The following is a 230,686-nucleotide window of genomic DNA, read 5'->3' as shown; positions in this document are numbered from 1 at the left end:
TCCTTCAAGTTTCGCGGCGGCTGGTCTGCGGTTTCCGGCCTTGACCCGGCCGTACGCACGCGCGGCGTCATCGCCTTCTCCTCGGGCAACCATGCGCAGGGCGTCGCCCTTGCCGCCAAGCTGCACGGCGTGCCCGCCGTCATCATCATGCCGAGCGATGCGCCGAAGCTGAAGATCGCCAACACCCGCGCCTTCGGCGCCGAAGTCGTGCTCTACGACCGCGCCAACGAGGATCGCGATGAAATCGGCGCGCGGCTCTCCGCCGATCGCGGCCTGACGCTGATCAAGCCTTTCGACGAACCGCTTGTCATCGCCGGCCAGGGCACGACTGGCCTCGAAATCTCCGAACAGGCGGAAGAAGAAGGTGTGACGGAAGCCGAGGTGCTCGTTCCCTGCGGCGGCGGCGGACTGACGTCAGGCATCGCGCTCGCCCTCGAGGCCAGCGCCCCCGGCTTTCGCGTCCGTCCCTGCGAGCCGGAGAATTTCGACGACACCACCCGATCGCTCGCCTCCGGCAGGATCGAACGCAATGCCGCGATGTCGGGTTCGATCTGCGATGCGATCGTCACACCGGAGCCGGGCAAGATCACCTTCCCGATCTTGAAGCGCCTCGCCGGCGCCGGCATCGTCGTCACCGACGAGGAGGCGCTCCGCGCCATGGCGCTCGCCTTCGTCAGATTGAAGATCGTCGTTGAGCCGGGCGGCGCCGTGGCGCTGGCTGCCGCTCTTTTCCATGGTGAGGCGCTGGAAAGCGATACAGTCGTCGCCGTCACCTCCGGCGGCAATGTCGATGCCGACATCTTCGCCATGGCGTTGGAACGCTTCGGCTGAGCTATCGGCCGGCTTCGTGATCGGCCAAAACCCTGCGATCAAGGGGTTAATCCGAGATCTCAGCCTGCCCTCCCGTGCAGCATGCCATGCACGGACTGTAGAACGAGCTCGCCAAGCCGCGCCGCAGCCGGTTGCAGCTCGGCTTCCGCTCGATGCAGTACCAGACCGAGCTTCGGCAGCTCAGGCAGGCCGATTGCCTCTGGCGCGAGCGCCCGGACCTTCACCGGCAGGCCGATCGGCGTGCGGATGGACAAACCGAGGCCGGCCGCCGTCGCTGCCCAGAGGCCGCCGAGACTGGGACTGACGAATGCGAGCCGCCAGGAGATTCCCGCCGCATCGAGCGCCCTGGTCGCCGCACTGCGCAACAGGCACGGCGCCTCCAGCGACGCAAGCGGCATCGGCTCGCCGCTTGCCACATGCCAGCCGGGCTGTCCCTCGGCAGGGCCGATCCAGCACATCGGCACTTCGCCGATGCGCTCGCAATACGCCGACAGCGTCCCGTCGCTCCAGGCAAGCGCCAGATCGAGCTTGCCTGAGGTGACCCGCTCGAGAAGTTCGGCATTGCGCACCACCCGCGCCTCGATGCGGACTTTCGGGTGGGCGCGCGCGAAACGGCCGAGCACCTCAGGCAACAAGGTCTCGCCGAAATCCTCCTGCAGACCGAGCCGCACCCACCCTTCCAGCTCAACGCTGTGTACGGCCGCCGCCGCCTCATCATTGAGGTCCAGCAACCGTCTGGCATAACCGAGCATCGTTTCGCCTGCATCGGTCAGCGCCAGCCCGCGGCCCGCTTTGCGGAAGATTGGCGTGCCCGCCTGTTCCTCCAGCTTCTTCAACTGCGCGCTGACCGCTGACGTCGAACGCCCGAGCTTTTCTGCCGCTTTGGCGAAATTGCCGAGCTCCATGCCGGTCGAAAAGGTCCGAAGCACATCGAGATCGAAGATCGTCCGCCGCATTTATAGTTCCAATTTTTAGGACAGTTGATCCATAAAATTCTGATTTTCAGCACCATCTTGTGCTGCGATGATGCTGTTGTCAAGGCCGCCGGACGGCCCGAACCATGGAGATCCCAATGCCCTTCGTCCGCATCTCTCTTCGCAAAGGCAAGTCGCAGGAATATCTCGCGGCGCTTGCCGACAACGTCCAGCGCGCACTGGTCGAGACCTTCGATGTGCCCGAGAAGGACCGCTTCCAGGCCATCCATCAGCATGATGAGAGTGAGCTGATCTTCGACCGCAGCTATCTCGCCGGCCCGCGCTCGGGCGATTTCGTCTATATCTCCGTCACGATCGGTCGGCCGCGAACGGCGGAGATGAAGGCAGCGCTGTATCGGCGGCTCGCCGAGCTGCTGGCCCAATCGCCGGGGCTTCGGCCGGAAGACCTGATGATCGTCGTCAGCACCAGCGCGCCTGAGGACTGGTCGTTCGGCAACGGAATCGCCCAAATGACCGATCCGGACTGGCGGCTCAAGGTAGCCGGAGACCGGCAATGAGCGCTTCGAACCCGAAGTCGATGACCGTCAGGCGACCTGGTAAGGTGACCCGCTCGCCCGAAGGCGCGGCAACCGCGCCCTTCTGGGTTGAGATGCTGCTCGAAGGCACCGACGGCGAAAATACTGCGATGCTTGCCACGCTGGATCCGGGCACCATTACCCGCTGGCACACCCATCCCAGGGGGCAGTTGCTCTATGTTCTTGCGGGACAGGGCCTGGCACAGAACCAGGGCGGCTCGGTTGAGGAATTGCGTGCTGGCGATGCAGTCTGGTTTGCGCCCGGCGAACGCCACTGGCATGGCGCCGCCGATGACAGCCCGTTCACCTATATCAGCATCCAGCCGGCGGAAAATGGCAGCTTTGTCGAATGGCTGGATCCAGTGGAGGCACGGCCATGATCGCTATGCAATACAGCTTTACCCTGCCGGCCGATTACGACATGTCGATCATCGACCGCCGCATCCGCGACAAGGGGCCGCTACTCGACGGCTTCCCCAATCTCGGTTTCAAAGCCTATCTCAGCGCCCGCACCAGCGAATTCGGCAGCCGCGAGAATCTGTATGCGCCCTTCTACCTCTGGCGGAGGCCGGAACGGGCAGGCGACTTCCTCTGCGGCACGGGTTTCCAGGCGCTCACCAGTGCCTTCGGCTGGCCGCAGGTGAAGACCTGGATCGTATGGGAGGCGCAAATCTCGCCCGATATCGCCGCTGCCGCGTTCGCAACCCGCAATATTCTGCAGACGGAACCCCATGCACCGCTTGCCGATCTCCGGCGGGCCGAAATCGCAGAAGCCGAAGCCGATCTGGCGACAGGCGCACTCGCCTCCATCTCCGGCTTCGAACCGACGACCTGGACCCGCATACGCTTCAGCCTATGGCGGGAGCCTCCCGAGATCGGCGATGACGCACAGACCTATCGCGTCGGCCATATGTCCTTGGCCCGATGAGTTTAGGCCGTTGCCCGGCGGTAGAAGGCAAGCGACCCGGCAAGGGCGAGCAGCGCGCCGCCGCAGGCCCGTTCGAGCCACAAGGCGCCTGACGTTTTCAGGAAACGGACGGCCTGCGAGCCGAAGAAAGCGTAAGCGAACATGATGATGAGATCGAGCACAGCGAAGACAAGGGCGAGCAGCACATACTGCGCCGTCTGCGGCTGGGTGGGATCGATGAACTGCGGCAGAAAGGCGGAGAAGAAGAGATAGCCCTTCGGGTTCGTCGCCGCGACCATGAAACTCTTCAGCCCGATCGAAAAGGTCGATCTCGCGGCCGGCTCATCGGATTTCAGTGCCGCATCGATCGTGCCCCTCGAACGCAAGAGCATGATACCGAGGAAGGCGAGATAGGCAGCACCCGCCCATTTCAGCATCGAGAACCAGAATTCCGATGCCGCAAGCAGGGCGCCGAGCCCGACAGCCACAGCGCCGATCAGAACGAAATCCGAAAGAACCGCGCCGACCATCCCGGCGGTCGCGCGGCGCAGCCCATGCCGAGAACCATTTGTCAACGCCAGCAGCACTGTCGGCCCCGGCGTCGCGATACCGACGAAGGAAACGGCCGCAAAAGCCAAAAGAGTGACGACATCCATGGTGATCCCTCCAAACCTGGGGACCGAGACTTGCATGCCCCGCATCCCTTGGCAATGCCTCGTCACATGAACGAAAAAAGCCCGCCGCCTTTTTCAGGCAGCGGGCTTCACCACGGATGCGATCGGATCAGACGCCGCTCTGGCCGTCCGAACCGATATAGGCGATGCGGAGCATGTTGGTGGCGCCGGGCGTGCCGAGCGGCACGCCGGCCGAGATGATGATGCGATCGCCTGGCTTGCCGAACCCTTCGTCGGCGACGATGCGGCAGGCGCGGTTGACCATGTCGTCGAGATCGGTCGCATCATGGGTGACGACGCAATGCAGGCCCCAGACGACGGCAAGCCGGCGCGCCGTCTTGATGATCGGCGACAATGCCAGGATCGGCACCTGCGGGCGCTCGCGCGAGGCGCGCAGGCCCGTCGTGCCGGAGGAGGTGTAGCAGACGATCGCCGACAGCTTCAGCGTCTCGGCGATCTGGCGGGCGGCAAGCGAGATCGCATCGGCGCCGGTCGCTTCCGGCTGGGCGCGCTGGGCATAGATGATGCCGGGATAATGCGGCTCGCGCTCGATGGCGCCGGCAATTGACGCCATGGTCGAGACGGCCTCGACGGGATAGTCGCCCGAGGCCGATTCGGCCGAGAGCATGACGGCATCGGCGCCTTCGAAGACGGCGGTCGCGACGTCGGAAACTTCGGCGCGCGTCGGAACCGGCGCCGAGATCATCGATTCCAGCATCTGCGTGGCGACGACCACCGGCTTGCCCGACCGGCGGCAGGCGCGGATCAGCTGCTTCTGAATGCCGGGAACCGATTCGAGCGGCATTTCGACGCCGAGATCGCCGCGGGCGACCATCAAGGCATCGGAAAGCTCGATGATCTCTTCGATCCGCTCGAGAGCCTGCGGTTTTTCGATCTTCGACATCAGACCAACGCGGCCGCGGGCGATCTTGCGCACCTCGGCAAGATCGTCCGGGCGCTGGACGAAGGAAAGCGCCACCCAGTCGACATCGTCGGTGGCGAGCACGGCATCGAGATCGGAACGGTCCTTGTCGGTCAGCGCACCGACGCCAAGCAGCGTGTCGGGAAGGCTGACACCCTTGCGGTCGGAAATGCGCGTGCCGGAGATCACCGTCGTGACGATGCTCTTGCCGTCGCATTTTTCTGCGCGCAGGGCGAGCTTGCCGTCGTCTATCAGCAGACGGTGGCCAGGCTGCACCGATTCCAGGATCTCGGGATGCGGCAGGTAGACGCGCGTGGCGTCGCCAAGCGCTTCATTGTTGTCGAGCGTGAAGGTCTGGCCGGGTTTCAGGTCGACCTTGCTGTCGGTAAACTTGCCGACGCGCAGCTTCGGTCCCTGCAGATCGGCGAGAATGCCGATCGGCCGGCCAGAGCGCGCCTCGACCGAGCGGATGCGCTGGATGAGCGTTCGCATCAGGTCGTGGCTCGCATGGCTCATATTGATGCGGAAGACGTCGGCACCGGCCTGGTGCAGCTTCTCGATCATCGATTCCTCGGCGGAGGCGGGCCCGAGGGTGGCGAGGATTTTAACTTTGCGATTACGCTTCATCAATTCTGACTTTCTTGCGTCCCTGGGGTGTCGGAGAGTTGAACCATCCAGCTGCCCTGGCGGCCCGTGTCATATTCCTTGAATCCCATCTTCTGGTAACCCCGGGCATAACAATCTTGCACGCCCGAAATCTTGAATTCGTTTTCCGCCACGCACATCTGCACGTCCCCCGTCCACCGTCCTCCCCGGGCGGCGTCCTCTGCGTAGAGGTAATAATAGCGCGACTGCAATTCTCCCTCGATCAGCGTGGCGCAGGTCGTTGCCGGCACCTGCCACCAACCCTCCGTGATCCAGCCGTCCTTGGCCCTGTATCCGATTGCCACCCCGACCAGATTTTGCGTTCCGTTGCAGACGCGAAAATCGGCGCGTGCGGCATCTGCGATGAAGAACGGCATGGCGGCTGCAAGAGCAAACAGGGCGAGTCGGACCAACGGTCCGGACCGCGTGAGGAAACTTGGCGCGGCTTGAATCAACACGGCTCCCAAATAGCTCCACGGTTATTCGTATCCGTGTCTTCTTGCGCCGCCCTCATCCGAAAGTCAACGCAATGCTAATCGATTATATTCCCTTTCATAGCTGGCTGCGGAGGTTCATATCCGCTCTCGCCGCCTGTCACGCTTGAACCGGTCGCGGGCGCATGCAATCACTGGGCACGACTGCGCAATGATCAACGGCAATTCCTTCATGGACGACTTTCAATCCTTCGAAATTCTACCCGGAAAACATGATAAAGGCATGGTGATCATCGCCGATCACGCGATGAACCGTCTTCCCGCCCGGTATGAGAGGCTCGGCCTGCCTGGGTCGGCCTTTGCCCGCCACATTGCCTACGACATCGGCATCGAGGGCCTGACGCGACAGCTTTCAGCGAAGCTCGGCGTACCGGCAGTGCTCGGCGGTTTCTCGCGCCTGCTGATCGACCCGAACCGCGGGGAGGACGACCCGACGCTGATCATGAAGATCTCGGACGGCGCCGTCATATCAGGCAATCACCCAATCACGCCGCAGGAATGGAATTACCGGATCGAAGCCTTTCATCGGCCCTACCACGATGCCGTGGCAGGCACGATCGACACCGTGGCGAATAGCACCGGCAAGGCACCGCTGGTACTGTCGCTGCACTCTTTCACGCCAGCGTGGAAGAGCATTCCCCGACCCTGGCACGCCGCCGTTCTCTGGGACAGTGACCGGCGCGCCGTCGGCCCGCTGCTCGATATGCTTCGCGCCGATCCCGATCTCGTCGTCGGCGACAACGAACCCTATGACGGCGCTTTGAAGGGCGATACCATGTACCGCCATTGCATGGTGACAGGCATTCCGCATGCCCTGCTCGAAGTGCGTCAGGATTTGATCGCTGATGAAGCCGGCATATCGGCATGGGCCGAGCGCCTGGCGCCGATTTTTGCGGCGATGAATGCCGATCCGGCCCTGCACGAATACGACGTCCACCAGTCGCGCACCGGCCCCTATTGAGAGCCCATGGAATGAAAGGAGAGCGAGATGACCGCGCTCAGCAAGGAACAACAGACCGAATTCGAAGCCGCCGCCTTCCGCCGTCTGATCGCACATCTTCGTGACCGCAGCGACGTCCAGAACATCGATCTGATGAACCTGGCCGGCTTCTGCCGCAACTGCCTGTCGAACTGGTATCGCGAGGCCGCCGGGGCCCAAGGTGTTCCGATCAGCCGGGACGAATCGCGCGAGATGATCTACGGCATGCCCTATGAGGACTGGAAGAACCTCCACCAGAAGGAGGCCTCACCTGTGCAAAAGGCGGCATTTGAGCTGAACAAGCCACACAAATAGTCCGCTTGGCCTTTAACGGGCTTGACCGTGACGCCGCTTCGCGGCAGTCACGTGCATCCAAAATTGATCACCGAAAAATCAGGAGAACACGATGTCTGATGCTCATGGCGTCGCCCGCGATCAGCTTCGCGCTTTCATCGAGCGCATTGAACGGCTGGAAGAAGAAAAGAAGACCATCGCCGACGACATCAAGGACGTCTATGGCGAGGCCAAGGGAATGGGCTTCGATACCAAGATTCTGAAGAAGGTCGTGGCGCTGCGCAAAAAGGACGAGCAGGAGCGCATGGAGGAGGAAGCAATCCTCGACACCTATCTGCATGCGCTCGGCATGATCGAAGCGCCGCCGGAAGGCTGATTTCGCCGACATCGCTGCTATCGAAAGCCGCCGCCTCCGGCGGCTTTTCTTTTGCGCCGGATCCTGCTGGCCGACCAACTGTTCAAACGTTCGAACAGTCAGAAGAAAAACCGCCGGATCACTCTGCCGGTTTTTCGGTCTGACGAGATCGGCAGGCTCAGTTCGTGTTGAACTTGCGCACTTCCATGAAGTTGACGGCCGTGCCGCTGAAACGGGCCGGATCGACCGAGGCGGTCTTGACGTTGAAGCCCTCGGCATAGACAGCGGTCGGCTGGGCGCGCATCGTCTGGCTGACGAAGCGCGGCGCCTTGACCTGCTTGGACGCCATTTCGAGACGGGCATTGGTCAGCGCCCACTGCGAGATCATCTTCTGCGTCAGCTTCGGCTCGGTACGCACCGTCGCGCGGCTGGCATCGGCTGCGGCGGCTTCTTTCTGCGTCGGACGGCCGCCTTTGACCGGGAGGGGCTGCGGCGCGGGGCTCTCGGCAGCCGGCGCGTCGAAAGCATCACCGAAGCTTGCCGATTTGGTCGCCGGCGCCAAGGCAGCGAGCTGCAATGACGGCTTTTCGGCGGGCGCCTTTTGCGGCATCGCGGCGGCGATTGCCTGCTCCACGCTCATGCCGGGCTCATGCGAGGCGACTTGGCTTTCCGTATCCTTATTCTGCTGCTCGAGCGCGTCGGCGATGGCAGGAGACAGGCCGCCATCCTGATCGGCTTCGTCTGCCTCCGCTTCCGGATCAGCATCCGCCGCAGCAAGCAGATTTTCGGCAACGGCAGGGCGCTCGACCGGAGTGGGAACCGGCAGTCCGTTCTGCATGTTCGGATCGACCGACGCGACCTCGGCGTCACCAGGCGCGCGGCGCTGACCGAGAAGCGAGGGAACGGGAATGCTGTAGGCGCTGAGATCGGCGAATTGCTGCGGCTGGGCCTGATCGGCAGGAAGCGCCGCGGCAAGGGCCTGCTGCGCGGCGTTACCCGAAGACGGCGCCACCAGCGCGCTGGCCATTTCGCTGCCGGCCGGCTGGTTGCTGAAGGCCGGGCGAACCTGCGGCACCGGCGCGTTCAGGGCTGCGACCTCTGTCTGCTGCGGCTCGGCAGGAGCAGGCTCGACCTTCGGCGGCGTCGCCTTGGCGACAGCAACGGGAGCCGAATCGTCTGTGTCATCTTCCTGTTCATCCGCCCCGCCGCCAAACAGCGCTGCAAACAGCGTCTTGTGTTTCGGCGCCGATTCGGACGCACTGGCGATCTCGATCTGCGTGCCGTTGACGCGGCGCTTGTAATCGGCCATCGCCTGCTGATAGCCGGGCAGCGGCTTGCCGTCGGCCGGAATGTGAATGGTGTTGCCGTTCGGGAAAAGCCGGACAAGCTCGTCGCGGCTCATGCGCGGCCAGGCGCGAACCCCGCCGACATCCATATGCACGAAGGGTGAACCGGATTTCGGATAGAAGCCGACGCCGCCGATCTGCATCTTCATGCCGATGGCCCGCAGCGCCGCAAGCTTGACGTCGGGAATGAAGAAGTCCATCGCCTTGCCGAGCATGTGCTGGCTCTTTTCGGCGACGCCGGAATTGCGCGAGCGACCGCGCAGCATCTCGTTGGTCGCCGGCGAACGGAAACCGCAGACGACGTTGATGTAGTCCCGCGAACCGCTCTGGCGGTAGACTTCCCAGATCAGGTCGAACAGGCGCGGATCCATCTTCGTCGGCTGGTTCTTGCGCCAGTCGCGCAGGAAGCGGTTCAGCTGCTCCAGACCCTTCGGGTCGAACTTGCCGTTACGCTTGTAGGTAATGACGGCTTTTTCGCCGGTATGGATGAAATAGAGCTTGAGGCTGCGGGTTTCGCCCGCTGCCTGAGAAGGTGTACTGACGAATACCGGTGAGGAAACCGCAAGCGCAAGAAGGGCGGCCGCCGCCGTCCTCACTGCCTTTCCGCAGATGTCGGCGCACAAAGAACGCCAGCTCAAGCGCGAAGGCTTGGAATTCCCATTCAGATTCGGCAACTCGATCCCCGTCAGACAGACAATGTCCCGTACTGTCTCAGATGACTGTCAAATGCGGTCACACGATGGCAAAAATGCCACACATGATCAACCTTTTCTTTACATAGTGAACGAGCCACTAACAAGTGGTTTATGATCAGTAACAAATCGTGGTTGCCCGAGTCTTAATAAATGGGGCTTAAGCCGCATCTTTCTGGGGATTATCGGGATCTATGCCGTAATCTTTGAGCTTGCGATAAAGTGTGGACCGGCCGATGCCAAGTTTGCGCGCTACTTGACTCATCTGCCCACGATAGAATTTGAGTGCGAATCGGATGAGTTCCTCCTCGACGTCGGCGAGTTTGCGCACGTCTCCGGAGGGATTGACGCTGGCAATGGCGTTTTCGGAAGTCTCCGGCAGGCGGTGGTGCACCTCACCCGGTATCGGCGCCCGGTATTCCTCGCCGTAGGCTTCATCCGGGTCGAGGCCGGTATTGTCGGCAACGAGCGCCAGGTGGTCCACCACTTCATATTCCGGAAGCTGGGCGGCGATCTGCGGGAAATCCGCCTCCGTCAGCTCCGGCCCTTCGGCGAGAACGACCGCACGGAAGATCGCATTTTCGAGCTGGCGAATATTGCCTGGCCAATCATAGGCGGTCAGCAGTGCCAGCGCGCCTGAATTGACAGTCATGCGGCGGCCGTTCTTCTGCTCGCTGGAGAAGCGGTCGGTAAAGACGCGCACCAGGTGCGGGATGTCTTCCTTGCGCTTGCGTAGCGCCGGAATGGTGATCGGGAAGACGTTGAGGCGATAATAGAGGTCCTCGCGGAAATGGCCGTTCTTGACCTCTTCGATCAAATCCTTGTTGGTCGCCGAGATCAGCCGGACATTGACCTTGTGCGCGGTGCGCGCGCCGACCGTCTCGATTTCGCCCTGCTGCACGGCGCGCAGGAGTTTCACCTGCACCTCGAGCGGCAAGTCGCCGATCTCGTCGAGGAAGATGGTGCCGCCATCGGCTTCCATGAATTTGCCGATGTGACGTTCGGTCGCGCCGGTAAACGCGCCCTTCTCGTGACCGAAGAGAATGCTCTCGACAAGATTATGCGGGATCGCCCCGCAATTGACGGTGACGAACGGCTTGTTCGAGCGGTCGCCGCCGGACTGGATAGCGCGCGCCACCAGCTCCTTGCCGACGCCGGATTCGCCTTCGAGCACGACGGGAATGTTGGACTGAGCCGCCCGCTGGGCGAGATCGATGACGCGGATCATCGCCGGGCTGGCCGAAACGATATCGTCGAAGCCGACCGAGCCCGAGCGCGACCGGCGTCCCGCCCGCGCCTTCACCTCGCGCTGGTCCAGCTTCATCGCATTCGCGATCGAGGTGGCGATCCGTTCGGGTGAGACCGGCTTGACGACGAAATCGAAGGCGCCGGCGCGCATCGCCTGCACCACGGTCTCGATACCGCCCTGGCCCGTCTGCACGATAACCGGGATCTGCGTGCCGAATTCGTGAAGCGCGTCGAGAAATTCGAGGCCGGTCATCTCGGGCATCATCAGGTCGAGCACGATGACATTGAAAAGGCCGCTGTCGCGTTTGACCATTTCCAGGCCGATGCGGCCGTTTTCTGCCTGGTGCACGACATGGCCGTGACGCTCGATTGCGTTCTTGAGCAGACGGCGCTGCACCGGGTCGTCCTCGACCACGAGGATTTGCCCTGCTCCCTTGAGCTCATTGTAACCGGTCATTGTCGCTCCACTTCATGCGAAACCATGAAGCGCACTCTGGCAGAAAGGCTTGAACATCCAGTTTTGAGAAATAATTGCATTTTAACGATTGCGAAGACCCGATTTCGTGCCGAAGCGAGGCCTTTTATGCGCCGAAAGGCCCTTGATGCGGTGCCTTCTCGCGCTTATTCAAACAGACCTGTTATAAAGTGGAGAGGAATTGCGCCCATGAAAATCGAGCCCCTGCACGCCGGCTTTTTTTTCTCGCCAGCAACGCCAGCCGGGGCGGCGGCCGATCCGGCGCTCGGCGACCTGCCGGTCTGGAAACTGCAGGATCTTTATCCCTCCGCCACGTCCACCGCCTTCGTCGCCGACATGGAAAAGGCCGGCAAGGCCGCGATCGCTTTCGAAGAAAAGTGGAAGGGCAAACTCGCCGAAGCAGCAGTGAAGACCGGCACCGAAGGCATCGGCGCGGCGCTGAAGGAATATGAGGCGCTTGACGATATCATGGGCCGCCTCGGCTCCTTTGCCGGCCTCACCTATTTCTCCGACACCACCAATCCGGCCAACGGCAAGCTCTACGGCGACGTCCAGGCCAAGGTCACCGAATTCTCCGGCCATCTCCTGTTCTTCGCGCTCGAGCTGAACCGGATCGACGACGCCGTCATCGACGCTTGCATGGCGAAGGACCCCGATGCCGGCCATTATCGCCCCTGGCTGATCGACCTGCGTAAAGATAAGCCCTATCAGCTCGACGACAGGCTGGAGCAGCTCTTCCTTGAGAAGTCGATGACATCGGCCTCCGCCTTCAATCGCCTCTTCGACGAAACCATGGCGGAACTTCGTTATGAGATCGATGGCGAGAAAGTGCCGCTCGAGGTGGCGCTGAACATGCTGCAGGAGAAGGATCCGGAAGTGCGCCGCAAGGCGGCCATGGCTCTCGCCGAAACCTTCAAGGCGAATATCCGCATCTTCACGCTGATCACGAATACGCTTGCTAAGGACAAGGATATCTCCGACCGCTGGCGCGGCTTCGAGGATATCGCCGACTCCAGACATCTGGCAAACCGCGTCGAGCGCGAGGTTGTCGACGCCTTGGCCGCAGCCGTCCGGGAAGCCTATCCCCGCCTTTCGCACCGCTATTATAAGATGAAGGCGAAATGGCTCGGCATGGAGCAGATGAATTTCTGGGACCGCAACGCGCCCCTTCCGGAAACGTCGAGCGCCGTGATCTCCTGGGCGGACGCGAAGGACACGGTGCTCTCGGCTTACGGCAATTTCGCCCCCGAGATGGCCGATATCGCCAGACGCTTCTTCGACGAGCAATGGATCGATGCCCCGGTTCGCCCAGGCAAGGCGCCCGGCGCCTTCGCTCATCCGACGGTTCCCTCGGCTCACCCCTACGTGCTCGTCAATTATATGGGCAAGCCGCGCGACGTTATGACGCTTGCCCACGAACTCGGCCACGGCGTCCATCAGGTTCTTGCCGGCGCGCAGGGCGCGCTGATGTGCCAGACGCCGCTGACACTGGCCGAGACCGCATCCGTCTTCGGCGAGATGCTGACCTTCCGCGCGCTCCTGGAAAAGACCACCGACAAGCGCGAGCGCAAGGCGATGCTTGCCCAAAAGGTCGAGGACATGATTAACACGGTCGTGCGCCAGATCGCCTTCTACGAATTCGAGCGCAAGCTGCACACCGCCCGCAAGGCAGGCGAACTCACCGCCGACGACATCGGCGAGCTCTGGCTCTCCGTCCAGTCGGAAAGCCTCGGGCCGGCGATCAATATTTCAGAGGGCTACGAGACCTATTGGGCCTATATCCCCCACTTCGTCCATTCGCCCTTCTATGTCTACGCCTATGCCTTCGGCGACTGCCTGGTCAATTCGCTTTATGCCGTCTACCGGAAGGCCGAGAAGGGCTTCCAGGAGAAGTATTTCGAACTCTTGAAGGCCGGCGGCACCAAGCATCATTCCGAGCTCTTGAAGCCTTTCGGCCTCGACGCAACCGATCCGTCGTTCTGGAGCCAGGGCCTGTCGATGATCGAAGGGCTGATTGACGAGCTGGAAGCGCTAGATAGGGCGTAAGTCTCGGCTAAGGCCAGAAAGAGCGAACCTCATGGCGGGCTGTTGATCAGCCAGCCGCATTCTGCAACGTCCACGAGGAACCATGACGGCACCCCCCTCTCCCTCATTCCTGTGCTCGTCACAGGAATCCAGCGCGCCCAAGTCCTTGGACGCGGGAGACTCTTCAGGTGCCGGAATTGTGTCATTCACGGCGCAGACGCGCCGTGGCTGGATTCCTGTGACGAGCACAGGAATGAGGGTGGATGTAGCCGCGGTCCCGGCCTACCGCAGCAAGACCATCGCCAGCGTCGGGTGACCAAGCAAGATGCGGCGCAACCATGCCTGATCGCTATATTCTCTTCCGCGACGACACTTCAGGCCAAGTGATGCTTTTCGCCGAGCCCGCCGAGATCATCCTTGCCAGGACGCGCGCCGAATTCTTCGCAGGTCTCGCCCGCATGGAAGAGGCCAAGGCCGAGGGCAAATGGCTTGCGGGCTACATGGCATACGAGGCCGGATATCTCTTCGAAGAAAAACTCGCTTCCTTTGCCGGAGAAGGTCGCGAAACGCCGCTCCTCTATTTCGGCGTCTTCGACGCACCGCAGCCGGACACGCATCCACTTGCCCAGCCGAAACAGCGTCTCGAAAACGAGGAATTCCTCACCGCCCCGAAGGCCGCCTGGGATTTCCCTATATATAAAGAGCGTTTCGACCGTCTTCACCAGCACCTGCGGCTCGGCGACGCCTATCAGGCGAACCTCACCATGCCGGTTGAAGCTCGCTGGAGCGGCGATCCCCGTGCCGCCTTCTGGTCGCTGATCGAACGCCAGCCGGTGAAATACGGCGCACTGGTCGATCTCGGCGGTCCGCTCATCCTGTCGCGTTCACCCGAACTCTTCTTCCGCACGGATGAGCAAGGCTGGATCGAAACCCACCCGATGAAGGGCACGGCAAAACGCGGCACGACTGCCGCCGAGGATGCCGAAATCATCGCGGCCATGCGGGCAGATATCAAGACCCAGGCCGAAAACCGCATGATCGTCGACCTCCTGCGCAACGACATCTCCCGCATCACCGAGGTCGGCACGCTCAATGTCCCGAAGCTCTTCGACGTCGAGACCTATCCGACCGTCCACCAGATGGTCAGCCATGTGCAGGCCAGACTTCGACCCGGACTATCGATCCGCGACATCTTTGCCGCCCTCTTCCCCTGTGGGTCGATCACCGGCGCACCGAAGATCCGGGCGATGGAGATTCTCCACGTGCTCGAAGATACCCCGCGTGACGCCTATTGCGGCGCAATCGGCATGATCTCGCCGACCGGCGCCATGCGTTTTTCCGTCGCCATCCGCACCGTGACGCTTTTCGACGGCGGCAAAGCTATCTTCAATGTCGGCGGCGGCATCGTCTTCGATTCCACCGCCGAGGCCGAATATGAGGAATGCCTGCTCAAGGCCCGCTTCGCGGTCGGCGACCAGTGGATCGCGCGATGACCGATTTTTCGCTGATCGAGACGTTGCGCTGGCAGCCCGGCGAAGGCTTCATCCGACAGCGCCTGCATCTGGCCCGGCTTTCCCGCTCCGCCCGTCGCCTCGGTTTTCCGCCGCCGACCGATGTGCAAACAAAGCTCGAAGCAGCCGTTGCCGGCGCTGGCGGCCCGCTGCGCGTCCGGCTGACCTTCGACCCGCAAGGCGAGATCGAGGTGACGAGCGCGCCCTTCATCCCGCTGGCGCCACAGTCCGTTTGGAGTGTCCGTATCGCCAAGACCCGCCTCCACTCCGCCGACAGCCTGCTGCGCGTCAAGACCACACGGCGCACCGTCTACGAGACCGCCCGCGCCGAATATGCTCAGGCGGAGGCCGACGAGGTCATCCTCTTGAACGAGCGCGACGAAGTCTGCGAGGGCACCATCACCTCCATCTTTCTCGACGACGGAAGCGGCATTCTGCGCACCCCGCCGATCTCCTGCGGCCTGCTCGCCGGCGTGCTGCGCACCGAACTCATCTGCGGGCGCAAGGCCCGCGTCGGCCGTCTCACACTTGCCGATCTTGATGCCGGCACGCTGTATGTCGGCAACTCGCTGCGCGGACTGATCCGCGCAAACCTTCTCAGGAAATGATCATGTTCATCCTCTCCCTTACCTATCGCAAATCCAACGATGAGGCCGACAGGCACATGGAGCCGCACATGGCCTGGGTGAAGGAGGGTTACGCCAAAGGCTGGTTTCTCGCCTCCGGCCGCAAGGTGCCGCGCACCGGCGGCGCGATCCTCGCCATCGGTGACCGTGCCGCAATCGAAGCCTATGTCGCCGTCGATCCTTTCACCGTCCACGGCGTCGCCGAATACGAAATCACCGAACTTGCGATAACGACGGCGGTCGAAGGACTGGAAATCCTGAAGCGATGATTTTCGTTCAGAGGATCTCGTCGCCCCGATATTTGCCCTTTCCCCGTCAACACTCTTTATTGTGACGGCGTTTTGTGGTTAGAGCCGGTCACTTCGCAATTTCTGCGGCAATCTCACAAGAATTCTTCAGGCTGAACGCCTTCGTCCCCTTCCACAGGAGAAAAGAATGACGGAACAGAACTATCCGGTATATGCCGAAATTACCGGTCCGATCGTGATGATCGGCTTTGGCTCCATCGGCCGCGGCACCCTGCCCCTGATCGAGCGCCACTTCAAATTCGACAAGAGCCGGATGGTCGTCATCGACCCGCGTGAAGAACCCTCCGACATGGAGATCCTGAAGAAACACGGCGTTCGCCACATTCAGGAATATGTCACCAAGGACAATTACAAGGAGCTGCTGAAGCCCCTGCTGACGAAAGGCGAAGGCCAGGGCTTCTGCGTCAACCTCTCGGTCGACACCTCCTCGCTCGACATCATCAAGCTCTGCCGCAAGCTCGATGTTCTCTATATCGATACGGTTGTCGAGCCCTGGCTCGGCTTCTATTTCGACAAGGGCATGAGCAATGCCGACCGCACCAACTATGCGCTGCGCGAGACGGTGCGCAGGGAAAAGGCGAAAAACCCCGGCGGCGCCACCGCCGTCTCCACATGCGGCGCCAATCCGGGCATGGTCTCCTGGTTCGTCAAGCAGGCGCTCGTCAACCTCGCCAATGATATCGGCGTTAAATTCGAGGAACCGGACCAGCACGATCGCGAAGGCTGGGCCAAGCTGATGAAGAAGGTCGGCGTCAAGGGCGTCCACATCGCCGAGCGCGACACCCAGCGCACCAAGCATCCGAAGCCGCTCAACGTCTTCTGGAACACCTGGTCCGTCGAAGGCTTCATCTCCGAAGGCATGCAGCCGGCCGAACTCGGCTGGGGCACGCACGAGCAGTGGATGCCGAAGAACGCCAAGAAGCACAAGAAGGGCAACAAGGCGGCGATCTACCTGGAGCAGCCGGGCGCCAACACCCGCGTGCGCACATGGTGCCCGACCCCCGGCCCTCAATACGGCTTCCTCGTTACCCATAACGAGTCGATCTCGATCGCCGATTATTTCACGGTCCGCGACAAGGACGGCGAAGTCACATTCCGTCCGACCTGCCACTATGCCTACCATCCGGCCAACGACGCCGTGCTCTCGCTGCATGAGATGTTCGGCAACGGCGGCACCCCGCAGCCGGTCCACCACGTACTCGACGAGGACGAGCTGGAGAACGGCATCGACGAGCTCGGCGTCCTGCTCTACGGCCATGAGAAGAATGCCTACTGGTATGGTTCGCGCCTGTCGCTGGAAGAAACCCGCCGCATAGCGCCCTACCAGAACGCCACCGGCCTGCAGGTGACCTCTGCCGTTCTCGCCGGCATGGTCTGGGCGCTGGAAAACCCGAAGGCCGGCATCGTCGAAGCGGATGAGATCGATTACAAGCGCTGCCTCGACGTGCAGATGCCCTATCTCGGCCCGGTCGAAGGACACTACACCGACTGGACCCCGCTCGACGGTCGTCCCGGTCTCTTCCCCGAGGACATCGACACCAAGGACCCGTGGCAATTCAGGAACGTCCTCGTTCGCTGAAAATCGCCCTCACAGGATTTTGACAATGCCCGCCGCAAGGCGGGCATTTTTGTAACGCTGGCTGTATAAATGGCTCCGCCGCCGCTCCAAGCCTTGCCATCATGGCGAGCGCACGTCATGTTTTGCCCGAAGTTGGCGGGTGACCGCCACGCCGAATCGCCGGGAGAAGCCTTATGAAAATCAGAACTGGTCTTGTTCTTGTCGGTGCAGCGGCCACTCTTGCCGCCTGCGTTTCATCAGGACCGCAACAGCGACCGATCGCAGTCGCGCCGCCTGCAACAAATTCTGTTGAAGGCGAATGGACGGATGCCAACGGCTTGACCTCCGCCTTCACGAATGGACAATTCGTAACCCGCACCAGCGACGGAACGAACACGCAGATGGCATCCGGAACATATACAACAACCCCCGATGGGATCATTCAGATAAACCTTTACTCGAATGTTAAGCGGACGACTTCCCTGGTTAATTGCGCCATGAGCGGCACGAGCCAGCTGAATTGTACGACTGCAACGAATTCGCAGTTCACGCTTACACGTCGTTTGTAATGCTTCAATATCACCCTGCAAAAGCTCCCATTCGGGAGCTTTTTTGTTTTGCGGCATCTTGGAAAGCGCCGCCGCAAACCCAGCTTCCCTCTTGCGACTAGGCGTCGTTTGTTGAAACATCGGCACGCGGGAAACCGCCTGACACCATTATAGGGATCGGCGAGGATCAGGGGGATCTCTCGCCTCAATCAGGAGAACAAGGATGACGAAGTCTTTCAGCTTCGGTCTTTTGACCGCGTCCATGCTGGCGCTGAGCGCGGGCGCCGCCTTTGCCGATTACGAACTCAATATTCTTCACATCAACGATTTCCATTCACGCATCGAATCGATCAACAAGTTCGATTCCACCTGCTCGGCCGAGGAGGAAGGCAAGAAGGAATGCTTCGGCGGCGCCGCCCGCCTGAAGACCGCGATCGACCAGCGCCGCCAGGCGTTATCGGGCAAGAATGTGCTTCTCCTGAATGCCGGCGACAATTTCCAGGGTTCGCTCTTCTACACCACCTATAAGGGCGCGGCCGAAGCCGAATTCCTGAACCTGATGAAGTTCGACGCCATGACCGTCGGCAATCATGAATTTGACGACAGCGAGGACGGGCTTGCGACCTTCCTCGACAAGGTGCAATTCCCCGTCGTGACGGCGAATGTCAAGGCGAGCGCCGCCTCCAAGCTCGGCGACCGCATCAAGCCCTCGCTGGTGCTCGATGTCGGCGGCCAGAAGATCGGCATCGTCGGCGCCGTCACCAACGATACGGCAGAGCTCTCCTCCCCCGGCCCGAATGTCACGATCGAAGATGACGTTCAGACGATCACATCAGCCGTGCAGGACCTGAAAAGCCAGGGGGTCAACAAAATCATCGCGCTGACCCATGTCGGTTATCCCCGCGACCTGGCTTTCATCGCCAAGATCCCGGACGTCGATGTCGTCGTCGGCGGCCACTCCCACAGCCTGCTTTCCAACACCGACCCGAAGGCTGAAGGCCCGTATCCGACGATGGTCGACAATCCGGGCGGCTACAAGGTGCCGGTCGTCCAGGCCGCCTCCTACAGCAAATATCTCGGCGACGTCGTCGTCAATTTCGACGATAACGGCGTCGTCAAGGAAGCCAAGGGCGATCCGATCCTGATCGACGCGTCCTTCACACCCGATCCGGCCGTCGTCACCCGCGTCGCCGAATTGGCAAAACCGATCGAGGAACTGCGCAAAAAGGTGATTGGCTCCTCCGAAAGCCCAATCGAGGGCGACCGGAAGGTCTGCCGCGTCAAGGAATGCTCGATGGGCAATCTAGTGGCCGATGCCATTCTCGATCGCACCAAGAACCAGGGCGTCACCATCGCCTTCCAGAACGGCGGCGGCCTGCGCGCCTCGATCGACGGCGGCGATATCACCCAGGGCGAAGTCATCACTGTCCTGCCCTTCCAGAATACCCTCGCCACTTTTGAAGCAACCGGCGCGGACGTCGTCAAGGCGCTCGAAAACGGCGTCAGCCAGGTCGATCAGGGCGCCGGCCGATTCCCGCAGGTCGCCGGCCTGAAATTCTCGTTCGACCAGTCGAAGCCAGTCGGCAGCCGCGTCAGCGATGTCCAGGTGAAGGAGGGCGACGACTTCGCGCCGATCAACCCGGCCAAGACCTACAAGATCGCCACCAACAACTTCATGCGAGCCGGCGGCGACGGCTATTCGATCTTCAAGCAAGGCAAGAACGCCTATGATTACGGCCCGGATCTCGCCGACGTGACCGCCGACTACGTCGCCGCGCATTCGCCCTATAAGCCCTATACCGATGGCCGCGTCACCGAAATCGGCGCGACCGTGGCACAGGCGCCAGCTGCCGAACCGGCGGCTCCCGCGCCGGCGGCACCTGCGCCGGCCACTGAGCCCGCTCCTGCCCCTGCGGCCCCGGCCGCACCCGCACCAGCCATCGAGCCTGCCCCGGCCGCGCCAGCCCCGGCAACACCGGCAGCTCCCGCGCCCGCGGCGGAACCAGCTCCGGCGGCCTCCGCCCCCGCCGCAACAACGCCTTCCACCCACGTTATCGCGGCCGGCGACACCTTTTGGGATCTCGCCGTCAGCTTCTATGGCGATGGGACGCTGTGGCGGAAGCTTTCGGAGGCCAACGGAAAGCCGAATCCGCACCACCTGACGGTTGGCAAGGAGATCCAGGTTCCTGCAAAATAAGACGATTTGTCTCGACACCATCGGCCGGCTCGGGGTTTCCCGGGCCGGCTTTTCTTTCTATAGGGTGAACCATGTTCTCGAAGCTGCGTATCAGCCGATGAGACAACGAGCGTTGGGGCTAGAATGACAGCAGATATTTCACTTCGCCCGGCGGACCATCCGGCCGTCAATTCAGGCAAGATCGGCGTGCTGCTGGTCAATCTCGGCACGCCCGACGGCACCGACTACACCTCGATGCGCCGCTATCTCAAGGAATTCCTGACCGATCGCCGCGTCATCGAATGGTCGCCCTGGAAGTGGTATCCGATCCTCTTTGGTATCGTGCTCAACAGACGCCCGCAGAAGGTCGGCAAGGCCTACGAGCTGATCTGGAACAAGGAGAAGAACGAAAGTTATCTCCGCACCTACACGCGCAACCAGTCGGAACTGATGACCGAGCGCCTACGGGATCTCGACAATGTCAAGGTCGACTGGGCGATGCGCTACGGCACGCCGTCGATCGCTTCGCGCATCGATGCGCTGAAGCAAGAAGGCTGCGATCGTATCGTGCTCTTCCCGCTCTACCCTCAATATGCGGCGGCAACGACCGCAACCGTCAACGACAAGGCCTTCCAGAAGCTGCTCACGATGCGCTGGCAACCGGCTCTGCGCACCGTGCCCGATTATCACGATAACGAGACCTACATCGAAGCCCTCGCCCAATCCGTCGAAAGACATATTTCCACGCTCGACTGGAAGCCGGAGATGCTGCTCGCCTCCTTCCATGGCATTCCGATGTCCTATTTCAAGCAGGGCGATCCCTATTACTGTCAATGTCAAAAGACCGGCCGCTTGTTGCGCGAGCGGCTCGGGCTCACCAAGGAAAACTTCATGGTCACCTTCCAGTCCCGCTTCGGGCCGGAAGAATGGCTGCAGCCCTATACAGACAAGACGGTGGAGAAGCTTGCCCAGGACGGCGTCAAGCGCATCGCCGTCATCAATCCCGGCTTCGTCTCCGACTGCCTGGAAACGCTGGAAGAAATCGCCGAACAAGCCGCGCATTCGTTCCACGAGAACGGCGGCGACAAGTTCACCCATATCCCCTGCCTCAACGACAGCGAAGACGGCATGAAGGTGCTGGAAAAGGTGGTCCGCCGCGAATTGCAGGGTTGGGTCTGAGAAGAAGATAAAGACCTTTCCTAGAGCCTCCTTTTCAGCTGGAGGTGGTGCATCCGCGTGTCATTTCTTCCTCGCAAAGAACATGCTAATTCACCACATCAGTTGTGAGGCGCTTGCGCATGCGCCGATGGGAGGAAATTTTCATGCTGTTCGGCGGCTTCGACATCGTCGTAATCGTGCTGGTCATCTTCGTCATTCTGGTCCTCTTTGCCGGGATCAAGACCGTACCGCAGGGCTATCGCTACACTATTGAGCGCTTTGGCCGTTATACCCGCACGCTGGAGCCGGGCCTCAACCTCATCACTCCCTTCATCGAGCGCGTCGGAGCGCGGATGAACGTGATGGAGCAGGTGCTGAACGTGCCGACCCAGGAAGTGATTACCAAAGACAATGCCTCGGTTTCAGCCGATGCCGTCGCATTCTTTCAGGTTCTGAATGCTGCCCAGGCCGCCTACCAGGTTTCCCACCTCGAAAATGCCATCCTCAATCTCACCATGACAAACATCCGCTCGGTCATGGGCTCCATGGATCTCGACGAACTGCTTTCCAACCGCGACGCGATCAATGACCGGCTGCTGCGCGTCGTCGACGAGGCGGTGCAGCCATGGGGCATCAAGGTCACCCGCGTCGAAATCAAGGACATCCAGCCGCCGCGCGACCTCGTCGATGCGATGGCCCGCCAGATGAAGGCCGAGCGCGAGAAGCGCGCCCAGGTGCTCGAGGCCGAAGGCGCGCGCAATGCGCAGATCCTCAGGGCCGAAGGCGCCAAGCAATCCGCGATCCTCCAGGCCGAAGGCCAGCGCGAAGCCGCCTTCCGCAACGCCGAAGCCCGCGAGCGACTGGCCGAGGCCGAAGCCAAGGCGACGAAGATGGTCTCCGAGGCGATTGCCGCCGGTGACGTTCAGGCGATCAACTATTTCGTCGCCCAGAAATACACCGAAGCGCTCGCCTCGGTCGGCTCGGCGCCCAATTCCAAGATCGTGCTGATGCCGATGGAAGCCTCTTCCATCCTGAGCTCGCTCGGCGGCATTGGCGCCATCGCCCGCGAAGTCTTCGGTGACGCCGGCAATCCGCCGCCGCCGCCCCCGCCGCGTCCGCGTCCCGCGCCGATCCGCTCTACGCCGCCGATCAATCCGCCGGCCCCCAATCCCTTCAATCCGGATCCGGAGCGATAAGCCATGCTGGCGAAGATCATCGCGGAACTCGGTCCATGGAACTGGTGGGTTGCAGGCCTCGTGCTGCTCGCCGCCGAAATGATCGTGCCCGGTTTCTTCCTGGTCTGGATCGGCCTCGCGGCCTTGATCGTCGGCGCACTGTCGCTGCTCTTCTGGGACAGCGCCTTCTGGGTCTGGGAACTGCAAGCGATCCTTTTTGCGCTTCTGGCCGTCGCCACGACCGTTGCCGGCCGCCGGCTGACGCTGCGCAACGCCGAGACCGACGAGCCCTTCCTCAATCAGCGCGGTGCGAGCCTCGTTGGCCGTACGGCGACGCTGCAGGAACCGATCCGCGAAGGCCGCGGCCGCATCCGCCTCGACGATACGCTATGGCAGGTAATGGGGCCTGATTTGCCTGTGGGAACACAGGTGAAGGTGATCTCGTGTCACGGCCGCGACCTGCGGGTCGAACCGGTCTGATCAGGCGACGCCGATCCGCAGAAGGTCATGGAAGTGCACCAGCCCGATCGGCCGGCTGTCCTCGTCGATGACGATCAGGGCCCCGATGTGGTGCTGGTTGAGCAGCGCCAGGGCGGCCGTCGCAAGCATCGTCGGTTTCACCGTCTTCGGCGTCTTCGTCATGATGTCGTCGACGGCAAGCTCGGCAAGGTTGCGGCTCAGATTCCGAGCCATGTCGCCTTCGGTGACGATGCCGCAGAGCCGCCCATCCCGGTCGAGCACGCCGACGCAGCCGAAATGCTTGCGCGACAGCACGGTGATCGCCTCCGGCATCGGCGTGCCCTTGGTAACGAGCGGCAGCTTCTCGCCGGTATGCATGATATCGGCGACATGCATCAAGCTCGCACCCAGCTTGCCGCCGGGATGAAAAACGTGGAAATCGGTGGCGCTAAAGCCCCGCGCCTCCAGGAGTGCGACCGCCAGGGCATCGCCGAGTGCAAGCTGCATCAGCGTCGAGGTCGTCGGCGCCAGCCCATTGGGGCAGGCTTCCTGTTCGTTCGGCACCAGAAGCACGATGTCGGCGGCCGTCGCAAGCGAGGAAGCTTCGCTGCAAGTAATCGCGATCAAGGGGATCGAGAAGCGCCGCGTGAAGGAAATGATACTCTTGAGTTCGGCGCTCTCGCCGCCTTTGGAAATCGCCAAGACGACGTCATCGCGCGCTATCATGCCGAGATCGCCATGATTGGCTTCGGCCGCATGCACGAAAAAGGCTGGGGTGCCGGTCGAGGCGAATGTCGCCGCGAGCTTGGTACCGATATGGCCGCTCTTGCCGACGCCGGTAACGATGACCCGGCCGGAGATGTCGCCGATGATCTCGACGGCGCGGGTGAAAGGACCGGCCAGTCCGTTGTCAAAGGCCCGTTCGAGCGCTTCAAGACCGCGTTTCTCGGTCTCTATCGTGCGTTTTGCCGATTCGAGCACGCTGTTTTCAACGAGTTTGATCGCTCTTCTGTTCATGGAGATGCGTTAGACCTTTTCACTTTCCAAGTCCACCCCGCACCATTTCCGAATTGTGAACAGCGCCCGCCGGCGGCAACGAATGATTAACCACAACGCTTTACCTTTGAGTAAGAACCGAAAGCATGTCAGGCGAGTGAATGGGGCAGCCAAAACAGACGAGCAGTGTGACGCCGCTCCGCGCGATGAGGCGTGTCGTCTGCTTTACTGCGTTCGGCACCCTGCTGGTCGGCCAGACTGCGGCATTCGCACAGTCCATCTCACAGCAGCCTGTCGCTAGCCACGCCGCCAGCCAGGACAGTCGCACCACGAACAATGCCGCGGCCGGTTTCGGTGATGAAATCGACGTTTCTACCGCTCCTGTGGCAACGGGTGCGGCGGGAAACCCGGACGACGCCCAGCAGAGGCCCGTCACACCGGACGCGCAACCCGGTGACGAGATTACCGGCTCAATCCTCGATGAGGACATGCGCCGACTGAACACCCGTGAAGCGCGGATCGACGAGACACCGCCGGTGCGCAGGGCTGGCGAAAGTGCCTCGATGGCAGAAACACCCGGTATTCCGATCGGTACCTTCGTGCTCCGTCCGAGCGTGACCCAAAGCATCAACACCGAGACCACCAAGGACGGCAATACCAGGCAACGGCGCGCCTTCCTCGAAACGGATGCAGCCGCGACGCTCACCTCCGACTGGGGACGGCACCAGCTGACCGTCACGTCGGAAGGCGCCTGGCAACGAAATATCAGCGGCGAAGGCGAGGAGCAGCCGTCTTTCAAAGTCAATAGCGATCTCCGCCTGGATCTTGCCGACGACACGGTGGCGCACCTCACGGCCGGTTATAATTTCTACCGCGAGGATACGGACGATCCCGACGCCATCGCCGATGCCACACAGCAGTCAGATGTGCAGGAGTTCACTGCCGGCGCCTCCGTCCAACGCGATTTCGGCATCCTGCGCGGCACGACGGCGCTGGCGCTGAGCCGTTCGATCTATTCCGACGCCACGCTTGCGAACGGCACGACCGTGGAGTTGAACGATCGCAACCAGACGACCGGTACGCTGCGCGGTCGCGTCGGCTACGAGCTGTCGCCCGCGCTCATCCCCTTCATCGAGGCCACGATCGGCCGTACCCTCTATGACGAAACACGCGACTCCGCCGGTTACGAGCGCTCAGGCCATAGCTATGGCGCCAAGGCCGGCGTCGAGGTCGACCTCGGCGAAAAGCTGAAGGGTGAAGTCGGGGTAGGCTACGAAAGGGCGGATTTCGAGGACAGCCGGCTCGCCTCGATCGATACAGCCACGCTCGATGCGAGCCTGCTTTGGTCGCCGATCCGCGGCACCGACGTCAATCTAGACCTGCAGACTAGCATCCAGCCCTCGACCACCGCCGGCGAGAGCGGCTACGTTTCGCATGCGCTGACGACGACGGTCACCCACCAGCTGCGCGACAACCTGGTCGGAACCATGATCGGCGGCGTCATATGGCGCGACTATCCCACCGACAGCACAATCAACGACGAGCTCGTCTATACTGCGGCGACCGGCCTGACCTGGAACATCAACCGCTATCTCGATCTCACCAGCACGCTCGGCTACGAGCTGACGACGCGCAAGGACGGCGATGACTCGCAGCAATGGCGCGCCGGCGTCGGCCTGAAGCTGAAACGCTAAACGCCGCGCCTCCGGTGCGAGGCGCGGCGCTTGATCATTCATAGCTGTGCGCAAACCTTAATTCAGGCCGGCAAGCAGTTCCTTGAAACCGCCTTCGACCGACGGACGGATATCGGCGCGTTCGAGGGCGTAGGCGACGTTGGCCAGGATGAAGCCATCCTTGGCGCCGCAGTCGTAGGTCGTGCCACGGAAGTGGTAGCCGGCGAAATCCTGTTCCTTCAGCAGCTTCAGCATGCCGTCAGTGAGCTGGATTTCATTGCCGGCGCCGCGCTCCTGGGTTTCGAGGATCTTGAAGATCTCCGGCTGCAGGATGTAGCGGCCGTTGATGAAGAAATTCGAGGGCGCCGTTCCCTTGGCAGGCTTTTCCACCATGCCGGTGATGCGGAAGCCTTCGCCGATCGCTTCGCCGACGCCGACGATGCCGTATTTATGGGCCTGATCGGGGGCACATTCCTCAACGGCGATAATGTTGCCGCCGCTCTGGCCGTAGAGCTCGATCATGCCCTTCATGCAGCCCTTGTCGCCCTTCATGATCATATCAGGCAGCAGCAGCGCGAAAGGTTCGTCGCCGACGATTTCGCGGGCGCACCAGACGGCATGACCGAGACCGAGCGGTTCCTGCTGACGGGTGAAGCTTACCGTTCCGGCCTTTGGCAGTTGCTCGGCAAGAAGGGTTATCTCGGCCTCCTTGGCGCGTTCGCGCAGCGTCTGTTCCAGCTCGAAATGAATGTCGAAATAGTCTTCGATAATGTGCTTGTTGCGTCCGGTGACGAAGACCAGATGCTCGATCCCTGCTTCCAACGCCTCATCGACGACGTATTGAATGATAGGCTTGTCGACAACGGTCAACATTTCCTTCGGAACAGCCTTCGTTGCCGGCAGGAAACGCGTTCCCAACCCTGCCACCGGAAAAACTGCCTTACGAACTTTATTGTGATGCGCCACACAGGCCTCCTGCTTTGACTAAATCGCCTTTTAAATAAAGCCGTTCACGTCTGACTAGTATAGAATTGCGACTGTTTTGCAATGGTGACCGCCGCGGGTCGCCATGGTAAAGAATTTGTTGACTCCGTTCCTGTAGTCTCGGGTCTGGGCGGATATGATGCCCCTGCTGCACCGAAAACTGAAGATGACGGATACGACTGTCGATGATCCAGAATCACAAAAACTCCCTTCGTGGTCTTGCTCTCGCCCTCGTTGTCGCCGCCCAGGTAGGGCTGGCCCCCGACAACGCGAAAGCCGATTCCCGGTTCCAGAAATGGATCGCGGACTTTTACCAAACAGCCGCTGAGAGTGGCATCAGTAAGGCAACCTATCAAAAGGCCTTTTCCGGGGTGAGCGAACCCGACCCGACGGTGCTCGAAAAGGCGGCCTATCAACCGGAATTCACCTCGAAGATTTGGGACTACATTGATTCCCGCGTTAACCCCTACACGGTCAGGATCGGCCGCGAGATGGCCGTCAAGCATGCGCGGACGCTCAATGCGATCGAGCAGCGCTTCGGCGTCGACAAGACGATTCTGCTCGCGATCTGGTCGATGGAATCGAATTACGGCGCGATTCTCGACAAGGACGACCGGCTGCACTATGTGCCGCGCGCACTGGCAACCCTTGCTTACGCCGATCCGAGTCGGGCCAAATTCGCCAAGAAGCAACTGGTTGCCGCGTTGAAAATCCTGCAGAATGGGGATGTGCCGGCACGTCAGATGACCGGCTCCTGGGCGGGCGCCATGGGCCACACTCAGTTCATCCCGACAAGCTATCTGCTCTACGCTGTCGATGCCGACGGCAACGGCCATCGCGATATCTGGAATTCGGTGCCGGACGCGCTGGCGACCTCGGCCAATCTGCTAATGAAGAACGGCTGGGATGCCGGCAAGACCTGGGGCTACGAGGTCGTCGTTCCCGCCGCAGCCGCCAAGCAGGCCGGCAAGACCCATACGCTCGCCCAATGGGCGGAGCTCGGCCTGAAACGGCCGAACGGCAAGGCCTTCCGCGACGGCGGCACCAAAGCCGTGCTGAAAATGCCTGCCGGAGCCGGCGGTCCCGGCTTCCTGATGACGGCAAACTTCTTCACCATCAAGAACTACAATGCGTCGGACAGCTACGCGCTCGCCGTTGGCCTGCTGGCCGACCAGATCGCCGGCTATGGCGGCATTCAGCAGCGCTGGCCGCGCCCCGACGGCGCGCTCGACATCACCGAGAAATTCGAGCTGCAAACCCGTCTCAAGACGCTCGGCTATTACAATGGTGAGGTTGACGGCAATTTCGGCTCGGGTTCGAAAGCGGCGATATCGGCGGTGCAGGAGCGCATCGGCATGCAGCCCGACGGCGAGCCCTCGCTGCCGCTTTTGAACGCACTTCGCCGCTAGAAGTGGCCCTACGATGACCTACATAAAGCGGGAGTAGACGCTGGCCTGCCACCAGTGCAAGATGCCGGCAGATGCGGAACTGCCCATGATGAAGAAAACTCACCGGACCCCTCAAATCCGCTGGCTCATGCTCGCCTTGATGGCGGCTTCGGTGTGCCTTGGCGCTCTTGCGCCGGTGGCTGTCGCCCAAGCCCAGGAGCAGCGCTATCAGCGCCGGTCCATCTTGGATTTCTTCCTCGGCCGGCGCTATCTCGACGACAGCCCACAGGCTCCTGATGTCCCGGAGCCGAGACGCCAGCAGCGCAAGCGCCCGCCGCCGGCGCAGAAAGCCGTGGTCAATCCCCGCACCACGCCGCCGGTCCGCGCTCCGGTACGGGAAGAAGAGCCTGTCGTGCAGAAGCTCCCCGACGCCCGCAAGATCCTGATCGTCGGTGATTTTCTCGCTAGCGGCCTCGGCGACGGCCTGACCGCCGCCTTCGAGACATCGCCGGGCGTCATCGTCGAAGCCCGCGGCAATGTTTCCTCGGGTCTTGTCCGCGATGATTATTATGACTGGCCGGAACAGTTACCGAAGATGATCGACGAGCTGAAGCCGGCAATGGTCGTCGTCATGATCGGCGCCAATGACCGCCAGCAGATGGTGACCGACACTGCCAAGGAGAAGTTCCGCACCGACGGCTGGTTTGCCGAATATCGCCGCCGTGTCCTTTCTTTCGGCAAGGAAGTCACCAGCCGCAAGATACCGCTGCTCTGGGTCGGTCTTCCCGCCTTCGAATCCGATCAGATGACGGCCGATGCCGTCCAGATGAACCAGCTCTATCGTAACCAGGTCGAGAGCATCGGCGGTGAATTCGTCGATATCTGGGATGGTTTTGTCGATGAAAACGGCACCTTCATCGTCACCGGTTCCGACGTGAAGGGGCAGCAGGTGCGCTTGCGCACCTCCGACGGCATCAACCTCACGCAGGCCGGCCGGCGCAAACTTGCCTTCTATGTGGAAAAGCCCGCCCGCCGGATTCTCGGCACCCAGGCAAGCCCTGATCTGGTGCGCCTCGATGAAAGCAATTTGCCGGGTCTCGGCCTTCCCACCAATCCGGTCGAGCACACCGTGCCGATCAGCCTCTCCGATCCCAATCTCGATGGCGGCGCCGAGCTCCTTGGCGCAAGACCGCCACCGGTGACGCTGACGAAATCGCCGCGCGATCTCCTGGTCGAGCAGGGCGAGATGACGCCGGCACCTGTCGGTCGCGTCGACGACTACCGCATGCCGGCGGCCAAGACGCCGGCCGAAGTCTCGGTGAAATGAAAAAGGCTACGCGAGGCGGCTTTCTTACGCCGCCTTTGGCCAACTCAGATAATAGTAGTTCGAGCCGATCAGCCCGAAGAAGGCATTGCTGTCGTTCGTCTGATCGACATAGCTGCCGTTCTCCTTGACAAAGGCGCCGTCGGAGCCGCGCTCCAGATGCGCATCGAGGAAATCGCTCCAGCCGCTGACATTGATCGCCTTGCCGGCCTCGCTTTCCGTGTCGGCCTCATCCGGATCATCGACGTCCCAGGCGCGGATCGACACGCCCTGCTTCGGATCGGAGATGGAGAGCGTGCCTGTTTCGAGCGCAGCCAGCATGTCATGAGCCTTGCCGCTTTCGCCTTCGGCCGCGGCCGCTTCCTGCAACTGGTGCTTCAGCATCGACATGAAGGAGGCGCTGGTCACATCGGCGCGGTCGTCGGTCGTGTCGGTCTCGTCGGAAGTATCGCTTTTGGAGGAAAGCGTGTCGAGCAGCCCCGACAGCGCCTGATTGGAAAGAAGCGACGCTGAGCTCGAATCGAGTCCGTAGCTGCTCAGAATGCTGGCGGCCGACGAACTCCGGGTATCCTCCGAGCTTTCATCGGAGCTCCGAAGATTCTTCAAGGCGTATTGAGCCGAAACCATCCTGGTATTATCGAGTGCAGAAACCATTTGAATAATCCTTGTCGATCATTCGCGGCGGCTCCTCCTGAGCCCGCGTCCGGCTTAAGCTTCACCCTCCGGCATTGCTCAAGGCTTGCGTCGCATTCCGCCGCGTCAAGCGGTCGCACCGGCAAAGGAGGTCCCGCCGGACGCGCCGCGCACAATAAAAAACTCCGCCGGAAGGGGCGGAGTTCGTCTCTTCATCAGCTATCTGAGGCGCGATCAGTTCGGCAGGACGGTCGAGCCCATCAACGCCTCGTCGATGGCGCGTGCCGCCTGGCGACCTTCGCGGATCGCCCAGACCACCAGCGACTGGCCACGGCGCACATCGCCCGCCGTCCAGAGCTTGTCGACCGAGGTCTTGTAGTCGCGGTCGTTGGCGACGACATTGGTCGAGCCGCGCTTGTCGGTGTTCAGCGTCAGCTTGCCTTCGAGCTCCTTCAGCACGCTTGTCGTGAACGGGCCGCGGAAACCGATGGCGATGAAGGCGAGATCGGCGCGGATGACGAATTCCGTGCCGGCAACCGGCCGCCGGCGCTCGTCGACCTCGCAGCACTTGACGCCCGTCAGCACGCCGTCTTCGCCGATGAATTCGAGCGTCGCGACCTGGAACTCGCGCACGGCGCCCTCGGCCTGCGAGGAGGAGGTGCGCATCTTCGTCGCCCAGAAGGGCCAGACAGCGAGCTTGTCTTCCTTTTCCGGCGGCTGCGGCCGAATGTCGAGCTGGGTGACCTTGACCGCCCCCTGGCGGAAGGCCGTGCCGACACAATCCGAAGCCGTATCGCCACCGCCGACGACGACAACATGTTTGGCGCCGGCCAGGATCGGGTCCGACGGCCAGCCGACACTGTCGATATTCTCGCGCCCGACACGGCGGTTCTGCTGCACCAGATAGGGCATCGCATCATGCACGCCTGCGAGGTCGGCGCCCGGAATGCCCGCCTCGCGCGGCGTCTCGGAGCCGCCGCAATAAAGGACGGCCTCGTGGTCGGCCAGCAACTGTTCGACCTTGACGTCGACGCCGACATTGACGCCGCAATGGAAGGTCACGCCCTCGCCCTTCATCTGCTCGACGCGGCGGTCGATGAAGTTCTTCTCCATCTTGAAATCGGGAATGCCGTAGCGCAGCAGGCCGCCCGGCTTGGTCTCGCGCTCATAGACATGCACCTCGTGGCCGGCGCGGCCGAGCTGCTGGGCAGCCGCCATGCCGGCGGGGCCGGAGCCGACGACGGCGACCTTCTTGCCGGTATGGACCGTGGCCGGCTGCGGCCTGATGAAGCCGAGTTCATAGGCCTTGTCGGCGACCGCCTGCTCGACCGTCTTGATGGCGACCGGCGCATCCTCGAGATTCAAAGTGCAGGCTTCCTCGCAGGGAGCCGGGCAGACGCGGCCGGTGAATTCCGGGAAGTTGTTGGTCGAATGCAGGTTCTGGATCGCCGCTTCCCAGTTGTTGTTGTAGACGAGGTCGTTCCAATCCGGAATCTGGTTGTGAACCGGGCAGCCGGTCGGCCCGTGACAATAGGGAATGCCACAGTCCATGCAGCGCGCGGCCTGTTTTTGCACTTCCGGGTCCGACATCGGGATCGTGAACTCGCGGAAATGCCGGATGCGATCCGACGCCGGCTGGTACTTCGCCACCTGCCGGTCGATTTCCAGAAATCCTGTAACCTTACCCATTTCTTCGTCCCTTACCCTCATGACCGCCTCACTGCGGCCAGTTGTCTGTCGTCAGTCCCCGGCAATCCGGGCGGGTTGCTTCTCTTGACCGTCATTGGAACAGATCTCCTGAAGGACGCCGCGCGATCCGGACGGCTTTCCGCCGTCGTCATGATCATCACGAGTCATCGAGATGTTTCCGTCATCCGCCACCTGCGATCGGCAGGTGGCGGATGCTCCGGTTCAAATCATTCCGCGGCGATGCCCATCCGGCTGCGCTCCATTTCCTCGAGCGCACGACGGTATTCGACCGGCATGACCTTGCGGAACTTCGGGCGGTAGTCGGCCCAGCTGTCGAGGATCTGCTTGGCGCGGGCGGAGCCCGTATAGTGCAGATGATTGGAGATCAGCTGGTAGAGCCGCTCCTCATCGTGGCGCGTCATGTCACCTGAGACGTCGACACGTCCCTTGTGCATGAGATCGCCGCCGTGATGATGCAGCTTCTCCAGCATGTCGTCCTCCTCCGGCACTGGCTCGAGTTCGACCATCGCCATGTTGCAGCGGCTGGCGAAATCGCCGGCTTCATCGAGCACATAGGCGACGCCGCCGGACATGCCGGCCGCAAAGTTGCGGCCCGTGGCGCCGAGCACGACGACAACGCCGCCGGTCATGTATTCGCAGCCATGGTCGCCGACCCCCTCGACAATGGCGATCGCACCGGAGTTGCGCACGGCAAAACGCTCGCCGGCGACGCCGCGGAAATAGCATTCGCCCTCGGTCGCGCCATAAAGCACGGTGTTGCCGACGATGATCGAATTTTCGGCGACGATCCGCGAGTTCTCCGGCGGCCGAATGATGATCTTGCCGCCCGAAAGTCCCTTGCCGACATAGTCGTTGCCGTCGCCGATCAGGTTGAAGGTGACGCCGCGCGCCAGGAAGGCGCCGAAGCTCTGCCCCGCCGTACCGCGAAGCGTCACGTTGATTGTATCTTCCTTCAGCCCGCGATGGCGGTAACGCTTGGCGACTTCGCCCGACAGCATCGCGCCCGCCGAACGGTCGACGTTCTTGATGCCGACCTCGAAGGCGACGGGCGTCTTGTCCGTCAGCGCCGGCTGTGCCTGGTCGATCAGAACGCGGTCGAGAATATCGTCGATCGGATGCTGTTGCCGGCTCGTCCAGAAAGTCTCTTCCTTGGCGGCATCGACCTTGTGGAAGATGCGGCTAAAATCGAGGCCCCTGGCCTTCCAGTGCGCCAGCATCTCATCCTTCTCCAGCAGCTCGGATGCGCCGATGATGTCGTCAAGCCGGGTGAACCCGAGCGAGGCGAGAATTTCGCGCACTTCGTTGGCGACGAAGAAGAAGTAGTTGATGACGTGCTCCGGCGTGCCCTTGAAGCGCTTGCGCAGCACCGGATCCTGCGTCGCTACGCCGACCGGACAGGTGTTGAGATGGCACTTGCGCATCATGATGCAGCCGGCCGCGATCAGCGGCGCGGTGGCGAAACCGAACTCGTCTGCGCCGAGCAGCGCCCCGACGATGACGTCGCGGCCGGTCTTGAGGCCGCCGTCCACCTGCAGTGCGACACGCGACCGCAGGCCGTTCAGCACCAGCGTCTGCTGGGTTTCGGCAAGGCCGATCTCCCAGGGGCTGCCGGCATGCTTGAGCGAGGTCAGCGGCGAGGCACCGGTGCCGCCGTCGAAGCCGGCGACGGTGATGTGGTCGGCGCGCGCCTTGGCGACACCCGCCGCAACCGTGCCGACACCGACTTCGGAAACCAGCTTGACCGACACGTCGGACGTCGGATTGACGTTCTTCAGATCGTAGATCAGCTGCGCCAGATCCTCGATTGAATAGATGTCGTGATGCGGCGGCGGTGAGATCAGGCCCACACCCGGCGTCGAATGACGGGTCTTGGCGACCGTCGCGTCGACCTTGTGGCCCGGCAGCTGACCGCCTTCGCCGGGCTTGGCGCCCTGCGCCACCTTGATCTGCAGCACGTCGGCATTGACCAGATATTCGGTGGTGACGCCGAAGCGGCCCGAGGCGATCTGCTTGATCGCCGAACGCTCCGGGTTCATCGAACCATCGGAGAGCGGCATGTAGCGGTCGGACTCCTCGCCGCCCTCGCCGGTGTTCGACTTGCCGCCGATCCGGTTCATGGCTATCGCCAGCGTCGTATGCGCCTCGCGGGAGATCGAGCCGAAGGACATTGCCCCCGTCGAGAACCGCTTGACGATATCGGCGGCCGGCTCGACCTCATCGATCGAGACCGGCTTACGGCCGAGCGCCTCGGCGCTCTTGATCCTGAAGAGCCCGCGGATCGTGTTCATGCGCAGCGCCGAATTGTTGACCATCTCGGCGAATTCGCGGTAGCGATCCTCGGCATTGCCGCGCACGGCATGCTGAAGAGCTGCAACCGCATCCGGCGTCCAGGCATGGCTTTCGCCGCGCATGCGGTAGGCATATTCGCCGCCGATATCGAGCGTTGTCGCCAGCAACGGATCCTTGCCGAAGGCTGCGGTATGGCGCGCGACGGTCTCTTCGGCGATCGCTTCGAGGCCGATGCCTTCGATCATCGTCGCCGTTCCGAAGAAATACTTGTCGACCAGGTCGGACGAGAGGCCGATGGCGTCGAAGATCTGCGCGCCGCAATAGGACTGGTAAGTCGAGATGCCCATCTTCGACATGACCTTGAGGATGCCTTTGCCGACCGCCTTGATGTAGCGGTAGACGATTTCGGAGGCATCCACTTCCTTCGGGAACTCGCCCTTGGCATGCATGTCGAGCAGCGTGTCGAAGGCGAGATAGGGGTTGATCGCCTCGGCGCCGTAGCCGGCGAGCAGGCAGAAATGATGCACTTCGCGCGGCTCACCGGTTTCGACGACGAGGCCGACCGACGTGCGAAGCCCCTTGCGGATCAGGTGATGGTGGACGGCAGCCGTTGCGAGCAGCGCCGGAATGGCGATTCTATCAGGTCCGATCTGGCGATCGGAAAGCACGATGATGTTGTAGCCGCCCTTGACGGCCGCTTCCGCGCGTTCGCAGAGTCGGTCGAGCATCTCCGGCATGCCGGCAGCGCCGCGTTCGATATCATAGGTGAAATCGAGCGTCTTGGTATCGAAACGGTCTTCCGTATGGCCGATCGAGCGGATCTTTTCGAGATCGCCATTGGTCAGGATCGGCTGACGCACTTCCAGGCGCTTGGCATTCGCCATACCCTCATGGTCGAGAATGTTCGGACGCGGGCCGATGAAGGAGACGAGGCTCATGACGAGCTCTTCGCGGATCGGATCGATCGGCGGGTTCGTCACTTGCGCAAAGTTCTGCTTGAAATAGGTGTAGAGCAGCTTGGGCTTTTCTGACATCGCCGAGATCGGCGTATCGGTGCCCATCGAACCGATCGCTTCCTGACCGGTCGTCGCCATCGGCGACATCAGGATCTTGGTATCCTCGGTCGTATAGCCAAAGGCCTGCTGGCGGTCGAGCAGCGATACATCGCGGCGCAGCGCCCGCGGTTCCACCGGCTTCAGGTCTTCGAGGATGAGTTGGGTGCGGTCGAGCCAGCTGCGATAGGGATGCGCCGTCGCAAGCTGCGACTTCACCTCGTCATCGGAGATGATGCGGCCCTCTTCCATGTCGATCAGCAGCATCTTGCCCGGCTGCAGGCGCCACTTCTGGATGATCTTTTCTTCCGGAACCGGCAGCACGCCGGCCTCGGACGCCATGATGACACGGTCGTCATCGGTGACGAGGTAGCGCGCCGGCCTGAGGCCGTTGCGGTCAAGCGTGGCGCCGATCTGCCGGCCGTCGGTGAAGGCGACCGCCGCCGGTCCGTCCCACGGCTCCATCAGCGCGGCGTGATATTCGTAAAATGCCTTGCGTTCGGCCGCCATCGACTGATTGCCGGCCCAAGCTTCCGGGATCAGCATCATGACGGCATGGGCGAGCGAGTAGCCGCCGCGCACCAGGAATTCCAGCGCATTGTCGAAACAGGCCGTGTCCGACTGTCCCTCGTAGGAAATCGGCCAGAGCTTGGAGATGTCCTCGCCGAACAGCGGCGAAGAGACCGAGGCCTGGCGCGCCGCCATCCAGTTGACGTTGCCGCGCAGCGTGTTGATCTCGCCGTTATGGGCGACCATACGATAGGGGTGGGCGAGCTTCCACGACGGGAAGGTGTTGGTCGAGAAGCGCTGATGCACGAGAGCGACCGCGCTTTCGAAACGCGGATCCGACAGGTCCTTATAATAGGCGCCGACCTGATAGGCCAGGAACATGCCCTTGTATACCACCGTCGCCGACGACAGCGACACCGGGTAGAAATTGCTCTCCTCACCCTCGAACTCGTCATAGATCCGGTTGGAGATGACCTTTCGCAGCGTGAACAGCCGCCGTTCGAATTCGTCGTTGTTTTCGGCATCTTCCCCAGCGCCGATGAAGACCTGCACATGATGCGGCTCGGTCGCGGCAATATCAGGCGCCTTGGAAAGCGAGGAATTGTCGACCGGCACGTCGCGGAAGCCGATGAAGACCTGGCCTTCCTCGACGATGACGTCCTTGATCACCTTCTTGAAGTGCTCGATCTGCTTTTGGTCGCGCGGCATGAAGATATGGCCGACGCCATATTCGCCAACCGGCGGCAAGGTAATGCCCTGCGCCGCCATCTCCTCGCGGAAGAAACGGTCGGGGATCTGCACCAGGATGCCGGCGCCGTCACCCATCAGGGGATCGGCGCCGACGGCGCCGCGATGCGTCAGGTTTTCGAGGATGAACAGGCCGTCCTTGACGATCTGGTGCGACTTCTCGCCCTTCAGATGGGCGACGAAGCCAACGCCGCAAGCGTCATGCTCGTTGGCAGGATCGTAAAGCCCCTGCTTCTTCGGCAGGCCGGACGCGGATTTGGACGTCTTGGCCGTCGCGCGCACCTCTGCAGCAGCAAACCGGTCAAATTCCATGGATGGCGTCTTCGTCATCGTCTTTCCTCCTGTCGAAGCCCGCGGGGCCGCGGGCGGCTCTTCGTCTCGCGCCGCAACCCGAAAATAGGTCCGTCGCATGACAGCGCTGTTGCATTGTGAAGATCGGCCGCAGACATCTGCTTTAAGGGAAAGCAAACCGCCGCGTTCCGCGCCTGCCATTCGCCTCCGCGCGCCGCCTGGGGCTTGACGCTTGGAAGAACTATAGCGTGAAAGCCCGTCGCTGCCAGGGTTTTCGGCGCCTCTTCGGCCCCAGGGGCCAAAAATAGGACAGCAACACTGTCCTAATTCACCAGTTCTATGCCAGAAACGATCCCGGTCCGCAAGAGCGTTACGTTAAAAAACGTGATTTTGCGAAGGAAGATTGCCAGATAAACCCCATTAGAGAAATAAAATTACGCATCGACGCGTCATTCTTTTTATTGATTGCGTAATTCAATTTTCGTGATGCATCAGGGGCGATAGCCTTGATCCCGTGAAGCTTTGGCGTAAGGTCCGCTTCGAAACCTCCCAACTCTCCGTCCACTCCCCCACGGTCTTAGCCATGTTCTTTGCTTCCGATAATTGGGCCGGCGCCCACCGTTCCATTGCCGAACGCCTGCTTGCGGAATCGGCCGGCTTTGCTCCGGCCTATGGCGCCGGTGATCTCGACAAAAAGGTCGAGGCCCGCTTCTGCGAGATCTTCGAGCGTGAGGTTTCCGTTTTCTTCGTCGCCACCGGCACGGCCGCCAACTCCCTGGCGCTGGCGAGCGTCCAGCGCCCCGGCGGGATTACCTTCTGCCATTCGGAAGCCCATGTGATCGAAGATGAATGCGGCGCGCCGGAATTCTTCTCCGGCTCCGCCCGCCTCATGGCCGTCGACGGCGAAGCCGGCAAGATCGATCCGGCAAAGCTTTCGGCAAAAATCGCGCACTTTCCCGAGGATGCCCTCCGTCATGGCCGCGCCAGCGCTGTGACCATCACCCAGTCGACCGAGATCGGCACCGTCTATTCACTGCCGGAGATCGGCGAGATCGCCGCCATCTCGAGGAAGCGCAACCTGCCGCTCCACATGGATGGCGCCCGCTTCGCCAACGCGCTGATCGCACTCGATGCCACCCCTGCGGAGATGACCTGGAAGCGCGGCGTCGACATGCTGTCCTTCGGCGGCACCAAGAACGGCTGTTGGTGCGCGGAGGCGATCGTCTTCTTCAATCCGGATCAGGCAAAGGAAATGCCCTTCATCCGCAAGCGCGCTGCCCAGCACTTCTCCAAGTCGCGCTTCATCGCAGCCCAGTTCGACGCCTATTTCGAAAATGGCCTCTGGCTCGATCTCGCCCGCCATTCGAACGCCATGGCCGACAGGCTGCGCGCCGGTATTGCCGCCAGCAGCGCCGGGCGCCTCGCCTGGCGGACCGCGACCAACGAGGTCTTTGCCGTCATCAGCAAGAGTGCTGCAAGAACAGCAGAGGAAAAAGGCGCGAAATTTTATGAATGGCCGGCGCCTGCGGCAGCACCCGAACTCGTTTCTGAAAGCGAGAGCTTGATCCGCCTCGTCACCAGCTTCGCAACCACGGAAGCAGACGTGGATGGCTTCCTGAGGTGCCTGGCCGCCTGATCGACGACCGGACGAGCCTGCCTGCCGGTCAGGTTTCCCCGTGACGGCTGTGGGTCATGCGGACCTCAGCCCCCTGACCTTTTGGAGAATATCGTCGGACAGTGCCGAGACCAGCGCCTGATCCGCACCCTTGCGCGGCACCAATACGAATTCCACATCCTCGAGCACCGGCAATTTTCCCGCAGCAACTTCTTTCAGCCCGGACGGAGCCATACTGCGCGGCTGCACCAGCATGCCCATTCCGGCTCGCGCCGCTGCCGTCAGCCCGCTCAGGCTGCCGCAAGTGCAGACGATCCGCCACGGCACGCCATTGCGCCCAAGTGCTTCCAGGGCGATCGCCCGTGTCACGCTCGGCGGTGGGAAAGCGATCAGCGGTAATGGACCGGAGGCGAGCACTCGTTCAGGATCGCGCGCCAGCCAGACGAGCGGCTCGCGATAAACCAGTTTTCCGCGCGCATCGCCAAGCCGGCGCTTGGCGAGCACCAGATCGATTTCGCCATTATCCTGCATCTCATAAAGCACGCCTGAAAGCGCCACCGTCAGTTCCAGGTCGACGGACGGGTGCGAGCGAACGAAATCCTCCAGCACTGCTGGCAGCTGGCTGGTGACGAAATCCTCCGACACGCCGAGCCGGAGGCTGCCGCGCAGGCTGTTGCTCTTGAACAGCGCCTGCACTTGCCCCTCGATCGAAAGCATGGCGCGCGCATGCGAAAGCAGCGCCTCGCCGTCACCGGTGAGCATCACCTTGTGGGTGTCGCGCGCGAGCAGCTTGCGTCCGAGCGCCGCCTCCAGCCGCTGGATATGCTGGCTGACCGTCGATTGCCCGAGGCCCAGCCTTTCCGCAGCAAGCGTGAAACTGCCCATCTGTTCGACGGTAACGAAACTGCGCAACTGCGCGAGGTCCAGCATAATCCAGCATCTCGATAACTGTTATTTCTTGCATCCTGGATCATAATGGACGACAGAACAACGGTTACTTTATTGCTGCGAGACCGTCATGCGCCGCTTTCTGCCAGATACGTTCACGATCCTGCTCGTCTGCACCGTCATTCTCGCCTCCCTGTTTCCGGCGAGCGGCAGTTTTGCGGATTATTTCGGCGTCGCCACCGATATGGCCATCGCGGCGCTGTTTTTCCTGCACGGCGCGCGCCTTTCCCGTGACGTCGTCATTGCTGGTCTGCTGCACTGGCGGCTGCATCTCGTCATCCTGCTGACGACGTTCGGCATCTTCCCGCTGCTCGGGCTCGGACTCGGCTTCATCCCCGACGCGATCCTGCCACGGCCGCTTTACCTCGGCATCCTCTTCCTTTGCGTGCTGCCGTCGACGGTGCAGTCGTCGATCGCCTTCACCTCGATGGCGGGCGGCAATGTGCCCGCCGCGATCTGCTCGGCCTCGGCCTCGAACATTTTCGGCATGTTCCTGACGCCGCTGCTGGTCGGCCTGCTCTTTTCCGTCGGCGGCCATGGCGGCTTCTCCTTCGACGCGCTTCGGCAGATCCTGCTGCAGCTGCTTGCACCTTTCATCGTTGGCCAGATCCTGCAGCCCTGGATCGGCGATTGGATTCGCGCCAAGAAGAAGATTCTCATGCCGGTCGACCGCGGCTCGATCCTGATGGTGGTCTATCTCGCCTTCTCGACGGCGATCGTCGAAGGACTGTGGCACACTTTCTCGATTGCCGACATCGCCGTTGTCGTCGTCGCCGACGTCGTGCTTCTGGCGTTTGTTCTTGTCTTGACGATGTTTGGCAGCCGCTGGCTGGGATTCGACAAGGCTGACGAGATCACCATCACCTTCTGCGGCTCGAAAAAGAGCTTGGCAAGCGGCGTTCCGATGGCAAACGTCATCTTCGCCGGCCAATCGATTGGGGCGATCGTGCTTCCGCTGATGCTCTTCCACCAGATTCAGCTGATGGTCTGCGCCGTCATCGCCCAGAAATATGCCGCAGCAGCAGCCCGGCGCGTAACGGAACAGCAAATGAAGGACGCCGCCAGCCCGGCCTGAACGCCAATAAGATGTTCGGCAATAAAAAAACGGCGCCCCGATCGGAGCGCCGTCCATTGTCCCTGAAGGACAGCTGTTAACCGTTGACGACCTGCGCCTCGATCGCCTTCGGAGCCTCGACCGGCTCGGCGGCAATCGTGATCTTGCGGGGCTTCATGGCCTCGGGAATGTTGCGCAGAAGATCGATGTGAAGCAGGCCATTCTTCAGCGAAGCGGCTGACACCTCGACGTGATCGGCAAGCTGGAAGCGGCGCTCGAAGGCGCGCTTGGCAATGCCGCGATAGAGGAATTCGCCGCCTTCAGCGGTTTCCTCGTTCTTTTCACCCTTCACGGACAGCACATGGGCATGAGCTTCGATCGAAAGCTCGGTCTCGTCGAAGCCGGCGACCGCCATGGTGATGCGATAGGTGTTTTCACCGGTGCGCTCGATATTATAGGGCGGATAGGTCTGCGCCTGCTCCGGCTGAGCAAGGCTGTCGAGCATGGTGAAGAGGCGGTCGAAACCGACCGTCGAACGATAGAGGGGAGAGAAGTCTACGTGACGCATGATGTCCTCCTAGGGAAGCGACGTGTTGCGATAAGGTGCCCTGAAACCCCATCTTGGCGGTCTCGGGACGGTTGCGCGGGCCCCTTTGGCACCCGCAGGATGGAGATGGTGACGCGATTCGAGGAGTTCAAGACCTTTTCGAGGCCCCCTCGGCCGACCGTGAACCGCGCGTGAACGGCCGGTTCGGAAGGCGTTCAGACATGCCTGCCTAGAAATGACGATGTCGGGTGACACTGGCCCCGATGACTGAAGTGCATCGTCCCTTCTTCTTCAGTCTAAACTTGGGCCGGCCGCGAGCGCCCTCACGCTCCCGCCGGCCCTTTTTCCCCCGCTTTCCAAGCCGGGCGCCATGCGCTATCCCTGATAGGGAAGCATTCAGCAGCGGCGCATAGGTAAGTGATGGATCAGGTTCTCTATTCGACGCCCGACAATCCTGCCCCGGAAAACCGCACCGAAGGGTTCTTCGAAACCCATGACGGTCACCGGCTGCGTTACGCCGTTTTCCGTTCTGGCGCCCAGGTCGCCAAGGGCACGGTCGTCATCATCCATGGCCGCAACGAATATATCGAAAAATATTTCGAGACGATCCGCGACCTGACAGGGAAAGGCCTCTGGGTCGCGACCTTCGACCTACGTGGCCAGGGCGGTTCGTCGCGGCTCCTGAAGCGCCGCAATCACGGCCATATCCGCCGCTTTTCCGATTACGAGCGCGATCTCGACACCTTCCTCGAAAAGATAGTGCTGCCGGATACCCGCCTGCCGTTCTACCTGCTCGGCCATTCCACCGGCGGACTGATCGCGCTGTCGGCCGCCCCCTATCTCACCACCCGCATCGACCGTATGGTGCTATCGGCTCCCTTCATCGGCCTGACCGGCCAGTCGGCCTCGCCCCGCGTCATCCGCACCCTCGCCGGCGCGCTGACGGCCGCGGGCCTCGGCTTCATGCCGCTGACTTCGAAGCTGAAGGAGTCGGAATTCCACGACAATCCGTTGACCTCAGACGAAACCCGCTTCGAGCGCAATATTGCGATGATGAAGGCCCATCCGGAACTGACGCTCGGGCCGCCGACGGCCCGCTGGCTGACCGAAGCCTTCCGGACCATGGACCGGGTCACCTCGCCCAACCATCTCTTCTCGATTACCATCCCGACCATCGTCATCGCCCCGACACGTGATGGCGTCGTGCCCTACACGGCACAGGAGCGGCTCTCGCGTTATTTCCGCGCCGGCCAGCTGGTGCCGATCAACGGCGCCCGCCATGAGATCTTCCAGGAACGGGATATTTATCGCGCCGCGGCGCTGGCGGCCTTCCACGCCTTCATCCCCGGCAGCGATGCCGAGGAAAATCATGATGTCGCCGCCCTCGGCACGTGAGCCGGATCAACCGAGCCGCCAGTGGAATCGGCCTTGCCGGCCTGGGGCATCGGCTTTGCCGAGCCCGGGTTCAGCGCTGCAGGATGGCGATTGCCTGCTCGTAGACCGCGCGGCTGCCGGCGGCGATGATCGAGCCGCCGTTTTCCGGCCGTTCGCCGTCCCAGGTGGTGATGATGCCGCCCGCCCCCTCGATGACGGGAATGATGCCGCCGACGTCATAGGGCTTCAGCCCGTTTTCGATGACGAGATCGATATGGCCGGCGGCAAGCAGCGCATAGGCATAACAGTCGCATCCATAGCGGAAGAGCCGCACCTGCCCCTCGATCTCCCGATACTTCTCAATCTCCCCGCCGGCGAAGAGATGTGGCGAGGTCGTGAACAGAATGGCGCTCGAAAGCGCCTCGCACTGGCGGGTCACCAGCCGCCGCTCACCCTCCGGCCCGGTATAGATCGAGCCGTTCTCGTCGGCGAAATAACGTTCTCCGGTAAAGGGCTGCTCTATCATGCCCATGATGGCCCGGCCTTCCTTCTGCAGGCCGATCAGCGTTCCCCAGACCGGCACGCCCGATATGAAGGCGCGCGTGCCGTCGATCGGATCAATCACCCAGACATAGTCCCGGTCGAGCCCGACATCGCCGTGCTCCTCGCCGAGAATGCCGTGGTCGGGGAAATTCTCCTCGATCAGCGCCCGGATGGCGAACTCGGCCGCCCGATCGCCTTCCGTCACCGGATCGAAGCCGGAAGAAAGTTTATTCGTGACATCAAGGCCGGAGCGGAAGCGCGGCAGCGTCTCGGCGCGGGCGACCTCCGCCAGACGATTGAAGAATGAACGGTCAGGAAGCATTGTGACACCGTTTGGCTGGCGGGAATGCGCTTTCATAGCGAAAACGAGCGGGAATGCAAACGAAGCGGGCAACGTGAGGCGAATTGCCCAAAGATATCGCAGCGCAATATATTGCTTGACATTTGTGCAATGCAATAGTAGCGTCGTCGTTACAGTCTTCTGACTGTAAATACCCTCCTTGGGTGTTTCCTCCCTAGACTTAGCCGCGCTGACAAGCGCGGTTTTTTTTGACCTGGGGAGGCAGGTCGAGAATCAGGAAAGCAGTTTACTCGGCGGCCAGCGCTCGATCGCCGGCGAATTTTTCGACATAATCCGCCATCTGCCGCATGAAGGCCGCGACGGCGTCGGCCACCGCGGCGAAATCCTCGCGCTTCTCCAGCGTCACCTCGTCGACATAGATCGCCCGGTTCACTTCGATCTGCAGCGCGTGCAGACCGCGCGAGGGACGGCCGTAATGCTCGGTGATGAAGCCGCCGGCATAAGGCTTGTTACGGATCGCCGCGAACCCCATTTCCTCGAGGATGGCGATGGCGGCGCGTGAAAGTTCGGCCGAAGCGCTGGTGCCGTACCGGTCGCCGACGATGAAATCGGGCCGCGTGGTGCAGCCCGCGACCCGCACATTGCCGGGCATCGAGTGGCAGTCGATCAGAACGCCGAAGCCGAACTGCACATGGGTGCGGGCGATCAGCCGGCGCAGCGCCGCGTGGTAGGGTTTGTAGACTGCCTCGACCCGATCGAGCCCCTCCTGCACCGGCAGCCGCCGTGCGTAGATCTCCATGTTCTCGGCAACGATGCGCGGAATGGTCCCGAGTCCGCCGGCAACCCTCAGGGAATTGATGTTGGCATAGGGCGGCAGCAGCCCGTCGAACATCCTGGGATCGAGCTCGTAGGGCTCACGATTGACGTCGAGATAGGCCCGCGGAAAATTGGCGGCGAGCAGTGGCGCGCCCAGTTCGACGGCCGAGCCGAACAGCTCGTCGACATAGTGGTCCTCCGAACGGCGGATCGCTATGCCTTCCAGCCTCGATTGGGCGATGAATTCCGGTGGATAAATTCGGCCGCTATGGGGGGAGTTGTAGACGAAAGGAATGGTCTGCGACACGGGCTCATGGACCTCAAAAAGCTCGTATTCGCGGATTTCCGGCACTTTCGGCCCTCTTTACCATGTCATGAACTGACTGCTTTGTTCATGTTGCCAGTTGCCCGCCCTCAAGTCCATACTATGTAGAAGGGATGACCATCACGCACAGGCAATTCACCGGTTGTTTACCGGGCAAAGACTAGTGTAGACGGCTGGCAGCCCACCCAAAACCTATTGATTAGCGGTCTGGATTGATGACTCAGAAGATACTTCTCGCCGAAGACGACAACGACATGCGCCGTTTCCTGGTGAAAGCGCTCGAAAAGGCCGGCTACAAGGTCCTTTCTTACGACAATGGCGCCAGCGCCTATGACCGGCTGCGCGAGGAGCCATTTTCCCTGCTGCTGACTGATATCGTCATGCCCGAAATGGATGGCATCGAGCTGGCGCGCCGGGCCACCGAACTCGATCCCGATCTGAAGGTGATGTTCATCACCGGTTTTGCCGCCGTGGCGCTGAACCCCGATTCGAAGGCGCCGAAGGATGCCAAGGTCCTTTCCAAGCCTTTCCACCTGCGCGACCTCGTCGACGAGGTCAATAAAATGCTTGCCGCGTAAGGCTTGTCGGGCGGCGCGTCACAAAACTGAAAAAAGCCTATTGACGGCTCCGAAGGTTTTGTGATCTATGCGCCGCCATCGGATGGGCGTGTAGCTCAGCGGGAGAGCACTACGTTGACATCGTAGGGGTCACAGGTTCAATCCCTGTCACGCCCACCATCCTTTTCAAGGCCTTAGCGAGAAATTGCTGAGGCCTTCTTAGTCTCTGGTGCCAAATAGTGCCAAGTTAGGGCGGCGAAGCGGTGCCAAAACGGCACCCGAGACGCTTTTCACTTGGACACTTTATTGGTCTTCCCAATTTGCAACCCATTGCACCGGGCAATCGCCAATTCTATTGGTGCGTATCTGACACCGGCTGCGAATGGCTAAGCCGTCTTGGCAGTTTCTGGAGCGCCCACGCGAGCACGGCGCTCCGCCTCTAGATCGATCACAGACGCACGCATGTCCTCCGTAGTGACTTTGACGTAGACAGACTTCGTCACGCGGCTCCCTGGCGCATGTCCAAGGCGCGGCTGGAGAAGAGCGTCTGGCACGCCGCGAACGTGGAGCCACGTCGCCATCGCCTTGCGAAGGACGTGAGGCGACAACTTCAGCGGCTGTCCGTTCCGCTTAACTCCGGCTTTCTTCACCGCACTCGCGAGAGCGCGACGAATGTTCACAAGCCTGCCACCAAATCGGCCTGGGAAGACTAGAGGCGGCGGCGTCTCGCCTGCCGTCAGTGCTTTGGCACGAGCCGCACGCTTCGCTTCTGAGAGCGCATCACAGAGGGAAGCACTTATCGGAATGTCTCTGTCCGAATGGCGAGTCTTGGGCGTGAAGCCATCTTTACGACGGATAGCCACGAGCTGATTTGCCGTGTCTAGGTCGGACCATTCGAGAGTGAAAGCCTCCGTCTTGCGGACGCCGGTCTCCGCTAGGAACCGCACCAGCAGAGCCCTCTCCTTCCCGAGAGCATCCATGATGCCGGACATTTCTTCAGGCGTAGGTACGTCCACTCGCTTCACCGCCAGCGGAATACGCTCGACCTTTGGAAGCTTCTCCACGAGGCCCTTCTCTTGCGCCCACCGGAGCACCTGGAGGAACAACGAGGTCTCTGCGTTGATTGTAGCCGCAACACAACCGGCTTCAACCCGGTGCTTCTGATAGTCAGCCATGTCCCTGGTGCCGATGGTGGAAATATCGGTTTCGGGAAACTTGCCCAGAATTGCCTTCAGCTTGAAGCCGTCAGCGTCTAAGGACGATTGTCGCTTTTTGCCAGTGGCAACCCTGTCAACTTGCTCCTCCAGCCACCGTTTTGAGACCTCCGCCAGGGTGACGCCGCTCAGTTTGCGACCGAAGCCGCGTCCCGAGAGCGCTCCATCAAGCTGAAGCTCCCTCAGCATCCGTTTAGCGTCGGCAAGCGCTTCGGTCTTCGTTGCCAGCGTATGGCGGGCACGCTTCCCAGTCGGTGAAAGATGTGGCGGAACATCAATGATCCACGTTCCCGTATGAGCACCTTCGCGTATGCGCGGAGCGACCCGGAACGGCCCGATCTTCTCAGCCTCTAATTTTGCTTTTGTCATCTCTTCGGTTTTCCCCTTTCGTCAGACTTCGCACGTAGCTCACCGGGTCGAACGACCCAGCCTTTTCCGGTGCAACGAGTTGCAACGGCTCCCGCGCGACGGGCGTGCGCACCTTTCGGCTCGGCTCCATCTTGGCACCGCTCCCCAGGCTCCGCCGCGCGGTAACAAAAGCGACCACATCTGCCCGCCGATAGATCAGGCGAGCGCCAACTTTTGACGCGGGCAGTTCGGCTCGCGGGATGCGCCGGACGAAGTCCACGCCGCACCCCAGCATGCGGGCCACGTTCTCGACAAAGAGGAACTCGTTGCCTAGGCCGTCGTGGCTTCCGGTAAAGCAATGGGGATTGTCTCGCCTGTCCACCTCGTAGGAGGCCCGAACAGACGCTCCAAGCCTGTCGAGCAGACCAGTGTGCATTTTTCCCTTAGACACGCTCCAGCGCTCCCAAATCAATTTAAGCGATTTAAATTACATGCTGGAGAGCTCAGTCTGCGCTGCGGCTCTTAGGCTCGCATAGACCGCTCCCAAACACTCGTGAAGCTCCGGGAACACCGGCTTCAACTGGTTAAGGAGGTGCCAAAGCCAGTTTAAGCGAGCTCGCCATGGCGTAAAGCTTGCCATAACGCCGGCAACCGAGCGTTCAAGCGCCACCGTCTGCCCGAGTTCGATACATTCCAGCGCCGCGCTTATTATCCGCTTCTGAGCTTTCTTGAGCGCGTCAGCGTCCGGGACGCAATCAACATGCCTTCGTCGGCGTCGAAAGGACATTCCAAGAAAATCGAAACCGTCGGACGCGCGTCGTAGTCTCTGCTCGTGGAGTTCGAAGGGACCGCCGGGATGGGACGAAAAGGTCCCGCTCAAGGTCAATAGCGCCTTCTCCACATCGGCCTTTTTGTCGCCCAGCAGTAGCATGTCATCAGCATAGACGATCAAGAAGACGCCACAGGGCAGCTTCATCATCTTCATTGCGTCGGTTACAATGTGCGAGGCGAGTGTGGCGGACGTAGCGGCTCCTTGAGGCAACCCAGCTTGCGACTTGAACAACAGGTCATGAACATCCTGAGCAGACATCTGATCCTCAATGATCAGACGCGCACGTGTCCGGGCTATGCCCGTACCATCTCTCATAAAGCGGCCTTCCAGTTCGCTGGTATCCTCCTGAAGAATTGTTGAACGGATATAGGCCTTAGGCATCGGGAGTTTGCGCATCAGCCACCCCCGGTCCGCCGTGCCAAAGAAATTCTTTATGTCGAGCACCGCAGCCCACTTCGCCCCGGCATCAATGCGTCTGACGACTTCGCTGAGAGCGGCCGGCCTGCCGCCCTTTCCCCGTGCACTGTAGATGTTTTCATTTATCGGAAGCCGGTCACCATAAGCCATAAGGAGCAGGCGCTGCCGGACTCGATCGGTCACTCCGTAAGCATGGACCGGTCGTATTCCGCCGCTGGACTTCTTCACCGCGAAGACCGTGTAACGGTCTCCAGGAGCGTGGCCAAGCTGGATCGATGTCGCCTTCCGCCGCGCATCTTTGTTTCTCCACGGCCTCCGGTGCCGCCTGCCTGATGGTGGTCGGACCTGAACGATGTCAGCGCTGATCATCTCGTCGTCGGCAAACCTCGGGATGAACACTTCTGACTTGCCGAGTTCTTCATCAAACCAGATTTCGCCGACGAGACCTCTTTGCAACGCGTTGCAATCGATCTGGCTGTCGCTTTTCGTAAAAACCGGGCGGCGCTGCCGGGCATTCTGACGCGCCATTTCCTTCATCGTTAGGCCGAGCGCTACCGAATAGCTCCGCGCGAACAAACGGCGCAGACTACGGGCTTTCCTTCCTTTGCCTTCGGCCTCAGCCCGCGCAATGCGGCTCTGAAGCTTTGCAGCTTGTGTCGCGCCTCGCCGGCGGTCGCGTCGGCTAAGTTTCGAAGTCACGAAATGCTCCATCGTTGGCTTCCAATGACTTACCTTTTTTTACAACCTGGAGCAAGTCTAAAGTGAATTTCGCGTTGACCAACACAGTGAATTTCGCGTTGACGAACACTTTGATATATATAGTTTTTTTCTGGCAAAAAGCCAACTTTTGATTGAATTTCAAAAAATTGCTTTTAGAGTGAAGCCCATGAATGAACTGTCTTTGAAGGAGCCCTTAAATGACACCTCGTGTTTTCATAGGATGCCATGTCCCGCCCGCCCTGTGCGCAGAGATTGACGCAGCGCTGTTGAGGGGCGTCCCTGGAAGCAGGGGCTATTTCGCGAGTCGGTCTGACTACTTGCGCGCTGCCATTCTGCGCATGCAAATCGAACTCGCTGCCCCGGCGGTCCGTCAGCGTCAGCGCGTGCAACCCGTTGCAACGCTAGACAGGGCCTGACCTCCCTCTCACCGAAAGGAAAGACCATGACAGCCCCGCTTATCCCTAACACCATCGCCAAGAAGGCAGATACCGCGCCGACACGCTCCGAGCTGGAGCATCAGCGGCGCGTTGCAAAGGCCAAGTCCGTTGAAGCCACGATGGAAGAAATCAATCGTGGTGCAGTGCCCGCGTCAATAGGCACCCGCTCCTCAAGCGGTATTCATTCCATCCTTATCATGCCGGAGGCGTCGGAACAGAAAGTGCAGGGCAAGAAGAGCGCGCCCGTTGATATCCATCCGCGTGTGACAGCGCTGAAGAATGATCTCTCACCGAATGCGGCACAGCTCCTAAGCCTCGTGGTGAAAGCCGATGAAGCTTATCGCGGCGCGCAGCTCATCGACCTCAGCGCCTTCGTCGTGAAGAACGCGCTCGGCGTCACTGAACAAGAGGCGACCACTGCCCGCTCTGAGCTGGAACGCCGGGGCCTCATTGCTTTCCACGACAACGGCTCCGGCGCTCGCGGCTTCTATCCCCGCCTGCCCTGATCACTATTCCACCCATTCCTGCCCGGAAGCATCTCGCCGGGCAGGCAAAACCGCCGTGCCAGTGGCTGCCTCCCGCCTTCTTCGTCAGACAGACACCGCAAGCCTTCCACGAAAGAAATTGACGAGGTGTCCAGCGCTCCGCAGCCGCGTCACCGGCATTCGCCCACCCCCAAATCCACCCCGATGACCCAGGACCCAACATCATGACCATGAGCCCCCATATCGCCGAACCGCTCGAAGCCTTCACTAATCCCGAGCCCTTCGCCTTGGTGTCGCCGCGCGATCTCCTCCAGTCGTCCCCAGACTTCCTGCTGTCACTGTCTGTGATCGATCTTTTCCGCACCAGTGCGAACGCAGCTGCTATCCCGCCCGCCCTGGCACCCGTCTTTGAAGACCTGGACGAACAAGTCACCTTCACCACTGAGATGGCGCGGGCCGGTCTCATCACCGTGGCTCGCCTCGTGGGCGAAGAAGCCGAGCACTCCTTGGTGGGCAGGAAGGAAATGCTGGAGGCGGCATGCCAGCAGTTCACACAGGACAGCGTGCGCCTCTCCACGCTGCTCATCCTCCGCGACACGCTCCGCGCGGCACCAAATGATGCCGGTGACCTCCAGGGCTCTCTTCGCGACAACCTCGCATGACCAAGCCCTGAGCAACACGCGCCCAGCGGCAAGTATTAGGACTTGGGAATGCGTCTATGTGCTGCCGCTGGACACAAACGAAACGAGACAAACGAGACAACGCTCAACGGTTAGCGAGACAGCTCCAAGGAATACACGTCAGATGCCCCGAATTTGCGCATGCTGCGAACATCCTCAGAGAACAGCAATTGAAGCGCAGCTTGTGTCGGGCCGTTCGCTTCGAGCGGTGGCGGCTGGCTTCGGCCTGAGACCGGCAGCCCTCCACCGGCATTCTCAGAACCACCTGTCGACAAGTCTTAGAGCAGCGGCCCAGGCGCATCGCACGGCAGCTGAGCCCATGGGCACACAGTCAGCTCAGCCCATCCGCCCGACGGGATTGCAACGCGTTGCAATCGACTTAGACCAGCACTCTACGTCACCGGCAGAACGGCGAGCCCTTCAGCTCGAAGACGCAAGCGGCAACCGCACTCTCCCCTCCTCTAGTACGTCAGCAGGGCAGAGCAGGGCGGCACCGGCAACCGAGGCGCCGACTGCGACGGCTCCCGGCGTCCCGCTAGACCCGTATGCGCTTGCCTGCGAGCTTAGAGACAATGCCGTCACCATCCTTCGCAGCGCCTCAGCATCCGGCGACGCAAAGCTCGCCCTGGACGCAAACAGAGCAGCTGTTAACGTCCTCGACAGGCTCGCCCGCTTGATGCCACGCAACGCAGATGAGACATCCTCGCTGCCACTCCAGGTCTCCCCGGAATGGACGCAGCTTAGGTCTGCCCTCATGACGGCGTTGGAGCCCTTCCCGGAAGCACGCATTGCCGTTGTCGGGGCACTCTCTGAGGCGGGGGAGCTGCAATGATCTCCCGCGACTTGGCGATGGCGCTCGACCCCGCTCTGTTCATGGCGGAGGCGGGCTATCCGCCCGACCCCTGGCAGGCGACGTTTCTCCGTTCGACCTCGCCCCGGACGCTTCTCCTCAGCTCACGCCAGCTCGGAAAGAGCACGGTGACGGGCGCGCTCGCGTCTCACGCGGCGATTTATCTGCCCGGAAGCCTCATCCTTCTACTGGCACCATCGCAACAGCAATCGCGAGAGCTATTCCGCAAGGTGTGTGCATTCCACCGCGAAGCTGCTGACACCGACCCGGAGGCAGAAAGCGCGCAGCGCATAGAACTGCCGAACGGCTCTCGCATCGTTTCGCTCTCCGGCAACCCTACCACCGTTCGCGGCTTCTCCGGTCCTCGCCTCATCATCCTTGATGAGGCAGCCTGGATTGAAGACGAGCTTTTCCACGCAGTTACTCCGATGCTCGCTGCCGGCGGGCGCCTCATCGCGATGACCACACCTAATGGGAGGCGCGGATGGTTCTACGATGCTTGGGCGGGCAATGATCCTGCGTGGGATCGCACGCGGGTAACGGCGCTTGAAAGCCCTCGCATTACTCCCGAGTTTCTGGCCCTGGAGCGCGCCGCAAAACCGGAGTGGCGCTACCGACAAGAGTACCTTTGCGAGTTTGTCGACACGGATGAGCAGCTCTTCCCCACTGACATGATCGCGCGGGCGATCACCCCAGACGTACCGCCGCTGTTTTCTCCGTCCGCATTCCCCTCATTTTCTTCAGGTGCCGGCCATGCCACTTAAGATCGTCAGAGACTTTTCCGACCCGACCCACACGCGAAGGGTTGTCTATGAACCTGACCGGACGATTGCGCCGCGCACTCGTCCGCAAGGCAATATCTATCGCGACGGTGAGGGCCGCTTGCGCAGCCGAAGGGAGGAAGGGGAGCCGATCAAGTTTTATGTGGGACTGGACCTCGGACAAGCTGCCGACTTCACCGCAATCGCAATTGTGGAGAAGACAGACGGCGGGCTTACGGTGCCGCACCTGGACCGGGTGAGAGGGCTCCCCTATCCCCGGCTTGTCACGATGACAGCAGACCTGATGGCGAGGCCTGAGCTTCGAGGACATTCTCAGCTCATCGTTGACGCCACTGGGGTAGGGCGTCCTGTTCTGGACATGCTGCGCTCTTCAGAACTGCAACCCGTTGCAGTCACGATCCATGGCGGCGCAAAGGTCCAAGGCAGCCGCCGCGCTCCGCGAGTTCCCAAGCGCGATCTAGTCAACTGCCTATTGGTGGCACTCCAGGGGGGAGTACTGAAAATCTCCTCCGAACTTCAGCACGCAGCAACCCTCGCCCGCGAGCTAACGGAAATGCGCCGCAAGCTCTCCGCTGCCGGGCATGACAGTTATGGGGTTTGGAGAGAAGGGGAACATGATGATCTGGTGCTCGCACTAGCGCTCGCGGTCTGGCAAGCCGAACGTGGCGGCCATGGCCACCAGACACCGCCACCGCCGACGGATGTCCTCCCGGAAGACCGGCCTTCCTGGCCAGTTGATGAAGGGCGTTAGGAACATGGGGAAGTCACTTTGGCTTACGCCCACCCCTCAGGACTGATGGCTGCTCGGCCCCTTCTTCGGGCATCTCGAAGAACTCGACCAACTGAACCCCCAACGCCCCGGAAAGCTTGTCCAAAACATCAACACCCACATTCACCGCTTGACGTTCTAGTTTTGCGAAATAGGCGCGATCAACACCAGCGTCCGCTGCAAGCTTCTCCTGAGAGAGCCCTTTGCCAACCCTAATCCGGCGTAAATTCCAAGCCACGAGTGCGCGTCCGTTCATTTCGCACAATGGAAAGCTTAGAAGGTTATTAACCCACTGGCTATCGCCACAGGATTTCGTTATTTCTCAGGTGCAGCAACGATCGGGATATGCTGAAGATAATCGGGGAAGAGATGAAATTAAAAAGGCAGTTAATGGCAATTGGCTGCGTACTTCTAGGTACCCCTGCCCTCGCAGACTGGCTGTACGAGCAGGAAATCGACAAGATGCGCGGTAGTGTGATCAACTATGCTAGCGTCAAAAGCGATAACGTACTGAGTTTCTCGTTTCCATATGACGGCGGATCAATCGCTACGCTGGGCTTCCGTCTCCACGATCCCAATCAGCTAGAAGCATACCTAATGATCAGCAAAGGCCAGTTCACATGTTCTGGCTACAGCTATGACGTGGTGTCGGTGAAATTCGATGAACGACCACTGCAAGAATTTAGGTGCAATCAGGCAGCAGACGGAAACACCAAGACAATTTTCATAAATGACGCGACGGGTTTTCTTCGGCAAATGCAATCCGCGTCGAAAGTCATCATTGAGGCCGACTTCTATCAAGAGGGTCCTCGCCAACTTAATTTCAGCGTTGCGGGTATTCGCTGGAGCATGAACTAAGGGGCGGACACGACCTCCGCAGCAATTGACATAACGCAAGCGTACGTTACATTTACATTCTAGTCAACGAACATTGACAGGAATGTAAAAAATGCGCGGTGTGGCTTACTACAGAGTTTCAACGGACAAGCAGGGCCGCTCGGGCCTCGGCCTTGAAGCTCAGCGTGAGGCGGTCCGCCGCTTCATGGGTGACGACTTCCCGCCCGTCCGTGAGTTCACCGAAGTGGAGAGTGGCAAACTCACTTCCCGTCCCGAGCTGGCGCAGGCATTGGCAGCAGCGAAGATGCTCCGCCTTCCCCTGGTGGTCGCTAAGGTTGACCGCCTCGCCCGTAATGTGGCTTTTTTGGAAGCCATACTCGCCAGCGGCGTGGAAGTCATCTTCTGCGACATTCCCCAGGTCCAGGGCGCAATGGGCCGCTTCATTCTCCAGCAGATGGCGGCGGTGGCCCAGCTTGAAGCCGGTCTTATCTCCGAGCGCACCAGGGCAGCTCTGAAGGCCGCCAAAGAGCGCGGAAAGGTGCTGGGTGGCTTCCGTGGGGTGAAGGTTGACCCGGGGCTCGGGCGCGCTGCCAAGACAGCCAAGGCCTTAGAGTTCGCTTCCCAGGTCGCCCCGATTGTCTGCGACGTTAAGGCAGCAGGTGGGTCTCTTCGGGCGATTGCATCAGAACTAACTTCTCGCGGCATTCCGACGCCTCGCGGCAGCGTATGGAGCGCCACCCAGGTCAAGCGCATTTTGGAACGGACGCGCTCATGAGCGGCGGAAGTCTCACCACTGAGCAAGCCGAAGATAAGATAAGGGCTACGAACTCGACCAATCGGATTTCCGCCCTTATCGACATACTCCTCCACGCGCCTAAAGAGGTGGGCTTGAGCATCTTTGTGGAAAACTACTCAACCTGCGACAATACTTGGCACTACCGTAATGACATTCTGATACTTCTGAAGCGCTTGGGGCACGCCAGGGACGCGATGGACAGCGAAGCGCTTCACTATTTCTCAGCCTTGCCTGATCCTGTCGTCATCTATCGTGGATGCCAAGAAACCCGCATTAGAGGTCTTTCGTGGACCACCGAACGAGCTGTCGCGGAAGGGTTCGCGCGCGGCCATCGGTCGATGACGGTAGCTAAACCAGTGGTGGCCAGCGCTGAGATACCCAAGGCCGCAGTATTTTTTGCGGTGACCCATCGCGAAGAAGCCGAGCTCGTTATTAACCCCCGCCGCCTTCGCAAGCTCAAGCAAGAAAGATATGTCCAAGAGCATCCCGACTCCTCGCGCGCGACTGGAGCGCCGTTCAAGTGAAGTGGGTCTAGTCAACGGATTTTGCAACGCGCTGCACCAATCCAAGCGATCTTGCAGAGTGCCAATGAGCCACAAGGCCTCGGTAAGACATAAGTTTGGCATTGAACCGACGGTGAGCAACGATAACGGGCGCTAGGGTCAGCAAGGATTATTTAAGTCGCGACAGGGGTTTAGCTGTGGGCAGAAGCGGCGGAGCAATCTGCATTGCCGTCAGAGTGCCTTTTTGACTAGACAATTTGCGGATTTTGGGCGAACCCTTGGATGGATTGGTTTTTTACCATTGTGGACACGAGAACTCAACCGCAGAGCGGTCAGCGCCTCTCACAGACACACCTTTCTGCTTGTCCTTACAAGATGGTTATGGTTTTCCGAATAGCATCGGGACAGCGAGCGATGGTTGGCCCCGCTTGTCGGCCGACTTGAATGTGGCTGAGCGGCCGCAAGGGCACATCTGAAGACACTACGAGGGATAGCATTGAACCAGCAGGCACTATCATCTTTCATCTGGTCGGTCGCGGATCTGCTGCGCGGAGATTACAAGCAAGCGGACTATGGCAAAGTCATCCTACCTTTCACCGTCCTGCGCCGCCTCGACTGTGTTCTGGAGCCGACCCGCGCAGCTGTGCTCGCGGAGTTCAACGCCCGTCAGGGCATGGGCATCGACCCGACGCCGTTCCTTAAGCGAAAGTCGGCGCTATCCTTTTTCAATACATCCGACATAGATATGAAGCGGTTGATAGGCGACCAGGACAACATCGCCGCGAACTTGCAGTTCTACATCCGAGGCTTCTCGGAGGATGTGCGAGACATTTTCGAGCGGTTCGAGTTCGTCACGCAAGTGGACCGCCTGTCCAAGGCGGGGCTGCTCTACCAGGTCACAGAGCGGTTTGCTCGCATCGACCTTCACCCCGAGAAAGTCAGCAGCCATCAGATGGGACTAGTGTTCGAGGAGTTGATCAGGCGGTTCTCGGAGCTGTCCAATGAAACTGCCGGCGAACACTTTACCCCCCGCGAGGTAATCAGCCTCATGGTGCACCTCCTCTTCGTGGAAGATGACGGGGTACTGTCTAAGCCCGGCGTGATCAGAACAATATACGACCCAACGGCTGGCACAGGCGGAATGCTATCGCTTGCTGACGAATACGTGGTAGAACACAACCCAAATGCTCGTCTGGTCATGAACGGCCAAGAACTGAACCCCGAGAGCTACGCGGTCTGCAAGGCGGACATGCTGATCAAGGGGCAGGACGTTAGCAAAATCGTTTTCGGCAATACGTTATCGGAGGACGGGCACGCTGGCGAGAAGTTCGACTACATGCTGTCCAATCCGCCATTCGGCGTCGAATGGAAGAAAGTCGAGAAAGAAGTCCGAAAGGAACACGAACAACAGGGCTTCAACGGCCGCTTCGGTCCAGGGTTGCCTCGTGTGTCCGATGGCTCGCTGCTGTTCCTGATGCACTTGGTCTCGAAGATGCGGCCTGCGGTGGATGGCGGCAGCCGCTTTGCCATCGTTCTCAACGGCTCCCCGCTTTTTACGGGCAGCGCAGGCAGCGGAGAAAGCGAGATCAGGCGCTACGTGCTGGAGAATGACCTGCTAGAGGCCATCGTCGCGCTGCCAACGGATATGTTCTACAACACAGGCATCTCGACCTACGTCTGGGTGCTCACCAATCGTAAGTCCGCGAACCGCAAGGGCCACGTGCAGCTCATCGACGGGTCCAGCTTTTGGCAGAAGATGCGCAAGAGCCTCGGCTCCAAGCGCAAGATGATGACCGACGCCGACATCAACGAGATCACCAGGCTCTTCGGCGAGTGCACCGAGGCGCAGCTGGCGACCGTGTTCGATCCCGAGGGAAAGGAACTGGCGCGGCGGGTTGTCCGGCCAGGAGAAGCCGAACCTAATGCACCGGACGGTGGCAAGGTGAAGATTGCACCGCTCTCGCGCATCTTCCCGAACCAGGCATTCGGCTATCGTTGCATCACCGTGGAGAGGCCCCTGCGAGATCAAGCGGGGGAAATCGTGCTGGGACAGCGAGGCAAGAGCAAGGGGAAGCCGCAGCCGGACAGCAACCTGCGGGACAGCGAAAACGTGCCGTTGGCAGAGGAGGTCGGGGACTACTTCGAGCGAGAAGTCCTGCTCCATGCGCCAGACGCATGGGTCGATCATGATAAGACCAGGGTAGGCTACGAAATCCCCTTCAACCGCCATTTTTACGTCTTCGAACCGCCCAGGCCGCTGGAGGAGATTGATGCCGAGCTGAAGCAGGTCACGAACCGCATCCGCGAGATGATCGGGGAGCTTGCGCAGTGACCGATCCGAAGTACGTACGAATGTCACCTAGCGGCGTCTCTTGGCTTGGGGACGTGCCGTCGCACTGGACGCTTCGCCGTTTGGGCTACTTCTTTGACGAGCGGCGCGAGAAGGTGAGTGACACGGAGTATTCTCCACTGTCGGTGACCAAGAACGGCATTGTCCCTCAACTCGAAACAGCGGCAAAGACGGACGATGGCGACAATCGCAAGAGAGTTGTTCATGGTGACTTCGTGATTAACAGCCGATCAGACCGCAAGGGCTCGGCAGGCATTGCGGAGTTGGATGGCTCTGTGTCGCTGATCAATACCGTGCTTCGGCCGCAGGCCGAATGTCATTCCCGGTTCGTGCACTACCTCCTGAGGTCGGTGGCATTCCAGGAAGAATTTTATCGGTACGGCCAAGGCATCGTGGCTGACCTCTGGACAACGAAATTCTCCGAAATGCGGGCTATCCTTCTTGCGATGCCGCCGTTCCCCGAGCAGAAAGCCATCGCCGCCTTCCTCGATCGCGAGACGGGCAAGATTGATGCCCTGGTAGAGGAGCAGAAGCGGCTGATCGAACTGCTCAAGGAAAAGCGCCAGGCTGTGATCTCCCACGCAGTTACTAAGGGCCTCGATCCAAACGTCCGCATGAAGCCGTCCGATGTGGAGTGGTTAGGCGATGTGCCGGAGCATTGGGATGTAACGCGATTAAAATTCGTCGCTGCAGTCCAGACGGGGACCGCAAAGGGAAAAGATCTTGCAGGTCAGGCGACGATCAAGGTTCCCTACCTACGAGTGGCGAATGTTCAAGACGGCTACATCGATTTGTCCGATGTGGCGGAAATAGAGGTGCCTGTCGGTGACCTTGACCGATACCTACTCCGCCAAGGTGATGTGCTGATGAACGAGGGGGGTGATTTCGACAAGCTGGGTCGAGGCGGCATATGGGATGGAAGCATCGACCCTTGCGTCCATCAAAACCACGTTTTCTCAGTCAGGCCTCACGGTGTCCTACCCGAGTGGCTCAACATGATCACCAGTTCTGCATACGGCCGCTTCTACTTTATGAGCCGCTCGAAGCAGAGCACCAACTTAGCTTCCATCTCGTCCACTAACCTTATGGAACTTCCACTGGCGCTGCCACCTAAAGACGAACAGGCGGTGATCGTGACCTGGCTCAAGGCGCAGTTGATGCAATTTCTCGCCCTTGAAGAGCAATGCGACCGCTCGGTGTCACTGTTACTAGAACGCCGCTCCACCCTGATTTCGTTGGCGGCAACGGGCAAGATCGACGTCCGCCACATCGCCGTGCGGGACGAAGCAGCATGACCCGGCTTTGGCTTGTTCGGCTCGGCAAGAACGGTGAGTACGAAGCCGCTACGCTTCAGGACAATATGCTCCGCATCGGCTTCGGGCTACACGAGAACATATCGCACCTCAAGGACCGAGAAGCCCTTATCGGCAAGATGGCCGAGCTATTCCCGAACGATAAACCGAACCGGCACAAAAACTTCGGCGCTCAGGTCAACCAGTTCGTCAATGTAGCGCAAACTGGCGACCTGGTGGTGACCCCGTTCAAGACGACAAGCACCGTCTCTATCGGACGCCTTGCCGGTCCTTACGCCACAGGACCGAATGGCGAAGTGCTCCGACCGGTGGAGTGGCTTAGAACCGACTTGCCACGCGACAGCTTCAAGCAAGACCTGCTCTACAGCTTCGGTGCTTTCATGACCGTGTGCGAAATAAGTCGAAACGAAGCCCTGCGGCGGATCCAGGGGGTATTGGAGACCGGCCGCGATCCGGGAGATGGGGCACTGCCGGCCACCACCACCAGAGGCTCTCTGGCCAAGCCTCTTCCCAGAGAAGAGACGACGGAGGCCGCAGACCAGCCAATCAACCTGGAGCAGCTGGCACGGGACCAGATCCAGCGTCGGATTGCCTCGGTTTTCACTGGCCATGAGTTTACCCGGCTCGTTGCCGCCATTCTCTCCGCGCAAGGTTATCAGACTCGGGTGTCACCACCCGGGGCCGATGCTGGCGTCGACATCGTGGCCGGCAATGGACCGCTTGGACTTGATGGCCCGCGGGTTGTGGCGCAGGTAAAGTCGGGAAGCGTCACAGTCGATCAACCGACACTGCAGGGGCTGATTGGTAGCATCCAAGACACCCACGCCGATCACGGTCTGATCGTGAGTTGGGGTGGCTTCACCAGCGCCGTTCGCCGCCGAACAAATGAGCTTTTCTTTCGGGTTCGCCTTTGGGGTCGCGAGGAATTGGTCGACAACCTCCTCGCGGTCTACGACCGCTTGCCCGAGGACATCCGAGCCGAGCTGCCGTTGCGTAGAACCTGGACCCTAGTGCTGGATAATGATGGCGAGATGGACGCATGAACCTCCACCGTGAGATCAGCTTCGAGGACGAAATCTGCAACCATCTTGCGCAGCATGGGTGGCAGTATGCCACTGGTGACGCGCAGCTCTACGACCGCAGTCGGGCCTTGTTCGGCTATGACCTCATTGCCTGGCTGCAAGCCACCCAGCCGGACGCCTGGTCCACACTCGTCAAGAACAACGGCAGTGCAGCCGAGACCATCGTGCTCGACCGTGTGCGCAAAGCGCTGGAGGACCGTGGGACGCTGGACGTGCTGCGGAACGGCGTTGAGTTGGTTGGCCTGCGAGCACCTTTGAGCCTCGCCCAATTCCGTCCGGCATCGGGCATCAACCCCAACATCCTGGCGCGATACGAGGCTAACCGGCTTCGCGTCGTGCGACAGGTTCGCTACTCCACTGGCAACGAGAACGCCATCGATATGGTACTATTCCTCAACGGTTTGCCGGTCGCGACGGTCGAGCTAAAGACCGACTTTACCCAGTCCGTCCAGGACGCTGTGGATCAGTATCGGTTCGATCGGCACCCTCACCCCAAGGGCGGCGCACAGGAGCCGCTGCTGGCCTTCCCTGCTGGCGCAATGGTGCACTTTGCAGTGAGCAATGCCGAGGTCATGATGAGCACCAAGCTTATCGGTCCACTGACCACCTTTCTCCCCTTCAACAGGGGGCATGGCGGCGGCAAGGGCAATCCGCCAAACCCGTCCGGCCATCCCACCGCTTACCTTTGGGAGGAGGTGTGGCAGCGTGACAGCTGGCTGGAGATCATCGGCCGCTACATCGTTGGGGAGAAGGACAGCAAGAAGAAGCTGACGCGCTACCTCTTCCCTCGGTTCCACCAGCTCGACGCCACGCGGAAACTCCGCCAGGCGGTTCTGCAGGACGGCGCCGGAGCGAAGTACCTTATTCAGCACTCTGCTGGCTCGGGCAAGACGAACTCCATCGCCTGGTCAGCCCACTTCCTTGCGGACCTTCACGATATTCAGGACCGCAAGGTCTTCGACAGCGTCCTGGTCGTGTCGGACCGGAACGTCATCGACACACAGCTGCAGGAAGCCATATTCAGTTTCGAGCGCAATGCCGGTGTGGTGGCGACCATCCGCACCGAGGGCGGCGCCAAGAGCGGCCAGCTGGCCCACGCATTAGCGGGGGGCAAGAAGATCGTAGTCTGCACCATCCAGACCTTCCCGTTCGCCCTCGAGGAGGTGCGCAATCTTGCTGCCACTCAGGGCAAGCGATTTGCGGTTATCGCGGACGAAGCGCACTCTAGCCAGACCGGCGAAGCTGCAGCCAAGCTCAAAGCGGTTTTGTCGGCGGAAGAGGTTGCCAACCTCAATGATGGCGGCGAGATCAGCAGTGAGGACATCCTAGCTGCACAAATGGCGTCCCGAGCGGCCGAGATCGGCATCACCTACGTGGCCTTCACCGCAACCCCCAAGGGCAAGACACTGGAACTGTTCGGACGCAGGCCAAAGCCCGAGGAACCGGCCGGCGAAACCAACCTGCCTCTGCCCTTCCACGTCTACTCGATGCGCCAAGCTATCGAAGAGGGTTTCATCCTCGATGTGTTGCGCAACTACACGCCGTATGACCTCGCCTTCCGGCTCGCGAGCCAGAACGATACGCAGGCAGAGACAGAGGTCGAGCGGTCGGAAGCGCGGAAGTCGCTGCTCCGCTGGGTCCGACTCCATCCCTATAACATCAGTCAAAAGGTCCAGATCGTCGTTGAGCACTACCGTGCCAACGTACAACCGCTCCTAGACGGTCGGGCGAAGGCGATGGTGGTGGTCGGCAGCCGCTTAGAGGCGGTGCGCTGGCAGGTGGCAATCCAGAAATACATAAAGGAGAAGGGCTACGACCTTCGGACGCTGGTGGCGTTCTCGGGCGAGGTCAACGACGCCAAGACCGGTCCGGACCCTTTCACCGAAGCCAGCAAGGAGCTGAACCCCGGACTTGCCGGTCGAGACATCCGAGAGGCGTTCAAGCTGCCCGAACACCACATACTGCTGGTCGCCAACAAATTCCAGACTGGCTTCGACCAGCCGCTGCTCTGCGGCATGTATGTAGACCGCCGTCTCGCGGGCATCCAGGCTGTCCAGACACTCTCCCGCCTGAACCGGGCGCATCCTGGCAAGGACACTACTTATGTCCTCGACTTCGTCAATGCCGGTGACGACATCATCACCGCATTCCGAACGTACTTCGAAACGGCCGAGCTCGACAATGTCACCGACCCTAACATCGTTCTGGATTTGAAGGCTAAGCTTGACGGACTAGGCTACTACGATGAGTTCGAGGTGAACCGCGTCGTTAATGCGGAGCTAAGCCCGAGCTCCAAGCATAGCGATCTTGTGGCGGCAATTACTCCGGTCGCGGACCGCCTCTTGCGCGGCTTCAGGAATGCCCAGGAACGTCAGCGAGTAGCACAGGCATCGAAGGACCAACGGGCGGAAAAGGTAGCCAAAGATGAGATGGACGCGCTTATCCTCTTCCGCACCGACATCGGCGCATTCATCCGTCTCTACGTATTTCTGTCCCAGGTCATCGACTTCGGCAATACGGCTGTGGAAGCGCGACATATCTTCTTTCGCCGCCTGCTACCCCTGCTCAAGTTCGGACGCGAACGGGAGATGGTGGATACCTCTAGCATCGTCTTAAGCCACCACAAGCTCTCCACCAAGGGAAAGCGTGACCTCGTCCTTGCGCGTGGGATGGGTGAAAAGCTGCAAGCGATAAATGATGCCGGTTCGGGTGCAGTCCAGGAGAAGGAAAAAGCCCTGTTGGCCGACATCATTGCCAGGGTTAACGAGCTCTTCACCGGCGACACTTCCGATGATGATCAACTGGTCTACGTAAACAATGTGTTGAAGGGAAAGCTCCTGCAGTCCGAACGTCTCGGCGAGCAAGCCGCGAACAATACCAAGGAGCAGTTTTCAAACTCACCAGACCTGTCACAAGCAATCATCGACGCGATCATAGACGCCTTTGACGCGCACCGCTCAATGAGCGAACAGGCCCTCAACTCGAACCGCATACGAGATGGACTGAAAAGCGTCCTGCTTGGTCCAGGCCAGCTCTATGAGATGCTTAGAAGCGGAACAGCGCGTCAAGGAGCAGAACCGTCGAATTGGTGACGCACCGGCTTGGGGCCGTCGAGGCCTGTTCAGGCGTGAGCCATCGCGATCCGCCTCCACCGAAGTCCAGATTTATAGGGCCACACCTCTTTCCAACTGTCCGACCACTGAGACGGGTCACCTTCCGGATGAAGTCATACTGTTAGCTCCCGGCGATGGGAACCTGTTGCTCAAAATCTTGGTGCAACCCGTTGCACTGAGATCGTGGATCTGTTCTCGCAGGCCGCCTTCTATTCCCCAGTAGGGGTTCAGGTATAGCCGGTTTTCAGAGAAGAGCCTCTGGTGGCAAAGGAGCTCACGCAGATCACGTGCACAAACCAAAATCATCCCCCGGGGGCATCTTGTCATGAAGACAATCTGACGTTAGCACTCGGAATATTAGGGGGAAGCTTCATGTTCATCGACAGCGTGTACCAGCGAAGAGCAAATCTATGCCGAATGATCGCCGAGGGGAAGGTTGATCAAGATGTTCTGCGCGAGCTCATTGCAGGTGATAAAGCTATTAATGAAGAAGCGGTTGTGTGGGACTTCAAACTAGAACTACCACAAGCGCCCTCGCACAAGGGGGACAAGAAAGAAGTAGACGCGAAATTTTGCGAGATAATGAAGGACTGCGTTTCCTTCTATAACGCCTACGGTGGGTACTTGGTAATCGGCGTAGAAGACGGTACCGGCGACATAAAGGGTTGGAGTAAAGCCTTTGATGCCGGAGATCTGAATAAACGACTTCAAGCGGCCACAGGCAAAAACATCGAGACGATATACAGAGTTGTCAACTATAATGGAACCAGCTTCGGCCTGCTTTTCACCCCTAAGAGGCAGGTGGGCTTAAACCCGGCTCATTTCACGAAAACAGCGACTGAAGGTCCTACCGGACGAAAAGCTTACAACTCTGGTGACTTCTATTTCCGCCTCCGCGATACATCCATTCCTGCCAGTACCCCGGAAGACTTCGAATTTTTGTACGGCAGCCGTGAATTGCTTGGTATACCTGCCCCAACACGACAATTAGAAAACAATCTTCCTATGCGTGACCCGGAGCTCGGCGAACTCCGTGGAAGAGATCACGAGCTGTCTTGTTTGTGGAGCTGGCTTGCAGACCAATTCAACCCCGTACACATCCTGAGTGGATTAGGGGGGCTAGGTAAAACTTCTGTTGCCTACACTTTTGCCGAGCGAGTAATTTTTAACGCCTTGCCTGCGCTTGACAGAGTGATTTGGCTTGGAGCGAAGGTATCGACTTTCTCTGGTCAAAAGGGACATTTCGTTCCCCTCACAAGAGTGGACTTCAACAATATTGACAACCTGTTCATCCAGATACTTGCGGAGACTGGCTGCCCACCCGATCAGATCCCTGAAGAACCTTCCAGAGATGAACTCTTGAGCCTAGTCGTTGAGCACCTTTCAGCGTTTAGGTACCTTCTTATCGTTGACAACGTCGACACCCTTCCCGATGAAGACCAGCAGCTGATTTTCAACCTGCTCACGCAAATTTGCTCAAGATCACGATCTAAGGCAATCATCACTGCAAGGAGAAATCTAGGTGCATCTCGAGCCTTCTACACAGAGATGTCCGGTCTGATCGGGAACGCGTTCGAGCAACTCGTAGCGGACAAGTGCGATCTTCTCGGCATTAAGGCCCCAACGCCTTCGGAGGTCGAGCAATTAGCAGTTGCTAGCGGCGGATCGCCGCTCTTTACCTTATCCCTTCTACGCCTGATATCTCTTGGCGACACCTACAGGGAGGCGATCCAGCATTGGAAGGGCAGCGACGGCGAAGCCGTGCGCGCCGCAGCGTTCAAGACTGAGATAGCGCGCCTTACGGCTCATGAAGGGCGTGTTTTGCTTGTCCTAGGTTACCTACACACTGCGTCGATCGCCGAGATTTCAGCTGTCATCAAGCTTAATCGGTATGAGATACAGATCGCGCTCGAAGGCCTACAAGGGTTCTCGATGACAGCGCTTGATACATCTCTACCGGGAGGCAGCGTTTTTACGCTACCATCCTCGCTATACCTGGTCACCGATCTTTTGGAAAAAAGAGTTGCAGACTGGAAAGACATCAAGGGCGAATGCAGCCGCTTGGCCGCTTTACGGGACAACAAGGTCCCATTTGTCGGGCAAGCCATTACGCGCGCCGTGTCCTATCTGAGAAACGGGGAGCTCGAAGAAGCGCGATCAGTTGCTTCTGAGGCGCTGAAATCCTTGCCTGACAGTCCGGATTTGCACTGCCTCATGGGCAGGTGTTACCGCGAAATGGATCTATACGCGCAGGCTGAAGACCATTATCAACGAGCACACGAGTTAGGATGTATCAAGCGAGATCTTTTCGACGGTTGGCTTGCAGTTCGAGAAGAACGCAAGGATTGGCGCGGCGTGATAGAGGTCAGCGATAAAGCTGAGCCGACGCTTAAGAGCTCCCGTTACGTCATCGCCCGCGACGGCGCTCGCCTGCAGATTGGGGATGAGTTCGCCCGTTCCGGCCGCTATCCGGAAGCCAATCTCCTCTACGCGACTGCGCTCGATGACCTTAGAACGGCGATCCAAACATATTCTGATCATGGCGATAAAGCATCGCTTTGGCGACTTTACGAGACACTCATCTTCCGGTGGGTCGGATCAATTCAAGTTGAGGGCGAGGCTCAGGGCGACGCTAATCGCCGAATGTTCGGAGCCGCTTTTAGGGCCGCGACGCACTATCGCTTCTGGAACGAGCGTCTTCTCAGGGCTGGGATCCTCGCGCTGAAAAAGTGGCTCGAAGGCATCGAGCGAAGGCAGCAAATTTCTGAGACCAGTCGAGAACACTTGGCCACGGCACACAACCGAAGCACCAAACTGCGGACCTCATTGGAAAACAAACCGACCCTATTGGAGAAAAGTCGCGACGAGCTGCTACGTGAACTGATGGCACTCACGACGCGAATAGAAAAGCTTCGGCCTATCGAAGCAGCGGAACTCTGAACAGGAACTGCCTAGCAAGCGTTCAGCTCAAAGACCGAAAGGCGCCATGTTCATTGGGGTGCCAACTGGTGCCAGATCAACCTACAAATCAAGTGCAAGCCTCATACATTTGCGATACAAACATGGTCTTTTACACCGTGACATCATCACGTACATCTTTAGCCAACTAGCTGATCTTGTTTTACAATTTCCTCCCCATCTTACGCCTTCAATCTGAGAGTCTATTTTGACATCGTAGGGGTCACAGGTTCAATCCCTGTCACGCCCACCATTCGATCTCCTTGGGGCGCAAGGGTAGTTCGCCAAGCCGCTGATAGGTGAATTGTGGTTTTTCATAGCTCGCCCATTTATCGCCCATGAAACCGCCTTGTGGCGGCGGCTGAATGCTCTGGGTGATGATGTCCATACACCTTCCGAATCATTTGCTCAGAGGTGCCTGAGAATCCAGCCGCCTCCCAAATCGGTACTCCTCGCTGCATCATCCACGTGATGCAAGTGTGTTTTAGGACATGGGGCGTAACTTCCTCACCCAAGCCCCTGTTACCCCATTATTGACGGCATTTGCAGACGGCTTTTGCAAAAGGTCACCCATCGCACTTCCTCTTTAATTGGAAAACCGGCTACGTCTAATTTTCTTAAATAACCGGAAAAGATGAGAAATTATTCCGGCCAACAGGATCGTCCCAAACGTAGTTTCCAAGTACAGTCTTGAAAAGACGTGATCTATTCTTCCGAATGCCCACTCCATGACAAAACATTTCGCAATAGTGCATCGATCTGGACCAGGAAATATCGATATAATTACATTTAATAAAATGTACGATACAGACAGGATCACAAACTCCTTCGAGAAAGTCGGAGGTCTTTCACCGACTTTCGCTTGAGAAGGGCCTATCCAACCTGGCGATTGGCTGGCCTTCATTATAAAGAGGAAAAATCCGCTTGAGACTATTTGACTGCTTATTAACAGAACAGCAAAATTTTGATCCGAGACAAATAACTGCTGCACAATTGAAGTCAGCCCACTCGAAAGCAGCAGGGCACCCATGAACGCCTTTCCGCTATCTCCTCTTTTCTTTGCTACATTGATAACACAGACGTACGCAGCCCACGCAGTCGCCACAATTGGGATTGGGCCAATGACCCACGGCAAACTTAGAAAAGACATACATCCCCCGAGGCTTGGGCGATTCCCTCTAGCGAGGCGTACATCCCTTCACCTTTTGGTGTAGGAGTGCTAGGAATACACCATGATGTCAATGCCAGCAAAAGATGTACTTCATATTTTTGCCATCTTATTTATTTGGGCTAATACTCTATCCGCATTCACGATCGTAGGATTAGCAATATTAGCGACATAGAATGCAATACTGTGTTTGGAGATATCTCTAAAAGAGTCCGGCTCCGTTCATGAGCGAAATCGGCACCATTGTAGCCGAACCTCACATCCGGCAGCTCTTACTCGATCTTGACGCACCACCTGTTTCGATGCTGAGCGCGCCCGCCTCAGAGACGCGTCGCGGGGGAACTGGGGAGAACCCAGTCACCGTTTGCTGAAGCAGGCCGTGAACTTGGAGAGCACGTCAGCAGCGCCCGTGAGGTTCACAGCTACGCGCTCACCCTTTGCGCTTGTTACAGCCAGCTCGTTTCCCTGCGCCATTTGATCCAGTAATTCCATCGGCAGCTGACCGAACTCATGCCAAGTGAAATAGTCGCTTTCGCTTCCGTCGGACACATAGGCCGGCTTGTCATCCACATGCCACGTCGCTCTGGTCTCGCCGCTGAACACGCTGCTGACGAATCCGACGAGACCGTTGCCCGGTGATCCCATGAAGCCGACCATCGCAATTCCACGGTGGGTTTGAACAAAGCATGTGCGCCCCCAATCCACTTCTCGGGTGTAGAACTCCCAATTCGAGGGGGGTTGAAGCTGGTCTGCACCTGATGACTGACCGGAGGAGTTGGTAGGCGAGGAAGCTCCTCCGAACGGCGAGGTCTTTGCATCGCCATCGATCGAGCTTGCTTGCAGCCCCCTGAGATCGACATCACAGCGACTCAATGCCTCGTTCAACTGGAAAGCTTGAAAACGGTCTAGCGCCGGGACAGTCCACAGCTGGGGTAGCGATCCTCTGGGACGATTTCAAAAGTCCGTAAAGCACGTCGCATCAAACCTGACTCATGTGACCTGCTTTAGCGCGCGAGGGGATTTCTGTCCCCGTTTGAGGATGTCGCAGTCATTGAGATCCGTCCCTTCCTCAGATTGATCGACATGTCCAGGCATCCGGTCGCCTGGCCCTGCGCCGACTCGCGCAGATTGCAGTTATGGCCGCCCTCATATGAGGAGGCGCTCATTCGAGCATCAATTGCATACCATTGCTGAGTGCTCAGCCCCTCGTTGCTCGGAATTCAGAAGTATGATTTTTGTGACAAGCAGATGACGAGTTTGTGACAAAATGCGTGTTATTTCAGCAACATAGCCGGTGCAGCCTGCTGTCATGATCGACAATGACGTTGCGGTGCAACATCCCTTATGTAACTTCCGCGGCGAGGCAGACACCGAGCTAAAAAGGTGCCGCTTCGATCACACTGGTGAAGACACGTAGGGACTGCCGATGGCAACGGTCTTCATCCTCTCGCATCTGAACTGGAGGTTATTCCATGAACATCAAGAGCCTTCTTCTCGGCTCCGCTGCTGCTCTCGCAGCAGTATCCGGCGCTCAGGCCGCTGACGCTATCGTCGCCGCCGAACCGGAACCGGTTGAATATGTTCGCGTCTGCGACGCTTACGGCACCGGCTACTTCTACATCCCCGGCACCGAGACCTGCCTGAAGATCAACGGCTACGTCCGTTTCCAGGTTGACGTTGCTCCGAACGCCAGCTCGATCGGCGCCGGCGGCGGCGGTTCCGTCGCCAACGACTCGGACTGGGACGCCCGCACCCGCGGCCAGGTTCAATTCACCGCCAAGAGCGACACCGAATATGGTCCGCTGACCGGTGTTATCGTCATGCAGTTCAATGCTGACAATGCTTCGGCCCAGAAGGCCCAGCTCGACTCCGCTTACATCGACATCGCAGGCTTCCGTGCTGGTCTGTTCTACTCCTGGTGGGACGACGGCCTCTCCGGCGAAACCGACGATATCGGTTCTCCGGTAACGCTGCATAACTCGCTGCGTTATCAATACGAAACCGACGCCTTCTATGCTGGCATCAGCGTCGACGAGCTGGAAGACAGCCCGTTCTACAACGGCGAAACCGCCAACAACGTCGGCGTTGCCGTCGGTCTCGGCGGCAAGGCCGGTATCTTCAGCTACCAGATCACTGCGGGTTACGACACTGACAACGAAGAAGGCGCCGTCCGCGCCATGGGTACGGTTGCCGTCGGGCCCGGCACGCTAGGCCTCGCAGTCGTCTACGCATCCAACCCGAACGCCTACTACAACAAGGCTGAATGGGCGATCGCTGCCGAATACGCCATCAAGGCGACTGACAAGCTGAAGATCACTCCGGCCGTTCAGTACTACGACAACTACGGCATCACTGCCGGCGAGTTCAACGACGACGTCAGCGCCTGGAAGGCTGGCGTAACGATCGACTATCAGATCGTCGACAACTTCTCCGCAAAGGTCTCGGTTCAGTACCTCGATCCGGACAATGCCGACGACGTAACCTCAGGTTACTTCCGCCTGCAGCGCGCGTTCTGATCAAGGCTGCCGGCCAGACCGGCAGCTATAAATTCCTGATCTGACTGACCTCCGATCGGGAAAGAATGGGCCTGGACTTCCCTGCCTAGGCCCATTCCGCCTTGACCAGAAGTGCGTCCAGACGGCAGGCGCTCGACGAGCACGGCCATTAGAGCGTCGTGCGTCCTATCGGACGCACGAACCTTGCCGATGTCCGGAAGATCATGCCGTTGCCGGACCTTTTAACCGGCAAGCCAAACCGACGTTCCGCCCTTCCGCGGGCTGGCCCGGCGAACGGCAGAATCTTTATGCTACATGGAACCAAATTTCGGACACAGAGCCGTGCCATGGCCAATCGAAGGTGAAGCGGTGATTCGCCTCGCCAGGACATGGGATTTGAGATTGAAATGAAGTTATCCGCGCTTGCAGCCGCCGGCTTTGTTGCCGCCGTCCTCGCCTTGCCAGCCTCTGCCGCGCCGGCCTCCCCGCCGGAGACATTTCCCGGCGCTCCCGGCGTCATTACGCTTTCCGGCAAATGCGCCAGACTGGTCGTCGCCAAATTCGACGCCACCAAGGGCTGCAAAAACGAGCTTGCCAGCGTCACGCTGGCCAACGGTTCGGTGACCTTCATCTTCACTTCAGACGGAAAAGCGCTCGGCTTCCAGGGCGATGGCAGCGGCATCAAGCCAGCCTCCAACGGCAATGCTCGCCTGCCGTTGAGCCTGGTAACGACGGGCGTCGGCAACAAGATGACCGGGCAGGTCAAGGTCGCCGGCTTCTGCACCTTCGGCAATCCCTACGCCGGCAAGCCGATTGCGATCGAATGCACCGCCGAAAGCAAGGACTCCTCCTTCACCGGCAGCTTCCGCACCGGCGGCCAGCTGGTGAAAAAGGGAAAATAGCTCCCGTCAGGCGGCGCACCACGCGCCGCCGGCCGCCCCTGGCTTGCGCGCCAGCCCTTCCTTGATCAGCTGCGCGCCAAAAGAGCGCCCGTCGCGCGAGACGATCCGCTGCGCGCCTGAGGGCTCGGTCGTTCCAGCCGCGTCGATGGCGAAGGGGCCGGCGTTCAGAAGCGCCAGCAGGCGCAGCTTCGCGGCAAAGGCCACTCTGCGTTCGTCATCGCAGCGCGCCTGGTCGGCCACCGGGCTTGCCATATCGGCAATGACGATCTTTTCGCCCTTGTACCAGAAGACGCCGCCGTCGCCGACGCAATTGATGTGCGCGCCCTGCCCGCAATAGCCGAAGGCGCCCGTTGCCGTCTGCTGAGCCCCGGGAGAGGCCGGGGCCGGCACCGCCTTGACCGGCTGGATGGCCGGCGTCGGGATTGCAGCCGGCGGCAGCGGCTGCGCCTGCAGCGTCGGCGGCGCGGCTCTCGGCGTCGGTGCGACAAGCGCCACCTGCTTCGGCGGCACATCCTTCCTGGTGACAGGTCTCGGCTCCGCCATTTCCGCTGCGATCGGCGCCGAGTGCCGTTCAAGCATAGGCTGAAGGCTCTTCCAATTGTCGTGAGCGACGATGCCGCCGATCGCGGCAATGCCGATCACCGCCCAGGGCAGCAACCCGCCGCCGCGCGCTCTGCTCTTTCCTCTCGCCGGCGCCTTGCGGCGGCCGCGTGTCGCTGTCTTGGCCATCTGTCCGAATCCCGTGAGGCCGGGATTATCGCTGCCCAATCCTTTCCGAAAGGTTGGCGCGGGCCGTTATCTTTGACGTGAGCCGATACTCTGGCAGCAAAACGCCCGGCATCGCCGGGCGCCTATCTCCACAGGTTTGTCTTTCGCCTAGTCCGGACGTTGGGCCGAAGGCTCGTTTTTCCCCGCCGATGCAGCGCCGCTGCTGGGCGAAGCGATCGACTGTTTGCGTTTGCCGATCTCGATGCGCTTGTCGGCCCCCTCGCGGATGGCCTGCCATTCATTTTCGTGCCGGATCACAATATCCCGGGCCACAAAGTTCATTGCCATATGTTTCTCACCCTGTTTCAGATCGACCGTCAGCACGCCGAAGAGGCCTTCGGAAGAGCCGTTATTTCTTCGTGTTCGTATGAGCTTTGATGTCAGGCCCCCCTTTGGAAAGGTCCGCGCCGGTCACATGCGCCGGCACGTGAATGTCGTGGATGACGCCGGGCGTCAGCGTCAGGTCGACATGATGCGGAGGCAGTACCTGTGCCTTCTGCATGCGATTTGGTCTCGCCCGCTTCATGCGGTCGGATGCCTCCGTGCGCTTGTCGGGAACATGGGTCGAAGTGTGCATCATCGGCCTCCTTTCAGCTCAACCAGGGTTTAACGAGCGGAGGCCCCCAATGGTTCCCGAAAATTTGCCGTTTTCTGTGGCGCGTTTGGCCTTGACTGGTTGGGGAAGTAGATTACCTAGGGCCTATCCCGCAGCCTTCCAGACATCGGCTACGGGGAACATTGGTGCCGGGCCCCTCTGGCGAGAGTTTTTACGGCGCTCTCGTGATGTCGGTACCGCCTGCAGCTCAGCCGGCGGATTTTTCATCGATGAAAAAGCTCACCATGCCTCGTCAGCATGCCCGTTGTGGTATGCCGCGTTTTTATAATACCTCCATCCCCTCCAAGCTTTGCGGCCGCGAGGTGCGGCCATGAACCAGTCCCAGACCAATAAATCCTCGCTCGGCTATTTCCGCTGGGCTTTCATCGTCACGGCCCTCGGGCTCATTCTCGGCGCCGTGCTCGGTTGGCAGACCACCGGCACGATCGGCGGCATGGCGACCGTCTTCTTCATCTGCACCGTGCTTGCGGTGCTGGAGATCTCGCTCTCCTTCGACAATGCCATCGTCAATGCCAACAAGCTGAAGGAGATGACGCCGGTCTGGCAGAAACGATTCCTCACCTGGGGCATCATCATTGCCGTCTTCGGCATGCGTATTGTCTTTCCGCTGGCGATCGTCGCCATCGCCGCACGCATCGGCCCCTGGGACGCTCTGGTGCTCGCCTCCCGCGAACCCGAGGAATATGCCCGCATCATGAACGATGCGCATCTGCCGATCGCAGCCTTCGGCGGCACCTTTCTGATGATGGTCGGCCTCAGCTATTTCTTCGACCAAGAGAAGACGATCCATTGGCTTCGCGGCCTGGAAAAGGTGATGGCGCGTTCGGCCACCATCAGGGGCATCGAAATCGCCTTCGTGCTGGCGCTGATGCTTGTATTCTCCTGGCTGATCGGCGGCGAGGACGCCAGCGTCTTCGTCCATTGCGCCATTTACGGCTTGCTCACCTTCCTCGCGGTCGAGGTCGTCGGCGAGTTACTCGATGCGTCGCAGCAGACGATGAGCGCAGCCGCCAAGGGCGGCCTCGGCGCCTTCGTCTATCTGGAGGTGCTGGATGCCAGCTTCTCGTTCGACGGCGTCATCGGCGCCTTCGCCTTGACGCAGAATCTCTTCGTCATCGCGATCGGCCTCGGCATCGGCGCCATGTATGTGCGCTCGATGACCATCATGCTGGTGGAGAAGGGAACGCTTGCAGAATACCGCTACCTCGAACATGGCGCCTTCTACGCCATCCTGATCCTCTCGGTGATCATGTATGCGCAGACCCTGGTGCACATTCCCGAGGTTATCACCGGCCTCGGCGGCGCGGTCTTGATCGGTCTGTCGCTCTGGTCGTCCATTCGCCACAACAGGCGCGAGAGGGCGGATGATCACGCCGACCGGCGGGAAGAACTGCACGCCTGACGTGGCAGGCGATGGAAGGTCGCAACGCGCTTCAGCGTTGCGGCTATTGCTCCGACAAAAAAATAAAGCCCGCGACCATCCGGTTGCGGGCTATTTCATTCGTGCATGCCTTGAAGGGCTTAGCGGATGACCTGACCGAAGGAGGCCGGGTCGATGCCAAGCTCCTTGAGGTCGCGGGCGCGCGGACGACGGCCGGCCTCGACAGCGGCGCTGACGGCGTTGGCGGCGCTCAGCGCAGCGAATGCGCGGCCCAGGAAGCCGGCGTGGACTGAATTGCGGATGGCGGACATTATCCTGTTCCTCTTGCTCTATGATTGACCACTCATAGATGGCGGCGCGCCGGCGAATCGACAATGCACGGAAAATCACCGCAGCCATGCAAAAAGAAGCGGCCGGCGCATGTCTCCATGGCCGGCCTCCAGGCAGGGGTAAGGTTGTCTTTTTCTTCTAGTCTTCGTTTGCCGCCAGTTGCGACAGCACCTGGCCCCGACCGCGAATGCGCAGGATCAGCGGGATCAGGAAAGCAGCCGCCGCAACGATGAGCAGGCCTGCCGCGATCGGTGACATCACCAGTGTCGTCACGTCGCCCTGGCTGATCGCCAGCGCGCGGCGCAGCTGCTGCTCGGCCAGCGGCCCGAGGATCAGGCCGACGACGGCAGGCGCGATCGGATAGCCGAAGAGCCGCATCACATAGCCGAGCAGGCCGAAGGCGAGCAGCATGCCGAGTTCGAACACCGAAGGGTTGGCGCCGATCGTTCCGAGCGTCGCAAATAGCAGGATGCCGGCATAAAGCCACGGCTTCGGAATGGTCAGCAGCCGCACCCAGAGCCCGATCATCGGCAGGTTGAGGACGAGCAGCATCGCGTTGGCGATGAGCAGGCTGGCGATCAGACCCCAGACGAGCTGCGGATTGGTGGCAAACAGGAGCGGCCCCGGCTGCAGCCCGTATTGCTGGAAGCCGGCGAGCATGATCGCCGCCGTCGCCGTCGTCGGCAGGCCGAGGGTCAGGAGCGGCACCAGCGTGCCGGCGGCTGACGCATTGTTCGCCGCCTCTGGACCGGCCACGCCTTCGATCGCGCCATTGCCGAATTCTTCCGGGTTCTTGGCCAGCCGCTTTTCGGTCGAGTAGGACAGGAAGGTGCCGATTTCAGCGCCGCCCGCCGGCATCGCTCCGATCGGGAAACCGATCAGCGTGCCGCGCAGCCAGGGCTTCCAGGAGCGCGACCAGTCCTGTGCGTTCATCCAGAGCGAACCCTTGACCGCCTCTACTTGCTCCGCGGCCCGGTTGCCCTGCGCTGCGATATAGAGCGTCTCGCCGATCGCGAACATCGCCACTGCCAGCGTCGTCACTTCGACGCCGTCGAGCAGGTCGGGAATGCCGAAGGAAAGCCTGGCCTGGCCCGTCTGCTGGTCGATGCCGACCATGGCAAGGGCGAAACCGATGAACAGCGCGGTCAGTCCTCGCAGCGCCGAATCCCCAAAGGCGGAGGAGACGGTGACGAAGGCGAGCACCATCAGCGCGAAATATTCACGCGGCCCGAAGACCAGCGCCAGCTTGACGATATAGGGCGCGATGAAGGCGAGCCCGAGCGTCGCGATGAGGCCGGCGACGAAGGAGCCGATCGCCGCCGTCGCCAGTGCCGGTCCGCCGCGCCCGGCCCGCGCCATCTTGTTGCCCTCGAGCGCGGTGACGATCGAGGCGCTTTCACCCGGCGTGTTGAGCAGGATCGACGTCGTCGAACCGCCATACATGCCGCCGTAATAGATGCCGGCGAACATGATCAGCGAGCCGCCCGGATCGAGCTTGTAGGTGGCCGGCAACAGCAGCGCCACGGTGAGCGCCGGGCCGATGCCGGGCAAGACGCCGACGGCAGTGCCGAGCGTCACGCCGACCAGCGCATAAACCAGGTTCATCGGCTGCATCGCAACCAGGATACCCTGCCATAGGAATTCGAATGTGCTCATCTTGGTGTCCCAGGCGGCGTTCCCGTCCGTGCCTTCGCAATCGGTCGCCGCGAAAAATCAAAAGAGCTGACAGCACGTCCCGCGCAGTCAGAAGAACAGATGTTCGAGCGGGCCGGCCGGCAGCGTCAGCTGTAGGAGCTGCGAGAAGATCGCCCAGACGACGAAGCTGAAAACGATGCCGATCGGCAGCGAGATCCAGAGCTTGTGTTTGCCGAAGCCGCGTGCCGTCAACGCAAACAGAATACCGGTCGCAATCGAGAAGCCGGCAATGCGCAGAAGCAGCATCTGGCAGACAAGACCGGCGACGATCCAGATCACGGGCGCCACTTCTTGCTTGTCTCGTTCCGGGAACTCGCCGCGCCAGGCTTCGGCGACTGTCCAGACGCCAAGACAGAAAAGCCCGAACGCCACTACCTCCGGAACCGTTGCCGGACCGATGCGGGCATACTGTGCGATCGCCTTCAGATGCGTTGCATCCCAGGCCATCACACCCGCGATGGCGAAGAGGAAAACGGCAATGATGAACGCCGCCCGATCAGGGCGGCGCTCGGTTGCCGAGGAGGTCTTATCCTCGCTCATTGAACAAGTCCGATCTCTTTGAGAATGCCCTCGGTGGCGGAGACGTCCTTTTCGAGCTGCGCCTTGAAGGCATCCCCGGACAGATAAGTGTCGGCCCAGCCCTTGGTCTTCAGCGTTTCCTGCCAGGTGGCAGAGCCGTGCAGCTTCTCGAAGTCGGCGGTGATCTTGGCGACCTCGTCGTCCGACAGGCCAGGGGCTGCGGCGACCATGCGCCAGTTCTGGATGCTGACGTCGGTACCGGCTTCCTTCAGCGTCGGGGCATCGACGCCGTCGATACGCTTGTCGCTGGAGACGGCGAGGAGACGGAGCATGCCTGCTTTCACCTGCGATTCGAACTCGCTGTAGCTCGAAATGCCCGCTGTGACCTGGTTGCCGAGAATGGCTGCGAGCGCTTCACCGCCGCCGGAGAAGGCGACATAGTTGATCTTCGTCGGGTCGACGCCGGAAGCCTTGGCGATCAGGCCTGCGGTGATGTGATCGGTGCCGCCGGCCGAGCCGCCGCCCCAGGAAACCGAACCCGGATCCTTCTTCAGCGCCGCGACCAGATCGGCCATCGTCTTGATATCGGACGAGGCAGGAACGACGACGGCTTCATATTCGCCGGTCAGACGGGCAATCGGCGTCACGTCCTTCAGCGTCACAGGCGACTTGTTGGTGAGGATGGCGCCGACCATGACGTAGCCGCCGACGATCAGCGAATTCGGATTGCCGGCGGCCTGGCTGCTGAACTGTGCAAGGCCGATGGTGCCGCCGGCGCCGGGAACGTTCTGGACCTGCACGTTGCCGGCGATCTTCTCCTGCTGCAGCGCAGCCTGCAGCGAACGGGCCGTCTGGTCCCAGCCGCCGCCGGGAGCGGCCGGCGCGATGATGGTGTAGTCGGCCGCATAGGCCGGCAGCGCGATGGCGGCTGCGAGAATGGTTGCGATGAACGTATGCTTCACGATGTGTCCTCCGTGGGCGGCTGAGCGAACCGCCTGTTATTCTCGAATGAATCGGGAGGGGGCCGGCCAATGGACGCAGTTGTCCTGAATGACGAGCGGAATGCCTCCCAAGGCTTCAATTCTCCGCCTCCACGGAGAAGAAGTAGCCAAAGCCACCACAACAACCTGTCATCTAGCTGACATCGGCAAGATATCCAGAAGGAGAAGCCGCTTTTTTGCCGTAATTGGGCTAGCAGCCCGCCGAGGTGTAGCAGGTATCGAGGTCATGAACCGGCCAAAGGCTGGCCTTCTTCACTGCGCCCGCAGAACCTCGTTCCAGTGCGCGATCAGCCGCGCACGCTTTACCTGGTCGAGATAGACCATCAGCCCGGGACTGACCGGCACCGGCCGAAGTTGGGCGCCGAGCAGTTCCTGCAAGGTATTGGCAGTGTTTTCCCCCGCCACCTCCGGGCTGACGGCCGGGATCTGCAGCTCGCGCGCCATGATCGTCTGGCCCACCTTCGACATGAAAAAGGCAAGATAGCGGCGCCCGAGTTCCGGCTCGGCCGCAGCCTGCGGCACCAGTCCGATGCGCGACATCACCACCGTGTAGTCCTTCGGCAGCACGATGCCGACATCGGGGTGCCGCGAAGCCCAGTCAGCGGCGTAGGAGCCGAGAATATTATAGCCGAGCACGAAACGCCCGTCGGCCACGCGTTCGAGAATTGCCGAGCTCGTCGAGTAAAGTTTGACGCCGGCCGCGCCCATCGCGCCGATCACCGACCAGATGTCGCCGAATTGCTCCTGGTCGCGCGCCATGAAGAGAAAGCCGACACCGGAGCGCTCGATATCGTAAGTGCTGATCCGGCCATAGACCACATTGCCCTTGCGCTTCAGATAGTCGACGAGTTCGGCCCGCGAGCTCGGCACCGGCTCGTGCGCGAAGCTCGGTTTGTGATAGACGAACACCGCCGGCTCGAAGGTCAGCGCATAGGCGGTATTGCGCCAATTCGCCCATTTCGGCCAGGCAGCACTCATCGGCAGATTGCTGACCTGCGCATAGCCGTCGTTGGAAAGCTTCACCTGCAAGTCCATCGCCGAGGAAAAGGCAAAATCCGCCGTTTTGCCGCCGGCATCCGTTTCCCTGACGATCCGGTCGTAGATTTCACCGGTCAGCATGTCCTCATATCTGACTGCGACATCAGGATTGGCCTCCTGGAACCCCCGGATTATCGGCTGTGCCAAGGGCTCGTCGAGCGAAGAATAGACCGTCAGCACCGGTGCGGCGACATCGCCCGACTTCGCCGGATAGAACGCTTGGTCGGCCAGGACGCAACCCGGCCAGAACGCCAGCAGCAAAATGAAAATACTCCTCATACCGCAACAATGCCCGAGCATGCCTGGAGGAGCAAGGGCGCCGGATTCGGACAGCGGCCGCGAGTGAATTGTCCCGACGCAAGTATTGGCATGGCGCAGCAATAGCGTAGTTACGAGCCTGGCGACACGTTTTAGCCATAAATGATTATGCTTTCATCTCGTCCTTCGCCCCTTTAGAGTATTGAAGAAGATTGGCGACGATATACGGTGCGCTGCCGCGTGAAAACGTCGAAGCCGTCCGAATTTTCTATTCGGGGGACGACTCTGCGCAACAAAAACTCTATAAAAAACTAGAATACTCCGGGTGATCCATGGGAGGGGTCATGGAACGACGACTGAGCGCTATTCTCGCTGCGGATGTCGTCGGCTACAGCCGACTGATGGGCATTGATGAGTCAGGCACCTTGCAGGCGCTGAACCGCCATCGCTGCGAGCTGGTTGACGTTCGTATTTCGGACTACAAGGGCCGGATCGTCAAACTCACCGGCGATGGCATCCTTGCCGAATTCCAGAGCGTGGTGAATGCCGTGGCCTGCGCCGCCGAAATACAGCGGAGCATGGCCGCCCGCAACGAGAACGTGCCGAAGGACGAGCGCGTTGAATTCCGCATCGGCATCAATCTCGGCGATGTCGTGGTCGAGAACGGCGACATTTTCGGCGACGGCGTCAATCTTGCCGCAAGGCTAGAGCGTATCGCAGCACCGGGCGGCATCGCCGTGTCGGCCTCCGTGCGCGACCAGATCGGCTCGCGCCTTAATCTCGGCTTCGAATTCATCGGCGAGCACATGCTGAAGAATATCAGGCAGCCCGTTCAGGTCTACACCGTCACCTTGGCGCCGCCCTCCTCCACCAGGCTGGTCGCTGAGAACCGCAATACCTGCTTCATTGCCGTGCTGCCCTTCACAAATATGAGCGGCGACGCCGATCAGGATTATTTTTCCGACGGCATCACCGAAGACATCATTACCGATCTCTCGAAGATCTCGAGCCTGCACGTCGTGCCGCGCAACACGATCTTTACCTACAAGGGCATATCGGTGAAGTTGAAGCGCCTCGCCCAGGAACTGGGTGTGCGCTATGTGCTCGAAGGAAGCGTGCGCATCTTCGACAAGCGCGTACGCATCTCCGGCCAGCTGATCGACACTGCCAATGGCGACCACCTCTGGGCCGAGCGTTACGACCGCGACCTCACCGACATCTTTGCCATCCAGGACGAGATCACACAAGCGATCGTCAGCCAGCTGAAGGTGCGCCTGCTGCCGGAGGAAAAGAAGGCGATCGCCAACGAACCAACGGCCAATGTCGAGGCCTACACCTATTACCTCAGGGGCCGCCAGCTCTCGCACAGCTGGACGAAATCCTACCTGCAACTCGCAAGACGCATGTTTTGCAAGGCGGTGGAACTCGATCCTGATTATGCCCGGGCTTATGCCGGCATCGCCGATTGCGACGCTGCGATCCGCGACTGGGCGCCCGACGATGTGCCGCTGAGGCGCCTCCTCGATATGAGCGCCCGGGCTCTTCAGCTCGATCCCGATCTTCCCGAGGCCCATGCCTCGCATGGCTTGGCCCTGCATCAGAGCGGCCTCGATGATCGGGCGGCGGCCGCCTTCGAACGTGCCCTCACGCTCGACCCGAACCTCTTCGAGGCGAATTTTCATTACGCCCGTTTCTTCTTCATGCGCGGCAACTTTGCCGAATCCGTTCAATATTTCACCCGCGCCGCTGAAATCCGCCCTGACGACTACGTCTCGCCGATCCATCTGATGTCGGCCTACCGCTCGCTCGGCCGTCCGGTGGATACAGAAAACTGGGCACGACTCGGCCTGCTGCGCGCCGAACGTGCGCTCAATCTCAATCCCGAAAACTCCGGCCCGGCCCATCGCGGCGCGCTGGCGCTTGCCCATCTCGGCGATGCGACGCGGGCCCGCGACTGGGCCGCCCGTGCGATCGCCATCGATCCCGACGACATTGTCGCCCAGTATAATCTTGCCTGCGTCTATTCCGTCCTCGGCGATACCGACCAAGCAATCGACCTGCTCGAGAAGCTGCTGCCGCACAGCTCCGTCTATCACATCAAATGGTTCAACAATGATTCCGACCTCGACAACATCCGCGACGATCCGCGCTTCCGGAAATTGTTGGCGATCGCAATGACGGAACGTGAACGGATCGAGAGGACCGGGAGCTGAAATCTCGTCCCCGGCCATTCATCGAATTTTGAAAATCGCTATGACATCGCTCCGCCACCTTTGTAATCTCCTTTGAAAACAGAGGGAACATTCGTGCGCATCCTGCTCACAGAAGACAATATCGCGTTGGCCGACGGTCTGTCGGCGATCCTGCGCGGCACCGGCCATGCCGTCGATGTCGTCCACGACGGCGCATCCGCCAATGCGGTTATCGCGGCGGAAAATTTCGATCTGGTGATACTCGACCTCAACCTGCCCGAAATGGACGGGCTCGACGTGCTGCGCGCCATGCGCGCCCGGCAGAACCAGGCAGCCGTGCTGATCCTGACGGCGCGCGGCACGCCGGAAGAACGGGTGAAGGGTCTCGATCTCGGTGCCGACGATTATCTGATCAAACCCTTCGATATTGCCGAGTTCGAGGCCCGCGTACGCGTGCTGCTGCGCCGCCAGGCCGGGCTGCGTTCGGCGACCGTCGGTTTCGGCGGCATTTCTTTCGACCTTAATTCCCGCACCTTTTCATCAGGCGACACTCCTCTTGATATTCCCGCCCGCGAACTCGGCTTGCTCGAAATCCTCTTCATGCGGGCCGGCAAGGTCGTGGCCAAGGAGGCGATCATCCAGTCGCTGACGGCCTTCGACGACGACATTTCCGCAAACGCGATCGAGCAATATGTCAGCCGGCTGAGGAAACGCCTCTCGCCGCACGGCCTGACGGTCAAGACCGCCCGCGGCATCGGCTACTATCTCGACAAGCTGCCCGAGGCCTCATGAAAGCGGCCTATTCCCTCAGGCGGCGGCTGCTCTTCTGGCTGCTCATCTCGACCGCCGTCATCGGCACGCTGGCACTCGCCGATACCTATCGCGAGGCGGTCCAGACGTCGAATATCGTCTCCGACCGCGTGCTCGCCGGCTCTGCTCTCGCAATTGCCGAACGCGTCGTCGTCGCCGAAGACGGGACATTGCAGGTCGACATTCCCTATGTCGCCCTTGAAATGCTGACCTCGGCGGCGCAGGACCGGGTCTTCTACCGCGTTGACGGCCCTCCGGGTCAATTCATCACCGGCTATCAATCCCTGCCGGTCCTGAAGAAGACGCCCGGCAATGCCGCGGCCTTTGCCGACGACAGCTTCCGCGGCGAGCCGATCCGCATCGCCACCCTCGAGCGCTCGGCCTCGACGGGCATCCGCTCCGTGCCCTTCGTCGTGACCGTCGCCGAAACCACCATCGCCCGCCGGCAGTTGACGCAGGCGATTCTCGTACGTTCGGCGCTGCGTCTCGCCTTCATGATCCTGGGCGCGGCGGTCATCGTCTGGATATCGGTCACGGTGGCGCTCCGCCCGCTCTACAAGCTCGGCGACGCCATCGGCGAGCGCAGTCCTGACGATCTGCATCCGATCGAACAAACCGTGCCGAGCGAGGTCGAGCCGCTGGTCGATACGGTGAACTCTTTCATGGTCCGCCTGCAATCGGCCCTCGATGCGCTGCGCCATTTCACCGGCAATGCCAGCCATCAGCTGCGCACGCCCTTAGCGATCATCCGCACCCAGCTTGCCCTTTCCGCCCGCGCCGGCTCGCTTGATGAAGCCCAGGCGGCGGCGCTGAAGGGAGACCAGGCCGTGGCGCATGCCGAACGCATCCTCGCTCAGCTTCTCTTGATGGCGAAGATCGACGCCGCCACGGCCAAGGAGGCGCTGACCGCCTCCGCCATCGACCTTGCCGCAATCGCTCAGGAAATCACCGGCGAGCAGATCCCGGCGGCTGCCGTCGCCGGTATCGATCTCGGCTTCGAGGGCGAAAGCCCGGCCATGGTCCGCGCCGAGCCGCTGCTGATCGGCGAGATGCTGCGCAACCTCGCCGGCAACGCCATCGCCTATGCCGGCAAGGGGGCTGAGGTCACCGTCCGCATCATCACAGCCGCCGACACGGTTCGCCTCGAAGTCGAGGACAATGGTCCCGGTATTCCCAGCGAGAAGCTGGAGGCGGTTCGCCGGCGCTTTTCGCGCGGCAATGATTCCGGCGCGCCCGGCGCCGGCCTCGGCCTGCCGATCGTCGAAGAAATCGCCAATCTTTTCAACGCCGCCCTGACGCTGGAGCCGGGTGCGGGCGGCAAGGGCCTGAAGGCGGCGGTCACCTTCGCCAAGGCGGGGTAAAAGCCGCCGAGTCCTGGGCGCCCTTGCTTTCTTTCGCTGCATTGCACACACTGGTTTCGGGAACAGCAAGCCGCACAACGATGCGCGCCGGATAAAAAGAGCAATATGTCGATCAAAGCCAGCATCTATCACCTGACGCACTATACCTACGACAAACCGGTCCGCCTCGGCCCACAGATCATCCGGTTGAAACCGGCCTCGCATTCGAAGACACGCGTGCTCAGCCACTCGCTGAAGGTCACGCCCTCCAACCACTTCGTCAACCTGCAGCAGGACCCCTACGGCAACTACCTCGCCCGCTACGTCTTCCCGGACCCCGTGACGGAGTTTAAGATCGAGGTCGACCTCGTCGCCGATATGACGGTCTATAATCCCTTCGACTTCTTCGTCGAGGAGGAGGCGACCAGGTGGCCGTTCGATTATCCTGAAACCATCCGCGAGGATCTGTCGATCTACATGACGCCGGAGCCGGCCGGCCCGCGCCTCAAGGCGCTGCTGCCGACTCTCGACTGGTCGCCGGGCCAGCCGACGGTCGATATGGTCGTCGGTTTGAATGCCCGCCTGCAGCGGCAGATCGGCTATGTCATCCGCCTGGAAACCGGCGTGCAGACGCCGGAAGAGACGCTGGAAAGCGCCAAGGGCTCCTGCCGTGACACCAGCTGGCTGCTCGTCCAGATCCTGCGCCACCTGGGCCTTGCTGCCCGCTTCGTCTCCGGTTACCTCATCCAGCTGACCCCGGACCTGAAGGCGCTCGACGGCCCTTCCGGCACCGAAGTCGATTTCACCGACCTGCATGCCTGGGCCGAGGTCTATCTGCCCGGTGCCGGCTGGGTCGGCCTCGATCCGACCTCCGGCCTTCTGACCGGCGAAAGCCATATCCCACTTGCAGCAACGCCGCATTACCGCAACGCCGCCCCGATTTCCGGCGGCTATTTCGGCGAGGCCGAAACCGCATTCGCCTTCGATATGAAGGTCTCGCGCGTCGCCGAACATCCGCGCATCACCAAGCCCTTCTCCGATGAAAGCTGGGATGAGCTCAACGAACTCGGCGAGAAAGTCGACCGTGTCCTCGAAGCCGAGGATGTGCATCTGACGATGGGCGGCGAGCCGACCTTCGTCTCGATCGACGATTTCCAGTCCGAGGAATGGAACACCGCCGCCGTCGGCCCGGCCAAGCGCGAAAAAGCCGACAGCCTGATCCGCAGGCTGCAGGAACGCTTCGCCCCCGGCGGCTTCCTGCATTACGGCCAGGGCAAATGGTATCCGGGTGAAAGCCTGCCGCGCTGGACCTTCTCGCTCTACTGGCGCCGCGACGGCAAACCGGTCTGGCAGAACCTCGATCTGATCGCCGCCGAGGGCAAGGACACCGGCGTCACCGCAGAGGATGCCGAGAAGTTTCTGACGGCCATCGCAAAAGAATTGGCGATCAAGCCTGACATGGTGCAGCCGGCCTATGAGGATCCGGCCGACTGGATCATCAAGGAGGGCAACCTCCCCGAAAACGTCGATCCGGCGAATTCGAAGCTGAAGGATCCCGAGGAGCGCAACCGTATCGCCCGGGTGTTTGCCCGCGGCCTGACCGTCCCCACAGGTTACGTCCTTCCGATCCAGGCATGGAACGCCAGGGCGGCTGAAAGCCGTGTGTGGATCAGCGAGAGATGGAACACCCGTCGCGGCAGGATCTTCCTCGTTCCAGGCGACAGTCCGATCGGCTATCGTCTGCCGCTCGGCACCCTGCCCTATGTGCCCCCGGCGCGTTATCCCTATATCTATCCCGCCGATCCGACGATCCCGCGTGAACCGCTGCCGGACGTTTTTGTACCGGCCGGTCGGGCCATGCCGGAAGCCTCCTTCCAAGCCGGCGAGAGCAATCGCAGCCGGATCGAACAGACGCTCGGCGACATCGCCGGCGCCGTGCGCACCGCTATGTCGGTCGAACCGCGCGACGGCAGGCTCTGCGTCTTCATGCCGCCGGTCGAACGCATCGAGGATTATCTTGAGCTGATCGCCGCGGCCGAAAACGCCGCCGCCGAACTGAAGCTTCCGGTCCATATCGAAGGTTACCCGCCGCCGCAGGACGAGCGCATCAATGTCATCCGCGTCGCTCCCGATCCCGGCGTCATCGAGGTCAATATCCATCCGGCCTCGAACTGGAAGGAATGCGTCGATATCACCACGGCGATCTACGAGGAGGCGCGCGCCACCCGGCTCGGCGCCGATAAGTTCATGATCGACGGTCGTCATACCGGGACAGGCGGCGGCAACCATGTCGTCGTCGGCAGCGCCAATCCGAACAACAGCCCCTTCCTGCGCCGTCCCGATCTCTTGAAGAGCGTCGTCCTCCATTGGCAGCGCCACCCCTCGCTCTCCTACCTCTTCTCCGGCATGTTCATCGGCCCGACCAGCCAGGCGCCGCGCATCGATGAAGCCCGTCACGACAGCCTCTACGAGCTGGAAATCGCCATGGCGCAGATCGCCGCGCCCGGCCGCGGCCAGCCACCGCTGCCCTGGCTCGTCGACCGGCTGTTCCGCAATCTCTTGACCGACGTCACCGGCAACACCCACCGCGCCGAGATCTGCATCGACAAGCTGTTTTCGCCCGACGGCCCGACCGGCAGGTTGGGTCTCATCGAGTTCCGCGGCTTCGAGATGCCGCCGAACGCACGCATGTCGCTTGCCCAGCAGTTGCTGGTGCGCGCGCTGATCGCCCGCTTCTGGGTCAACCCGGTCGACGGCAAGTTCGTCCGCTGGGGCACGACCCTGCACGACCGTTTCATGCTGCCGCATTTCGTCTGGGCCGATTTCCTCGACGTGCTTGCCGACCTTCGCCAAAACGGTTTCGACGTCAGCCCGGAATGGTTCAAGGCCCAGCTCGAATTTCGCTTCCCCTTCTGCGGCGAAGTCGAATACGAGGGCTCGAAGCTGGAACTGCGCCAGGCGCTGGAACCCTGGCACGTCATGGGTGAGCAAGGCGCGATCGGCGGCACGGTACGCTATGTCGATTCGTCCGTCGAACGCCTGCAGCTACGCTTCGAAACCAGCAATACCGCGCGCTACACCGTCACCTGCAACGGCCGCGTCCTGCCGCTGACGCCGACCGGCACGTCGGGCGTATCGGTCGCCGGCGTCCGCTATAAGGCATGGCAGCCGGCCTCCGGCTTGCATCCGGTGTTGCCGATCAACACACCTTTGACTTTTGACATTTATGATACATGGTCGAAGCGTTCGATTGGCGGCTGCATCTATCATGTTGCCCATCCGGGCGGCCGGACCTATGACACCTTCCCGGTCAACGGCAACGAGGCGGAAGCAAGGCGGCTCGCCCGCTTCGAGCCGTGGGGGCATACGGCGGGCGGGTTTATTCCGCGCGCCGAGACGGGTTCGCCTGAATTCCCGCTGACGCTGGATCTGAGGCGGCCCGCCGGCATTTGAGGCCCCGGGGTAAAGGCCGAGGGTGAGGTTGGGTTTTGATGGGTAAGAGACCGGCAGCGGAGCGCAGGGAAGAGGCTGGAGATCGCATCGGCAAGGATGCGGCCTTCGACTATGCGACGCTTCCCGGCTCCGCCGACGAAATGGTCGACAATAAGGGCGCGGTCCGCCCCGTCTGGCAGCGTTTCCTCTCGCATCTCGGCGCAATGCCGGAAAAGGATCTCGCCGAGCGTTTCGCCCGCGCCGACCGCTATCTCAGGGATGCCGGCGTCTTCTATCGCGCCTATGGCAGCAAGGGCACCGGCGAACGGGCCTGGCCGATCTCGCATATTCCCGTGCTGATCGATGAACGCGAATGGCAGGCGCTGTCGGCGGGCCTTGTCCAGCGCGCCGACCTGCTGGAGGCGATCATTGCCGATATCTACGGCGAGAACCGGCTGGTGGAGGAAGGATTCCTGCCGCCGGCGCTGATCGCCGCCAATCCTGAATATCAGCGCCCGCTGGCCGGCATCCGGCCGGCATCCGGCCACTATCTTCACTTCTGCGCCTTCGAGATCGGCCGCGGCCCTGACGGCAACTGGTGGGTGCTGGCAGACCGCACCCAGGCTCCCTCCGGCGCGGGCTTTGCGCTTGAAAACCGCGTCGCGACGACCCGGGCCTTCTCGGATGTCTACGCCGAAACGCCCGTCCACCGCCTCGCCTCCTTCTTCGGCGCCTTCCGTGATGCGCTGCAGGACATGAAACATTCGGGCGACGACCGCATCGCAGTGTTGACGCCAGGCCCGGCCAACGAGACCTATTACGAACACGCCTACATTGCCCGCTATCTCGGCTTCATGCTGCTCGAGGGTGAGGATCTCGCTGTCGTCAAGGGCCGCGTCATGGTGCGCACTGTCGCCGGCCTGAAGCCGATCGGCGTGCTCTGGCGCCGCCTCGATTCAGCCTTTGCCGACCCGCTGGAGCTGAACCAGAATTCACATATCGGCACGCCCGGTCTGGTAGAGGCGCTGCGCGCTGAAAGCGTCACCATCGTCAACGCGCTCGGAACGGGGATTCTGGAAACCCGGGCGCTTCTAGCCTTCATGCCGACCATCTGCCGGCATTTGCTGGGGCAGGATCTGAAACTGCCGTCGATCGCCACCTGGTGGTGCGGCCAGAAGGAAGAGCGCGAGCAGGTCGCCAAGAATATCGAGAAAATGGTGATCGGCCCGGCCTATTCCCGTGCGCCCTTCTTCGACGACAACGGCGAATCCGTGCTCGGCTCGTCGCTGCGGGCGACCGCCAAAGATTCCATCGCCGACTGGCTGAATTCGGACGGCCCGAAGCTGGTCGGCCAGGAAGTCGTCACGCTGTCGACGACGCCCGCCTGGGTGAATGGCAAACTCGTGCCGCGGCCGATGTCGCTGCGCGTTTTCGCTGCCCGCACGGCAAACGGCTGGCAGATCATGCCCGGCGGTTTTGCCCGCATCGGCTCCGGCGCCGACGTCTCGGCGATCGCCATGCAGTCTGGCGGTGCAGCTGCCGACGTCTGGATCGTCAGCGACAAGCCGGTCGAGCGCCACACGCTGCTGCCGGCAGAAGGCAGCTTCACCCGCAACATGCCTGGCAGCCTGCCGAGCCGGGCGGCCGACAACCTGTTCTGGCTCGGCCGCTACATCGAACGTGCCGAAGGGGCGCTGCGCATCCTGCGCGCCTGGCATGCGCGTTTTGCCGAAGCCGCCGATCCGGGCCAGCCGCTGCTCGCCGACGTCTCCGCCTATCTCGCGGCCGTCGACATCGATACCGCCGAGCCCGTGCCCGAAAGGCTCCTGCGCAACATCGACAGCGCCGTCTATTCGGCGAGCAACATCCGCGACCGCTTCTCGCCCGATGGTTGGCTCGCCCTCAACGATCTCGCCAAGACCGCCCGCCGCTTTCACGCCACCGTCACTGCCGGCGATGACGCCAGTCATGCGATGACAATTCTCTTGCGCAAGCTCGCCGGCTTTGCCGGCCTCGTGCACGAAAACATGTACCGCTTCATGGGCTGGCGTTTTCTCTCGCTCGGCCGCTATATCGAGCGCGGCCTGCACATGACGCGCCTGCTCGGCCACATGTCCGGACCAGAAGCACCCGACGGCGCGCTGGACATGCTGCTGGAGATCGGCGACAGCGTCATGACCCATCGCCGCCGCTACAACGTCAACACCGCGCGGCTGACCGTCACCGACCTGTTGGCGCTCGACCCTCTCAACCCCCGCTCAGTCCTCTTCCAGGTGAACGAGATCCATCATGAGGTCGAGCAATTGCCGAACGCCCTGATCAATGGGCAGATGTCGCCCTTCTACCGCGAGGCGATGCGGCTTCATTCCGGTCTGGCGGTGATGACGCCCGAGGGCATGGGGGTCGAGGTCTACCAGCGGCTCGAACGCGAGTTGGAGCAGCTTTCGGATCTGCTCGCCCAGACCTATCTCGGGTGACGGCAGTGCTTTACGATCTCTCGCTCCGCATGGGTTACAGCTACGACGTGCCGGCCTCCGGCGCTCGCCATATCATGCGCCTGATGCCGTTGTCGCTCGCCAACCGGCAACGTCTGGTCGCCGGCTCGATCACCGTCTCGCCGACGCCGGACGAGCAGTCGCATTTCGTCGACTTCTTTCAACACCCCGCCACCTCCTTCATGCTGCGGACGGCGCATGAGACGCTCGACATTCGCATGCAGGCCCGTGTGCAGGTCGAAAGCCAGCCCATCGCCGCCGATTTCTCGCCGCTGCTTGCCGGGCTGCCGGAGGAAATATCAGGCGTCTGGTCACTGGCGCCGGATTCACCGCATCACTTTCTCGGCGACAGCCCGCGCCTGACCCAGGCCCGCGAGATTGGCGATTATGCACGAAGCTGCGTCACGCCCCGGCTGACAGTCGTGCAGATCGCCCATGCGCTCTGCGCCCGCATCAATAAGGATTTCACTTACGATTCCGACGCGACGACGGTGGACACGACCCCGCTCGAAGCGTTCAGGCTGAAGCGCGGCGTCTGCCAGGATTTCACCCACGTCATGATTCTGGCGCTCAGAAGCCTCGGCATCCCGGCGGGTTACGTCTCCGGCTTCCTGCGTACCATTCCACCGCCCGGCAAGGAACGGCTGGAAGGAGCAGATGCGATGCATGCCTGGGTGCGGGCCTGGTGCGGCGAGACGATCGGCTGGATCGAGCTCGACCCGACCAACGACATCCCTGCCGGCACGGATCATATCGTCGTCGCCTATGGCCGGGACTATTCCGACGTGGTTCCCGTTATCGGCGTTTTGAAAAGCTACGGCGGTCAACGTGCCGTTCAGGCGGTCGACGTAATCCCGCTGAAATGATCCCAAAACTGGAAAAATCAGCCGATTCGTTAAAAGTCTATTGACGCCGTAAGGGCGGCGTAAAGAAGCAGCGTGCGTAAATCACCTCACAGGGTTTCCAGTTGGGTGAACATGATGAGCACCTCCATTTTGCATCCCTGCCTGCGTCGCATGTTCAGCGATCGAGGCGGTAATTTCGGTATCATGACGGCGATCTTGGCGCCGGTTCTTCTCGGCGCTGCCGGCATGGCGATCCAGGTCGGTGATATGCTCCTCTCGAAACAGCAATTGCAGGAGGCGGCCGACTCAGCCGCGCTTGCGACCGCCACCGCACTGGCGAATGGCACGATCCAAACGTCTGGGGCCGAAGCCTTCGCCCGGAATTTCGTCGCGGGGCAGATGGCGAATTATCTGCAGAGCGGTGCCGACATCAAGAGCACGACGAGCGTCAATGTCCAAACGACGACTTCGGGCAAATCGACATCCTACCAAGTGACGGTTTCGCCGAGTTACGACCTCACGGTCAACCCACTCATGCAGGCGGTCGGCTTCAGCACGCAACACCTCTCGGCTTCCGGCACCACTGTTGGCGGCCATTCGCAGACCCAGGGCTCCATCTCGATGTATCTGGCGCTCGATAAATCGGGATCGATGGGAGAGGATACCGCGACAGTTAACGAGGAAGATCCGACGGAATCGTACACCTATGACTGCAATCCTCATTTGAACAAGCACGGCAAGACCATCTACGACACCTGCACGGGCAGCCGCACGAACTACTATACGAAAATAGAGGCGCTGAAGATCGCCGCCGGCAATCTCTTCGGCCAGTTGAGCAGCGCCGATCCCAACGCCCAATACGTACGCACTGGCGCAGTCTCTTACGATATCGTTCAATATACACCCAGTAGTCTCGCCTGGGGGACTGCCGGTGTATCGAGCTACGTCAATGCGCTTCAGTCAGGAGGCGGCACCAATTCGAGCGGCGCGATGAGCACGGCCTATTCATCCCTGACGGCAAAAAATGCCGCGGGGAACGATGCCGAGGACGCCGCCCATAAGCTGAAGACTGGCCAAATACCCAAAAAGTACATCGTCTTCATGACAGACGGAGACAACAACAACGATAGCAGCGGCGGCCGTTCATATGACACCCTGACCAAGGCAACATGTGACACGGCGAAGTCCAAGGGCATCGAAATCTATACGATTGCCTTTATGGCACCCGCTGGCGGACAGACGCTGCTGCATTATTGCGCCTCCGACGACTCCCATTATTTCCAAGCTGAAAAAATGGAAGACCTCCTTGCCGCCTTTAAGGCGATCGGTGCGAAAGCCTCCGCTCAGCTGACACGTCTGACGAACTGAGCATACCGCCACGAAAAAGGGGCAAAGGAAAGCCGCGCCGGAACAACCCGGTGCGGCTTTCGGCTGTCGCTGCCGGCCAGCAGATCGGGAAAGGCGATTGAAATCAATCCTCCCCGGCAATGTGAATATGACGGTTTCCCAAATTTTCCGTTTGTCCAAATCCTTTGTTGCAAGTGCTTCCCAACGATGCATAAACTGTCGCAAGCGCAGGCGACAAATCGATTAAATCAGGCATAACACCCTGATACAAAATTAAAATTGGCGAGATCTGACCATGAATACCGTTTCCAAGCCGGTTATCCCCTCTCCCGCTCCCCGCAGCTCAAGGCCGGAAATTCTCGCCGAAGAAATCATCGAACGCCTGACCTATCGCATCGGCAAGGATGCCAAGGTGGCAAAGCCGCATGACTGGCTGACAGCGACGATCCTGGTGGTGCGCGACCGCATCATCGACAAGTGGATGGCCTCCACCCGTGAGGTCTATGCGACCGGAGCCAAGCGCGTCTATTATCTTTCTCTCGAGTTTCTGATCGGCCGCCTGATGCGCGATGCCGTCTCGAACCTCGGCCTGATGGAAGAGGTGCGCGATGCGCTGAGCTCCCTCGGCGTTGACGTCAACGTCATCGCCGGTCTGGAGCCGGACGCCGCGCTCGGCAATGGCGGCCTCGGCCGTCTGGCCGCCTGTTTCATGGAAAGCATGGCGACGGTCGATGTTCCGGCCTATGGCTACGGCATCCGCTACGTCCACGGCCTGTTCCGCCAGCAGATGGCCGACGGCTGGCAGGTGGAACTGCCGGAGAACTGGCTCGCCCACGGCAATCCCTGGGAATTCGAACGGCGCGAGAGCGCCTATGAAATCGGTTTCGGCGGCGCCGTTGAATTCATCACCACCCATGACGACCAGCCGCGCTACGTCTGGAAGCCGGCCGAGCGCGTTATCGCCGCCGCCTTCGACACGCCGGTCGTCGGCTGGCGGGGAAAACGCGTCAACACGTTGCGCCTCTGGTCAGCGCAGCCGATCGACCCAATCCTGCTCGATGCCTTCAACGCCGGCGACCACATCGGCGCGCTGCGCGAAAGCAACAAGGCCGAGAGCCTGACCCGCGTCCTCTATCCTGCCGACGCTACCCCTGCCGGCCAGGAATTGCGGCTGCGCCAGGAATTCTTCTTCTCCTCGGCCTCGCTGCAGGACATTCTGCGCCGCCACCTGCAGCAATATGACGATTTCACCTCGCTGCCAGACAAGGTGGCCATTCAGTTGAACGACACCCATCCGGCCGTCTCGGTCGCCGAGCTCGTGCGTCTGCTCTGTGACGTGCACGGCATGGATTTCGACCAGGCCTGGGATATCACCCGCCGCACCTTCTCCTACACCAACCACACGCTTCTGCCGGAAGCGCTGGAAAGCTGGCCGGTTCCGCTGTTCGAGCGGCTGCTGCCGCGCCACATGCAGATCGTCTACGCGATCAATGCCAAGATTCTGCTCGAAGCCCGCAAGGGCAAGAACTTCTCCGACAGCGAGATCCGTTCGATCTCGCTGATCGAGGAAAGCGGCGACCGCCGCGTGCGCATGGGCAATCTCGCCTTCATCGGCTCGCACTCGATCAACGGCGTCTCGGCCCTGCACACCGACCTGATGAAGGTCACGGTCTTTGCCGACCTGCACAAGCTCTATCCCGACCGCATCAACAACAAGACCAACGGCATCACGCCGCGCCGATGGCTGCAGCAGTGCAATCCCGGCCTCACCGGTCTGATCCGCGAGGCGATCGGCGATGCGTTCCTCGATGATGCCGAGAAGCTGCGCCCGCTCGAGGCGCATGCTTCCGATCCGAGCTTCCAGCAGAAGTTCGCCGCGGTGAAGCGGGCCAACAAGGTGGCGCTTTCCAACCTCGTCGCCAGCCGGATGGGCGTGAAGCTCGATCCGTCGGCGATGTTCGACATCCAGATCAAACGCATCCATGAATACAAGCGCCAGCTTCTGAACATCATCGAAGCGGTTGCCCTCTACGACCAGATCCGCTCGCATCCCGAGCTCGATTGGGTGCCGCGCGTCAAACTCTTCGCCGGCAAGGCGGCGCCGAGCTATTACAACGCCAAGCTGATCATCAAACTGATCAACGACGTCGCCCGCACGATCAACAACGACCCATCGGTGCGCGGCCTGCTGAAGGTCGTCTTCGTGCCCAACTACAATGTCTCGCTCGCCGAGGTCATGGTTCCCGCCGCCGACCTTTCCGAGCAGATCTCGACCGCCGGCATGGAAGCCTCAGGCACCGGCAACATGAAGTTCGGCCTCAACGGCGCGCTGACGATCGGCACGCTCGACGGCGCCAATGTCGAAATGCGCGACAATGTCGGCGAAGACAACATCGTCATCTTCGGCCTCAGGGCCGATGAGGTCGCCAAGGTCCGCAGCGATGGCCACAACCCCCGCGCCATTATCGAGGGATCCCGCGAACTCTCCCAGGCGCTCTCGGCCATCGGTTCCGGCGTCTTCTCACCCGATGACCGCAATCGCTACGCGGCGCTGATCGACGGCATCTATTCGCATGACTGGTTCATGGTCGCCGCCGATTTCGACGCCTATGCCCAGGCCCAGCGCGACGTCGATCAGATCTGGACCAACCAGTCCGCCTGGTACACGAAGACGATCAACAATACCGCACGGATGGGCTGGTTCTCCTCCGATCGCACGATCAGGCAATATGCAGACGAAATCTGGAGAGCCGGATGAAAACGCCGAAAACCGTCCCTGAAGTAAAGCTTTCCTGGGAAATTTCGGCAGATGAAATCACGGCGATCCTTGCCGGTTCGCATTCCAATCCCTTTGCCGTTCTAGGTGTGCACCAAGCCGGCGACGCTTTCGTTGCCCGGTGTTTCATCCCGGGCGCGGAAGAAGTGACCGCCATGACGCTCGACGGCAGCGTCATCGGCGAATTGAATCGGCTCCACGCTGATGGCCTCTTCGCCGGGCCGGTTTCGCTCGCCAAACTGCAGCCGGTGCGCTATCGCGCCCGGCGCGGCGATGCCGAATGGGCAGTCACCGACCCCTACAGCTTCGGGCCGGTGCTCGGGCCGATGGACGATTATTTCGCCCGCGAAGGTTCACATCTGCGCCTGTTCGACAAGATGGGCGCCCATCTCATCAAACATGACGGCGCCCAGGGCATCCACTTCGCGGTCTGGGCGCCGAACGCCCAGCGCGTCTCCGTCGTCGGCGATTTCAACGGCTGGGACGGCCGCCGCCACGTCATGCGCTTTCGCGCCGACAGCGGCATCTGGGAAATCTTCGCTCCCGATGTACCGCTCGGCGTCGCCTACAAGTTCGAGATCCGTGGCCACGACGGCGTATTGCTGCCGCTGAAGGCCGATCCCTTCGCCCGCCGCAGCGAACTCAGACCGAAGACCGCCTCGATCGCCGCTGCCGAGTTGGAGCAGGTCTGGGAGGACGAGGCCCATCTGAAGCACTGGCGCGAAATCGACAAGCGCCGTCAGCCGATCTCGATCTATGAGGTGCATGCCGGCTCCTGGCAGCGCCGGCAGGACGGCACCATGCTTTCCTGGGACGAGCTCGCCTCCAGCCTCATCCCCTATTGCGTCGACATGGGCTTCACCCATATCGAATTCCTGCCGATCACAGAACATCCCTATGACCCTTCCTGGGGCTACCAGACGACGGGCCTTTACGCACCGACCGCCCGCTTCGGCGAGCCGGAAGGCTTCGCCCGTTTCGTCAACGGCTGCCACAAGGTCGGGATCGGCGTCATTCTCGACTGGGTGCCGGCGCATTTCCCGACCGACGAACACGGACTCGGCTGGTTTGACGGCACGGCGCTCTACGAGCACGAAGACCCGCGCAAGGGCTTCCATCCGGACTGGAACACGGCGATCTATAATTTCGGCCGCACCGAAGTGGTTTCCTATCTGGTCAACAACGCCCTCTATTGGGCCGAGAAGTTCCATCTCGACGGCCTGCGCGTCGATGCCGTCGCCTCGATGCTCTATCTCGATTATTCCCGCAAGCATGGCGAATGGATCCCGAACGAATATGGCGGCAACGAGAACCTCGAAGCTGTCCGTTTTCTGCAGGACCTCAACATCCGCATCTATGGCCAGCATTCCAACGTCATGACCATCGCCGAGGAATCGACCTCCTGGCCGAAGGTTTCGCAACCCGTGCATGAAGGCGGCCTCGGTTTCGGCTTCAAATGGAACATGGGCTTCATGCATGACACGCTGAGCTACATGAAGCGCGACCCGGTGCACCGCAAGCACCACCACAACGAGCTCACCTTCGGCCTCCTCTATGCCTATTCGGAAAATTTCGTCCTGCCGCTGTCGCACGACGAGGTCGTTCACGGAAAGGGCTCGCTGATCGCCAAGATGCCGGGCGACGACTGGCAGAAGTTCGCCAATCTGCGCGCCTATTACGCTTATATGTGGGGCTATCCCGGCAAGAAGCTCCTGTTCATGGGCCAGGAATTCGCCCAGTGGAGCGAGTGGAGCGAGGATCGGTCGCTCGACTGGAACCTGCTGCAATACCGTATGCACGAGGGCATGCGGCGTCTGGTGCGCGACCTCAACTTCACCTATCGCAGCAAGCCCGCCCTGCATGAGCGGGACTGCGAGGGCGATGGCTTCGAATGGCTGATTGCCGACGACAGCGAGGATTCCGTCTTCGCCTGGCAGCGCAAAGCCCCGGGCCAGAAGCCGATCGTCGTCATCACCAACTTTACTCCCGTCTATCGCGAGAATTATCTCATACGTCTGCCGCTTGCAGGCCGCTGGCGGGAGATTCTGAATACCGATGCCGACATCTATGGCGGCAGCGGCAAGGGCAATGGCGGACGCGTGCAGGCCGTCGATGCCGGCGGCAATATCACCTGCTCGATCACGCTGCCGCCCTTGGCGACAATCATGCTTGAACCTGAAAATTAAGACTGGTGGGAGGAGAAAATGGTAGAGAAGCGTATTCAGCCACTTGCCCGCGATGCAATGGCCTATGTTCTGGCCGGCGGCAGGGGGAGCCGTCTCAAGGAACTCACCGACCGACGCGCCAAGCCCGCCGTCTATTTCGGCGGCAAGGCCCGCATCATCGACTTCGCTCTGTCGAACGCGCTGAACTCGGGCATTCGCCGCATCGGCGTCGCGACGCAATACAAGGCGCATTCGCTGATCCGTCACATGCAGCGCGGCTGGAACTTCTTCCGCCCTGAGCGAAACGAAAGCTTCGACATCCTGCCTGCCTCGCAGCGCGTTTCCGAAACGCAGTGGTATGAAGGCACCGCCGACGCCGTTTATCAGAACATCGATATTATCGAGGATTACGGCGTCGAATACATGGTCATTCTCGCCGGCGACCATGTCTACAAGATGGACTATGAATACATGCTGCAGCAGCATGTCGATTCCGGCGCGGACGTGACGATCGGCTGCCTGGAAGTGCCGCGCATGGAAGCAACCGGCTTCGGCGTCATGCATGTCAACGAAAAGGACGAGATCTTCGCCTTCATCGAAAAGCCCGCCGATCCGCCGGGCATTCCGGACAAGCCGGATTTCGCGCTCGCCTCAATGGGCATCTACGTCTTCCACACCAAGTTCTTGCTCGATGCGCTGCGCCGCGACGCCGCCGACCCGAACTCGAGCCGCGATTTTGGCAAGGACATCATTCCCTATATCGTCAAGAACGGGAAGGCGGTCGCCCACCGCTTCGCCAAATCCTGCGTCCGCTCCGATTTCGAACACGAGCCCTACTGGCGCGACGTCGGCACGATCGACGCCTACTGGCAGGCCAATATCGATCTGACGGCCATCGTCCCGGAACTCGATATCTACGACAAGTCCTGGCCGATCTGGACCTATGCCGAGATCACCCCGCCGGCGAAATTCGTCCATGACGACGACGACCGCCGCGGCTCGGCCACCTCCTCCGTCGTCTCGGGCGACTGCATCATCTCGGGCGCCAGCCTCAATAAGAGCCTGCTCTTCACCGGCGTCAGGGCCAATTCCTTTTCCAAACTGGAAGGGGCGGTCATCCTGCCGAACGTGAAGATCGGACGGCGTGCACAGCTCAAGAATGTGGTGATCGACCATGGCGTCGTCATTCCGGAAGGCCTTGTCGTCGGCGAAGACGCCGAGCTCGACGCCAAGCGCTTCCGACGGACGGAAAGCGGCATCTGCCTGATCACGCAACCGATGATCGACAAGCTGGATATCTGACTTATGAAAGTTCTTTCGGTTTCGTCCGAAGTCTTCCCCTTGATCAAGACAGGGGGCCTGGCCGATGTGTCCGGCGCCCTGCCGATTGCTCTGAAAGCCTTCGGGGTCGAGACCAAGACCCTCCTGCCCGGCTACCCCGCCGTCATGAAGGTCATTCGCGACCCCGTCGTCAGGCTCGAATTCCCGGACCTGCTCGGTGAGCGGGCAACCGTGCTCGAGGTTGAACACGAGGGCCTCGATCTCCTCGTCCTCGATGCCCCGGCTTATTACGACCGGCCGGGCGGCCCCTATCTCGATCCGCTCGGCAAGGATTATCCCGACAATTGGCGTCGTTTCGCCGCCCTGTCGCTCGCGGCTTCAGAGATCGCCGCCGGTCTGCTGCCCGGCTGGCGGCCGGATCTCGTCCATACCCATGATTGGCAAGCGGCGCTGACCTCGGTCTACATGCGCTATTATCCGACGCCGGAACTGCCGAGCGTGCTGACGATCCACAACATCGCCTTCCAAGGCCAATTCGGCTCCGACATCTTTCCCGGCCTGCGCCTACCCGACCATGCCTTCGCCGTCGACGGCATCGAATATTACGGCACCGTCGGCTTCCTCAAGGGTGGCCTGCAGACCGCCCATGCGGTCACGACCGTCAGTCCGACCTATGCCGACGAGATCCTGACACCCGAATTCGGCATGGGGCTCGAAGGCGTCATCGCCACCCGCATCGACGATTTGCATGGCATCGTCAACGGCATCGATACCGATGTCTGGAACCCGGCGACCGACCCCGTCGTCCACACCCATTATGGCCCGACGACGCTGAAGAACCGCGAGGAAAACCGCCGCTCGATCGCCGAGTTCTTCCACCTCGACAATGACGATGCGCCGATCTTCTGCGTCATCAGCCGCCTCACCTGGCAGAAGGGCATGGATATCGTCGCCAACGTCGCAGACCAGATCGTCGCCATGGGCGGCAAACTCGTCGTGCTCGGCTCCGGCGAAGCTGCGCTTGAAGGTGCGCTGCTTGCCTCCGCCAGCCGCCATCCCGGCCGCATCGGCGTCTCGATCGGCTATAACGAACCGATGTCGCACCTGATGCAGGCCGGCTGCGACGCGATCATCATCCCGTCGCGCTTCGAACCCTGCGGCCTCACCCAGCTTTACGGCCTGCGGTATGGCTGCGTGCCGATCGTCGCCCGCACCGGCGGATTGAACGACACCGTGATCGACGCCAATCACGCCGCACTTGCGACGAAAGTGGCAACCGGCATACAATTCTCACCCGTGACCGAAACGGGCATGCTACAGGCAATCCGCCGTGCCATGCATTTTTACGCGGACCGAAAACTCTGGACCCAATTGCAAAAGCAAGGCATGAAATCGGATGTCTCCTGGGAGAAGAGCGCCGAACGCTACGCTGCCCTCTATTCAAGCCTCGTCTCGAAAGGCATGTGACCTAAAATGATCAAGTCCGTACCCACCACGCCCTATCTGGACCAGAAACCCGGCACTTCGGGTCTGCGTAAGAAGGTTCCGGTCTTCCAGCAGCCGAACTATGCGGAGAATTTCATCCAGGCCATCTTCGATTCGCTGGAAGGCTATCAGGGCAAGTGCCTCGTCATCGGCGGCGACGGACGTTACTACAATCGCGAGGTCATCCAGAAGGCGATCAAGATGGCCGCCGCCAACGGCTTCGGCAAGGTGATGGTCGGCAAGGGCGGCATTCTGTCGACGCCGGCCGCGTCCCACATTATCCGCAAGTACAAGGCCTTCGGTGGCATCATTCTGTCGGCCAGCCACAATCCCGGCGGCCCGACCGAAGACTTCGGCATCAAATACAATATCAACAATGGCGGCCCGGCGCCGGAAAAGATCACCGACGCGATCTACGCCCGTTCCAAGACGATCGATAGCTACAAGATCGCCGATTTCGCCGACGTCAATCTCGACCGTATCGGCAAGGACGAGCTTCCCGGCGGTATGATCCTCTCGGTCATCGATCCGGTCGAGGACTATGCCGCGCTGATGGAAGAGCTGTTCGATTTCGGCGCCATCCGCAATCTGATCAGCCTCGGTTTCCGCATCGCTTTCGACGGCATGAGCGCCGTCACCGGCCCCTACGCCAAGGAGATCTTCGAAAATCGCCTTGGCGCGCCCCTCGGTTCGGTGCGCAACTTCATGCCGCTGCCGGATTTCGGCGGCCATCATCCCGATCCGAACCCGGTTCACTGCAAGGAACTCTTCGATGAGATGATGGGCGAGGACGCGCCCGATTTCGGAGCCGCGTCCGACGGCGACGGCGACCGCAACCTCATCATCGGCCGCGGCATCTTCGTCACCCCCTCCGACAGCCTGGCGATCCTTGCCGCCAACGCCAATCTCGCCCCCGGCTATTCCGGCGGTCTCGCCGGCATCGCCCGCTCGATGCCGACATCGGGCGCGGCCGACCGCGTCGCTGAAAAACGCGGCATCGGCATGTATGAGACGCCAACCGGCTGGAAGTTCTTCGGCAACCTGCTCGACGCCGGCATGGCGACGATCTGCGGTGAGGAGAGCTCCGGCACCGGCTCCAATCATGTCCGTGAGAAGGACGGCCTCTGGGCCGTGCTGCTGTGGCTGAACATCCTTGCCGTGCGTGGCGAGAGCGTCGCCGACGTCGTCACTCAGCACTGGCAGACCTACGGCCGCAACTATTACTCGCGCCACGACTATGAAGGCCTGGACACCGGCGCGGCGAACGGCCTGATGGACAATCTCCGCAGCCAGCTCTCCACCCTCCCCGGCAAGAGCATCGGCAGCCTGAAGGTCGAGAAGGCAGACGATTTCGCCTATCACGATCCGATCGACAAGTCGGTCAGCGAGCATCAGGGCATCCGCCTGCTCTTCGAGGGCGGCTCCCGTGTCGTCTTCCGCCTGTCGGGCACCGGCACGTCTGGCGCAACCTTGCGCGTCTATATCGAGCGCTACGAGCCGGATTCGACTCGTCACAACATCGAAACGCAGGAAGCGCTCGCAGATCTGATTGCGGCCGCCGAAAGCATTGCCAGCATTCGTGAGCGCACGGGACGCGATGAGCCAACCGTGATCACCTGATCCGGGGGGACCATGCGGGACAGCAATTCGGCGCGGGGCGCGATCGTCTTCGAGACCGGCGTCGAATTTGCGGTGTGGTCGCATCATGCCGCGCAGATCGAACTCTGCCTCTTCGAAGATGACGGCAACAAGGAATTCGCGCGCCTGCCGATGGCCCGCGATGGCAACCACATCCATCGCCTCTTCGTCGACGGCCTCCGGCAAGGCGCCCGCTACGGCTATCGCGCCGACGGCATCTATGCGCCCGACAACGGCCTCTGGTTCGATCCGTCAAAACTGCTGATCGACCCTTACGCCAAGGAGATCGACCGGCCGTTCCGTTACGATCCCCGCCTCGGGCTCTACGGCGAAGACAGCCAGGATCTGATGCCGAAGGCGATCGTCACCACCGACACCCCAGCCACAATCGACAAGCCACTCTTCGAGCCGGGCGGTTTTATCTATGAAGTGGCGGTGCGGCCCTTCACCATCCTTCACCCCGATGTGCCGGAAACCGAACGCGGCACGGTCGCAGCCCTTGCCCATCCCTCCGTTATCGCGCATCTGAAGCGAATCGGGGTCGATGCCATCGAACTGATGCCGATTACCGCCTGGATCGATGAGCGCCATCTGCCGCCGCTCGGCCTCACCAACGGCTGGGGCTACAACCCCGTCGGCCTGATGGCGCTCGATCCGCGGATCGCCCCCGGCGGCATGGCGGAGCTGTGCAACACCGTTGCCGCTCTCCATGCCGAAGGCATCGCCGTCATCCTCGATCTGGTCTTCAATCATACCGGCGAGAGCGACCGCTATGGCACCACGCTGTCGCTGCGCGGCCTCGACAATCTGCATTATTACCGCCACGCCCAAAACAGCCCCGGCGAACTCATAAACGACACCGGCACCGGCAACACGATCGCCTGCGATCATCCCGAGGTCAGGCGCCTCGTCATCGACAGCCTGCGCCATTTTGTCCTCAATGCCGGCGTCGATGGTTTCCGCTTCGATCTCGCCCCGGTGCTGGGCCGCACCGCGACCGGGTTTGAGCGCGACGGAGGAACGCTTGCCGCAATCTTGGCGGACGACGTGCTCGCCGACCGGATCATGATCGCCGAACCCTGGGATATCGGTCCGGGCGGTTACCAGCTCGGCAACTTCCCGCCGCCCTTCCTCGAATGGAACGACAGGGTTCGTGACGATCTGCGCTGTTACTGGCGGGGCGACCAGTGGAAGACCGGCTCGCTCGCGACGGCGCTTGCCGGTTCCTCCGACATCTTCTCCGGCAACGACGGCAAAGAGACGCGCAGCGTCAACTTCCTCGCCGCCCATGACGGCTTCACGCTGATCGACCTCGTCTCCTATGCCGGCAAGCACAATGACGCCAATGGCGAGCACAATCGGGACGGCCACAACGAGAACCATTCCTGGAACAATGGGGTTGAAGGCGAGACCCTCTATCCCACAATTCGCAAGCGCCGGATCAATGACGTGATGGCGCTGATATCGACGCTCTTTGCCACCCGTGGCAGCATCATGCTGACGGCGGGTGACGAAGGCGGCCGCAGCCAGCGCGGCAACAACAACGCCTATTGCCAGGACAACGAAATCACCTGGCTGGACTGGAAGGCGCTGAACGAGGATCTCATCGCGCATACCGCGTTCGTCGCAGGGTTGCGCCGCCGCTTCACAGTTTTCTCCGAAACACGCTTCCTCTCCGGCAACGGCGATGTCGAATGGATCTCGCTCTCCGGCGAACCGATGACCGTTGCCGAATGGGAGACGCCGTCGCTTTCGACGCTCGGCATGCTGCTCGCCACCGGCGACCGCTCCTCGCGCGGCAGAAACACCCGGCTTGCTGTGCTTTTCAATCGCTCGGAGAGCCGCCAGCTCTTTGTGCTTCCGTCGGAAAACGAGCCGGGCTGGAGCCAACTGACGCCGGAGGGAGCGAAGAAGCCCGACGCCAGCGTGACCGTCGAGCCACGCTCCGTCGCCTTTTTCGTAGAAAAATGACCGCCTCCTCACACTCACGCAAATCCTTGTCGCAATCGTCATAAATGCACGATAAGGCTTGGCCCGGCGGCTTTTCTCACGAGGAATTCATGGTCACGGAAATTTCACTCTCCGACGTGCGGGGATTGATCGGCATGGAAACGGGTCTTTCGGATTGGATTACCGTCGACCAGACAATGATCGACGCTTTTGCGGGGGCGACCGACGACCATCAGTTCATTCATGTCGATCCCGGGCGCGCGGCCGCTGAAAGCCCCTTCGGCGGCACCATCGCCCATGGCTTCCTGACGCTGTCCCTGCTGTCGGCGATGAACTACAATTGCCTGCCGAAAGTGCGCGAGCAGACCATGGGCATCAACTACGGCTTCGATCGCGTCCGCTTCATGACGCCGGTCAAGAGCGGCGCCCGCGTGCGCGGCCGTTTTCTGCTCTCCGACGCCCGCTTCCGGGGCGGCGGCATGCTGATGACCACCTACGACGTGACGATCGAGATCGAAAACGAGAAGAAGCCGGCACTGACGGCACGATGGATCACCATCATCCAGTTCGACCCGAAGGACCGGCCGGAAGACGCGTAGGAAAGCGCCGCTATCCTACGCGCCCGGAAACGACTTCGCCGCATCCAGCACGGATGCCGCCCATTGGTACGAAATGGGCGGCACTGTCATTTGCGACCCTGAAAATCTCATCCGGTTAGGCAGCGGGCTTGGAAGCCTCAATGGCCGGCATCTTCCGCCGCCTCGGCCAAGAGCCCGAAGACGTAATCGGAAAACGACCGCCAGCACTCCACCCGGAACGTATCTTCTTCCGTCCGGAAAAGTACGATCTCCGCCTTGCCGAAGACCGTGCGCGAGGCAGCACCGACCGGAAAGGACGACAGCGACAGGTCCTGCGGGCAGCCGGCCGCAAGCGTGGTCTGCGCACCCGGCCCCGAAACGATGACCGCCACGTTGCGGTGGGAGACATCTGTCGCGGAATGCAGCGCGCCGGCGCTGGAACATGCCGCCATCAGATCGCCGCCGGCCTCGTCGATCAACAGCCACTCGTCCGGCCCGATCCAGAGCGCCGAGCGCGCACCGGCGCGGCCGGACGTTTTCGGAGCGATCGGCACAGACAGGCCGAGAGCCAAAGAAAGTGCTTTGAGCGATCCAGCGGGCGCGCGCAGCGCCACGCGGCTCGCGGACGGTGCGACGGACAGGCGCACGGTGGCGGAGCCGCCGAGACGGCCGGCCAGCGCCGGCTTGCGAATTGCGACATCAGCCATGGATGCGGCCTCCTTCCTTGTCAAAGAACACCAGATCCGTCACTTCGACGGCGATCGTCCGGTCCGGCATCGGCACATAAAGCGTCTCGCCCATCCGCGCCCGGCCGCCGGCGACCAGCGCGAAGGCGATCGACCTGCCGCAATTTTCCGACCAATAGGCCGATGTGACATGGCCGAGCATCGTCATCGGCTTCGGCTCATTCGGGCTCGCGACGACCTGCGCGCCTTCTTCGAGCACCAGCTTCGGATCCTTGGTGACGAGGCCGACGAGCTGCTTGCGCCCCTCCTTAACGAGGTCCGGCCGCTGCAGCCCGCGAATGCCGACGAAGTCCTTCTTCTTCTTCGAAACGGCCCAGGCGACGCCCGCGTCGTCAGGGGTCACGGTCCCGTCCGTATCCTGGCCGACGATGATATAGCCCTTCTCGGCGCGAAGAACGTGCATCGTCTCCGTACCGTAGACGCAGGCGCCGAGCGGTTCGGCATTGGCCCAGACCGCTTCGAGCACCGACTGGCCGTAATCGGCCGGCACGTTGATTTCGAAACCGATTTCACCGGTGAAGGAAACGCGGAAGAGCCGCGCTGGTACGCCGCAGACCGTGCACTCGGCGACACTCATATGCGGGAAGGCCTCGTTGGAAAGATCGACGCCTTCGACGAGAGGTTCGACGATCTCGCGCGCCTTCGGCCCTTGTATGGCGATGACTGCCCATTGTTCAGTCACCGAGGTCAGCCATACCTTCAGATCCGGGAATTCCGTCTGCAGGTAATCTTCCATGTGATGGAGAACACGCGGCGCTCCGCCTGTTGTCGTCGTCACATGGAAACGGTCCTCCGCCAGACGACCGACGACGCCGTCGTCATAAACGAAGCCGTCCTCACGCGTCATGATGCCGTAGCGCGCCTTGCCGGGCTTCAGCGTGTCCCAGGCATTGGTGTAGATGAGATTGAGGAATTTCGCCGCATCCGGGCCTACGACCTCGATCTTGCCGAGCGTCGATGCGTCGAAGATACCCGCCGACTCGCGGGCCGTCCGGCACTCGCGCGCAACCGCCTGGTGCATGCTCTCGCCCGAGCGCGGATAGAACCAGGCGCGTTTCCAGTTGCCGACATCCTCGAAAACAGCGCCATGCGCTTCTTCCCAGCCGTGCAGCGGCGTCTTGCGCGTCGGATCGAACAACTTGCCGCGCGAATGGCCGATCAGCGTACCATAGGTCACCGGCGTATAGGGCGCGCGGAAGGTGGTGAGACCGACTCGCGGGATTTCCTTGCCGAGCATTTCGGCGGCGATCGCCAGGCCATGCATATTGGAAAGCTTGCCCTGGTCCGAGGCCATGCCGTTGGTCGTAAACCGCTTGATATGCTCGATCGAGTGCATGCCCTCGCGCACGGCGAGGCGGATATCCTTGGCGCAGACATCGTGCTGGAAATCGATGAAGGCCTTGGCATTCGTCTTTGGGCCGGCGCCTTCGGCAGCACCGATCATCCCGCCGGTCCAGTCATAGGGCTGCTCGGCCGAGATCGTGATCTTGCCGCCGCCGCTCTTGCCAGCGGCCTGCGCCATCAGTTCGCCGGCGGCAAGCGATTCCTCGACCGTCCGCTGCAGGTCGTCGGTGCCGTTGCAGGCGCCGACAGACAGGCAATCCTGCGCATAGGTGCCGGGCAGGAAGCGCTGACTTTCCGCCTCGAAGGCCACCTTGCCGCGCGACTGCGAGAACAGATGCACCGACGGCGTCCAGCCGGCCGAAACCAGAAGCGCATCGACCGCGATCTTGTGCGGCGAACCGCCGCCGTTGCGCGCCACCGTCATCGATGAGATGCGCAGCCGCCCCGCCGTATTGACGACCGACTGGCCGGTGAGCACGTCGATGCCAAGCGCACGCGCCTCCGCCAGTACCGCCGCTCCCGGCGCCTGTCTGCAGTCGACGATGGCGGCGACCGAGACACCGGCCCGCTTGAGATCGAAAGCCGCCTCGTAGGCGGAGTCATGCGCCGTGTAGATGCCGACATTGCTTCCGACGGCAACGCCGTAATGATTGAGGTACATCCGCCCCGCCGAAGCCAGCATGATGCCGGGCCGGTCGTTGTTCGGAAATACCATATGCCGCTCGATCGCGCCGTTGGCGAGGATTACCCGCTTGGCGCGGACCTGCCAGAGCCGCTCGCGCGGCAGATCGCTCGATGGTTTGGCGATATGATCGGTGACGCGTTCGGCAAGGCCGACGAAATTGTGGTTGTAGTAACCGAAGGCGGTCGTGCGGATGAGCACTTCGACATTGTCCATCGCCTTCAACCGCGCCACGGTTTTCTGCGCCCAGGCGTAACCATCCTGTCCGTCGATCCTGACGCCGGCATCGTAGCGCAGCGCACCGCCGGCTTCCGCCTGCTCATCGCAAAGGATCACCTTCGCACCGGTCTGGGCCGCTGCCAGCGCCGCCGAAAGTCCGGCCACACCGGCGCCGACCACCAGCACGTCGCAATGGGCGTAGCGGCTGGCATAATGGTCCGGATCCTCCTCCGTCGGCGCGACGCCGAGGCCGGCAGCGCGACGGATGAACGGCTCGTAGACATGTTTCCAGGCGGAGCGCGGCCACATGAAGGTCTTGTAGTAGAAGCCGGCGGCGAAGAACGGCGACATCAGGTTGTTGACCGCGCCGACGTCATAGGCAAGCGAAGGCCAGCGGTTCTGCGACTGGACGATCATGCCGTCGAAGACTTCCTGCACCGTGGCGCGCACGTTCGGCTGCTTGCGCGCCTTGTCACGGGCGACGTCGATCAGCGCGTTCGGCTCTTCGGCCCCTGCCGAGAGGATGCCGCGGGCCCGGTGATATTTGAACGAACGGCCGACGAGATGAATGCCGTTGGCGATCAGCGCCGAGGCGACAGTATCGCCTTCTAGCGCGGTATAGCTCTGGCCGTCGAAGCTGAAGCGCGCGGTCTTTGCAGGCGTCAGACGCCCCTTGCCGACGATACGATTGGCACCGCTCATTGCGCCTCTCCTTCCACGGCTTCATAGGTCTCGACAGGCCCGTGCTGTTCGGCCTCGGCACCGATCCGCGGCTTCGGCTCGCCTGCCTTGTAGGTCATGATGAACTTGTCGCTCACCGTATCGCGCGCCGCGTTGAAGAAGCGGCCGCAGCCGTGAATATGCCGCCAGCGCTCGAAGATCAGCCCCTTCGGGTTGTCACGCAGAAAGAAATACTCTTCGAATTCCTCATCCGAGATCGAGGCGATATCGGCCGGCCGCGCGATATGCGCGTCACCCGCGCCGCGGAATTCGAGTTCGGAACGCTCTTCCTGACAATAAGGGCAATGGATCAGCAGCATATGAAATTTCCTTCTCCTCCCTTTCTCCCCAGCAGGGAGAAGGTACGTTCAAGGCGGATGAGGGCGTGAATAACCAAAGAAGCGAGCATCTGAGCGAACACGTTCATCATCAGTGCGCCACCGCCGCAGCCGCCGCTTCATCGATCAGCCGGCCGCTGCGGAAGCGTTCCAGCGTCAGGCCGGCATTGAACTTGTGCGCTTCATCGCGGGCGATCAGATGCGCAAAGAGATTGGCCGAGCCCGGCGTCGCCTTGAAGCCGCCGGTGCCCCAGCCGCAATTGACGTAAAGCCCCGGAACCGGCGTCTTCGACTGGATTGCCGAACGATCCGGCGTATTGTCGACGATGCCACCCCATTGCCGCATCATCTTGACGCGCCGGAACATCGGAAAGAGTTCGCAGATGGCGTCGAGCGTATGCGTGATGATCTGCAACCCGCCGGTCTGGGAATAGGAATTATACTGGTCTGTGCCGGCGCCGATGACGAGCTCGCCCTTGTCGGACTGCGAGATATAGGCATGCACCGTGTTCGACATGACGACGCAGGGGAAGATCGGCTTCAGCGGCTCGGAGACCAGCGCCTGCAGCGGGCTCGACTGCAGCGGCACGCGCACATCCGCCATCTTCATGATTGTCGATGTATGGCCCGCGGCCGATACGCCGACCTTTCTGGCGCCGATGAAGCCGCGCGAAGTCTCGACCCCGGTCACCCGTCCGTCCGGACCGCGCCGGATGCCGGTCACTTCGCAGTTCTGGATGATGTGCACGCCTCGGTCTGAGGCTGCCCGCGCATATCCCCAGGCTACAGCATCGTGCCGCGCCGTGCCGCCGCGGCGCTGCAGCGCCGCACCATTGATCGGATAGCGCGCACTGGCAGAGATGTCGAGCGGCGGACAATAGGCCTTCGCCTGCTCCGGCGTCAGCCATTCATTGTCGATGCCGTAAAGCCGGTTGGCGTGGATGTGTCGCTTGAACGACTGCTGGTCGTGAATATTGTGCGAGAGCATCATCACGCCGCGCGGCGAATACATCACATTGTAGTTGAGCTCCTGTGAAAGCCCTTCCCAGAGCTTCATCGAATGCTCGTAAATGTGCATGCTCTCTTCATAGAGATAGTTCGAACGGATAATGGTGGTATTGCGCCCGGTATTGCCGCCGCCGAGCCAACCCTTCTCGATCACCGCCACATTGGTGATGCCGTGCTCCTTGGCAAGATAGTAGGCGGCTCCCAAGCCATGTCCGCCAGCGCCGATGATAACGACATCGTACTCGGCGCGCGGTTCCGGCGAAGTCCACTGCTTCTCCCAACCTCTGTGGCCGCGAAGGGCCTCCCGCGCCACGGCAAAAACCGAATATTTCCGCATCCGCCTTCTTCTCCTTCGGGCAAGGGCTGTTCTCGCGCCCATACAAATCGCAAATCCAAATGCGGCACAACGGCTCTTTTGCGACGTGCGAGAGCTTCGCTTTTGACACTGAACGACATCGTGTCGAAAACTGCGCAGCTTCCGATGCTGTCCGGCGATGACTCTGAAACGAACGTCATCTTGCATGATGCTGCGAAGAACGCCGTTCTCCCGGCGGCAGACTTGCCTAACCCAAGAGGGTGAAAAGACAAGCAGTTAGTATGATGTTAATTTTTCCCCGTTGCCGGGACTGGTGTATCATGGGCATACGGAGGCGGGGTTTATTCCAGGCGCTTTTCATTGCGCTATGCGGCGTCCGGCTGGCAGCTGCCGCCGAGCCGGTCGGCCAGGCTGTGGTTATCAAGACCGAGGTGACGGGACAAGCCGGCCCGATCGAAGTCAACAACAGCGTTCACCGCGACGAGCGTATCAGGACATCGCAATCCGGACTCGGCCAATTCCTGTTTCGCGACGGTACCAAGCTGGCGGTCGGCTGGGGCTCTTCGGTCGTCATCGACAAATATGTCTTCGACGATTCACAATCGGTCAAGAAACTCACCATCAAGGCAGCGAAAGGTACCTTTCGCTGGGTCAGCGGCAATTCCCAATCCTCGGCCTACCAGATTCTGACGCCCGCCGGCACCATCGGCGTGCGCGGCACCGCATTCGATTTCTACGTCGGCCAGGACGGCACCACGGCCGTCGTCTTGCTGAACGGTGCGGCCAGCTTCTGCGGCCCGGGCGGCTGCCGCCAGTTGCAGCAGCGCTGCGATTGCGTCGTCGCCAAGCCGAACGGCGATATGTCGCCGGCCCGCCGAGTCGATCCGAGCGTTCTCGATACACTCGGAAATCCCCGCGCCCTCCCCTTCCTCTCCGGCAACCAGCGGCTTGCGGGCGGCATCGGCATGCTCGGCGGCTGCAATATGGCCTCGGTTGCACCGGAACGAAAAGACAGAGTGCGACCTCCGCCGGCAATTGCGCCAGCTCCGCAAAGACAGGATCCGCCGCAGAGACAGGCCGAGCCACAAAAGGAGCGACCGAGCAAGCCCGATAAGCCCCATCATGACCATGACAGGCCGCATCATGACAAGCCCCATCATGACAAGCCGGATAGACCGGACAAGCATGATGGCCATGGCCGGCATGACAATGACGGCAAGCCCGGAAATCACGGCGAGGATCATCGCGGACACAACCGCGGTGATCATGAACATCACGATCGCGATCACAATCGTGATCATGATGATGACAACGATCGCAACCACGACAGGGGTTGGAATTTCAATCGTGGCCGCTGAGGCCCGTCAGTCTGCAGCGCTCTTTTCGATTCCCTCCGGCACTTCGCGGAAATGACCGGTCCTGCCGGATATGCGCTGGTAGAATTCCGCCAGACCGCCGATCACCTGCACTGCCCTGAGCTTTGCGGTCCCGATAAGCTTACGGCTGTTCCTGGAATGCGATTGCAGGGCCTGCATCAGCTGCCGGTGAACGACCTCGAGCGCGGCGAATTCCTGGGACACCGCCACCCGTTCATCGCCGACGACGGCAAGGATCTGTGTCCGGCTGCTCTTCCCCTTGAGCGGAAGGGCGCCCGCTTCGATCAGCGCCATTCCCTGCACTGAGCGTGCGGTGCGGTCGGAGATAAGAATATCGAAGCCGACTTCCTTGCAGGACGATTCGATGCGGGCCGCGACGTTGACGGCATCTCCGACAGCCGAATAGTTGAAGCGGGTCTTGGCGCCCATATTGCCGACGCAAGCAACGCCGGTATGGATGCCGATGCCGATGCCGACCTCCTGATCGGATCCGAAACCGAAGGCGTCGGCGGCGTTCAGTTCGGCGAGTGTCTCGCGCATGGCGAGCGCCGCGCGAACCGCCTTGATTTCGTGATCCGCAACATCGACCGGCGCATTCCAGAATGCCATGATCGAATCGCCGATAAACTTGTCGAGAGTACCTTCGTTGGCCACGACATGACGGCTCAGCGCGTCGAGCAATGTATTCAGGAAGGCAACGACATCCGTCGGTGCCAGCCTTTCGCTGATCTCGGTGAAGTTCCTGACGTCGACGAACATTACCGTCAGCTCCCGGTCATCCCCACCGAGGCGCAAGGCATCGCGGTTATGTTCGATGCGATGGAGCAGTGACGGAGAAAGATAATGTCCGAAGGCGCGCCGCACCTCGCGCCTTTCCCGGTCGATCACCAGAATGCGGAACGAGGTTGCGGCAAAATGGGTGATCGATCCGCTGACGATCGGAGCCAGCGGATCGAGAAGAAGCCCCGCATAAAGAAAGGAGAGCCAGGAGGCCACGAGCGCCATTGCGGTAATAAGCAGGCCGCAGACCAGTGCGACGGCGGGACTGACGAAAGTCGTCACCACGACGAGCAGGCAGCCGAGCACCGCGATCGTGAGGATTTCCAGGCCGTCCGCCCAATCGGGCCGCGACAGGAAGCGGCCGGAGAGAATCTGTTCGACGGCCTGCGCATGCATCGAAACCCCGGGAACATTCTCGCCGAGCGCCGTGACGCGGATGTCCTGCAGGCCTGCCGCCGAGGTGCCGATGAAGATGATGCTGCCGTCAATGGCGGCAGCGACCTCGGGAGAGGCGCCTCCGGCGGCGAGCACCTGGCGGGCGGAGATATAGCGCTCGGCTCGGTCGGGGCTGACATAGAGCCAGAATTCGCCCGCCGCCGTTAGCGGCACGACGAAATCGCCGATCTTTGCCGATGTCATCACGCCGGCCCGATCGGGCGCGCCGGCCACTACATAAGTCGATACACCCTGCGCGACGCGCAACGCCTCGACGGCGAGATTGGGATAGAGCTGCACGCCGTCGGTCAGGAACAACGGCACCGCCCGCACCACCGGCGAAGGATTGCCGGGATTGAGGCTGATATGGCCGAGCCCTGCCGCGTTGGCTTCCAATTGCGGCCTGAGCGGCGTCGATGCGGCAAGGTAGGGCGGAGCCGAGACGGGGCTTTCCCCGGTGAAAGCAAAGCCCGCCTTGACAGGCGGCCGGTAACTGCCCTCGTTGGAAAGCCCGAAGCCGAGCACGACGGGTTTGCCGGAGATCGAGCGGGCAAATATCTCGTCATTGTCGGGGAGCTTCTCGGCCAGGGACGGGTCAACCCCCGCGACCTCGCGCACGACGTTGCGCGGCGACAGCCTGTCCGGCTCTGAAAAGAGGACGTCGAAGGCGATGGCCGCAGCGCCCATGTCGGAGAGCCGGTCCACCAGCATGGCCAACCGGTCCCGTGGCCACGGCCATTGACCGAACTCGCGCAGCGACGCCTCGTCGATGTCGATCACATGGACCGGCATGGGCTCGAATGTTCTCGGAAGCAGGCGCTGGTACTCGTCGAAAGTCACGCCACGGATCAGCTTGAAGATTGCGGGATCGTCTGCCCGCAGCATCGTCAGGGCCGCCACGATCACCAGGCCGATAACGACACCGATCTGCTGCACGCGCGTCATCATCTCAACCGGTGTCCCTCCCACGGCCGATCGAGCGGCCCGCGCCTGTCGGCCGACACGCTACGCCGCTTTCTGTCCGAACGCCATTCGCCCATGCGCTCCCGACGCTTCTTTTCGCTTTCCAGCCTTCCGCTTCCCGCCGGTCGGCGCAACAGTGTCTGCAAATTCGACGACGCTGTCGTTCCGCCATGCTTTTGCTTGGACGGCTCGGCTTCGAGCTTGCCGGGGGCGCGGCGAAATGTTCTTGTAACGGCCGAAGCGCGAATGCTTTTATGTCGAAGAGTGAGGGGCTCCCGTGATTTCCGAAACCGCCGTGCGCCGCAGCGGCTATTGGCTGATCGTCGTCGTGCTGGCGATGCTTGCAGGACTGCCGCTTGCCGTCTGGCTCGACATCAGCGATCTCTCCGGAAACACCCTCAGACGCCAGGCGCGCGATATGAGCTCGCTAATATCGAGCATCCGCTCCTACTATTCCGCCAATGTCGTCGGACGCGTTCTGGCCGCGCACGCCAGCGGCGCGACCGCAGGCACGGTCGTTTCCCACAACTACGCCAATATCCCAGGCGCCATCCCGCTGCCGGCAACACTTTCGCTGGAACTCGGCGACGTCATAAAGGAGCAGCAGGCCAACATCACATACCGCTTCGTCTCCGATCTGCCGTTCAAGAGCCGCGCTTCCCACGAGCTCGACGATTTCGAGAAACGAGCGCTTGCCGCGTTGCGCGCCAATCCGCAGCAGACGTTGAGCGACCTCACCCGCGTCGGATTGACCGATACCCTACGGCTCATTACGCCCGTCGTCATGAGCCAGGCCTGCGTTGCCTGTCACAACAGCCACCCGGAAAGCCCGAAGACCGATTGGAAGGTCGGCGATGTGCGCGGCATTCAGGAAGTGGTGATCAAGCAACCCTATGCAAGCAACGTTTTCGCCTTCAAATATCTGCTCTGTTATTTTCTTTTTGTCGCCGTCATCGGCCTCAGCTTCATTCTGCTGCAGCGCCAGCAGGCCCGCGCGATCCATGGCGCCAACCGGGATCTCGAAGCGGCGAACGAATTCCTGGCGAGCGTTTCGCTGAAGATTTCACGCTATCTGTCGCCGCAGATCTACAAAAGCATCTTCAGCGGACAGAAAGACGTCGTCGTCCATACCGAGCGCAAGCGCCTGACGATTTTCTTCTCCGACATCAAGGATTTCACCGCGACCACCGAGCGGCTGCAGCCCGAAGCGCTGACGGAGATGCTCAACGAATATCTCACCGAAATGTCGAACATTGCCCTCGCCCATGGCGGCACGGTGGACAAGTTCATCGGCGATGCCATGCTGGTCTTCTTCGGCGACCCGGAAACGAAGGGTCCGGAGGAGGATGCGAAAGCCTGCCTGCGCATGGCCGTCGACATGCAGCGCCGCCTCGGCGAACTCAAGGACAGATGGCGCAGAAACGGCACCGAGGAGCCTTTCGTCGTGCGCATGGGCATCAACAGCGGTTATTGCAACGTCGGCAATTTTGGCAGCAACGATCGCATGGACTATACGATCATCGGCGCGGAGGCCAATCTCGCAGCCAGGCTGCAGTCGATCGCCCAGGGCGGAGAAATCGTCATCAGCTACGAAACCTATGCGCTGGTGAACGAGATTGTCGATGCCCATCCCTTGCCGCCGATCACCATGAAGGGCATCCAGCGCGAGGTCGTGCCCTATGCCGTCGATGGACTGACGCTCGGCGCCGAACACAAAAGCCGGGTTCTCAGCGAACATCTCTCGGGTCTCGACCTGCATCTGGATATGAGCCGGCTGGAGCCTGCCGATCGACTCCGGGTCAGGACGGCGCTCAAGGAGGCAATCGCCGCCCTGGACGAGGCCCCGCCGGAAGCGGCTCGCTTGAGACAGGATGCCGGGCAGATGTGATTTTTCCACCTGCCGCCGATATCCATCTGGACTTCCCCTACTCGATCTGCTATCCCGCATCACCAATCGCAAGGCCGCGGCCGCGCGAACGTTATATTTTTGCCCCTGGCGCTGCGCTGCCTCAGGCATCAACCAAACCAAAGGAACGTGATTCTCGTGCAGGTACTTGTCCGCGATAACAATGTCGATCAGGCTCTCCGCGCTCTCAAGAAGAAGATGCAGCGCGAAGGCATTTTCCGCGAAATGAAGATGCGCGACTACTACGAGAAGCCGTCGCAGAAGCGCGCTCGCGAAAAGGCCGAGGCTGTTCGCCGTGTTCGCAAGCTGGCCCGCAAGCGCGCCCAGCGCGAAGGCCTGGTCGCACGCTAAGCGTTGCCGTCGTTTTTTCGACGTTTTCAGATGCATTGTGGCGGGGGCGATGGGTTCGCCGCCGCCTTTTTAGTTTGCCGCTGAAGATCGCGTATCCAGATATCGGATATGCCGCATGGGGAAAGCGAGCCCGAATGGCTGATACCACCTTCAATCCGTCCCGCGCTTGGCGCTTTCAGAAAACCGCATTCCTGCCGGCCTTGACGCTGGCGGCCATGGTTGGCCTCGCCGGCTGCGAGACGACCAACACGACGGATGCCGTAATCCGCATCGACAAGGCGCAGGGCTCGGAAGAAAACATCGCGTCGCTGACGGCCGTTATCAACGCCAATCCGAGGGATCCCGAAGGGTATAATGTCCGCGGTTCAGCCTATGGCCGCGGCGGCCAGTTCCGTCAGGCGCTAAATGATTTCAACACTGCATTGCAGATCAACCCGCGCTTCTTCCAGGCCTATGCCAACCGCGCGCTCGTCTATCGCAACATGGGCCAGCAGCAGCAGGCGATTGCCGACTACAATGCCGCCCTGCAGATCAATCCGAGCTACGACGTCGCCTATATCGGCCGCGGCAATGTCTATCGCATAGCCGGACAGGACGATGCAGCTTTCAACGATTTCAGCAAGGCGATCCAGCTCGGCACGACCGATGGCCGCGCCTATCACAATCGTGGCCTGATCTACCAGAAGCGCAATCAGCAGGATAAGGCAATCGACGATTTCTCGAAGGCCATCTCGCTCGCGCCGAATTCGCCCGAGCCCTATAATGGCCGCGGCATCTCCTATATTGCGCTGAATGACGACGACAACGCGTTTGCCGATTTCAATCACGCGATCGATCTCAACGGCAACATCGCCGAATCCTGGGCCAACCAGGCTCTTGTCTACGAACGCCGCGGCGACAAGGCAAAAGCTGCCCGCTCCTATCGCCATGCGGTCGGACTTGACCCGAAATACCAGCCGGCCCGCGATGGTCTCGCCCGAGTCGGCGCTCCAGCCGGCTAAGGATGTGAATTGGGGCGGCCGGAACATCGGATCCCCCCAGAACCTTGGCGTTGCAGGAAAATAAATCTCCGGCAGAACCGCTTTATCGATGACCGGCCCGGTGCGCGTGCAGCAACGGGTGGCCAGAGTAAGCCGTCATGAAGGCGCCGCATCGCTTTGAAAAGAGAGACGGAAAAACCGCCGCCGGCTTCGATGGCATGTCATAGTATGTTGCAACCTGCTTTTGCTCCCCCTAACATGTGGCTGCTTCGATAGCCCGCTATCGGGGTGTGCGAAAACACGTTGAGGGCGGTTTGCGAGAGATGCGGATCTTTGCTTTCCTGACCGCAGACGAAACTGTTGCGGACAGCGCGCACAGCAGCGCCGCGCGTCCTTCAAGACGCACAAGGGACGCGGCAATACCGGGACTTGTGGCGGCGGCGCGCAATAAATGAAGATCGTCGCACTGTTTTTTCCCAAAGCTTCGATCGGCACCTATCTGGTTGCCATGGCGGTGGCGATCGCGCTGCCGATCTTCGCCTTCGTGGCGCTGCTTCTGCTGCAGTTGGAGGACAACCAGCGCTCGACGCTGAAGCGCGAGACGGCGCAGGACGCGCTTGCCCTTTCGCGCATCATCGATCGCCAGCTTCAGGACATGGCGACGACGCTGCGGCTGCTTTCGAGCTCTCCTGAACTTGAAAACGGCGATCTCGCCTCCTTCCACGAGCGCACGGAAACGGCTCTGCGGAACAATGCGCTCTATGTCCTTGCCGTCGACCGCAATGGCCAGCAACTGCTGAACACGCGCCGGCCTTTCGGCACGCCGCTCGAAAAGACGGCAAACATCGCCGCGCTCGATGCCGCAATGAAATCCGGCCAAATCGAGGCGTCCGATGTTTTTCACGGCAGAACCAGCGGCGAGTGGGTCTACAACGTCACTTTGCCAAGGCAGGGCGATCCTGTCGCCGCCCTCATCATCACCCAGGACGCCAGGGATCTCGGCCGGCTGGTGACGACCCAAGGTCTTGCCCCCGGTTGGTCGGCCGCCGTCATCGATCAAAGCGGCCACGTGGTTGTTGCCGCCGGTCCCGCCGCCCTCAAGCCTGGCACCCCCTTCGATCCGCGCATCCTGCCGGCGCTTAGCTTTTCCCGGGGTGTTTTCGAAGACAAGGCGATCCTGCCGCACATGCTCCTCGGTTACGCACAGATTCCTGGCTGGTCGTGGAAGACGGTGATCTGGGGGCCGGTGGCGCAGGCGTCGATTCTCAGCACCTGGCGTTTCCTCATCATCGGCGGCGTCGCACTCGTGCTCGTCGCGATCCTGGCCGCCTATGCTGTCGCCAGGCAAGTCCGCACCACCATCCGCGAGATTGCCGACATGGCGAACCGCATGGGCGAAGGCCACATCGTCTCGCCCGTTGAAACGAGCGTCATCGAGGCGAACCAGGTGGCGATCGCTCTTTCGAACGCCTCATTCGATCGCAGCCAGACCGAGGACCGGTTGCGCTTCGTCATGCATGAACTCGTCCACCGCACCAAGAACCTTCTCACGCTTGCTCAGGCCATGATGCGCCAGCTTGCCAAACAGGCCGAAAGCGTCGAAACCTTTCAAGCCGCTGTCGCCGACCGCCTGGAGGGGCTGGCGCGTTCGATCGAGCTCCTGACCAGCGAGCAATGGGGAGGCGTGTCGCTAAGGCGCGTTATCGACATCCACCTCCAGGCCTTCCCGCATGCGCGCGAACAGATCGAGGTCAGCGGTGAAGATTTCGTGCTGAAGCCGGATGCAGTGCAGAATCTTGGCCTTGCCCTGCATGAGCTCGCCACCAATTCGGTCAAATATGGCGCGCTTTCCGTCCCGCAGGGCCGCGTCCGCTTCGACTGGCACGATGTCGGGGATCAAGACAAGCCGGATGCCCTGCTCCGCTTCACCTGGGAGGAGCGCGGCGGCCCGCCGGTCACAGAGCCGTCGCGCTCGGGTTTCGGCACGACCGTCATCAAGGCGCACGCCGCCTCGGCCTTCCGCGGTACGGTAGAGATCGATTTCCGGCCAGAAGGCCTGTTATGGGTTCTGACAGCTCAGCGCTCCACGCTGGAGCGGGAATAACTCAGGAACAATCGCAACCTCAACCCGTTTCGAACAGGTCGTTCACAAGGAGACGGACCATGTTCAAGCAAACGATGACGGCCGCCGTGGCTCTGACGACGGCCGCCTGGGCAAGCCCGGCGAGCGCAGAAAATTATGTGACGCTTGGCCGCCTGGTCTGCGGATCGGATGGCGGTCAGGGTCTGATCGTCACCTCACAGAAGAACCTCATCTGCACCTACACGCCGGCAGCCGGCGGCGCCAAGGCAGTCTATGCCGGTAAAATCGAGAAGTTCGGCCTCGATATCGGCCAGACGGGCAAGAGCGTGATGATCTGGCAGGTCCTGGCAAAGACCGGCACCGACATGCCACAATTCGCCCTTGCCGGCGAATATTACGGTGTCGGCGCTGATGCGAGCATTGGCGCCGGCGCCGGCGCCAAAGTGATCGCCGGCGGCACCAACAAAGCTTTCATGCTGCAGCCGCTGAATGTCCAGGCCCAGGAAGGGCTGAACCTGGCGATCGGCGTAGAGAAGATGACGCTGGTGCCGGGCGAGATATGAGAAAGCCGCCCCAAAAGGGCGGTTCATCAGCTCAATGCGCGATCGCCTTGTTGATATCCTCGGTCATTTTCTTGGCGTCGCCGAGCAGCATCATCGTGCCGTCCTTGTAGAACAGGGTGTTGTCGATGCCGGCATAACCCGAACCGAGCGAGCGCTTGACGAACAGGCAGGTTTTGGCCCGATCGACGTCGAGGATCGGCATGCCGTAGATCGGCGAGGTCTTGTCGTCACGCGCTGCCGGATTGGTGACGTCATTGGCGCCGATGACATAGGCGACGTCGGCCTGGGCAAATTCCGAATTGATATCCTCGAGCTCGAAGACCTCGTCATAGGGAACATTGGCTTCGGCCAGCAGCACGTTCATATGGCCGGGCATGCGGCCGGCGACCGGGTGGATAGCATATTTCACCTCGACGCCGTTCTTCTTCAGATTGTCGGCAAGTTCGCGCAGCGCATGCTGGGCCTGGGCGACCGCCATGCCGTATCCCGGCACGATGATGACCTTCGAGGCATTCGCCATCAGATAGGCTGCATCCTCAGCCGAGCCGAGCTTGACGGTCTTGTCTGACGTATCGGCCCCACTCGACGCCGTCTCGCCACCGAAGCCGCCGAGAATGACGGAAATGAAGGAGCGGTTCATCCCTTTGCACATGATGTAGGACAGGATGGCGCCTGAGGAACCGACGAGCGCGCCGGTGATGATCAGCGCCAGATTGCCGAGCGTGAAGCCGATGCCGGCCGCAGCCCAGCCTGAATAGGAATTGAGCATCGAGACGACGACGGGCATGTCGGCCCCGCCGATCGGCACGATCAGCAGGACACCGAGCGCCAGCGACAGTGCCACGACCGCCCAGAAGTCGAAGTGGCTTTCGGTCGCGGCAAGGCCGATGATGAAGAGCACGATCAGCGCCAGCAGGGTTGCATTGATCAGGTGCCGGTAGGGCAGCAGGATCGGCTTACCGGACATGCGCCCGTCGAGCTTCAGGAAGGCGATGATCGAGCCGGTGAAAGTCAGCGCCCCAATCGCGACGCCCAGCGCCATCTCGATGCGCGCCTCGGTGTGGATATGGCCGATATCGCCGATGCCGAAGGAGGCGGGCGTATAAAGCGCGGAGGCGGCGACCAGCACGGCGGCAAGGCCGACCAGCGAATGGAAACCGGCAACGAGCTGCGGCATCGAGGTCATGGCGATGGTGCGGGCGACATAGGCGCCGACGCTGCCGCCGATGGCAAGGCCGAGGACGATCAGCACGAAGCCGGCGAAATTGGGCATCGCCAACACCAGCGTCGTCAGGATGGCGATCCCCATGCCGATCATGCCGTAGAGATTGCCCTTGCGGCTGGTGGCCGGGTGCGACAGGCCGCGCAGCGCCAGAATGAAGAGGACGCCGGAAACGAGGTAGAGGAAGGCTGCGATATTGGTCATCGGTCCCTCACCTGTCTTTCTTGCGGTACATCGAAAGCATGCGCTGCGTGACCAGGAAGCCGCCGAAGATGTTGACCGAAACCAGCACCAGGGCGACGAAGCCGAAGCCGGTCGCAAGTCCGCTTGTGGAGATGCCGACCGCCAGCAGCGCGCCGACGACGATGACCGAGGAGATCGCGTTAGTCACCGCCATCAGCGGCGTATGCAGCGCCGGCGTCACCGACCAGACGACGTAATAGCCGACGAAAATCGACAAGACGAAGATCGCCAGCTGAAAGACGAAGGGATCAATTGCCCCGCCCGTTGCCGCACTTGCCGCTTCCGGGGCATGCGCGGCTGCAGTGGCGACGGCCGTCACGGCGTCGTTTAACTGCTGCAGGGCTCTGTCCATTGCTTCGCTGGCCATCATATGTCTCCCTTCTTCGCACCGCCGAAGGCGGGATGAACCACGTCGCCGGCATAGGTCAGCATCGTTGCCTTGACGAGCTCGTCGTCGAGGTTGACGACGACCGCCTTCGTTTCCTTGTTGACCATCGTCTCGAGGAAGGTGACGAGGTTCTTGGCGTAAAGCGCCGAGGCGCTGGCCGCGACCCGGCCCGGCATATTCGCAAAGCCGATCACGCTGACGCCGTCGACGTCGGCGACCTCGCCGGCGACGACACCCTCGATATTGCCGCCGCGCTCGACCGCGAGGTCGACGGCGACCGCACCTGGCTTCATAGAGGAAAGCATGGCGCGCGAGACGAGCCGCGGCGCCGGCCGGCCGGGAATGAGAGCCGTGGTGATGACGATATCCTGCTTGGCGATATGTTCGGCGACGAGCGCCGCCTGCTTCGCCTGATAGTCTGCCGACATTTCCTTGGCATAACCGCCGGCCGTTTCCGCTGCCTTGAACTCCTCATCCTCGACAGCAATGAATTTGGCGCCGAGCGAGGCAACCTGCTCCTTGGCGGCCGGGCGCACGTCGGTGGCCGAGACCGCAGCACCGAGGCGGCGCGCCGTCGCAATCGCCTGGAGGCCGGCAACGCCGGCGCCCATGACGAAGACCTTGGCGGCCGGCACCGTGCCTGCCGCCGTCATCATCATCGGCATGGCGCGATCATAGACCGCCGCGGCCTCGATGACGGCCTGGTAGCCGGCGAGATTGGCCTGAGAGGAGAGCACGTCCATCGACTGGGCGCGGGTGATGCGCGGCATCAGCTCCATGGCGAAAGCCGAAAGCCCGGCGCTCGCGAGTGCCGCAATCGCCTCCTCATTGCCGTAGGGGTCCATGATCGCGATGACGACGGCGCCGCTCTTATAACCCGCGATTTCCGATGGGCTCGGGCGGCGCACCTTCAGCACCACGTCGGCCGAGGCGGCATCGGCAAAACTGCCGATTCTCGCGCCGACGGCCTCGAACTCGGCGTCCGGAATGCGCGAAGCCGTACCGGCGCCGGCTTCGACGACGACATCGAAGCCGAAACTTTTCATCTTCTTCACGGTCTCGGCGGAAGCCGCGACTCGCGTCTCTCCGTCCGTGACTTCCTTTGCAACGAAAACAATATTGCCCAACTGCCCCCTCCTCCGGGTCAGCCAGACCGCCGCAGGCTCGCCTGCGCAGGCCAAGCACCTAGAGCAATTCCAGGAAAGTGCGAATCGGTTTTCCGTCCGGAATTGCGTAAATCCAAAATGTTAGAGCGGTTCTGCGCTTCGGTGAAAAGCTGAACCGCTCTAATTCACAAAGCTTCGGAGAAGCCTCCCCTCCCCTTAGAGCGCCGTGCGTCCCCCTCCGGACGCACAAAGACGCTGCAACTCCCTCAGTCGACACATCGTGTTTGCTGAAAGTCAATTGCGATTTTCAGGCCGATGCGCCAGCCGCGATCAGCGGAACAGGAAGATGCCGGCGGCGAGAAGAACGATGAAGACGAAGAGGCCACCGAGAAGGCCGGCGCCGCCGAAGAAACCGGCGGTCATCGCCAGCAGGAGAACGACGAGAAGCATCGTGCCGTATTTCGTGCCGGCAATGAACATGTTGTAGGTCTGCTCATGTTCCTTGTAATCCATCGGCGCGCCGGTCTCGACCGGTCCGGTATGATGTTCGGCCATAAATATCGTCTCCCTGAAATGCTTTTGCGCTGCCTGATTCCCTCTTACGCCGAGGGAAGTCCCTGCCTGCAGGAATTACACAATGACAGGCGAAAGCGCAATGCATGAGAATGCCGCAGCCGCGGTTCCAAACCACCTTCTTCCGCAAGGAAAAACGTGAGGGCGTCGGCTGCGGATTTTGTTACCGCTATATGACTTCTCCTCATTCGCAGAGCAGGAGAAATTACAGCGGCAGGTCGGTGCCGAATTCACCTTGCGGCACGAAGCGCGCCGTCGGGATGATGGTAAGCGGCGGCAGCGTATCGTGGGGAGTGCGCGAAAACATCATGCGCTGTTCGCTGGCGCTGGAGATGAAGAAAGGATAGCGCGTCAACAACTTGCGCCCCACCTCCACCACATTCGTCGCCATCAGCGTGACATCAACCCCGTAACTCTCCGCCAGTCGGCCGGGCACGATGGTATCGGCATAGAAGACCCGCTTGTAGAAGGCGGCATGCGGGGGCCGGACGGACTGAATAACGCGGTCAGCCCGGAAATACGCTGCCGCGACGATGGCAGGTCTCAGCGTCAGATAGGGAACCCATGGCATGTTGGCGGTGAGCTCCGGATCGGCTGCGAAACGCGCCGGGTCGATCAAGGTCAGCCCCGCGTCCAAAAGCTCATCCATCGCCTCGGGAAAGGCCTCTCCGGATCGGCTGATACGATGCTCCGGCGTCACATAATGAATTCGGATCGTACTGACCAGTTCGCCATAATAGTAGAGACCGAAGATATAAGCATGGCTGTCGAAATCGACATCGTCCAATAGGCCTTCCGGGGCAAGCGACAGCGCGCCGTGGGCCTTGTAGGCCTTGTAGCGCAGCCGCTCCACCTCCTCCATGTCTTCGCTGCTTTCGACACGGCGATATTCGACGTGATCGAGAATTTCCAAAATTTTCGTACTGAAATCACTACGCGTGAACAGTGTGTCTGACATATTTTGATCCACTCGTTAACGGATCATTAATCATATGCCCGCGAGATTTAGGCAAGGAAATCCGATAATTCGGACCAATTATAAAGTATTAAGGTTAACGGCGGGGGAGTGTGACAAGGAAAATAGGCGGCTGCCGAGTGCTCAGGCGACCTTGTTGCGGCGACGTTGGACGACGCGGCGGCCGACGCCCTGTTGCAGAAGCGGGATGTTCTGGGAAGGCACCGGCTGCGAGAAAACATAGCCCTGCACCAGATCGGTGCTGCGGTGTTTGTTGAGCAATGCGAGCTGCTCTTCGGTCTCAACCCCCTCGATGACGATCTTGAGGCCGAGTTCCCTAGCGAGGTTGACCGTGCCGCGCAAGAGCTTGAGGCGACGGGTATCCTCGACGATATTACGCACGAAAGAGCGGTCGATCTTGACGATATCGAGCGGCAGCGTGTCGAGATAGCTGAGGCTGGAGAAGCCGGTGCCGAAATCGTCGATCGCGATGGTGATGCCGCGGGCTCTGAGTTCCGCCAGGATGGCGCGCACAGCCTGCGGCTCGTCGATCAGGCAGCTTTCGGTGACTTCGAGATGCAGCCGCGCCGCGTCGAGCCCGGAATTGGCAAGCGCGTCGGCGACCACCGACAGAATGTCGGCATCGCGCAAATCCCGTGCCGAGAGGTTGACCGAGACGGCGATGTGCTCCGGCCAGGTCATGCATTCGCTGCAGGCCTTGAACAGCACGAAACGGGTGATGTCGGAGATGATGCCCATATCCTCGGCGAGCCGGATGAAGACATCAGGCGGAATTGAACCCTTCTCCGGATGCACCCAGCGCGCCAGCGCCTCGGCGCATTCGATGCGCGAGCCGTCAGACCGGAACATTGGCTGAAAGACGAGATGCAGCGCCTGCGCCGTGACCGCCTCGCGAAGGTCTGCTTTCAGCTTCTGCTGCTCGATATAGCGCCCGTCCATCTCGCGTTCGAAGCCCGATATACCGCCCCTGAAGCGCGACTTGCTCTCGAACAGCGCAAGATCCGCCTTGACGCTCCATTCGTCCATCGCAAAAGCGGAACTTTCGAGAATGGCGTAACCAGCACTGAGCGAAATGAGGAAGGTCAGTTCATCGACCTCAAAATGGCCTTGGATCGCAGCGTGCACGCGACGGATCTCGAGGTCGAGTGAGGCTGGCTCCTTCGCATGCGGGAAGAACAGGATGAACTGGTCGCCCATCAGCCGGCCGAGGATGGCGTTGCCACAGACCTGTTTGATGCGGGCGGCGATGGCGCAAAGCAGATGGTCGCCGGTGACGTGACCGCGCATGTCGTTGACATGTTTGAACTCGTCGATATCGAGCACCATAAAGCCAAGCGGCCCCGATTTCCTCGGATGTTTGGCGAGATACTCCTGCACCAGCTGGCCGAAATATTCGCGGTTCGGCAGGCCGGTCAGCGCATCGAAGCGGACCATGTGCATGATCTTCTGCTCGGCTTTCACACGGCTGGATACGTCTTCGAAGATCAGCACTGCGCCGCCGTCAGCCCTGCGGCTGGCGGAGAATTCGAGCGACAGGCTCTCGGGAAAATGAATGAGCGTGCGCGACAGGTTGCCTTCGGCCACCTGGGTGAGCTGGCGCAGAATGAGCTCCGGCTGTGAGGCGTCCATGAAGCTGTAGCGTGCGCCATAGCGCAGCACGGCGCCAAGATCGCGGTCCTTCAACCGCTCCGGCGCGCCGATTTTCAACAGTTCGCAGGCCTTGCGGTTGACGACCTGGATGCGGTTTTCGGCATCGACCATCACGAGGCCATGCGGCATGTTGTTGAGCGCCGTGTCGAAACGGTCGGCGATGATGGTGATTTCCCGGCGCGCGATAACATTCTCATACAGAAACTCGCGCACGCCGTTCGCCATCGCCCGCGTCGTCAGCCAGAACGGGATGAGAAAGATCGACAGCACGCCGCGATAGAAGTCCAGCGCCAGCAGGCTGCCGACGATCATCGGCAGGCAGCAGAAGGCCGTCTGGAGGTCGACCGCGAAACGCGAGCCGTAGTTGCGCCCGACAACGGAAACCATGGTCGCCATGGTGACGGAAATGCAGGCAAGCTCCGCAAAGGAATCGTGCACGACGAAGATAGCGTAGCCGCTGGCGATGCCGAGGAGTGCGGTGGTGCAGGATCCGGAGGCAACAAGAATCCTCTCCCAACGTTCGATCCCGGCGCGCGACAGGCTCTGCTTGTCGATACGATCGAACTGCCGGAAGATGGCCATGCGAGCGCTGAAGACCAGAAGGAAGGCGACCGACAGCAGGATGTAGATGGAGTACTGTGTCTTGGCAGCCACTGCAAGGCACGTGGCGACATGGACGATCACGCCGACAAGAAGCGTCATGCGGTTCCCGGAAAGGGAGCTCACAAACGACAAATACACATCAATAGGGACCCTGTTCGGGTTATCTGGCTTCATCCACACTTTCCCTGTGCGCGGGGATTCTAAGCCCAACCCTTTAAAAATTGATTTCAATCGAATCAAACATTTGGTCAAATTTTCTAAAACCAACGGATGAACACCACAGCTTACGCGAGATAATGCATCCTGCTGGCGAGAACTGGAAAATAATTTATCCACGCCTGGGTTGTTAAAACATCGGCGAACCATACAGACCGCCCGTTGCGACTTAGACTATGCTCTAACGCGAAGCATTTATCCTTCCAATTTCAAAAGCCGTGGTCTACACCGATTCCAAAGAGGGAAAGCTGCCGAAAAATGGCAGGACAAGAACAAGGGAAACGAATGTCGAGACTTCTGGCGGCAAGCCGGCTGATTGATTCGGTCAGTCGGATCATGGGCAAACTTTCCGAATATATGGTCCTGTTCTGCTGTCTCATCAGCGCCGGTAATGCCATCGTCCGCTACACCTTCAACTACAGCTCGAACGGTTGGCTTGAGATCCAGTGGTACCTCTTCGCCTTCGTCGTCATGCTCGGCGCCTCGCATGCGCTGCGCAACAATGAGCACGTTCGTGTTGACCTGATTTATGGCGCAGTGTCCGACAAGGCGAAGATCTGGATCGACATCGTCGGCCTCATCCTGTTCCTCATTCCCGTCTGCGTGTTCCTCACCTGGCTCTGCTGGCCCTTCTTCGCGCTTTCCTATCGGCAGGGAGAAATATCGGGCAATGCCGGTGGGCTGATCCGCTGGCCCGTCAAGCTGATCCTCGTCGCCGGCTTCGCGCTGCTTTCCCTCCAGGGCGTTTCCGAGCTGATCAAACGGATCGCGGCGCTGACCGGCCACATCAGCATCGACACCAAATACGAAAAGCCGCTGCAGTAGCGCTCCCGGGAGGAACGGATTTGTTTGATTTCGGCATCATTCCGCCGGCCATGTTCCTGGGCATGGTCATCTTCATGCTCTATGGCTTTCCGGTCGCCTTTTCACTCGCCGCCGTCGGCCTGTTCTTCGGCATCATCGGCATCGTCACCGGTCATTTCAGCGAAGCCTTTCTGCAAGCGCTGCCGCTGCGCTTTTTCGGCATCGTCTCCAACGACCTCTTGCTCGCCATTCCCTTCTTCACCTTCATGGGGGCGATATTAGAACGCTGCGGCCTTGCCGAGGATCTGCTCGAAGGCACCGGCAAGCTCTTCGGCGGCGTTCCCGGCGGCCTCGCCTATGCGGTCATCCTCGTCGGCGCCGTGCTCGGCGCCATCACCGGCACGGTAGCCGCCTCCGTCATTACCATGGGGGTGATCTCGCTGCCGATCATGCTGCGTTATGGCTACAGCCCGCGCCTTGCCACCGGCGTCATTGCCGCTTCGGGTACAATCACCCAGGTGATCCCGCCCTCGCTCGTGCTCGTCGTCCTCGCCGACCAGCTCGGCAGATCGGTCGGCGACATGTATCTCGGCGCCATCGGCCCCTCGATCCTGCAGGTGACGATTTTCGTGCTCTTCATCCTGGTGATGTCGATCATCCAGCCGAAATCGATGCCACCGCTGCCGAAAGAGGTGCGCGGTGACTTCAACTGGGCGCTTTTAGCGAGGGTGCTGATGGGCATGGTGCCCTCGATCGTGCTGATCTTTCTCGTGCTCGGTACGATCTTCATGGGTCTTGCGACGCCGACGGAAGCCGGCGCGCTCGGCGTCGTCGGCGCCATGGCCCTGGCAGCCATGAACCGCCGTCTTACCTGGCCGCTGATCCGCGAAGCAATGACATCGACCACCCATATTACGTCGATGGTGGTGATGATCCTGATCGGCTCCACCTGCTTCAGCCTGGTCTTCCAGGGCATGGATGGTTCGCGCTGGATCGAGCACATGCTGTCGGGGATTCCCGGCGGCCCGGTCGGTTTCCTGATCTTCGTCAACATCTTCATCTTCGTGCTCGCCTTCTTTCTCGATTTCTTCGAGATTGCCTTCATCGTCATCCCGATGCTCGCCCCCGTAGCCTCCAGTCTTGGGATCGACCTGATCTGGTTCGGCGTGCTGATCTGCGTCAACATGCAGACCAGCTTCATGCATCCGCCCTTCGGCTTTGCGCTCTTCTACCTCCGCTCGATCGCCAGCAAGGACGTCAAGACCTCGGATATCTACATGGGCGCCCTTCCCTGGGTCGGCATGCAGATCATCCTCGTGGCGATCGTGATTTTCTGGCCGCAGTCGGTCACCTACTGGCTGGATCATGGCCCCAAGGTCGATCCGAACTCGATCAAGATCGAAGTCCCCGGCTTCGGCGGCCAGCTCGGCCTGCCCCCGGTGGGCGGCGGGGGCAACGGCTCGCCGCAGATTCCGGGCCTGACCCTGCCGCCGCTGAACGGCCTGCCGGGCGCCCCGCCGGCGCCAGCCAAATAGCCAAACAAAAACAAACCCCGGATCAATGATCCGGGGTTTTTCTTGCATTCGCCTAAAGCGTCGATGTCGGTCGTGGAAAGCCTAAAGCTTCCCGGCCCGCTGCTGGATCATCATGAATGTATCGAAGGTGTATTCCGAAAGCTGCATCCAGAGATAGGCGTCGCGCTTGAAGGCGGTCTGGTCCTCGTAGATCTTCTTGAAATACTGGTTGTTGGCCGAAATTTCGCCGTAGATGCCCATTGCCGCCTGGAAGCAGGCTTCCATGATCTCCTGGCTGAAGGGGCGCAACGTCGCACCCTCCGCAACGAGCTGTTTCAGCGCCGTCGGATTCTTCATGTCGTATTTCGCCAGCATGTTGGTGTTGGCGAAGGCGCAGGCGTCGGCGAGCGCTGCCTGATAGTGCTTCGGCAGGTTGCTCCACTTTTCCAGGTTGAAGAAGGCGTGCACCGTCGGGCCACCTTCCCACCAGCCTGGGTAATAGTAGTATTTCGCCACCTTGTGGAAGCCGAGCTTCAGGTCGTCATAGGGACCGACGAACTCGGCCGCATCGATCGTGCCCTTTTCGAGCGCCGGGTAGATGTCGCCGCCGGCGATCTGCTGCGGGACGACGCCGACCTTCTCCATGATGCGTCCGGCAAGGCCGGCAATGCGCATCTTCACACCCTTCAGATCGTCAAGCGTATTGATCTCCTTGCGGAACCAGCCGCCCATCTGCGCGCCGGTATTGCCGGCCGGCAGGGCATACATGCCCTGTGTGGCGTAGAACTCGTTCATCAGCGTATTGCCATTGCCCTCGTAGAACCAGGCATTGGTCAGGCGGCTGTTCAATCCAAACGGGATGGCTGTTCCGAAGGCATAGGCCGGATCCTTGCCGACGAAATAATAGGAGGTGGTGTGTGCTGCCTCGACGGTCCCTGCGGCCACCGCATCGACAGCCTGCAGGCCCGGCACGACTTCACCGGCCGCGAAAGGCTGGATCGTGAAATTACCGTCGGTGGCGGCGGCAACATGCTTGGCGATGTCTTCCGCACCGCCATAGATCGTGTCCAGGCTCTTCGGAAACGATGACGTCATACGCCATGCGATCTTCGGATTCTCCTGCGCGATCGCAGGCGCTGCCAGCGCCGTTGCGGCAACCGCTCCGGCGCCGGCGGTTCCCGCCTTCTTGAAAAACGAACGACGATCCATCAAAAAACCTCCCGTATAGATGGCACTGCGCGGCCAATCCATCCCTACCCGCAGCGAGGGCAGAGCTAAGCATGGAGGGGGCCGCGATTCAAGCTTTAGTCTATTAGCCTTTGGCATCAGGATAGCAATAGGGAGCGCGCGCGGCGCCCATCAAAATCAGCAGCTTAGCGCGGGCGCCGGAACCGCGACGCCGTTTGCGGCGCAATTGGTCGTCGGACAAAGCCAGGCGTTGACTTCACGACCGTTCTGGCGGCAAAAACGACGAGCAGAAGATTTTACCGGTGCAAAGATGACGAAACCGATCATTGCCATTCCTGCCGATATCCGCAGCTTCGACGGCGCGACCTGGCATGCCGTACAGCATCAATATCTCAGTGCCGCATTGAATGCGGCCGGCGTCATGGCCTTCGTGATCCCCGCCTTCGAGGCAGGCTATGATCCCGACGCGGTGCTCGACCGCGTCGATGGTCTGCTGGTATCAGGCTCGGCCAGCAATGTGCATCCCTCGCTTTACGGCGCCGAGGCGACCGACCGGGACGGCCCCTTCGACCCGGCGCGCGACGCCACCTGCCTGCCGCTCATTCGCCGCGCCATCGACCGCGCCATCCCACTGCTTGCCATCTGCCGCGGCATTCAGGAACTGAACGTCGCTCTCGGCGGCTCGCTGGCAAGCGAGATCCATGAGCAGCCCGGCATCTGGGACCATCGCCGGCCGGAGGGCGTCGACCGTGACGGCATGTATGCCATCCGCCAGACCGTCCATGTCAAGGAAGGCTCCTGCATATCAGGCATTCTCGGCCCGGGCGATATCCGCGTGAATTCGCTGCATCGCCAGGCGATCGCCAGAACCGCACCGCGCCTGCAGGTGGAAGCCACCGCCGAAGACGGCACGGTGGAGGCAGTATCCGTTATCGATGCCCGGGCCTTCGCCGTCGGCGTACAATGGCATCCGGAATATTGGGCCGAAACCGACAAGGCGTCGAACAAGCTGTTTGCCGCCTTCGGCGACGCCGTCCGCAGCTACGCCGCCAGAAAACTGGCGGTTGTCGCCGCGCAGGCGATCGCCTAGCGCATCGGCCGACCGTCGGTGCCGATTTCCGGAAAGCACGAGCGTCCTTTGTGCGTCCTCAAGCACGCATGGTATCTCAGAGGCAGCCGAGCTCAGTCTCGCTTCGCCTTTTGCGGTGTCTCCGGCACCGGCGTCAGCGCCGCCCCCACCTCGAACCAGGCGACGAGATTGTCGGCGACCAGATCGGCCATTGCCATGCGCGTGGGCACGGAGGCCGAAGCAACGTGCGGCAGCAGCACGGCATTGGCCGCTTCCAGCAGGCCGGATGGGACGCTCGGCTCTTCGTAAAAGACGTCGAGGCCGGCCGCACCGAGCGCGCCTGATGCGAGGGCGGCACTCAGCGCCTCTTCGTCAACCGTCCAGCCGCGGCCGACATTGACGAGAATTCCGTTCGGACCGAGAGCGGCCAGGATATCGGCATCGATCGTCTTATGCGTCTGCGGCGTTTTCGGAACGATGGCGATCAGCGTGTCCACCGCCTCCGCCAATCCCTTCAACGTCGGGTGATAATCATACGGTGCATCCGGATGGCGCGAACGCGTGTGATAACTGATCTTCACCTTGAACGGCTCCAGCCGTTTAGCGATCTCGACGCCGATGCGGCCAAGGCCGTAGAGCCCGACATGACGGCCCTTGAGCGAAAAGCGTGACAGCGGATAAGCCGTGCCCGGCTTCCAATTGCCCTGACGCAGCCAGGCTTCGGCCCGCGGCAGCTCGCGAATGGTGTTCAGGAGCAGGCCGATCGCCGTATCAGCAACCTCGTCGTTCAGAACGTCTGGCGTATTGGTGACCACGATACCCTTTTCCGCCGCACGCTTCACATCGATGCCGTCATAACCGACGCCGAAACTGGCGATCACCTCGACGTCAGGCAACTGGTCCATCCAGGCGCCGGGAAAAGCGCCGGAGACGGCGACGCCGCGGATGCGGCCGGCGGTGTCGCTGTCGAGCGCTAGCTTTTCCTCGCGGGTGACAGCGATGATCTCAAAACGATCCTTCAGCCTTTCGAGAACACGCTCGTGTATCTTCCCAGGAACGAGAATGGCGATGCGGGACATGGCTTTTCCTCTTGGACGGGGGCTGGTTCAGGCGCGGGGCCGATGGGGACTGGTCGACTGGCGGATGCGCATTTCCGGCTTGATGAGATGCATGCCATCCGGTTCGTGGCTGCCGGCAAGACGATCGAGAAGCGCGCGCGCAGCCAGGCGGCCGACTTCGGTCTGGCCGTTCCAGACGGTTGTCAGCGCCGGCGTGGCGATCGAGGCCTCCTCGAGATCGTCATAACCGGTAACGGAAATATCCCGGCCCGGCACCAGGCCGGCGCGGGCAATGCCGTTCATCAGACCAATCGCGACGAGGTCGTTCCAGCAGACGGCCGCCGTCGGTTTCTGCGGCAGCGAGAGGAAATGTACCGCCGCCTCGAAACCGCCCTGCTTCGAGCGGGGCCCGGGAATGCGCAGGTTCGGATCGACTTCGATGCCCGCCTTGCGCAGGGCATTGACATAGCCCTGGTAGCGGTCGCGGCCGGTGGATGTCTGGTCCGTACCGCCGATCATGGCGATTGAGCGGTGACCGAGACCGATCAGGTGGTTGGTGGCGAGCGAGATGCCATAGCTGTCGTCACCGCGATAGGTCGGCAGCTCCAGACCGTCCATCGAGCGGGCGACCAGGATCGCCGGCATGCCGTTCTCTTCCGCCAGTTGCAGATCTTCCGGCGGCGTACCGATTGCTGGAGACATGATGACGCCGTCGCCGCCGAGCTGCAGCAGCGTCTCGATGAAGGTGCGCTGCTTTTCGACATTGTCGTAATGGTTGGAAAGAATGAAGGTGTGACGGCTGCGATCGAGCTCGCTTTCGATCGCCTTCAGAATCTCCCCGTAAAATGGGTTCATGATATCGTGGACGACGACGCCGATGATGCCCGAGCGCGAGGTGCGCAGGCTGGCGGCGCGGCGATTGTAGATATAGCCGAGCGCGCGCGCCTGCTCCTTGATCTTCTCCCGCGTATTGCCGGCGACGAGCGGACTGTCGCGCAAGGCGAGCGACACGGTCGCCGTTGAGATGCCGAGCGTCTCGGCGATTGTCGAAAGCTTGATCTTCTGGACCACGTGTCCTCCTCCAGGCAGCACGCAAGGCAGCAAGAGACCACGCCGGAAACGGCGCCGCCCTTAAAATGTTTAATTAAGAGATTTAACCGGCGGAGGCAATTCGTCTTTCAGGGGAAATTTCAGTCTTCGTCCGGCTCTTCGATGGCCTGCGCCTCGGCCTGCAGGTTGGCGTCGATCGCCTTCAGCAGACGAACCAGATTGCGGATTTCCTTTTCTGAAAATTCCTGCGTCGCCAGCCTGTCGCAGGCCGAGGCCGCCATCTCGATCGCCCGCACGCTGTCACGGCCGAGCGCAGTGAGATAGACCTTGGTGAGGCGTGCATCCTCGGCATCGGGCTTGCGCTCGAGAAACCCCTGCGCCTCCATGCGACCGATTGTGCGCGTCATCGTCGGCGCTTTCACGCCGAGCTTTTGCGCAAGACCGCCCGCTGTCATGCCGTCGCTCTCGGCAAGCGAGAGAATGACGCCGTCCTGGCCGGCATAAAGACCGCTTTCGAACAGGTTGCGCGAGAGCACCGTGCGCATGGAACGGGCCGCCTGGGTGAGCGCCGGAGAAAGATCGACGAGCGTGTACTCCGTCTGGTCCTTCTTCTTGGACTTGCTCTTCTTGCCGTCCTTATGCTTCTTTCCCATAGCCATCCCTTTGATCTTTAAGCCCCGACGCCACTGCGCTATGACATTGCCCATGATCTCGTCATAAACAAGAGGCAACGACCGGATGATGACGCCTTCGCCCCGTTTCGAGGACAGCGGCTCGGTCTGCGCCCCTGCCGGGCGCCATCCGATCGCCGTACTGCCGCTTGGCGCCCACGAGCAGCACGGCCCTCACTTGCCCTTCGAAACGGACACGCTGATTGCCGAAGGCATCGCCGGACGATTGAAGATGGCCCTGCCCGCCGGCCTACCCGTTACCTTCCTGCCCGCCGAATCGGTCGGATATTCCATAGAGCATACGGATGTTGAAGGAACGAAGACGCTCGCCTTCGAAGAAGCGGTCAACCGCTGGCTCGGCATTGCCGAAGGGTTGGCGAAGAGAGACATTCGCAAATTCGTGATGCTGAACGCCCATGGCGGCAATTCGCCTCTGATATCAGTCGTCGCGACCGAGGCGCGGGTCCGCTTTGCCATGCTGGCGGTAGCGACGAGCTGGACCCGCTTCGGCCTGCCGGATGGCGTGATCCCACTGGCAGAAAAGGCGATCGGCATCCATGGCGGCGATATCGAGACCTCGGTGATGCTGGCGCTTCACCCCGACAAGGTAGACATGGCAAAGGCTGAGGATTTTCCCTCGCGGCAGACGGAATTCGCCACCCGCTTCAAGCACCTGCGCGCCTACGGCCCGCATGCCTTCGGCTGGAAGATGTCGGATATCAATGAACAAGGCGTGGCGGGCAATGCCGCGGCTGCGACGGCTGAAAAGGGCGAGGCGCTGATTGCCCATGCGGTGAAGGGGTTGGTGGAATTGTTGGAGGATGTCGATGCCTTCGACGTCAGCGCACTGAGTTGAAGAGGGATCATCCGCATCGGCCGGCAACGTGATCTTATAACATATAAAATCCTTTGAACTGCCGTGCCCATGCCATTATATGAGACCAACCGTTCAAGCGGCCGATCCCTAGCCGCTCGGCCGTACGCCTAATTTAGAGGTTCTCATGACCGACGCGATCTCCACCCAGAAGCCTATTCCCGTCACTGTGCTCACCGGTTATCTCGGTGCGGGAAAGACGACCTTGCTCAACCGCATCCTCTCCGAAAACCACGGCAAGAAATACGCGGTCATCGTCAACGAGTTCGGCGAAATCGGCATCGACAACGACCTGATCGTCGAGTCGGATGAAGAAATCTACGAGATGAACAACGGCTGCGTCTGTTGCACGGTGCGCGGCGACCTGATCCGTGTCGTCGAGGGCCTAATGCGCCGCCCCGGCCGTTTCGACGGCATCATCGTCGAGACGACAGGTCTCGCCGATCCGGTACCGGTCGCCCAGACCTTCTTCATGGACGACGACGTTCGCGCCAAGACCGAGCTCGACGCCGTCATCGCCCTCGTCGACGCCAAGCACCTGCCGCTGCGCCTGAAGGACAGCCGTGAGGCCGAAGACCAGATCGCCTTCGCCGACGTCGTCGTCATCAACAAGAGCGACCTCGTTACCCCGGAAGAGCTCGATGTGATCGAAGACATCGTCCGCGCCATCAACCCGGCCGCCCGCGTCTACAAGACCAGCCGCTCCGGCGTCGATCTCGCCCGCGTGCTCGATCAGGGCGCCTTCAACCTGGAGCGCGCGCTCGAAAACGATCCGCATTTCCTGGAACACGGCCATGACGACCACGTCTGCGGCCCGGATTGCGATCATGATCACGACCACCACCATCACGATCATGGCCATGATCACGACCATCACCATCATGGTGCGATGTCGGCGATCCATGATGTGACGGTGCAGTCGGTGTCGCTGCGCGGCGGCGAGATGAATCCGGAGCGCTTCTTCCCGTGGATTCAGAAAGTCACCCAGGTGCAAGGCCCGAACATTCTTCGCCTCAAGGGCATCATCGCATTCAAGGACGATCCCCAGCGTTACGTCGTCCAGGGCGTACACATGATCATCGAGGGTGATCACCAGCGTCCGTGGAAGGATGGCGAGAAGCATGAAAGCCGTCTCGTCTTCATCGGCCGCGATCTCGACCGCGAAAAACTCGAGGCTTCCTTCAAGGCCTGCGAGGCAGCCGCCTGATGCCGACAGTTGCGCCGTTTGATCTCGACGGCCACGTTCTGGCCGTCGAATTTTTGGGTGATGTCCCCTTCTTCGCAAGCGCAAACGGTACGTTTCACCGGCTGGATGGCGGCGAGAAGGTTTCAGAGGCCCATCAGGGCATGCTCACCGCGATCCGCGATCCCTACAGCGAAAGCCTGATCTCCGGCGGCGAGGATGGCAAGGTCCTGCGCATCGCCGCCGACGGCAGCGTCAGCGAGCTCGCGACCGCGCCGCGCAAGTGGATTTCTCAGGTCGCGGCCGGCCCGCAAGGCGCCATCGCCTATTCCTACGGCAAGAGTTCGCTCGTGCGTCTTGCCGACGGCACGACCAAGGAATTCGCTGAGGAGCGCACCGTCGAAGGAATCGCCTTCGCGCCGAAGGGTCTGCGCATCGCCGCCGCCCGTTACAATGGCGTGTCGCTCCACTGGGTCGGCATGAGCGCCAAACCGGTCGATCTCGAATGGAAGGGTGCGCATACCGGCGTGACCTTCTCGCCTGACGGCAATTTCCTCGTCACCTCGATGCAGGAAAACGCCTTGCATGGCTGGAAGCTCGACAGCAAACCCGGCGCGGAAGCCCGGCACATGCGCATGACCGGCTACCCCTCCAAGGTGAAATCCCTCTCCTGGTCGGTCAAGGGCAAATGGCTCGCCTCCTCGGGCGCGCCGGCGGCCATCGTCTGGCCGTTCCAGGGCAAGGACGGGCCGATGGGAAAGGCGCCGCTGGAGCTCGGCACTCGCGCCAACATCATGGCGACGTCGGTGAAGTTCCATCCGCTGGAGGATATCCTTGCCATCGGCTTCGTCGATGGGATGATCCTGGCTGTGCGCATCGCCGACAGCAAGGAAGCGCTGCTTCGCCGCCCCGGCAAGGGCGCGATCACGGCGATGAGCTGGAGCAGGGACGGCAAGCTGCTTGCGTTCGCCTCGGAAGCCGGCGATTGCGGTGTCGTCGACATTTCGGCATGAGGCTGCGTTACCCGCAATGGCCGATGCCTTGACGGAACCTAAAATCGTCGCACTTGGCGCCGACCAACTACGAGCGGCGGTAAGGATTCGGCCTGTCACTCTGTGGGAGCCGCTGCCCGCTGCAGACGCCTGGGAAAGAAGAGCCTGACGTGCTCTTTCATTCGCGCGCCGGCTTCCGAAGCCGACGCCTGCCTGAACGAACTGGCTAGAAGATCGGATGCCAAGGCTTTAGAATATCGGGCTTGCCACTGTCTTGGCCAGAGGAAACATAAAAATCCGCGCAGCGATCACCTGGGCGTGACGGACGGAGGAAACGCCAATGCCGGAATCGACCGGCCTCGGTTTGGCCGAGCCACAGGCTCAGTCCCTCGATAGCGTATCCGCCGTCTGGGCCGTGATCCGCGCCGAGGCGAACGAGCTTGCGACGCGCGAGCCGATATTGCGGCGGCTGCTTGCCGAGCAGGTGACGGACGCTGCCGGCAGCCATGAGATCCTCGCCCGCGTGCTAGCCGCGCGGCTCGCGGTGGCGCAAGTTGAAACAGGCGATCTGTTCGATCTCATCCTGTCTGCGCTTGATGACGACATCATGCGGAAAGTCGAGGCCGATCTCGCCGCCGTACGCGACCGCGACCCGGCCTGCACGACGTTTCTGCACGCGCTTCTGAACCTCAAAGGCTTCCATGCGCTGCAGACCCATCGCATCGCCCATGCGCTCTGGAACGGCGGCCGCCCGGAGATTGCCACCTGGCTCGCCAATCTGGCCTCGCTGGTCTTCGGCCCCGATATCCATCCGGCAGCACGGATCGGCGCCGCCATCATGCTCGACCATGGCTCGGGCATCGTCATCGGTGAAACGGCTGTCATCGAGGACGAAGTGTCGATCCTCCAGAACGTCACGCTAGGCGGCACCGGCAAAGAGACGGGCGACCGTCATCCGAAGATCCGCCACGGCGTGATGATCGGCGCCGGCGCCAAGATACTCGGCAATATCGAAATCGGCGCCTTCAGCAAAATCGCCGCCGGCAGCGTCGTGCTGAAGCCGGTTCCCGAACATTGCACGGTCGCCGGCGTGCCGGCCGCTGTCGTTCGTATCCATCGCGGCGATGAGATCCCGGCCGAGACGATGGATCAGAATATTTAGCGCAAATCCTCCGATCGATGAATCGATTGCGATGTGACGACGGAGCTCGAATGCCGGCGGAGACGACAGGTATTGTTCTTGCAGCTTTGCCCTCAAACTATCTCCGCTCGACCGTCAAAACCATCGGCATGGCCCAAGTGGCCTGAAGAATCGGCCAACGTAGCAATTTGACGTTGTCATCCTCGACCTGCGCCTCCCATCGCGCATAAAATTTCTGGCTATACCCGTTCAGCCGAACGCTGCGGTGCGCGAGGGGTCCGCCGTCAAGGTTAAGGGCGACCTTGAGATCAAGTGGCGACGCCTTGAGAAATTCCGCCAACCGATCGAGAGAAAAGAACGCCTCCTTCGTCGTGCCGATCACGATGCGATCTGAGCCATCCTTGGCGACAAAGGTTCGATTGGCCAGCCAGCGGCTTTTCACATTCACATGAGTCTGACCATCGTCGCCGATCAGGAGCGGATAAGAAACCATCGCATTCGTCGCCCCGGCGAAGGCGCTTCCCCAATCTTGATGGGTCAGGTCACGGATGTCGGCGGAGGCAGCGTCCGCGATGAAGGCGCCTGCCTTCGCATCATACTGCTGGGGACCCATCGCTACACCCTCACTGATGAAGGGCGTGTCGGGCCGGCCATGCATGTCGTAGTAGCTGCCATTGACGATCAGCACGGCCTTGGGCAAGGCATGTTCCCATTCGTCAATGCCCTTAACACCCTGTGACGCATTGTGGACGACGAAGCGGAAGCGCGCCGGATCAATTCTGCTGAGGAAAATGCGATCGACTTCACGACCATTGGCAAGCACCGGCAGCTCCGCCACCTCGAAGCCAATTTCAGGTTCTTGCCAGGCCAGCGATCCCGGCTGCACGGCCGGAACCGGGCTCTTCAACGCCAATTGCATCGAGGCCGATAGCCGCTCATCGTCAGGCTTAACGGTGATCCAGTAGGTTCCGCCACGGCGCAATATCGTGTTGAACCCATAAACGCCGGCGACCTGCCAGAGCCAACCGGCGCCGACAACAATCATAACGACAAAAGCTGCCGTCAGCCCGAATAGGAGCTTGCGAATTACTGACATCAAATTCTCTATGAGCAAATAGTCGGGTTCAGTATGCGACGCGATGGTTCGCCCTGCGCAAATGCGATTTCAAGTGAGGCTTTTGTACGACGTCCAAATACATCAAAGGCGGCACCTAGGCTTCGCCGATAAGTACGGCCCTCAGGCAGCCTGCTGATTTTCTCCGAAGGCTTCGACGCGGTTGCGACCTTCACGCTTCGAGCGATAGAGCGCCTCGTCGGCCTTGTGTACGAGCCGTTCGAATTCTCCGCCGCCTTCCCGCGTGGCGACGCCGATGCTCAGCGTCGGAAAGACGGCGAGATCCTGCCGCTGCGTGACGGCGGCGGCGAAGTCGAGACGGATGCGCTCGGCAATCGCCACCGCATCTTCCTGGGAGAGGTTTTTCAGCACCGCCAGGAACTCGTCTCCGCCTTGCCGGGAGAGCAGATCGTTTGAGCGCATGATGCCTTTACAAATGCTGGCGAAAAGCCGCAGGATCTCGTCGCCGGCGGCGTGGCCATGCCTGTCGTTCAGCTGCTTGAAATGGTCGATATCGATGATCAGCAGCGATATCGGCCGGGAAGCGAGAGCGGGCAAATGCTGGGCAAGGCCGCCCCGATTGAGTGCGCCGGTCAGTGGATCGTGATGGGCGAGTTCGGTCAGCTGATTGCGGCTGCGCTCGGCTGCCATCAGCACCATGGCCATGCTGCGCAGCATGATGAAAGCCACCGCCGATACCCCCATCCAGCTATGGACCACGCTGCCGCCGAATGGATCCGGCCCGCCGATCTCGCCGGTCGCAGCAAGAATGCTGCGGACCGCAAAGATCATGGCGGTGCAGACATAGAGGCCGATGAGCAGGCCGGCGGAATAGAGCTTCTCGCGGCGGACAATGCTGATCGCCTCCCCTGCGACCGCAAGATCGCACAGGCTGCAGATGACTGAGACGTAAAGAAGCCTTGCCGAGACCGCTTCGGGATCGCTGACGATCAGCACGACGGGAACGCTGACGAGAGAGATGGAAAGCCAGAAGGTGCGCTGGTCGAGAACCCGTCCCGAAAAGACGCGCACGGCAAAAAACATCAGCATATAACCCGCGACGGTGACGACATTGCCGCCCTCGACCGAGACCGCGTAGGGAACGAAATTGCGCAGCGCCACGAGGAAGGAACCGACGCCGACGAAGAGGTTGCTCAAGCCCCACCAAAGCGGCCACCTCTCGAAGCGCCCGGTCGCATAGGCTGCAAGCTGGAGAATCCCCAGCACGAAGCAGCTTACGGCAACGATGAAATAGATCGTCCTGAGATCCAGTAGCATGGCGCTTTTCCGAGGTTCTGGTGGCGGAACCTACAGCAAGCATTTTGCGGTTTGATTGGGGCCTTCGTTAAAACTTGAACGATCGGCGATTTTCCCTGCCGCCGCCGTGGTCAAGCCGCCCGCACCGTGCCGATGATGTCGGCCAGCAGATCGTGCAGCAAATCCCGGTAGCCGTTTCGGGCCGAGGGACCGCTCTCTTCCGAGGTCATGACGACGGTCAGATCGAGCGACGGCACGATGTAGAGCATCTGGCCGCCATAACCCCAGGCGAAATGCACCTGCTCGCTGCCGATCTCACGCGTGAACCAGCCATAGCCATATTCGTCGCCGGAGAAGCGTGAATTGGTACGGCGCTGCCAGGATTGCACGATCCAGTCGGCAGGCACCACCTGCACTCCCTCCGTCGTACGCCCGCCATTGCGATAGAGCTCGCCGAAGGCAAGCAGGGACCGGGCGCTCATCGCCATCTGATTGCCGCCGAGATAGATCCCCTGCGGGTCGCGCTCCCATGCGCCGATGCGGAAACCCTCGATTGGGCCGAGCCATTCGCGCGCCAGCGCCATGGTCGACCGGCCGCTGACCTTGGTCAGAATGGCCGAAAGCAGATGCGTGGATGCGGTGGAATAGAGCATTTCCCCACCGGGCTGGTCGACGAAAGGCTGCGAAAGGGCAAAGCGCACCCAGTTGCGCGAGGAGACCCAGCGGCCATAATTCGGCCCGGACATACGGTCGAGCCCCGCCTGCATGGAGAGAAGATTGCCGATAGTGATGTCGTTGAGGCGCGGATCAGCCGATGAAGGAAGATCGGCCTTCAGGATCGGCGCGATCTTCTGGTCCGGCCCATCAAGCAGTCCTTTGCCGATCGCGATACCGACAAGCGCCGAAATGATCGATTTCGAAGCGGATTTGATATTGGTCGATTCCGACGGCGAATGACCACGGAAGGCGCGTTCGGCGAGCACGCGTCCCTCACGAGCGACGACCACCGTCTTGAGCGGTCGCAGCGCCGGATCGGTCGCCGCTTGGTCGAGACGCGGACCAAGCCCGGCGGCGGATGCCGTGCCCTGGGCAGACGCCGGGCCTGTTGCGCCAAACGGCAGGCAGAGAAAAAGGAGAAGGGAAAAAATACGGATCATGCGGCACATGATAGGATATCGCAGCGGCATCTTCGCATGCCCTATGGCACTTTTCACGCGATCGTTTCTGCTGGTGAGCCCATTATTCGCACTCCTCACCGCTCTGTCACTGAAAGACAATCCGCGCCGCAACCATCGCAGGCCCGCCTGCCTACATGGCCAAGCGGCGCGGACGTCGCCGACCAGGGAAGAGATCCCCACCTGCCCGGCGGGCGCGCAGCTCAAGCTGCGCGGCGAACCGGCGCCCTGGCCAGCATGCGTCCCGAGGGGACGATCATTCCGGCCGCGCCGTCAAGCCAGCCGTCGGTGAGCTCAAGGGCGAGAAAGCGCGAACGTTCGAACGGACCGGGCATGACAAGATGGCGAGCCTTTTCGGCGAAGAAGCCGAAACGCTCGTAATAGGCGGCATCGCCGACGAGCAGGACCGCGCCATGCCCGCGGTTCTTTGCCTCGAGGATCGCCGCGCGCATCAGGGCCGAGCCGACGCCCTTGCCGCCGTGACGGCAATCGACGGCCAGCGGACCGAGCAGCAGCGCATTGATCGGCGTGCCTTCAGCGTTGACGCCGGCCTCGACGTTCCAGAGCCGCACTGTGCCGATCAGATGGCCGTCGCGATCACGAGCGACCAGCGCAAGTCCTTCGGCCGCAATGCGGTTGCGGCGGATCTTCTCCGACGACTTCTTGCGACGGTCAATGCCCATGACGCGATCGAGCAGGTTTTCACGCGCGACGACATCCGACGGATTTTCGGCGTCGATGGTGAAAATGGAAGGCGCAAAGAATGCGCGGACAGAATCAAGAACAGCGGCCATCGTGGCCTCCCGCACTCAAAACCGCTTCAGACGGTGACTTCGGAGAATTGTGGATTTGCCGCCCCGGCTGGTGACGGGACTAGCAGAAACAAGACCTTAGATGACGTAGGCCTTCAGCGGCTCGAAGCCGTTGAAAGCGACTGCCGAGTAGGTCGTCGTATAGGCGCCGGTGCCTTCGATCAGGACCTCGTCACCGATCGTCAGGGACAGCGGCAGCGGGTAGAGGTTCTTTTCATACAGCACGTCAGCCGAGTCGCAGGTCGGGCCGGCGATCACGCAGGGCTCCATCTCGTCGCCGTCGCGTTCGGTGCGGATCGGGTAACGAATAGCCTCGTCCATGGTTTCGGCGAGACCGCCGAACTTGCCGATGTCGAGGAAGACCCAGCGCGCGTCGTCATTGTCCGACTTCTTGGAGATCAGCACGACCTCAGCCTTGATGACGCCGGCATTGCCGACCATGCCGCGGCCCGGCTCGATGATCGTCTGCGGGATCTGGTTGCCGAAATGCGTGCGCAGCGCCTGGTAGATCGACTTTCCGTAAGCTTCCGCGGACGGAACGTCACGCAGATACTTGGTCGGGAAGCCGCCGCCCATGTTGACCATCTGCAGGTGGATGCCCTGCTTGGCCAGCTGGACGAAGACACGCTTGGCATCGGCAAGAGCCGAATCCCAGGCATCGACCTTGGTCATCTGCGACCCGACATGGAAGGAGACGCCGTAGGACTGCAGGCCGAGCTGATGAGCGTAGACGAGAACGTCGACGGCCATCTGCGGAACGCAGCCGAACTTGCGCGACAGCGGCCATTCGGCGCCTTCGCCATCGGTCAGCACGCGGCAGAAGACACGGGCGCCGGGCGCGGCGCGCGCGATCTTCTCGACTTCCTCGTGGCTGTCGACAGCAAAGAGGCTGACGCCGAGCGTATGCGCGCGGGCGACATCACGTTCCTTCTTGATCGTGTTGCCATAGGAGATGCGGGCGGCGGTCGCACCGGCTTCGAGCGCCATTTCGATTTCGGCAACGGATGCGCAATCGAAATTGGAGCCGAGGCTGGCGAGCAGCTTCAGCACTTCCGGAGCCGGGTTGGCCTTGACGGCGTAGTAGATGGCGCTATCCGGCATGGCGTGGCGGAAAGCGTGGAAATTGTCGCTGATGACATCGAGGTCAACCACGAGGCAGGGACCGTCGGGACGTCGGGTTGCGAGAAAGTCGCGGATGCGCTGGGTGGTCATATCAGTTCCCTCTTCCAGTTCCAGAGCTCCGGCATGATCCGGAGGACAAAGGGCATACGAGAACTCGCATTGGAACCAGCCGGTGGAGACCCCGGAACCACAGCAAGCGCTCGATGCGCGGATAATGAACCAACGCCGCAAACGCGGTGTAAGTTCGGCTTTGTCTGCCATGGATTGGAGGGAGAGTCCCAACCGCACTTCCGGCAATGATGGTGTGCCTCTTCAGTAACCCCCGCTGATGGAAAGCAGGGAGAGAACAAAAAGGCCCGCACCGTCGTTGCTTCAGGCGTCCTCGCATTTTCCGGTTGGCCGGAATAGCGACTGGAGGGGTTAATTCCAGGTACCTTACCGATTTCCTCACCAATTCGAGGGTTCGGCGGACACCCATGGGCACGTGCGACTTTGGGCTGACTGGTGAGATAAGAATATTCGCCTTCATAATCAAGCGATTTTTTGATCTTGAGGTCAAAAAATAATTGAACAAACCGGCGCGATTTGTTCAACATTCCAAAACACCTGTGGGGATTTCATGGACACCTTGACCCGCATACGCGCCTTCATTGAAGTCGTCGAGGCCGAAGGCTTTTCCGCCGCCGCGCGGCGCACCGGCCGCTCGAAGGCGCTGCTGTCCAAATATGTGCGCGAACTGGAAGACGAACTCGGCGCGTTGCTGCTCAACCGCACGACCCGGCAGTTCTCTATGACGGAGGCCGGCCACACCTATTATCGCAGCGCCTCCGACATTTTGAAGGAGATCGACAACCTTGCCGATCTCGTGCGCGAAAACAATGCACAGCTGAAGGGACGGTTGCGCGTCTCCGTCCCCCGCACCTTCGTCGATGCCGACGTCGGCCAGTCGCTGATCGATTTCGCCGGCGAGAACCCGGACCTTTCGCTGGAGATCGCCGCCGATGACCGATTCGTCGATCTGATCGAGGAAGGCTTTGACGTGGCGATCCGGATCAGCAAGCTCGAAGATTCCGGCATGATTGCTCGCAAGATCTCCGATTTCCGCGTCCATCTCTGCGCCACCCCGGATTTTCTCGAGCGCCATCCGGATCTGGAGCATCCAAGCGACATGTCCAATCTTCCCTTCATCGTCGATACCAATTCACGCACCCAGGGGAGCATCCGCTTCCACAATCCTGACAACACAACCTTCGCCGTCGCCGTCTCCGGGCCGATCGAGGTCAACAGCCCGCACGCGACACTCCGCGCCGCCCTCGCCGGCATCGGCATCGCCCTCATTCCCGATTTCATCGCCCGCAAGCCGATCGAAAGCGGCGAACTGGTGACGCTATTCAACGATTACATACCAACCGACCGCGGCATTTATGCCGTCTACCCGCACCGGCGCTACCTGCCGGCCAAGGTGAGGATCTTTGTCGATTACCTGCACAACTGGTTCAAGAAGCATCCGTGAGATCTGCACGGCAAGACCGGTCGGGCCGGACGATGGAGCGGTGCCGATCTGGACTCACCGACAAGCCGGTCCCAATTCCGTCCCAATTTCTGGCAAGAACTCGGGTCGAGCGAACAAGGCAGCGGGACGCATGAACAAATCCATACCATTGATCACCGCGCTTCTTTCGCTGGCGCCGGCCGCCGCCTTCGCGCATCCGCACATCTTCGTGGAGGCGCGGCTCGAAGTCGTGGCCGGCGCTGACGGCAGTATCGAGGAACTGCGCAATGTCTGGCGCTTTGACGAGGTCTTCTCCTCCTCGGTCGTCATGGATTTCGACAAGAACACCGATCTGAAGCTGGAGCCGAACGAACTCGCGCAGGTCGGCAAAACGGTGAAGCAATCGCTTGCCGATTACGATTATTACATGAACCTGACGATCAACGGGAAGAGCATCACCGTCCAGCAGCCCGACATCATCCATGTCGACTATAAGAACGGCCAGCTCCTGATGTTCTTTGCGGTCAAGCCGGTGGAGAAGATGCCGCTCAAGGGCAGGCTTACCTTCGGCGTCTACGATCCGACGCTCTATACGTCGATCGATTTCCCCACAGACAACGAGCTGGCAACGGTGGGCGACGGCTTCAAGGCCTGCAAGCACCAGGTGATAAGGCCAGATGCCGACGAGGTGATCTCGCAAAACAAGCAGTCGCTGACAGACGCCTTTTTCAACGATCCCACCGGCACCAACATGTCCAAACTCTTCGCCACCCGGCTGGAGCTCACATGCTGATAAAACGCCCGTCCCTGAGCCTTTCCGCGGCGCTCCTTGCGCTCCTGACCGCGGCAAGCCTCGCCCACGCGCAATCGCCGCTCGGCATCGGCACGGCCGAACCCAGTTTCCAACCGACCGGCGGGCCGCTTGCGCCACTTTTGCTCTACGTGAACTATGAACAGCAGGCTTTCTATCGGGCGCTGACCGGTGCGTTGAAGGGCATGCGCGAGGATCCGTGGCAGCTGACATCGCTGGTCGGCCTTTCCTTCGCCTACGGCGTCTTCCATGCCGCCGGCCCCGGCCATGGCAAGGCGGTCATCTCCTCCTACATGATCGCCAACGAGGTCGAGTTGAAGCGCGGCGTGGTTATTTCCTTCATTTCGGCTTTCATCCAGGGCGTCGTCGCTGTGGCGCTGGTCGGCGGCGCCTGGCTGGTGCTGCGCGGCACCGGCATTACACTGACGACAGCCACTCATGCCATGGAAATCATAAGTTTCGTCATGGTTATCCTCTTCGGCGGCTGGCTGCTGTTCCGCAAACTGCGTTCGATGGCACGCAATCTGCCGCGCCGCCGGCTGGTGGCGACGTCGGCCGGTCCGGTGTCCATGATGCTGGATTGGAAGGATAACGCAGCCGAACGCCAGGCCTATGCCTTCAACGGCAAGGCGCAGGCCGTGAACGCCGGCCACAGCTTCGTTCCCGGCATGGCCTGCGAGACCTGCGGCAATACGCACGTGCCCGACCCGGCCCTGCTCGCCGGCGACAGGTTCAGCGCTCGAGAGGCTTGGTCGGCGATCGTAGCCGTCGGCCTTCGACCCTGCTCAGGGGCTTTGCTTGTCATGACTTTCTCGTTGCTGAACGGCCTCTATCTCGGCGGCGCGCTTTCGGTCGCCGCCATGTCGCTCGGCACGGCGATCACGGTTTCCGTGCTCGCGACGCTTGCCGTCACCGCCAAAGGTGCGGCGGTCCGTCTCTCCGGACGCGGCTCGACGGCTTCGGTCTGGGTCGGCAACGCCATCGAAATCCTCGGCGCCCTGCTCGTCATCCTGATGGGCGCCGTCCTGCTCGGAGCTTCGCTGCAAGGCTAGACACCCTCAGGGCTCCGTGCCCCCGGACGCCCCTGGATTACTGTCTATCTCTGCGACGCTGGTAGCGCGCCCGCAGCCAGAAGATCGCAAAGAACGCCATGATCAGGCAGAAGCCGACGGCGATCCCCAGCGTCGGCGAGAAATTGCCGATCCATAGAACGATGGTCGGCAGAAAGTAGACGACGAGGCCGGCGCCGAGCAAGATGACAGCGGCGGCGATCGCCTGCGAGCGGCTTTCCGGGCTCACGCGAGCCTTTCCTTCTCCAGATCCGCACGAATATCCTGCAGGCGGCGGATCTGATTGCCGGCCGCGTCGAAATTTGCAGGCGAAAGCCAGGCCTCGAAAGCATCGTTGATCAGCGGCCATTCGGCGTCGATCATCGAGAACCAGGCGGTGTCGCGGTTGCGATGCTTGGAGATCATGTGCTGACGGAACACCCCTTCGAAGCTGAAACCGTAGCGCAGTGCCGTCGTCTTGCTCGCCTCGTTCTTATTATCGCATTTCCATTCGTATCGACGATAGCCGAGATCTTCGAAAACATGTTTGGCCATCAAATAGTGCGCTTCGGTGGACAGCGGCGAACGGCTCATAGCGCGACCATGAGCCACGCCGCCGATTTCCACGACGCCGTTTGCCGGGTCGGCGCGCATGTAGTTCGCCATGCCGACAACCTTGCCGGTGGCGTTGTCGCGGAAGATATGGGTGAGCCAACCGGACTTGGTGTGGACGTTTTCCAGCCAGCTGGCGAAGTCCTCGATGCCCGAGAAATCATCCTGCGAAAAATAGAGCAGCAGTGGGTTGATGCCCATGCCGCCGAGCCCTTCCCACAGCGCTTCGAGATGCTCCTCGCGGCGATAGGGCTCGACGGTGACGAAACGGCCTTTCAGCGTAACCGGCTTTGGCGCCGGGCAGCCCTTGAAATTTGCAAGATCGCGCATGTTCACTCCCCTATTCCAGAGCCTTCCCCGATTAAATTGACGAAAGCGTCAATTTAACCGGGGAAGGCTCCGGGAGTGGATAGGCCAGTCGCCCGATAAAGGCAATCGGCCGGCATGTCACTGTGACAAGGTCGTCTTGGCGGATGACACCGTCGCCTCGATATGGTCGACCAGCTGATCAGCAAGGCCGAGCCGGCCGGCGAGCAGATCGAGATAACCGCGCTCGGCGCGCGAATCCGGATCGATGGTCAGCCGCGAGGCGGTGTAGAGCTCGACGCGCTGTTCTTCCGTGAGCGCCGCAGCAACGAGCGCGTCGATATCCGTCGGAGACGCAAGTTCTCCCTCGATGAAAGCCGCAGCCTCGCCGCTGACGTCAGCAGCCTTGATCTTGTCCATGATCAGGACGCGTTCGGCGTCGTCGATATGACCATCGGCCTTGGCGGCGGCGATCATCGCCCGGATCAGCACCAGCACGAATTCGTTGCTCCCGGCAGGCGATGCTGGTCCGAAACCGGAGTCGACGGGCGGCGGCAGGAGCACCGGATTGTTTGCCGACGGCGCATCCGAGGGGGCCGCAGGCGCTTGCCCAGCCTGATAGTTCTTGTAAGCCTGATAGCCAAGACCGGCGATAGCAGCAAGACCGCCGATCGCCAATGCATTGCCGGCAATACTGCGGCCGGTCTTGGTGCCGAGAAGCACGGCTGCGATCGCGCCGCTCTTCATCGGATTGTTCTTTGCCGTCTGTATGGCCTCGCCCGCCCTGTCGCGGACTGAACCGCCGAGACCCGGCACCTGCGAACCCAAGAACTGGTCGAGAAGCTTCTTTGCGTCGAACATTCCTCGTCGTCTCCCTGTTTGAGGCCGGAGGAGAACATAGGTTTGCGACGGCTGAAATACAAACATTGGGCGCGGGGCTGTGCCTGGTGCTCATACCCCGCTCATGCAACCTCAGGCCTTCAGAGCGGCGGCCTCAGCCGCAAGCTTGGTAATGCCGGCCCAGTCGCCGGCTGCGACCAGTTCCTTCGGCGCAACCCACGAACCGCCGACACAGACGACGTTCGGCAGCGAAAGATAATCCCTGGCGTTCTTCAGCGAAATGCTGCCGGTCGGGCAGAACAGCGTGCCGGCGAGCGGCGAAGAAAGCGCTTTAAGATAAGCGGCGCCCCCAGCCTGCTCAGCCGGAAAGAACTTCAGCACCTGATAACCTTCCTCACGCAACGCCATGACTTCGCTGGCGGTCGCAGCTCCCGGAAGCAGCGGCACGTCGGAATCGGCAGCGGCATCAAGCAGCTCCTGCGTCGTGCCCGGGCTGACGATGAACTTCGAGCCGGCCTCGACAGCCGCTTCCCAATGGGCGGCATTCAGGATGGTGCCGGCGCCGACTTCGGCGCCCTCGACCTCGGCGGCGACGGCGCGCACGGCATCGAGCGCCGCCGGCGTGCGCATGGTGATCTCGATTGCTTTCAGGCCGCCTGCGACAAGCGCGCGGGCCAGCGGCACCGCCGACCTGGCATCGTCAACGATCAGGACCGGAACGACCGGCTGGAGTTTCAGGATGGAAAGGAGCTTCTCTGTTTTCTCGCCCATGGTCGCACGACCTCCTTGAAACGATTGAAATTTGCATCCCGAATAACGCCCTCGCCGAACCTTGTCGAGATAAAACCCGGCTGCGTGAGAAGAAGGTATGAAATGCTTGGAAATTGGTCTACCGTGCGGCATTCGTCACAAAAGGTTCACTGACATGGCGAAAGAGATCGAGCGGAAGTTTCTTGTACGCGGCGATGGATGGCGTTCCGCCGTCGAGAGCAAGTCTGTCCTGAGGCAGGGTTACATCGCCTCGATGGACGACCGTTCCGTCCGCGTTCGCACCCTCGACGGCAGGAAAGCGAAGCTGACGATCAAGATTGGCCGCAGTGCCATCACCCGTGACGAATTCGAATATGACATCCCGATTGCCGATGCCGAGGAGCTGTTGCAGAGCGCGATCGGCGTCGTCATCGAGAAGACGCGCTACCGCGTCCCGCATCAGGGCTTCGTCTGGGAAGTCGACGTCTTTGCCGGCGAGCATCTCGGGCTGGTGATTGCCGAGGTGGAGATGACGGCAGAAACCGACAAACCCGTCCTGCCTGCCTGGCTTGGTCGCGAAGTGACCGGCGATTTCCGCTATTCCAACCAGGCCCTTGCCACAGAATACGAGCACGACAGGCATGGCCTATCGCATTCGGCCTGACGCCGATTTCACCGAGGCATTCCGGAGCATCGCGACCGAGCAGCTGGAAGGTGCTATTACCTTTCTCGAAGAACGGCCGGAAGGTGCGCACGAGGCGATCCATTCCTTCCGAAAAAACCTGAAGAGATTGCGCTCGCTCTACCGGCTCGTCGCACGCGAGGTGCCTGATTTCCAGGAGCAGGAAAATGCAAGGTTGCGCGACGCCGCGCGCTCGCTTTCGGCAATCCGCGACGCTGCCGCGCTCATCGGCACCGCGCAATATCTGCAGCATTCAGCCCGCGGGAAAGAGGAAAGCGAGGCGCTCGGCCGGATCGTCATCATTCTCGAGGGGCGCCGCGACTGGATGGCGGAGGCCGAAAGCGGTCTTGAACGGCAGCTGATGGAAACCTCGGACGTGCTCAGAGAGGCGATTTCCGCTCTGGATGGAATCTCCTTCGATGGCAGCCACCGCAAGAATGCCCGCATGCTGGCGAAGAGCTGGCGCCGCACGGCGCGCAAGGCTGAGGCCGCGCTCGCCAACTGCCACGGTGATGCATCGGCCGGCGATTTCCATGATCTGCGCAAACGCACCTACGACTACCGGCTTTACCACGCTCTTCTGCGCGACGTCTGGCCGGGTGCGATGAAGGCCAAGCAGGATGCGGCCAAGGAGCTCGTCGAGGATCTCGGCCGCATCCATGACCTTGCCGTACTCTGCGAACTGGTCGAAGCCGAGCCGCAGCTCTTCACCCGCAACGACGACCTGGCGCATCTTCTTGAGGCAATCATCGTCCGCCAGCAGGAAGACCGGCGGCAGGCCCTCCTCAAGGCCGAAGCCGTCTTCGCCGATGATCCCGACGAGGAATCGGAGCGTATCGAGCTTCTCTGGCTGACGGCTGCAAGTTGAGCGATGGCAGGCGCGATCCTGGAGGCGGTCGGCCGCCTGTGCGGAAGGCAATTGCGCGACCGGTCAATTTTCTGTATTTCCGGCGCATGACCGACAGCCTGACACACACCGGCCCGTTCCTCGTAGCGGCGCTCTACCATTTCGTATCCGTGCCGCGCTTTGCCAGCTTGCAGGCCCCGCTGCAGGCGCTGTGCGAGGAAAACGGCGTCAAGGGAACGCTGCTTCTGGCGCATGAGGGCATCAACGGTACGATCGCGGGACCGGATGCCGGCATTCACGCCGTGCTCGCCTTCCTGCGCGTCCAGCCGGAATTTGCGGGCCTGGAGCACAAGGAAAGCCGCGCCTCGAAAATGCCCTTCCTGCGCATGAAAGTGAAGCTGAAGAAGGAAATCGTCACCATGGGCGTCGAGGACATCGACCCCAACAAGGTGGTCGGCACCTATGTCGCGCCCAAGGACTGGAATGCGCTGATCTCCGATCCCGATACGATCGTCATCGACACCCGCAACGACTATGAGACGGCGATCGGTGCTTTTCGCGGCGCGCTCGACCCCAAGACCAAGACATTCCGCGAATTTCCGGATTGGGTGCGCCGGAATACGGGACTGCACAACAAGCCGAAAGTCGCCATGTATTGCACCGGCGGCATACGCTGCGAAAAGGCCACTGCCTTCATGAAGGCCGAGGGTTTCGACGAGGTCTATCATCTGAAGGGCGGCATCCTGAAATATCTGGAGGAAGTGCCGCAGGAAGAAAGCCTCTGGGAGGGCGCCTGCTTCGTGTTTGATGAGCGTGTATCCGTCGAACACGGGCTGAAGGAGGGTGAGCACCGGCTGTGCCACGCCTGCCGCAACCCGATCACATCAGAGGAAATTGCCTCGCCGCTTTATGAGGAAGGCGTTTCCTGCAGCCACTGCTATCCAAGACGCACAGAAGAAGACCGGCTGCGCTACCGTCAACGGCAGCATCAGATCGCGCTGGCAAAAAAACGCGGCCAACGGCATATCGGCAGCTGAGCTTGTTGCTGTTGAATGAGCTTTGCGCCCAGAATTTCGCCGTCAGGCCGCGCCGAGACGGCACGGGGTTGACTGTTCCGCAGTACGAAGCTCGTTGAGCATCTCGGTGATTCGCTCGGCCGCCGCAGGCTTTCCGAACAAATAGCCCTGCAGACAGTCGCAGCCGAACAGGCGCATGGCGACCGCCTGCCCCTCGGTTTCGATGCCTTCCGCCGTCACCGGGATATCGAGCGAGCGGGCGAGCGCCACCGTCGCCTGCAGCATTTCGCGCTGGCGCTTGTCCTCGTTGACGCCCATCACCAACGAGCGGTCGATCTTGATGCGGTCGAAGCCGAACTGCCGGAGATAGCCGATCGATGAGAAGCCGGAACCGAAGTCGTCGAGCGCCACCTTGACCCCCAGACCTTTCAGCCGCTCGATCGACTGGCGGGTACGCTGCGGATTCTGGATCATATACCCTTCGGTGATCTCGAGAGTGATGCGGCTGGCCTCGATCTCCGTCTGCTTCAACACGTAGCGCACATAGTCGGTGAAGGCTGGATTGCGGAACTGGCCGGGCGAGACATTGACAGATACGTTCAGCTCCGGCCACTGCTTGGCCGTCTCGCAGGCCTTGCGCAGCACGAACAGGCCGAGTGATTCAATGAGGCCGCTGGTCTCGGCGATCGGAATGAACACCTCTGGCGAAACCGGGCCGTGGCCCGGACGGTTCCAGCGCACCAGCGCCTCGACGCCGGTCAGCGCATGCGTGGCCGCATCGACCAGCGGCTGATAGGCAAGGGTCAGATCACCGCTTTCAATGGCGATTCTGAGATCGAGTTCCAGAGCATTGCGCTGCTGCCGGTCCGCATCCATCGACGGGTCGTAAAGCGTCATGCGCGCACGGCCCGCCTCCTTCGCCTTATACATGGCAAGGTCGGAACGGCGCACCAGTTCCTCGCGATCGATTGCGCCGGCAGGCGACATGGCGATGCCGATGCTGGCGCCGACGACGACGACACGGCGACCGATCTCCAGCGGCTCGACGAGAAAATCGAGGATCTGCTCGGCGAGCTGCAGGGCGGCGGCGTTCTCGCCATCGGAGAGAAAGGCGATCGCAAATTCATCGCCGCCGATGCGGGCTAGAACTGCGCCTTGCGGGATCAATACCTTGAGGCCGGCCGCGACCGCGCGGATCAATTGGTCACCGGTGCCGTGTCCATAGCTGTCATTGACTTCCTTGAAACCGTCGAGATCGAGATAGAGGAGCAGCACGTTGCGTTTGCTCTGGCGCGCTTCGAGGACACAACGATCGACGGCGAGCCCGAGGCCGTCGCGATTGGAAAGGCCGCTCAGCCTGTCGCGCAGCGCCTCTTCGCGCGCGCTGTTTTCCTCCGCCTTCAGGCGTCGGCCGACCAGCCAGCCGATGGCCAGAAGCACCCCGAAGAAAAGCCCGACGAGACCGAGTGCCTCGATGACCATCGGTCGTACCTGCGCGTAGGCAATATTGCCGGGTGAGCGCGAATTCCAGACGAGCTTGCCGATCGTTGCCCCCGACGGATCGGCGATAGGTACAAAATATTCTGCCTCGAAACTCGGCGGCGCCAGCCTCAGTCCGCCGATCACATAGGTCTGGCCGAGTCCGGCCACCCTGTCGTCATCGAGATGGCGTGCGAAAATGAGATACCGGTGCTGCCCGGCGGGCGCATCAAGCGCGCCGGATTTCTTCCGCACCAATGCCACGCCGACAGCGGCAATGCCGCGTTTGGTGGTGATGAATCCGACTGCCTGGGGCGAATCGGCCGGACCGGCCGCCTTGACCACGTCGAACAGCTTCCACAGCGAAGGCGCGAAGAAATCCGCGGGCGGCTCCTCCATCGGTTTGCCGTCGCGATACGCCATGATCGAGTTCTTCGCATCATCGACAACGATTGCCATGTCGAAAAGTGAGCTGTTGACCGACATCTCGCCGTAGTTGCTAACCGTCCACGCCATGCCATCCGACGCATAGACGTTGGCGGCGGCATCGTCCCAGGCGGCATAATCGTCGAGCGTCGCACCGAGCTGATCCTCGAAGGTCTTCAACGCGCCGATTGTCGTTTCGCGCGAGCGCTCGTCATCAAGGACATTGGCGTTCTCAGCCACGCGTTCGAGTGCCGTCAGCACCATGATGGTGGCGACCGCGACGATGACGGCGAAGGAGAGCAGCACGCCCGTGACGGTGACGTCACGGCCTATTCCCGATCCCCTGCCCTGCAATTTTCCGAGTATCTGCATTCCTGCTCCCTGACCAGCGGAGTTTGCCAGTCAAGGGTTCAGAAACGTTTAAGCAACCGCCTGTTGCAGCTTTCCGCTGGTCTATTTTTTCAGTTTGCTATGCTGAGCCGGCGTGTGATTGCCTTTCGGAAATTCAGCCGCGAGTGCGCGATACCATTTACCGCTCTTCTTCACCGTGCGCCGCTGCGTCTCATAATCGACATGAACGAGACCGAAGCGCATGCGATAGCCTTCCGCCCATTCGAAATTATCCATCAGGCTCCAGGCAAAATAGCCGCGCATGGGGTAGCCGTCTTTGATGAGGTCGGCCACGACATCGAGGTGACCGCCGAGATAGTCGAGGCGCATCGTATCGTCGACCTCGTCCCCGACGACACCGGTATTGTCACAGGCGCCGTTCTCGGTGATGTAGCATTCCGGCAGGTCGTAGCGGCGATAGAGGTCCTCGACCAGGAGCTTCAATCCGGGCGCATAGATTTCCCAGCCGATATCGGTCTTGACGTCGCTTGCAGGCGGCGCTTTCACCGTCCAGGGGAAGTCGCCTTTTCGTTCGGCATCGTCGGTGACGCGCTCGGGCGTGTAATAATTCAGACCCCACCAGTCGAGCTTCTGACTGATGAGCTTCAGGTCCCCGTCATCGATCACGGGCATGCGGTCCCCGAGCGCCTCGACGAATTCGTTCGGATATTCGCCCTTGAAGACGGGATCGAAGAAGGCGCCGTTGTGGAACTGATGCGCCCGTTCGGCGGCTGCCAGATCGGCCGGGCTGTCGGAGCCCGGGATGACCGCGGCGGCGTTGAGCACGAGCCCGACCGGCACATTGGGAGCTTCCGAACGGATTGCCTCGACACCGAGGCCATGGGCGAGGTTCATGTAATGCATGGCGTGAAGGGCAGCCTGCATGTTGCGCTCACCCGGAGCATGGATGCCGTAAAGGTGGCTCAGCCAGACGATGCACCAGGGCTCATTGAATGTCGCGACGGCGTCGAGACGATCGCCGAGGCGGTTCATCACAGTCTTGGCGTAGCGCTGATAGGCATAGGCGGTCGAGCGCGCCGTCCAGCCGCCGTCGCCGGCGAGCATCAGAGGCAGGTCCCAATGGTAGAGCGTCGCGAAGGTCCTGATCCCGCGCGCCTTGCAGCCATCGACCAGCCGATCGTAGAAATCGAGGCCCGCCTCGTTCACCGGGCCCGTGCCCTCCGGGACGATCCGCGGCCAGGCAATGGAAAAACGGTAGGCCTCAACGCTCATGTCCTTGATGAGATCGAGGTCTCGCTCCAGGCGGTTATAGTGGTCGCAGGCAATGTCGCCGTTGTCGCGGTTATAGACGCGGCCGGGCATGTTGCAGAAGGCGTCCCAGATCGACGGCTTGCGGCCATCGGCCTTGCTGGCGCCTTCGATCTGGAAGGCGGCGGTGGCAACGCCGAAGGTGAAATCACCGGGAAAGCGGCTTGCAAGCGTCTTGGCGTCGATCATCTGTATCCCCCGGCTCTCAGCAATGTGGGTTGCCCGTGGGCCGGATTTAGCCAAGCCGGCAAGCAAAGTACAGGTGCTGGGGAAGAAAAACTGCAACGTTGCAGGACTAGTGACAGAACGGCATCGTTCCGTCGCCTCGGTCGCCATACTTTCGGCCCCCACGCTCTCATAACGCGAATGTCAGCAGTCGTGACTTGCTGCCGAGCCCATGATCACTACACAGCGAAGACATCACAACGTGAAAGGAATCCCATGCTGTCTTCGATCCATCTGCTGCAGCCGCATCTGCTGAGCCTGCTGCGCCTCGTCTCGTCGCTCGTGCTTTTCAGCTACGGAACGCAGAAGATTTTGCACTTTCCGGCCGCGGCAAGCGTGCCGCCGATGGGCTCGCTCTCCTGGATCGCCGGGCTGATCGAACTCACCCTCGGCTTCGTCGTGGTGATAGGATTCCAGACACGCATTGCAGCCTTCGTACTCTCCGGCCTGATGGCCTTCGCCTATTTCCTCGGCCATGCGGGGAAGAGCTTTTATCCCGCGCAGAACGGTGGCGTCGCCGCGATCCTGTTCTGCTTCGTGTTTCTCTATTTGGTGGCGGCAGGCGCCGGCCCGCTCAGCATTGACGGCCTCATGAAGCGCAACCGCGCTGCGGCCTGAGGCCTGACGGACAAGCCGAGGCGGCCCAAGACCGCCGCGGCATTTCCTGCGACTCCGCGCCATCCGACGCACGGATCGCCAAAGATCAGAGCTTGACCCAGGCGCCGTTTTTCTTGGACGAGGCAACACAGGCCTCGACGAAGGCGACACCCTCCACGCCGTCGTCGACTGTGGGATAGACCACCGCCTTATCGACTTCCTTGCCCCTCTTGCGGGCGTTGATCGCATGCGCGGCTTCCGTATAGATCGTCGCAAAGGCTTCGAGATACCCTTCCGGATGCCCTGACGGCACGCGTGACACGCGCCCGGCAGCCGCTCCGGCGCCGGCGCCGCCGCGGGTGATCAGCCGCTTCGGCTCGCCGAAAGGCGTGTACCAGAGGTAATTCGGGTCCTTCTGGGTCCATTCCAGCCCGCCCTTGCTGCCATAGACGCGCACCATCAGGCCGTTTTCATGGCCCGGCGCCACCTGGCTGCACCAGAGCATACCCTTAGCCGGCTTCTCCGCGCCCTTCGCCTTGAAGCGCAGCATGACATGGGCGTTATCGTCCAGCCGGCGGCCGGGAACGAAGCTGTCGAGGTCGGCGGCCAGGCTGTCGAGTTCCAGTCCGGTAATGAAGGAGGCAAGATTATAGGCATGTGTGCCGATATCGCCTGTAGACCCGCCGACGCCGGACTGGGCCGGATCGGTGCGCCAGGCAGCCTGCTTCTGCCCGGTCTGCTCGACCGCTTCCGTCAGCCAATCCTGCGGATATTCGGCCTGGACCACTCTTATATCGCCGAGTTCGCCGTTCGCGATCATCTCCCGCGCCTGGCGGACCATCGGATAGCCGGTGTAATTATGCGTCAGCACGAAGAGCGCGCCGCTCTCGTCGGCCACCTTCTTCAGCTTCTTCGCATCGGCGAGGTTCGATGTCAGCGGCTTGTCGCAGATGACATGAATGCCGCGTTTCAGGAATTCCTTGGCCGCGTCATAGTGCACATGGTTCGGCGTGACGATCGCCACCGCCTCGATGCCGTTCTTCAGCTTCGCCTCGCGGATCGCCATCTCGCGGTAGCTGGAATACGTCCGCGACGGGTCGAGGCCAAGGTCGCGGCCGGACTGAACCGCCTTCTCAGGCGTCGACGACAGCGCGCCGGCGATGAGATCGTACTGATCGTCGATGCGGGCTGCGATGCGGTGCACTGCACCGATGAACGCGCCCGCGCCGCCGCCCACCATGCCAAGCCGGATGCGCGGCTCGCGGGTCTGTTCGGATGATGCTTCGATTGCCATTCTTGTCCTCCTGAAATTGAATCTGGTGCGGGTGCGCCCCTCATCCGGCTGCTGCCCCCTTCGCCCCGCAAGCGGGGCGGAGGCGATATGCCGCAGCGGCTTTTCCGCTCTCAACGTTTGGTCGGGCAAGTCCCCTCTCCCCGTTTACGGGGAGAGGGTTAGGGTGAGGGGCACCCACCAGATGCCCTGTTTAGGAAAGCCCCAGCATCCGCCGATTGGCCGCTTGGTCCGTGCCGCCGGCGGCAAAATCGTCGAAGGCCTTTTCCGTGACGCGGATGATATGGGCGGCGACGAATTCGGCCCCCTCGCGGGCGCCATCCTCCGGATGCTTCAGCGCGCATTCCCATTCGACCACGGCCCAGCCGTCGAAATTATTGGCCGTCATCTTCGAGAAGACCGCGCCGAAATCGACCTGGCCGTCGCCGAGCGAGCGGAAGCGGCCGGCGCGTTCCACCCAGCCCTGGTAACCGCCGTAAACGCCCTGGCGCCCGGTCGGATTGAACTCGGCATCCTTGACGTGAAACATCTTGATGCGGTCCTTGTAGATGTCGATGTTCTCGAGATAATCGAGGCACTGCAGGACATAATGCGAGGGATCATAGAGCATGTTGGCGCGGGAATGGTTCTTCACCCGCTCCAGGAACATCTCGAAGGTGATGCCGTCATGCAGGTCTTCACCCGGATGGATCTCGTAGCAGACGTCGATGCCGTTTTCATCCGCATGGTTGAGGATCGGCGTCCAGCGGCGGGCAAGTTCGTCGAACGCGGTCTCAACCAGGCCGGCGGGACGCTGCGGCCAGGGATAGATGAAGGGCCAGGCAAGCGCCCCGGAGAAGGTCGCATGCGCCTTGAGGCCGAGGTTTTTCGATGCGGTCAGCGCCAGCTTGACCTGCTCGACCGCCCATTCCTGGCGCGCCTTCGGGTTGCCGCGCACCTCGGGGGCCGCGAAGCCGTCGAAGGCTTCGTCATAGGCCGGGTGAACGGCGACGAGCTGGCCCTGCAGATGGGTCGAAAGTTCGGTGATTTCGATGCCGTTTTCGCGGGCCTTGCCGGCGAATTCGTCGCAATAATCCTTCGACGTCGCGGCCTTCTTCAGATCGATCAGCTGGCTTGTCCAGGTCGGCACCTGGACGCCCTTGTAACCGATGTCGGCCGCCCATTTGGTGATCGCGTCCCAGGAATTGAAAGGCGCGGTATCGCCCGCGAACTGGCCAAGAAAAAGGCCGGGGCCCTTGATCGTCTTCATGTCAGATTCCTCCCTGAACATCGACCGTAAACGTTTCTGAAAACTTGTAGCACGCATTTTGACGGGTGCAAGGCGCTTCCTTGTCCTGCCTCGCGGATTTGGCGCGAGGCCAGATGCGATATGGTTGCGAGCTAATCATGATGGGCGTTGGCGGGCAAGAGGTACGTGCAGCATTTTCAGCGCCGCGCCGCATGCGCGCATAAAAATGCGCCCGTCCTTTCGAACGGGCGCGTCTTTCGGTCGTCGGATCAGAACGGAGAATCCGGGAAGTAGAAGTTCTTGGCATTCTCCTTGGTGACGAGCGTTGCGTCGAGGATGTAATTGCCGTGAACCGGGACCTGATCGTAGAGCGCCGCCGCCGTCAGCTCCATTGCCGTGCCGACCATTGCCGGCGGATAGAGAACGTCGACCGGGATCAGCTTGTCGCCGTCCATGACCTTCTTGACCATGTCCTTGGAGCCGGCGCCGGCGACGACATATTGAATGTCGGTGCGCTTGGCCTGCTCGATCGCCTGCAGTACGCCGACGGCCATATCGTCGTCCTGGCACCAGACGACGTCGATTTTCGGGTACTTCGTCAGGTAGTCCTGCATTACTTTGAAGGCGTCGTCGCGGTTCCAGTTGCCGTACTGGCGGTCGAGAACCTTGACCTTGGAGCCGGCGATACCCTTGTCGAAGCCATCCTGGCGCTGCTGATCGATCGGGATCGGCAGACCGCGGATAACGACGACCTCGGCTTCCGGCGTCTTTTCGGCAATGTACTTGCCGGCGACTTCGCCGAGTGCCGGGTTGTTGCCGGCGACGTAAAGATCACGCACGGAATTATCGTTGTTCGACGGCGCGCGGTCGACAAGTGCTACGAACTTACCCTTGTCCTTGACTTCCTTGATGGCGTTGACGAGCGGATCCGGGTCCGACGGCAGGATGACCAGCGCGTCGATGCCCTGTGTATCGAGGTCCTGCACGGCGTTTGCCTGCGTCGCGGCATCCGGTGAAGTCTTGACGATGACGTTCAGGCCCGGATGTTCGGCCATCAGTTTCTTGGCGATACGCTCGGCATGGAACACGACGCCAGAAGTCCAGCCGTGGTCGGCGGCCGGAATGGACACACCGATCGTGTAGTTCTTGTCCTGGGCGTAGGCTGCGCCGGCAAAAGCCACCCCCGCAACAGCCAGACCCAACATGAGCTTGCGCATGCTTATTTCCTCCCAAAAATATCAGGGACTTGTCCAATTCGAGCCGGGTGCCCCGTGAAGCCCGGCCAATCCGAGAAGCTCTTTGCCTTAGGATTTGCGAACCAGCGACCGCTGCACCAGCATGGCGATGATGATGATTGCACCCTGGATCGCGCCGATGAGATACTCGCTGATGAAGTTCGAAAGCAGCATGATGTTGCCGACGAGTTCGAGAATGAAGGCGCCGCAGATGGTCCCCCAGACCCGGCCGGCGCCGCCCTTGAGCGCCGTGCCGCCGACGACGACGGCGGTGATGGCCTGCAACTCCCACAGGATACCGGTCGTTGCCGAGGTGGAACCGAGACGCGGTACATAGAGCAGCACGGCGATCGCCACGCAGAGTCCCTGGATAACGAAGGCAATCGTGCGCACGCGGTTGACTGCAATGCCCGAATAGCGCGCGACGTCGCTGTTCGAACCGACAGCCACGACATGGCGGCCGTAACGGGTGCGATAGAGGATAAAGGCTGCAATCGCGGTGACGACGAGGATTACCACGATCGGCACGGGAACGCCGAGAATATTGCCGAAATAGGCTGGGCGGTAGAGCGTCTGGATTTCACTCGAGCGCAACGTGATCGCGCCGCCCTGCGACAGCCAGGTGGTCAGGCCGCGATAAATGCCCATTGTGCCGAGCGTGGCAATGAAAGGCTCGATCTTGCCGACGGTGGTGATGAGGCCGTTTGCGAGGCCGCAAAGAGCCCCCGCCATCACCGTAAAGACCACCGCTGCCGTCAGCATCAGCACCGGATCGGCAATGACGCCTGAATTAATGAGCAGGATCATCAGACTGGCGACGAAGGCGACCATCGAGCCGACGGAAAGGTCGAGGTCTCCGGACGAGATCACGAAAGTGGCGCCGACCGCGATGATGGCGATGAAAGCGCAGCGCGTCGCGACGTTGGCAAGATTGGTGATGCCGATGAAGTTCGGATTGACCAGTGCGCCGACGACGAGAAGCAAGGCCAAGGCGGCAAACGGTGCAACCGCGCGCAGATCAACGTCACGCCAGGACCTGCGCCGGATCGCCCTGGTCTCCTCGTTAATGCTCATGTCCAAAACCAACCTCCCGTCCCAGATCGTCTGGGTATCCTATTTATTGTCCGCGTCGGCGAAGTCTTGCTCCGCCCTCACGCAGCCACCTTCTTTTTGAGCCCGGCGGCGTAACGCATGATCTCCTGCTCGGAAATCTCGTCGCCCTCGAGCACGCCGACGATCCGCCCCTCGCGCATGACGGCCACTCTCGTGCAGAGGCCGATGACTTCAGGCATTTCCGACGAAACGACGATGATCGACCGGCCGTCCCGGGCGAGCGCCGAAATGAAATGATAGATCTGCTGCTTGGTGCCGACATCGATGCCGCGCGTCGGCTCGTCGATGATGATGATGTCGGGATCGGTCTCCATGACTTTGGCGAGCAGCAGCTTCTGCTGGTTTCCGCCCGACATGCGGCCCGCGACGATAGCGCTGTCGCGAACCCTGATGTCGAAACGACGTTTGGCTTTCGCCAGTGCGGCCGCCTCGCTGCTCGGGCTGAGATAGCCGTGGCGCGAATGCCGTCCGAGCGATTGCAGCGTCAGATTGGTCGCCATGCCGGAGCGCAGCAGTAGACCCTTCGACTTGCGGTCTTTGGTCATATAGGCGAGGCCGCAACGATTGGCCGCGTGCACGTCGCCGGAGGGAACCGTTTGCCCTTTGATGACCACCTCGCCCTCGAGGCGGGGCCGCAGTCCCGCAATCGCCTCCATCAGCTCGGTACGGCCGGAGCCGATCAGGCCGGAAAACCCGATGATCTCGCCCTTGCGCACTTCGAAGCTCGCATCCCTGACATATCCCGTCGACACCGAAGAGACGCTGAGGACGATCTCCTCGTCGACATTGGGCTCGACCTTGGCCGGATAGAGGCTGGAAAGCTCGCGGCCGACCATCAGCTGCGCGATCGATTCGCCATCCAAAATGGCGGTCGGCGACGTCTTGATCCACTGGCCGTCGCGCAGCACCGTCACCCGGTCGGTCAGCTCCATCACCTCGTCGAGCTTATGGGACACGAAGACGAAGCTCGTGCCCTGGTCGCGAAGCTTGCGGACCTGCTTGAACAGCATATTGGTCTCTTCCCGCGACAACACGGCGGTTGGCTCGTCCATAAAGACGACACGGGCATCGCGACTGATCGCCTTGGCAATCTCGACCATTTGCTTGTCGGCGATGGAAAGCGTGCTGATCAAGGCATTCTCATCGACATGCGAACCGAGCACGTCGAGGACCTTGCGCGTTTCAGCCCGCATATACCTACGGTCGAGCACGCCGAGACGCGTAACCTCGCGACCGAGGAATAGGCTCTCGGTCACGGTCAGATGGTCGGCGAGGTTGAATTCCTGATGAATGATGACGATGCCGAGCGCTTCCGCAGCGCCATTCGGCGGCAGCACCAAAGGCTTGCCGTCGAGCAGGATTTCGCCGGAACTCGGCTGTTCGAAACCCGAGAGCACCTTGACGAGGGTGGATTTGCCGGCGCCGTTTTCGCCCATGAGCGCATGGATTTCGCCGGCGCGGAGATCGAAGTTGACGCTGAAGAGGACCTGCACGCCGCTGAAGGATTTACATATGCGCCTGGCGGACAGCACCACGGGTGCGGTGTCGGCGATCTCCACGGTCATTATGCCCTCCCCTAGAGCGCCGCACCCGGCAACGCTCCGCTTTGAACTAGCGCACATTTTCCTTGTGAAAACCGCCTTGGGCTCTCAAACAGGCACGCGCATGCGGCTCCCGACCGCTTCGAGCCTTATGTAAACCTTTACATAAAGCATGTAAAGGTTTACATCGTGGATTAACACAGATGAGTTGACGCTTACCTTTGACCTCTCGACAAGTCTGTGTAGTGTCGCGGCGAAGACAGCCTTAAGGCAGAGCCCAGTGTCGAATTCCACGCCCGCAACAATCGAAGACGTCGCCCGGATCGCCGAGGTCTCTATCGCGACGGTTTCCCGGGCGATCCACACGCCGGAGAAGGTCGCCAACTCGACGCGGCTCAAGGTCAACCAGGCGATCGCCATCACCGGTTATACGACTAATGCCATGGCGCGCAGCCTGAGGCTCGGCCGCTCCAACATGATCCTCGTGGTGGCGCCCGACATCGGCGATCCCAATTTCTCCAACATTCTCGTCGGACTGGAGAACGAGGCTCGCGCCCACGGCTACGGCGTCCTGATCGGCCACACCCAGAACGATGCCCAGCGCGGCTTGGAATATCTGAAATTCTTCAACTCCAACCAGGCGGCTGGGCTCATCCTCTTCACCGGCATCCTGCCCTTCGGTCACCAGACCATGACGGCGCGCCTACCGCCGAGTGTCGGGGTCTTCGAACCGGTCTTCAACGGCGGCATTCCCTATGTCGGCGTTGACGATACCGAGGGCGCGCGAAAGGCCGTGGATCTGCTGCTGGCCGAAGGCCATCGCAAGATCGCCTTCATCGGCGATTCCCGCACTCGGCTCGCCTATACCAGGCGCCGCATGGGTTATGATGCCGGTCTCGACGCTGCCGGCGTCCCGCCCGATTTGCGGATCGTGCTCGAAGGCGACGGCACGATCGAAAGCGGACGGCATGCGGTCGAGCAGCTTTTCATGCGCGACACGCTTCCGACCGCCTTTATGTGCGTGAACGACCAGACGGCGATCGGCGTCATGATCGGACTCGGCGCGCGAGGCTATGATATTCCGCGGGATTTCTCGGTGACCGGCTTCGACGATGTGCCGCAGGCCGTCTTCATATCCCCATCGCTGACGACGATCCGTCAGCCGAGAACGGCGATCGGCAAACAGGCGATGGCGCTGCTGCTGGAGCTCCTGTCCGACGGACAGCCAGCCGAGACGGAAATCCTGCTTAGGCCGGATCTGGTGGTGCGAAACTCCGTCTCAGCGCCGTCGCGCAACTGGTTGAAGCGCTGAACGGAGATGGCATAGCCGGCTAACAATGCGCCGGCGACCGATGGCCGCCGGCGCCTGTCATCAGACGTAACGGTTGACGACGTTTTCGAGCAGTTCCTGCTTGCCGGATTTCGGCTGCGGGTTGACGTCCTTGCTCTCGACCCAGTTCGTGATCTCATCGAGCGAATACTCGCCGCGGAAGAGCTTCTGCGCCTCGGCCGTTTCCCAACCGGCATAACGGTCGGCAAGCGGCTGCGACAGAGCCTTGTCCTCGATCATCTTGGCAGCCGCCTTCAGGCCGCGGGCGCAGCAATCCATGCCGCCGATATGACCGATCAAGAGGTCTGCCGGATCGAGCGACTGGCGGCGCAGCTTCGCATCGAAGTTGGTGCCGCCGGTCTTGAAGCCGCCGCCCGCCAGAACGTGGTAATAGGCGAGCGCCATTTCCGGAACGTTGTTCGGGAACTGGTCGGTGTCCCAGCCGGACTGGTAGTCGTTGCGGTTCATGTCGATCGAGCCGAAGATGCCAAGCGCATTGGCAAGCGCCAGCTCGTGCTCGAATGAGTGGCCGGCAAGGATCGCATGGCCCTGCTCGATATTGACCTTCACTTCGTTTTCGAGACCGTGCTTCTTGAGGAATCCGTAGACAGTCGCAACGTCGTAATCATACTGGTGCTTGGTCGGCTCCTGCGGCTTCGGCTCGATCAGGATCGTGCCCTTGAAGCCGATCTTGTGCTTGTATTCGACGACGAGGTTGAGGAAGCGGCCGAGCTGGTCGAGCTCGCGCTTGAGATCGGTGTTGAGCAGCGTCTCGTAACCTTCGCGGCCGCCCCAGAGCACGTAGTTCTCGCCGCCGAGCTTCTGCGTAGCGTCGATGCAGGTCTTGACCGTCGCAGCTGCGAAAGCAAAGACGTCCGGATCGGGGTTGGTCGCCGCACCCGACATGTAGCGGCGGTTGGAGAAGAGGTTCGCTGTGCCCCAGAGCAGCTTGGTGCCGGTGGCTGCCTGCTTCTCGGCGAAATAATCGACGATCTCGTTGAGGTTCTTGGTGTTCTCGGCAAAGTTCTTGCCTTCAGGGCGCACGTCGGCGTCGTGGAAGCAGTAATAGGGCGCACCGAGCAGCGAGAAGAATTCGAAAGCGACGTCGGCCTTGAGCTTGGCGGCCTTCATCGTGTCTTCGAACCAGGGACGCAGGAAGGTCTGGCCGCCGAAGGGGTCGCCGCCGGGCCAGGTGAAGGTGTGCCAATAGGCCACCGCAAAACGCAGATGGTCTTCCATGCGCTTGCCGAGAACAATCTCGTCCGGCTGGTAATAGCGGAAGGCCAGCGGATTGGTGCTGTCAGGGCCTTCATATTTGATCTTCTGGATATCGCCGAAAAATCCGGTGCTCATATTGGGGTCTCCTTTGGGTTCGTATCTCTTGGCAGTTCTGAATTCTTGTCTGCGGAGGCAGCCCCTCATCCGCCTACCGGCACCTTCTCCCCGAGGGCAGAAGGGACTTGCCGCTACGTTGCAGCTCTTTCAAAGCCATTGCTGCGAACTCCCCCTCTCCCCCGGGGAGAGGGTAGGGTGAGGGGGCCGCCGGCTCGAGTTCTCAATGCGCCAGCGACTTGATCGCCGGATAGAGCGCCCGATAGCGCTTGTAAGCGTCCTCGTAAGCGCCCTTAAGCGCCGCGACCGGTTCGATCGTGCCTGCCGTCATCGGCGGCGTGCAGACGGCGATCGGATCCGCACCCGTCGCCGCGATTAGGCCGAGACGGGCCGCACCGAAAGCTGCGCCGAAATCGCCGTCGGCCGGTAGATCGACCGGAACGCCGAGCGCCGTCGCGATCGACGCCAGCCAATAATGCGAGCGCGAACCGCCGCCGATTGCCGTCACGCGGGAGATGCCGGTGCCGGCCGAACGCAGCGCTTCGAGATTGTCGCGAATGGCGAAAGCCACGCCTTCGAGCACGGCCTGGGTCAGCGCCGCGCGGCTGCTTTCATGCCCGAGCCCGATAAAGGCCCCGCGGATGACGGCATCATTGTGTGGCGTACGCTCACCGGAGAGATAGGGCAGGAAGGTGACGCCGCTCGGCGCCTTCAGTGTCTCGCCGAGTTCGCCTGTGAGATCAGCGGCCGATTTGCCGGTCACACCGGAATGCCAGTTGAGCGCATCGGTGGCCGAGAGGATGACGCCCATCTGATGCCAGGTGTTGGGCAACGCATGGCAGAAGGCATGCACGGCGCTTTCCGGCTTCGGCAGATAGGAGCCGTTGGCGGCAAAAAGCACGCCCGAGGTGCCGAGTGAGACGAAGGCCGCGCCATCGCTGACCGTGCCCATGCCGCAGGCCGAGGCTGCATTGTCGCCCGCGCCGCCGGCAACGACGACCGAGCCTGATATGCCCCACTGGGCCGCGAGTTCGGACCGCAGTCTGCCGGCCTGATCGGTCCCTTCGACAAGCGCCGGCATCTGCTCCCTCGAAAGGCCGGTGGCGGCAAGCAGTTCCGACGACCAGCCGCGCTTGCCAGTATCGAGCCAGGAGGTGCCTGCCGAATCCGACATTTCGGAGATATATTCGCCGGTCAGCCAGAGACGCAGATAATCCTTCGGCAACAATACCTTGGCGACCTTCGCGAAAGTCTCAGGCTCATGCTTCCTGATCCAGGCGAGCTTGGGCGCCGTAAAGCCGGGAAACACGATATTGCCGGTCAGCGCCCGGAAACGCGGGTCGGCGTCGAGTGCGGCGGCTTCGACGTGACTGCGTGTATCGTTCCAGAGAATGCAGGGCCGCAATACCTTGTCGCTCGCGTCGATCAGCGTGGCGCCGTGCATCTGGCCCGAAAGGCCGATGCCCGTGACTGCGGCGAACTCCTTTGGATGTTTCGCCTTGAGGCCGGCCACGGCCTCCTCGGTCGCGCGCACCCAGTGAGCCGGTTCCTGTTCCGACCAGCCGGAATGCGGGCGCGAGACGTCGAGCGCACCGTTGGCCGAACCGACGATCTTCTGGTCGCCGTCGATCAGCATCGCCTTGACGCCGGAGGTTCCGAGATCGAGACCGAGATACATGTGGCATTCTCCCTTTGCCGTTACGGCAGATTGTCCTTCAGGAATATGTCGAGGCGGATACGCTCCTGCGCTTCGATGACGGCGAGCCCGTCCGCCTTGGCCTTCAGCACGCGAATGGCGCTGCGCACCTCATGACCGGCATTCTGATTGAGGATCGCATCAATCGTGTTGTCGATGAGCGCCGTCCGCGTGTGGGCGGTCAGCTCGTGGGCAATGACCGTCAGCGTCCGATCGACGGCCTTCTCCTTCAGCGCCCGGATAAGGCCGCGATTGCCTGCCCCGAGACTATAGACGCCGATAATGTCGGCATTCCCAAGTGCCTCGGCGACGAGCATATGGGCGATCTCAGGATCGTCACGCCCTTCCAGAACCGGAAGGATCGCAAGATTGGGAAACTCCTCCGCCACGACCGAGGTGAATCCTTCCAGCCGCTCGCGATGGTCGCGCACCAGCATGGAGCCGGCGAGCACGGCGATCTCGCCCTTTCGCGGCCCGAGGAATCGGCCGAGCAGGCGGGCCGCCGTGCGGCCTGCCGCGATATTGTCGACGCCGGCGTAGTGATGGCGCAGCGATCCGGTAAGATCGGACACCAGCGTGACGATGGGAAAGCCCGCATGCACCAGCCTGTCGACGACGGCATGCACTTCAGGCGCATCGGTCGCAACCATTGCGATGCCGCAAGGTTTTTCGCGGGAAAGCCCGTCAAGCACGGCGACAAGAGCGGCCGGATCGAAGGCAGGCACCTCGATGGTGCGAATATCGGTGCGTTCGGCCGGCGAGCGAAGGATCGCCTGCCGGATTTCGGCATTGAGCCCGTGCATGAAGGAATTGTCGCTGGCCGGCAGGATGAAGACCAGCGGATAGGTGCGACCCTTGGCGAGATTGGCGGCGGCGACGTCCCTGACATAACCGAGTTCGCGGATTGCGGTCTCGACCTTCTCCCGCGTGACATGGCGCACACCAGGACGCTGGTTGAGCACCCGGTCGACAGTCGCGAGACTGACGCCCGCCGCAGCGGCGATATCGTGAACAGTTGGCCTCATCATTCCTCCTGACGAGACCATTAGCGCCAAATTTGATGTACGTAAATCAAAAAATCCAGCGGCGCGATTTCCGCATTATTTTACCGGCATTACCGCCGGTTGGCATCGATTCGATCAGCGCCCCCCTGATGACACAGAGGCCTGAAAACCGCAACAAAAAGGCCCTCCGAAGAGGGCCTTTTCAAGGGACGGGGCCGGAGGTCAGTGGCCGCCGCCACCTCCTCCGCCGCCTTGCGGCGCGGGTTTCTTGATCATGGCGACACCGAGGATCATCGCAACGAACAGCGCAGTCAGGATGAGGAACACATCGCTGAAGGAAAGGATGACCGCCTGCTTGGTGGCGAGGCCGACCATCTGCTTGATCGCGACTGAAGTGCCGTCCATGCCGTAACTGCTGAAATTGGCAGTCATGTTGTTCATCTGATCGATCGCCGCCGGATTGCCCCAGTCCATATTCTCCCGCAGCCGCTCGTAGTGCACATCCTGCCGGCTGGTGAGCACGGTATTGATGACCGCGAGACCAACGGCGCCGCCGAGGTTTCTAGTCAGGTTGAACAGGCCGGACGCGCCGCGGATGCGCGACGGCGGCATCGTGCCGAGCGCGATGTTGTTGATCGGCACCATGCACATCATCAGGCCGAACCCGCGCAGGATCTGCGGAATGAACAGTTCATAGAAATCCCAATCCGCCGTCAGGTGGATCATGATGTATGTGCCGGCGGCGAAGCTGATGAAACCGATCACCATCATCAGGCGCAGGTCCATCTTGGTCGACAGCCGCCCGGCGATCGGCGCGGTGAAGAACATCGCAAGGCCAGAGACGAACATCGTCTCGCCGATCATCAGCGAATCATAGCCGCGGATACGCCCGAGATAGACCGGGTAGATATAGGTAAGGCCGTAAAGGCCGATGCCCATGACGAAGGAAAACACCGAGCCGAAGGAGAAATTCCTGTTCGCAAAGGCCTTGAGATCGACTACGGGAAACTCCACCGTGAAGGCGCGATAGAAGAAGACGATGGCCGCGACGCCGGAAGCGACGGCAGCCAGCGCAATGGAATTGTCGTTGAACCAATCGTTCGAGTTGCCCTCTTCGAGCACATATTCCAGCGCGCCGAGGAAGACGCCCATCGAGATCAGCCCCCACCAGTCGAACTTCTTGAAGAGCGACAGTTCCGGCTTGTCGAAGTCGATGAAGTTCCAGGTAACCAGCGTGACGATGATGCCCGGAACGATATTGACGAGGAACAACCAGTGCCAGGAGAAGGCGTGGCTGAGATAGCCGCCGACGGTCGGGCCGATGGTCGGCGCCAGCGTCGCGATCAGGCCGATGATCGGCGAGACGATGCTGCGCTTCGACGGCGGAAAGATGGTGAAGGCGGCCGCGAAAACCGACGGGATCATGCCGCCGCCGATGAAGCCCTGGATGGCGCGGTAGACGATCATCTGGTCGATATTCGTCGCCGTCGCCGCAAGCGCACTCGCCATGGTGAAGCCGGCGGCCGAGATCGCGAAGAGGTAGCGCGTCGAGATGATGCGCGCCAGCGTTCCCGAAAGCGGGATCATGATCACTTCCGCGATCAGATAGGCCGTCTGCACCCAGCCGATTTCGTCGGAACCGGCCGACAGGCCGGCCTGAATTTCGGCAAGCGAAGCAGAGACGATCTGAATGTCGAGGATCGACATGAACATGCCGAGCACCATCGCGAAGAAGGCGATGAGCTTCCTCGGATCCATGCGATCTCCGGCGTGGGCAGGCACCGCCGGCATCGTTCCCGCTGTTGCTGTCGCGCTCCCGGCCATCGGACCACCTCCGCCTTTCCTTTTGCTGGAATTGCTCCGAAGGTTTACTTGTTCGGTGCCGTGCGGGTATCGACGTCGACGACGACGCTGAGGCCCGCGCGCAAACGCCCGCTGTCGAGCGCATCCTGCGGCAGCGCAATGCGCACCGGCACACGCTGAATTACCTTGGTGAAGTTGCCCGTGGCGTTTTCCGGTGGCAGCAGCGAAAAGACCGAACCGGAGGCCGGCGAGATCGATTCGACGGTACCGACGATCGGATGGTCGTCATAGGCATCAACATGGACGTTGACCTTCGAGCCTGGAACGAGATGCTGGATCTGCGTTTCCTTGAAATTGGCGTCGATATAAAGCTGGCGCACCGGAACGAGCGCCATCAGGCGCTGGCCGGGCGAGACCAGATCGCCTTCCTGGATGGAACGATTGCCGACGATGCCGTCATAGGGCGCCTTGAGCACAGTGAAGGAGAGGTCGCGGGCGGCCTTGTCGCGCTGGATTTCCAGCGTGCGGACGGAACCTTCGGCTTCCCTGCGTTGGGCTTCGAGGATGGCGATATTGGCCTGTGCCGCCACGATATTGGCGTCGCCGCCGGCAAGATTGGCCTTGGCCTGATCGAGGGCCGTATTAGCATCATCGAGATCCGCGGTGGTGCCGACCGACTTCGCCTGCAGGTCGCTCTGGCGCTTCTGCTTGATTTCCGCGCCGCGAACCGTCGCTTCGAGGGCAGTCTTCTGGGCCTGAGCCTGCACGAGGCTCGCCTTGGCGCCTTCAATCTGCGCATCAATACGGCTCAGCGAAAGCTGCTCGGTCGCGATCTGGGCATTCGCCTGATCGAGGGCATTTTGGTAGTCGCCGTTATCAAGGGTAGCGAGAACGTCGCCTGCCTTGACTTCCTGGTTGGCGACAACATTCACCTTCGCGACATAGCCGGTAACCTTCGGCGAGATGGTCGCGATATCGCCTTCGATATAGGCGTCGTCGGTCGACACCATGAACCGGCCGTTCATCCACCATTCGTATCCATACCAGCCGCCGCCCGCAAGCAGGGCAAGCACGACGATCGGCAGCACCGGGCTGCGGCGCTTCTTTGCCGAAGCAGCAACCGGGGCCTCGGCCGGCGCCGATTGCGCGGGAGCAGCCGGCTTTTCCAGGGCTTCCGCCGTCGGAGCCTCTGCAACCACCGCGACCTTTGCCTCTTCGGCCTCGGCGTTTTCGCTGACGATACGCGCGACGTTGCTTTTCTGGTTGCTCGACATGGCCACTTTACCGATCTTTGGAGTAATAATCGAACTGAACGGTTCGGTTCAGTTGACATAAACCTGTTTTATCGTCATATCAAGATGTATAGAACCAATCGGTTCGATTTCTTTTAAGGAAAATGCGAAACCGTAAACACGGTTAAGGAGACATGACGTTAAAACCCGACCACGCCGCCGTATTCAGCCCTCCCGCTGCCGGAGGCCGATTTGCTGCGGGCGAAGATCCGGCCAAGCGCCAGCAAATTCTTGCCGGCGCCAAGCGCGTGTTCATGAAAATGGGCTTCGACGCCGCCAGCATGAACGACGTGACGCGCGAGGCCGGAGTCTCCAAGGGAACGCTCTACGTCTATTTCACCAATAAGGAAGAACTGTTTTCGGCGATGATCGAGACCGAGCGCGCCGCTTTCGTGGCGGCCGTGCGCACGGCGCTTGCCGAGCATGACGACCCCGAAGCCGGCCTGTACGAGTTCGGGATAAGCTTCGTCACCCACATGACCGATGAAAAGGTCATCAGCGCGATGCGCACTGTTCTCGGCGTTCGCGACCGCATGCCCGTGCTCTGTCAACGCTTCTTCAAAGGACCGGTAAACCTGCGCACCATCATGCGCGACTTTTTGGAACAGCATGTCGCCGAAGGCCGGCTCGAGATCGACGACATCGATCTGGCCGCGGGCCAGTTTCTCGATCTTGCCAGCGGCAGCTTCTTCAAGCTCCGCCTGTTCGGCAGCATGGAAGAACCGCCGACTCGTGAGGAAATCGACCGCGTCATCCGCGGTGCGATCAAGGTCTTCATGGCAGCCTACGGCGTGCGCCGGCACGAGACTGCCTAACCCCGCACCGTTGACTGCCGCTCTCCTTCGGCCAAAACTCCGCAAGAACGATCAAACCCGGCTGCCGGCTTTTCTCTAAGGAAGAAGCCGCAACCAAGGGAGTGAGGATGAGCGCCGTCGCAAGGGCGATCTGGTTTATAGAGAGCCATTTCGAGAGCGATATATCGCTGGAAGAGATATCGGAAGCCGCCGGATTGTCACGCTATCATCTGTCACGCGTCTTCGGGCTCGTCACCGGCCACTCGATCAGCAGCTATATCAGGGGGCGGCGCCTCAGCCGCGCCGTGCCCGCGCTGGTCGGCGGCTCATCCACCATTCTCGAGGTTGCGCTTTGCGCGGGCTACGGCTCGCACGAGGCTTTCACCCGTGCCTTCCGCGACCAGTTCGGCATGACGCCGGATGCGGTGCGCAGACAGGGGCACGCCCGCAATCTTGTCTTGCTGGAGCCGATCAGAATGGACCCCGCCCACCTCAACGACCTCGAACCGCCCCGCTTCGAAAAGCGTCAACCGATGCTCCTTGCCGGCCTGCAGGAGACCTATCCCTATGGCGGTAACGCCGCCATCCCCTCTCTCTGGCAGAAATTCAACGCCCATTTCGGTCATGTTGCAGGCCAAAAAGGCAATGTCGCCTACGGCGTCTGCACCCATATCGATGGCGAAGCGGAGAAGTATCGCTATATGGCCGGCGTCGAGATCTCCGATGCCAGCGACCTTCCGCCGGATTTTACGACGCTCAGGCTTCCGGGCCAACGCTACGCTGTCTTCACCCATCGCGGCCATGTCTCCGGCATTTCCTCGACCATGAACCGAATTTTCGGCGCATGGTGGCCAACGTCTGGCCTGGAACACGGCGAGACGCCCGACATGTTCGAACGTTACGACGAACGCTTCGATCCCTATACCGGGATGGGCGTCACTGAAATCTGGCTACCTGTCAGGGAATAAAAGTCACATCGATTTCGTATATCCCCTTGCGGCGCTTGTGCAGCAGGCCGCGGACACTACATTGCGGGCGTCATCGGTGACGCAAGGGGATATAAGCTAATGCAGGAAATCATGACGCTCATTCAGGACCCGGCCGCCTGGGTGGCGCTCATCACACTGGTGGTGATGGAAGTCGTTCTCGGTATCGACAACCTGATCTTCATTTCCATTCTCACCAACAAACTGCCGTCCGAGCATCGCGAGAAAGCCCGCCGGATCGGCATCGGCCTTGCCCTGGTCATGCGCCTGGCGCTGCTCGGCACCGTAGCCTGGATCGTACAGCTGACCGAACCGCTGTTTACGGCCTTCGGGCACGGCTTCTCCTGGAAGGATCTGATCCTGATCGCCGGCGGCCTGTTCCTCGTCTGGAAAGCCACCAAGGAAATTCACCACACGGTCGACCCGGTGGATCATCAGGAGGATTTCATCGCGAAGTCCGCCACCACGGGTTTTGCATCGGCCATCGGCCAGATCCTGCTGCTTGACCTGGTCTTCTCCGTCGATAGCATCATCACCGCCGTCGGCATGACGCCGCATCTGCCGATCATGGTGATCGCCGTCATCGCCGCCGTCACCGTCATGCTGGTTGCCGCGACCCCGCTCGCCAACTTCATCGAGAAGAATCCAACGATCGTCATGCTGGCGCTCGCCTTCCTGCTGATGATCGGTACGACGCTGATCGCCGAAGGCATGGGTTTCCATGTGCCGAAGGGTTACGTCTACGCCGCCATGGCCTTCTCCGCACTGGTCGAGGTGCTGAACATGTTCGCACGCAACGCCCGCAAGCGGAAACGCGAAGGCGCGCATTGAGGCTGATACGGGAGAGCGCGCCGCAACCGGTGCACTCTCTCAGCGCCGGCAAGCCGTTGCGGACGCGGTTTTTCTTGACGCGCCCGGTTGAATATGGCCTAAGGCCAGCCGAACGGACGATCGGCGAATGGTGCGGGCGAATGCCCTTTTTCGGCCGGTTTGCCGATGAAGATATCTGCATCCTTCCGGCCGAACCTTGCTTTCCCGTGAAAGCAGTCCGGCTTCATTGACGGGCACATACAATGACAAATTCCGGGACAGCTTCCGGCGTCCGCGTCCGCATCGCTCCCTCGCCGACCGGCGAGCCGCATGTCGGCACCGCTTACATCGCTCTCTTCAACTACCTCTTCGCCAAGAAGCACGGTGGCGAGTTCATCCTGCGCATCGAAGATACCGATGCGACGCGCTCGACCCCGGAATTCGAGACGAAGGTGCTCGACGCGCTGAAATGGTGCGGGCTGGACTGGAAGGAAGGCCCCGATATCGGCGGCCCCTACGGCCCCTATCGCCAGTCCGACCGCAAGCCGATGTATCAGCCCTATGCACAGGAACTGCTGGACAATGGCCATGCCTTCCGCTGTTTCTGCACGCCCGCGCGGCTGGAGCAGATGCGCGAGGCGCAGCGCGCCGCCGGAAAGCCGCCGAAATATGATGGCCACTGCCTCAATCTGACGGCGGAAGAGGTGACGTCACGCATGGCGGCGGGCGAAGCCGCGGTCATCCGCATGAAGATCCCGGCGGAGGGCTCCTGCGACTTTACCGACGGCGTCTATGGCGACGTGTCCATTCCGTGGGATTCCGTCGACATGCAGGTCCTGATCAAGGCCGACGGCATGCCGACCTATCACATGGCCAACGTCATCGACGACCATCTGATGAAGATCACCCATGTGGCGCGTGGCGAGGAATGGCTGGCTTCGGTGCCGAAGCACATCCTGCTCTATCGCTATTTCGGCTGGGAGCAGCCGGTCTTCATGCATCTGTCGCTGATGCGCAATGCCGACAAGTCGAAGCTGTCGAAGCGCAAGAACCCGACCTCGATCTCCTATTACTCCGCGCTCGGCTATATCCCCGAGGCGCTGATGAACTTCCTCGGCCTGTTCTTCATGCAGATCGCTGAAGGTGAAGAGCTGTTGACGATGGATGAGCTCTCCGAGAAGTTCGACCCCGAAAACCTTTCCAAGGCCGGCGCGATCTTCGACATCCAGAAGCTCGACTGGCTGAACGGCCGCTGGATCCGCGAGAAGCTCTCCGAAGAGGAATTCCAGGCGCGCGTGCTGACCTGGGCGATGGAGAACGACCGCCTGAAGGCTGGCCTGCGCCTGTCGCAGACCCGCATTTCCAAGCTCGGCGAGCTGCCCAGTCTCGCCAGCTTCCTGCTGAAGTCCGATCTCGGCCTGCAGCCGTCCGACTTCGCCAAGATCAAGTCGCCGCCGGAGGAGATCCTCGAGATCCTCAACACCGTTCAGCCGGATCTCGAAAAGATCCTGGAATGGAATGTGGAGACGATCGAAGCGGAATTGCGCGCCATCTCCGATCGCATGGGCAAGAAGCTGAAGGTCGTGGTCTCGCCGCTCTTCGTCGCCGTCTCCGGCTCGTCGCGTTCCCTGCCGCTCTTCGATTCCATGGCCATCCTCGGCCGCTCCGTCGTGCGCCAGCGCCTCAAACTCGCCGCCCAGGCGGTCGCCGCCCTCGTCGGCTCGAAGTAAGAATAGTCAGGATTTCGACAGTGGCTGACAACAAGACCGAAAACACCCTCTCCTCCGACGCGACCGAAGTGCGCGCCCAGAAGCTGAAGCTGCTGCGCGAGCAGATCGGCGAGGTCTATCCGGCGCATTTCCACCGGACGCTGACCAATGCCGAGCTTGGCGCCAAGTATGAATCTCTGGAACCGGACGTCGAGACGCAGGATGTCGTCACCGTCGCCGGCCGCGTCTATTCCTCGCGCAACTCCGGCATGTTCATGGATATCCGCGACGCTTCCGGCAAGATCCAGATCTTCAGCCACAAGGACACGACGCCGGAAGAGGCCCGCGACCTGCTGCCGATGATCGACATCGGCGACATCATCGGCGTCACCGGCATCGTGCGCCGCACCAAGCGCGGCGAACTGACGATCAACGCCCAGAAGATCGAAATGCTGACCAAGTCGCTGCTGCCGATGCCCGAGAAGTGGCACGGCCTCTCCGACATCGAGCTGCGCTATCGCAAGCGCCATCTCGACATCATGACCAATGAGGATTCGAAGCTGCGCTTCCAGCAGCGCTCGAAGATCGTCTCCGGCATCCGCCGTTTCATGGAAAATGACGGCTTCATGGAAGTCGAGACGCCGATGCTGCATTCCGTCTATGGCGGCGCCACCGCCGAGCCGTTCAAGACGCATCACAACACGCTGAAGCTCGACATGTACCTGCGCATCGCGCCGGAATTGTTTCTGAAGCGCACGCTGGTTTCAGGCCTCACCGACAAGGTCTTCGAGATCAACCGCAACTTCCGCAACGAAGGCGTTTCCACCCGGCACAATCCCGAATTCACCATGATGGAGTGTTATTGGGCCTATGCCGATTACGAGGACATGATGGATCTCGTCGAGCGGCTGTTCGAGACCCTGGCGCTCTCGATCCACGGCACCACGGAATTCGACTTCGTCGACAAGCGCCTCTCCTTCAAGGGACCGTTCAAGCGCGTGCCGATGCCGGATGCCGTCAAGAAAGCGACCGGCATCGATTTCCTCGCCATCAAGACCGATGAGGAAGCCCGCGCCGCCGCCAAGGCTGACGGCTTTGCGGTCGAGAAGGACTGGACCTGGGGCGAATGCCTCGCCTTCATCTTCGAGGAAAAGGTGGAAGCGACACTGATTCAGCCGGCTCACGTCACGCATTTCCCAAAGGACATCTCGCCTTTCGCCAAGGAAGTGCCGGGCGAGCCGCGGCTTGTCGAACGCTTCGAGACCTATTGCAACGCCTGGGAACTCGGCAACGCCTTCTCCGAGCTCAACGATCCCGAAGAGCAGCGCCGCCGCATGGTCGAGCAACTGGAACAGGCGCTCGCTCGCGGCGAGAAGGAAAAACAGCTGGACGACGAATTCCTCGACGCGATCGACCAGGGCATGCCACCTGCCGGCGGCCTCGGCATCGGCGTCGACCGGCTGATCATGCTTCTGACCAACGCTCCGTCGATCCGCGACGTCATTCTCTTCCCGGCCCGCCGCAACAAGGCCGACTGACAGGAAAAAATCGGAAAAAGCAAAGCGGGGTGCCGGCCGGCGCTCCGCTTTTTACATGCCGCCCGTTCAGTGGGCCTTGGGGGCTTGCGCCGGCGGCTCTTCGACCGGCGCCTCGGCCACCGCATCGGCGCCGTGACTCTCTGCAGCTGGCGGCGCTTCGCTTTCGGCAGCCGGTGCCGCGCCGTGTCCGCCGCCCTCGGCCTTGTTGTCCTTATCCTCAGTCTTCTTGCCCGTCGCCTCGCCCTTGGTCGATGCAACGGCGACCGGATCGACACAATCCTCGGGATCCTTGAACGAAGCGCTGATCATCGCGATCTCGTCGGCCGGCAGTTCGATGCGCTCGCCGAAGAACAGCCCGTTTTCGCTGGCCTTGCCGTCATAGTAGCGTGCGGTATAGCGCTTGTCGTCCAGGCCGGGAACGGTCTTGTCCGGATGCGGGATGAAGACGACATCAGCTCCGATCGCCCGACCGCGAATATCGGCACGCAGCGTCGGGCCGTTCTCATCAAGCACCACCACTTGTACCAGATCCGGTTTCTGCGCGGCATAGACGGCCTGGGCAACACGAAGTGCAGTCCTGACCCGCGTCATGCCATCGGTCGGTTCGGTCTTGATGTATTTGCGGACCCAGACATGATCCTGCTTCCTGATCGTCACGAGGTTGACGTCGCTGCATTCGAGCCCATGACCGCCACCAGAGACGCCGACCAGCCTGTCCTTGCCGACATAAAGCGCCGCGCCGCCGGAAACGCCCGCCAGAAGCGCGACTCCGCCGATGATGATTGCCAATTTCCGGGAAGGCCGGAATATGCGCAGTAAGGCCTTCACGCCAACTGCTCCGCCATCTCAAACTCCAACGCAGGACAGGTGCTGAGAATGCTAGGGAAATGACGTTTCGGAAAGTTTAAGTGGCTGCGCCGAGCTCGCTCCATTTCAGGAAAATCCCAAAAAAGGTCCGAATTTATCGGCTGCTTGCCACGGCACATTCCGCCATGCTCTAAACGCCCATGGCCTTCACGCTTCGCCAGATCCAATACTTCGTGGCCGTCGCCGAACAGGGTTCGGTGACGCGAGCCGCGCAGAACCTTTCGATCTCCCAATCCTCGGTGACGGAAGCGCTGAAGGAGCTCGAAACTGATCTCGGCGTCGAACTCTTCGAGCGCCATCCGCGCGGCCTGACGATCACCCACAACGGACATCAGTTCCTCCGTCACGCGACCAAGATTCTCGCCTCCGTCTCCGATGCGCGAACCAGCTTCTCCGGCCAGCAGAGTGCCCTCTCCGGCACGTTGAACATCGGCGTCACCTCGCTTGTCGCCGGCTATGTGCTCTCCGATCTGCTGGCGCGATACCGCCGCGCCTGCCCGGGCATCGAAGTCAGCGCCATCGAGGACAATGGCGGCTACCTCGAACATCTCCTGGTCGGCGGCGAACTCGACGTGGCGGTGATGGTGATATCCAATCTGCGCGACCGCATGGCGCTGCAGGCGGAAATCCTCGAAACCTCGCCCTATCGCCTCTGGCTGCCGATGGGCCATCCGCTGGTGTCGGCCGATATCATCTCCGTCGCCGATATCGCCCGCGAACCACTGATCATGCTGACAGTCGACGAGATTGAGGAGAATACCGGCAAGCTGCTCTCCGCACTCGGCGCCCGCCCGCATGTCGCCTTCCGCACCCGTTCGGTAGAAGCGGTGCGCAGCCTGGTGGCCACGGGCGCCGGCGTGGCGCTGCTTCCCGATCTCGTCTACCGCCCGTGGTCGCTCGAAGGTGACCGCATCGAGAGCCGCGACGTCTCCGGCTCGCTGCCGGTGGTCCAGGTCGGCATGGTCTGGCGCAAGGGCTCCAGCCTGCCGCAGGCGGCGCGCGATTTCGTCGGCATCGCCGAAACTCTGCGTTCCGGTCGAATCCGCTGATATCGGAATTTCCGATATCGCCTTTCTGATAAATGAATTTGCGAAACCGGGTTTTTCGCGTCACTTTTTCAGCCGGGAACAAATTGCCACAAAGTGGCACCAAACCGGGAGACGAACGATGACGAATCTGTTGAAATCCTGCACGGCAGCGCTCGCCTGCCTGAGCTTCGCGACACAGGTGGTCGCCGCCGAACCGCTGAAGGCCTTGGGCAAGGGGGAAGGCGCGGTCAGCATCGTCGCTTGGGCCGGCTACATCGAACGCGGCGAAACCGACAAGAATTACGACTGGGTCACCGGCTTCGAAAAGGAGACCGGCTGCAAAGTGTCCGTCAAGACGGCCGCCACGTCCGATGAAATGGTGTCGCTGATGAACGAGGGCGGTTTCGATCTCGTCACCGCATCTGGTGACGCGTCGCTCCGCCTCATTGCCGGCAAGCGTGTCCAGCCGATCAATACCGATCTGATTTCGAGCTTCAAAAATGTCGACAAGCGCCTGCAGGAGGGCCCGTGGTACACGGTCGGCGGCGTACATTACGGCGTGCCCTATCTCTGGGGACCGAACGTGCTGATGTACAATACCGATGCCTTCAAGGACAAGGCGCCGACCAGTTGGGGCGTCGTCTTCGAGGAGCAGACCCTGCCGGACGGCAAGTCGAACAAGGGCCGCGTGCAGGCCTATGACGGCGCGATCTATATCGCCGATGCGGCCATGTATCTGATGGCCCACAAGCCGGATCTCGGCATCAAGGACCCGTATGAACTCACCGAAGACCAGTACAAGGCCGCTCTCGACCTTTTGCGCGGCCAGCGCAAGCTCGTCTCGCGCTACTGGCACGACGCGATGATCCAGATCGACGACTTCAAGAATGAAGGTGTCGTCGCCTCCGGCTCCTGGCCCTTCCAGGTCAACCTGCTGCAGGCCGACAAGCAGAAGATCGCCTCCACCTTCCCGGATGAAGGCGTCACCGGCTGGGCCGACACGACAATGCTGCACGCCGACAGCGAACATCCGAACTGCGCCTACATGTGGATGGAACATTCCCTTCAGGCCAAGGTCCAGGGCGACGCCGCCGCCTGGTTCGGCGCCGTGCCCTCCGTTCCCGCCGCCTGCAAGGGCAACGAGCTGATGGGCGAAACCGGCTGCGCCACCAACGGCTTCGATCACTTTGACAAGATCAAGTTCTGGAAGACCCCGGTCGCCAAATGCGCAACGCAGAACGAATGCGTGCCCTATCACCGCTGGGTGTCGGATTACATCGGCGTGATCGGCGGACGGTGAGCCGATCCGATCGTATGCGTAAGAATCCCTCCCCAACCCCTCCCCACAAGGGGGAGCGGCTAAGAGTGGCACCGCCAAATCTGCCGAAACACCAAGGTATTTGCGAAGGGGTACGGCGGGTTAAGCCCCTCCCCCTTGGGGAGGGGCTTGGTGCGGGGTCTATATTGGCCAGGACCAAGCCCTCTTTAAACAGACAAGACCCGGAGTCCTCTCATGACGTCAGCCGTCCGTTTCCAGCAGGTATCGCGCCATTTCGGCCAGGTCCGCGCCGTCGACGGTGTCGATCTCGAGATCGCGCCGGGCGAGTTCTTCGCCATGCTCGGGCCGTCCGGTTCCGGCAAGACGACGTGCCTCAGATTGATCGCCGGCTTCGAACAGCCGACATCAGGCCACATCCAGATTTTCGGAGAGACGGCCGACGGCATTCCGCCCTACCGCCGCAACGTCAACACCGTCTTCCAGGATTACGCGCTCTTCCCGCATCTCAACATTCTCGACAATGTCGCCTACGGGCTGATGGTCAAGGGCGTCGGCAAGGCGGAGCGGAAGAAGGCGGCGAGCGATGCCCTCGAACTTGTCAAGCTGCCGGGCTACGGCGCTCGCCGCCCCGGCCAGCTCTCCGGCGGCCAGCGGCAGCGCGTGGCGCTCGCCCGCGCGCTGGTCAATAAGCCGAAGGTGCTGCTGCTCGACGAGCCGCTCGGTGCGCTGGACCTGAAGCTGCGCGAGCAGATGCAGGAGGAATTGAAGAGCCTGCAGCGCGCGCTCGGCATCACCTTTGTCTTCGTCACCCATGATCAAGGCGAGGCGCTGTCGATGGCCGATCGCGTCGCTGTCTTCAACAATGGCAATATCGTCCAGCACGGCACGCCGCAAGATATCTACCGCTGCCCGAAGACCCGCTTCGTCGCCGATTTCGTCGGCTCGTCAAATGTGATCGCGCCTGATCTGATGGCCGCGCTCGGCGGCGAGAAACGCTGGGCGAGCCTGCGCCCCGAGGCGATCCGGCTGGCAAGCGATGGCATCGAGGCGAAGGTCAAGCATGCGAGCTTCCTCGGCGCCGCCACCCGTCTCAGCGTCGATCTGAGCGGCAGCCGGCTGCATGTCACGCTGCCGGCAGGCACGCCTGTGCCGGATGTCGGCGCCGGCATCCGGCTCACCTGGCAGCCCGCCGATATCCACTACATGGACGATGTGGCATGACGGCACTCATCATCTCCGACGGCAAGACATCGATCCTTCCGGCACGCCGCGGCGTCTTCGGCCGAATGTCGGATGCCTTCTGGCGACACCCGAAACTGCTGCTCTTCCTGATGCTGACGCCACCGCTGCTTTGGCTCGGCATCATCTATATCGGCTCGCTGATCGCCCTGCTTCTGCAGAGTTTCTTCTCGATCGACGATTTCTCCGGACTGGTGAATTACGAATTCACCCTTGCGACCTACGCCCAGCTTCTGAGCCCGACGAACTTCGACATCATCATCCGCACCGTCATGATGGCCGCGTTCGTCACCATCGCTTCTGCATTGATCGCCTTCCCGATCGCCTACTACGCGGCGCGTTATGCGCAGGGCAAATGGAAGGTGCTGTTCTATCTCGGCGTCATGCTGCCGCTCTGGTCGAGCTATCTCGTCAAGATCTACGCCTGGAAGCTGATCCTCGCCAAGGAAGGCATCCTGACCTGGATCTTCGAACAGCTCCATCTCTCCTGGCTTCTCCAGGGCGTCTTGAACCTGCCCGTCGTCGGCGGCAATTCGCTTTCGGTCAGCTACCTCGGCACCTTCATCGTCTTTGTCTATATCTGGCTGCCCTACATGATCCTGCCAACGCAGGCCGCGCTCGAGCGTGTGCCCGGCAACCTGATCGAGGCCTCGGCGGATCTCGGCGCGACACCGCGCCAGACCTTCCGCACCGTGCTGTTGCCCTTGGCGCTGCCGGGCATCGTCGCCGGTTCGATTTTCACCTTTTCGCTGACCCTCGGCGATTACATCATCCCACAGATCATCGGCTCGTCCAGGCTGTTCATCGGCCAGGCCGTTTATGCGCAGCAGGGAACCGCCGGCAACGTGCCGCTGGCGGCCGCCTTCTCGGTCGTGCCAATCGTCATCATGGCGCTTTATCTGTCGCTCGCCAAAAGACTGGGGGCCTTCGATGCGCTCTGACCTCAAGACATCGCCGCTGCCCCTGAAGATCGCCGCCGCAGGCGGGCTGCTCTTCCTGCACCTGCCGATCCTGCTGATCTTCGTCTATGCCTTCACGACGGAGGAGAAGAGCTATCAGTGGCCGCCACCCGCGTTGACGCTGCAATGGTTCGCCGTTGCCTGGAATCGGCCAGACGTCTGGTCGGCGCTCGGCCTTTCCGTGCAGGTCGCCGTCATCGCCACCGCGATCGCGCTCATCCTCGGCACGCTCTGTGCCGCGGCCGTCAGCCAGACGAAGTTCTTCGGCCGCGAGGCGATCTCGCTGCTGGTCATCCTGCCGATCGCGCTTCCCGGCATCATCACCGGCATAGCGCTGCGCTCCGCCTTCAGCCTCTTCGACATCCCGTTCTCGGTCTGGACCATCGTGCTCGGCCACGCCACTTTCTGCGTGGTGGTCGTCTACAACAACGCCGTCGCCCGCTTCCGCCGCACCTCCGGCTCGCTGATCGAAGCCTCGATGGATCTCGGCGCCGACGGCTTCCAGACCTTCCGCCATGTCATCCTGCCGAATATCGGCACCGCCTTGCTTGCCGGCGGCATGCTCGCTTTTGCCCTGTCCTTCGATGAGGTCATCGTCACCACCTTCACCGGCGGTCAGCAATCGACCCTACCGATCTGGATGCTCGAAGAACTCATCCGCCCGCGCCAGCGCCCCGTCACCAATGTGGTCGCCATGGTCGTGGTGCTCGTCACCTTCCTGCCGATCCTGGCAGCCTATTACCTCACCCGCGACGGCGACCAGATCGCCGGCGCCGGCAAATAACAGGGAGAACATCATGGATACGCAAATGTTGATCGGTTCCCGCTTCGAAAAAGGCACGGAGACGGAAGAGCACATCCTGAACCCGAAAACTGGCGAGACGGTCACCGACCTTCCCGAAGCCTCGCTCTCCCAGGTCGATGCCGCCGTCGATGCCGCCGAAAAAGCCTTCAAGAGCTGGTCGCAGACGACGCCTTCCGAACGCTCGAGTTACCTGCTGAAGATCGCCGACGCTATCGAGAAGGATGCCGCCGGTTTCGCCGCGCTGGAAGCGCTGAACTGCGGCAAGCCGATCAATTCAGTGCTGAACGATGAAATCCCGGCGATCGTCGATTGTTACCGCTTCTTCGCGGGGGCAGTGCGCAACCTGCACGGACCGGCCGCGGGCGAATACCTGCCCGGCCACACCTCGATGATCCGCCGTGATCCAATCGGCATCGTCGGCTCGATCGCGCCGTGGAACTATCCGTTGATGATGATGGCCTGGAAGCTGGCGCCGGCAATCGCCGGCGGCAATACCGTCGTCTTCAAGCCGTCGGAGCAGACGCCGCTGACCGCGCTGAAGATGGCGAAGCTGCTTTCCGACATCCTGCCCGAAGGCGTCGTCAATGTCATCCTCGGCCGCGGCGAAAGCGTCGGCAATGCGCTGATCAACCATGCCAAGGTCAACATGGTCTCGATAACAGGCGATGTCGCCACCGGCAAGAAGGTGCTGCAGGCCGCCGCCAAGACCGTGAAGCGTACTCATCTGGAACTCGGCGGCAAGGCCCCGGTTATCATCTTCGACGACGCCGACATCGATGCCGTCGTCGCCGGCATCCGCACCTTCGGCTATTACAATGCCGGTCAGGACTGCACCGCGGCCTGCCGCATCTATGCTGACGCCAAGGTCTACGACAATTTCGTCGCAGATCTCTCTTCGGCCGTCTCAAGCATCCGCTTCAACCAGGCCGACGATACCGAAAACGAGATCGGTCCGCTGATCTCCAGGCGCCAGCGTGACCGCGTCGAAAGCTTCGTCGCCCGCGCTTCCGAGCACAAGCACATGGAAATCACCACCGGCGGCAAGGTCTCCGGCGACAAGGGCTTCTTCTTCACCCCGACCGTCATATCAGGCGCCCTGCAGGACGACGAGATCGTCCGTCGTGAGGTCTTCGGCCCGGTCGTCTCGGTCACCCGCTTCTCCGACGCCGATGATGCCATCGCCTGGGCGAACGACAGCGATTACGGCCTCGCCTCCTCGGTCTGGACCAGGGATATCGGCCGCGGCATGAAGACCGCCGCCCGCCTGCAATATGGCTGCACCTGGATCAACACCCATTTCATGCTGGTCAACGAGATGCCGCATGGCGGCCTCAAACAGTCGGGCTACGGCAAGGACATGTCGGTCTATGCGCTGGAGGATTATACCGCCGTGCGTCACGTGATGATCAATCATGGCTGACGGTGAAACCGGCAGGATTATAGAGGCCAATGGCAGAGAACATCATCCGATTTCGCGCGTAGTGGAACAATTTCCCGGTTGCCGCGTCTTCTCAGGCAAACGCAAAGGATGATGTGTCATGCTGAAATGGGCTCTGATATTCTTCGTTATTTCGATCATCGCCGGCTTCTTTGGCTTCTCCGGCGTTTCCGCCGCCACAGCGACCATCGCCCGCGTGCTCTTCGGTATCGCGCTGGTGATTTTCCTGATCTTCCTGGTTCTGGCGTTGATGGCCGGCCAGGCGGTCTTGTAACCGAGCACCGCACAACCCGGAGCAATTCCGCGGCTCGGAGCCGCGGAATGTTCATGGCGCGCAAAAGCTTGCAGCCAATTGGCTACATCATCGCCCTCAGCCAGGGATGAAGGCTGCTACCCCGCTTTCTCAGCAGGTTGTCGACCGATATCGACCCCGCCCCCGAAGCCACCAGGACGAACACGCCGCCGGCAATCGCCAGATCCTTCTCGAAATGCAGGAGCTCGTTCTGGCTGTCAAAATTCGTGTGAAACATCAAGGCGGTCGCCAGGCAGAAGAAGGCCAGCGCTAACGCGCCAAGCCGACTGAGGAAACCCGCGGCAATGGAAAGGCCGGCGCCGAGCTGAAGTGCTATGACAGCAAATGCAACCGGCGTGGCAAGCCCCAGTTTTGCGAAAGTGTCGACGGTCGCGCTGATATCTGATGCGAGCACCGAACCTTCATGCAGGAAGATCAGCGACAGGAGCAGCCTGCCCAGGAGAAGAATGAAATCGGCCAGTTGAGACCGGCTTGCGGCGCTATCCATTACACCCTCCGATTTGCAGAGAACAGGCGGCTTGGCCGCCCGTTCTCACGTTCATGGACTCGTCAGTTGCCACCCTTGGCAGCGATGGCCTTTTGCAGGTCTTCGAGTTCTTCACAGCCGCTTGGGCAAAGTTGCTTCAGCGATGATAGCTGCTCCTCCGCCTTCGCCATCTCGCCCGTTTCGGCAAAGAGCTCGCCGAGATATTCACGCGCAGCCTTGTGATCGGGTTGAAGCTCAAGTGCTTTGGTGTAGTAGGTCAGCGACGTTCTGTAGTCGCCGGTCTTGCGCAGCGTATACCCCATAAGATTATAGACATCTGCCTGTTGATTGTCTTCGGCAAGACCGCGAAGCTCCGCCAGGGCGCCGGCATAATCCTTGGCATCGATCTTGGCGCGTACCGACGTCAAATCGGGAGCGTCCGTCGATTCCATATTATCGACAGCAAAAGCGGGAAGCGCCGTCACCGCGGAGAAGCCCGCGGATATGGCGCAGAGCCAGATGAATCCGAGAATGAGATATTTCATCATGATGATCTCCATTCGGCCTTTCAGGCCTGGACTGTCGGCGTAAAGCCATAGGCGCTTCCGTCCTTGACGAAGGTGCCCGAGCCGGGGAAGGGGAAATGCGAGCCGCAAATGGCGATATTGTCGGCAATGATGCGGTCGATGAGACGGCGGCGGGTGTCGATGGCCGCCGGCCCATCCTGATCATAACTGCCCTGCCAGTCGGGGTGCGGCGCAAGCAGCGCCGGCACGTACATGATATCGGCCGAGACAAGCAGTTGCTTGCTGCCGGAGGCGACAAGATAGGTCGAATGACCCGGTGTATGGCCTGGCGCAGCAAGAAGCCGAACGCCGGGCGCAACCTCGGCACCCTCGTCCACCAGTTTCCAGTTCTTCCATTTCGGAAAGACCTCGGCGATGCGCTTGCCGGCCGGCCTGCGGCCTTCGGCAAGCTTCTCGACCCGGCCGGGCTCCGTCCACCAGTTATATTCGATGGCATTGACGATGAGTTCGGCGTTCGGAAAGACGGGATCGTTCGTTCCCTTTTCCATCAATCCCCAGACGTGATCCGGGTGGAAATGCGAGAGCATGATCGTGTCGATCCTCTTATAATCGATGCCGGCGGCTGCCATATTCGCCGGCAGATGTGTGGCATTTGCCTGCCATTGACCGACGCCCGAGCCGGCGTCCATCATGATCAGCCGGTTGCCGAGTTTCAGGACGACCACCGTCAGCGGGATCGGCATGAATTCGGTCGTAAGCCCTGCCTTGAAAAGCGCTTCCTTGGTATCCTCGATCGAGGCATTCTTGATGAAGGTCGGGTCATGCGGTTTTTTCCAGATTCCGTCGTAGACCGCCGTGACCTCGACATCGCCGACCTGATATTTGTAGAAGCCGACGGTCGGCTCCAGCGTTGTTGCGGCGAGCGCCGGCCCGACGAATTCGAGCTTCGACGACAGCCCGAATGCAGCTGCCGCGGCAGCCGATCCAAGGACGGCGCGACGTGACATGTTAAACATGGATATGCCTCCTCTTGTCGATGAGATTTCAGCTGGCGAAGACCGCAATTATTCGGATTCCCTCGCTGATGAACTAGATCGCCAGCCGGACGCGCTTATTCCCGATCTCGAGCGTCGTTTGTTCAAGCGCTTGAAAAGACATCGTCATTTCTATCGCCCCGGCCGGCTGTCCGGCCACGTGCCAATAAATTGGCTTCGGTTGGAATAAAACCGCGTGCCGGTCGGTCTAGACGGCAAGGGACCGCACTCCATGCCTGAGGATCTCGCTTTTAAATTCGGCTACTATTGAGGCAGGGGAGGATGATGACAGACGCTCAGATCACCAATCCCATCGGATCAAACGAGTGGTTGCCGTTGGCGTGGCGACATTGGAAGGACCGTCTTCGACCATCGCCGCTGGCCTTGCTTCTCGACAGCGCAGCGCGGTTGTTCCACCCTATGGTCTCGGAAAAGTCGAGCGGCGAGCAGGTTGCTTCGGCGGCCGATGTGAGCGCGCAGCGTGAACTCATGCAGCGCTTTCAGAACTTGATCGTTCCGCACCTTGACGCTGCCTATAATTTTGCCCGCTTCCTCAGCCGCGACGCGGATGCGGCGCAAGATATCGTCCAGGATGCATTCCTGCGTGCCTTCCGCAACTTCGATAGCTATCGCGGTGGCGATCCGCGCGCCTGGCTCTTTGCCATCGTGAGAAACTGTTGCCATGCCTGGCGCCAGCAGGATCGCCGCAAGGCGCGGTTCGAGCGGCATCTGAGTGATGGCGACGACGATGAAACAGGTGAGAACGAGATCGCCTCGGAGGAGGATTCGCCAGAGGCGGCGACGATCCGGCGAAGTGAACAGCAGCGCGTGCGCGCTGTCATTAGTCGGCTCCCCGAGGCAATGCGGGAAATCCTCGTCTTGCGGGAGCTTGAGGATCTCTCCTACCGGCAGATCGCCGAAATCATCGACGCGCCGATCGGCACTGTCATGTCGAGGCTTGCAAGGGCGCGGCATGAATTTGGTGAAGCCTGGCACGCATGCGACAAAGGCGAGATTGCAGGATGAGCGACACGCACCAAAAAGGCTGCCCGGAATGGCGTGTCATGCTGCATGGCTTTGTCGATGGCGAACTCGATTCAGACCACGCGGCACAATTCGAGGATCATCTTGCTGCCTGTACGGATTGCAGAGCGGAGGTGGAAAGGGTTCAGGCCGTGAGAGAGATCATCGATCAAGATGGCGTCAAATGGCGGCCGCCCGAAGCGCTGCGTTCACATGTCCTGTCGATGCTGTCGTTTGAACAGGCGACAACATCCGGCCTGCCGTTGCCACGCCGGGTGGCCGGATGGCGCCGCGCCCTGGTTTTCTTCCGGCAATGGAGCTTCGTTCCTTCACTCGCGGCATTGGCGGTCGGCGCCTTCCTGTTCGTCAACGCACCGTCTCAGACCGCGCTTCTGCAGGAACAGATCCTTTCAAGCCATATCAGGTCGATGATGGCCGACCATCTGACCGACGTGCTGACCTCGGATCAGCATACGGTAAAACCGTGGTTCAACGGCAAGCTCGATTTTTCACCGCCGGTCAGCGACCTATCCAAGGACGGCTTTCCACTGATCGGCGGGCGGGTCGACTATCTCGGTGGTCGCGCCGTTGCGGCCCTCGTCTATCGGCGCCACGGCCATGTCATCAACCTGTTCGTTTGGCCCGCAGGATCGGCCGCAGAGACGACAGCCGTGCATGACGGCTACAATATGGAGCAATGGTCGGATGGCGGGCTCGTTTTCTCAGCGATTTCAGATGTCGCCGCCGGCGATCTGGCCGAGTTCGAGGCGCTCTTCAGGAAGGCGGCAAGGGGTTAAAGCAGGCTTGCGCCGACATTGATCGCCAGCGCCAGGATCGTCGTGTTGAACAGGAACGACAGCACGGCATGCAGCAATGTTAGCTTGCGCATGCTGGTCGAACTGACCCCGACATCCGCGGTCTGCGCGGCAACGCCGATGGTGAAGGAGAAATAGAGGAAGTCCCAATAGCCGGGCTCTTCGATTCCGTCGGGAAATTTGAGGCCGCTCTCTTCGTCCGCCCCGCCATAAAAGTAATGGGCATAGTGGATGGTGAAAAGCGTATGCAGAAAAATCCAGGAGATCAGGATCGTCAGCACCGCGGCACCCGCCCGCGTCAGCGCGACGTCAGGTGGCGCCTCCTTGATCGAATGAAGCTCGGTGCCGATGCCGGCGATGCTCGCAAGCGCAGCGCCGATCGAAAGGGACAGCAAAACGGTATCCGAAAAATCGAGATCGGCGGAGCGTTTCCGGATCGTTTCGACCGTCGCCCGCAGCATCTTGCGCCAGCTGAGCGCGACAAAAACAATGGCGCTGATATTCCAGCCGAACAGGATATTGCCGGCGCTGACCTCCCGCGAGGTGACAGCCAAGAAGACCACCAGTCCAGCAACAGCGGCGATGATGAAGCTTGCGTGCTTGCGGGCAAGTGCAAGTGCCACAGGCGAACTTGCCGGTTCCTCCTCCGCCATATCGGTCTCCGACAGCATATGTCATTGATAAGAGCATGAAAAAGGCGCGGTTGCCAGCCGGCATCCGCGCCTTCGATCCTTGAGGTGCTCTATCACGCGGCGGCGAGCTGCAGTTCCTTCTGCACCATGGTGCGCAGCGTCGTCAGGTCTTTGGCGAAGGCGCGGATGCCTTCGGCGAGCTTTTCCGTCGCCATCGCGTCCTCGTTCATCATCCAGCGGAAGGTCTTTTCGTCGACCGAGACCTTGGCATCGGGTTTGCGGCTTTCCGGCGAGAGCTTGCGCTCCAGTTTGCCGTCATCCTTGGAAAGTTCGTCGAGCAGCGCCGGGCTGATGGTCAGCCGGTCGCAGCCGGCAAGGGCTTCGATCTCGCCGGCGTTGCGGAAGGAGGCACCCATGACGATCGTCTTGATATCGTTCGCCTTGTAGTAATTGTAGATCTCGCGAACGGAGATGACGCCCGGATCTTCCTCGGCGGTGTAGTCCTTGCCGGTCGACTTCTTGTACCAGTCGAGGATGCGGCCGACGAAGGGGGAGATCAGGAACACCTTGGCATCGGCGCAAGCAATCGCCTGGGCCTTGCTGAACAGAAGCGTCAGATTGCAGTCGATGCCTTCCTTCTGCAGCACTTCCGCGGCACGAATGCCTTCCCAGGTGGAAGCGAGCTTGATGAGGATGCGGTCCCGATCGATGCCGCGGTCCTTGTAGGCGGCGATGATCGAACGTGCCTTGGCAAGCGAAGCCTCGGTATCGAAGGAGAGATCGGCGTCGACCTCGGTCGAGACGCGGCCCGGGACGAGCTTCACCAGCGCGGCGCCGACGGATATCGCGAGGCGATCGGCGACGGCCGAGGAGACCGCTTCCGGATTGCCGCCCTGCTTCTTGCCCCAGGCGACGGCTTCCTTGATGGCGTCGGCAAACATCGGCGTACCCAATGCCTTCAGCACGATGCTCGGATTGGTCGTGCAATCCACAGGCTTCAGGCGCGCGACAGCCTCGATGTCGCCGGTATCCGCGACGACGGTGGTAATCTCGCGAAGTTGGTCAAGCTTGGATGTCATGGTCAATAATCCTTGTTGAACTTGGGCTGCGGGGCCGGCGCGTTCCGCCCGGCAAAGGTGATTTGGGGACAAACGGCCTGCATCCAGCGGTGAAGGACAGGCGCAACCGTCACGGATGATTCATAAACGTGAAGCACACTGGCCATGTTCCTGATGCAGTCGAACGGCTCCTCGAACACAAGCGGGGTCGCCTGCGGCTCGGAGACCGATCGTGACTTTCGGCATGCCCGCACTATGTCCTCCTCGAACGGGACAGGGACGACTTCGTGTCGCGAGGACTATCGCCGTTCGCGCAAGGAAAAGTCAAGGACATTTGTGCATTCCGATTGACATAAGTGTCACACCCGTCATTATCCCGGCGACAAACGCACAGGCGCAGCCTTTCGTCCCACAAGGGACTTAGGGCGAAAATCCTGCGGGAGGAGACGTGGTCAAGCTCAAACGCGGCACCCATACCGCCTATTCGGAAGCGTCCTCGCTGCGGCTGAGGGCCGCATGGCTCTATTACAATGAAGGCCTGACCCAGAAAGACGTCGCCGAACAGCTCGGCATCAGCCGGACAACGGTGATCCGCCTGCTCGACGAGTCGATGAAACGCAGCGAAGTCCAGATCTGGATCAACGATTCGATCGGCGAATGCGTCGAGCTGTCCGTCAAGCTGGAGCGCGCCTATGGCCTTGACGAGGCGATCGTCGTGCCTGCGCCGGTTCATTGCGATGTCGATTCGCTGGCAAAGAATGTCGGCTTGGCGCTTGGCCAGTTCCTCTCCGAAGCCATCCCCGACGACTATACAATCGGCGTCGGCTGGGGCCGCACCATGACCGCTTCGCTGGCGAGCTTCCGGCCGCCACGCCGCGCCAATTGCAAGGTCGTTTCGCTGCTCGGCGGCATCGTTGCCGTGCACCAGACGAACCCGATCGATTACACCTGGCGGCTGGCCAATCAGCTCGGCGCCGAATGTTACATGTTCCTGGCGCCGCTTCTCGTCGATTCCATCGAAACCAAACGCAATCTGATCGACAAATGCGGGTTGGACACGATTTACCGTCTCGCCGAGAACCTCGATCTCGCGATCGTCAGCTGCGGTGATATCGGGCCGCACTCGACCTCGCTATCGGAAGGCTGGATATCGAAGGCCGAGTTGCGCGAGCTGATCAATGCCGGCTGCGTCTGCGACACCATGTTCAACTTCCTCGACAGGGACGGCAATTCGGTCGACCACTCGATCAACCAGCGCGTGATGTCCGTCGACCTCGATATGTTGAAAGAGGCCAAGCACATCGTGCTTTCCTCCGGCGGCGCCCACCGGGCCACCGCCATCCGCGCCACGATCAAGCGCATCGGCTGCAATACGCTGATCACCGATGAAGGTGCGGCGCGAGCATTGCTTGATCTGGCCGAACAGGCCTGAAGCGCGCCGTGATCTTTCAGGTCGGCTTGCCGCGCCTCATGCCGTGCTTTTTAGCAAGGCATGCTTTACGCATGCGCCGATTCCCAGCCGAGCATCGCCCGTTTGCGTGTGAGGCCCCAGTGGTAACCCGTCAACGCCCCGTTCTTGCCGAGCGCCCGGTGGCAAGGCACCACGAAGGAGATCGGATTTGCGCCCACCGCCGCGCCGACAGCGCGCTGCGCCGTCGGCCGGCCGATATCGTTGGCGATGTCGGAATAGGTGACCGCCTTGCCGAACGGTATCTTCATGAGGCTCTGCCAGACGCGCACCTGGAAGTCCGTGCCGATCAGTACGACGCGGAGCGGCTGCTCGGAAGACCATTTTCCGGGTTGGAAGATGCGGGCGGCATAGGGCATCGTCGCCTGCAGATCTTCGATGTATTCGGCATTCGGCCAGCGGCCGGTCATGTCCTCGAGGCAAGCCCTTTCACCGCCGGAATCGCTGAAGGCAAGGCCGGCAAGACCGCGATCGGTCACCATGATCAGCGCCACGCCGAAGGGGCAGATGTGGAAGCCGTAGCGGATGGAGAGGCCGCCGCCTTTTGCCTTCCATTCGCCGGGTGACATCGCCTCATGGGTCACGAAAAGGTCATGCAGGCGGCTCGGCCCGGAGAGGCCGACTTCGATCGACGTCTCGAGCAACGGCATGTCTTCCTTGCGCAGCAGCCGCTTGGCGTGGTCGAGCGTCACCGCCTGCAGGAAACCTTTCGGCGAGAGGCCAGCCCAGCGGGTGAAGGTCTTCTGCAATTGCGTCGGCGACTGGTTGAGCCTAGCGGCGATCGCCTCCAGCGACGGCTGATCGCGATAATCCTCGGTGATGAGTTCGATGACCCGACGGACGATATCATAATCAGGGCCGTCAGGCGTGATGTCGGTCTGCAGGTTCGCGATCATATCCATGGTCTTTCTCCTTGTAACAAGGAGATAATCAATAGGCGGAGCGTAAACCACCCGATTCTTGCGCGCTCGCCTGATAGGCTCAGATACGGTGTTTGACCGTGGCGAGCGCGCCTTTGAAGGCCTTGGCGAAACTTTCGCGGTCGTCAGGATTGAGGAAGGAGCCGATATCCGTGCGCCGGCCCTCGCCGAAAATATGCATGGAGAGGATGCCGATCTCCTGGTGCCTTCGGACGAGGAACCGCGCCCAGAACGGGTTGAAATGATGCTCCACGATCCGCCCCGATGGGGCAACCTTGCGCACCGATACGTCCGTGCGCGACACGGTGACTTGTTCGCGCACCCGTCCGGAGCGGTAATTCAGCCAGAAGGCGCCGTAAAGAAGCGCGAAATCCAATCCGAAGAAGAAGCCGATCGGCCAGGCGCCGCTGGCGATGAAGAACATCCCGTAGAGGAAGCATACGGCGCCGGACAGAATGAGCAGCACCTTGAAGCCCCGGCGGCCGAGCGACCGGTGGGGGAAGAGCTCGGCGGCGAAAACAGGCTGCTCGTTGGAGCTGTTGGCGTTGCTTTCCATCATGACCGCTGAGTATAGAGTTTCTATGGCGAATCCGAAACTCAAATCCCTGCCGCAAGGCACGAACATGATCACCCGCCGCAAACCGGCGGCGGCGGTCAAAACCGCCTATTCGCCGGCTGAACGCGAGGAAATCTTCCGTCGCTTTTCGGTGCAGCGGCCCGAGCCGCGGGGCGAGCTGGAGCACACCAACCCTTTCACCCTTGTCGTGGCGGTGGCTCTCTCCGCCCAGGCCACCGATGCCGGTGTCAACAAGGCGACGCGGGCGCTCTTCAAGGTGGCCGATACGCCGCAGAAAATGCTCGATCTCGGCGAGGACAAGCTTCGCAATTACATCAAGACGATCGGCCTTTACCGCAACAAGGCGAAAAACGTCATCGCGCTCTCGCAAATGCTGGTCGACGACTTCGCCGGCAAGGTGCCGGAAACGCGTGAGGAACTGGTTCGCCTGCCTGGCGTCGGCCGCAAAACTGCCAATGTCGTGCTGTCCATGGCCTTTGGCCAGGCCACCATGGCCGTCGACACGCACATCTTCCGGATCGCCAATCGCATCAGGCTTGCTCCCGGCAAGACACCGGATGAAGTCGAAGCGCGATTGATGAAAGTGGTGCCGAAACACTACCTCTATCACGCCCATCACTGGCTGATCCTCCACGGGCGTTACACCTGCAAGGCACGCCGACCCGAATGCGAGTGCTGCGTCATCGCCGACATTTGCAAATCGTCGGAGAAGAGCTCGGACGTGCCGGCCCCACTCGTCGAGCTACCGCCGCAGGTGATTGGCGAGGCCGTCGAGTAAAGCAGCGATTGCCTGCTCGTAACTCCGCCGTTCGGCACCCGCTTCGATCGCCAGCGCAGCGCGGTCGAAGGCCGCCGATAGCAGCAATGCCAGAGGCTCGAGCGCAGCGCCGGCTCTCGGAAACATGGCTGCAAGTCCTGCCCGCAAGGTCGTTTCGGCATTGTCAGCATCGATCGCCTGAGTCGCCGCCAGACCAAGAACGGCGGGCGCTTCGATCAGCAGCAGCCGCGTGCGGCCCTCTGCCATCATCGCATTGAAATAGGCCGCAGCGCCCGCAGTCAGCGCGTCGCGCGGCGTATCATCGGGTGTCGAAGATGCCGCGATCGCTTCGGCAACTGCGCGCGCCTCGGCTTCGACGACCGCGCGAAACAGCGCCTTCTTGTCCTCGAAATGATGATAGAGCGCTCCGCGCGTCATACCCGCCGCCGCTGCGATCTCCGGCGTCGCCGTTTCGGCATACCCCTTTTCGACGAAGAGGCGTCGTCCGGCATCGATCAGCGCCTTTTTTGTCTGTTCCGTTCTTTGGCGATTGCTGCGGCTCATTTCTCCCATTTACATACAAACAGCCTGTATGTTAAGAACAAAAAACATACAGGCTGTATGCATCCAAGGAGGAAAGGGATGAAATCAACGAGCTATTACCCTGTCATCATGACCGACGACGTCGCCGGTTCCGCCCGCTTCTATTGCGCGCATTTCGGCTTCAGGGCAGTGTTCGAGAGCAACTGGTACGTACATCTGCAGTCGGAAGAGGAGAAGCATGTCGCTCTCGCCGTTCTCGATGGCAACCACGAAACCATTCCGGCTGCGGCTCGGGGCAAAGTGTCCGGACTGCTCCTCAATTTCGAGGTTGCCGATGTCGATGCGGTCTACGCTGCTTGCCGTAGCGCAAACCTTCCGATCCTGCAGGAGATCCGCGACGAGGATTTCGGCCAGCGGCATTTTATCACCGCCGATCCGAACGGCGTGCTGATCGACATCATCAAGCCGATCCCGCCGAGCGCCGAATTCGCGGCAATGTACGAGACATCTGAATTACCTGGCTGAGCCTCAGGCGCGGAAACCGGCGTCCTTTGCGGAAATCAGCTTGTGCAGATGCACCATCATACCCGCCGCGAAGAGGGGCGTCAGCAGGTTGACCACCGGGATCGCCAGAAAGAGGGCGATCACCAGCCCGCCGAGAAAGACCGTCGGCGCATGTTTGGTGCGGAAGAGCCGTGCCTCATGAGGCGGACGGAAGCGCATGGCGGCGAATTCGAAGAATTCCCGTCCGAGCAGGTAGCCGTTCACCAGAAAGAACGCGACCAGATTGACGCCGGGAACGAACAGTAGCAACAACGCCACGATATTGCCAAGGATCACAACCCCGAGAAATTTGATCGAGCTCGCCATCGCCGGGCCGAGCGGCATTGCGGCACCCGGCGCGTCGCCGGGATAGTCACGTTTTTCGATAACGTCGGCGACATCGTCGAGGAAAAGGCCTGCGATCAGCGCCGTCACAGGCGAAAGCAGCAGCGCCAGCACGAGCGCAAGGCCGATCCCGGCGAAGATCGCGAAAACCAGCGCGAACCACCCCGCCCAGTCCGGCATCTCGGGAAAGAAGCTGGTGAGCCAGGGAAAGAGAAAGGCCATGAAGGCCCCGCGTAGCGCGAACCAGAGGCCGACGAGGACGAGAAGCGTCAGGCCGAGCACTTTCCAGAAGACCGAGCGTGTCTCCGGCGCGAACAGATTGGCGAGCGAAAGGCGTGCGGCATCAAGAATCATTTCTTCAGCGTCTCCGGTTACGCAGAAGATGTAGGAAAGGCGAATGCTACCGACAAGAGAGAATAAAATTGCATGCTTTAATAGAAACTTGTCGCAATATTAGAACGAATATAATATTATCGGACGCAGAAATACGAGCCTGAGAAGCAGCTTCCGAAAATAGTTGCAAAGACAAAGGGTCGCGTTAGCGCATCCACGGAACGCCTCTGAGGAAATACGGGGAGGCTGATGTGGAAGACTTTGTGCACAAACTCAGGCAATACGTAAAAAGCGGCACACCGGCCGAGCGTCGCATCGCGAAATATTTCTCCGAGCACCTCAACGACCTGCCGTTTGAGACGGCAGCATCTGTCGCCGACAGGCTGGACCTCTCGCCGATGACCGTTGGGCGCTTCCTGCGCGCGCTCGGCTACCAGGGTTTGGACAGCGTCAAAGTGGAAATTCGCGAGACCGTGACGACATCGCCGGCGCAATTGCAGAGCGCCATGAGCGAGCTGCATGCGGACGCCGCGGAGGGCAAGCCGCTTGCCGTGCTGGTTGCCGAGCAGATCCAGGCCCTGCATCACATCTATCATCTGACGGCGCAGCCGCTTTGGGCCGAAGCCGTCCGCCTGATCAGCACGGCCCGCGAAGTATCGATCGCCACCCATGCGCGGCTCGCAAGCCTTGCCAATCACTTCTGCCAGCGGCTGACGCAGGCCCGCGATGGCGTCCGCACGCTCGATGCCACCGACAACCGTTTTGCCGAACTCTTCGCCCGGCAGGCCGTGGACGACGCTTTGCTCGTCATCATCGATTGCCGCCGTTTCGCCAAGGCGCGGCTGCTTGCCAGAACCGCGCGGCGCTACGGCTACAAGGTCGTGCTAATTTCGCCGCAGCAAGCAGACTGGATGGCGGATCAGTCAAACGTCATGCTGTCCTTGCCGCCGGCACGCGCCCCTGATCTCGACAATCTTCCGCCGCTGATTGCGCTGCTCGATTGCCTGTCCGAATCCGTCATTCTCGAAGTCGGAGAGGAGGCAGCCCTCCGCCGCCGCCGCATGCTGGAATTTGCGACCGTCCTCGGTGAAACCGCGAACCACTAGATGTGAGCTTTCAGAACATCGCTTCCAGTTCGGCGCGGTGCCGGTGCATGGCCAGAAGACGGCGATAGTCGCGGTCGTAAAGCGCCTGTTTTGCCTTGTCTGGAAGCCGTTCGTCGCCACCCGGATACATCGCTTCGCCGGCTGCCGCCAAATTCTCGTGCAGGCCGCAGGCGACGGATGCCGCAATCGCCGTGCCGAGCAGCACCGCCTCGTTCATCTTCGGCACCACGACCTTGCAGCCGGTGGCGTCGCTATAAAGCTCCATCAGCACCGGGTTCTTCACGTGTCCGCCCGCGATATGCAGCGTATCGGGCACCTGGCCATATTCCTTCATCGTCTCCAGGATATGGCGGATCCCGAGAGCGATCGCGACTGCAGACCGCCAGTAGAGCGCGCAGAGCCCGTCGAAGGAGGTGTCGAGCGTCAGCCCGCTGATCACACCGACGGCATGCGGATCGGCAAGCGGCGAGCGATTGCCGTGAAAGTCTGGCAGCACAAAAATGCGCTCGCCGAAAGCGTTGCCCTCCTCTGCCCGCAATTCGGCGATGCGCGCGACGATCTTCTGGTGCAGCGCCGCCGTCGGCTCGCCGCCGGCCGCATGCATGCGCACGATATGGTCGAGCAGCGCACCGGTCGCAGATTGCCCCGCCTCCACCAGCCAGGACTGCGGGAAGACAACCTCATAATAAGGCCCCCACATGCCGTGGCTCGGCTTACACTCCTGCGAGAAGGCGACGATGCAGCTCGACGTGCCGGCGATCAGTGCCAGCTTAAGCTCACGTGTTACAGGATCGGCGGCATAACCGCCGAGCGCCCCGAGCGCGCCGGCATAGGCGTCGATCATTCCCGCCGAGACATGGCACTCCGTGGTCAGCCCCAGCGCCTCGGCCGCATCAGCCGTCAGCCGGCCTATACTGCCGCCGACCGGCACAGTCTCATCCGGTAGCCCGCCGCGGGCCTGAAGATCGTCGAGCCCGATCCGCTGCAGAAAATCCTGCTGCCATCCCTTTTCGAGATGGGCGAGATAGTTCCATTTTGCCGTCAGCGTGCAGCGAGAACGGGCAGTCGATCCCGTCGATTTCCAGGTCATGAAATCGGCAAGATCGAAGAAATAGCCCGTCTTTTCCCATGTCGCCGGCAGCTTCTTCTTCAACCACATCAGCTTCGGCATTTCCATTTCCGGCGACATGACGTGCCCGGAATGTTCGAGCACCCTGTGCTCCGTCGCCGTGCAGAAGTCGGCTTCCTTCAGCGCCCGATGATCGAGCCACACGATGGTGTCGAAACGCTGCTCGCCGCTGGTGGATACACTGATCTGCCGGCCTTCGACATCGCGGACGACGAGCGAACAAGTCGCGTCGAAGCCGATTGCTCCGACCGAGGCGGCGGCGATACCGGATTGGTCCATCGCCCTGCGCACCGCGGTGCAGGCGGCCGACCAGATATCTTCGGAATCGTGCTCGGCGTGGTTTTCACGCGGCCGGTTCATGACGATGGGATGTTCCGCCTTGGCCAGCAGACGGCCGCTGGCATCGAAGACGCCGGCGCGCGCGCTGCCGGTGCCGACATCCACCGCAACCACATGATCACGCATCAAATCTCGGTCCCGTCCAGCTTATGGTTGCGGACAAGGTGTATCAAATCCGGCATGGCGTCAAACACCACATCAGGCGAAAGCCGGTCGAGTTCGGCCCGGTATCCGGCGAAATTCGCATGCGATCCGCCGGTGAAGGCAAAGACCGTCATGCCCGCCGCCTTGGCGGCGGCAATTCCGGCCGGACTGTCCTCGATGACAAGGCAGGATCCCGGCTCGACATGCATCTGTCGCGCCGCGTGGAGGAAGAGATCGGGCGCCGGTTTGCCGCGCTTGACCATCGTCGCGCTGAAAATGTCGGGGAGCCTGTCGAGAAGTCCGGTGACGGACAGCGACAGCCGGATTCGCTCCATCTGGCTTGATGAAGCGACACAGCAGGGAATGCCGAGCCCGTCGATCGTCGCCGCAATGCCGCCGATCGGCTTCAGCTCGGTGCGGAACCGCGCGTAGAGATCGGTGCGGATGCGCTCGAGGAATTCTTCGCCGGCGTGAATATTGAACTCGGTTTCAAGCGTATCGATGAGGGTTGCCAGGCTGCGACCGAGAAAACGCTCATAGGCCTGGTCTTCGGTGATCGAAACGCCGAGATCGCTCATCGCCCGGACGAGTACGCTGATCGAGATCGGCTCGCTGTCGACGAGCACCCCGTCGCAATCGAAAATGACCAGCCGTGGTTCAGCATCAGCCATGAAAGACCCAACCTGACTTCAATTCAGACTCGTGATCATGCCGCTTCGCCCGCAAAGCGGGATGGATGGCGCCAGCCGATGTCGCCATCCGCATTCCCTTACATTGCGAGCTTGTCGTCGAGATAGAGCTGCAGCGTTTCCCGCGTACCCTTTTCCCACAAGGTTTTAAGAGCATGAGCGAACCGTCTTCGGAAAAGGTCCGATTTCGCCACCTCGCCGAAAATATCATCAAAGGCAAGGAAGGCCGACGGATCGTCCTTTGCCTTCAGGGCCGCCGCGTGCAGGCGCTCGGCGCTGGCGTCGTTGAAGACGATATCCTTGCCGCTGTCGGTCTTGCCGGCGAAATAACGGCACCAGAGCGCCGAGACCAGCGCCAGGCCGATGACGTCCCTGCTCTGGCGCAGATTGTCGAGCGTCGACGGCAGGATGAACTTCGGCTGGCGGTTCGAGCCGTCCTGCGCCAGACGCGGGATGGTGTCCGCGATCTTCGGATTGAGAAGCCGATGCTCGATGAGAGCAAAATAATCCGTCAGCGAGGTATTCGGCACCGGCGGTACGATCGGAATGATCTCGTCCTTCTCAAGCTTGGCCAGGAAAGCCCGGATCAGCGGATCTTCCATCGCATCATGCACGAAATAAATGTCCATCAGCGCCGCTGGATAGGCGATCGCGGCATGTCCGCCATTCAGGATGCGGATCTTCATATGCTCGTAAGGCGTGACATCGGGAACGAAGGTGACGCCAACCTTTTCCAGGGCCGGGCGGCCAGCCGTGAACTTGTCTTCGAGCACCCACTGCTTGAATTCTTCGCAATAAACCGGCCAGTTATCCTCGATGCCGAAATTGTCCCTGAGGAAATCGATCTCCCGCTGGCCGGTCGCCGGCGTAATGCGATCGACCATCGCGTTTGGGAAGGCGACGTTAGCCCTGATCCAGTCGGCAAGGGCGGCATCCGAAAGGGCGGCTGTGCCGATCACGGCATTGGCGGTGACGACGCCGTTATGAGGAATGTTGTCGCAGGACATCACGGTGAAGGGCCCGATGCCCTTGTCCTTGCGCGCCTTCAGGCCGGCAACGATCAGACCGAAGACCGTCTTCGGAGCACCGGGATTTTGTCCGTCGGCGGCGATAGCAGGATGGGCCGGATTGAACGTGCCTGACGCATCGATGAAATAACCGCCCTCGGTGATCGTCAGCGAGACGATGCGGATCTCAGGATCGGCAAGCCTGGCGATGATGGCGGCGGGATCGCCCACCGGCAGAATATCGATCATCGGGGCGGTCACTCGCGCCGCCGTTTTGTTGTTGTCCTGCTCCACCACCGTCGTCAGGAAATCCTGCGCCGCAAGCTTCTCGCGCATGGCGGCATCCGATGGCAGAACGCCGGCACCGACAATTGCCCAGTCGTGATCGACGCCGTGGTTGAAGAGATCGTCGAGATAGATCGCCTGATGGGCGCGGTGGAAATTGCCGACGCCGAAGTGCATGATGCCGGCATTCAGCGACGCCCTCTCATAGGAAGGGATGGCGGCAGTGCGCGCCGCGTCCGAAAGCGTTGCCAGCGATAGTTTGCACGTCATGTTTCAGTCCTCTTGAAGGTCTTGCCGAGACGGCCGGGCGCCATCGCCCGGCTCGCATGCCTGCCCCCACCCGGCCGCCTGCTCAGATGGCAAGGCCGCCCTCGTTGAATTTATGAATGCGCGAACGATCCGGCGTCAGATAGACCATATCGCCCGCCTTGGCGGCGAAATCGCCGCTGCCGCGCGCCGTCACCATGCCGATCCCCTCGACATCGATATGCAGGAACGTATCGGAGCCGAGATGCTCGGCGACCACGACCCTGCCCTTCCAGTCGCCGCTCTCCATCGACAGCAGCATGTGTTCGGGGCGGATGCCGATCGTATGCGCGCCAAGCACGGCAGCATTCTGACCCTTGATGAAATTCATCTTCGGCGAACCGATGAAGCCGGCGACGAAAAGGTTGCGCGGGCGGCTGTACAGTTCGAGCGGCGAGCCGACCTGCTCGATATTGCCCCTATTGAGCACGACGATTTTGTCGGCCATGGTCATGGCCTCGACCTGGTCATGGGTGACATAGATCATCGTCGTCTTCAGCTGCTGATGCAGTTCGCTGATTTCGAGGCGCATGTTGACGCGCAGAGCGGCGTCAAGGTTCGACAGCGGCTCGTCGAACAGGAAGGCCGAAGGCTGGCGCACGATGGCGCGGCCGATCGCGACGCGCTGGCGCTGACCGCCGGAAAGCTGGCGCGGCTTTCGCTCCAGATAGTCCGTGAGATTGAGCACCCGCGCGGCATCCGTCACCTTGCGGTCGATCTCCGCCTTGTCGACGCCTGCCATCTTCAGCGGGAAGGCGATGTTGTTGCGCACGCTCATATGCGGATAGAGCGCATAGGATTGGAACACCATGGCAAGGCCACGCTCGGACGGCGCTTTTTCGGTGGCGTCCTTGCCGTCGATGACGATCTTGCCTCCGGAGACGTCCTCGAGGCCGGCGATCAGCCTGAGCAGGGTGGACTTGCCGCAGCCGGACGGACCGACGAAGACGACGAATTCGCCGTCGTTGATATCGAGATCGATCGAAGGGATGACCTTGGCTTCGCCGAAGACCTTGGAAACCTTCTGAAGGGTAATGCTGCCCATGTTTGTCTCCCTTTTCTTATTTCACTGCGCCGAAGGTCAGGCCGCGGACGAGTTGCTTCTGGCTGAACCAGCCGAGGATCAGGATCGGCGCGATCGCCATAGTCGAGGCCGCCGAAAGCTTGGCGTAGAACAGGCCTTCCGGGCTGGAATAGGAGGCGATGAAGGCCGTCAAGGGCGCTGCCTTTGAGGCGGTGAGGTTGAGCGTCCAGAACGCCTCGTTCCAGGCAAGGATGATGTTCAGAAGCAACGTCGAGGCAATGCCGGGCACCGCCATCGGCGTCAGCACGTAGACGATCTCCTTCATCAGCGACGCTCCGTCCATGCGGGCTGCTTCCAGGATCTCGCCGGGGATTTCCTTGAAGTAGGTGTAGAGCATCCAGACGATGATCGGCAGGTTGATCAGCGTCAGCACGATCACCAGCCCGGTGCGCGTGTCGAGCAGACCAGAATTGCGGAACATCAGATAGATGGGGATGAGCGCGCCGACGGGCGGCATCATCTTGGTCGAGAGCATCCACATCAGCACGTCCTTGGTCCGCTTGGTGGGCGCGAAAGCCATCGCCCAGGCGGCCGGAATGGCGATGACCAGCCCGATCAGCGTCGAGCCGAAGGAAATGACCACCGAGTTCATGAAGTGGCTGAGATAGTTCGACCGGCTCTGCACTTCCGCATAATTTTCCGTCGTCCAGTGGAAGAACAGGAACTGCGGCGGCGAGGCAATGGCATCGGCTTCCGATTTGAAGCTGGTCAGGAACGTCCAGAGGATTGGAAAGAAGATCAGGATGCCGAGCGTCCAGGCAATCGCGGTCATGATGACCTTGCGCTGAGTTGTGACTTTTCTGGCCATCTCAAGCCTCCAGATTCTTGCCGACGAGGCGGACGAGGAAGATCGCGACGATGTTGGCAAGCACGACCGCGACAATGCCGCCTGCCGAAGCGCCGCCGATATCGAACTGCAGGAGTGCCTGCGCATAGACGAGATAGGTGAGATTGGTGCTGTCGGTGCCCGGCCCGCCATTGGTGGTGACGAGGATTTCGGCGAAGACCGAAAGCAGGAAGATCGTCTGGATCAGGATCACCACGGTGATGGCGCGCGCCATGTGCGGCAGGATGATATAGATGAATTTCGAGATTGCTCCGGCGCCGTCCATTTCGGCGGCCTCCTTCTGCTCTTCGTCGAGCGACTGCAGCGCCGTCAACAGAATGAGGGTGGCAAAGGGCAGCCACTGCCAGGCGACGATGAGGATGACGGACAACAGAGGCGCATTCGCCAGCCAGTCGATCGGCTGCAGGCCGAGCGCCTTCGCCAGATGCGCAAACAGGCCGTTGACCGGGTTCATGAACATGTTCTTCCAGACGAGTGCCGCCACTGTCGGCATAACGAAGAACGGCGCGATGACGAGGATGCGCACGATGCCCTGGCCGTACATCGGCTGGTCGAGCAACAGCGCAAAGGCAATTCCGCCGACGACGGTAACGACGAGAACGCCGGCGACAAGCAGCAGCGTATTGATCAGCGCGGCGATGAAGGCCGGATCGGACAGGAAATATTCGTAGTTCAGCAGGCCGACAAAGCTCTCCATGCCGGGGCTGAGCAGATTGTAGTTCAGCAGCGAGAAGTAGATCGTCATCGCGAGCGGAACGATCATCCACGCAAAGAGGAACAGCACGGAGGGCGCAATCATCAGGCGCGCCGCGGAGCGAGTATGTGTTGTTGCCATGGCAATCACCGATCTGATCTGAAGCAGGGAGCGGCCGCAAGGCAGCTTTAATCTGAAAAGAGGCCGCCGATGCGGTTCGGGCAATCGGCGGCCCAGAGGGGCGGATTGTCAAGGATCCGCCTCTTCTCAGGAGGTTTTATTTAATGTAGCCGGCTTTGGTCATTTCGCGGGTTGCCAGCTGCTGTGCGCTCTTCAACGCCTGATCGACCGAAATCTGGCCGGCAAGGGCTGCCGAGAACTGCTGGCCCACCGCCGTGCCGATGCCCTGGAATTCCGGGATCGCCACGAACTGGACGCCGACATAGGGGACCGGCTTGACGGTCGGCTTGGTCGGGTCGGCCGAGTTGATCGAATCGAGCGTCATCTTGGCGAAGGGGGCAGCCTTCTGATACTCCGCATTCGCATAAAGCGAGGTGCGGGTGCCGGGAGGTGCATTCAGCCAGCCTTCCTTCTCGGCAACAAGGTTGGTGTAGTCCTTGCTCGTTGCCCAGGCGACGAATTTCTCGGCGGCTTCGACCTTCTGCGAGCCTGCCGGAATAGCGAGGTTCCAGGCCCAGAGCCAGTTGCCGCGCTTGCCGAGGCCCTTGTCCGGAGCGAGCGCGAAGCTGACCTTGTCGGCGACCTGCGACTGCTTCGGATCGGAGACGAAGGACGCGGCGACCGTTGCATCGATCCACATCCCGCACTTGCCGGTCTGGAACAGCGCCAGGTTCTCGTTGAAACCGTTGGAGGAGGCGCCCGGAGGGCCGGCTTCCTTCATCAGGTTGACGTAGAAGGTCAGCGTGTCCTTCCACTCGGGCTGATCGAACTGCGGCTTCCACTTCTCATCGAACCAGCGCGCCCCGAAGGAGTTCGACATCGCCGTCAGGAAGGCCATGTTTTCGCCCCAACCGGCTTTGCCGCGCAGGCAGATGCCGTAGATTTCCTTGTCCTTGTTGGTGATCTTCTTCGCAGCGTCTGCGATGAAGTCCCAAGTCGGCGCATCGGGCATCTTCAGACCGGCGGCGTCGAAAAGATCCTTGCGGTACATGACCATCGAGCTTTCGCCATAGAACGGCGCTGCATAGAGCTTGCCGTCCATGCTGATGCCGCTGCGGATGGCCGGCAGCAGGTCGTTGACGTCATAGGCGTCGCCGAGGTTGTCGAGCGGCAGCAGCCAGCCCTGCTTCGCCCAGATCGGAACTTCATAGGTGCCGATCGTCAGAACGTCGTACTGGCCGCCCTTGGTCGCGATGTCGGTCGTGACCTTCTGGCGCAGCACGTTTTCTTCGAGGGTGACCCATTCAAGGTCGATGCCGGGATTCTTCGCCTTGAAATCATCCGTCAGCTTCTGCATCCGGATCATGTCGCCGTTGTTCACGGTCGCGATTGTCAGCGTTTCGGCCGAAGCCATGCTGGCAAACGCCAATGCTGAGCAGGCGCCCAGCAGGAAAGTTCTCAATGTCATATCTTCCTCCCAGAAGACGAGATGTGAGCATTAGCTTTGCTCATGAGCAATTACTCACAACTCGACGAAAAATGTCAATCGGCAATCGTTGCTGCGATGCCGAAGACAAAGGTCTTCCCTTTGATTTGATTGAGATATTTTTTGCTCAGCTTTTGAGCAAAAATTCGGCCGTCTCTTCGTCGGTGATCAGAGCGTTGATCTGATGGCCGACAACGGCCGCTCTGATCGCCTTGAATTTGCGCTTGCCTTTGGCGAGCCCGATGACCATCGATGCCTCGCGGGATGGGATCGGCGCCGAGGCGACGCGCTCGTTGATCGGGTTGTCGAGCAGCTTGCCGTCGACATCGAAGATCCAGCCGCAGATTTCACCGACGGCGCCCCCGCGCATCAGTTCCATCATCTCGTCCTTTTCCAGAAAGCCGTCGACGCAGAGCGGCCCGTCGATGCCGAGCTCGCCGATGCCGACGAAGGTGACGTCGGCCTGCGCGCTCATGTCGAGCGTCGAGCGCACCAATTGCTGGCCATGCAGCAGCTCCCGTTCTTCGGCCGAGGTGACGAGCACCGGCAGCGGCATCGGATAGTGCCGCGCCTTCACCGCATCCGCCATGCTGAAGATGACGTTGTAATAGGCGGCCGAACCGTCCGGCGCGATATTGCCGGTCAACGAGACGATCCGGTGATTGGGACATTCGATCGCCGGAAGCTGGTCGACCGCCGCCTTCAGCGTGCGGCCGGTGCCGACCGCCAGCACGATCGGTTCCGGCCGCTTCAGCCAGCGCTCGATCTCGGCCGCACCCGCCTCGGCGATGCCGACGGTGGTCGATGAGGAACCCGCGTCGCTCGGCACCACCTCCACATGTTTCAGCCCGAATTTTCGCCGCAGCTGGTTGGCAAGCTCGAGGCAGGCGGCGATCGGATGGTCGAGCCGCACTTTGATCAGACGCTCGGCGACCGCAAGCGAGACCAGCCGCTGCGCCGATTGCCGTGAAATGCCCATCGCGGCGGCGATTTCATCCTGCGTGCGTCCGGCGACGTAATAAAGCCAGCCGGCACGGGCTGCATCGTCGAGCCGTGCAGGGGTCTCTGATCTTTTTGCCATCTACTGCCTACCGCGCAAAATGAGCCGGCTTGCCGCCGCCGGCTCGATGTGAGTCTCTATGCGCCAGATCAAAACAAAATTCCCGAAAATGTCGAGCCTGTTGACGCCACCGCTCAGGCAAACCATTGCATGACGAAATAAATCGACGCCTTTGCGAGACCGTAGATCACGCTGCCGGCAATGACGAGCGACACGGTCGTCATGATAAAGCCGATGAGCGCGAAGAGCCCGTCACGCCCCATGATGCCGAAAGCGAAGACCGAGATGGTGATCGCCGGCAGGATGTTGCCGAGCGGAACCGGCAGAACCAGCACGATCGAAAGCAGCAGACAGGCAGGGCCGGCGAAATATTCCGCCGGCGGCTCGGCGAAGATCGCAAGCCGCGGCTTCAGCATGCGCTCCGCCCAGGCGAGCCAGCGGTGGATGCGGCCGACGATGGTCTCGAAGTCTTCCCGCCGCATCGACCGGTTTGCGATCGCCTTCGGCAGCCAGGGTTTCAGCCCGAAGGTCAATTGCACCGCCAGGAGAACCAGCGGCGCGCCCAGCACTGCCGAGGTGCCGGGCGGGGTGGGAAAGGCGTTCGGCAGCGCGAAGATCAGCATCAGAGCACTGATCGCCCTGTCACCCATCGTCTCGAACAGATCGCCGATCGAGATCCACTGCCGGCTTCGGTCGCCTGCCAGCTGCCGCAGGACCGCTGAGAGGCGGCGGCCTTTGGGACGTGGCGGACGGGGTCTTCTGCGTCTATTGGAATCGGCGTTTTCGATGGTCATGATACCGGTAGATGATGGAGGTGCGAATTGCGATTTTGGCCGCGCAATATGCCAATTGAATGACTTAAGGGACAGGAAATCAATGAAAGACCTGTCGGCGGCGATTCACGTTCGACCGTCGCTCCTTTGCGCCGCAAGCGCATGGCAGGCAGATGCATGAAGGCTTGAAATTCCCGGCCAACAGTGCGAGCAGACGCTGAAGGCCAGAGAAACGGCAGGCAGGCAATGATTATTTCATTCGACATCGGCGGCTCCGCCATCAAGGGCGGCATCGCCCGCTCCGAGACAGACATCGTGCCCCTCGGCCGCCGTCCGACGCCGAAGGAGGATTTTGCCGCTTTCGTCGAGACCCTGTGCAGCATTATCGCCGAGACCGGCGAACAGCCGAGCCGCATTGCCCTGTCGATCGCTGGCGTCGTCGATCCCGATACCCAGCGCCTGACCTGCGCCAACATTCCCTGCATCCACGACCGCACGCTCGCAGCCGACCTAGAAGCCGAACTCGCCCTGCCTGTTTTGATCGCCAATGACGCCGACTGTTTCGCCATGGCTGAAGCCGGTCTCGGAGCCGGCCGCGGCCACCGTATCGTCTTCGGCGCCATTCTCGGCACCGGTGTCGGTGGCGGCCTGGTCGCCGATGGGCGCCTCGTCAACGAGGCCGGAGGTTTTGCCGGCGAATGGGGTCATGGACCGATCATCGCATCGGCGGCCGGCAATCCTCCCGTCGCCATTCCCGCCTATGCCTGCGGCTGCGGCCAGAAGGGCTGTGTCGACACCGTTGGCGGCGCGCGCGGCCTGGAGCGCCTGCACAAGACGCTGCATGATCTCGACCTTGCGAGCGAAGAAATCATCGATCAGTGGCGGCGCGGCGAGGAGAAGGCAACCCGCACCATCGACGTCTATGTCGATCTCGTCGCCTCGCCGCTCGCCCTGACGATCAACATCACCGGCGCGACCATCGTGCCGGTCGGCGGCGGGCTTTCCAATGTCGAGCCGCTGCTGGCCAAGCTCGACCGGGCGGTGCGCACCCGCACCCTGCGCAAGTTCGACCGTCCGCTGGTGGTGCCGAGCGAATGCCGCATCGAGCCAGGCCTGATCGGCGCAGCGCTGCTGGGACTGAAAGCCGATGCCGCTGCATCCTAAAGCACCGGCCACATCCGTACGATCGCTGCGAACCGGTCCCAGTCCTTGCGTTCCAGGGGCGTCCAGGCGGCTTCGGCGACGGCCGAAAGGCGCGGGAAGACCAGCCGGTTGAAATAGGCGCCAGAGAGGAAGTTTTCAGTCCAGATGCAGGCTTGGACGCCGCGCATCTTCTCGCGTAGCGTATCCGGCAACTCGCCCTCGGCCTCGTAAGCATAGCTATGTTCCGGTGGCGCATGGCCCGCCCAGCTCGCACCGGGCTCGGACCAGGCTTCCGCCTGCGCCATGTCGAGATAATAGGCTTGGCCCGGCGTCATCACCACATCGTAGCCTTGCTGCGCCAGCTCGATGCCGACAGCGTGCTTTTCCCAGGCCATCAGCAAAGTACCGTCGCGATCGACGCCGCCGCCATGTGAGACTTCGTTCCAGCCAGCGAGCTTCCTGCCGCGCTCCGACAACATGGCCTTAATCCGTTTCAGGAAATAGGATTGCAGCTCCGCGGTGCCGGCAATTTTCTCCCGTTCCATCAGCGCCTTGCAAAGCGGCGAGGAAAGCCAGGCGCCGCTTGCGACCTCGTCGCCGCCGATATGAATATATTCGCCGGGAAACAGCGTGACCATCTCGTCGAACACCTTGCCGAGAAATTCATAGGTGAATTCGATCGCCGGGTTGAGGGCATTGTTGGAATAACCCTGCACGGCGCGGTAGCTGTCCGGCGCCTCCTGCCCGTCGACGAGGCCGGGCAATGACAACAGCGTCGCGGTGCTATGGCCGGGAACATCGATTTCCGGCACCACCTCGACATGCAGAGAGGCGGCATGCGCGACGATCCGCCTGACATCCTCCTGCGAGTAATGGCCGTAGCGCGGTTTCGCCCCGTCACCAAGCTGCGGCACGAGCACCTCGTCCGGGCCATGCCGCGCGCCGATCTCCGTAAGCTGGGGATAGGCCTTGATCTCCAGCCGCCAGGCTTCGTCGTCGGTCAGGTGCCAATGGAAGACGTTGAGCTTGTTCCAGGCGAGGATATCGATTAGCCGCATGACGTCAGCCACCGGATAGAACTGTCTGGCCACATCGAGATGGCAGCCGCGCCAGTCATAACGCGGCTGGTCGGCGATCGTGCCGAAATTCGGAAATCTGAAGCTCTCCCGATCGGCACGCGCGCCGTGCATGAGTTGCGCCAGACTGATCAGGCCACTGTGTCGACCCGTCGCATCCGCGCTGGAGAGCACGACCTCATGCGTGGTAAATCGTATTTCATAGGCGAACGCAGCGATCGATGATTCGGTAACGAAACGAATAGCGCGCCCGCCCTTTACGCCGCAGAGCGAGAACGGCACGTTTTTGGCCGGATAGAGCCGCTGGTAAAGCGAAAGAACCAGGGACAACGCCTTGACCGCGTCGGGTCGCGTGCTCTCGGCCGGATAAAGGACGACCGGCAGTTCCCCCGCCTTCAGCGCGAGCGCCAGCGGCCAGGGCAGCAGCGAATACGGTTCCTCCACCCGGCCCGGCGGCAGAAGCGGCGGCGCAATGCCGCCATCCCGGCCTTCGAGAAGGAGATCGCCGAAACCGACAGGAACATGGCGCCCGTCGCCAAGTGTCAGATAGGCCGATTTGACCCCTGATGTCACATGTTTCGGTTCTCGGGTCAGCCCCTCGACGGTGAACCGCCAGTGGCCGCCCGGCGGCACGCTCAGTTCCTCGGGCGGGCGGAATTCATGGAAATGCGCGAGCTGTCGCTCCAGGCTGCCGCCATCGCAGACATATTTGTCGGCAACCCGCGTCTCCGACGTATAGGCGAGCGAGAAGCCGGAGAGAGGCTCGGCTGAAAGATTGAAGAGAGTGAAGATCAAGCGCCCGAAACTGCCTTCGACCGGGTGCCAGCTTGTTTCCAGACGATAATCGGCCATGGTCGCGCCTCCCCTGTCAATGGACGGCCGGGATTACGGCTCGCGCCCCGGCATGCTTTCAAAAGCTTAACTTTTTCGAGACGGCAATGGAATCGGCGCGAGTCGAGACGAAGCGGGCAGTGATGAGAACCGTGAGAGTGTGACCTGCAAGGAAAACGGCGCGGCTTTCGCCGCGCCGTCCTCACTCGGCTGCCAACGCCGGCGGATGTCTGTCATCCGCCTCTTCCTGGATGGCGTCGGCATCCCGGCCTGGCTCGTCCTTTGCCTTCGGCTCGCGGCCGAAGAAAAGAGCGTAACCGGCCGGCAGAACCAGAATGGTGAGCACTGTCGCGACCAGGATGCCGCCCATCATGGCGAAGGCGAGCGGACCCCAGAAGACGCCGCGCGAGATCGGGATCAGCGCCAGCACAGCCGTCAGCGCCGTCAGCATGATCGGCCGGAAACGACGCACGGCAGCCCCGACGATCGCCTCCTGCCGGTGCATGCCGGCCTTGATATCCTGGTCGATCTGGTCGACCAGGATGATCGAGTTGCGCATGATGATGCCGAGCAGCGCAATGACGCCCAGGATCGCCACGAAGCCGAAGGGCGCGCCGCTGATCAGCAGGGCGGCCGCAGCCCCGATGATGCCGAGCGGACCGGTGGCAAGCACCAGCATCGCCTTGCCGAAATGCTGCAGCTGCACCATCAGCAGCACGATGATGACGGCAAGCATGATCGGCGCCTTTGCGGCGATCGACATCTGGCTTTCCGCCGCATCCTCGGCGCCGCCCTGGATCTCGACGTTGTAACCGGCCGGCAGGCTGTCGCGCAGGTCCTTCATGTCGGCATACATCTTCATGACGACGTCGTTCGGCTGCACGCCATCCGGCAGCGTCGCGCGCACCGTGATCGTCGGCAGCCGGTCGCGCCGCCATTCGATGCCCTGCTCCATGACGGGCACGACCTTGGCGACCTGCGAGACTGGCACGAAGCCGCCGAAATCGGTCGGGACATAGACGGAATTCACCGCCGACAGCAGCGAGCGGCTGGCGTCCGGCTCGCGGGCGACGATCGAGACCGTCTCCTCGCCGTCACGGAAATCATCGAGCGGCGCCCCGGACATGGCGGTCTGCAGCATCTGGCGCACACGCTGCGAGGTCACGCCCAGCGCCCGGGCGCGATCCTGGTCGATCACCAGCTTCATCGCCGGCACCGGTTCCAGCCAGTCGTCGTGAATGGCGCCGAGCGTCGGATTGGCTTCGAAACGCGCCTTCACCTGATCGGCGATCGCTCGCACTTCCTGACGATCAGGCCCCATGATGCGCATCTGCACCGGCCAGCCGGTGGGCGGGCCGAGGAAGAGGCGGTCGACCTTGCCGCGGATCGATGGGAAGTCTTCGGCAAGAATGGTGCGCAGCTTGACGATCAAGCGTTCGCGCGCCGGCTCGTCCTTCGCCATGACCAGCAGCTGGGCGAAATTCGGATTGCGCAACTGCTGATCGAGCGGCAGGAAGAAGCGCGGTGCGCCTTCGCCGATATAGGTGGCGATGAACCGCTTGTCGGGATCATCCATCATCTTCGCTTCGAGCGCCTTTGCCTGCACCTCGACTTCTTTGATGCTGGTGCCCTCGGGCAGCCACAGATCGACGAGAATCTCAGGCCGCGACGACTGCGGGAAGAAATTCTGCGGAATGAACTGGAATGCCCAGAGGCTGGTGACGAAGGTGCCGAGCGTCAACAGCAGCACGATCACCCGATGACGAACCGCCCAGCCGACCGTGCCGCGCAGTCGGCGGTAGAAGCTCGTGTCGAAAGCATCGCGGTGCTCGCCGGCGTGATGGCGCTGCTTGAGGATCATGTAGCCGAGCCATGGCGTGAAATAGACCGCGACGAACCACGAGGTGACGAGCGCGATGCCGACGACATAAAACAGCGAACGCACATATTCGCCGGCCGTCGATGCGGCGAAACCGACGGGAATGAAGCCGGCCGTCGTGATCAACGTACCGGTCAGCATCGGGAAGGCCGTCGAGGAATAGGCAAAGCTTGCCGCCTCGATTTTGACCAGCCCCTCCTCCAGCTTTCGCTCCATCATTTCGACGACAATCATCGCATCGTCGACGAGCAGGCCGAGCGCGATGATCAGCGCGCCGAGCGAGATGCGCTGCAGGTCGATGCCGAGTTCGTACATCAGTGCGAAAGTGGCGGCGAGCACCAGCGGAATGGCGATGGCGATGACGAGGCCCGAGCGCCAGCCGATCGACAGGAACGAGACGACGAGCACGATGACAAGCGCTTCGCCGAGCGCATGCATGAATTCGCTGACCGCGTCCGTCACGACGTCGGGCTGGTTGGCGATCTGGTCGACCGCGACGCCGTAAGGCAGAGCTTCCTCGAAGCGCTGATAGGTCGCTTCCACGCCCTTGCCGACATCGGTGACGTTGAAGCCCTTGGCCATGACGACGCCGACCTGAACGCTGTCATGGCCATTGAACCGGTATTTGCGCTGGTAGGGATCCTCGAGCCCGGAACTGACGGTGGCGATATCGCCGAGGCGGGTCACCTGGCCGCCAGCGCGAAGGCGCAGCTCGCGGATATCGGCCACCTTCTTCATGTCGCCTTCGACCGAAATGCGCACCGAGCGCAGACCGGTATCGACCGAGCCTGCCGGATCGACATTGTTCTGGCCCTTGATGGCGTTCTGCAGGTCGAGGACCGTCAGGCCGCGCTCGGCAAGCGCCTTGGACGAAACGTCGATATAGATCTTCTCAGGCTGGTCGCCGATGATGACGGCCTTCTCGACGCCCGGTGTCGTCAGCAGCATGTCGCGCGCCTGGATCGCGAATTTCTTCAGTTCCGGATAGGAATAACCCTCGCCGCTGATCGAATGCAGCGTGATGAAGGTATCGCCGAACTCGTCGTTGAAATAGGGACCGAGCAGGCCCTGCGGCAGTTCGCTGGAAATGTCGCCGACCTTCTTGCGCGCCTGGTAGAAGGCATCCGCCACCTCCTGTGAATTGGTGTCGCCCTTGACCTGCAGGGTGATGATCGCACTGCCCGCCCGCGTATAGGACTTGACCCAGTCGATATGCGGCGTCTCCTGCAGCTTGCGTTCGATCTTGTTGACGACCTGATCTTCCATTTCCTGAATGGAAGCGCCCGGCCAGATTGCCTGCACGACCATGACGCGGAAAGTGAATTCCGGATCTTCGCGCTGGCCCATGCGCATCAGGCCGAGCACGCCGGTGATGATGATCAGCCCGAAGAGGAAGCGGGCGATGCTTGGATGCCCGATCGCCCAGCGCGACAGATTGAAGGGCCGCTTTTCGGTGTTGGCGTCCATGGTCATGTTTCCTTTGGAGCATGATGCCGAAAAGTGTCAGCGGTTTTCGGGAACATCATGCTCAAATTGCTTTAATTGCGCGATCAACGCACGGTCTGGTCGGTATCGGCCGAGGCCGATTGCTGCTCCGGCACCTTCACCTTCAGGTTCTCACTCATGAACTGGGTGCCGGCGGCAACGACGAGATCGCCGCTATCGAGGCCCTCGGTCACATGCACGCCATCGCCGGTGAAATCGGCGACCTTGATATCGCGGCCATGTACCGTCGCCGTGTCGCGGTCGACCGTCCAGACCATTTGCTTGCCGTGCTTCTCGGCCAGCGCGGTAAGCGGGATCGAGACATAGCTGTTATCGTTGTTGACGTCGGTTTCGATCGTCGCGGTCATGCCGAGCAACACGCGAGGATCGTTCGGCAGGCTCACGCGAACGGCAAAGGTGCGCGACTGCTGGTCGGCGCTGCCGGAAACCTCCCGCACCTTGCCGTCGAGCACCAGCTTGTCATCCGCCCAGAAACGGGCCTTGACCGTCTTGCCGGGCTTGAATTCGGCAATGTCGTTTTCCGGAACCGCGATCTGCACTTCCTTCTCGCCTTCGACGGCAACGGTGACGACGGGGCTGCCGGAGCCGACGACCTGGCCGATATCGGCATTGATCGATGTCACGATGCCATTCTGCCCCGCCTTGAGATCGGTATAGCTCACCTGATTCTTCGCCTGGCCCAGCGCCGCGAGCGCTGCATCGCGCTGCGAGATCGCCTGATCATGGCTGAGCGCGGCCTGCTCGAGCTGCGACTTCGGGGCGACGCTCTTGTCGAACAGCTGCTCGGCGCGCTTGTTGGCGAGATCGGCGGTTTCGACGCCCCTTTCGGCCGCGGCGAGATTGGCCTCTGCCGTCTTGACCGCGAGCTGGTAGTCCGTGGCGTCGACGCGGGCGAGAACGTCGCCGGGCGTCACCCGGTCACCAATATCGACGAGACGCTCCGTGATCTTGCCCGCCACCCGGAAGCCGAGGTTCATTTCCGTCCGCGCCTTGACCGACCCCGAATAATCGAGCTTGCGGGTATCGTCGGCCTTGGCGATCTCCACGACCTTCACCGGCCGGATGACTTCCTTGACCTCAGCTTTTTCTTCCGAGCAGGCGGAAACGCCGATCCCGACGGCGCCGACGAGCGCGAGGCTCGCGACGGACGGCATGCGATTGCTGAGGATCTTGAGCGAAAACATCTTCCGCACTCCTGGAATGTTTCGGGGGATCGACGGCGGCTGCCGTCGGTTATTTCTTGAGCGCCCTGATGACGTAGTCGATCAGTTCGTCGACGCTTGCGCGGTTGGTTTTCGCAAGACATTGCGCCACCATCTGCGGATGACAGAGATTGATCGTCGCCGCGCCGAAACACCGTGAGGCGACGACCGGGTCCTGCTCGGCGAACTCGCCGGCTGCGATGCCTTCGGCGATGATCTCGGCGATGAGATCATGGACGCGATCGATATGTTTCTCGATGACATGCCAGTCGCGCTCGATCGCGACCACGATCATCTCATGCACCTTCATCTCGTCGAGCATCGTATCCATAGTCCATTGATACTGGGTCTCGACATAAAGGCGCAGGCGTTCGCTGGCGCTGAGCGGCTGGTGGCGGATGTCGTAGGCGAGCTGATAGCAGGTGGCGAGCATGCGTCCGCAGAGCGCCTGATGGATCTCCACCTTCGAAGCGAAGAAACGATAAATATTGGCCGGCGACATGCCGAGATCGCGAGCGATGTCGGCCACCGTCGTCTTGCTGTAGCCGTAGTGGCGGAACAGCCGCTCGGCCGCGTCGAGAATGCGCGTGACATTCTCCTGCCGCGTGACGTCGAGCGTATTTTCCGCGATGTCGTTCATGAGTTTTGGTACCTCGAGTTACGACTGACGATTTTCGAATTTCGTCAGTCGTAAAATATCATGCGTCATTTGTCAATGCCGCCTGCGTGGCGCGAGCGGCTGAGCGTGATGAATTTCGAAACGATGTGACGATGAGCGTCGGCCACAATTGGAAAGTGCCGCGACGTCAGACGCGCGGCACTTCCTCGGCGGCAGCAAATAATCAGGCGAGCTTGACGTCGAGCGTGATCGGAACGGCGGCGAGCGCCTTGGAAATCGGGCAGCCGGCTTTCGCCTTGTTGGCGAGTTCGGTGAAGGTCGCCTCGTCGGCACCGGGAATGCGGCCGGAAAGTGAGAGATGGATGGCAGTGACGGCGAAGCCACCCTCGACGCTTTCGAGCGTCACCTTGGCCGAGGTTTCCATATGCTCGGCGGTGAAACCGGCTTCGCCGAGGATGAGCGACAGCGCCATGGTGAAGCAGCCGGCATGGGCAGCACCAATCAGCTCTTCCGGGTTGGTGCCGGGAATGCCTTCGAAGCGGCTGGCAAAGCCGTAGGGATAGTCTGTCAGGGCGCCGCTCTGGGTCGAGATCAGGCCCTTGCCGTCCTTGAGGCCGCCGCTCCAATGAGCCGAAGCCGTGCGATTGATCTGCATGCCGTCCTCCTGTTTCGATGGTTTTGAGGAAGCGGCAGGGCGCCGCTCCATGCCTGAGGGAGATGGATAGGCTCCCGCCGGACAATATAACGCTCTATCCTGAGAAGACGACAGGCTCGTAAAAATCGGCGGAATAGAAAGCCTTTCAGGCGGGATGCTGCTGCACGCTGAGACCGCCGTCGATCGTCAGGCAGGTGGCGTTCATGAACGGGCATTCGTCGGAGATCATGAACACTGCCGCCATAGCGATCTCTTCCGGAGTTGCGATCCGCCCGGCCGGATGCAGCTCCATTGTCTCGGCCTTGGCGGCCTCCGGATCGGGGAAGCTGTTCCAGTAGTCGATCACCTTCTGCGTCGAGACATAGCCCGGCGCCAGCGCGTTGACCCGGATATTGCGGGGCGCGTACTCCAGGCCCAGGGATTTCGTCATGCCGAGCAGCGCATGTTTCGCCAGCGGATAGGGAAACGTGTGCGGAATGATCGTGAAGGCGTGCGTGGAGGCGATGTTGAGGATGACGCCGCCGCCGCGCTCGATAAACCCGGGCAGCACCGCCTTGCAGCAATTCCAGGCTCCCTTCAGATTGATATCGAAGCAGCGGCTCCACTCCTCGTCGGTCGTGTGGAGCGGTTCGGCAAAGACATTGACGCCGGCATTGTTGACGAGCCCATTCAATGGGCCGATCTCGTCGTTCGCCTGAGCAACCGCTCTCGTGATCGTTCCGGCATCGGTAATATCGGCCGGCAGATAACCAACCTGGCCGCCTGTGCTTGCAAGCACTCCCGCTACCTGCGCCAGCAGCGCTCCATCGCGATCGACGAGATAAACCGCAGCATTTTCCCTGAGGAAAGCCTTGGCGATCGCAAGGCCGATGCCCTGCGCAGCGCCGGTGATCAGAATATTTTTGCCCTGCAGGCGATCGCCCATCTATCTTCCCTCCGGCTGACCCGGCAGCGCCGACAGATCGATCGTGACCCTGCCTGAAAGAACCTCGCCTGGCTCAAGAGGCTTGAGCCCTCCGAAATCCGGCAGATGATGCCCATTCGGCAGGTGACTCATCGGTTCCAGGCAGAAGAAATCTGTCCGGTCGAGCCGCAGGTACAGCATGAAGCGATTGAGTGCACCATCGGCTTCCAGCGCCGCCTGGATTCCAAGTTCCGGCCAGGTGATGGCTGCCCGTCCGTTCCATCCCTCGAAAGCGTTGTTCATCCATTGCCGCGGCAACGGCGCACCGGACGTGAAATTGAATTCAGCGGGTACCGGGCCGGGTGCATCAGGGAGATGGTCCGACCGTTCGCTCCAGAAGCGGTCGGCTGCGATGGTCAACCGTGTTTCCGGCGTCCGTGTGAAGAAGGGATGCTGCCCCAGCCCGAAGGGCAGGACCGCCTCTCCCCTGTTCTCCACCGAGAGCGTCAGCGCCAGCCGATTGCCGCTGAGACGGATCTCTTGCCGACTAAGATAGGCATAGGGCGAGACCCGGTCGGCATCACGCGAAAAGCAGAGCTGCGCGTGCTTGGAACTCGATTCTTCCACCTGCCATGGGCTGATCCAGCCATCGCCATGCAGGTAGAGCGGGTCGTGGCAATTTCGCTGGAAGGCATAGTCGCATCCGCCGAAGGACATGGCATTGCCTTCCACGCGATTGCCGAACGGGACCAGAGGAAAACTCGCAAAGGTCCCATCCGGGCCACCTGTCGAAACGAGGAAAGGCTTGCCCCGGAATGTTGCGGCAGTGACGGCCGCGCCCTGGCGGCTGATCCTCACGGAGAGATCGCCGTGGCTCAGATCGATGCTGTCCCCGCCATGCCCTTTGCTCATCCGCGCCGCCCCGTTGCCGAAGACCTGAGATTGTCGAGCAGCACGGCGATCAGCAGGATCAGCCCGCGCACGACATACTGATAGAATGCCTGAATATTCAGGAGGTTCATAACGTTTTCGGCAATGCCCATGATCAGCACCCCGACGATAACACCGCTCATTGTCGCCCGGCCGCCGGCGAGCGAAACGCCGCCGAGGACGCAGGCCGAGATCACCGAGAGCTCGAGCCCCGTCGCCGCGTTCGGCTGGCCGGAAGTGATGCGCGAAGCAAGCAGAATGCCGGCAATTCCGCAGACGAGACCCTGCAGTGCAAAGATCCAGACGCGCATGGTGACGACATTGACGCCGGCAAGCCGCGACGCCTCGGGATTGCCGCCGATCGCCAGCGTGTTCTTTCCGAAAACGGTGCGGTTGAGCACGAAGCCGAAGAGGAGGAAAAGGATCAGCATGATCCAGATCGGCATCGGCACGGTCAGGAATCGCGATAGCGCAAGCTGGTAGAAAGCCGGATCGTTGATGCCGACGGCGCGGCCGTCCGAGGCGATCAGCGCCAGCCCGCGCACGATCTGCATGGTCGCAAGCGTCGTGATCAGCGCATTGATGCGGAACCGGGCGATGACGATGCCGTTGACGAAACCGACGACGGCGCCGCAGAGCAGGGCGGCCAAGAGCCCTACGGGAATGGAGCCCGTCGCGTTCGAGACCATTACTGCGGCCATGCCGGAGAAAGCGACGATCGATCCCACCGAAAGATCGAAATCGCGGGAGGCCAGGCAGAACATCATCGTGCAGGCGACGATGCCGATCGTGACGACCGATTGCAGCAGCCCCAGCATATTTCGCTCGGTCAGGAAATTCGGAACGAAGAGCGAGACGATCACGAAGGCGGCGGCGAAGATCACCACCAGTCCCTGTTCGCCGAGAAGGATTTTTTTCAACGAAGTCATCGTCCGTGTTCCCAGTCTTAAATGATGCCTGCGGCGTTCTTGTCGGGGAGTGCCGCCGTCAGGATGCTGCGCTCGTCGAAATCCGGGCGGGCAACATTGGCCGCCACCCTGCCCTGACACATCACCATGATGCGATCGGAGATGCCCATGACCTCGGGCAGCTCGCTTGAGATCACGACGATCGCCATGCCGCCGGCCGCCAGCTCATAAAGGATTTCATAGATTTCCGACTTCGCCCCGACATCGATGCCGCGCGTCGGTTCGTCGATCACGAGAACCTTGATACCCTGCTCGGAGAGCCAGCGGCCAAGGATGACTTTCTGCTGGTTGCCACCGGACAAGTTGATGATGTCCTGCTTGCGCGACGGCGTGCGCACCCGCAGCCGGGCGATGAACTGATCGGCCAGCGCCGCCTCCTTCTTCGGGTTCAATATGCCGAAGGGCGAGAAATGCCGGCGCGACGAGATCGCGATATTCTCTTCGATCGATCGGCCCTGGACGATGCCGTCGAACTTGCGGTCCTCCGGGCAGAGCACCATGCCGGCCCGGATCGCCGTCGTCGGATCGTTCGGCGAAACGGCAATACCGTCGATCGTTACCTCGCCCCGATGCCTGTGGTCGGCGCCGTAAAGCAGCCGCGCCATCTCGCTGCGGCCGGCGCCGACCAGCCCGAAGAAGCCGAGAATCTCACCCTGGCGGACCGAAAAACTGATTGGATTGCGCAGCCTCGGTCCCGACAGGCCCTTGACCTCAAGCCTGACGCCGCCGAGCGGGCGCTCACGCCATCCCCAGACATTGCTGATCTTGCGCCCGACCATTTCGGCAATGATCTGCTCGCGCGTCGTCTTCGCGATCTGGGCATGATGGGCGGCAAGCCTGCCGTCGCGCAGCACGGTCAGGCTGTCGCAAAGCCGAAAAATCTCGTCGAGGCGATGCGAAACATAGAGAATGACCGTTCCCTTCGCCTTCAACCTGTCGATGAGTGAAAACAGGACTTCGCTTTCACGCGAGGAAAGCGATGAGGTGGGCTCGTCGAGCGCGATGACCCGCGCCTCGAACATGACCGCCTTGGCAATCTCGACCATCTGCCGCGCGCCGATCGAAAGCGAAGCGACCTTGGCCGACGGATCGACATCGATGCCGATCTCTTCGAGTTTCGACCGCACCGTCTCGATCAAGGTTTTGGCATCAATCACTCCGCCCTTGCCGGGAAAGCGGCCAAGCCAGAGATTTTCGGCCACCGTCAGCTCCGGAACGAGCTGCAGTTCCTGATGGATGACGATGACGCCGGCATGGAGGGCGTCGCGCACCGAGACATATTTCTGTTCTGCGCCATCGATGAGAATGCTGCCGGCATCGGCGGCCTGATCGCCCGACAGCACACGAATCAGCGTCGATTTGCCCGCGCCGTTCTCACCCATTAGGCCGTGGACGGCGCCCTTCTCGACTGAGAAAGAAACGTCCGACAGCGCCTGTACGCCGGGATAGCCCTTTGAGATATGTTTGAATTCGAGAAAAGCCATCATCACCCCACCGGAGGTTCCGGCGGCACGCTCAAGCGGCCGCCGGAGATGCATTATCGCGGGCGATGATTACTCGATGCCGAGTTCCTTGCGGACCTTCTCATAATCGCCGCGCAACGCCAGCGAACCTGCCGTCAAGGTCAGCTTTTCCGGCTCCTTGCCGTTGGCGATCCAGTCGTACATGTTGAGCGCCGTCTCGTAGCCGTGACGCTTCGGCGAGATGATGACCGTGCCGAAGAAGCCCGTCGCTGCCGGCTTCTTGAACTCGTTGATCGCCGATTCCGCGCCGCCGATGCCGACACCGATCACGTTGGTCGCCGGAATACCGACCGATTCCGAAGCGCGGACGGCGCCGAGAACGGCTTCGTCGTTGAGGCCGAAGGCCACCCAGTATTTCACGTCGGCATGCTTGTTGAGGACGGTGGTCGCCGCGTTGAGTGCTGCCTCGGTATCCGTCTTCGCCTGCGGCGCATCATAGATGTTCTCAGCCGGGAACCCGGCGGACTTCAGGACCGAGATCGCACCTTCGACGCGGTCGACGGCGGTCGGCAGCTGATCGTAGGAAACCCGGATCGCGCCGACATTCTTCATGTCCCAGCCGCGCTTCTTGATTTCGTCGACGATGGCCTGTCCGACGGTCTCGCCGATCTTGGTGGCGGAAATGCCCATATGCGGCACGTCTTCCAGCGGCTTGCCGTCGGCACTGACGAGGCGGTCGTCGACCGTCATCAGCTTCAGCTGATTGGCTTCGGCCTTGGCGACGATGCCGGGGCCGAGTTTGACGTCGGGCGTGCAGATGATGAAGCCTTGCGCACCCTGCACGCCGAGATTGTCGATCGCCGACTGAACCTTCTCGCCGTCTTCGGCGCCGATCTTGACGACCGTGAAGCCTTTATCCTTGGCGGCCTGATCGGCGAATTTCCATTCGTCCTGGAACCAGGGCTCCTCCGGCTGCTTGACGATGAAACCGATCTTGACGTCTGCGGAAAATGCCGAGCCGGTGCTCAGAATGGCGAACGTGCCAGCCAGAATAGCTGCTTTGAACAAGCGCATGTCTCTCTCCCTAAACTCTGAAATCGAGCAGCTGCCTCCCAGGCAGCGCCCAATGAATTATGTTAAATCATCATACCAGTCAATTGCTAATGTATGATGATTAGAATAATAGGTAGTGGCGAGAACGGATGGACCCGTCGCAAACTGGATCGAATTCGGTTAATCAGGTTCGGTTGCTGCCCGGGAGAGAGCGCGGAGAGGTGAAGTTGGAATCGACTGAGGAACAAGGCCGAACGGAAAGCTCCGGCAGCGAACGCCGGCCGCGCGTACGCCGCAACGTGACGGCGGCCATCGCTCAGGACATCTGCGCCGACCGCTATCCCTCGGGCTCGCCGCTGCCGCGCGAGAACGACCTCTGCGAACTCTACGGCGTTAGCCGCACCGTCATTCGCGAATCGCTGAAAGTGTTGGAATCCAAGGGGCTTGTCCGTGGCAAGCCGCGGGTCGGAACGACCGTTTGCGATCGGGATGAATGGAACATCCTGGATGCCGAGGTGCTCGACTGGATGGGGCCTTACATCAAGGACTTCGACCTGCTGGGATGCATTCTCGAAGCCCGCCGCACCATCGAACCGGCGGCCGCCGAATATGCCGCCGAACGCGCCAGCGCCCAGGAGATCGCCGATCTCGACAGGGCCTGGCGGCAGATGCGCGACAGCGCAGGCGATCCGGAACGCTTCACCGACGCCGACGTGATGTTTCATACGGTGCTGCTGACCGCCAGCCACAACCAGGTGTTCCGCCGCCTGTCAAGCGCCATCCATGCTGCGCTGAAATATGCGCTGCATGCCTCCAACATCGCCGTCGAAAACCGGGAGGATGCGGTGCTCGTTCACGGCGAACTCGTCGAGGCCTTGCGCATGCGCGACAAAACAGGTGCGAGGGAATGCGCCAATCGTATGCTCGACCTTGCGGTACGCGACCTTGCCGCCGCAGAGAAGGCAATCGGCAGGGCAAAATGATCAATCACGAAAAGCCGTGGACGCGCTGCCCCATCGCAAATCCGAGAAGAGATTAAGAACCACGATGAAGATCACCAAACTCACCACCTATATCGTTCCGCCGCGATGGCTGTTTCTGAAGGTCGAGACCGACGAAGGCATCGTCGGCTGGGGTGAACCGGTCGTCGAGGGGCGTGCGCTGACCGTCGAGGCCGCCGTCCACGAACTGGAAGACTACCTGATCGGCAAGGATCCTTTCTTGATCGAGGACCATTGGACGGTGATGTATCGCGGTGGTTTCTATCGCGGCGGCGCGGCCCATATGAGCGCCATCTCGGGCATCGACCAGGCGCTCTGGGACATCAAGGGCAAGGCGCTCGGCCAGCCGATCCATTCCCTGCTCGGCGGCCAGCTGCGCGACCGCATCAAAGTCTATTCCTGGATCGGCGGCGACCGCCCCGCCGATGTCGCCAACAATGCCAGAGACGTCGTCGCCCGCGGCTTCAAGGCGATCAAGCTCAACGGCTGCGAGGAAATGCAGATCGTCGACACCAACGAGAAGGTGGAAAGGGCGGTCGAGACCATCGCCGCCATCCGCGAGGCGATCGGCCCGCATATCGGTATCGGCGTCGATTTCCACGGCCGCGTCCACAAGCCGATGGCCAAGGTTCTCGCCAAGGAGCTCGAACCCTACAAGCTGATGTTCATCGAGGAACCGGTGCTTTCGGAAAACAAGGAAGCGCTGCGCGACATCGTCAACCATACCTCGACACCGATCGCGCTTGGTGAGCGGCTCTATTCGCGCTGGGATTTCAAGCAGGTGCTTTCGGACGGCTATGTCGACATTATCCAGCCGGATCTTTCCCACGCCGGCGGCATCACCGAATGCCGCAAGATCGCGGCGATGGCCGAAGCCTATGACGTCGCCCTGGCCCCGCATTGCCCGCTCGGCCCGATCGCGCTCGCTGCCTGCCTTCAGGTCGATGCCGTCAGCTATAATGCCTTCATCCAGGAACAGAGCCTCGGCATCCATTACAACACCGGCAACGATATCCTCGACTACATCTCCAACAAGGAGGTGTTCGAATATGCCGATGGTTTCGTTTCGATCCCGCAGGGGCCGGGCCTCGGCATCGAGGTCGACGAGGCCTATGTCAGCGAGCGCGCCAAGGAGGGACATCGCTGGCGCAACCCAATCTGGCGGCACGCCGACGGCAGCTTTGCCGAGTGGTGAGAGAATGAAGGGTCGCGCAAGCGGCCCTTTTTCATTCGCAGTGTAGGATATCGGCCACCTCCTGCGTCATAATGGCAGCTCAAAAGGAGGTTTCCCATGGCCAGAGCAATCGTAATCATCATCGCCCGCTTCATCTTCAGCCTCATCTTCTTCATGGCCGCCGGCTTCAAGTTTGCCGATATCGGCGCCACGGCGAGCTACATTGCCGCCGCCGGTTTCCCGATGGCGACCTTCCTCACCTGGGTCGCGGCCCTTTTCGAGATCGCGTTGGCCCTTGCCTTCATATCGGGCGCTTTCTTCACCGAGGCGAGCCTACTGGCAGGCATCTACGTGATCTTCCTTGCCTTCGCCTTCCACGGACCGGCCCACTGGCAACAGAACCAGGCCGAGTTCGGCTTCTTCGTCGATCACTTCACCTTCCTCGCCGGCCTGCTCTTTGCCGCCGTCCACGGGCCGGAGAGATGGGCCTTGCGGCAAACGTTCCTCCGTTAGGCTTTTCCCTCCGGAACGAACTGCCGCGCCAAACATTGGCCTATCTGCAGAACGTCACGGAGGGTCGCCCATGGAGCTGAAGGACAAGGTCGCGCTGGTCACTGGTGCCGGTTCCGGCATCGGCAAAGCGGCCGCATTGAAACTCGCCGCCGAAGGTGCAAAGGTCGCAGTCCTGAGCCGGACGGCAGACGAGGTCGAGAAGACCTGCGCCGAGATCAAGGCCGCCGGCGGCCAGTCGATCTCGCTGACCGCCGACACCAGCGACGAAGGCCAAATGCGAGCTGCGGTGCAGAAACTCATAGAGACCTTCAACGGCCTCGACATCGTTGTCGCCAATGCCGGGATCAATGGCGTCTGGGCGCCGATCGACGATCTGAGTCCGGATGAATGGGACAAGACGATCGCCGTCAATCTGCGCGGCACCTATCTGACCCTGCACTTGACGGTTCCGCATCTGAAGCGCCGCGGCGGTTCGATCGTCGTCGTCGCATCGATCAACGGCACCCGCACCTTCACTACGCCGGGTGCCACCGCCTATACCGCAACCAAGGCAGGCCAGGTCGCCATGGTCCAGCAGCTCGCCCTGGAACTCGGCCGCCACGGCATCCGCGTCAATGCCGTCTGCCCGGGCGAGATTGAGACCAATATCAACGCCAATACCGACAGCCGTCATCGCGAGGAGACGGAGGTTCCGGTGATCTGGCCACAGGGCGACATCCCGATTGCCGGCGGGAAGGCAGGCAAGAGCGAGGATGTTGCCGAAACGATCCTCTTCCTTGCCTCCGATCGGGCCCGGCACATCACCGGCACACCGATCTGGATCGACGGCGGCCAGGGCCTGTTGCGGTAGTCCTCGGAGGTTTCGCGAAAAAGTCAGCCGTTCAGCCGGGCGCTGTCGAGTGTATAGAGTTCCTGGGCACGCTGCACCCCGCGCAACGCATAACGTCCGACGCATGCCAGCGCGGCGCGCTCTTCCGCCGGTATGGCCGCGGCGAAATCGGAGGAGATCAGCAGGTTAAGGTCGACCGAACGGCACATGGAGGCGATCCGGCTGACCTCGTTGACGGCGGGGCCGATGACGGTGAAGTCCAGCCGGTCCTGGCTGCCGATATTGCCGTAGAAGACATCGCCAATATGAAGGCCGATATAGACGTCAGTCGTCGCGCGGCCGTCGGTAGCGCGCGCGGCATTCAGCTTGGCGAGCTTTTCCCGGAGCAGCGATTCGGCGCGAAGCGCCGAACGGCAGGTTTCGGCTGGCACCTCGCCCTTGAAGATGGCCAGCACACCATCGCCGATCAGCTTCAGCACATTGCCGCCGGCCTCATGGATCGCCGAGATGGCGACCTCGCTGTAATCGTTGAGCAGCGGAATGATTTCCTCCGGCGGCACACGGTCGGAAATCTTGGTGTAGTTCAACAGATCCGAAAACCACAGCGCCGCCGAGATCCGCTCCGATTTGCCGCGGCTGATCTTGCCTTCCATCACCTGGCGCGCCGCATCCTCGCCGAGATAGACTTCCGCGATGGTCCGCGCGATGCGCCCCAGCGCAATGCACTTGATCGCCAGTCCGAGGACCGGCACGAGCTTGCGCAGAATGGCGAGATCGTGATCCGAGAAACCCTCGGGATGCTTGGTTGCGAAATGCGAAAAGAAGCAATCCATCTCACCGATCGTGCCGGCTTCGCTGAAACGATGCATCATTGCTACGAAATCGGTGTTGCCGGCTTCGGCAATCTTGTCGAGCATGGTGAAATCGATCGGATCGCCGAAGCCGATGCGTCGGCGGACCTCCCGCTCGTTTCCCGACCAAAGATAATAGAAGGCAGAGCGCTGCCAGGTCGCAGCCGCTTCGCCTGAGCCCGTCGGGCCATACTCGAATTCGGTTTCGATCTCTTCCACACTGTCCCAGCGGAAGGCCCGGCCCTCATGCACGGGGTGCAGCGTGTCCATCAGCGCCATGCCGCGGTCGAGCGGCAGGCCGGCATCGCGGCAGGCCGCGCAGAAGCCGGTCATGAGCTCCGCTTCTGAGGCGCCCTTCAGCCCCTGTTCCGTAACCCAGGCTGCGATACTGCTGACGTCGCTGTAATCCATGGCGCTCACCTCTACCTGTTCTGAAGCTTTAGCCCAAATGCGTAATGGACGAAAAGCCGATTGGCTCAATCGCCTGCGGGCAAGTTGTAGGGCGTAACGATTTCGATGGACGAAAGCGAGGTCGAAATCGTCCGAACGGAGGCCGCGGTCCGGCTCATGATCGCCCTGAAGGCCGCACGCGCATCGGTTCGGAGATCGTGATGCAGCACGAAGCCGACGCGGCGCGCGGCAAGCAGGGCGCGATTGTCCGCATCCAGATCGTGAGCGACGAAAATGCGGACGGGACGTTCGGCTGCATCGAAGGCCGTCAGCACCGCCCGATTGCCGCCGCCGATCGAATAAACGGCATTGATGGCAGGATCGGTCGCAAGCGCTGCCGCCACAAGCGTTCCCGTCACGGCATCGGTGCCGTGTCCCTCGCTGATTTCTGTGATGCCGATCCCGGGATAACGGGTGCGAATGATGCGGCGAAAACCGATCTCGCGCTCTTCCTCGCCGCGGAACCGTCCGCTCGACAGCGTCACAAGTACCTGACCGCCGTCAGAGCCGAGGAACTCGCCGATGAGATAGGCCGCCGTCTCCCCCGCCGTCCGGTTGTCGGCGCCGGCATAGGCTATGCGCGCCGAATTCGGCAGATCCGTCACGAGCGTGACCACGGGAATGCCGGCCGAATCCGCCCGTGCGACGGCAGCCACCACCTCGGCGACGTCAGGCGCCTTCAGCACGATGCCGTGCGTGCCGCGCAGCCGGATGCGGTCAAGAAGCTGCACAAGTTCGGCCGGTCTCATCACCTCAGCGAAATGGAAGCGGCAGCGGAAGACACCGGGCAGAAAGGCCGCCATCTCTGCCTCGAAGGCCGCACGCACTGCATCGCTAAACCGCTGGGGCGTCTCCATGACGATATCGATCGCTAGCGTTCGCCCGCTGACCATCGTTCCCGTCTGCTGCTTCTCCAGCTCCGAGATCGCTGCCCTCACCCGCATTTCCGTCTGCCGGCGCACACCTGGCCTGCCGTTCAGCACCCGATCGACTGTCGCGGTGCTGAGCCCCGCCTGAAAGGCGATGTCTTTGACAAGAAAGAGATGCGCCATCGGCTCCGTCTGATGGTTTTTTGATGGATTGCTGATCTATATCAGCTTGCGGCCCGGCGTATAGTGCCTCCATCGGAACCAGGGAGGAGCCGCTATTGAAAACCGATGACCTGCAGAAACTGCGCGCCGACCGCGTCTGGCTCAGCGAAGACGCCTGCAATCTCCACGACTTTCGACGGCTTGCGGAAAAACCGACCGTCCTTGCCGAATATCCAACAGCTTCGGCGGTCGAAAAAAACATCCTGATCTATGACAGCCGCAAGGTGGCGGCAGCGGCCGATACGCCGGAAGGCCGGCGCGCCGTGCTGGCGGAAATCTGCGACGCCTTCGGCGAAGGGCCGGGTGTGGTCGTGTTCAAGCGCGCTTACGAATACACCGGCATCATCGACCGTGCAAGCGCTCTCTTCGACGCAATCATCGAGGAACAGCACCGCACCTCGACTGGAGGCGGCGATCACTTCGCCAAGCCCGGCGCCAACGACCGCATCTGGAATTCGCTGGAAAAACACTGCCTCGCCGATCCGGATAATTTCACCGAATATTACGGCAATGCCATCATCGCGCTCGCAAGCGAAGCCTGGCTCGGCCCGAGCTATCAGATGACAGCGCAGGTCAATCGCGTCAATCCAGGCGGCGCGGCGCAGTCGGCCCACCGCGACTACCATCTCGGTTTCCAGTCGTCTGCGGTCATCGAGCAATTTCCGGCGCATGTTCATCGTCTCTCGCCGGTTCTGACGCTGCAAGGCGCGGTTGCCCATTGCGACATGCCGCTCGAAAGCGGTCCGACACTCTTCCTGCCGCACAGCCAGACCTATGTACCGGGTTTTCTGGCGCTGAAGCGCCAGGAATTCCGGGATTATTTCAAGGCCAACCACGTCCAACTGCCGCTCGAAAAGGGCGACGTCGTCTTCTTCAACCCCGCCCTCTTCCACGCCGCCGGTACCAACCGCTCGGCCGACATCAAGCGTGTCGCCAACCTCCTGCAGATCTCCTCCGCCTTCGGCCGTGCCATGGAAACGGTCAACCGCGAGAGAATGAGCGCCAGACTCTTTCCCGCCCTGAAGGCGTTGCAAGACCGGCTCTCGCCCAAAGAAATCGCCAACGCCGTCGCCGCCTGCGCCGAGGGTTATTCCTTCCCCACCAATCTCGATCGCGACCCGCCGCTCGGCGGGCTGGCGCCGAAGACGCAGGCACAGCTGATGCACGAGGCACTCAGGGAAGGCTGGAGCGACGAAGTTTTTGCGACAGCACTTGCCGAACAGGCGCGAAGGAAATTGAGTTGACTTTGGAAATCGACCCCCCTCATCCGCCCTACGGGCACCTTCTCTCGAGGGGAGAAGGGAGAATCGAGGCGCCGCCACCTGTCTCTTCTCCCCACCGAGCAGAAGGTGCCGGCAGGCTGCTGAGAGGGCCACACGGCACCGACATGCGAGCCTCCCGCACGCGCGGGAGGCCATTCGCACATGAAAAGGGAGGAACCACATGAGCACGGATCACGGCCGCTTCGACGGCAAGATCGCCATCGTCACCGGTGGTACGCAGGGCCTGGGCGCAACCATCGCCCGTCTCTTCGCCGAACGCGGCGCGGCAGGCATCGTCATCTGCGGCCGCAATGAAGCCAAGGGCAAGGCGAAGGCCGCGGAGATTTCGGCTGCGACCGCCGCCAGAGCCGTCTACGTCAAAGCTGATCTCGGCAAGGTCGAGGACGTCCGAAATGTGGTGCAGGTCTGCGACCAGACCTTTGGTCGTGTCGACGCCCTGGTCAATGCCGCCGCCATCACCGATCGCGGCACCATTCTCGACACCAGCCCCGAACTGTTCGATGCCATGTTCGCCGTCAATGTACGGGCGCCGTTTTTCTTGATGCAGGAGGCGGTAAAGGTCATGCGCCGCGAAAAGATAGAAGGCACGATCGTCAATATCGGCTCGATGTCGGCTAAAGCCGGCCAGCCCTTTATCGCCGCCTATTGCGCCTCGAAGGGCGCGCTGGAAACGCTGACGAAGAACACCGCCTATGCGCTGCTGCGCAACCGCATTCGCGTCAACGGCCTCAACATCGGCTGGATGGCCTCCGAAGGCGAGGACCGCATCCAGCGCGAATATCACGATGCACCTTCCGACTGGCTGGAGAAGGCGGCGGCGAACCAGCCCTTCGGCCGGCTCGTCGATCCGCACGAGGTGGCGCGCGCCTGCGCCTACCTGTCATCGGCGGAATCCGGCCTGATGACCGGCTCCGTCATCTGTTTCGACCAATCGATCTGGGGTGCCTACGACGGCTCGCCGCATCCGGTCGCCGCCCTCTGAGAAGACCCAAGCCTGACATTTCCCATTGCCGGGCTCTGGCACCTCGCAGGATTTATCGCTACCAGAAGGACGACCGCATTCAGGGAGGAACTGGCGTGGCCGACAATTCGCTTTACGACATTCGCGATGAGCGCTTCGCTGCCATGGTCATCGGCAGCGCCGCGCTCGAGGAGCTTTATTCCGGCTGCCGCTGGACGGAGGGCCCGGTCTGGTTCTCCGACCTGAACTGCCTGCTCTGGAGCGATATCCCGAACGAACGCATGATGCGCTGGACGCCGGATGGCACGGTCTCCGTCTTCCGCTCGCCTTCCAATTACGTCAACGGCAATACCCGTGACCGGCAGGGCCGGCTCATCTCCTGCGAACATGGCGGCCGCCGAGTCACCCGCACGGAAATGGACGGGAGCATCACCGTCCTCGCCGACAGCTACAAAGGCAGGAGATTGAACTCGCCGAACGACGTCGTCGTCCACTCAGACGGCGGGATCTGGTTCACCGATCCGACCTACGGCATTCTCTCGGACTATGAGGGTCATAAGGCTGAACCTGAGCAGCCGACCCGCAACGTCTACCGCATCGACCCCGCAAGCGGCGCGACAGAGGCGGTCGTGGAGGATTTCATCCAGCCGAACGGCCTTGCCTTCTCGCCCGATGAAACGAAACTCTACATTGCCGATTCGGGCTCGGGCAAACATGAAGTGCCATGCCATATCCGGGTCTTCGATGTCGTCGACGGCAGAAAGCTTGCCAACAGCCGCTATTTCTGCAGCCTCGATGCCGGCCATCCCGACGGCTTTCGTTTCGATGTCGGCGGCAATCTCTGGACGAGCGCGGGTGATGGTGTGCATTGCTTCTCACCCGATGGAACGCTGCTCGGTAAGGTCAAAGTGCCGCAGACGGTGTCCAATCTCACCTTTGGCGGCCCTAAGAAGAACCGGCTCTTCATCACCGCGACCCGTTCGGTCTATTCGATCTATACCAAGACGAACGGGGCACAATATCCGTAACTTATGGAAGCACGACGGCGTGCGTGCGACAGGCATGCCTGACGATATCGCCGCTGGCGGCGGGGCGGCGTTGCCGCCGGCGCGTCATCTGCAAGGGGCGGCAGCGGTTCCGGATGACGACCTGTACGAAAAAAGCTAAAGCGCATCACATGAATCAGATTTGATGCGACGCGCTGGAGCGCTCGCGCCTCGATGCATCAAGGAGGACTACCCGATGATCCGATTTTCACGCGCCAAGGGGAGCCGCACGGCTCCTGGTGCCACGACCGGGAGAGCCTGAGATGCGTTCCGTCGTTTCCTTCAACGAGGGCTGGAGTTTCCACGAGGGCTTCGGCCAGCGCCTGCTCGAAAACTTCGATGCGGCCAAGCCGGTCAGCCTGCCCCACACCGCCGTCGAACTACCCTTCAACTATTTCGATGAGAAGGACTATCAGCGCGCCTTCACCTATCAGAAGGTGCTCCGTTGGCTACCGGAATTCGAGGATCGCGAGGTTTCGCTGATCTTTGACGCCGCCATGGCGGACAGTGTCGTCTATCTCAACGGCGAGCAGATTATCGCTCACAAAGACGGCTACACCCCCTTCGAAGCCCGCCTCACCGGCAAGCTGGTGAAGGGCGAAAACCTGGTGACCGTCAAGATCGACGGCAGTGAAAATCCCGCCATCCCGCCTTTCGGCGGTCGCATCGATTATCTGACCTATGCCGGCATCTACCGCGATGTCTGGCTAAAGGTCACCGACCCGGTCTCGATCCGCAACCTCAAGATCGAAACGTCGGACGTTCTCGCCCCTCAGAAATCGGCGACGGTCCGCGTCGACATCGCCAATCCCGAGCGCCGCAGCTTCTCGGCGACCGTCACGGCTACGCTGAAGCAGGCCGACGGCACGGTGATCGCCACTGCAGCGACTGAAACGATCGGCGACCGCACGACGCTTTCCTTCGGCGGTCTCACCGGCATAGCACTCTGGGACATTACCAATCCGACGCTCTATGAGGTCACGGTCGAAGTCAGGACCGAGCACGGCTCCGACCGCCTCTCCACCCGGTTCGGCTTCCGCACCGCCGAATTCACCCCGGAAGGTTTCCTGTTGAACGGCAAGCCGTTGAAACTGCGCGGCCTCAACCGCCACCAGGCCTTCCCCTATGTCGGTTATGCCGCCGGCCGGTCCGCCCAGGAGCGCGACGCCGACATCATGAAGAGAGTGCTGAAGTGCAATATCGTCCGCACCTCGCATTATCCGCAGTCGAAATGGTTTCTCGATCGTTGTGATGCGATCGGCCTGCTGGTCTTCGAGGAAATCCCCGGCTGGCAGCATATCGGCGATGCCGACTGGCAGAAGGAATCGATCGAGAATGTCCGCCGCATGATCGAGCGCGACTGGAACCATCCCTCGATCATCATCTGGGGCGTGCGCATCAACGAGTCGCAGGATAGCCACGACTTCTACGTTGAGACCAACCGCTTGGCCCGTGAACTCGACAGCACCCGCCAGACCGGCGGCGTGCGTTATATCACCGAGAGCGAATTGCTCGAGGACGTCTACACGATGAACGACTTCATCCTCGGCAATGAGGAATTGCCGGGCGCCAACCGTCCGCGCACCGTGCTGCGCAGCCAGCAGGAAAATACCGGGTTATCCCGCAAGGTGCCGTACCTCATCACCGAGTTCAATGGTCACATGCACCCGACGAAGATTTATGATCAGGAACAGCGCCAGGCCGAGCATGTGCGCCGTCATCTCGAGGTGCTGAACGCCGCCTATGGCGATCCGGATATCTCGGGCGCCATTGGCTGGTGCATGTTCGATTACAACACCCACAAGGATTTCGGCTCCGGCGACCGCATCTGCTATCACGGCGTCATGGACATGTTCCGTGAGCCCAAGTTCGCGGCCTATGCCTATATCAGCCAGTGCGACCCTTCCGAGGAAATCGTCATGAAGCCGGTGACCTTCTGGGCGCGCGGCGAGCGCAATATCGGCGGCGTGCTGCCGCTGATCATCCTGACCAATTGCGACGAGGTGGAACTGCAATATGGCGCGCTTTCCAAGCGCATCGGTCCGGATCGCGAGAACTACCCGCACCTGCCGCATCCGCCCGTCGTGCTCGACCACCGGCACTTCACTGCCGATGAGCTCGGCACCTGGGGGCTCGAATGGATCGACGGCACCTTTACCGGTTATATCGGCGGCCAGCCGGTGGCGAGCCTGACGCTGGCTGCCGATCCTTTACCGACGACGCTTGAGATCGTTGCCGACAGCCAGACGCTGAAAGCCCGCGAACGCGACAGCACCCGCGTCATCATCCGCGCCCTCGACCAGTGCGGTCAGCGCCTGCCGTTCATGAACGACTGCATTTCGCTGAAGGTGCATGGCCCGGCAAAGATCGTTGGCCCGACCAATGTGCCGCTGCAGGGCGGCACATCAGGCTTCTGGCTGGAGGCGACCGGGCTGGTGGGAGACATTACCGTCGAGGCTGTCTGCTCACGTTTCGCGCCGGTGACCCTCAGCGTAACAGCCGTCGCCTGACGCATAAGCCGAACTGAAGGTGTTGGAGCGCTCTTGCCACGTCTTATCGGACACGCGGCGCTCCGCCTTACGGAATCCGCGCCTGTGTTTCCGGGTCGAAGAACACAGCCTTGTCGAGATTGAAGGCGAGGCGTGTGTGCTGGCCGGGTGCGATGCCGGCATCGGCGCGCAGTCGGGCGACCACTTCCTTGCCGCCGAGCTTGGTGACGGCGAAGGTGTCGGAGCCGGCGGGTTCGACGACCTCGATCAGGCAGTCGCCTTCGGTGAGCGAGCGGGCATTGCGGTCGGCGCCGTCGGGGTCGGTCAGCGCCTCCGGGCGGATGCCGAAAACCACCTGCCGGCCGGCATAGGAGGAAAGACCGTTTGCGATTGTCGTGACCGGCAGCCTGAGCGGAGCGGCGTTCGGCCGCTCGAGCGAGACGGCGAGCCCACCGGCGCCGTTTTCGACCGAGGCCTGGACCAGGTTCATCGCCGGTGAACCCATGAAGTCGGCGACGAACATGTTGGCGGGATTGTTGTAGATCTCGGCCGGCGTGCCGAACTGCTGGACGATGCCGTCCTTCATCACGGCGATGCGGGTGGCGAGCGTCATTGCCTCGATCTGGTCGTGGGTGACGTAGACGATGGTCTTGCCGGTCGCCTGATGCAGTCGCTTGATCTCGATGCGCATGTCGACGCGCAGCTTGGCGTCGAGGTTGGAGAGCGGTTCGTCGAACAGGAAGAGCTTGGGATCGCGCACCAGCGCCCGGCCCATGGCGACGCGCTGGCGCTGGCCGCCCGACAGCTGGCTCGGCTTGCGGTCGAGCAGATGGCCGATCTGCA

Annotated in this window: 200 protein-coding genes and 1 tRNA gene (1 of these 201 cut by a window edge); 103 read left to right on the top strand and 98 right to left on the bottom strand. The window is 61.2% G+C overall.

The genetic code is table 11. From position 1 onward, the window contains the following. Positions 1-831: the 3' portion of a threonine/serine dehydratase gene (locus tag HJC04_RS13390; RefSeq protein ID WP_210629880.1), read on the top strand. 144 nt of this gene lie to the left of the window's left edge; 831 of the gene's 975 nt are visible here — the last part of the coding sequence; its start codon lies beyond the left edge, outside the window; it ends in the stop codon at positions 829-831. A gap of 59 nt (positions 832-890) precedes the next feature. Here the strand turns inward: HJC04_RS13390 and HJC04_RS13385 are convergent, their stop codons facing one another. Further along, complete coding sequence (locus HJC04_RS13385) at positions 891-1,787, bottom strand: LysR substrate-binding domain-containing protein (protein WP_221146431.1); 897 nt, start codon at positions 1,785-1,787, stop codon at positions 891-893. Positions 1,788-1,903: 116 nt separating this feature from the next. Here HJC04_RS13385 and HJC04_RS13380 point away from each other — a divergent pair, with 116 nt between their 5' ends. Genes HJC04_RS13380 through HJC04_RS13370 form a run of 3 tightly spaced genes read left to right on the top strand, consistent with a single transcriptional unit; the run spans position 1,904 to position 3,269 of the window. Then, positions 1,904-2,323, top strand: a complete 420-nt coding sequence (locus HJC04_RS13380; RefSeq protein WP_221146430.1) for a tautomerase family protein — start codon at positions 1,904-1,906, stop codon at positions 2,321-2,323. Further along, complete coding sequence (locus HJC04_RS13375; protein ID WP_221146429.1) at positions 2,320-2,721, top strand: cupin domain-containing protein; 402 nt, start codon at positions 2,320-2,322, stop codon at positions 2,719-2,721. The genes HJC04_RS13380 and HJC04_RS13375 overlap by 4 nt, the downstream gene beginning before the upstream one ends. After that, positions 2,718-3,269: a DUF4865 family protein gene (locus HJC04_RS13370; protein ID WP_221146428.1), complete on the top strand. Its 552-nt coding sequence runs from the start codon at positions 2,718-2,720 to the stop codon at positions 3,267-3,269. Before HJC04_RS13375 ends, HJC04_RS13370 begins: the two co-directional genes overlap by 4 nt. Positions 3,270-3,271: 2 nt before the next feature. On the opposite strand, the gene HJC04_RS13365 is transcribed toward HJC04_RS13370, so the two are convergent. The 3 genes from HJC04_RS13365 to HJC04_RS13355 form a co-directional block, all read right to left on the bottom strand. Next, a complete protein-coding gene (locus HJC04_RS13365; protein WP_221146427.1) occupies positions 3,272-3,904 on the bottom strand; it encodes a LysE family translocator in 633 nt (210 codons plus the stop codon). Between the two features lie 127 nt (positions 3,905-4,031). Further along, the gene (pyk, locus tag HJC04_RS13360; protein WP_221146426.1) at positions 4,032-5,471 is read right to left on the bottom strand and encodes a pyruvate kinase; all 1,440 of its coding nucleotides are present in this window, start codon (positions 5,469-5,471) and stop codon (positions 4,032-4,034) included. Then, positions 5,471-5,956, bottom strand: a complete 486-nt coding sequence (locus HJC04_RS13355) for a DUF1036 domain-containing protein (protein ID WP_011426762.1) — start codon at positions 5,954-5,956, stop codon at positions 5,471-5,473. Before HJC04_RS13355 ends, pyk begins: the two co-directional genes overlap by 1 nt. A 199-nt stretch (positions 5,957-6,155) precedes the next feature. Here HJC04_RS13355 and HJC04_RS13350 point away from each other — a divergent pair, with 199 nt between their 5' ends. From HJC04_RS13350 to HJC04_RS13340, 3 genes are all read left to right on the top strand, one after another. Further along, entirely contained in the window at positions 6,156-6,944 is a 789-nt protein-coding gene (locus tag HJC04_RS13350; RefSeq protein ID WP_210631562.1) for an N-formylglutamate amidohydrolase, read from the top strand. A gap of 27 nt (positions 6,945-6,971) precedes the next feature. Continuing rightward, the gene (locus HJC04_RS13345; RefSeq protein WP_210629875.1) at positions 6,972-7,277 is read left to right on the top strand and encodes a DUF1244 domain-containing protein; all 306 of its coding nucleotides are present in this window, start codon (positions 6,972-6,974) and stop codon (positions 7,275-7,277) included. 91 nt (positions 7,278-7,368) lie between these two features. Then, positions 7,369-7,632, top strand: a complete 264-nt coding sequence (locus HJC04_RS13340) for a DUF2312 domain-containing protein (RefSeq protein WP_008533181.1) — start codon at positions 7,369-7,371, stop codon at positions 7,630-7,632. Positions 7,633-7,789: 157 nt separating this feature from the next. On the opposite strand, the gene HJC04_RS13335 is transcribed toward HJC04_RS13340, so the two are convergent. Beyond that, a complete protein-coding gene (locus HJC04_RS13335) occupies positions 7,790-9,631 on the bottom strand; it encodes a DUF882 domain-containing protein (protein WP_221122980.1) in 1,842 nt (613 codons plus the stop codon). Positions 9,632-9,809: 178 nt separating this feature from the next. Beyond that, positions 9,810-11,354: a sigma-54 dependent transcriptional regulator gene (locus tag HJC04_RS13330; RefSeq protein ID WP_210629873.1), complete on the bottom strand. Its 1,545-nt coding sequence runs from the start codon at positions 11,352-11,354 to the stop codon at positions 9,810-9,812. Between the two features lie 207 nt (positions 11,355-11,561). Here HJC04_RS13330 and HJC04_RS13325 point away from each other — a divergent pair, with 207 nt between their 5' ends. The 10 genes from HJC04_RS13325 (at position 11,562) to HJC04_RS13280 (ending at position 22,937) form a co-directional block, all read left to right on the top strand. Further along, entirely contained in the window at positions 11,562-13,418 is a 1,857-nt protein-coding gene (locus tag HJC04_RS13325) for a M3 family oligoendopeptidase (RefSeq protein ID WP_210629872.1), read from the top strand. A gap of 317 nt (positions 13,419-13,735) precedes the next feature. Further along, positions 13,736-14,890, top strand: coding sequence for an aminodeoxychorismate synthase component I (locus HJC04_RS13320; protein WP_210629871.1), 1,155 nt, complete (start codon positions 13,736-13,738; stop codon positions 14,888-14,890). Next, on the top strand, positions 14,887-15,516 hold the full coding sequence (locus HJC04_RS13315; RefSeq protein WP_221146425.1) for an aminotransferase class IV family protein: 630 nt from the start codon (positions 14,887-14,889) through the stop codon (positions 15,514-15,516). The genes HJC04_RS13320 and HJC04_RS13315 overlap by 4 nt, the downstream gene beginning before the upstream one ends. A 2-nt stretch (positions 15,517-15,518) precedes the next feature. After that, positions 15,519-15,803, top strand: a complete 285-nt coding sequence (locus tag HJC04_RS13310; RefSeq protein WP_221146424.1) for a YciI family protein — start codon at positions 15,519-15,521, stop codon at positions 15,801-15,803. 166 nt (positions 15,804-15,969) lie between these two features. Beyond that, complete coding sequence (locus tag HJC04_RS13305; protein ID WP_210629868.1) at positions 15,970-17,421, top strand: homospermidine synthase; 1,452 nt, start codon at positions 15,970-15,972, stop codon at positions 17,419-17,421. A 173-nt stretch (positions 17,422-17,594) separates the two neighbouring features. Next, positions 17,595-17,969: a hypothetical protein gene (locus tag HJC04_RS13300; protein ID WP_210629867.1), complete on the top strand. Its 375-nt coding sequence runs from the start codon at positions 17,595-17,597 to the stop codon at positions 17,967-17,969. 202 nt (positions 17,970-18,171) lie between these two features. Continuing rightward, complete coding sequence (locus HJC04_RS13295) at positions 18,172-20,145, top strand: bifunctional metallophosphatase/5'-nucleotidase (protein ID WP_221146423.1); 1,974 nt, start codon at positions 18,172-18,174, stop codon at positions 20,143-20,145. Positions 20,146-20,268: 123 nt separating this feature from the next. Further along, positions 20,269-21,303, top strand: coding sequence for a ferrochelatase (gene hemH / locus HJC04_RS13290; RefSeq protein ID WP_210629865.1), 1,035 nt, complete (start codon positions 20,269-20,271; stop codon positions 21,301-21,303). 143 nt (positions 21,304-21,446) lie between these two features. Then, positions 21,447-22,478 carry an SPFH domain-containing protein gene (locus tag HJC04_RS13285; RefSeq protein WP_210629864.1) on the top strand — a complete coding sequence of 344 codons (1,032 nt, stop codon included), beginning with the start codon at positions 21,447-21,449 and terminating at the stop codon, positions 22,476-22,478. 3 nt (positions 22,479-22,481) lie between these two features. Further along, positions 22,482-22,937 (top strand): NfeD family protein, encoded by a 456-nt coding sequence (locus tag HJC04_RS13280; protein ID WP_210629863.1) that lies wholly within the window; start codon positions 22,482-22,484, stop codon positions 22,935-22,937. Here HJC04_RS13280 and HJC04_RS13275 read toward each other — a convergent pair whose 3' ends face one another. Beyond that, the gene (locus tag HJC04_RS13275) at positions 22,938-23,933 is read right to left on the bottom strand and encodes an SIS domain-containing protein (RefSeq protein WP_210629862.1); all 996 of its coding nucleotides are present in this window, start codon (positions 23,931-23,933) and stop codon (positions 22,938-22,940) included. A 140-nt stretch (positions 23,934-24,073) separates the two neighbouring features. Here HJC04_RS13275 and HJC04_RS13270 point away from each other — a divergent pair, with 140 nt between their 5' ends. After that, the gene (locus HJC04_RS13270) at positions 24,074-25,606 is read left to right on the top strand and encodes an outer membrane beta-barrel protein (RefSeq protein ID WP_210629861.1); all 1,533 of its coding nucleotides are present in this window, start codon (positions 24,074-24,076) and stop codon (positions 25,604-25,606) included. Positions 25,607-25,663: 57 nt separating this feature from the next. On the opposite strand, the gene galU is transcribed toward HJC04_RS13270, so the two are convergent. Beyond that, on the bottom strand, positions 25,664-26,551 hold the full coding sequence (gene galU, locus HJC04_RS13265; protein ID WP_210629860.1) for a UTP--glucose-1-phosphate uridylyltransferase GalU: 888 nt from the start codon (positions 26,549-26,551) through the stop codon (positions 25,664-25,666). A 203-nt stretch (positions 26,552-26,754) separates the two neighbouring features. Here galU and HJC04_RS13260 point away from each other — a divergent pair, with 203 nt between their 5' ends. Both HJC04_RS13260 and HJC04_RS13255 read left to right on the top strand, forming a co-directional pair. Next, positions 26,755-27,978, top strand: a complete 1,224-nt coding sequence (locus tag HJC04_RS13260; RefSeq protein WP_210629859.1) for a lytic murein transglycosylase — start codon at positions 26,755-26,757, stop codon at positions 27,976-27,978. 61 nt (positions 27,979-28,039) lie between these two features. Further along, positions 28,040-29,284 (top strand): SGNH family hydrolase, encoded by a 1,245-nt coding sequence (locus HJC04_RS13255; RefSeq protein WP_210629858.1) that lies wholly within the window; start codon positions 28,040-28,042, stop codon positions 29,282-29,284. Between the two features lie 24 nt (positions 29,285-29,308). On the opposite strand, the gene HJC04_RS13250 is transcribed toward HJC04_RS13255, so the two are convergent. The 3 genes from HJC04_RS13250 to gltB all read right to left on the bottom strand — a co-directional run bounded on the left by HJC04_RS13250 (position 29,309) and on the right by gltB (position 36,552). Further along, positions 29,309-29,935, bottom strand: a complete 627-nt coding sequence (locus HJC04_RS13250; RefSeq protein WP_210629857.1) for a hypothetical protein — start codon at positions 29,933-29,935, stop codon at positions 29,309-29,311. Between the two features lie 213 nt (positions 29,936-30,148). Continuing rightward, entirely contained in the window at positions 30,149-31,603 is a 1,455-nt protein-coding gene (locus HJC04_RS13245) for a glutamate synthase subunit beta (protein ID WP_210629856.1), read from the bottom strand. A gap of 227 nt (positions 31,604-31,830) precedes the next feature. Further along, positions 31,831-36,552 (bottom strand): glutamate synthase large subunit, encoded by a 4,722-nt coding sequence (gene gltB, locus HJC04_RS13240; protein ID WP_221146422.1) that lies wholly within the window; start codon positions 36,550-36,552, stop codon positions 31,831-31,833. Between the two features lie 544 nt (positions 36,553-37,096). On the opposite strand from gltB, the gene HJC04_RS13235 reads away from it, so the two are divergent. Next, complete coding sequence (locus tag HJC04_RS13235; protein ID WP_221146421.1) at positions 37,097-38,149, top strand: low specificity L-threonine aldolase; 1,053 nt, start codon at positions 37,097-37,099, stop codon at positions 38,147-38,149. Between the two features lie 54 nt (positions 38,150-38,203). Here the strand turns inward: HJC04_RS13235 and HJC04_RS13230 are convergent, their stop codons facing one another. Further along, positions 38,204-39,058: a LysR substrate-binding domain-containing protein gene (locus tag HJC04_RS13230; RefSeq protein WP_210629853.1), complete on the bottom strand. Its 855-nt coding sequence runs from the start codon at positions 39,056-39,058 to the stop codon at positions 38,204-38,206. An 88-nt stretch (positions 39,059-39,146) separates the two neighbouring features. Between HJC04_RS13230 and HJC04_RS13225 the strand changes: the two genes are divergently transcribed. Continuing rightward, positions 39,147-40,151: a bile acid:sodium symporter family protein gene (locus HJC04_RS13225; protein WP_210629852.1), complete on the top strand. Its 1,005-nt coding sequence runs from the start codon at positions 39,147-39,149 to the stop codon at positions 40,149-40,151. A gap of 76 nt (positions 40,152-40,227) precedes the next feature. Here HJC04_RS13225 and HJC04_RS13220 read toward each other — a convergent pair whose 3' ends face one another. Next, on the bottom strand, positions 40,228-40,698 hold the full coding sequence (locus tag HJC04_RS13220) for an Hsp20 family protein (protein ID WP_210629851.1): 471 nt from the start codon (positions 40,696-40,698) through the stop codon (positions 40,228-40,230). Between the two features lie 399 nt (positions 40,699-41,097). Here HJC04_RS13220 and HJC04_RS13215 point away from each other — a divergent pair, with 399 nt between their 5' ends. After that, on the top strand, positions 41,098-42,072 hold the full coding sequence (locus tag HJC04_RS13215) for an alpha/beta fold hydrolase (RefSeq protein WP_221146501.1): 975 nt from the start codon (positions 41,098-41,100) through the stop codon (positions 42,070-42,072). 70 nt (positions 42,073-42,142) lie between these two features. On the opposite strand, the gene hisN is transcribed toward HJC04_RS13215, so the two are convergent. After that, positions 42,143-42,916 carry a histidinol-phosphatase gene (gene hisN / locus HJC04_RS13210; RefSeq protein WP_210629849.1) on the bottom strand — a complete coding sequence of 258 codons (774 nt, stop codon included), beginning with the start codon at positions 42,914-42,916 and terminating at the stop codon, positions 42,143-42,145. Between the two features lie 265 nt (positions 42,917-43,181). Beyond that, a complete protein-coding gene (locus tag HJC04_RS13205; protein ID WP_210629848.1) occupies positions 43,182-44,063 on the bottom strand; it encodes an N-formylglutamate amidohydrolase in 882 nt (293 codons plus the stop codon). Between the two features lie 188 nt (positions 44,064-44,251). Here HJC04_RS13205 and cpdR1 point away from each other — a divergent pair, with 188 nt between their 5' ends. Beyond that, a complete protein-coding gene (cpdR1, locus tag HJC04_RS13200; RefSeq protein ID WP_003542883.1) occupies positions 44,252-44,614 on the top strand; it encodes a response regulator CpdR1 in 363 nt (120 codons plus the stop codon). A gap of 84 nt (positions 44,615-44,698) precedes the next feature. Beyond that, a tRNA-Val gene (locus tag HJC04_RS13195) sits at positions 44,699-44,773 on the top strand. A gap of 206 nt (positions 44,774-44,979) precedes the next feature. On the opposite strand, the gene HJC04_RS13190 is transcribed toward HJC04_RS13195, so the two are convergent. From HJC04_RS13190 to HJC04_RS13180, 3 genes are read right to left on the bottom strand one after another with little or no spacing between them, the layout of a single operon-like run. Continuing rightward, positions 44,980-46,176 (bottom strand): site-specific integrase, encoded by a 1,197-nt coding sequence (locus tag HJC04_RS13190; protein ID WP_221146420.1) that lies wholly within the window; start codon positions 46,174-46,176, stop codon positions 44,980-44,982. Further along, positions 46,151-46,606 carry a helix-turn-helix domain-containing protein gene (locus tag HJC04_RS13185; RefSeq protein ID WP_221146419.1) on the bottom strand — a complete coding sequence of 152 codons (456 nt, stop codon included), beginning with the start codon at positions 46,604-46,606 and terminating at the stop codon, positions 46,151-46,153. The genes HJC04_RS13190 and HJC04_RS13185 overlap by 26 nt, the downstream gene beginning before the upstream one ends. Before the next feature lie 36 nt (positions 46,607-46,642). Continuing rightward, positions 46,643-48,115, bottom strand: coding sequence for a reverse transcriptase domain-containing protein (locus tag HJC04_RS13180; RefSeq protein WP_221146418.1), 1,473 nt, complete (start codon positions 48,113-48,115; stop codon positions 46,643-46,645). Between the two features lie 451 nt (positions 48,116-48,566). Between HJC04_RS13180 and HJC04_RS13175 the strand changes: the two genes are divergently transcribed. From HJC04_RS13175 to HJC04_RS13160, 4 genes are all read left to right on the top strand, one after another. Further along, entirely contained in the window at positions 48,567-49,067 is a 501-nt protein-coding gene (locus HJC04_RS13175) for a hypothetical protein (protein ID WP_221146417.1), read from the top strand. A 203-nt stretch (positions 49,068-49,270) separates the two neighbouring features. Next, positions 49,271-49,708, top strand: coding sequence for a hypothetical protein (locus HJC04_RS13170; protein ID WP_221146416.1), 438 nt, complete (start codon positions 49,271-49,273; stop codon positions 49,706-49,708). 846 nt (positions 49,709-50,554) lie between these two features. Then, positions 50,555-51,340, top strand: coding sequence for a terminase large subunit domain-containing protein (locus tag HJC04_RS13165; protein WP_221146415.1), 786 nt, complete (start codon positions 50,555-50,557; stop codon positions 51,338-51,340). Then, positions 51,330-52,109, top strand: a complete 780-nt coding sequence (locus HJC04_RS13160) for a hypothetical protein (RefSeq protein WP_221146414.1) — start codon at positions 51,330-51,332, stop codon at positions 52,107-52,109. The genes HJC04_RS13165 and HJC04_RS13160 overlap by 11 nt, the downstream gene beginning before the upstream one ends. A 13-nt stretch (positions 52,110-52,122) precedes the next feature. Here the strand turns inward: HJC04_RS13160 and HJC04_RS13155 are convergent, their stop codons facing one another. Further along, complete coding sequence (locus HJC04_RS13155) at positions 52,123-52,365, bottom strand: helix-turn-helix transcriptional regulator (protein WP_311044465.1); 243 nt, start codon at positions 52,363-52,365, stop codon at positions 52,123-52,125. Positions 52,366-52,472: 107 nt separating this feature from the next. On the opposite strand from HJC04_RS13155, the gene HJC04_RS13150 reads away from it, so the two are divergent. From HJC04_RS13150 to HJC04_RS13115, 8 genes are all read left to right on the top strand, one after another. After that, positions 52,473-52,985 (top strand): hypothetical protein, encoded by a 513-nt coding sequence (locus HJC04_RS13150; protein ID WP_221146412.1) that lies wholly within the window; start codon positions 52,473-52,475, stop codon positions 52,983-52,985. 91 nt (positions 52,986-53,076) lie between these two features. Continuing rightward, positions 53,077-53,739, top strand: a complete 663-nt coding sequence (locus HJC04_RS13145; RefSeq protein WP_221146411.1) for a recombinase family protein — start codon at positions 53,077-53,079, stop codon at positions 53,737-53,739. Then, the gene (locus HJC04_RS13140) at positions 53,736-54,284 is read left to right on the top strand and encodes a hypothetical protein (protein ID WP_221146410.1); all 549 of its coding nucleotides are present in this window, start codon (positions 53,736-53,738) and stop codon (positions 54,282-54,284) included. The genes HJC04_RS13145 and HJC04_RS13140 overlap by 4 nt, the downstream gene beginning before the upstream one ends. A gap of 475 nt (positions 54,285-54,759) precedes the next feature. Continuing rightward, on the top strand, positions 54,760-56,595 hold the full coding sequence (locus HJC04_RS13135; protein ID WP_221146409.1) for a class I SAM-dependent DNA methyltransferase: 1,836 nt from the start codon (positions 54,760-54,762) through the stop codon (positions 56,593-56,595). Further along, complete coding sequence (locus tag HJC04_RS32100) at positions 56,592-57,908, top strand: restriction endonuclease subunit S (RefSeq protein ID WP_221146408.1); 1,317 nt, start codon at positions 56,592-56,594, stop codon at positions 57,906-57,908. The genes HJC04_RS13135 and HJC04_RS32100 overlap by 4 nt, the downstream gene beginning before the upstream one ends. Continuing rightward, on the top strand, positions 57,905-58,969 hold the full coding sequence (locus HJC04_RS13125; RefSeq protein WP_221146407.1) for a restriction endonuclease: 1,065 nt from the start codon (positions 57,905-57,907) through the stop codon (positions 58,967-58,969). Before HJC04_RS32100 ends, HJC04_RS13125 begins: the two co-directional genes overlap by 4 nt. Next, on the top strand, positions 58,966-62,100 hold the full coding sequence (locus HJC04_RS13120) for a type I restriction endonuclease subunit R (protein ID WP_221146406.1): 3,135 nt from the start codon (positions 58,966-58,968) through the stop codon (positions 62,098-62,100). The genes HJC04_RS13125 and HJC04_RS13120 overlap by 4 nt, the downstream gene beginning before the upstream one ends. A gap of 393 nt (positions 62,101-62,493) precedes the next feature. Beyond that, on the top strand, positions 62,494-65,061 hold the full coding sequence (locus HJC04_RS13115; protein WP_221146405.1) for an ATP-binding protein: 2,568 nt from the start codon (positions 62,494-62,496) through the stop codon (positions 65,059-65,061). 259 nt (positions 65,062-65,320) lie between these two features. Here the strand turns inward: HJC04_RS13115 and HJC04_RS13110 are convergent, their stop codons facing one another. Then, positions 65,321-65,467, bottom strand: a complete 147-nt coding sequence (locus HJC04_RS13110) for a hypothetical protein (RefSeq protein ID WP_221146404.1) — start codon at positions 65,465-65,467, stop codon at positions 65,321-65,323. A gap of 1,137 nt (positions 65,468-66,604) precedes the next feature. Next, positions 66,605-67,132, bottom strand: a complete 528-nt coding sequence (locus HJC04_RS13105; protein WP_221146403.1) for a hypothetical protein — start codon at positions 67,130-67,132, stop codon at positions 66,605-66,607. A gap of 587 nt (positions 67,133-67,719) precedes the next feature. On the opposite strand from HJC04_RS13105, the gene HJC04_RS13100 reads away from it, so the two are divergent. Together HJC04_RS13100 and HJC04_RS13095 are read left to right on the top strand one after the other, a co-directional pair. Beyond that, on the top strand, positions 67,720-68,763 hold the full coding sequence (locus HJC04_RS13100; protein WP_221146402.1) for a porin: 1,044 nt from the start codon (positions 67,720-67,722) through the stop codon (positions 68,761-68,763). A 386-nt stretch (positions 68,764-69,149) separates the two neighbouring features. Further along, the gene (locus tag HJC04_RS13095; RefSeq protein ID WP_210629846.1) at positions 69,150-69,644 is read left to right on the top strand and encodes a hypothetical protein; all 495 of its coding nucleotides are present in this window, start codon (positions 69,150-69,152) and stop codon (positions 69,642-69,644) included. Positions 69,645-69,650: 6 nt separating this feature from the next. Here the strand turns inward: HJC04_RS13095 and HJC04_RS13090 are convergent, their stop codons facing one another. The 3 genes from HJC04_RS13090 to HJC04_RS13080 form a co-directional block, all read right to left on the bottom strand. Continuing rightward, entirely contained in the window at positions 69,651-70,373 is a 723-nt protein-coding gene (locus HJC04_RS13090; protein WP_221146401.1) for a hypothetical protein, read from the bottom strand. Positions 70,374-70,520: 147 nt separating this feature from the next. Next, positions 70,521-70,721 carry a hypothetical protein gene (locus HJC04_RS13085; RefSeq protein WP_405047661.1) on the bottom strand — a complete coding sequence of 67 codons (201 nt, stop codon included), beginning with the start codon at positions 70,719-70,721 and terminating at the stop codon, positions 70,521-70,523. A gap of 40 nt (positions 70,722-70,761) precedes the next feature. After that, positions 70,762-70,992, bottom strand: a complete 231-nt coding sequence (locus HJC04_RS13080; protein ID WP_210629844.1) for a hypothetical protein — start codon at positions 70,990-70,992, stop codon at positions 70,762-70,764. A gap of 346 nt (positions 70,993-71,338) precedes the next feature. On the opposite strand from HJC04_RS13080, the gene HJC04_RS13075 reads away from it, so the two are divergent. Continuing rightward, positions 71,339-72,430 carry a DUF475 domain-containing protein gene (locus HJC04_RS13075; RefSeq protein ID WP_210629843.1) on the top strand — a complete coding sequence of 364 codons (1,092 nt, stop codon included), beginning with the start codon at positions 71,339-71,341 and terminating at the stop codon, positions 72,428-72,430. A gap of 119 nt (positions 72,431-72,549) precedes the next feature. Here the strand turns inward: HJC04_RS13075 and HJC04_RS13070 are convergent, their stop codons facing one another. The 5 genes from HJC04_RS13070 to HJC04_RS13050 all read right to left on the bottom strand — a co-directional run bounded on the left by HJC04_RS13070 (position 72,550) and on the right by HJC04_RS13050 (position 77,253). After that, positions 72,550-72,720 (bottom strand): hypothetical protein, encoded by a 171-nt coding sequence (locus HJC04_RS13070; RefSeq protein ID WP_094299101.1) that lies wholly within the window; start codon positions 72,718-72,720, stop codon positions 72,550-72,552. Positions 72,721-72,877: 157 nt separating this feature from the next. Beyond that, positions 72,878-74,395: a tripartite tricarboxylate transporter permease gene (locus HJC04_RS13065; protein ID WP_210629842.1), complete on the bottom strand. Its 1,518-nt coding sequence runs from the start codon at positions 74,393-74,395 to the stop codon at positions 72,878-72,880. A gap of 87 nt (positions 74,396-74,482) precedes the next feature. Beyond that, positions 74,483-74,974 (bottom strand): tripartite tricarboxylate transporter TctB family protein, encoded by a 492-nt coding sequence (locus HJC04_RS13060; protein ID WP_210629841.1) that lies wholly within the window; start codon positions 74,972-74,974, stop codon positions 74,483-74,485. Continuing rightward, positions 74,971-75,915, bottom strand: a complete 945-nt coding sequence (locus HJC04_RS13055; protein WP_210629840.1) for a tripartite tricarboxylate transporter substrate binding protein — start codon at positions 75,913-75,915, stop codon at positions 74,971-74,973. The genes HJC04_RS13060 and HJC04_RS13055 overlap by 4 nt, the downstream gene beginning before the upstream one ends. 291 nt (positions 75,916-76,206) lie before the next feature. Continuing rightward, complete coding sequence (locus HJC04_RS13050) at positions 76,207-77,253, bottom strand: ABC transporter substrate-binding protein (RefSeq protein ID WP_210629839.1); 1,047 nt, start codon at positions 77,251-77,253, stop codon at positions 76,207-76,209. Positions 77,254-77,594: 341 nt separating this feature from the next. On the opposite strand from HJC04_RS13050, the gene HJC04_RS13045 reads away from it, so the two are divergent. The 14 genes from HJC04_RS13045 to HJC04_RS12980 all read left to right on the top strand — a co-directional run bounded on the left by HJC04_RS13045 (position 77,595) and on the right by HJC04_RS12980 (position 101,605). Continuing rightward, a complete protein-coding gene (locus HJC04_RS13045; protein ID WP_210629838.1) occupies positions 77,595-79,463 on the top strand; it encodes a TPR end-of-group domain-containing protein in 1,869 nt (622 codons plus the stop codon). Positions 79,464-79,556: 93 nt separating this feature from the next. Beyond that, positions 79,557-80,234, top strand: coding sequence for a response regulator transcription factor (locus HJC04_RS13040; protein ID WP_020922268.1), 678 nt, complete (start codon positions 79,557-79,559; stop codon positions 80,232-80,234). Further along, the gene (locus HJC04_RS13035) at positions 80,231-81,613 is read left to right on the top strand and encodes a sensor histidine kinase (RefSeq protein ID WP_221146400.1); all 1,383 of its coding nucleotides are present in this window, start codon (positions 80,231-80,233) and stop codon (positions 81,611-81,613) included. The genes HJC04_RS13040 and HJC04_RS13035 overlap by 4 nt, the downstream gene beginning before the upstream one ends. 105 nt (positions 81,614-81,718) lie before the next feature. Beyond that, positions 81,719-85,045 (top strand): DUF2126 domain-containing protein, encoded by a 3,327-nt coding sequence (locus HJC04_RS13030; RefSeq protein WP_221146399.1) that lies wholly within the window; start codon positions 81,719-81,721, stop codon positions 85,043-85,045. Between the two features lie 38 nt (positions 85,046-85,083). Continuing rightward, positions 85,084-87,501 (top strand): circularly permuted type 2 ATP-grasp protein, encoded by a 2,418-nt coding sequence (locus HJC04_RS13025; protein ID WP_210629835.1) that lies wholly within the window; start codon positions 85,084-85,086, stop codon positions 87,499-87,501. Next, entirely contained in the window at positions 87,498-88,385 is an 888-nt protein-coding gene (locus tag HJC04_RS13020; RefSeq protein ID WP_210629834.1) for a transglutaminase family protein, read from the top strand. The genes HJC04_RS13025 and HJC04_RS13020 overlap by 4 nt, the downstream gene beginning before the upstream one ends. A gap of 114 nt (positions 88,386-88,499) precedes the next feature. After that, a complete protein-coding gene (locus HJC04_RS13015) occupies positions 88,500-89,732 on the top strand; it encodes a TadE/TadG family type IV pilus assembly protein (protein ID WP_210629833.1) in 1,233 nt (410 codons plus the stop codon). A 274-nt stretch (positions 89,733-90,006) separates the two neighbouring features. Next, positions 90,007-92,469 carry a glycogen/starch/alpha-glucan phosphorylase gene (locus HJC04_RS13010; protein WP_210629832.1) on the top strand — a complete coding sequence of 821 codons (2,463 nt, stop codon included), beginning with the start codon at positions 90,007-90,009 and terminating at the stop codon, positions 92,467-92,469. Continuing rightward, positions 92,466-94,673 carry a 1,4-alpha-glucan branching protein GlgB gene (gene glgB, locus HJC04_RS13005; RefSeq protein WP_221146398.1) on the top strand — a complete coding sequence of 736 codons (2,208 nt, stop codon included), beginning with the start codon at positions 92,466-92,468 and terminating at the stop codon, positions 94,671-94,673. Before HJC04_RS13010 ends, glgB begins: the two co-directional genes overlap by 4 nt. A gap of 18 nt (positions 94,674-94,691) precedes the next feature. Further along, positions 94,692-95,954 (top strand): glucose-1-phosphate adenylyltransferase, encoded by a 1,263-nt coding sequence (gene glgC / locus HJC04_RS13000; protein ID WP_221146397.1) that lies wholly within the window; start codon positions 94,692-94,694, stop codon positions 95,952-95,954. Positions 95,955-95,957: 3 nt separating this feature from the next. Continuing rightward, a complete protein-coding gene (glgA, locus tag HJC04_RS12995; RefSeq protein ID WP_210629829.1) occupies positions 95,958-97,400 on the top strand; it encodes a glycogen synthase GlgA in 1,443 nt (480 codons plus the stop codon). A 6-nt stretch (positions 97,401-97,406) separates the two neighbouring features. After that, entirely contained in the window at positions 97,407-99,038 is a 1,632-nt protein-coding gene (locus tag HJC04_RS12990; protein WP_210629828.1) for an alpha-D-glucose phosphate-specific phosphoglucomutase, read from the top strand. A 12-nt stretch (positions 99,039-99,050) separates the two neighbouring features. Further along, positions 99,051-101,027 carry a glycogen debranching protein GlgX gene (glgX, locus tag HJC04_RS12985; protein WP_221146396.1) on the top strand — a complete coding sequence of 659 codons (1,977 nt, stop codon included), beginning with the start codon at positions 99,051-99,053 and terminating at the stop codon, positions 101,025-101,027. A gap of 89 nt (positions 101,028-101,116) precedes the next feature. Beyond that, positions 101,117-101,605, top strand: a complete 489-nt coding sequence (locus tag HJC04_RS12980) for a MaoC family dehydratase (RefSeq protein WP_210629826.1) — start codon at positions 101,117-101,119, stop codon at positions 101,603-101,605. Positions 101,606-101,742: 137 nt separating this feature from the next. On the opposite strand, the gene HJC04_RS12975 is transcribed toward HJC04_RS12980, so the two are convergent. The 4 genes from HJC04_RS12975 to HJC04_RS12960 all read right to left on the bottom strand — a co-directional run bounded on the left by HJC04_RS12975 (position 101,743) and on the right by HJC04_RS12960 (position 106,978). Beyond that, positions 101,743-102,291 carry a sarcosine oxidase subunit gamma gene (locus HJC04_RS12975; RefSeq protein ID WP_221146395.1) on the bottom strand — a complete coding sequence of 183 codons (549 nt, stop codon included), beginning with the start codon at positions 102,289-102,291 and terminating at the stop codon, positions 101,743-101,745. Further along, positions 102,284-105,277 (bottom strand): sarcosine oxidase subunit alpha, encoded by a 2,994-nt coding sequence (locus HJC04_RS12970; protein WP_221146394.1) that lies wholly within the window; start codon positions 105,275-105,277, stop codon positions 102,284-102,286. Before HJC04_RS12970 ends, HJC04_RS12975 begins: the two co-directional genes overlap by 8 nt. Continuing rightward, positions 105,274-105,615 carry a sarcosine oxidase subunit delta gene (locus HJC04_RS12965; RefSeq protein WP_210629823.1) on the bottom strand — a complete coding sequence of 114 codons (342 nt, stop codon included), beginning with the start codon at positions 105,613-105,615 and terminating at the stop codon, positions 105,274-105,276. Before HJC04_RS12965 ends, HJC04_RS12970 begins: the two co-directional genes overlap by 4 nt. Before the next feature lie 109 nt (positions 105,616-105,724). Continuing rightward, positions 105,725-106,978 (bottom strand): sarcosine oxidase subunit beta family protein, encoded by a 1,254-nt coding sequence (locus HJC04_RS12960; protein ID WP_011426818.1) that lies wholly within the window; start codon positions 106,976-106,978, stop codon positions 105,725-105,727. A 299-nt stretch (positions 106,979-107,277) separates the two neighbouring features. Here HJC04_RS12960 and HJC04_RS12955 point away from each other — a divergent pair, with 299 nt between their 5' ends. Continuing rightward, positions 107,278-108,315, top strand: a complete 1,038-nt coding sequence (locus tag HJC04_RS12955; protein ID WP_259668860.1) for a FecR domain-containing protein — start codon at positions 107,278-107,280, stop codon at positions 108,313-108,315. Between the two features lie 6 nt (positions 108,316-108,321). On the opposite strand, the gene HJC04_RS12950 is transcribed toward HJC04_RS12955, so the two are convergent. Continuing rightward, complete coding sequence (locus HJC04_RS12950) at positions 108,322-110,493, bottom strand: CHASE2 domain-containing protein (protein ID WP_221146499.1); 2,172 nt, start codon at positions 110,491-110,493, stop codon at positions 108,322-108,324. A 355-nt stretch (positions 110,494-110,848) separates the two neighbouring features. Here HJC04_RS12950 and HJC04_RS12945 point away from each other — a divergent pair, with 355 nt between their 5' ends. The 5 genes from HJC04_RS12945 (at position 110,849) to HJC04_RS12925 (ending at position 116,394) form a co-directional block, all read left to right on the top strand. Then, positions 110,849-112,399: an adenylate/guanylate cyclase domain-containing protein gene (locus tag HJC04_RS12945; protein WP_247241746.1), complete on the top strand. Its 1,551-nt coding sequence runs from the start codon at positions 110,849-110,851 to the stop codon at positions 112,397-112,399. Positions 112,400-112,555: 156 nt separating this feature from the next. After that, entirely contained in the window at positions 112,556-112,768 is a 213-nt protein-coding gene (gene rpsU / locus HJC04_RS12940; RefSeq protein WP_003585885.1) for a 30S ribosomal protein S21, read from the top strand. 134 nt (positions 112,769-112,902) lie between these two features. Continuing rightward, complete coding sequence (locus tag HJC04_RS12935) at positions 112,903-113,769, top strand: tetratricopeptide repeat protein (protein WP_210629821.1); 867 nt, start codon at positions 112,903-112,905, stop codon at positions 113,767-113,769. 430 nt (positions 113,770-114,199) lie between these two features. Beyond that, positions 114,200-115,852, top strand: coding sequence for a sensor histidine kinase (locus tag HJC04_RS12930; protein WP_221146393.1), 1,653 nt, complete (start codon positions 114,200-114,202; stop codon positions 115,850-115,852). A 59-nt stretch (positions 115,853-115,911) separates the two neighbouring features. Further along, a complete protein-coding gene (locus HJC04_RS12925; protein WP_221146392.1) occupies positions 115,912-116,394 on the top strand; it encodes a DUF992 domain-containing protein in 483 nt (160 codons plus the stop codon). A gap of 31 nt (positions 116,395-116,425) precedes the next feature. On the opposite strand, the gene HJC04_RS12920 is transcribed toward HJC04_RS12925, so the two are convergent. From HJC04_RS12920 to HJC04_RS12895, 6 genes are all read right to left on the bottom strand, one after another. After that, positions 116,426-117,820, bottom strand: coding sequence for an NAD(P)(+) transhydrogenase (Re/Si-specific) subunit beta (locus HJC04_RS12920; RefSeq protein ID WP_210629818.1), 1,395 nt, complete (start codon positions 117,818-117,820; stop codon positions 116,426-116,428). A gap of 7 nt (positions 117,821-117,827) precedes the next feature. After that, complete coding sequence (locus HJC04_RS12915) at positions 117,828-118,226, bottom strand: proton-translocating transhydrogenase family protein (protein ID WP_003582338.1); 399 nt, start codon at positions 118,224-118,226, stop codon at positions 117,828-117,830. Further along, the gene (locus tag HJC04_RS12910) at positions 118,226-119,374 is read right to left on the bottom strand and encodes a Re/Si-specific NAD(P)(+) transhydrogenase subunit alpha (RefSeq protein ID WP_221146391.1); all 1,149 of its coding nucleotides are present in this window, start codon (positions 119,372-119,374) and stop codon (positions 118,226-118,228) included. The genes HJC04_RS12915 and HJC04_RS12910 overlap by 1 nt, the downstream gene beginning before the upstream one ends. Positions 119,375-119,683: 309 nt before the next feature. Next, positions 119,684-119,908: an aa3-type cytochrome c oxidase subunit IV gene (locus HJC04_RS12905; protein WP_011426827.1), complete on the bottom strand. Its 225-nt coding sequence runs from the start codon at positions 119,906-119,908 to the stop codon at positions 119,684-119,686. 223 nt (positions 119,909-120,131) lie between these two features. Then, positions 120,132-120,884 (bottom strand): N-acyl amino acid synthase FeeM domain-containing protein, encoded by a 753-nt coding sequence (locus tag HJC04_RS12900; protein WP_210629816.1) that lies wholly within the window; start codon positions 120,882-120,884, stop codon positions 120,132-120,134. A 141-nt stretch (positions 120,885-121,025) separates the two neighbouring features. Further along, positions 121,026-123,329: a bifunctional diguanylate cyclase/phosphodiesterase gene (locus HJC04_RS12895; protein WP_210629815.1), complete on the bottom strand. Its 2,304-nt coding sequence runs from the start codon at positions 123,327-123,329 to the stop codon at positions 121,026-121,028. A 327-nt stretch (positions 123,330-123,656) separates the two neighbouring features. On the opposite strand from HJC04_RS12895, the gene HJC04_RS12890 reads away from it, so the two are divergent. Both HJC04_RS12890 and HJC04_RS12885 read left to right on the top strand, forming a co-directional pair. Further along, positions 123,657-124,196, top strand: a complete 540-nt coding sequence (locus HJC04_RS12890) for a TRAP transporter small permease subunit (RefSeq protein WP_210629814.1) — start codon at positions 123,657-123,659, stop codon at positions 124,194-124,196. 20 nt (positions 124,197-124,216) lie between these two features. After that, positions 124,217-125,710 carry a TRAP transporter large permease subunit gene (locus HJC04_RS12885; protein ID WP_221146390.1) on the top strand — a complete coding sequence of 498 codons (1,494 nt, stop codon included), beginning with the start codon at positions 124,217-124,219 and terminating at the stop codon, positions 125,708-125,710. 81 nt (positions 125,711-125,791) lie between these two features. Here HJC04_RS12885 and HJC04_RS12880 read toward each other — a convergent pair whose 3' ends face one another. Further along, the gene (locus HJC04_RS12880) at positions 125,792-126,898 is read right to left on the bottom strand and encodes a TRAP transporter substrate-binding protein (protein ID WP_210629812.1); all 1,107 of its coding nucleotides are present in this window, start codon (positions 126,896-126,898) and stop codon (positions 125,792-125,794) included. A gap of 289 nt (positions 126,899-127,187) precedes the next feature. Here HJC04_RS12880 and HJC04_RS12875 point away from each other — a divergent pair, with 289 nt between their 5' ends. Then, positions 127,188-127,967, top strand: coding sequence for a gamma-glutamyl-gamma-aminobutyrate hydrolase family protein (locus HJC04_RS12875; protein ID WP_221146389.1), 780 nt, complete (start codon positions 127,188-127,190; stop codon positions 127,965-127,967). A gap of 92 nt (positions 127,968-128,059) precedes the next feature. Here HJC04_RS12875 and HJC04_RS12870 read toward each other — a convergent pair whose 3' ends face one another. The 3 genes from HJC04_RS12870 to HJC04_RS12860 form a co-directional block, all read right to left on the bottom strand. Further along, entirely contained in the window at positions 128,060-129,025 is a 966-nt protein-coding gene (locus HJC04_RS12870) for a 2-hydroxyacid dehydrogenase (protein WP_210629810.1), read from the bottom strand. A 27-nt stretch (positions 129,026-129,052) separates the two neighbouring features. Next, the gene (locus HJC04_RS12865) at positions 129,053-130,075 is read right to left on the bottom strand and encodes a LacI family DNA-binding transcriptional regulator (protein ID WP_020922290.1); all 1,023 of its coding nucleotides are present in this window, start codon (positions 130,073-130,075) and stop codon (positions 129,053-129,055) included. 119 nt (positions 130,076-130,194) lie between these two features. Next, positions 130,195-130,707, bottom strand: coding sequence for a MarR family winged helix-turn-helix transcriptional regulator (locus tag HJC04_RS12860; protein WP_210629809.1), 513 nt, complete (start codon positions 130,705-130,707; stop codon positions 130,195-130,197). An 85-nt stretch (positions 130,708-130,792) separates the two neighbouring features. Between HJC04_RS12860 and HJC04_RS12855 the strand changes: the two genes are divergently transcribed. The 4 genes from HJC04_RS12855 to cysE all read left to right on the top strand — a co-directional run bounded on the left by HJC04_RS12855 (position 130,793) and on the right by cysE (position 134,936). Beyond that, on the top strand, positions 130,793-131,581 hold the full coding sequence (locus tag HJC04_RS12855; RefSeq protein WP_221146388.1) for a creatininase family protein: 789 nt from the start codon (positions 130,793-130,795) through the stop codon (positions 131,579-131,581). Between the two features lie 145 nt (positions 131,582-131,726). Then, complete coding sequence (locus HJC04_RS12850) at positions 131,727-132,806, top strand: GTP-binding protein (protein ID WP_221146387.1); 1,080 nt, start codon at positions 131,727-131,729, stop codon at positions 132,804-132,806. Further along, the gene (locus tag HJC04_RS12845; RefSeq protein ID WP_221146386.1) at positions 132,806-133,795 is read left to right on the top strand and encodes a WD40 repeat domain-containing protein; all 990 of its coding nucleotides are present in this window, start codon (positions 132,806-132,808) and stop codon (positions 133,793-133,795) included. The genes HJC04_RS12850 and HJC04_RS12845 overlap by 1 nt, the downstream gene beginning before the upstream one ends. A gap of 319 nt (positions 133,796-134,114) precedes the next feature. Beyond that, positions 134,115-134,936, top strand: a complete 822-nt coding sequence (cysE, locus tag HJC04_RS12840; RefSeq protein ID WP_221146385.1) for a serine O-acetyltransferase — start codon at positions 134,115-134,117, stop codon at positions 134,934-134,936. A gap of 97 nt (positions 134,937-135,033) precedes the next feature. Here cysE and HJC04_RS12835 read toward each other — a convergent pair whose 3' ends face one another. From HJC04_RS12835 to HJC04_RS12810, 6 genes are all read right to left on the bottom strand, one after another. After that, complete coding sequence (locus HJC04_RS12835) at positions 135,034-136,011, bottom strand: phosphodiester glycosidase family protein (RefSeq protein ID WP_210629804.1); 978 nt, start codon at positions 136,009-136,011, stop codon at positions 135,034-135,036. Between the two features lie 141 nt (positions 136,012-136,152). Next, positions 136,153-137,307 (bottom strand): GGDEF domain-containing protein, encoded by a 1,155-nt coding sequence (locus HJC04_RS12830; RefSeq protein ID WP_221146384.1) that lies wholly within the window; start codon positions 137,305-137,307, stop codon positions 136,153-136,155. Between the two features lie 110 nt (positions 137,308-137,417). Continuing rightward, a complete protein-coding gene (locus HJC04_RS12825) occupies positions 137,418-138,443 on the bottom strand; it encodes a serine hydrolase (RefSeq protein ID WP_210629802.1) in 1,026 nt (341 codons plus the stop codon). A gap of 221 nt (positions 138,444-138,664) precedes the next feature. Then, on the bottom strand, positions 138,665-139,255 hold the full coding sequence (locus tag HJC04_RS12820) for a GNAT family N-acetyltransferase (protein ID WP_210629801.1): 591 nt from the start codon (positions 139,253-139,255) through the stop codon (positions 138,665-138,667). A 96-nt stretch (positions 139,256-139,351) separates the two neighbouring features. Beyond that, positions 139,352-140,485 carry a type III PLP-dependent enzyme gene (odc2, locus tag HJC04_RS12815; RefSeq protein ID WP_210629800.1) on the bottom strand — a complete coding sequence of 378 codons (1,134 nt, stop codon included), beginning with the start codon at positions 140,483-140,485 and terminating at the stop codon, positions 139,352-139,354. Further along, complete coding sequence (locus HJC04_RS12810) at positions 140,482-140,991, bottom strand: hypothetical protein (protein WP_210629799.1); 510 nt, start codon at positions 140,989-140,991, stop codon at positions 140,482-140,484. The genes odc2 and HJC04_RS12810 overlap by 4 nt, the downstream gene beginning before the upstream one ends. Positions 140,992-141,014: 23 nt before the next feature. Between HJC04_RS12810 and HJC04_RS12805 the strand changes: the two genes are divergently transcribed. From HJC04_RS12805 to HJC04_RS12795, 3 genes are all read left to right on the top strand, one after another. Continuing rightward, complete coding sequence (locus tag HJC04_RS12805; RefSeq protein ID WP_210629798.1) at positions 141,015-141,908, top strand: LysR family transcriptional regulator; 894 nt, start codon at positions 141,015-141,017, stop codon at positions 141,906-141,908. Positions 141,909-142,038: 130 nt separating this feature from the next. Beyond that, positions 142,039-142,680 carry a DUF1007 family protein gene (locus tag HJC04_RS12800; RefSeq protein ID WP_210629797.1) on the top strand — a complete coding sequence of 214 codons (642 nt, stop codon included), beginning with the start codon at positions 142,039-142,041 and terminating at the stop codon, positions 142,678-142,680. Beyond that, entirely contained in the window at positions 142,674-143,750 is a 1,077-nt protein-coding gene (locus tag HJC04_RS12795; RefSeq protein WP_221146382.1) for a nickel/cobalt transporter, read from the top strand. The genes HJC04_RS12800 and HJC04_RS12795 overlap by 7 nt, the downstream gene beginning before the upstream one ends. Before the next feature lie 37 nt (positions 143,751-143,787). Here the strand turns inward: HJC04_RS12795 and HJC04_RS12790 are convergent, their stop codons facing one another. The 4 genes from HJC04_RS12790 to HJC04_RS12775 all read right to left on the bottom strand — a co-directional run bounded on the left by HJC04_RS12790 (position 143,788) and on the right by HJC04_RS12775 (position 146,276). After that, complete coding sequence (locus HJC04_RS12790) at positions 143,788-143,997, bottom strand: hypothetical protein (RefSeq protein WP_210629795.1); 210 nt, start codon at positions 143,995-143,997, stop codon at positions 143,788-143,790. Continuing rightward, positions 143,994-144,689: a GNAT family N-acetyltransferase gene (locus HJC04_RS12785; protein WP_210629794.1), complete on the bottom strand. Its 696-nt coding sequence runs from the start codon at positions 144,687-144,689 to the stop codon at positions 143,994-143,996. The genes HJC04_RS12790 and HJC04_RS12785 overlap by 4 nt, the downstream gene beginning before the upstream one ends. A 117-nt stretch (positions 144,690-144,806) precedes the next feature. Beyond that, entirely contained in the window at positions 144,807-145,526 is a 720-nt protein-coding gene (locus HJC04_RS12780) for a tellurite resistance TerB family protein (RefSeq protein WP_210629793.1), read from the bottom strand. Positions 145,527-145,637: 111 nt separating this feature from the next. Then, entirely contained in the window at positions 145,638-146,276 is a 639-nt protein-coding gene (locus HJC04_RS12775) for a 2-dehydro-3-deoxy-phosphogluconate aldolase (protein ID WP_221146374.1), read from the bottom strand. Between the two features lie 154 nt (positions 146,277-146,430). Between HJC04_RS12775 and HJC04_RS12770 the strand changes: the two genes are divergently transcribed. From HJC04_RS12770 to HJC04_RS12760, 3 genes are all read left to right on the top strand, one after another. After that, the gene (locus HJC04_RS12770; protein WP_210629791.1) at positions 146,431-146,919 is read left to right on the top strand and encodes a CYTH domain-containing protein; all 489 of its coding nucleotides are present in this window, start codon (positions 146,431-146,433) and stop codon (positions 146,917-146,919) included. Continuing rightward, positions 146,897-147,805 carry a CHAD domain-containing protein gene (locus HJC04_RS12765; RefSeq protein ID WP_210629790.1) on the top strand — a complete coding sequence of 303 codons (909 nt, stop codon included), beginning with the start codon at positions 146,897-146,899 and terminating at the stop codon, positions 147,803-147,805. Before HJC04_RS12770 ends, HJC04_RS12765 begins: the two co-directional genes overlap by 23 nt. An 86-nt stretch (positions 147,806-147,891) precedes the next feature. Next, entirely contained in the window at positions 147,892-148,821 is a 930-nt protein-coding gene (locus HJC04_RS12760) for a rhodanese-related sulfurtransferase (protein WP_221146498.1), read from the top strand. Between the two features lie 42 nt (positions 148,822-148,863). On the opposite strand, the gene HJC04_RS12755 is transcribed toward HJC04_RS12760, so the two are convergent. Together HJC04_RS12755 and HJC04_RS12750 are read right to left on the bottom strand one after the other, a co-directional pair. Continuing rightward, the gene (locus HJC04_RS12755) at positions 148,864-151,077 is read right to left on the bottom strand and encodes a bifunctional diguanylate cyclase/phosphodiesterase (protein WP_221146372.1); all 2,214 of its coding nucleotides are present in this window, start codon (positions 151,075-151,077) and stop codon (positions 148,864-148,866) included. A gap of 81 nt (positions 151,078-151,158) precedes the next feature. Next, on the bottom strand, positions 151,159-152,553 hold the full coding sequence (locus tag HJC04_RS12750; protein ID WP_221146370.1) for a GH1 family beta-glucosidase: 1,395 nt from the start codon (positions 152,551-152,553) through the stop codon (positions 151,159-151,161). Positions 152,554-152,805: 252 nt separating this feature from the next. On the opposite strand from HJC04_RS12750, the gene HJC04_RS12745 reads away from it, so the two are divergent. Further along, the gene (locus tag HJC04_RS12745) at positions 152,806-153,207 is read left to right on the top strand and encodes a DoxX family protein (protein ID WP_221146369.1); all 402 of its coding nucleotides are present in this window, start codon (positions 152,806-152,808) and stop codon (positions 153,205-153,207) included. Positions 153,208-153,292: 85 nt separating this feature from the next. Here HJC04_RS12745 and HJC04_RS12740 read toward each other — a convergent pair whose 3' ends face one another. From HJC04_RS12740 to HJC04_RS12720, 5 genes are all read right to left on the bottom strand, one after another. Next, entirely contained in the window at positions 153,293-154,480 is a 1,188-nt protein-coding gene (locus HJC04_RS12740; RefSeq protein ID WP_221146368.1) for a Gfo/Idh/MocA family protein, read from the bottom strand. Between the two features lie 190 nt (positions 154,481-154,670). After that, positions 154,671-155,726: a sugar phosphate isomerase/epimerase gene (locus tag HJC04_RS12735; protein ID WP_210629784.1), complete on the bottom strand. Its 1,056-nt coding sequence runs from the start codon at positions 155,724-155,726 to the stop codon at positions 154,671-154,673. A gap of 248 nt (positions 155,727-155,974) precedes the next feature. Then, the gene (locus HJC04_RS12730) at positions 155,975-156,922 is read right to left on the bottom strand and encodes a substrate-binding domain-containing protein (protein ID WP_011426857.1); all 948 of its coding nucleotides are present in this window, start codon (positions 156,920-156,922) and stop codon (positions 155,975-155,977) included. Positions 156,923-157,009: 87 nt separating this feature from the next. Beyond that, complete coding sequence (locus HJC04_RS12725; RefSeq protein ID WP_221146366.1) at positions 157,010-158,014, bottom strand: ABC transporter permease; 1,005 nt, start codon at positions 158,012-158,014, stop codon at positions 157,010-157,012. A 77-nt stretch (positions 158,015-158,091) separates the two neighbouring features. After that, positions 158,092-159,618 (bottom strand): sugar ABC transporter ATP-binding protein, encoded by a 1,527-nt coding sequence (locus HJC04_RS12720; RefSeq protein ID WP_221146364.1) that lies wholly within the window; start codon positions 159,616-159,618, stop codon positions 158,092-158,094. 256 nt (positions 159,619-159,874) lie between these two features. Between HJC04_RS12720 and HJC04_RS12715 the strand changes: the two genes are divergently transcribed. After that, entirely contained in the window at positions 159,875-160,906 is a 1,032-nt protein-coding gene (locus HJC04_RS12715) for a LacI family DNA-binding transcriptional regulator (protein ID WP_097597195.1), read from the top strand. A 60-nt stretch (positions 160,907-160,966) separates the two neighbouring features. On the opposite strand, the gene xylA is transcribed toward HJC04_RS12715, so the two are convergent. From xylA to HJC04_RS12690, 5 genes are all read right to left on the bottom strand, one after another. Continuing rightward, a complete protein-coding gene (xylA, locus tag HJC04_RS12710) occupies positions 160,967-162,277 on the bottom strand; it encodes a xylose isomerase (protein WP_210629781.1) in 1,311 nt (436 codons plus the stop codon). Positions 162,278-162,479: 202 nt separating this feature from the next. Continuing rightward, the gene (gene xylB, locus HJC04_RS12705; protein ID WP_221124204.1) at positions 162,480-163,934 is read right to left on the bottom strand and encodes a xylulokinase; all 1,455 of its coding nucleotides are present in this window, start codon (positions 163,932-163,934) and stop codon (positions 162,480-162,482) included. Between the two features lie 20 nt (positions 163,935-163,954). Further along, the gene (locus HJC04_RS12700; RefSeq protein ID WP_210629779.1) at positions 163,955-164,977 is read right to left on the bottom strand and encodes a LacI family DNA-binding transcriptional regulator; all 1,023 of its coding nucleotides are present in this window, start codon (positions 164,975-164,977) and stop codon (positions 163,955-163,957) included. A gap of 201 nt (positions 164,978-165,178) precedes the next feature. Beyond that, a complete protein-coding gene (locus HJC04_RS12695; RefSeq protein ID WP_210629778.1) occupies positions 165,179-166,780 on the bottom strand; it encodes a DHA2 family efflux MFS transporter permease subunit in 1,602 nt (533 codons plus the stop codon). A gap of 44 nt (positions 166,781-166,824) precedes the next feature. After that, entirely contained in the window at positions 166,825-168,033 is a 1,209-nt protein-coding gene (locus HJC04_RS12690) for an HlyD family secretion protein (RefSeq protein WP_221124202.1), read from the bottom strand. 152 nt (positions 168,034-168,185) lie between these two features. Between HJC04_RS12690 and HJC04_RS12685 the strand changes: the two genes are divergently transcribed. From HJC04_RS12685 to lysS, 5 genes are all read left to right on the top strand, one after another. Continuing rightward, positions 168,186-168,866 carry a TetR/AcrR family transcriptional regulator gene (locus HJC04_RS12685; RefSeq protein ID WP_221124201.1) on the top strand — a complete coding sequence of 227 codons (681 nt, stop codon included), beginning with the start codon at positions 168,186-168,188 and terminating at the stop codon, positions 168,864-168,866. A gap of 107 nt (positions 168,867-168,973) precedes the next feature. Continuing rightward, positions 168,974-169,813 carry an AraC family transcriptional regulator gene (locus tag HJC04_RS12680; protein ID WP_221146362.1) on the top strand — a complete coding sequence of 280 codons (840 nt, stop codon included), beginning with the start codon at positions 168,974-168,976 and terminating at the stop codon, positions 169,811-169,813. A gap of 99 nt (positions 169,814-169,912) precedes the next feature. After that, positions 169,913-170,662 (top strand): TerC family protein, encoded by a 750-nt coding sequence (locus HJC04_RS12675; protein WP_210629774.1) that lies wholly within the window; start codon positions 169,913-169,915, stop codon positions 170,660-170,662. A gap of 242 nt (positions 170,663-170,904) precedes the next feature. Next, entirely contained in the window at positions 170,905-172,371 is a 1,467-nt protein-coding gene (gene gltX, locus HJC04_RS12670) for a glutamate--tRNA ligase (protein WP_221146361.1), read from the top strand. 20 nt (positions 172,372-172,391) lie between these two features. After that, entirely contained in the window at positions 172,392-173,888 is a 1,497-nt protein-coding gene (gene lysS, locus HJC04_RS12665; protein WP_221146360.1) for a lysine--tRNA ligase, read from the top strand. 66 nt (positions 173,889-173,954) lie between these two features. Here lysS and HJC04_RS12660 read toward each other — a convergent pair whose 3' ends face one another. Then, a complete protein-coding gene (locus tag HJC04_RS12660) occupies positions 173,955-174,716 on the bottom strand; it encodes a hypothetical protein (protein WP_221146358.1) in 762 nt (253 codons plus the stop codon). Between the two features lie 179 nt (positions 174,717-174,895). Between HJC04_RS12660 and HJC04_RS12655 the strand changes: the two genes are divergently transcribed. The 7 genes from HJC04_RS12655 to HJC04_RS12625 all read left to right on the top strand — a co-directional run bounded on the left by HJC04_RS12655 (position 174,896) and on the right by HJC04_RS12625 (position 181,777). Continuing rightward, entirely contained in the window at positions 174,896-175,804 is a 909-nt protein-coding gene (locus HJC04_RS12655; RefSeq protein WP_210629770.1) for a LysR family transcriptional regulator, read from the top strand. A gap of 118 nt (positions 175,805-175,922) precedes the next feature. Next, entirely contained in the window at positions 175,923-177,083 is a 1,161-nt protein-coding gene (locus tag HJC04_RS12650; RefSeq protein WP_210629769.1) for an ABC transporter substrate-binding protein, read from the top strand. Between the two features lie 213 nt (positions 177,084-177,296). Then, complete coding sequence (locus tag HJC04_RS12645; RefSeq protein ID WP_210629768.1) at positions 177,297-178,283, top strand: ABC transporter ATP-binding protein; 987 nt, start codon at positions 177,297-177,299, stop codon at positions 178,281-178,283. Further along, complete coding sequence (locus tag HJC04_RS12640) at positions 178,280-179,242, top strand: ABC transporter permease (RefSeq protein WP_221146356.1); 963 nt, start codon at positions 178,280-178,282, stop codon at positions 179,240-179,242. The genes HJC04_RS12645 and HJC04_RS12640 overlap by 4 nt, the downstream gene beginning before the upstream one ends. Further along, complete coding sequence (locus HJC04_RS12635) at positions 179,232-180,044, top strand: ABC transporter permease (protein ID WP_210629766.1); 813 nt, start codon at positions 179,232-179,234, stop codon at positions 180,042-180,044. Before HJC04_RS12640 ends, HJC04_RS12635 begins: the two co-directional genes overlap by 11 nt. A gap of 13 nt (positions 180,045-180,057) precedes the next feature. Beyond that, positions 180,058-181,485 carry a gamma-aminobutyraldehyde dehydrogenase gene (locus HJC04_RS12630; protein WP_210629765.1) on the top strand — a complete coding sequence of 476 codons (1,428 nt, stop codon included), beginning with the start codon at positions 180,058-180,060 and terminating at the stop codon, positions 181,483-181,485. Positions 181,486-181,603: 118 nt separating this feature from the next. After that, positions 181,604-181,777 (top strand): DUF1328 domain-containing protein, encoded by a 174-nt coding sequence (locus tag HJC04_RS12625; RefSeq protein WP_004678026.1) that lies wholly within the window; start codon positions 181,604-181,606, stop codon positions 181,775-181,777. An 82-nt stretch (positions 181,778-181,859) separates the two neighbouring features. On the opposite strand, the gene HJC04_RS12620 is transcribed toward HJC04_RS12625, so the two are convergent. The 3 genes from HJC04_RS12620 to HJC04_RS12610 form a co-directional block, all read right to left on the bottom strand. Beyond that, the gene (locus HJC04_RS12620; protein WP_221146354.1) at positions 181,860-182,303 is read right to left on the bottom strand and encodes a DoxX family protein; all 444 of its coding nucleotides are present in this window, start codon (positions 182,301-182,303) and stop codon (positions 181,860-181,862) included. Between the two features lie 62 nt (positions 182,304-182,365). Then, entirely contained in the window at positions 182,366-182,830 is a 465-nt protein-coding gene (locus HJC04_RS12615; RefSeq protein ID WP_221146352.1) for a tetratricopeptide repeat protein, read from the bottom strand. 20 nt (positions 182,831-182,850) lie between these two features. Further along, positions 182,851-183,825: an MBL fold metallo-hydrolase gene (locus HJC04_RS12610; RefSeq protein WP_221122967.1), complete on the bottom strand. Its 975-nt coding sequence runs from the start codon at positions 183,823-183,825 to the stop codon at positions 182,851-182,853. Between HJC04_RS12610 and HJC04_RS12605 the strand changes: the two genes are divergently transcribed. The 3 genes from HJC04_RS12605 (at position 183,815) to HJC04_RS12595 (ending at position 185,663) form a co-directional block, all read left to right on the top strand. Continuing rightward, positions 183,815-184,033, top strand: coding sequence for a hypothetical protein (locus HJC04_RS12605; protein ID WP_221146350.1), 219 nt, complete (start codon positions 183,815-183,817; stop codon positions 184,031-184,033). The genes HJC04_RS12610 and HJC04_RS12605 overlap by 11 nt on opposite strands. 92 nt (positions 184,034-184,125) lie before the next feature. Then, positions 184,126-184,869, top strand: a complete 744-nt coding sequence (locus HJC04_RS12600; RefSeq protein WP_221124197.1) for a sigma-70 family RNA polymerase sigma factor — start codon at positions 184,126-184,128, stop codon at positions 184,867-184,869. Continuing rightward, entirely contained in the window at positions 184,866-185,663 is a 798-nt protein-coding gene (locus tag HJC04_RS12595) for an anti-sigma factor (RefSeq protein ID WP_221124196.1), read from the top strand. Before HJC04_RS12600 ends, HJC04_RS12595 begins: the two co-directional genes overlap by 4 nt. Here HJC04_RS12595 and HJC04_RS12590 read toward each other — a convergent pair. Together HJC04_RS12590 and tal are read right to left on the bottom strand one after the other, a co-directional pair. Beyond that, entirely contained in the window at positions 185,660-186,334 is a 675-nt protein-coding gene (locus HJC04_RS12590) for a DUF1345 domain-containing protein (RefSeq protein ID WP_210629760.1), read from the bottom strand. The two genes, HJC04_RS12595 and HJC04_RS12590, sit on opposite strands and share 4 nt — an antisense overlap. A 92-nt stretch (positions 186,335-186,426) precedes the next feature. Continuing rightward, the gene (gene tal / locus HJC04_RS12585; protein WP_210629759.1) at positions 186,427-187,392 is read right to left on the bottom strand and encodes a transaldolase; all 966 of its coding nucleotides are present in this window, start codon (positions 187,390-187,392) and stop codon (positions 186,427-186,429) included. Positions 187,393-187,819: 427 nt separating this feature from the next. Between tal and HJC04_RS12580 the strand changes: the two genes are divergently transcribed. Further along, complete coding sequence (locus HJC04_RS12580) at positions 187,820-188,803, top strand: sugar-binding transcriptional regulator (RefSeq protein ID WP_210629758.1); 984 nt, start codon at positions 187,820-187,822, stop codon at positions 188,801-188,803. A gap of 65 nt (positions 188,804-188,868) precedes the next feature. Here the strand turns inward: HJC04_RS12580 and HJC04_RS12575 are convergent, their stop codons facing one another. Together HJC04_RS12575 and HJC04_RS12570 are read right to left on the bottom strand one after the other, a co-directional pair. Next, a complete protein-coding gene (locus HJC04_RS12575) occupies positions 188,869-189,741 on the bottom strand; it encodes a bifunctional helix-turn-helix domain-containing protein/methylated-DNA--[protein]-cysteine S-methyltransferase (protein ID WP_210629757.1) in 873 nt (290 codons plus the stop codon). A 79-nt stretch (positions 189,742-189,820) separates the two neighbouring features. Then, on the bottom strand, positions 189,821-190,318 hold the full coding sequence (locus HJC04_RS12570) for a DUF2244 domain-containing protein (RefSeq protein ID WP_221146348.1): 498 nt from the start codon (positions 190,316-190,318) through the stop codon (positions 189,821-189,823). On the opposite strand from HJC04_RS12570, the gene nth reads away from it, so the two are divergent. Then, on the top strand, positions 190,317-191,114 hold the full coding sequence (gene nth, locus HJC04_RS12565; RefSeq protein ID WP_210629755.1) for an endonuclease III: 798 nt from the start codon (positions 190,317-190,319) through the stop codon (positions 191,112-191,114). The genes HJC04_RS12570 and nth overlap by 2 nt on opposite strands. Here the strand turns inward: nth and HJC04_RS12560 are convergent. Next, positions 191,079-191,657, bottom strand: coding sequence for a TetR family transcriptional regulator (locus HJC04_RS12560; protein ID WP_210629754.1), 579 nt, complete (start codon positions 191,655-191,657; stop codon positions 191,079-191,081). The two genes, nth and HJC04_RS12560, sit on opposite strands and share 36 nt — an antisense overlap. 78 nt (positions 191,658-191,735) lie before the next feature. Here HJC04_RS12560 and HJC04_RS12555 point away from each other — a divergent pair, with 78 nt between their 5' ends. Next, positions 191,736-192,161, top strand: coding sequence for a VOC family protein (locus tag HJC04_RS12555; RefSeq protein WP_210629753.1), 426 nt, complete (start codon positions 191,736-191,738; stop codon positions 192,159-192,161). Positions 192,162-192,164: 3 nt separating this feature from the next. On the opposite strand, the gene HJC04_RS12550 is transcribed toward HJC04_RS12555, so the two are convergent. Continuing rightward, positions 192,165-192,878, bottom strand: coding sequence for a sulfate transporter family protein (locus tag HJC04_RS12550; protein ID WP_210629752.1), 714 nt, complete (start codon positions 192,876-192,878; stop codon positions 192,165-192,167). Between the two features lie 230 nt (positions 192,879-193,108). On the opposite strand from HJC04_RS12550, the gene HJC04_RS12545 reads away from it, so the two are divergent. After that, positions 193,109-193,963: a MurR/RpiR family transcriptional regulator gene (locus HJC04_RS12545; protein ID WP_011426888.1), complete on the top strand. Its 855-nt coding sequence runs from the start codon at positions 193,109-193,111 to the stop codon at positions 193,961-193,963. Between the two features lie 10 nt (positions 193,964-193,973). On the opposite strand, the gene HJC04_RS12540 is transcribed toward HJC04_RS12545, so the two are convergent. From HJC04_RS12540 to HJC04_RS12500, 9 genes are all read right to left on the bottom strand, one after another. Next, entirely contained in the window at positions 193,974-195,557 is a 1,584-nt protein-coding gene (locus tag HJC04_RS12540) for an FGGY-family carbohydrate kinase (RefSeq protein WP_221146346.1), read from the bottom strand. Further along, positions 195,557-196,246 carry an HAD family hydrolase gene (locus HJC04_RS12535; protein WP_221146345.1) on the bottom strand — a complete coding sequence of 230 codons (690 nt, stop codon included), beginning with the start codon at positions 196,244-196,246 and terminating at the stop codon, positions 195,557-195,559. The genes HJC04_RS12540 and HJC04_RS12535 overlap by 1 nt, the downstream gene beginning before the upstream one ends. Before the next feature lie 98 nt (positions 196,247-196,344). Continuing rightward, the gene (locus tag HJC04_RS12530; protein ID WP_210629749.1) at positions 196,345-197,826 is read right to left on the bottom strand and encodes a mannitol dehydrogenase family protein; all 1,482 of its coding nucleotides are present in this window, start codon (positions 197,824-197,826) and stop codon (positions 196,345-196,347) included. Between the two features lie 82 nt (positions 197,827-197,908). Next, complete coding sequence (locus HJC04_RS12525) at positions 197,909-198,907, bottom strand: ABC transporter ATP-binding protein (protein ID WP_210629748.1); 999 nt, start codon at positions 198,905-198,907, stop codon at positions 197,909-197,911. Between the two features lie 16 nt (positions 198,908-198,923). Further along, positions 198,924-199,754: a carbohydrate ABC transporter permease gene (locus tag HJC04_RS12520; protein WP_085860523.1), complete on the bottom strand. Its 831-nt coding sequence runs from the start codon at positions 199,752-199,754 to the stop codon at positions 198,924-198,926. A gap of 1 nt (position 199,755) precedes the next feature. Beyond that, positions 199,756-200,628 (bottom strand): carbohydrate ABC transporter permease, encoded by an 873-nt coding sequence (locus HJC04_RS12515; protein WP_085780200.1) that lies wholly within the window; start codon positions 200,626-200,628, stop codon positions 199,756-199,758. Positions 200,629-200,764: 136 nt separating this feature from the next. Next, positions 200,765-202,075: a sugar ABC transporter substrate-binding protein gene (locus HJC04_RS12510; RefSeq protein ID WP_210629747.1), complete on the bottom strand. Its 1,311-nt coding sequence runs from the start codon at positions 202,073-202,075 to the stop codon at positions 200,765-200,767. Between the two features lie 145 nt (positions 202,076-202,220). Continuing rightward, entirely contained in the window at positions 202,221-203,174 is a 954-nt protein-coding gene (locus HJC04_RS12505) for a sugar-binding transcriptional regulator (protein ID WP_064805109.1), read from the bottom strand. Between the two features lie 113 nt (positions 203,175-203,287). Next, positions 203,288-203,866, bottom strand: coding sequence for an exopolysaccharide biosynthesis protein (locus HJC04_RS12500; protein ID WP_221123019.1), 579 nt, complete (start codon positions 203,864-203,866; stop codon positions 203,288-203,290). 306 nt (positions 203,867-204,172) lie between these two features. Between HJC04_RS12500 and HJC04_RS12495 the strand changes: the two genes are divergently transcribed. Next, complete coding sequence (locus HJC04_RS12495) at positions 204,173-205,090, top strand: ROK family protein (RefSeq protein WP_210629746.1); 918 nt, start codon at positions 204,173-204,175, stop codon at positions 205,088-205,090. On the opposite strand, the gene HJC04_RS12490 is transcribed toward HJC04_RS12495, so the two are convergent. From HJC04_RS12490 to HJC04_RS12445, 10 genes are all read right to left on the bottom strand, one after another. Then, positions 205,087-206,997 (bottom strand): beta-N-acetylhexosaminidase, encoded by a 1,911-nt coding sequence (locus tag HJC04_RS12490; RefSeq protein ID WP_221146344.1) that lies wholly within the window; start codon positions 206,995-206,997, stop codon positions 205,087-205,089. The genes HJC04_RS12495 and HJC04_RS12490 overlap by 4 nt on opposite strands. A gap of 181 nt (positions 206,998-207,178) precedes the next feature. Beyond that, positions 207,179-210,322 (bottom strand): efflux RND transporter permease subunit, encoded by a 3,144-nt coding sequence (locus tag HJC04_RS12485; RefSeq protein ID WP_221146343.1) that lies wholly within the window; start codon positions 210,320-210,322, stop codon positions 207,179-207,181. 83 nt (positions 210,323-210,405) lie between these two features. After that, on the bottom strand, positions 210,406-211,545 hold the full coding sequence (locus tag HJC04_RS12480) for an efflux RND transporter periplasmic adaptor subunit (protein ID WP_210629743.1): 1,140 nt from the start codon (positions 211,543-211,545) through the stop codon (positions 210,406-210,408). 49 nt (positions 211,546-211,594) lie between these two features. Beyond that, on the bottom strand, positions 211,595-212,203 hold the full coding sequence (locus tag HJC04_RS12475; protein ID WP_085860528.1) for a TetR family transcriptional regulator: 609 nt from the start codon (positions 212,201-212,203) through the stop codon (positions 211,595-211,597). Positions 212,204-212,405: 202 nt separating this feature from the next. Then, entirely contained in the window at positions 212,406-212,837 is a 432-nt protein-coding gene (locus HJC04_RS12470; protein ID WP_011426902.1) for an OsmC family protein, read from the bottom strand. Positions 212,838-212,982: 145 nt separating this feature from the next. Beyond that, entirely contained in the window at positions 212,983-213,762 is a 780-nt protein-coding gene (locus HJC04_RS12465) for an SDR family oxidoreductase (RefSeq protein ID WP_210629742.1), read from the bottom strand. Beyond that, positions 213,763-214,653 (bottom strand): aldose 1-epimerase, encoded by an 891-nt coding sequence (locus tag HJC04_RS12460; RefSeq protein WP_210629741.1) that lies wholly within the window; start codon positions 214,651-214,653, stop codon positions 213,763-213,765. Continuing rightward, positions 214,650-215,600, bottom strand: a complete 951-nt coding sequence (gene araH / locus HJC04_RS12455) for an L-arabinose ABC transporter permease AraH (RefSeq protein ID WP_221122960.1) — start codon at positions 215,598-215,600, stop codon at positions 214,650-214,652. Before araH ends, HJC04_RS12460 begins: the two co-directional genes overlap by 4 nt. A 17-nt stretch (positions 215,601-215,617) precedes the next feature. Next, complete coding sequence (araG, locus tag HJC04_RS12450; protein ID WP_221146342.1) at positions 215,618-217,123, bottom strand: L-arabinose ABC transporter ATP-binding protein AraG; 1,506 nt, start codon at positions 217,121-217,123, stop codon at positions 215,618-215,620. 69 nt (positions 217,124-217,192) lie between these two features. Next, on the bottom strand, positions 217,193-218,176 hold the full coding sequence (locus HJC04_RS12445; RefSeq protein WP_221146339.1) for an arabinose ABC transporter substrate-binding protein: 984 nt from the start codon (positions 218,174-218,176) through the stop codon (positions 217,193-217,195). Positions 218,177-218,382: 206 nt separating this feature from the next. Between HJC04_RS12445 and HJC04_RS12440 the strand changes: the two genes are divergently transcribed. From HJC04_RS12440 to HJC04_RS12425, 4 genes are all read left to right on the top strand, one after another. Continuing rightward, positions 218,383-219,138 carry a FadR/GntR family transcriptional regulator gene (locus tag HJC04_RS12440; RefSeq protein ID WP_259665203.1) on the top strand — a complete coding sequence of 252 codons (756 nt, stop codon included), beginning with the start codon at positions 218,383-218,385 and terminating at the stop codon, positions 219,136-219,138. A gap of 64 nt (positions 219,139-219,202) precedes the next feature. Next, on the top strand, positions 219,203-220,351 hold the full coding sequence (dgoD, locus tag HJC04_RS12435) for a galactonate dehydratase (protein ID WP_210629736.1): 1,149 nt from the start codon (positions 219,203-219,205) through the stop codon (positions 220,349-220,351). A gap of 96 nt (positions 220,352-220,447) precedes the next feature. Continuing rightward, on the top strand, positions 220,448-220,843 hold the full coding sequence (locus HJC04_RS12430) for a DoxX family protein (protein WP_210629735.1): 396 nt from the start codon (positions 220,448-220,450) through the stop codon (positions 220,841-220,843). Between the two features lie 70 nt (positions 220,844-220,913). Next, complete coding sequence (locus HJC04_RS12425; RefSeq protein ID WP_210629734.1) at positions 220,914-221,693, top strand: SDR family NAD(P)-dependent oxidoreductase; 780 nt, start codon at positions 220,914-220,916, stop codon at positions 221,691-221,693. 23 nt (positions 221,694-221,716) lie between these two features. On the opposite strand, the gene HJC04_RS12420 is transcribed toward HJC04_RS12425, so the two are convergent. Both HJC04_RS12420 and HJC04_RS12415 read right to left on the bottom strand, forming a co-directional pair. Beyond that, a complete protein-coding gene (locus HJC04_RS12420; RefSeq protein ID WP_221122956.1) occupies positions 221,717-222,934 on the bottom strand; it encodes an adenylate/guanylate cyclase domain-containing protein in 1,218 nt (405 codons plus the stop codon). A 65-nt stretch (positions 222,935-222,999) separates the two neighbouring features. Then, the gene (locus HJC04_RS12415; protein WP_210629732.1) at positions 223,000-224,025 is read right to left on the bottom strand and encodes a LacI family DNA-binding transcriptional regulator; all 1,026 of its coding nucleotides are present in this window, start codon (positions 224,023-224,025) and stop codon (positions 223,000-223,002) included. Positions 224,026-224,120: 95 nt separating this feature from the next. Here HJC04_RS12415 and HJC04_RS12410 point away from each other — a divergent pair, with 95 nt between their 5' ends. The 4 genes from HJC04_RS12410 (at position 224,121) to HJC04_RS12395 (ending at position 229,864) form a co-directional block, all read left to right on the top strand. Beyond that, complete coding sequence (locus tag HJC04_RS12410) at positions 224,121-225,308, top strand: phytanoyl-CoA dioxygenase family protein (protein WP_221146338.1); 1,188 nt, start codon at positions 224,121-224,123, stop codon at positions 225,306-225,308. 199 nt (positions 225,309-225,507) lie between these two features. Next, positions 225,508-226,329, top strand: a complete 822-nt coding sequence (locus HJC04_RS12405; RefSeq protein WP_221146336.1) for an SDR family oxidoreductase — start codon at positions 225,508-225,510, stop codon at positions 226,327-226,329. Between the two features lie 95 nt (positions 226,330-226,424). Beyond that, positions 226,425-227,336, top strand: coding sequence for an SMP-30/gluconolactonase/LRE family protein (locus tag HJC04_RS12400; protein WP_221146334.1), 912 nt, complete (start codon positions 226,425-226,427; stop codon positions 227,334-227,336). Between the two features lie 281 nt (positions 227,337-227,617). Next, positions 227,618-229,864, top strand: coding sequence for a glycoside hydrolase family 2 TIM barrel-domain containing protein (locus HJC04_RS12395; protein WP_221146332.1), 2,247 nt, complete (start codon positions 227,618-227,620; stop codon positions 229,862-229,864). 67 nt (positions 229,865-229,931) lie between these two features. On the opposite strand, the gene HJC04_RS12390 is transcribed toward HJC04_RS12395, so the two are convergent. Further along, positions 229,932-230,686, bottom strand: a 755-nt coding sequence (locus HJC04_RS12390; protein WP_221146330.1) for an ABC transporter ATP-binding protein, incomplete at its 5' end; no start/stop codon positions are given.

Source organism: Rhizobium sp. NLR8a (assembly GCF_019685235.1).
Taxonomy (GTDB): Bacteria; Pseudomonadota; Alphaproteobacteria; order Rhizobiales; family Rhizobiaceae; genus Rhizobium.
The sequence above is the reverse complement of the archived record's forward strand: the minus strand, read 5'-3'. Positions and strand labels throughout refer to the sequence as shown.

What these genes read in the sequence shown, in the direction of transcription:
- hemH (WP_210629865.1), top strand. Translation starts at nt 20,269, where the DNA reads ATGACAGCAGATATTTCACTTCGCCCGGCGGACCATCCGGCCGTCAAT.
- HJC04_RS12975 (WP_221146395.1), bottom strand. Translation starts at nt 102,291, where the DNA reads ATGGCTGATGTCGCAATTCGCAAGCCGGCGCTGGCCGGCCGTCTCGGC.
- HJC04_RS12655 (WP_210629770.1), top strand. Translation starts at nt 174,896, where the DNA reads ATGGCCTTCACGCTTCGCCAGATCCAATACTTCGTGGCCGTCGCCGAA.
- HJC04_RS13285 (WP_210629864.1), top strand. Translation starts at nt 21,447, where the DNA reads ATGCTGTTCGGCGGCTTCGACATCGTCGTAATCGTGCTGGTCATCTTC.
- HJC04_RS13220 (WP_210629851.1), bottom strand. Translation starts at nt 40,698, where the DNA reads ATGCGTCACGTAGACTTCTCTCCCCTCTATCGTTCGACGGTCGGTTTC.
- HJC04_RS12560 (WP_210629754.1), bottom strand. Translation starts at nt 191,657, where the DNA reads ATGAGCCGCAGCAATCGCCAAAGAACGGAACAGACAAAAAAGGCGCTG.
- HJC04_RS12610 (WP_221122967.1), bottom strand. Translation starts at nt 183,825, where the DNA reads ATGTTTAACATGTCACGTCGCGCCGTCCTTGGATCGGCTGCCGCGGCA.
- HJC04_RS12550 (WP_210629752.1), bottom strand. Translation starts at nt 192,878, where the DNA reads ATGATTCTTGATGCCGCACGCCTTTCGCTCGCCAATCTGTTCGCGCCG.
- HJC04_RS13235 (WP_221146421.1), top strand. Translation starts at nt 37,097, where the DNA reads ATGTTCTTTGCTTCCGATAATTGGGCCGGCGCCCACCGTTCCATTGCC.
- HJC04_RS12680 (WP_221146362.1), top strand. Translation starts at nt 168,974, where the DNA reads ATGAGCGCCGTCGCAAGGGCGATCTGGTTTATAGAGAGCCATTTCGAG.
- HJC04_RS13280 (WP_210629863.1), top strand. Translation starts at nt 22,482, where the DNA reads ATGCTGGCGAAGATCATCGCGGAACTCGGTCCATGGAACTGGTGGGTT.
- HJC04_RS12480 (WP_210629743.1), bottom strand. Translation starts at nt 211,545, where the DNA reads ATGTTTTCGCTCAAGATCCTCAGCAATCGCATGCCGTCCGTCGCGAGC.
- HJC04_RS12490 (WP_221146344.1), bottom strand. Translation starts at nt 206,997, where the DNA reads ATGGCCGATTATCGTCTGGAAACAAGCTGGCACCCGGTCGAAGGCAGT.
- HJC04_RS13250 (WP_210629857.1), bottom strand. Translation starts at nt 29,935, where the DNA reads ATGGTTTCTGCACTCGATAATACCAGGATGGTTTCGGCTCAATACGCC.
- HJC04_RS12495 (WP_210629746.1), top strand. Translation starts at nt 204,173, where the DNA reads ATGATTATTTCATTCGACATCGGCGGCTCCGCCATCAAGGGCGGCATC.
- HJC04_RS13365 (WP_221146427.1), bottom strand. Translation starts at nt 3,904, where the DNA reads ATGGATGTCGTCACTCTTTTGGCTTTTGCGGCCGTTTCCTTCGTCGGT.
- HJC04_RS12595 (WP_221124196.1), top strand. Translation starts at nt 184,866, where the DNA reads ATGAGCGACACGCACCAAAAAGGCTGCCCGGAATGGCGTGTCATGCTG.
- HJC04_RS13245 (WP_210629856.1), bottom strand. Translation starts at nt 31,603, where the DNA reads ATGGGTAAGGTTACAGGATTTCTGGAAATCGACCGGCAGGTGGCGAAG.
- glgX (WP_221146396.1), top strand. Translation starts at nt 99,051, where the DNA reads ATGCGGGACAGCAATTCGGCGCGGGGCGCGATCGTCTTCGAGACCGGC.
- HJC04_RS12960 (WP_011426818.1), bottom strand. Translation starts at nt 106,978, where the DNA reads ATGCGGAAATATTCGGTTTTTGCCGTGGCGCGGGAGGCCCTTCGCGGC.
- HJC04_RS12635 (WP_210629766.1), top strand. Translation starts at nt 179,232, where the DNA reads ATGCGCTCTGACCTCAAGACATCGCCGCTGCCCCTGAAGATCGCCGCC.
- HJC04_RS12870 (WP_210629810.1), bottom strand. Translation starts at nt 129,025, where the DNA reads ATGTCCCGCATCGCCATTCTCGTTCCTGGGAAGATACACGAGCGTGTT.
- HJC04_RS12800 (WP_210629797.1), top strand. Translation starts at nt 142,039, where the DNA reads ATGAACAAATCCATACCATTGATCACCGCGCTTCTTTCGCTGGCGCCG.
- HJC04_RS12905 (WP_011426827.1), bottom strand. Translation starts at nt 119,908, where the DNA reads ATGGCCGAACATCATACCGGACCGGTCGAGACCGGCGCGCCGATGGAT.
- HJC04_RS12465 (WP_210629742.1), bottom strand. Translation starts at nt 213,762, where the DNA reads ATGGGCGATCGCCTGCAGGGCAAAAATATTCTGATCACCGGCGCTGCG.
- HJC04_RS12795 (WP_221146382.1), top strand. Translation starts at nt 142,674, where the DNA reads ATGCTGATAAAACGCCCGTCCCTGAGCCTTTCCGCGGCGCTCCTTGCG.
- HJC04_RS12765 (WP_210629790.1), top strand. Translation starts at nt 146,897, where the DNA reads ATGGCCTATCGCATTCGGCCTGACGCCGATTTCACCGAGGCATTCCGG.
- HJC04_RS12645 (WP_210629768.1), top strand. Translation starts at nt 177,297, where the DNA reads ATGACGTCAGCCGTCCGTTTCCAGCAGGTATCGCGCCATTTCGGCCAG.
- HJC04_RS13350 (WP_210631562.1), top strand. Translation starts at nt 6,156, where the DNA reads ATGGACGACTTTCAATCCTTCGAAATTCTACCCGGAAAACATGATAAA.
- HJC04_RS12835 (WP_210629804.1), bottom strand. Translation starts at nt 136,011, where the DNA reads ATGTCAGTAATTCGCAAGCTCCTATTCGGGCTGACGGCAGCTTTTGTC.
- HJC04_RS13015 (WP_210629833.1), top strand. Translation starts at nt 88,500, where the DNA reads ATGAGCACCTCCATTTTGCATCCCTGCCTGCGTCGCATGTTCAGCGAT.
- HJC04_RS12845 (WP_221146386.1), top strand. Translation starts at nt 132,806, where the DNA reads ATGCCGACAGTTGCGCCGTTTGATCTCGACGGCCACGTTCTGGCCGTC.
- HJC04_RS12640 (WP_221146356.1), top strand. Translation starts at nt 178,280, where the DNA reads ATGACGGCACTCATCATCTCCGACGGCAAGACATCGATCCTTCCGGCA.
- HJC04_RS13325 (WP_210629872.1), top strand. Translation starts at nt 11,562, where the DNA reads ATGAAAATCGAGCCCCTGCACGCCGGCTTTTTTTTCTCGCCAGCAACG.
- HJC04_RS12915 (WP_003582338.1), bottom strand. Translation starts at nt 118,226, where the DNA reads ATGGCCAGCGAAGCAATGGACAGAGCCCTGCAGCAGTTAAACGACGCC.
- HJC04_RS12775 (WP_221146374.1), bottom strand. Translation starts at nt 146,276, where the DNA reads ATGGGCGAGAAAACAGAGAAGCTCCTTTCCATCCTGAAACTCCAGCCG.
- HJC04_RS12515 (WP_085780200.1), bottom strand. Translation starts at nt 200,628, where the DNA reads ATGGCAACAACACATACTCGCTCCGCGGCGCGCCTGATGATTGCGCCC.
- HJC04_RS12540 (WP_221146346.1), bottom strand. Translation starts at nt 195,557, where the DNA reads ATGCGTGATCATGTGGTTGCGGTGGATGTCGGCACCGGCAGCGCGCGC.
- HJC04_RS12925 (WP_221146392.1), top strand. Translation starts at nt 115,912, where the DNA reads ATGTTCAAGCAAACGATGACGGCCGCCGTGGCTCTGACGACGGCCGCC.
- HJC04_RS12470 (WP_011426902.1), bottom strand. Translation starts at nt 212,837, where the DNA reads ATGCAGATCAATCGCACGGCTTCGGCTCATTGGAGCGGCGGCCTCAAG.
- HJC04_RS13095 (WP_210629846.1), top strand. Translation starts at nt 69,150, where the DNA reads ATGAAGTTATCCGCGCTTGCAGCCGCCGGCTTTGTTGCCGCCGTCCTC.
- HJC04_RS12880 (WP_210629812.1), bottom strand. Translation starts at nt 126,898, where the DNA reads ATGGATCGTCGTTCGTTTTTCAAGAAGGCGGGAACCGCCGGCGCCGGA.
- HJC04_RS12860 (WP_210629809.1), bottom strand. Translation starts at nt 130,707, where the DNA reads ATGGGAAAGAAGCATAAGGACGGCAAGAAGAGCAAGTCCAAGAAGAAG.
- HJC04_RS12810 (WP_210629799.1), bottom strand. Translation starts at nt 140,991, where the DNA reads ATGTTGAACAAATCGCGCCGGTTTGTTCAATTATTTTTTGACCTCAAG.
- HJC04_RS12590 (WP_210629760.1), bottom strand. Translation starts at nt 186,334, where the DNA reads ATGGCGGAGGAGGAACCGGCAAGTTCGCCTGTGGCACTTGCACTTGCC.
- xylB (WP_221124204.1), bottom strand. Translation starts at nt 163,934, where the DNA reads ATGTATCTCGGTCTCGATCTCGGAACCTCCGGCGTCAAGGCGATGCTG.
- HJC04_RS13230 (WP_210629853.1), bottom strand. Translation starts at nt 39,058, where the DNA reads ATGCTGGACCTCGCGCAGTTGCGCAGTTTCGTTACCGTCGAACAGATG.
- HJC04_RS12570 (WP_221146348.1), bottom strand. Translation starts at nt 190,318, where the DNA reads ATGATGGAAAGCAACGCCAACAGCTCCAACGAGCAGCCTGTTTTCGCC.
- HJC04_RS12920 (WP_210629818.1), bottom strand. Translation starts at nt 117,820, where the DNA reads ATGACCAATATCGCAGCCTTCCTCTACCTCGTTTCCGGCGTCCTCTTC.
- HJC04_RS13125 (WP_221146407.1), top strand. Translation starts at nt 57,905, where the DNA reads ATGACCCGGCTTTGGCTTGTTCGGCTCGGCAAGAACGGTGAGTACGAA.
- gltB (WP_221146422.1), bottom strand. Translation starts at nt 36,552, where the DNA reads ATGACGAAGACGCCATCCATGGAATTTGACCGGTTTGCTGCTGCAGAG.
- HJC04_RS12405 (WP_221146336.1), top strand. Translation starts at nt 225,508, where the DNA reads ATGAGCACGGATCACGGCCGCTTCGACGGCAAGATCGCCATCGTCACC.
- HJC04_RS13225 (WP_210629852.1), top strand. Translation starts at nt 39,147, where the DNA reads ATGCGCCGCTTTCTGCCAGATACGTTCACGATCCTGCTCGTCTGCACC.
- HJC04_RS13060 (WP_210629841.1), bottom strand. Translation starts at nt 74,974, where the DNA reads ATGAGCGAGGATAAGACCTCCTCGGCAACCGAGCGCCGCCCTGATCGG.
- glgB (WP_221146398.1), top strand. Translation starts at nt 92,466, where the DNA reads ATGAAAACGCCGAAAACCGTCCCTGAAGTAAAGCTTTCCTGGGAAATT.
- HJC04_RS12850 (WP_221146387.1), top strand. Translation starts at nt 131,727, where the DNA reads ATGACCGACGCGATCTCCACCCAGAAGCCTATTCCCGTCACTGTGCTC.
- HJC04_RS13140 (WP_221146410.1), top strand. Translation starts at nt 53,736, where the DNA reads ATGAGCGGCGGAAGTCTCACCACTGAGCAAGCCGAAGATAAGATAAGG.
- HJC04_RS12780 (WP_210629793.1), bottom strand. Translation starts at nt 145,526, where the DNA reads ATGTTCGACGCAAAGAAGCTTCTCGACCAGTTCTTGGGTTCGCAGGTG.
- HJC04_RS12785 (WP_210629794.1), bottom strand. Translation starts at nt 144,689, where the DNA reads ATGCGCGATCTTGCAAATTTCAAGGGCTGCCCGGCGCCAAAGCCGGTT.
- HJC04_RS12990 (WP_210629828.1), top strand. Translation starts at nt 97,407, where the DNA reads ATGATCAAGTCCGTACCCACCACGCCCTATCTGGACCAGAAACCCGGC.
- HJC04_RS12770 (WP_210629791.1), top strand. Translation starts at nt 146,431, where the DNA reads ATGGCGAAAGAGATCGAGCGGAAGTTTCTTGTACGCGGCGATGGATGG.
- pyk (WP_221146426.1), bottom strand. Translation starts at nt 5,471, where the DNA reads ATGAAGCGTAATCGCAAAGTTAAAATCCTCGCCACCCTCGGGCCCGCC.
- HJC04_RS13145 (WP_221146411.1), top strand. Translation starts at nt 53,077, where the DNA reads ATGCGCGGTGTGGCTTACTACAGAGTTTCAACGGACAAGCAGGGCCGC.
- HJC04_RS13075 (WP_210629843.1), top strand. Translation starts at nt 71,339, where the DNA reads ATGAACCAGTCCCAGACCAATAAATCCTCGCTCGGCTATTTCCGCTGG.
- HJC04_RS13330 (WP_210629873.1), bottom strand. Translation starts at nt 11,354, where the DNA reads ATGACCGGTTACAATGAGCTCAAGGGAGCAGGGCAAATCCTCGTGGTC.
- HJC04_RS12950 (WP_221146499.1), bottom strand. Translation starts at nt 110,493, where the DNA reads ATGACGCGCGTGCAGCAGATCGGTGTCGTTATCGGCCTGGTGATCGTG.
- HJC04_RS13090 (WP_221146401.1), bottom strand. Translation starts at nt 70,373, where the DNA reads ATGGCCAAGACAGCGACACGCGGCCGCCGCAAGGCGCCGGCGAGAGGA.
- HJC04_RS13150 (WP_221146412.1), top strand. Translation starts at nt 52,473, where the DNA reads ATGCTGAAGATAATCGGGGAAGAGATGAAATTAAAAAGGCAGTTAATG.
- HJC04_RS13080 (WP_210629844.1), bottom strand. Translation starts at nt 70,992, where the DNA reads ATGATGCACACTTCGACCCATGTTCCCGACAAGCGCACGGAGGCATCC.
- HJC04_RS12760 (WP_221146498.1), top strand. Translation starts at nt 147,892, where the DNA reads ATGACCGACAGCCTGACACACACCGGCCCGTTCCTCGTAGCGGCGCTC.
- araG (WP_221146342.1), bottom strand. Translation starts at nt 217,123, where the DNA reads ATGGCTTTTCTCGAATTCAAACATATCTCAAAGGGCTATCCCGGCGTA.
- HJC04_RS12900 (WP_210629816.1), bottom strand. Translation starts at nt 120,884, where the DNA reads ATGTCAGACACACTGTTCACGCGTAGTGATTTCAGTACGAAAATTTTG.
- HJC04_RS12930 (WP_221146393.1), top strand. Translation starts at nt 114,200, where the DNA reads ATGAAGATCGTCGCACTGTTTTTTCCCAAAGCTTCGATCGGCACCTAT.
- HJC04_RS12750 (WP_221146370.1), bottom strand. Translation starts at nt 152,553, where the DNA reads ATGATCGACGCCAAGACGCTTGCAAGCCGCTTTCCCGGTGATTTCACC.
- HJC04_RS13030 (WP_221146399.1), top strand. Translation starts at nt 81,719, where the DNA reads ATGTCGATCAAAGCCAGCATCTATCACCTGACGCACTATACCTACGAC.
- HJC04_RS12395 (WP_221146332.1), top strand. Translation starts at nt 227,618, where the DNA reads ATGCGTTCCGTCGTTTCCTTCAACGAGGGCTGGAGTTTCCACGAGGGC.
- HJC04_RS13160 (WP_221146414.1), top strand. Translation starts at nt 51,330, where the DNA reads ATGCCACTTAAGATCGTCAGAGACTTTTCCGACCCGACCCACACGCGA.
- HJC04_RS13100 (WP_221146402.1), top strand. Translation starts at nt 67,720, where the DNA reads ATGAACATCAAGAGCCTTCTTCTCGGCTCCGCTGCTGCTCTCGCAGCA.
- HJC04_RS12620 (WP_221146354.1), bottom strand. Translation starts at nt 182,303, where the DNA reads ATGGATAGCGCCGCAAGCCGGTCTCAACTGGCCGATTTCATTCTTCTC.
- HJC04_RS12650 (WP_210629769.1), top strand. Translation starts at nt 175,923, where the DNA reads ATGACGAATCTGTTGAAATCCTGCACGGCAGCGCTCGCCTGCCTGAGC.
- HJC04_RS13165 (WP_221146415.1), top strand. Translation starts at nt 50,555, where the DNA reads ATGATCTCCCGCGACTTGGCGATGGCGCTCGACCCCGCTCTGTTCATG.
- HJC04_RS12685 (WP_221124201.1), top strand. Translation starts at nt 168,186, where the DNA reads ATGACGTTAAAACCCGACCACGCCGCCGTATTCAGCCCTCCCGCTGCC.
- HJC04_RS13175 (WP_221146417.1), top strand. Translation starts at nt 48,567, where the DNA reads ATGACAGCCCCGCTTATCCCTAACACCATCGCCAAGAAGGCAGATACC.
- gltX (WP_221146361.1), top strand. Translation starts at nt 170,905, where the DNA reads ATGACAAATTCCGGGACAGCTTCCGGCGTCCGCGTCCGCATCGCTCCC.
- tal (WP_210629759.1), bottom strand. Translation starts at nt 187,392, where the DNA reads ATGACATCCAAGCTTGACCAACTTCGCGAGATTACCACCGTCGTCGCG.
- HJC04_RS12630 (WP_210629765.1), top strand. Translation starts at nt 180,058, where the DNA reads ATGGATACGCAAATGTTGATCGGTTCCCGCTTCGAAAAAGGCACGGAG.
- HJC04_RS12615 (WP_221146352.1), bottom strand. Translation starts at nt 182,830, where the DNA reads ATGATGAAATATCTCATTCTCGGATTCATCTGGCTCTGCGCCATATCC.
- HJC04_RS12700 (WP_210629779.1), bottom strand. Translation starts at nt 164,977, where the DNA reads ATGAGGCCAACTGTTCACGATATCGCCGCTGCGGCGGGCGTCAGTCTC.
- HJC04_RS12520 (WP_085860523.1), bottom strand. Translation starts at nt 199,754, where the DNA reads ATGGCCAGAAAAGTCACAACTCAGCGCAAGGTCATCATGACCGCGATT.
- HJC04_RS13190 (WP_221146420.1), bottom strand. Translation starts at nt 46,176, where the DNA reads ATGACAAAAGCAAAATTAGAGGCTGAGAAGATCGGGCCGTTCCGGGTC.
- HJC04_RS13270 (WP_210629861.1), top strand. Translation starts at nt 24,074, where the DNA reads ATGGGGCAGCCAAAACAGACGAGCAGTGTGACGCCGCTCCGCGCGATG.
- HJC04_RS12510 (WP_210629747.1), bottom strand. Translation starts at nt 202,075, where the DNA reads ATGACATTGAGAACTTTCCTGCTGGGCGCCTGCTCAGCATTGGCGTTT.
- HJC04_RS12605 (WP_221146350.1), top strand. Translation starts at nt 183,815, where the DNA reads ATGTTAAACATGGATATGCCTCCTCTTGTCGATGAGATTTCAGCTGGC.
- HJC04_RS13035 (WP_221146400.1), top strand. Translation starts at nt 80,231, where the DNA reads ATGAAAGCGGCCTATTCCCTCAGGCGGCGGCTGCTCTTCTGGCTGCTC.
- HJC04_RS13215 (WP_221146501.1), top strand. Translation starts at nt 41,098, where the DNA reads ATGGATCAGGTTCTCTATTCGACGCCCGACAATCCTGCCCCGGAAAAC.
- HJC04_RS13300 (WP_210629867.1), top strand. Translation starts at nt 17,595, where the DNA reads ATGAAAATCAGAACTGGTCTTGTTCTTGTCGGTGCAGCGGCCACTCTT.
- HJC04_RS12430 (WP_210629735.1), top strand. Translation starts at nt 220,448, where the DNA reads ATGGCCAGAGCAATCGTAATCATCATCGCCCGCTTCATCTTCAGCCTC.
- HJC04_RS12445 (WP_221146339.1), bottom strand. Translation starts at nt 218,176, where the DNA reads ATGCGCTTGTTCAAAGCAGCTATTCTGGCTGGCACGTTCGCCATTCTG.
- HJC04_RS13275 (WP_210629862.1), bottom strand. Translation starts at nt 23,933, where the DNA reads ATGAACAGAAGAGCGATCAAACTCGTTGAAAACAGCGTGCTCGAATCG.
- cpdR1 (WP_003542883.1), top strand. Translation starts at nt 44,252, where the DNA reads ATGACTCAGAAGATACTTCTCGCCGAAGACGACAACGACATGCGCCGT.
- HJC04_RS13045 (WP_210629838.1), top strand. Translation starts at nt 77,595, where the DNA reads ATGGAACGACGACTGAGCGCTATTCTCGCTGCGGATGTCGTCGGCTAC.
- HJC04_RS12745 (WP_221146369.1), top strand. Translation starts at nt 152,806, where the DNA reads ATGCTGTCTTCGATCCATCTGCTGCAGCCGCATCTGCTGAGCCTGCTG.
- HJC04_RS12485 (WP_221146343.1), bottom strand. Translation starts at nt 210,322, where the DNA reads ATGGACGCCAACACCGAAAAGCGGCCCTTCAATCTGTCGCGCTGGGCG.
- nth (WP_210629755.1), top strand. Translation starts at nt 190,317, where the DNA reads ATGACCGCTGAGTATAGAGTTTCTATGGCGAATCCGAAACTCAAATCC.
- HJC04_RS12740 (WP_221146368.1), bottom strand. Translation starts at nt 154,480, where the DNA reads ATGGCAATCGAAGCATCATCCGAACAGACCCGCGAGCCGCGCATCCGG.
- HJC04_RS12600 (WP_221124197.1), top strand. Translation starts at nt 184,126, where the DNA reads ATGATGACAGACGCTCAGATCACCAATCCCATCGGATCAAACGAGTGG.
- HJC04_RS12820 (WP_210629801.1), bottom strand. Translation starts at nt 139,255, where the DNA reads ATGGCCGCTGTTCTTGATTCTGTCCGCGCATTCTTTGCGCCTTCCATT.
- HJC04_RS13120 (WP_221146406.1), top strand. Translation starts at nt 58,966, where the DNA reads ATGAACCTCCACCGTGAGATCAGCTTCGAGGACGAAATCTGCAACCAT.
- HJC04_RS13340 (WP_008533181.1), top strand. Translation starts at nt 7,369, where the DNA reads ATGTCTGATGCTCATGGCGTCGCCCGCGATCAGCTTCGCGCTTTCATC.
- HJC04_RS13305 (WP_210629868.1), top strand. Translation starts at nt 15,970, where the DNA reads ATGACGGAACAGAACTATCCGGTATATGCCGAAATTACCGGTCCGATC.
- HJC04_RS12755 (WP_221146372.1), bottom strand. Translation starts at nt 151,077, where the DNA reads ATGCAGATACTCGGAAAATTGCAGGGCAGGGGATCGGGAATAGGCCGT.
- HJC04_RS12735 (WP_210629784.1), bottom strand. Translation starts at nt 155,726, where the DNA reads ATGAAGACGATCAAGGGCCCCGGCCTTTTTCTTGGCCAGTTCGCGGGC.
- HJC04_RS13255 (WP_210629858.1), top strand. Translation starts at nt 28,040, where the DNA reads ATGCCGGCAGATGCGGAACTGCCCATGATGAAGAAAACTCACCGGACC.
- HJC04_RS13010 (WP_210629832.1), top strand. Translation starts at nt 90,007, where the DNA reads ATGAATACCGTTTCCAAGCCGGTTATCCCCTCTCCCGCTCCCCGCAGC.
- HJC04_RS12980 (WP_210629826.1), top strand. Translation starts at nt 101,117, where the DNA reads ATGGTCACGGAAATTTCACTCTCCGACGTGCGGGGATTGATCGGCATG.
- HJC04_RS12720 (WP_221146364.1), bottom strand. Translation starts at nt 159,618, where the DNA reads ATGACCGTGGAGATCGCCGACACCGCACCCGTGGTGCTGTCCGCCAGG.
- HJC04_RS12530 (WP_210629749.1), bottom strand. Translation starts at nt 197,826, where the DNA reads ATGACGTGCAAACTATCGCTGGCAACGCTTTCGGACGCGGCGCGCACT.
- HJC04_RS13345 (WP_210629875.1), top strand. Translation starts at nt 6,972, where the DNA reads ATGACCGCGCTCAGCAAGGAACAACAGACCGAATTCGAAGCCGCCGCC.
- HJC04_RS12525 (WP_210629748.1), bottom strand. Translation starts at nt 198,907, where the DNA reads ATGGGCAGCATTACCCTTCAGAAGGTTTCCAAGGTCTTCGGCGAAGCC.
- HJC04_RS12415 (WP_210629732.1), bottom strand. Translation starts at nt 224,025, where the DNA reads ATGGCGCATCTCTTTCTTGTCAAAGACATCGCCTTTCAGGCGGGGCTC.
- HJC04_RS13180 (WP_221146418.1), bottom strand. Translation starts at nt 48,115, where the DNA reads ATGGAGCATTTCGTGACTTCGAAACTTAGCCGACGCGACCGCCGGCGA.
- HJC04_RS12890 (WP_210629814.1), top strand. Translation starts at nt 123,657, where the DNA reads ATGTCGAGACTTCTGGCGGCAAGCCGGCTGATTGATTCGGTCAGTCGG.
- HJC04_RS12555 (WP_210629753.1), top strand. Translation starts at nt 191,736, where the DNA reads ATGAAATCAACGAGCTATTACCCTGTCATCATGACCGACGACGTCGCC.
- HJC04_RS13315 (WP_221146425.1), top strand. Translation starts at nt 14,887, where the DNA reads ATGACCGATTTTTCGCTGATCGAGACGTTGCGCTGGCAGCCCGGCGAA.
- HJC04_RS12965 (WP_210629823.1), bottom strand. Translation starts at nt 105,615, where the DNA reads ATGCTGCTGATCCATTGCCCTTATTGTCAGGAAGAGCGTTCCGAACTC.
- HJC04_RS12425 (WP_210629734.1), top strand. Translation starts at nt 220,914, where the DNA reads ATGGAGCTGAAGGACAAGGTCGCGCTGGTCACTGGTGCCGGTTCCGGC.
- HJC04_RS12935 (WP_210629821.1), top strand. Translation starts at nt 112,903, where the DNA reads ATGGCTGATACCACCTTCAATCCGTCCCGCGCTTGGCGCTTTCAGAAA.
- HJC04_RS13375 (WP_221146429.1), top strand. Translation starts at nt 2,320, where the DNA reads ATGAGCGCTTCGAACCCGAAGTCGATGACCGTCAGGCGACCTGGTAAG.
- HJC04_RS13115 (WP_221146405.1), top strand. Translation starts at nt 62,494, where the DNA reads ATGTTCATCGACAGCGTGTACCAGCGAAGAGCAAATCTATGCCGAATG.
- cysE (WP_221146385.1), top strand. Translation starts at nt 134,115, where the DNA reads ATGCCGGAATCGACCGGCCTCGGTTTGGCCGAGCCACAGGCTCAGTCC.
- HJC04_RS13370 (WP_221146428.1), top strand. Translation starts at nt 2,718, where the DNA reads ATGATCGCTATGCAATACAGCTTTACCCTGCCGGCCGATTACGACATG.
- HJC04_RS12805 (WP_210629798.1), top strand. Translation starts at nt 141,015, where the DNA reads ATGGACACCTTGACCCGCATACGCGCCTTCATTGAAGTCGTCGAGGCC.
- HJC04_RS13025 (WP_210629835.1), top strand. Translation starts at nt 85,084, where the DNA reads ATGGGTAAGAGACCGGCAGCGGAGCGCAGGGAAGAGGCTGGAGATCGC.
- HJC04_RS12475 (WP_085860528.1), bottom strand. Translation starts at nt 212,203, where the DNA reads ATGAACGACATCGCGGAAAATACGCTCGACGTCACGCGGCAGGAGAAT.
- HJC04_RS12505 (WP_064805109.1), bottom strand. Translation starts at nt 203,174, where the DNA reads ATGGCAAAAAGATCAGAGACCCCTGCACGGCTCGACGATGCAGCCCGT.
- glgA (WP_210629829.1), top strand. Translation starts at nt 95,958, where the DNA reads ATGAAAGTTCTTTCGGTTTCGTCCGAAGTCTTCCCCTTGATCAAGACA.
- HJC04_RS12825 (WP_210629802.1), bottom strand. Translation starts at nt 138,443, where the DNA reads ATGATCCGTATTTTTTCCCTTCTCCTTTTTCTCTGCCTGCCGTTTGGC.
- HJC04_RS12945 (WP_247241746.1), top strand. Translation starts at nt 110,849, where the DNA reads ATGCTTGCAGGACTGCCGCTTGCCGTCTGGCTCGACATCAGCGATCTC.
- HJC04_RS12690 (WP_221124202.1), bottom strand. Translation starts at nt 168,033, where the DNA reads ATGTCGAGCAACCAGAAAAGCAACGTCGCGCGTATCGTCAGCGAAAAC.
- hisN (WP_210629849.1), bottom strand. Translation starts at nt 42,916, where the DNA reads ATGCTTCCTGACCGTTCATTCTTCAATCGTCTGGCGGAGGTCGCCCGC.
- HJC04_RS12575 (WP_210629757.1), bottom strand. Translation starts at nt 189,741, where the DNA reads ATGGATATGATCGCGAACCTGCAGACCGACATCACGCCTGACGGCCCT.
- HJC04_RS13070 (WP_094299101.1), bottom strand. Translation starts at nt 72,720, where the DNA reads ATGTCCGCCATCCGCAATTCAGTCCACGCCGGCTTCCTGGGCCGCGCA.
- HJC04_RS12675 (WP_210629774.1), top strand. Translation starts at nt 169,913, where the DNA reads ATGCAGGAAATCATGACGCTCATTCAGGACCCGGCCGCCTGGGTGGCG.
- HJC04_RS13320 (WP_210629871.1), top strand. Translation starts at nt 13,736, where the DNA reads ATGCCTGATCGCTATATTCTCTTCCGCGACGACACTTCAGGCCAAGTG.
- HJC04_RS13295 (WP_221146423.1), top strand. Translation starts at nt 18,172, where the DNA reads ATGACGAAGTCTTTCAGCTTCGGTCTTTTGACCGCGTCCATGCTGGCG.
- odc2 (WP_210629800.1), bottom strand. Translation starts at nt 140,485, where the DNA reads ATGACCACCCAGCGCATCCGCGACTTTCTCGCAACCCGACGTCCCGAC.
- HJC04_RS12730 (WP_011426857.1), bottom strand. Translation starts at nt 156,922, where the DNA reads ATGCGCAAGCTCATGTTGGGTCTGGCTGTTGCGGGGGTGGCTTTTGCC.
- HJC04_RS12625 (WP_004678026.1), top strand. Translation starts at nt 181,604, where the DNA reads ATGCTGAAATGGGCTCTGATATTCTTCGTTATTTCGATCATCGCCGGC.
- HJC04_RS12955 (WP_259668860.1), top strand. Translation starts at nt 107,278, where the DNA reads ATGGGCATACGGAGGCGGGGTTTATTCCAGGCGCTTTTCATTGCGCTA.
- HJC04_RS12830 (WP_221146384.1), bottom strand. Translation starts at nt 137,307, where the DNA reads ATGCTACTGGATCTCAGGACGATCTATTTCATCGTTGCCGTAAGCTGC.
- HJC04_RS12460 (WP_210629741.1), bottom strand. Translation starts at nt 214,653, where the DNA reads ATGAGCAAAGGGCATGGCGGGGACAGCATCGATCTGAGCCACGGCGAT.
- xylA (WP_210629781.1), bottom strand. Translation starts at nt 162,277, where the DNA reads ATGAGCACCGGATTTTTCGGCGATATCCAGAAGATCAAATATGAAGGC.
- HJC04_RS13065 (WP_210629842.1), bottom strand. Translation starts at nt 74,395, where the DNA reads ATGAGCACATTCGAATTCCTATGGCAGGGTATCCTGGTTGCGATGCAG.
- glgC (WP_221146397.1), top strand. Translation starts at nt 94,692, where the DNA reads ATGGTAGAGAAGCGTATTCAGCCACTTGCCCGCGATGCAATGGCCTAT.
- dgoD (WP_210629736.1), top strand. Translation starts at nt 219,203, where the DNA reads ATGAAGATCACCAAACTCACCACCTATATCGTTCCGCCGCGATGGCTG.
- HJC04_RS13310 (WP_221146424.1), top strand. Translation starts at nt 15,519, where the DNA reads ATGTTCATCCTCTCCCTTACCTATCGCAAATCCAACGATGAGGCCGAC.
- HJC04_RS13170 (WP_221146416.1), top strand. Translation starts at nt 49,271, where the DNA reads ATGACCATGAGCCCCCATATCGCCGAACCGCTCGAAGCCTTCACTAAT.
- HJC04_RS12535 (WP_221146345.1), bottom strand. Translation starts at nt 196,246, where the DNA reads ATGGCTGATGCTGAACCACGGCTGGTCATTTTCGATTGCGACGGGGTG.
- HJC04_RS12420 (WP_221122956.1), bottom strand. Translation starts at nt 222,934, where the DNA reads ATGGATTACAGCGACGTCAGCAGTATCGCAGCCTGGGTTACGGAACAG.
- HJC04_RS12725 (WP_221146366.1), bottom strand. Translation starts at nt 158,014, where the DNA reads ATGAGCATTAACGAGGAGACCAGGGCGATCCGGCGCAGGTCCTGGCGT.
- araH (WP_221122960.1), bottom strand. Translation starts at nt 215,600, where the DNA reads ATGACTTCGTTGAAAAAAATCCTTCTCGGCGAACAGGGACTGGTGGTG.
- HJC04_RS13110 (WP_221146404.1), bottom strand. Translation starts at nt 65,467, where the DNA reads ATGGACATCATCACCCAGAGCATTCAGCCGCCGCCACAAGGCGGTTTC.
- HJC04_RS12875 (WP_221146389.1), top strand. Translation starts at nt 127,188, where the DNA reads ATGACGAAACCGATCATTGCCATTCCTGCCGATATCCGCAGCTTCGAC.
- HJC04_RS12895 (WP_210629815.1), bottom strand. Translation starts at nt 123,329, where the DNA reads ATGAAGCCAGATAACCCGAACAGGGTCCCTATTGATGTGTATTTGTCG.
- HJC04_RS12970 (WP_221146394.1), bottom strand. Translation starts at nt 105,277, where the DNA reads ATGAGCGGTGCCAATCGTATCGTCGGCAAGGGGCGTCTGACGCCTGCA.
- HJC04_RS13260 (WP_210629859.1), top strand. Translation starts at nt 26,755, where the DNA reads ATGATCCAGAATCACAAAAACTCCCTTCGTGGTCTTGCTCTCGCCCTC.
- HJC04_RS12695 (WP_210629778.1), bottom strand. Translation starts at nt 166,780, where the DNA reads ATGGCCGGGAGCGCGACAGCAACAGCGGGAACGATGCCGGCGGTGCCT.
- HJC04_RS13385 (WP_221146431.1), bottom strand. Translation starts at nt 1,787, where the DNA reads ATGCGGCGGACGATCTTCGATCTCGATGTGCTTCGGACCTTTTCGACC.
- HJC04_RS13380 (WP_221146430.1), top strand. Translation starts at nt 1,904, where the DNA reads ATGCCCTTCGTCCGCATCTCTCTTCGCAAAGGCAAGTCGCAGGAATAT.
- HJC04_RS12855 (WP_221146388.1), top strand. Translation starts at nt 130,793, where the DNA reads ATGATGACGCCTTCGCCCCGTTTCGAGGACAGCGGCTCGGTCTGCGCC.